Here is a 224,713-nt window from a genome sequence, read left to right as displayed (position 1 = left end):
CGGTTAGGACGATTGCAAGTCGGGTCATCCGTTTCTCCTTGCAGGCTGTCCGGGGCGGCCAATGCCGCTCATGCCAAAGCCTGCATATAGCGCATGCCGGTGACCGGGCGAGGAACGAAATCCATATTCTCGTAGAAGCGATGGGCCTGCACGTTGCCGGTGGCGGCGCTGACCGAGAGGTAGCCGCAGCCGGCATTGCGGGCGGTATCGCGGGCGCGGTTGACGAGATGCTGGCCGACGCCGTGGCCGCGATGGCCGTCACGCACGAAGAGGTGGTGCAAATCCATGCCGCGCGCGCCGTCCTGCGCCCTGTAAAGCGGCACGAGAATGGCGTAGCCGATCAGGCCCTCATCGCTTTCGGCAATCAGCGCGCTGATCCACGGCACCGGGCCGAACAGGTCGCGCTCGAGCTGCTCCGGGTTCGAGGCGGACGGATCGCCGTGATGTTTGGCGAGCAGGGCAATCATTTCGCTGAGTTCGGGGAGATCGCGCGGCTTGGCGGCGCGGATATTGATCACCGGCGGGCGGATCAATGAGAGTTCGCTATCTTCGATTTCAACCATGGTCTTCGCGTCCTTGTGTGGTGTTCTGCCGTCAGGACGCTGCCGATACAACAAAGCCGCCTGACGGCGGCTTGTTGACAATATGATCTGTCCGGCCGCCCCTTACAGGTACAGCCAAAAATACGAGCTGGTGATGTGCGCGTTCTTGATCATGTGCCGATAGATCATCCAGAACGCGCAGTTTGTCAATGGGGTTTACGCGCGGGCGCCGGGAAGCGCACAGCGTCGGCCGGTCAGCCGCCATCCCGTGCTTCGCCGTCGGTACTCGAAGCCGCTGTACCAGAAGAGGCCGCGCGTGCAGCGTCCGCCATGTCGTTCTCGACATCGAAAGCGCGAGCTGGCGGGCCGAACACGGCGAGGGGACTTTTCGCCAATGAGTTATTGATATAGGGTACCCCCCTATACTAAATGGATGAGGCCATGTCCCACACCACGCATCACAAGAAAAAGCTGATGGCTCGTGTCAGCCGTCTGAAAGGCCAACTGGAGGCCGTCGAGCGCGCCCTGGAGGCGGAGCAGCCTTGCGGAGAGATTCTGCAACTGCTGGCTTCGATCCGCGGCGCCCTCAACGGCCTGACCGGCGAGGTGCTGGACGATCATCTGCGCGAGCATGTCCTCCATGCCGCCGATGAGAAGGCCCGGGCGGAAGCAGTCGAAGAAATATCCGAAGTTCTGCGAACCTATATTCGCTGAGACAACCGACATGAGGAGCGTGCGATGAGCGCACAGACCGAAACACCTGAGCACGACCACGTTTTTCTGGGTGCCGATCATGACCGCAATGCTCGTCGCGTCTGGTTCGTCATTGCGCTGACAGCCGTCATGATGGTGGTCGAGATCGGTGCCGGAACCTACTACGGCTCGATGGCGCTGGTCGCTGATGGCTGGCACATGTCGACGCATGCGAGCGCGCTGCTGATCTCCGCCGTTGCCTATCTCTATGCCCGCCGCCAGGCACACAACCCGCGCTTCACCTTTGGCACCGGCAAGCTCGGTGACCTCGCCGGCTTCGCCAGCGCCATCATCCTGATGCTGATCGCCTTGCTGATGGCCTGGGAAAGCTTCCTGCGCATCACTCATCCGGTGCCGATCAGCTTCGCACAGGCGATCGGCGTTGCTGTCGTCGGTCTACTGGTCAACCTGGCAAGTGCCTGGCTCCTGAAGGATGACCATCATCACGGCCACAGCCACGGCCATTCTCACCATCACGACCACCATGATCACCACGACCACGGCGATCATGCCCACCATGGCGATCACGCGCATTCGGGACATTCCTCCGACAACAACATGCGCGCCGCCTATATCCACGTCATTGCCGACGCGCTGACCTCGGTGCTCGCCATCGCGGCACTGCTACTCGGCAGCCTGTATGGCTGGCTCTGGCTCGACCCGCTGATGGGCATCGTCGGCGGCCTTATAATCGCGCAGTGGTCCATTGGGCTGATGAGGTCGTCCGGTCGCGTGCTGCTCGATGTCGTGCCACGGGAGACGGACCTACAGGACGAGATCCGTTCGGCGCTGGAAACCGGCGGCGAGAGGATCACCGATCTGCACGTCTGGCAGGTCGGACCCGGCCATCATGCCGCAATCGTCGCTCTGGTGACGCCGCGGCCGGAAAGCCCCGCCTTCTATAAGGCGAAACTCGAACCGGTTGCCGGCCTCTCGCACGTCACCGTCGAGGTAACGCAGTCGGCTGCCGCCGCTTGACGCGACTCATCCGGGCCACAATCACTCTCTAGCCCTGTAGCCATTGATTTGAGGCAGAGGAATTTTCATGCGTGGCTTTTCGATCCGCCGCCGGACCCTTCTCGGTTCGGCATTGCTTTCACCTGCCCTGCTGCTGCCGCGCATGGCATGGTCGGAGGAGAGCGATGATGAAATCAACCGGCGGATGGAAGCGCTTGAGAAGGCGATCGGCGGTCGGATCGGTGTGTCGGCCATCGACACCGAGACCAACATTTCCTTCGGCTATCGCGAGACCGAGCGCTTTCCCCTCTGCAGCACGTTCAAGATCCTGGCTGCCGGCCTCGTGCTGGCGCGGGTCGACAAGGGACAGGAAACCCTCCAGCGCCGCGTCGTCTACGAACAGGACAACCTCGTCACCTATTCACCGGAAACGGAAAAGCACGTCGGTGGCGAGGGCATGAGTATTGGTGAGCTCTGCGAAGCCGCGATCACGCTCAGCGACAATACCGCCGGCAACCTGCTGCTGGAGAGCTTCGGCGGACCGGCCGAGCTGACCAAATGGCTGCGCACGCTCGGCGATCGCTCGACGCGGCTCGACCGCTGGGAAACGGCGCTCAACGAAGCCAAGGACGGCGACCCGCAGGATACCACCACGCCGGATGCAATGGTCGACACACTCGGCAACCTGACGCTGGGCTCGGCGCTGTCGGAGCCGTCGCGCGACAAGCTCGCAGCGTGGATGGTGTCGAATACGACAGGCGGCGCACGCCTGCGCGCCGGTCTGCCCGATACGTGGAAGATCGGCGACAAGACCGGCACCGGCAACAATGGCAGCGCCGCCGATATCGCCGTCCTCTGGCCGCCGGGCCATGGCGCGATCCTGGTTGCTGCTTACGTCACGCAGGCCAAAGCGCCGGTGTCGGAGATCAACCCTGTCTTCGCCGAAGTCGGGAAGATCGTGACCGATATGGTCGGATAGGTGTTTTCCGTCAAAGAGATGCGACGGAAACGTGAATCTCCGTCGCATCGATCTGAATCAGTTTGTGAAAGCCGGCATTTCGCCCATGCGGGTGATTAGATCACGAATTCCTCCGCGTATGTCTGTGGCTCGGGAACGACCGTAACCTCCACCGGAATGATCCAATTGGCCACGTAGCTCTCGCAGTCGGAACGCTGGAGGTCGGGCTGCATGCACCCCGCCCCGTCGGTCGCACGACATCGCAGTATATATTGCCCCACTTCTTCAGGGGTCCACATGTATTCCCACAAGCGCCATGCAAACGGACGGTCTGTTTCGAGGAGCCTTGCTTCGCGCCAGCCCCTGCCATCTCCGGTGCAGACCTGCACCTGCCGGATCGCAGCCTCTCCGCTCCAGGCGGCTCCAAAAATCCGGTACGGTTGGCCGACGATAAGACGCGCCCCCTGTACCGGACGCGCGATCTGCGCTTTGACCTCCATCTCCGCAAGGGGAACCAGCCTGGGTTCCCCGAGGCTGCGCTCCCAACGGAAATAGTCGCGCGCCTGCCAGTAGCCAAGGAACGGTTGCTCCACAACCGTGATATGCGTGATCCACTTGACCCAAGCCATGCCGAACCAGCCACCCACGACCGCGCGTAGCGGGTAGCCGTGATCGCGCGTCAACGGCTCCCCGTTCATCGAATAGGCAAGCATCGTGCTGTCAGCGATGGCCTTCTCAAGTGGTAAACTGCGTGCAAAAGCGATGGGGCCGGGAGAAGCCGTTTTCTTGTTCGCGTCGACGACGCCGCTGTCGGCGCCCGCGAGCAGAACCTCACACGCGGTTCGCTTGACGCCCGCCATTTCCAAAATCTCGCGCAGAAGAACACCTGTCCACGCGGCATTGCCGACGGCTCCATTCTGCCACTGCAACCCTTCCCTCGGAGGCACATAGTAGACGCGCCCGTTTCCTGCGCATTCGACGACGGCGGTGAAAGTCGTGCTCTGCATCGCCTTGATGGTATCGAGGTCAAGTTCGAGCGGCCGCTCCACCGCCCCGTCAACGCGCAATCTCCAGTCTCGCGCATCGAGGTCGGGCGACGGGAAATGGTTTCGCACGAAGAACAGCTCGGTTGGGATCAGCCAATCGGAGAGCGACGCAAACGGAAACTCGATGTTCTGTGGGGATTTCTGTCGAACTATTAGACTGGGTTGCTGTGGTGTCGGCATCGTCCTCGTCTCCTTCCAAGAGCACAACGTCGGCTCCTCGGTCGCGCGAATTGCGGTTCGATCACACTGGCCCTCGCAGTGCATGTGTCGCATTCCGTCTTCGGGCCCATTCTAGCACGCGGCACGTTCCTCGGGTCGTTCTCGAACGGCAGCAAAGGGCAGCAAACAGCAGTCCTTTTGTCATCTCTATCGCCATACTCACGCGATCACTGTCAGCAAAGAGATGCGACGGAAACGTGAAGTTCCGTCGCATCGATCTGAATCAGTTGGTGAAGCCTTTCGGGCGCAAAATGACCGGACCACGCCTTTTGCGGGCCTTTTGGAATAATGCCGGAGCGGCCCAACATGCGCAACACGGCCACGATCAATCGTCACGTTCGGCGAAATCCGACCAAGGTGCGGCGACCTAACCTAAAGTCGCCTTTAGGAACTCAATCGTGCGCGACCAGGCTAGCTTCGCTGCTTCGGCTGAGTAGTGCGCGCTGTTGCTGTCGTCATCAAAAGCGCGCTCCGTGTTCTCGTAGGTGAAAATCTCGGCCCTTACGCCAGTCTTTTTCACCACGTCGACAAACGCCGGAATCTCGGGATCTACGAAAGGGTCTTTGCCAGCCAGGTTGAGCAGGAGTGGCGTCTTGATAGGGCCCACATCGGCAACCGACGGCGGGTGCCCATAGAAGATAACCGCGCCACTGAGATCAGTCCCTTTGGTGACCAGGTCGTCTATCGCAGTCGCGCCCAATCCAAAACCGACTGCGCCAATCTTCCCGTTGCTCACGCCGTCGGATTTTAGCCAGACCAAGGCTACCTGGGTATCGGCAGCCATGTCTGATCTTGTCTCCATTCCCACCGTTTCGAGGGCAGGCCCGCCTTCGGCCGGCGTCCCACCAAAACGCGAAGCATAGTCAGGCGCCAATGCGACAAATCCCTCAAGGGCCAGGCGCCTTGTGACCTCCTCGAAATGCGGCGTCAGACCCAACTTGTCATGAACCACCACCACACCGGGGTGAAGCTTGGTGCTGTCCGGGCGGGCAAGATAGCATTCAAGTTTGCCCCAAGCCGTATCGAGAGCCACCCTTTCGGTGCGCAATCGCGGGTCGTCATTGGCGACTTGAGCCGCATTTGCATATTCGGACGCAAGGCACGCGGGCAGCGTTGCTACGGCTGCCACTCCGGCCAAGCATTCCACCGTATCAACAAGAAATACCCGACGCTTCATGTGTGCAAGGAAGTCCAACGACGTCGATCTCCGCTGGGGCAAGACATATTAGCGCAACTCTCCGAGTGCAGAAACCTGCAGCGGAGGGGTAGGGCTCGAACCTTGATCGAGCGAATTCGATTTCGCGAAATGGCTGCATAGGGACGCCGCGGTCTAAGGATTGTGCCGCCGCGGCCATCCGCGAGTTGAACTGGAGCCCGCGGTTTGGGTTCGACGAGGTGTTCACGCAACTGGATAGGCGAAGCCCGGGTGATGCCGTCGGGATCGCAGATGAACCGGAAGCCGGAATAGCCGGCCGCAGAATATCGTTAAGCGAGCCGGTTGCGTTGGTTGCGACGGGCAAGACAACAGTCTTGGCCGCTTCGCGCCAATTGCGGACAGCAGTATCTGGAACGGCCTAGTCGAGCGTCGGTTGCCGCAGCGCCTTTTGCGCGGCCCCTGTCGGAAGAGGGTTACTCGGGATTTGCGCCAACAATTCTGCCAATCGTTGCTGCCAATGCGGATTCCGCTGTCTCAGCGGCTCTAAAGCATCGCCTGGCGGGTTCTCCATTTCGCTCATCAATTCGCGCGATGTTCGAGCCTCTGTAAGACGCCCGACGGTCGCATAGCAGCAGGCCAGCGTTTCTTGGACCGGCCGCCATGCAGGGCGCACCTTTTGGGCTCTCACGGCGGCAGCTAGGGCGTTGGCTCCGTCGCCGGCAAACAAGTGGGCCAGCGCCAGAAAGTTCAGCCAAACGAAGTTCTGTGGGTCATTGGCATTCAACATGAGGCCGTGTTCCAGTGGCGCTATGGCACTGGATGCACTACCCCTAAAGAGCTCCGCCATTCCCAAGACAAGGTGGCCAAGGGCGAAACTCGGGCTGATCTCGATCGCCCTTTCGGCGGCAAGGACCGCCTGTTCGGGTGCATTCGCGTACGCGCTGCAGATCGCCAACGCGTAGTGTGTGTATGGGTTCTTTTCGTCGAGCCGAACTGCCGCCAAGGCGGCATCCAACCCTTCCCTGATGTCTTCGGAAGGACGCTCGCTCCATCCATAGGCGACGATGCCTGCGCTCACCCGACCAAGCCAGAGATGGGCTTCGGCAAGTTCGGGGTCGAGCCGGCACGCCTCCCTGAATAGCTCTCGTGCCATTAGGTGGGTCTCCTGGCCAACGCGGTGGAAATGCCAGGTCCCCTGCCGCACTATCTCCCACGCCGTCATATTTCCCGTGTGCCGCGCTGCCGCGGGAAGTGACGCCGTCTTCAGCAGTTCTGGCTCAATCGCACCCGCGATCCTCTCCGCGATGGCGTCTTGAACGGCGAATGCCTCTTCCAGTTCCACGTCATACCGTTCGGCCCAGACTTCACTGGCCGAAGTGGTCTCGACCAGTTGAGCGGAGACCCGAAGGCGACTGCCCGAGCGGCGCACACTTCCTTCGAGCACATAACCGACACCCAGTTCCTGGCCCACCTGCTTGGCGCTGACCGACTTGTCCCTGTAGACAAAACTTGAATTGCGCCCGATTACCCGAAACCATCGAAATCTCGTGAGCGCAGTGATCACATCTTCGGTGATGCCATCCACCAGATACGCCTGCTGCTTGTCATTGCTCAAATTGGCAAACGGTAGAACCACGATCGATGGTCTGCCGGGGTTCGCGGGCGAACCGGGCAACGCCGCGGGCGTATCAACGGCAGCAGGATGCAGGCTATTGACCCGGCCGGCAAAACGATACCCCACACGAGGCACGGTGGCGATCCACTCGTTCCCCTCTGGTTGGGGACCCAGCATCTTGCGTAAGGCCGAGATCTGAACCGAGAGATTGCTCTCCTCGATGATCGCGGTGGACCAGGCAGCTTCCATCAGTGCGGACTTGCTCACGACCTGCGTCGAGGCCCGCACGAGCGCGTGCAGCAGCAACAAGCCCTTATGGCCAATTGCCACCCGCCGTCCTTCGCAAGTCAGTGCGCCGCGCTGCATGTCGAGGATGAACGCCCCGAACGCGAACAGTTGCGGCACGACGCTAGCGGCCACGGTTTCTTCAGAAGAATTCGGGACTTTTTGGCCTCCCATTAAGGACTCCAGTCGGTCTTCTTGTGATGCTTTTGCCTAGGTCGCCAAGCTAGCACAGAGGAGATCAAAATGACGATTTCAAAAGAACGAACCGATGCAAGTCTGGGCTTCTCGCGGGGCAAGGCCTCGATATCCAAAGGGGACGCGGGATACCAAGCTGAACAGGGGCCTGATTACCTGCCCGGCATTAGTGCGGAGTCAGTTGGCTCAGCCGCATTGTGGCTCGGGATCGCTACGATCCCGCCTGGGAGACGCACCAAGGCGCATGTGCATGAGCGCCACGAGAGTGCTTTCTACATGTTGAGCGGTGAAGAGTTGGAGCTATGGAGTGGCGATGAACTACAGCATAGGGATCTGATGCACCCCGGAGATTATCTATACATCCCCGCCAACGTTTTGCACGTGGCCGTCAATCGGGGAGCCGAACCAGCCGTATTTGTCGGGGCGCGCAACGAACCAACTGCGCAGGAGAGCGTTGTTCTTTATCCTGAAATGGATTCCCGAGTGCCATGACAGACGGAAGACTGCTTGGGGCCGAAGGCCGACATTGGCGGACGGTGGCTAAGCGCCAAAAGCGGTCATTTGCGAAGCCTAAGGGGCAGGCACCAGTGGTACCGCCACACCGCCTAAAGGCGGGCTATCAGGTCTTCACTGCTTCGATCTTTGGCGGTTGCCATGAACCGTCCAAAATGCCTTCCTTGCCCCAATAGGCGCGGATGTAGAGCGAGAACCTTCCGTCCGGTGCCGGGAGCCAGTTGGTTTCCTTGTCCTTGCCTGGAGACTTCGCACCAACGTGGAGCGTGAGCGAACCGTCGCTGTTTCGCTTAAGGTTCTTGTTCTTGGTGCCGAGAGAATACCGCTTGAGATCATTTGCATGGAACAGATGCTTGTCGTTGTAGAGCGTCAGCGACCAGAAGCCATTGACCGGAGGTTCCTGTCCCTTCGCGAAGGTGACGGAATAACTGCCGTTCCCGGAGAGCTGTTTACCGGCAGCGTCATAGTCGGTGTAGAAATACTGCGTCTCGCTTGGCCGGTTGTCGAACATGTTCGACTTCGACGTTCCGGTCCTGTTGAAGTAGTCGAGACCGAATTGCGCATTGTTGGTCGAACGGTTCCATCCGTTGCCTGCCGGTCGGCCATTGTGCTTCCATTCGAAGAATGGGCCAATGACATTTTTCTCGGTCTCAACGGCTGTCTCCACGAGCAGTTTCTTTAGGTCCGCATCCTTGTCCGCTGTATCAAGCAGTAGCCGGAACTGGCCGTACATCGCCTCTTCGCCCGGAAGAGGATCGACCTTGGCAAGGACTTCGCCAAATTGATCGAAAAACTTTTCCGGAATGACCCATTTCGTCTCCCCACCACCGCCATCAGGGTCGGACGACTGCGGCACGGGAATTTCCTTGGCTGAGGCCCATTTGATCGTTTTCATCTCGCCGCTGAAGTCCTTCAGCGGATAGAATACGACCTGGTCGATTGCTGACTGGATCGCTTTCTTGTCCTCGGGCGTATCGTCCTGGAAGATACGCGGTATGGCGTTTGCCAGTGCTGTCGGGCAACGGATGATGTCAGTAATTCCATTCGGCTTCAGGCCGTTCCATCTAGGGCCGACCAGCAGATAAAATCCCGGTTTCGTTCCATATGGTTTGCCGACATGACCGAACTGGTCGGTGCGGTGGTCGTACAGGGCGTAGACCCAGAAGCGGTCTCCAAAGTCAGGTACCTGTGCGACCACCGGCTCATCGTCGAGCGAAAAGAAGCCGAGGCCATAGACGACATCCTGATTGGGGCACGTGACAAAGGTTTCGGACGGTTCGATGTAGTCGTGAAGCATGCCCACCTGTCCGCGCGGAGCGGCTGGCAGGATGCCGCCCAACAGGCCCGGATATGGAGCCTGCGTGATCTTGGCATTGCGGTTCAGCATGTTGACCATCGGCCAACCCCAGACATATGCCATCTGCGCAATGGTCTTGGCGTACCCCGGCTGCATCAGAACCCCGGTGGCTGGCATGGTGATATCGGGAGCCGCGCCAACCGACTGAGCTTGGACGCTTTCTGCTGTGGCGATGATGGGTGCTGCTGCGAAGGCCACCGGTGCTGCCACCCGCGTCCCCAGGGCAGCTAGTGCCGCCGCTCCAATACTGCTCTTCATGGCGTTTCGGCGGGTGACTTGTAGTAGGCTATCTGGTGTCCTGCTCATGATGGGCTCCGGTCAATTCGAAGGCGAACGGCAACAATGCTCGCCGACCGAGCACACCATTCCTTTCAAGCACCGGTAAGTACGTTACGGTAAATGTTATATCTGTTGCCGGCATATCGGCCCGGATTTCATGGCTCCTTTGGGCCGCCAGCTGCCCCTCTTCGCTCGACCGCCCTTGCGCCAGACGCGGACAAATACGAAGTGACTAGGCGCGCCCAAACGATACAATCATGATTTGCCTGCCTATATAATCGTGCGCAGCTGAACCGGTGGAAAAGGGCCCTGTATGTCTCCGCAGATCAAGACCGACGCGCGCGACGATGCTTTTGCGGTGCGACGCGCTGTCTTTATGGACGAGCAGGGCTATGAGAATGAGTTCGACGGCATCGACGACAGCCCCGCCTGCGTGCACGTGACGCTCTATATCGATGGCGAGCTTGCCGGCTGCTCACGCCTGTTCCCCGAGCAAGTGGAGCGAGCACTTGCGCCCGAGAGCCCGCAGTCGCCCACATGCATCCTCGACGAGGGCGTGACAGCAGGGGAGACGTACCTGCTGGGCCGCGTAGCCGTGATGCCGGCGTTTCGCCGCCGGGGCTTGGCGAGTGTCATCGTCGCTGCGAGCGACGAGGCGGCGCGCAAGGTCGGCGCCAAACTGGTGAAGCTGCATGCCCAGGAGTACGCGCACGATCTGTACGCCAAGCAGGGCTATACGCGGATCAGCGATGTCGATTACCAGGACGAGGGCCAGCCGCACCTTTGGATGGCCAAGCGGCTGTGATCGCGGACAGTTCCCTCAGCAGCGGTGCAGACATTCCGTGTCCCTCGTCCCCCCCGCGTCAACGTAAGGCACCTTGAATAGAGGGGATCCGGCGCCCAGATGGGCTTTGGGCTCGAAGTTGCAAGGCAACGTCTGCATCGGGCCAATGCCGCCTTCACGGCATGTGCCATCTGTGTTTTCGACAAGGCCGAAGCGATCGGCACAGGGAACTCGAAGCTACGTCCGAGTCGATCGCCTCTCGACCCTGAACGGTCTAGGCGCTGACAATTGTATCGGCGCTCGGCTTGTCCTTGCTGTCATCGCCGGTCAGCTGCCGCTTCAGCTCATCGGCAATCTGCTTTTCGATGGCCTCGCGCTGTTCCGGCGGCATTGACGCCAGCTCATCTTCGGTGATCCCAAGACTCTTGAGAATGCTGTCGCGGATCCGCTCCGCCGGAGTCTTGTTGGCGAGATCGGTAAACTCGGAGACAACAGCGTCATGGCGTGCCTTCGCGGGATCTTCCGTGCCGTCCATGGTCACGGTGCCGCTTGCCTGCAGCGCCCACATCGTGCTGGAGATCGAGGTCGGCGTGCTGCTTGGCTGCAGCGCCGCGCCGCTTTGGCGAACGCTGACCTCGGTATCACTGGTCTGTTGCTTGTTGCGCTGGCCCGACTGGGAAAAGAGGTTGCTCAGTCCGTAGGTGCTGGAAATGCTGCTGCCGATCTTCATGAAAATTTCTCCTTTAAACAATGCGCAGGAGAATGGCGCAGCAGTCCTGCCTGGAGCTTGCGGAAGCGGGACTGGGATGGCCGTCGTCAACGGCGGCCATCCGGCAGGGCTTCAGGGAAGCGCGTAGCCGATCACATAGCAGCGGCGCCGAGGAAGGCGACGCCGCCCTTGGTCAGCATCGGGCCGCCGATGCCGGGCACGCCGACCTTGAAGGGCAGCGGCAGCGGCGTCATGTCATGCACCGTGCCGTTCTTCAGCTTGTAGACCGTCTTGCTGGTGAGGAGATCGACGCCGGCGACATAGCCCCAAGGCGGTGCCTGGCAGGGGATCTTCAGCGGTCCGAGGAACGGTCCCATGAACACGCCGTAGGGAGCGCCGTCGTTGCGGTTGAGGCCCTGTTCGCTGCCCTTCTCATCCTTGCTCTTCGGCGGGGTACGGCCGGAACCAGTCGCGAGGCGAAGGCGAGATAGGTCTGCATGCCGAACATGATCTGCCGCTCGGGATCGACCACGAGGCTGCCCCAGTTGAAGGTGCCGAAATTACCGGGATATATGATCGACCCCACCAGTGACGGCGGCGTGTAGCAGCCCTCGTACTTGTATCGATGGAAATCGATGCGGCAGGCGAGCTGGTCGAGCAGCGTCAGCCCCACATGTCCTTCTCCTGCAGCGGCGGTGGCGAGAAAGTGAGGTCGGAGATCGGCTGCGTCGGTGCCGTGCGATCCTCGGGGATTGCGCCCGATGGTGCCGGGAAAACGCTGCTAATCAGCGAGATAGAGCGACCGCAGTCAGCGTCAACTGCGACCATAGGTGTCAGGCTTGGGAGGGTTTCACCCGATCACGTGCCGCAGAAGGTCTGCAGCACACGTTCCTCCGGCTTCGGCGGCTCCATGTACGCCGCAAATGCGGGCTGGTCCTCATAGGGCTTGGCGAGAACCGCAAGGAGTGCCTCGAAGAGCGAAAAATCCGCTTCCTCGACGGCCGCGCTGATCGCCTGCTCGATGCGATGGTTGCGTGGAACGAAGGCGGGATTGACCGCGCGCATCGCCGCTCTACGGTCGGGTTCGGTCCGGCCCTCATCGCGGGTCAGGCGGTCGCGCCAGCGGCCAAGCCATTCGCGCGCGCCATCCGGTTCGCGGAAGGCCGAGAGGAACAAAGCCTCGCCATCACCGGCAATGACAGCGTCGGAAAGACGGCGGAAGGCGAGGGTGAAGTCGGCCTGTTGCGCCTGCATCGCGGCAAGCAGCGACTGGATGAGCTCCAGATCGCCATCCTCGACGGTCGCGAGGCCGATCTTCTCGCGCATGCCGCGCAGCCAATGGATCTGGAAACGCTCGCCATACTGCTGGATCACCGCGTTGGCGAGTTCGAGCGCCTTTTCGGCATCCGTATCGAACAGCGGCAGCAGCGTTTCGCCGAGCCGCGCCAGGTTCCATTGGCCGATGCCGGGCTGATTGGCATAGGCATAGCGGCCACCCTGGTCGATCGAGGAAAAGACGGTGCCGGGATGGTATTCATCAATGAAGGCGCAGGGGCCGAAATCGATCGTCTCGCCCGAAATGGTCATGTTGTCGGTGTTCATGACGCCGTGGATGAAGCCGATGTGCAGCCACCTGGCGATCAACGCCGCCTGTCGCTCGCAGACGGCCTCGTAGAGCGCGAGGTAGGGATTGTCTCTGTCCCTAAGTTCCGGATAGTGCCGGTTGATCACATAGTCGGCTAGTGCCCGCACGCCGTCGGTATCACCGCGCGCAGCAAAGAACTGGAAGGTGCCGACACGGATATGGCTTGCGGCAACACGGGTAAACACAGCGCCGGGCAGAATGTTTTCGCGATAGACGGGTTGCCCGGTCGAAACCGCAGCAAGCGCCCGGGTCGCCGGGATGCCGAGCGCATACATTGCCTCGCTGACGATATACTCCCGAAGCACCGGACCAAGCGCGGCGCGGCCGTCGCCGCGGCGGGAATAGGCCGTCTGGCCGGCACCCTTTAACTGGATGTCGCGACGCTGGCCGTTGCGATCGATCACCTCGCCGAGCAGGATCGCCCGCCCGTCGCCGAGCAACGGCACGAAGGAGCCGAACTGGTGCCCGGCATAGGCCATCGCCAAGGGATCGGCGCCTTCAGGCACGAGGTTGCCCGAGAAGATCGCCGCGCCGTCACGCTTCATCGCCTCGACATCAAGGCCGAGTTCTTCCGCAAGCGGCTCGTTCAGCTTGATCAGCCACGGCTCGGCGGCCTTCGAGGGAGCCTGGCGCGTAAAGAACTGTTGCGGCAGCCGCGCATAGCTGTTGTCGAAGGAGAAGGGCCGGGAGCTGGAGGCGTTCGAAGCTAAGGTCATAAGCTTTAGGTAGGGCTCGGGCGCGCATGACGCAAGCTGAGGCCGCTTGCCCGTGAGCCTTTCGGCTGGTCGTGTGGCGCTCCAGTACCGCAGCCATTCCCTGGCGGCACGGCTGCCCTGCCATATCAGCATAACGACGCCACATTTGCGGGCGTATACAAAGATCTCTAATCCCCTTTTGGCATTACGCCATACCATACCGCGGCCATCGCTTCCGCGCCGGCCACGCCACTGCGAGTGATCCCTGACGATGTCGGATCAGATCTACCAGGCGGCTGCCATCGGGCGCGCCAAGCCGAACTTCCGCGTGATAGCGATGATCGTCGCGAGCGCCATGTTCATGGAGCAACTCGACGCCACCGTCCTGGCAACGGCGCTGCCGACCATGGCGCGGGATTTCGGCGTCAGCGCCCCGTCGATGAGTATCACGCTGACTTCGTATCTCCTCAGTCTCGCGATCTTCATTCCCGCAAGCGGCCTGATTGCCGATCGCTTCGGCTCGCGCACCGTCTTCCGCTCGGCGATCGCTGTCTTCGTCACGGGTTCCATCTTCTGCGCGCTGTCACCGAACCTCCTCTGTCTCGTGCTGGCGCGACTGCTGCAGGGGCTAGGCGGCGCGATGATGCTGCCGGTCGGGCGCCTCGTGCTGCTCCGCAGCGTCTCCCGCAAGGACATGGTCAACGCCATGTCGTGGCTGCTGGTGCCGGCGCTGATCGGCCCGATCCTTGGCCCTCCGGTCGGCGGTCTGATCGTCACCTATCTCGACTGGCGCTGGATCTTCTACATCAACGTACCGATCGGCATCATCGGCTTCACGCTGGTCTCGATCTTCATCGAAGACTTCAAAGGCGAGGCGAAGCGCCGGTTTGATACGATTGGTTTCATCCTCTCCGGTATTGCGCTCGGCTCCCTGCTGTTCGGTTTCGAAAGCTCCAGCCGACCGGGCGAGGGCGCGTTCTCGCTGTTCCTGATCGCCGTCGGTCTGCTCTTCGGCGTCGCCTATCTCAGGCACGCCCGTCGCCATCCGTCGCCGATCATGGATTTCTCGCTGATGAAGGTGCCGAGCTTCGGCACATCGGTCATCGCCGGTTCGCTGACCCGCATCACACAGGGCGCGCAGCCCTTCCTGCTGCCGCTCTATTTCCAGCTTGGCTTCGGCCTGTCCGCGGCCAAGGCCGGTCAGCTCGTCACCGCCGCAGCCCTCGGCTCGATGGCGATGAAAGCCGTAGCGCCCCGGGTGCTGCGCCGCTTCGGCTTCCGCAGCAGCTTGGTCGCGAACGGCATCATCGCCACCTTCGGCTATGCCCTCTGTGCCGCCTTCCGGCCCGACTGGCCGCTCGGCCTGATCTTCGCGATCCTCGTCATGTGCGGCTTCTTCATGTCGTTCCAGTTCACGGCCTACAACACCGTCGCCTACGACGAGATCGACCGCGACCGCATGAGCTCGGCCACCAGCTTCTACACGACGTTCCAACAGCTGATGCTGTCGCTCGGCATCTGCGTCGGTGCGCTGGCGCTGCACACGTCGATGACGCTCAACGGCAGCGAGACGCCACAGCTGCGCGATTTCTCCGCCGCCTTCCTCTTTGTCACCGCGATCTCGATCACCGCGACGTTCTGGAACCTGCGCTTCTCCAGAAGCGCCGGCGCCGATATCAGCGGCCATGATGCCGGCAAGGCCGCGCACGCTTCCGAGCACTGACCGTCAGGCGGCACTCGGAAGTGCCGGCAGGCAGGCGTCGCAGATCGCGGCCACATGCCGATGATCGGTGCCGCAGCAGCCGCCGACGATCCTGATCTGCGGCATCTTGCACATCAGCTGCCGGTAGCGTTGTCCGAGATAGACGGGATCGCCCGCATCCAGTGTCTCGCTCTCGTCGAGCTCTGCATGGCTCATGCTTGAGGCATTCGCGCGTAGTCCATGGATGCGTTTCGTCCACTCGGCGTGGTGATCGAGCGCCTCGGCAAAGTGCGTCGGATGCGCGCAATTGATCATGTAATAAGCCACCGAGCCGCCGGTCGCCGCATCCGTCGTCTCGATCGCCTCCTGCATGCTGCGGCCGGTCACCAGCTTGCCGTCGGTCTCGACAGTGAAGGAGATCGCGCAGGGCATATCCCGGGCAGCGGCGGCCCGCGCGACGCCGATGGCCTCGTCGATGTTGTTCAGCGTGACGGCGGATATCATGTCCGCATCGCTCTCGGCAAAGCTGCCGATCTGGACGCTGTGATAGTCCTCGGCCTCAGTCGCATTCATCCGGCCGGCCTTGTACCCATCGCCGCGTGGCCCCATGGCGCCGCTGAGCACGATCGGCCGCCCCGGCTCCTCGTGCCGCTCGCGCAGGCCTGCAAGCAGGGCAATGCTTTGAACGTTTGCGTCATGCAGCGCCTCCGGCGTGTAGCCGAGCTTTTCCGCCCAATCCGGGCTCGCCCGCCATGTCGGGCTGTCGAGAATGAAGCCGGCGCCATGCTTGCGGGCAATGTCGAGGTAGCGGCGGTAGTAGGCGCGCAGCCGGTCGCGGCCCTCTTCGGACGCCATCATCACGAAGGACGCGAAATGCGGAAGCTGCAGTCCGTCGTGAAAGATGAAGGTCGTTTCCATGCCGCCGTCGGTGACGAATGTGCCGCCCTTGAGCTGCGGCAGGCTATGTCTGTACTTGGCCATGACGATCCCCCTGTTTCGGGGCCCTCTATTTGCGAGCAATTCTCATGAACAAGTTCTCCGCTTCCGGGCTGCGAAACTAGCCGACTTGCGGTATAGTTCGGCATCGCATGATGTTTGCCTTTGTTTTCAACCGCTTCCGTGGAGCGGTTGATGAGACGGCCTCCATCGAGATCAGAGCGGGCGGACGAAAACCGTACCGGCGGTACAGGGGATCTAATGCGCAAGGGAGAGGAGACAAGAACCCGCATCCTGGATGTGGCCGAAGCCGCCGTCCTGCAGAAGGGCTTCGGCGGCACCTCGATCGAAGAGCTGATCGCCGAGACAGGCATCACCAAGAGCGGCTTCTTCTACCATTTCCGGGACAAGAACGCGCTCGCCAAGGCGCTGCTCGAGCGCTACATCGAAAACGACGAACGCATCTACGACGAGATCTTCAGCCGCGCCCACCAACTCGCCGACGATCCGCTGCAATCCTTCCTGCTCGGCCTGAAGCTGCTCGCAGAACTGTTGTCAGACCTTCCGAACGGCCACCCCGGCTGCCTCGTCGCCACCGTCTGCTACTATGAGCGCCTGTTCGACCGCGACATCCAGGAAACCAACAAGCAGGCAGTGCTCGCCTGGCGCCGGCGCTTCCGCGGCATGTTCGAGGAGATCATGGTGGTCTACGCTCCGCGCGAACCGATCGAGATCGACCAGCTGGCCGACATGGTCTCGACGGTGCTGGAAGGCGGCATCGTGCTATCCAAGGCGCTGAAGGAACCGCAGGGGCTCGCCGATCAGGTCCTTGTGCTGCGCAGCTTTGTGAAGCTCCTGTTTCAGCCGCCGATCGTCCGCCAGTGATCAGCCGCTAGCCCCCATCCTCCATTGCTCCAGCCATTTCGGCGAGCTTGCGCACCGTGTTGAGGTTGCGCGTCGTTCCCGGCTTCAAAGCCGGCAGCTTGAGCTTAGATTTGCCGGAACCGATAGGGAAGTGGACGTAGATTTCGCGCCCGGCGACAACCGCCTCTTCGCCATCGGGCGCGACCATCCTGTCCAGAGCGTCATCGGGCGCTGCTTCCGGCAGGAAGCTTACGAGGAGATAGTTGGGCTTTGCGTCAGGGAAGGGCGCGTTGGCGGCGATCGCTTCCAGTTCCTTGCGGCTGCGCAGCATCACGCCGGGTTCCTTGCCGAGCAACTTTCCGAGTGCGTCGTCCAGCTTTTGCTCGACGTCGGCTTCCGCTTCGTCGGCGCGAAACAGCACGTTGCCGCTCTGGATGTAGGTCTTCACATCGCTGAAGCCGAGCCCTTCGCAGACCGCCTTCAGCTCCGCCATGGGCAGCTTGCCCGTGCCGCCGACATTGATCGCCCTCAGGAGCGCCACATAGACCGTCACGGGCTCCTCCCAACCGTTACATCTTGCCCGCGACCTTGATCGCGAAGGCATATTCGAAGGCGATCTCCTCGAGACGCTGGAAGCGTCCCGAGGCGCCGCCGTGGCCGGCATCCATGTTGGTCTTCAACAGGATCGGCGCGGAGCCCGTCGTCTTTTCGCGCAGCCGTGCAACCCACTTTGCCGGCTCCCAATAGGTGACGCGCGGATCGGTGAGGCCACCGAGCGCCAGGATCGGCGGATAGGCTTTCGCGCCGACATTGTCGTAAGGCGAATAGGCGGCGATGTGGTCGTAGTCTTCCTTGCTCTCGATCGGGTTGCCCCATTCCGGCCATTCCGGCGGAGTCAGCGGCAGCGTGTCGTCGAGCATGGTGTTCAGCACATCCACGAAAGGAACGGCGGCGATCAGGCCGGCGAATTTTTCTGGCGCCATGTTGGCAACGGCGCCCATCAGCATGCCGCCTGCCGAGCCGCCCTCTGCGATGATGTTGGCATAGGAGGTGAACTTCTGCTGATTCAGATAGTCAGCGGCTGATATGAAGTCCTTGAAGGTGTTGGTCTTCTTTTCCATCTTGCCGTCTTCGTACCAGGCAAAGCCCTTGTCCTTGCCGCCGCGGATATGGGCGATGGCATAGACGAAGCCGCGATCGGCAAGCGACAAGCAGTTGGTGTTGAAGCCGGCCGGAATGGTGATGCCGTAGGCGCCATAGCCGTAGAGCAAGCAGGGCGCGGAACCGTCGAGCGGCGTGTCCTTGCGATAGAGCAGGGTCACCGGCACCTCAACGCCGTCCCAGCCGGGCGCGAAGACGCGGCGGGTGACGTAGTCATCCGGATTGTGGCCGGAAGGCACTTCCTGGGTCTTCAACAGCGTGCGCTCGCGCGTCACCATGTTGTAGTCATAAAGCTGGCTCGGTGTCGTCATCGAGGAGTAGGAGAAGCGGATGATGTCGCTCTCGTATTCCGCGGCACCCTGCAGGCCGAGCGAATAGGCTTCCTCGGCAAAGGCGATCGCGTGTTCCTCGCCGGTCTTGCGGTCGCGGATCATGATCTGCGGCAGGCCGTCCTTGCGCTCCAGCCACAGCAGGTGGCGGGCATAGGCCATGTGGCTGATGATGAGTGTGCCCGGCTTGTGCGGCACGACCTCGCGCCAGTACGCCTTGCCCGGGTTTTCAACCGGCGCTTCCATGATCTTGAAATCCTTGGCGTCGCCGTCGTTCGTCAGGATGTAGAAGACGTCGCCGCCTTCCGTCATCGAGTATTCGATGCCTTCCTCGCGCTCGGCCACCAGTTTGGGCTCGGCCGTCAGGTCCTTGGTAGAGAGCAGGCGGTATTCCGAGGTCTCGTGATCGTGGATGTCGATGTAGATGAAGTCGTCGAGCAGCGAACCCCCGACGCCCATGAAGAAGCCCGCATCCTTCTCCTCATAGACCAACCGGTCTTGCCCTTGCGGCGTGCCGAGAATGTGGTGGAACACCTTCGAGGGGCGGTGGTTCTCGTCGAGCGCCGAGTAGAAGAAGCTCTTGCCGTCGGGCGCCCAGACACCGCCACCGCCGGTGTTCTCGATCACGTCGGCCATATCCTCGCTGGTCGCCAGATCGCGCACGCGCAGCGTATAGAACTCGGAGCCCTTGTCGTCGTAGCCCCAGATGCCGCGGCTGTGGTCGGTCGAGTGGTCGAGGCCGGCAAGCCGGAAATAGGCCTTGCCGGCGGCCTCCTTGTCGCCGTCGAGCAGGACGGTGCGGATCGTCTCGTCCTTGACGTCGCCATTGCGCGGAATGCGGAAATAACGAGGCTGTTCGCCTCCGGTGACGAAGAAGGTGCCGTAGGCGTAATCGCCGTCCTTCATCGGCACGGAGCTGTCGTCTTCCTTGATGCGCCCACGCATCTCCGAAAACAGCGTCTTCTGCAGCGCCTTGGTGTCTTCCATCGCCGCGTTCATGTAGACGTTTTCGGCTTCCAGATGTTGCCGGATCGCGGAGTCGAGGATCGACGGATCCTTGAACATCGCCTGCCAGTTGTCGGCGCGCAGCCAGGCGTAGTCATCGGTGCGCGTGATGCCGTGGCGCGTATCCGAGATCGGCTTCTTGGCGGCGACGGGCGGGTTCGGCAGGTTCTTGAAGACGGTCAAGGAAGGCTCCGGAAACGTGATGTCAGGTCGGCAAGAGATAGAGGCGCGCATGCGCCGGATCAAGCGCCGAAGACAGCTCTGCGGCAAAACCGAAGGAATACTCACGTTGCCTTGATGTCACCATATTGTTTAAGAAAGTCCGCTACGTCGCCCGGAATTTGCACCTTGTTCGACCGTCAAAACCTCGGTTCTTCACAGGTGATTCCGGAATGAGAATGCAAAGGAATCCCACCGTAATGCCAAAACGTCTCGTGTTGCTTCTGTCCGCATTTAGCCTTGCTGTTCCGGCCTTCGCAGTTGATCCCGCCATTAAGAAGCAACTCGAAAAGCTCGATCCCGCGACCCGTCTCGAACAGAGCTGCGACACCGAGGCGATGAGCCGAATCAACAAGGACGCGACCGGTTACAAGCCCGACAAAGTCATTGCCTACACGTTCAAGGATCCGGTTCCCAGCGATGACAAGCTGGAGGCGCCAGGCGCGGTGTTCCGCAGCAAGGGCGACTGGTATCACCTTTCCTATACCTGCATTACCGGTCCGCAGCACATGAATGTCCGCGAGCTTTCCTACAAGATCGGCGACAAGGTCCCGCGTGAAAAGTGGGAAAAATACTATCTCTATGATTGATCCGAGGCCAAGCCGGCAGGGGTTGCAGGCGTTGCCTTTGTGAGGCCTTAGTCCTCGGGCATCAGCTCTGTGGGTGAAGCCGACGGCGAATCGCAGAAGCGGCCGCAAGCGGCATCAAACCACATGGCGTCCGAACGCCACGTGCATTATGCAGCGCTTGAACCACGAACGGCTTCTCTTTGGTATGAATCGTCTTTTTCTCGTTCCGGCGTTGCTGATCGCCTCTGCCTCTCTAGCCGCAGCTGCGGCGCTTCCGCTTGAGGATGCTCCGGCCACCACGCCCTCGAAGGTTGTGCAGGCACCAGGGACGGCGGCCGGACCGAGGCTGGTGGAGCCGCATCTGCGCATCGCCAGTTCGGGCCTCAAGGGTCATCCACGCGTGGCGCTGACCTTCGATGCCTGCATGGGCAAGGCCGACGACCGCATTCTCTCGGTGCTGGTGCGCGAGCGGATTCCGGCGACGATCTTCGTTACCGCCCGCTGGTTGAAGCACAATCCGCAGGCACTGCAGGTCTTCCTGCAGAATCCCGATCTCTTCGAACTCGAGAACCACGGCCAGAACCATGTTCCCGCGGTCGATAAGCCGGTATCGATTTACGGCATTCCGTCAGCCGGCTCGCCGGAGGCCGTTCGCCAGGAAGTGCAGGGCGGCGCCGACGCAATGGTCGCGGCCGGCATTGCTCCACCGCATTGGTTCCGCGGCTCGACAGCCAAATACGACCGTTCCTCGATCGTGCAGATTCGGGAAATGGGATACCGCATAGCCGGCTACTCGGTGAACGGCGACGGTGGCTCGCTACTCGGCGCTAACGTCACGGAAAAGCGGATAGCGTCGGCCAAGGACGGCGACGTGGTCATCTCCCACATCAACCAGCCGACCCACGCGGCCGGCGAGGGCGTCGCCAAGGCGATCCTCGACCTGAAGGCCAAGGGCGTCGAATTCGTCCGGCTGCAGGATGTCGAGGACATGGGCGACGACCAGACAACGCAGTAAGTCGGGCGGGACAAAGCTCCGGCGAGGGCTTGCGGGACAGAACGAATTAATTCACGGCACTTTGCCGGCGCTCGTCGGTCTTGATCGGACGTTCAAGGAACGCCGGTGCGTCGCGATCGAGGGCGAAATCATCGAACCAGTCGCGGTATACGCCGCCGATCATTGCACCGATGACCTGGGCTGCAAGATAGGAGAAGGTGATACCGTTGCCGCCGTAGCCATAGGCGGCATAGACCTGCGGCATGGAGGGAACCGGACCGATCAGCGGCAGTCCGTCCGACGTCTCGCCGAAGGTGCCGCACCATGCCGTCGCAACGCTCGTATCGGCCCTCGACCAGAGCCGTTTCATCTTTTCCCGGATCGTCATGACCTTTGCGGCAAGCTTGGCGTCGCGGGTGGCTGGATCGACGGTGTCGTCATCCTCGCCGCCGGCGATGATCCGCCCATCAGGCGTCGTCCGCATGTAGAGATAGGGGTGGCTGTCTTCCCAGATCAGCACTTGGTCGCGCCAGAGTGCTGCCGGATCTTGTGGGATCGTCGCCAGAGCCCAGCTCGACGTCGTCCGGTGCAGTTTCGGCATGTCGATGCCCGGCATGGCGTAGCCGGTGGCAAGCACTGCCGTTTCCGCTTCGATGACGAACGGGCCTTTGGTCTCGGCCGTCACATGCCCGCCTTCGCAATGGAGCTTAGTCGCCGAGGCTCCGATGAGACGTGCGCCCTGCTTCACGGCAATGTCCAGCAACCCCCAGGTCAGGAGCAGCGGATCGGCCTCCGCGGAGCCGCGCGACAGGATGCCCGCATCGCGATCGAGCTCGAACTCGGTGAAGAGATCGCAGTGCTCCAGATATCGGCTTGGCAGGCCCGCCCGGCGACGAAGCTCGACTTCCCGGAGCAGATCACCAGCGCCTTCTTGGTTGCTGGTCAGAAACAGCGATTGCCGCGGCAGCAAATTGCAGGCGATTCGGTTGGCGACGATCAGTTTGGAGAGACCGGCGACCGAGGCGGCACTGCGCCTGTAGATACCGACGGCGCGCTCGAAGCCATAGAAGTGCTCGAGTTCGCCCAGCGTCCGGTCGGTTTCCCATTGCAGCATGGCCGTGCTCGCAACCGTACTGCCGAGACCGGGCGTCTCGCGGTCGACGATGACCACGGACAGGCCGCGTTCCGAAAGGAGCTGGCCCATCAACGCACCGGTAATCCCGCCGCCGATCACCATGGCGTCGACTTTGAGATTGTCCTGAAGTGGTTGGTAGGTGGGTTTCGGCCCGGCGTGGCTCCAAGGGGGGATGCCGCTCTTCAGCCGGTTCTGGCGGGACTCTGCAAGATCGATTTCTGCCATCTGACGCGTCTTACCTCAATTATTTCGGCAATTGCGGTTGCAGTCTCTCTTCGATGAAAAGTTCATCGATGATGGTCATGACAATCAGCGATAGTGGTAGCGCCAGCATAGCACCAACCGCGCCCCACATCCAAGTCCAGAACAGAATTGCGAGGAACACGACGAAGGGATTGATTTCCAATCGTTTTCCCATCACCGCCGGGAAAATCAGGTTTTCCATGACGAGGTGCACGATAAAGAAGGCCGCAGCCGGCATCAGGCCAAATACAAGGCTGTCGTGTGTGATGATGCCGGCGATCGCGACGGCCAGCGTCATCATCGTGATGCCGAGATAGGGGACAAAACTGGACAGGAAGGCGAAGAAGCCCCAAAGCACGGGAGCCGACAGGCCCCCCACGTATGCGATGATCATCATCGTGATGCCAAGGCAGGCGTAGATCAACGATGCCGTCGCAAAGTAGAAGCCGAGCACCTGTTCCACGCCGTTGATCACGCGGATGGCCGCCAGTCGCTGCGACCGCGACCGGAATACCATGATGATCGATTTGCGCAGGGTGATGCGCCCGGCCAGAAAGAGCAGAAGCGCGGCAAAAAAGATCAGCGCTTGTACAAGCGCGGGGGTCAGATTGGCGCTGACCAGGTGCAGCACGTTGCCGGTATTCTCCAGGAGTTTGTCGGTCGACATCGGCCCGCTCTGGAAGGTTTCGGGCGTGATGTGCAGCCATTTGATCCGCTCGAGGTACGGCATCAGGCGACTGAAGGTCTTTTCGACGAAGGCCGGCCCTTCGTTGACGAGCGTCGCTACCGGCCCGGAAAGTGAATTGGCAACGAGGGCGATGACGAGCGCGACACCGGTAGACAGGATCACCGCGTTGGTGACGCGCGGCACGCCGAGCTTGCTGAGCTTTTCCGCGAGCAGGCCGAGGATCATGCCGACGACGATGGCAAGCGTTACCGGAATGAGGATCAGCGACATCATGTAAATGGCCGAAAAGGCGAGCACGCCGAAGATGCCGATCACGGCCCAGGCCATGCTGATATCAAGACCGTCCTTTTCGAGGCGGCGGACCGGCGCTTGCGGTGGCAGCTCTTCTGTCGCCTGCGTCAGTTTCTCGGCCCAAGCGCTGACATGGCGCTCGCCCATTGCGATCTTGCTTGCCTTCTTGCGGATGCCGTTGGCAATTCCCATGGAAATACGATCCCCCGGAAGCCCTGATGCTTCGCGCAAACAACGCACAAGAGGCGATTGAGGTTCCGTAGGGCAGCCCTTGGCCTTGCCCCGATATCGCCGCATCTTTTTTGCATCTTGGGGGATGTTCGGCGGGGAGGCAGGGCCGCTTCTCGGATCGCTTGCGGCGGGCTCCGTTGCGGCCCTGTCGGTCGGCTTAATTCCAGCTGCTGTTCGCGCGTCAGGCTGACAGTGTCAGACCGATGCCCCAGGGATCGTGCAGGAAGGTCCCGCCATTGCGCTTCTCGCTCTTGATCTCGAGTTCGTCGAGCTTTGCGACGGCCTTGTCGAGCGAGGCTTTGTCGTTGAAGCGAAGCGTATAGTCCGAAAGCCCGGTCATGCGGTCGGCGCGCGTTCCGGCGCCGCGGCTGTTCCAGATGTTGGCAGCGACGTGGTGGTGATAGTCGCCCGTCGCAAAGAAGCTGGCGCCGGGATAACGCGCCATCAGCTTCAGCCCGAGCACATCCCGGTAGAAGGCGTCCGCTTCCGGAATGTCGCCGACCTGCAGGTGGATGTGGCCGATTGCGGTGCCGTCAGCCATGCCGTTCCAGGCATCATCGGGCGCGCTGTTGTAAAGCGCCTGCAAATCCAGTCGATGCGTCGCCATTTCCACTTGGCCATCCGGGTGGAACTTCCACTCGTCGTGCGGTCGGTCGGCATAGATCTCGATGCCGTTGCCCTCGGGGTCGGAGAGGTAGATTGCCTCGCTGACGAGGTGATCGGATGCACCTTCCAGGACGACGTTGTGGTGTGCAGCGTGGCGTAGCCAGCGTGCAAGCTCGGTGCGGCTGGGCATCAGGAAGGCCGTATGGAAGAGGCCCGCGGCATTGCGGGGCGCGACGCGGACACCCTTGCCCGTCGTCAGCGTCAGAAGCGGCGTGCCATCGACGCCGAGGACTTCGCCGCTGGCACTCTTCTCGATGACATCAAGGCCGAGCATGGACTGATAGAAGCTGGAAACCAGCGGCAGGTCGGTGACGACGAGATGCGACTGGTCGACATAGGCAGGGCGTGTCAGGGCGTAGGACGTTTCGGTGGTCATGTGTCTATCTCCTGCCGTGGATGGGCGAGGCGTACCGGCGGTGGCGGCAAGAGCGCCGCCCGTAGCGAAACCAAGGAATTTGCGCCGGTCCATTTTCCTCAGAAGTCCCCCCGGTCGCTGTACTTGAATTCTATATGGCGGATTCCAATTGTTCACAGAAGTCCTTATTTTGGCGATTCAGCGTTCGACGATTGTTGACGAAATCCGCGGCGATCTTGATCTTGATCAAAGCGCCTTATTTATCTCCTGAGAGGATGTGGCCGTTGAAAACGGTTATGCTGGAGGGCCTGAATGTACAAGAAAATCATCGTTCCGATCGAAATAGGCGCGTTGGACAGTGGCGAGCGGGCTTTCCGCAAGGCATCCACGCTCCTTGATACGGGCGGCGAGATCGTTTTGCTCAACGTCGTCGAGGACGTTCCCACCTATGTTGCGATCGATTTGCCCGCTGAACTGATCCAGAACGCGATCGATGATGCCGAGGAAAAGCTTGGCATGTTGATCCGCACCAGCGGCATACCTGCATCCATCGAAATCGGTCATGGCCGCCCGGCGCACAGCATCCTCGCCGCCGCAGAAGCGCATGATGCGGATCTCATCATCGTCGCTTCGCATATCCCCGACTTCAGCAACTACTTCATCGGCGCCACCGCCGACCGTGTCGTCAGGCATGCCAAATGCTCTGTGCTGGTCGACAGGCAGCGCTAAGGAGAAAGATGGCACAGGACCGATGGAGGAATTTCCATGACTGACACGCAGACCTACGAGACGATCCTACGCGACCGCCAGCGCGAGCTTGAATCGCGGCTGACCCGCATCGACGTCGATCTCGGACGCACCAAGGAGCAGGACAGCGACGACCGCGCGACCGAGAGCGAGAACGACGAAGTGCTGGAAGGGCTTGGGCAGGCCGGCCAGGAAGAGCTGCGCGCCATCGGCGCCGCCCTCGATCGGATCGCGAAAGGCACGTATGGCATCTGCGTTCGCTGCGGCGAGCCGATTTCCAAACAGCGTCTCGGCGCGGTGCCGTACGCCCCTCTTTGCGAGGATTGCATGAGCTGATTTGTCTGCCACGTCGTCAAGGGATGGCCGTCTTTGGGACTACCTTTTTCCTTCGCGTCTGTATATCTCCGCATTGAAACCGGAAGGCGTCGGAAGCTCACGAAGATTTAACGGCGTGCCATCGCTGTTGTGTTGCCCGGAGACCGGTTCAGTGCGACGATCTGGTGGAGAGGTGAGGGGTTCCCGGCATGGCAGAGTTCAACGGCATCCGCTGGGCTTACGACAAGTACGAACTGATCGCCGACGGCGTCGTTCACGGTGTCGGCTTGGCGTTCGCGCTTATCGGTGCAACCGTTCTGATCTTTTACGCCACGGTCTGGAGTTCCCATGGCGAACTCGCCGCCGCGTGGATCTACAGCGTCGGACTTGTTCTGACCATCGGTATCTCCTTCTCCTACAATGCTTGGCCTGTTTCACGCACCAAGTGGTACCTTCGCCGCCTCGATCATTCGTCGATTTTCATCCTGATTGCCGCCACCTACACTCCTTTCCTGGAGCGCGGCGCCGATAGTCCGCTTCTGTTCGGGATGCTGATCGGGATCTGGGTGACCGCGGCGCTTGGCATCCTCCTGAAATGCGCCTTTCCCGGTCGTTTCGACAAGCTTACCATCCTGCTTTATCTCGGGATGGGGTGGAGCGGCATCTTCGTGGCCGGACCGGTGGCCGAGCGTATCCCGTTCGTATCGATGCTGCTGATCGTCGTTGGTGGTGTTATCTACTCTCTCGGCGTTATCTTTCACGTCTGGGAAAAGCTGCGCTTCCAGAACGCCATCTGGCACGGTTTCGTGGTGGCCGCGGCGGCCGTGCACTATTCGGCCGTGCTTACCTGCTTCAGCATGGCGAACGCCGGGCTCTGAGCCAATATCAACGGGTTTCCCCTGACAGCGGCGCCTCACTCCGGTCGGGAGGGATGGTTTCGGTCGCACGATTTCGTCGGTTTACAACGCCGATTGCGGGGCGTATGCCGCTTGGCGGAACCGAACTGAAACTGGACCTGATATGACCGACGCCGTTCTCGTGCGCGACGCCACCGAAGCCGATCTCCCTGTCATCCGCGATATCTACAATCACGCCGTCGAGCACACGACGGCGATCTGGAACGAGATGCTGGTTGACCTTGACAACCGCGTCGAGTGGTTCAAGGCGCGAAAGGCAAGAGGCTTTCCGGTCATCGTAGCGGAGAGGGATGGCAAGGTCGCAGGCTATGCCTCCTATGGCGATTGGCGGACCTTCGACGGCTACCGCCACACGGTCGAGCACTCGGTCTACGTCGACAAGGATTGCCGCGGTGCCGGCATCGGCGAAATGCTGATGCGGGGGCTGATCGAGCGGGCGGCCGGGGCCAACATCCACGTGATGATCGCCGGCATCGAGGCTGAGAACGCCGCTTCCATCAAGCTGCATGAAAAGCTGGGATTCCGCGTTGCCGGAACCTTTTTGGAGGTGGGCACGAAGTTCGGCCGCTGGCTGGATCTGACCTGCATGGAGCTTAGGGTCACGAAGTGAGCCTCATCGTTCTCACAGGCGCTTCCGGATCGGGCAAAACGGCGATCTCCAAGGCGGTCGCCGACCGGGGTGAGATCGACGTCTACCATTTTGATGACATCGGCGTCCCCCCGCTCTCCCGGATGACGGCCGACTACGGCTCGCCGGCGGGCTGGCAGCGGGCCATGACCTTCAAGTGGTTTGAGAGCCTCGCGGAGGCACAGCACGCCGGCCGCAATCAACTGCTCGAAGGCCAGATGCGCCTTGCATTTCTGGAAGAGGCGGCGACGGCAACGGGCATTGCCTATTTGCCCCTGCTTATCGATTGCGATGACGAAACACGAACGCATCGCCTGTCAGTCGAGCGCCGGCAGCCGGAGCTTGCCAACGCCGAAATGATGATCTGGGCGACCTTCCTCCGCCGCGAGGCCTTGGCGAAAAAATGCGCGATATTGGATACATCGCGCCTGTCGCTAGATGAAAGCGTCCGCGCGGTCGTCGAACGCTTCTAGGAGGATCAGTGGAGGCAGACCCTCGGGCCTGCGCCTTATTTGTCCGGCTCGAACACCATCGCGTGGCCGTTGATGCAGTACCGCAGGCCGGTCGGCGGCGGGCCGTCGGGAAATACGTGGCCCAGATGGGCATCGCAGGTGCCGCAGCGGATTTCCGTGCGGACCATCCCGTAGGTCGTGTCGCGATGTTCGGTTACAGCGTCGGGCGAGACCGCCTCGAAATAGCTTGGCCAGCCGCAACCGGCGTCAAATTTCGTATCGGAGCGGAACAGCGGTGAATTGCAACCAACGCAGCGATAGAGCCCGGTTTCGAACGAATCCCAATAGGGCCCGGTGAAGGCACGTTCGGTACCGTGCTGCCGGGTGATCCGGTATTGCTCGGGCGTCAGCTGTTCCTTCCACTCCGCGTCGGTCTTGTGAACTTTGGCGATTGTCGTATCGGCCATGGTTTGATCCTTTCGCGCCTGGGGGACGGCATGTTTTTTCGCCAGCAATGTGGTGCGGAATGCCGGCTGGATCAAGGGGATGCGGATCACGGTAAAGCGGCACCCGGCCTAGCGAAACGGCAATCCCTTTGTTGCTTTTAAGAGGGCCGGTCGTGCGCGAAGGCCTAAAGCGTCCTGTGCCGCCCAGCGTGAAATCGCTTCAAGAAATGCCTCGAGGACGCTGCAAGCGATGTCTATGGACACGGATGAGCGGTTCCCTGTGAGTATCCACCGCTGGTGGCGGCTCTCGGTCGAACAAGACTTGTGACCGCGCCGCTGTTCTCGTACACCTGACGGGACTTCCGGCGTTTGCCGGCTCCACGAAGCGTTGCCAGCAGGGGAGGGCACATGGCCGGTGTCACGGCTTTGACATTTGCGGCCTTGTGTCTGCCACTTCTCGGCGCCGTCCTCGCTCCCTTTGCCGTCCGCGCCTTTGGTGCAAACGCCGCCTGGCCATTGGCGCTTGCGCCGTTGCTCGCCTTTGCGCACTTCGCCAGCCTGTTGCCGGTCATCGCGGGCGGCGAGGTGATAACAGGCGGCTATGCCTGGGTGCCAAGCTTTGACCTCCGCTTTTCCTGGCTGCTCGACGGTCTTTCGCTGACTTTCGCGCTGCTGATCACCGGGATCGGCACGCTCATCGTCCTTTACGCCGGCGGATACCTCAAGGGGCACCCGGATCAGGGGCGTTTCTTCTCGTTTATCTTCCTGTTCATGGGCGCCATGCTCGGCCTCGTCGTCTCGGACAGCCTGCTGATGCTCTTCATCTTCTGGGAACTGACGTCGATCACGTCGTTCCTCTTGATCGGGTTCGACCATGAGCGCGAGGCCGCCCGTCGTGCCGCCCTGCAGGCGCTCGTCGTCACCGGCGGTGGCGGCCTTCTGCTGCTGGCCGGCCTGCTCCTGATCTGGAGCACGACAAACGCGACCGACCTGTCGACGCTGCTGCAGTCCGGCGATCTCTTGCGCGCCAATCCATACTATCTGGCGATCCTGATCCTTGTTCTCGGCGGCGCGTTCACCAAATCGGCGCAGTTTCCGTTTCATTTCTGGCTGCCGAACGCGATGGAGGCGCCGACGCCGGTCTCCGCCTACCTGCATTCGGCAACGATGGTGAAGGCGGGCGTCTATCTTCTGATGCGGCTCAATCCCGTCATGGGCGGGACATCGGCCTGGGAGACCTTGCTGCCGCTCTTCGGCGGCGTGACCTTGATCGTCGGTACGCTGCTTGCGATTCGCCAGACCGATCTCAAGCTGCAACTTGCCTATACCACCGTTTCCTCGCTCGGGCTGCTTGTGCTGCTGACCGGCTTCGGAGCGCCCTATGCCGTCGAGGCCGCAGCGCTCTACCTCGTGGCGCATTCGCTCTTCAAGGGCGCGCTGTTCATGGTTGCTGGCATCATCGACCATGAAACCGGCACGCGCGACATCACAAAGCTGCGCGGCTTGCGGACGGCGATGCCGCTGACCTTTGCGGCCGCACTTGCCGCGGCGATCTCCATGGGCGGTCTGCCGCCGTTCTTCGGCTTCCTCGCCAAGGAGGAAATCTATGCCGCCCTGGCACATACGGACCCACGGTCGATCGTCTTTACAGTGGTTGCGGTAAGCGGCAATACGCTGATGTTTGCGATCGGCTTCGCCGTGGCGCTGAAGCCGTTCCTCGGGCCGGTCCTTGCAACGCCCAAACATCCGCACGAGGCACCGCCGTTGCTGTGGGTCGGCCCAGTCGTGCTGGCGCTGTTGGGACTGATGGCCGCGGTGTTCTCCGCGACTGCGCATCACTACATCTCGTCTCCGACGGCATCCGCCGTTCGCGGAACGGCGAGCGTGATCGAGATTTCCCTGATCCCGCATGTCGGTGTGCCGTTGCTTCTGTCGGTTCTAACGATCGCGCTCGGCACTCTTGTCTATTGCCGGATAGACCAGGCGCGTCTGCTCATGGCGAGTGTACTGCGCAAGCTCGGACCGGGACCGGATCGTGGGTTTGACGCCTTTATCACCGGCCTGACCAGATTGGCGGTTCGCGTAACGCGGTTCATCCAGCCGGGCCGGCTTGAACTCTACATCACCTGCACCTTCCTCTGCCTCGCCGCGATCCTGCTCGTTCCGCTCTGGCTCTACGGCGAAATGCCGGCGTTGCCTGTCTGGCCACGTGAGGTCCAGATCCACGAAGGGGCGATCTTCCTGCTCGCCGTCCTTGGTCTGTTAAGCGTCGTTGTCGCGCGCGACCGGCTGACGGCGATCGTCTCGCTCGGCATCCAGGGCTTCTCCGTCGCCATTATATTCCTGCTGTTTGGCGCGCCCGACCTGTCTTTCACGCAGTTCATGGTGGAGACGCTATCGGTCGTCATCCTGGCGCTGGTCATGACCCGCCTTCAATTGTCGCCGACCGACCGGAGACCGCTTGGCCAGAAGATATTCGACGGCTGCATCGCGATTGCCTGCGGCTCCGGCTTCGCGCTGCTCCTGATGAAAGCCACGCAGACACCGTTCAACAATGCGCTGACCGAGTTCTTCAACACCTACTCGAAGACCATCGCTCACGGCGCCAACGTCGTGAACGTCATCATCGTCGATTTCCGCGGTACCGACACGCTGGGCGAGATCGCCGTTGTTGCCATCACCGGCCTTGCGATCCTCGCCCTCATTCGCATCCGCGCGCAGACCGAGCGCAAGCTTGCCGAAAACGATCCTGATGCTCCTGAGGCTCTCGGAGTCGAGCGCCCATGAACACGCTGATCTTCCGTACGATCGCGCCGGTGCTGACGGCCCTGATGCTGCTGTTTTCCGTCTTCGTCCTGCTGCGCGGCCACAACGAGCCGGGCGGCGGCTTCATCGGCGGGCTGATTGCCGCCTCGGCGCTGGCGATCTTCGGCATTGCCCGCGGTGTCGGCGCCGTGCGCCGCGCCATCGTCTTCCATCCGCTGTCGATATCGGGCGCCGGTCTTCTTATGGCGACTTGCGCCGGCCTGCTGTCGATCGTCTTTGCAGTGCCGTTCATGACCGGGCTTTGGATCTATCCTGAAATAGCAGGTGTCGAAGTACCGCTCTCGACCGTCATGCTGTTTGATATCGGGGTCTATCTGGTCGTCGTCGGCGCCATCACGTCGATCGCATTGGCGCTTGAGGAAAGGGAGGTCGAGTGATGGAGCCGCTGTTTGCAATTCTCGTCGGCCTGTTCTTCGCTGCCGCGATCTATCTGATGCTGTCGAAATTCTCGATCCGGATCATGCTCGGCATCGCCGTCCTCGGCAACGCCGTGAATCTCTTGCTGTTTACGGCTGGGCGGTTGACGCGAGAGGTGCCGCCGATCATCCCGGCAAACCTCGATACGCTCCCGGACGGCGCCGCCAACCCACTGCCGCAGGCCCTGATCCTGACGGCGATCGTCATCTCGTTTTCCTTCCTCGCCTTCCTGCTGGTGCTGACCTATCGCGCCTATCAGGACATCGGCACCGACAACACCGACGAAATGCGTGTCGCCGAACCCGTCGATCCACCGCTGCCGCCGATGGGGTACTAGATGGCGGCTCCGTCAAGCACGATCACCGATCTCTCGGCTGCGATGGTCACGGCACCATTGCCGCTCGCCAGCTGGCTCGTCATTGCACCCGTGGCGCTCTGTATTACACTCGGCGCCGCGCTGCTGATGATGCGCGGTTCGCTGCGGCTGCAGGCGCAGGTCGCCATTCCGGGCCTCGCCGTTCTGGTCCTGCTGGATGCCGCGCTGTTGGCAGAGGTCGTCGCGCATGGTCCGCTGACCATGGTCATGGGGCGTTGGCTTCCGCCGTTCGGCATCGCCTTCACGGTCGATCTCTTTGGCGCTTTGATGGCCCTGGCCGCTGCCATCGCCGCGCTTGCCGGCGGCCTCTTCGCACTGAAGGACGTGACCGAAAGCGGCCGCCGATACGGTTTCTTTCCCTTCCTTTTGCTTCTGATGGCAGGCGTTTCCGGTGCGTTCCTGACAGGCGACGTCTTCAACCTCTATGTCTGGTTCGAGGTGCTTCTCATTTCGTCCTTCGGCATGTTGATCCTCGGCTCCGAGCGCGGGCAGATCGATGGAGCCATGAAATATGCGGTGCTGAACCTGATCGGCACGACGCTGTTCCTGATCTCGGTCGGCATCGTCTACGCTGTCTTCGGCACGCTCAACATGGCCGATATCGCTGGCAAGGTGGAGAGTGTGCGCGACACCGCGCCGCTGATGACCCTGTCGGCCCTCTTGCTGCTGGCCTTTGCCATGAAGGCCGCTGCCTTTCCTGTCAATTTCTGGCTGCCGGCCTCCTATCATACCCCGCGCATCGTCGTGTCGGCACTGTTTGCCGGTCTGCTGACCAAGGTCGGCGTCTACGCCCTCATTCGCGTCATGGTCATGCTGCTGCCGATCGAGCGCGAACAATTGAGCCTTCTGATTGCGGCAACCGGGGCAGCGACCATTGTCGTCGGCGCACTTGGGGCGCTGGCGCAGGACGATATCCGCAAGCTCCTCGGCTACGTCGTGATCTCGGGCATCGGCAACATGCTGGTCGGGATAGCGCTCGGCACGCCGGGCGGCCTGTCCGGCGCAATCTTCTACGCGCTGCATTCGATGGTCCTGATGACGGCGTTATACCTTCTGGCTGGACAGGCGGCCGCCCTTGCCGGCGGTTTCTCGCTGGCCGGGCTCGGCGGCCTCTACCGTCGCAGTAGCGGTTTTGCGGCGATCTCTTTCATCCTCTTCGTCGCCGCGTGCGGATTGCCGCCCTTTTCCGGCTTCTGGCCGAAGGTGATTTTGGTCAGAGCATCGATCGACGTCGGCGCCTGGTGGCTGGCCGCCGCGATCCTCATCGGCGGCTTCCTGCTGACCGTCGTATTCGGACGCGTCTTCCTGCTCGCCTACTGGCGACCGGCAACGGCACCGCCGGCTGCAGCCTCCATCCGCTGGCAAACGGGACTGCCGCTCATCATCCTGACCGCTCTTGTCGTCGCTTTCGGCATTTTGCCCGAGCAGTTGTTGGAGATGGCACAGGCCGCAGCGACCGGCCTCATTGACCCGACGTCCTATCTGCAATCGGTCTTCCCGGACGGAGGGATGCCATGATTGCCCTGCTGTTGAACGTCCTTTTGGCCATCGCCTGGGCTACCGTCACCGGCAGTGCCTCGCCGCACAATCTCCTGTTCGGATTTGTTGTGGCCGCCTTGTGCCTGTCTGTCGTTCGCGAACCCTACGGCAGCCGGGGGTATCTTCGCCGCTCACGGTCGATCATGCTCCTCGGCCTGCTGTTTCTGAAGGAACTGGCGATCTCGGCGTTGAAGGTCGCCGCTACGGTGCTGACGCCCACTATGCGGCTGCAGCCTGGCATTTTTGCCTTTCCGCTCACCGTCGACCGCGATTTCGAGATCACGCTTCTCGCCAACATGATTACGCTGACGCCGGGTACGCTGTCCGTCGATGTGTCAGACGACCGCAAGACGCTATACGTCCACGCGCTGGACTGCTCAGATCCGGAGGGAACCAAGCGCGACATCGCCAACGGCTTTGAGCGGCGGATCCTGGAGGCGTTCCGATGATTTCCCCTGTTGCCATCGTTTCTACCGCCGCCGCGATCGCCCTCATCATCCTCGGCGTCGCCTTTCTGCTGGCGGGCTGGCGGGTCGTTGCCGGCCCGACACTGCCCGATCGGATCCTGGCTCTCGACACGCTCTCGGGCACGGCGATCGGCTTCATCGCTGTATTGGCGGTCAAGACCGGCTTCAGCCTCTACATCGACATCGCCATCTCGCTAGGTCTGGTCGGCTTTCTGGCGACGGTCGCCTTTGCGCGTTTCGTGATGTCTCGCGGCACTGTTGCAGGACGGCACAGCGAAAAAACGGTACGTGCCCCGAAAAAGCCCCAAGTGGCAGCCAAACGCAGCCGCGCGAACGGAAGAAAGGGTAGGGCATGATGGACTATGCGGTAGCACTTGCCGTCACATTCCTGCTGCTTGCCGGCTCCTCTTTCGCACTTGTCGCCGCTCTCGGCATCGTGCGCCTGCCCGACCTCTATACGCGGATGCATGCCGCTTCCAAGGCGGGAACGGTCGGTTCCGGCATGCTGCTCGTTGCTGCGGGGATCGCCTCGGGCGAGGTTGCAGTCTTTGCGCGAGCGCTGGCCGGTTTCGTCTTTTTTCTGTTAACGGCACCGGTCGCCGCACATCTTCTGGCGAAGGCAGCACATCAAACAGGGTACCGTCTCGGGCCTCAATCGGTGCGTGATGATCTAGTTGAAAGATGAGAGCGCTTCCGATTCAGTATTTTAAGTTGATTTTTGCACCCTTTTGCAGATTTCTTAATGGTTAATGTTTGGGTCTTGTGCAGACAATTCTTGCGAGTTGGGCATTTTTCGGTAGATATATACGAAATAATAATTGGCGTTTTCGCAAAACGGTGATATTTGGATGTCCAAGTAGAGTTCTGATATTGAATTAGAATCACGTTGCTTATTTCCTCGTTGGCTTTGCATTTCACTGTTTAATTGAGGAAGTAGCCTGCGTGACAACGTACTAATTCGAAATCGGGCAGTATAAGAAACGGGTTTCGGCCTCAGGAATCTAGGGGTGGATTTCAGTTTTTCGAAACAGGTAGCCGTAGCCTGAGTTTTTTGCTGTTGGCTCTACGATGACGGTCTTGGCTGACGAGGCTTGGACCTTTGGAGCATTGAAACAGGAGAAACGTATTATGACGGATACTGCAGCCGGTAGCGGGCCGGAATTGCTGGTGGAGCTTACCGCAGATATTGTTGCCGCCTATGTCAGCAATCATGTGGTCCCAGTTGGCGATCTGGCTAACCTGATCTCGGATGTGCATTCAGCACTGAGCAATACGTCGGCGCCAACACCTGCAACGGCCATTGTCGAAAAGCAGAAGCCGGCGGTATCGGTGCGTAAGTCTGTTCAGGATGAGCAGATCACCTGCCTGGAATGCGGCGGCAACTTCAAGTCGCTGAAGCGTCACCTGATGACCCACCATAGCCTGTCGCCCGAAGAGTACCGCGAAAAGTGGGAACTTCCTGTCGATTACCCGATGGTAGCTCCAGCTTATGCTGAAGCGCGTTCGCGCCTCGCAAAGGAAATGGGGCTCGGCCAGCGCCGCAAGCGCGGCCGCGTCTGATCGTTGCCAAGGATTGATTTAATCCTGTAGAGCCGGGCGGAAGCCCGGCTTTTGTGCTTTTGGGATGGGAATGAATGTGGAAAATAATCCTATTTATTCCGCCTCTTAAGGAAATCGACGAGGAAGATCAACAGAAAGTTGCGCGATAACGCTTTTGTTCGTTCTCGTTGCCGTGTAAGGTGTATGAATTAATTCCTATTTTATGGGAGTATTCATATGCCGATTGCCAATTTCACTTTGCCGGGCGCTTCTGCGCCGTCCTTCCCCGAGGCGATAACAAGTCAAAGCGCTTCCGGTTTCGTTCCCCCTCCCGCAACGGTGCCGGTCCGTATTGTCTGCCGCATCTGCGCACAGATCACCACCGAGATGGTCATGCTTGCCAGCCATCGCATCCAGATGCGTCGGGATCGCCGCCGCACGCTATGCCATATCAGGCAGATCGCCATGTATGTTTGCCACGTCGCCCTTCAGATCCCCCTTTGCGAGATCGCCAAAGCCTTCGGACGCGACCGCACGACGGTCGGTCATGCCTGCCACGTGGTCGAGGATCGTCGTGATGATCCGGCGTTCGATGAATTCGTCGCTGTCGTCGAACGGACGGTCGTTTCTGTTTTCCGATCGAATGGAGTGTTTGGAAATGAGTGATGCGCATAAGGCCATGGTGAAGCTTTTGAGGTTCCTTGCGCGTGGCGAGGCCCGTGAGCAGGCATGCGAGGGCTCGGCCCTGTCGCTGCATTTGGGCGATGGCGCGCTTCACATCGTGTCTCAATCCCTGTTGGCTGCGGCGGTGTCGGCAGGGCTCGTTAGCCGGACGGGCGGTTGGATTTGCCTCGCCCCCGCCGCGCGCTCTTATCTTAGGCGGGCCGCGTCCCTGAGAGAGGAAGCCTTCATCGAACAACACGGCGCAATCGACCATGCCGTGGCCGAGGTCGGCGACGGACGGCGGCAGCCAGTACGGATCAATCGGGAGGAATCGCCGCTATCGGGCCTTGCGCGGTTGAAGGAAAAGACCGGCGGGCCTTTCCTGTCGGCGGCGGCACTCGCCGCCGGCGAGCGGCTGCTTGCGGATTTTACGCGCGGTCAGTTGCAGCCGCGGGTCACCGCTTCCTGGGAACCGCACCACGCAAGCCGCGCGAAAGGAGAGCGTGGCGGCATGGCTGATCTGACCGACAGTGCAATTGCCGCGCGGGTCGCGGTCAATCGTGCGCTCGAGGCCATGGGACCGGAGCTTGCCGGAGTGGCACTCGATGTCTGCTGCTTCATGAAGGGGTTGGAGACTGTGGAGCGAGAGCGTCAGTGGCCGGCACGCTCCGCCAAACTGATGCTGCGCACCGCGCTGATGGTGCTCTCACGGCACTACAATCCGCCCATGCCCGCACGCCGGGCCCGCGTGGAGCATTGGGGTGCCGAGGGATATCGACCCGAACTCTATTCGTGATGAGGAGGTCGCAGCTAAAGCGCGTCGCGATCTTTCGGATTCGCTCATGCGCTTCAGCCAGTTGTTTCTCGCATGTCTTATCCCGAAACCGGTGACCACTTTCGGGAGGCATGCTTTAAGCCACCGCGCGCACGCGCGCTTCCTCGCGGATGCGGTTGACCATCGAGCGCAGGCCGTTGGCGCGCTGCGAGGAAAGGTGCTCGACAAGGCCGATCTTCGAGAACACGTCGAAAGCGTCGAGCGCGGCGATCTCGGAGGCGGTTTTGCCGGAATAGGTCGCCAGCACGATCGCCACCAGCCCGCGCACGATATGCGCGTCGGAATCTCCCTCGAAGGTCATGAGGGGATTATCAGGGTCCCCATCGGTGTGCGTAACGAGCCAGACTTGGCTGGCGCAGCCCATCACCTTGTTGGCCGACGTCTTTTTGTCGTCGGGAAGGTCGGGAAGCGCCTTGCCGAGCTCGATCACATAGCGATAGCGGTCTTCCCAATCGTCGAGGAAGGAGAAATCTTCGAGGATCTGCTCGAGGGACGTCATGCATTCTGGCCTTTCGTTATCAGGATTTCATATAGGTGAAACGCAGCCAGATTTGAACCATTAAAAAGAAACGCCGCGAAGGATGGGCATCCTCGCGGCGCAGCAAAAGCTGAAAATAAACAGGGCAGGCACGTCAGGCACGGGACTTTCCGCAGCTTCGCGGATCGCCGGTGCAAGCTTGGTTGCGGGAAAGCCCGCGAAATTCTCAGGTGGCCGGGCGCGGTGTCGGCAGCGGAATCGTGCCTGTCGTCACGGTGTCGGAAAGGCCTTCATCGGCATCGTCAAGCGGCGGGCGGTAAGGCATCGGCTGGTTCAGCGCTGCCGTCCGTTCCTGCACCTGCGATTCCGTATGCGACGGCGCCAGTGCCACGACAGGAGCGACCGGGGCGTTCGCAGCGACAGCAGCCTTGGAGGTCGTGTCGTCGCCAAAGCGGCTGTCGAGGAGTTCGTAGGCAACACGGGCGCCTTCACGGGCCCGCTGACCGAGCGCGGCCATTGTCTCAGCACCCTTGACGCAGACCTCCGGCTTCTCGCCGCACATGCCGGTCACGTAGTCATAGGCGCCAGTCGCAGCGACAAAGGCGTCGGAAAACTGCAATTTCGGTTGCGAGCTGGTCGGGCTTTCGCCGCTGAAGAACGACAAGAGCACGAGCACAAGTCCGAACCAGAATGATCCTTTGATCAGAAACCACATCGTCGTTGCCCATCCTGTTTTCCCGTTCGGTCTTGCTGCCGAATCGGTCCGGCCTTCCGGTGTGCTTTGACCTTAGAGCAGAGTTGCGAATGCCAGTTTTCGAAACTCGTCGGCATTTGCGGCAAATTTAGCTCGAATTTTAATGAACGGGATTTGCGCCGCATTTCAGTCAAATTGTAGCGACCCTCGTTAAGCATGTAACGGGCCACCTCCTGTAATTGCAGGCAAACCTTGCGGCGAAGCTGCCACAAAGGTTAACGACGAGCTGAAATATGAGCGAAATCCGTCGCTTACCGCCCGTTAACCGTAAAAATCAAAGCCGCCTCCAGATGCTCGAAAACGGGACATTTCGCCCTTTTGAGGTGTGGAGGCGGCTTTTCCCTTATCCTTTCCTTAAGCGCCCAAGGCCTATTGTCCGCCTTGGTAAAGAGCCTTTTTTGGGCGGGTATTGCGTGCGTGTAATGAGTAAGATCGCAGAGCGGGCGGCAGCCCTCGTGGACCGGGCGGCTGGAAGCTGGCTCTCCCGGACGGGAGGCGGTGCAGCCGCGCGCCAGCGCGAACTGATGATCCTGCGCCGATTGGCGTTGCTCTCGTCGGCCGCTCTCGTTGCGGCGCCCTTTGGACTCTCCTTCGTTACCAGTCCCGCGATCGCGCTGCCTGTCGGCGTCACGACGGTTTGCGCAGCCTTCCTGTTCTCCGCTGTGGGCAGCATTGCCCTGTCGCGCCAGAGCACCGCAACGGCGGCAGCCGCCGCGCCCGTTGCCGAAGAATTCTTCATGGAGGCAATCGCCGGTCTTGCCTTCTTCATGGATCCGCAGGGCAACGTCACCACTGTTGGCGGTCGCGACAAGCGGGAGTATCTCGCCTGGATGCGCGATCCGATCGGCAAGGGCTTTGTCGATCAGATCCATGTCTCCGACCGCATCCTCTTTCTGCAGGCGCTGGACCAGCTCCGCCAGGGCGAGGAGGCTGCGACCGTCGACGTGCGCCTCGAACGGCCATCCGTTTCGCGCGACAACAGACAGTTTGCCTACCTGCGTATCGACCTGACAGCGCGTCAGGATAGTGACGGCGTGCTCTTCAGCGTGATTGCCCAGCTGCGCGATGTCTCGTTGGAGCAGCAGTTGCGGCAGGAGGCGCAGAACCGCGCCGCCGACGCCCGCTCGGCCAACGATGCAAAATCGCGGTTTCTTGCCGCCGTCAGCCACGAACTGCGCACGCCGCTCAATGCCATCCTCGGCTTCTCCGACATCCTGCTCGGCGAGTATTTCGGCAAGTTCGAGAACGAACGTCAGCGGGAGTATGTCGGCCTTGTCCGGGATTCTGGCGCGCATCTGCTCTCGGTCGTCAACACCATGCTGGATATGAGCAAGATCGAAGCCGGTCGCTACGAACTCTGCCTCGAACCGTTCGACATTGCGTCGGTCGTTCGTTCCTGCGAGGCGATGCTGGCGCTGCAGGCGAAAACCAAGGGCGTATCGCTGACGAGCCGCGTCCAGCGCGGTCTTGACGAGGTGATCGCGGACCAGCGCGCGATCCAGCAGATCCTCATCAATCTCGTCGGCAACGCCGTGAAATTCACCGATGCGGGCGGTGCGATCTCGATCGATGCGTCGATGCGCGACGGCGTTCTGAACCTCTGCGTCAGCGACACCGGCATCGGCATTCCGGGCGACAAGCTGGAAATGCTCGGCCAACCTTTTGTCCAGATCCAGAACGACTATAGCCGCAGATTCGAAGGGACGGGGCTCGGTCTGTCGCTGGTGAAGGGCTTGGTGGCGCTGCATGGCGGCGACTTCGCAATCGCCAGCACGCCGGGCGCCGGCACCATCATCACGATTTCGATTGCAGCGGACGGATCCGGCATTCCGGCTGCGGGCACGGCCCGCAACGATCTTGTCGAGTTCCCGCCGCGACTGAAGGCTGCACCGACGTCGGTCGGTGTTTTGGAAGAGGGGCTTTTCGATGGCCACGAGCAAGCGAAAATCGCCTAAGGGAAGGCGGGGCCGGCAAAAACGGCCGGGCCTGCTTCTCACCGGGGCGTCCGTCGTTGGCGGATTGGGGCTGCAGGGCGCAAGCGCGCTTGGCGGCGTGATTGGCCGCAACCCGTCGGTCGCCGGCGGCACCGCAGCCTTCCTGGTCATCTTCAGTTTCGTTGCTGCCAACGCCCTCTGGTATCAGCCGGGCGCGCACCCACACCCCTTTCTGCGCACACGCGATCCGCTGTTCCCGAACGTGCTCGGCGCGCGTCCGGCCGTTGAGGAGCACAGCGGCAACGTCACCACCTTCAAGATCGAACGACAGGACGAGGCCGACGCCACGCAGACGAACGCGACGCCGGTAGCGCCTGGTGGTCAGCAACCGAGCCAGATCGTCATGGACATCCAGACTGAGCTGGTGCGGCGAGGACTCTACAACGGCACGCCGGATGGGGTCATCGGTCCACGCACCAGCGCGGCGATCCTGTTCTTCGAGGAAACCGTCGGCATGCCGCAAACGGGCGATGCGACGCCCGTGGTGCTGGCAGCGCTCAGGACCGACTCGGTCGGGCCCTCTGCGGTGCCGCTGGAAAAGCCGCCCGCGGACGTCACGTCGAAAGCGTCGGCCGAGGATCCGGTCGCCGCTGCCATCCGCAGCGCCGAGAAGACCATCAAGACCGCTCCGACACCGGCGAAGAAAATGGCGCAGTCGGCCGAGCTGTCGACCGTCGATCTCGTGCTGAAGATCCAGAAGGGTCTGAGCAACATGGCCTACGCCAACGTCGGGGTAGACGGCGTGCCCGGCGAACAGACCCGCACCGCCATCCGGCATTTCCAGAAGCACTACAACCTGCCGGAGAATGGCGAGCCAAGCGAGGCCGTTCTGAAGAAGCTCAAGGAAATCGGAGCACTCTGAAGGGCCGTCGCAGCATTGCGGCCGGCGGTTTGTCTGCTATAGCTCGCGAATGAGATTGCGCACCGACATCTTCGTTTCCGCCCTCGTGCGTCGTGTGTTCGGCAAGGGCGACTTCGCCGCTGTCGAGGCAAAGGGCGCCGACGAGGCAGGCGCCGTTTTTATCCGCCAGCATTTTCGCGATGGACTCGAAACGCTTTATGGCCCGGCGCCGCAAAGCGTCTTCGACGACGAAACGAGCGGTGAGCGACTGTTCGAGCAGCGCTTGATGCGGGCTGAGCCTGATAAGGTGAGGGAGATGCTTGAGCGGGAACGGAAGTTCGACCCGGATCTCTGGATTGTCGAGCTTGAAGCCGAAGACCTCGGAGATATCGTCCCACTCGCCGGCGGGCGCGAGAACCCGCTATAGCCAAGATCAGCGGGTGCGGCCGATAACGCGCCGGTCGCGGGTGGGAGGAACCTCGTGGCCCGAGCGGGCCGTTTCTGCCTCGTCCGGCAGGTAGGTATAGCTGTCTGCGCGGCGCCACGCTTCGACGCGGGCATTGCACTCTTCCGGATCGAGTCCGTCCAGCACCATCCAGGCCCGCGTTACACCATGCTGCGGTTCGGCGAGGTGCGGATACAGCTTCTCGAGAACGAAGACGGCGTCGAGGAAATCCATGCCGAGACTGATAAGCGTGGTCGCAAGCTGCTGTCCCGAGATATCGAGCAAGATGCGCTCGGCTAGCCAGCGGCTGGCGGAAAGCCCATCGGCGAGCGCCTTGGCGAAAAGCGTTGCCTCCCGGTTGCGGGCAAAGCGGACGAGGAGGGCAGCCTGGATTGGGGAGAGGTGCCGCAGTCCGAGCCGATCGCCTTCAGGGCTGGCGACGTGACGAGCGAGCTCCCGGATCCGGTTGCGCATTTCCTCTTCGCTGGCGCGGCGGGCGGCAGCTTCGATATCCTCGAGCGAGGTCGCAGCCGGTGGTTCCGGCGCCACACTGGGTGGTTCGGCTTCCGGCGGGGCCGCCAGCCGCTGTTCGGCTTGCCGCAGCCCGACCAGGGCATCGATGACCCGCGGGGAGAGAGCCTCTCTGCTGACGATGGCCTTCATGTGCGCGCTGCCCTGCGTGCGCGCAATCGTGATCAGGGTTTCGTCGTCAATCGCCGGCGAGGAGGTGAGGAAAGGCGCGGCGATATCGATCGCCTGGCAGCCAACGAAGAGCGCAACGGCTGCCGGAATCTGCGGGCATTGCGAAAGGGCGGCCACTGCCTGCCGCCGCGCCTCGTCGGAGGAAGCCTGAAACAGTGGCGTGAAGAGTTCGGCGAATTGGCGCAGTTCCGAACGGGTGGGCGGCTGCAAGCCCTCGAAGCTGCTGACTGTCGCCATGAGCACCACGTCCTTCTTCCGGCTGGCGGAGGGGGTCTCTAGGTCTCTGAACCGGTCACGCACAAGAACACACCCTGGAAACGCAAAAAGGGATGTCGCAGGACTGGACGCGGAGGGACGCCCCTTACCCCACATAGGTTATGAACAAATCCTACACGGGCAGGGTTAATGGTTACTGAAGACTTTATTAAAATTGTGCCAGAAGGTGCCACGTCGTCCGGCGCACGACAGTGGCCTTCATTAGGTTCGATATCTGAGGGAAACTACAATCCCTTATGCCCGCGAAGCGCCGCCAGAAGTCTTTCGGCGCTGTTATTTCCGGACTGATAGAGGTCCAGTGCCGCGGATGCTGCCAACTGGGCTTCGGCGCTCTTGATGTCGATCCGCTTCTCCAGGCACCAGGCATCGAGTGCATGGCGAAGCACATCCAGGTCCTCGGGGGAAAATGTCGAACCGATAAGCAAAGACATTTCAGCCCCTTCCTTGTTCGCTGTGAATGGAACAGTGCCCAGCCGGCCGGCTCAGATTTGCCGACGATGCCACAACCATACCGGTATTGCCGGCGACCGCAATTGATATTTTCGTGACACGAATCCGTCGACGGAGGTCGAACCGGCCTTGCCGGCACAACCTGCGTTAAGTATATGAATTAATGCTAATATCATTGCGCCGTTGTGGACCGAATCTTCTTGTGCGACGTTTGAAACCAAAACACGGCACAGCGCGTTTATATCGTGTCGTAGAAGAAGCTAATGTTCACGCATGAAATTAACCATCTGTTAACCGTCATATGTCTCAATTCGGAAATGAACACGGCGGTCGAGTGCTTCGGTCGTCGAGTTTCACATCACGGTATTTCGAACAGTGCCGTGAGAAAGGCGCGGATGCCTCGGGGGCCTGATCGGGCTTTATAGGACGCGCTGGCTCGCATAGGCGGGCAGGGTGAGATTTCGCAGTTCATCCGTCTCGGGCCGTGCATGGAGACGAGAATGGCAATAGTCGTCGCATTGGCGGACCGTCTGTCCCAGACGCGCCGCCGCAAGGGCAGAAAACCAGTCGAGGCGCAGATCCTGCTTTTCACCGGCGTTCGCTACGAGCGCCTGACCGAGAGTTCGAAGCGCGCGTCCGGAGATCGGGTTTCGCGAGTCAAGAAATAGCTAGATTGCTTCAGTTCGAGGAGCCGGCATATTCGTCGCAGCCGGCCTCCGCGAGGAAGTTGCGCGCGGCTGCATCGAAGCTCGTCTGGGGCGCCAACGTCCTCAACACCGCATAGCCCTCTGAGCGAGGGCTTTCCACGAGAATGGTCTTTTGCAGATCCGGCGGCAAAGCCTTGCGAAGCTCGGTCAGCTGGATCGGCGTTCCGATCAGAATATCGAGCGCGCCTCCCACCGACGTCCTGTCATTCATACTGAAGACCTCGTTCGACGCGCCATCATAGAGTGCGATCGACCAGAACGGCACGTTGCCTCTGGCGGTCAGCCGAACCGGCGCCTCCTCGATGTCGAACGAGCAGACGGCGGTGCGGACAAAGGGATCGTCGTTGGAAAGGCCCGCGGCGTCATCGGTGGCGCCAAGCAGGTAGAACTTGTCGAGGTCGCCCTCGGAGGCGACGCGGGTCGCGGCGTCCTTGCCGGTAAAGTGCGGCAGTGACAGGATGATCACCAGGTGCAGCAGCGCCGCCCCGAAAAGTCCCGCAAGGATGGCGAACAAGATCCTAAGCATTACCGCACCCGGTCTTCTCTAGCTTGGGCATCGCAAGGTCGATGACACCGGAGCTGCCGGCGGTCGGGGTATCGAACAGGGTCAGGACGAGTTGGAAGGTGCCCGCGGCCGGCAGCGCCAGCCAGTTTCCAGGGCGCGCATGCGCTGATATCTCGACCGTAAAGCTGCTGTCGGCCTGCCGCAGTACCGTCCAGGAATTCATCGCACCCGGAAGCCCAGGTCGCAGCGACGCCGGGTTGCCGCTGTTGTCGGCAGTAAACAGCGTCCAGATACGGGCGGGCGGCGTCTGTCCCGTAATGCGGTAGCTGCAGGCGGCGTTCAGCCGGTCGCCGTTATCGTCGACCTTGGCGGTGAACATCAGGCCTTCGGCATTTCCATAAAGCAGGCGCCCGGCACGCGCCCGGTGCGACTTCGCATAGGGGTCGGCGCTTTCTGTTTGCAGTTCGGGAAAAGCCTCCCAGGCGCCGAGCTTGATCGCGCCGAAACCGGCCGTCGCGTTCAGCGCGTAGAGCGAAATCATGATCCCGCCACCAAAGGCGATAATCAGCGTCATCGCTATGAAGAGAGGAAACCGAAACACTATGCGCCCTTGAGAAACAAATCAGTTGAAAGGGTTACCACTGATTCTAGCTATGCGGAATGCCGCAGGCGGAACGGGGCGGCATATCCCAGCCAAAACGAACTGGCGGGCTGCCCTTGCGCGGCGTGGCTGAATGGTCCCTTGAGGTTGTTGCGTCGAATTTACCGTAACGTACTTCCAATTCCCTTATCTCGGTGGAAGGCTTGCTCCGAGTGAAGAACCAATGGAGGAACTGACATATGGGGCAGCAGGCAGTCATCACGGCGTTGCTTTTGGTGCTGGGCACCAACGGCGTTCTCGCGCAGGCCGCTACCAAGGACGCCGTTCCGGTGACGCCCGACAACTTCCCGCGGGCTGAATCTGATCTCTATTTCGGGAACATCGTCAAGGACGACGGTTTCGCAAAGTTCAAGCATCATCGCGAACTCAGTCCGATCGATCATCAGCTCGTCATCCGGACAAACCGCGACACGCTCTATTCGGCCGCTGTCTTCGATCTCGGTGCCGGGCCAGTAACGGTAACACTTCCGGGCGCCGGCAAGCGCTTCATGTCGATGCAGGTCATCGATCAGTACACGCATGATGTCATTTACGAACCGGGGAGTTACACCCTCGTCAAGGACAAGATCGGAACGCGATATGTGGTTGTCGCCGTTCGGACGCTTGTAAATCCGCATGACGCCGAAGACGTAAAACAGGCGCATGCCCTCCAGGACGCGATCAAGGTGGAACAGAAGTCACCTGGCAGTTTCGAGGTTCCCCATTGGGATCAGGCAAGCCAGACGAAAGTGAGAAAGGCGCTGCTGGAACTGGCTGCCACGCTGCCTGACACAAACCGGATGTTTGGGACGAAGGAAGACGTTGACCCGGTTCGACGCCTTATCGGCGCAGCTTCGGCCTGGGGCGGAAATCCACAGAAGGATGCGACCTATCTCAATGTCACGCCCGAGAAGAACGACGGCAAAACCATCTACAAGCTCGAGGTCAAGGATGTGCCAGTTGAAGGATTCTGGTCCATCAGCGTCTACAACGAGAAAGGCTATTACCAGCCGAACAAGCTGAACGCCTACACGCTCAACAATGTCACCGCCAAGAAGGACGATGACGGCTCCGTGCATGTTCAGTTCGGCGGATGTGACGGAAAGACCGCCAACTGCCTGCCGATAACAGAAGGCTGGAACTACATGGTTCGCCTGTATCGGCCGAGCGCCGATATCCTGGACGGAAAGTGGCAGTTCCCAAAGGCAATGCAATAGCTGATCGGGTCGTCACGACCGCGCGGGGATAGATGGCAACATCCGTCACCCGCAACATGTGCTGGAGGAATGACGCCATGAGATTCGTCGCGTTGCTGTGCCTGTTGCTGCTTGGGGTTCCTGCCATTGCAGCGGACCGAACCACGCAGCAGGTGTTCGACAGGGAGATCGAGCGAAAGGCCGTGCAGGCGGTCGTCTGGGGTATGCCTGTGGTCAACTATGACCTGATGCGCCAGGAAATGCTGGCCAAGACACCGGGGAAGGTGGGCCAGGTCATCTACTGGGGTCGCCCGCTGGATTGGCGGAACCAGACCCTGACCCCCAATCCGGACGCGCTCTACTTCATGGTGTTCTTCACCACCAAGGATGGCCCGGTGGTTCTGGATCTGCCGCCTGCGGAGGCCAAAGCATCCTTCAACGCCAACATCGTTACGGCATGGCAGTTGCCTTTGGAGGATGCCGGCCTGCTCGGCATCGACAAGGGCAAGGGCGGGAAGTTCGTGGTGCTGCCGCCGGGCTACAAGGAAAAGCTTCCGGACGGGTTCATTCCGCTTCAGTCTGAGGTGGACGGCGGCTACATGCTGCTTCGCTCCAACCTTCCGAGCCACGCCGATGCGGATGTTCAGGCTTCAATCGAATATGGCAAGAAGCTGAAAATCTATCCGCTGTCGGCCTCCGGCAATCCGCCGGAAACGGTCTTCAGCGACGTAAAGGATGTTCTGTTCGATTCCACGATCAAATGGGATACGAGCTTCTTCGAGAACCTCAACCGCGTCGTTCAGGAAGAACCATGGATCGTGCGCGATCGCGTGATGATCGACCAGCTGAAATCCCTCGGTATCGAGAAGGGCAAACCGTTCGAACCGGATCAGCATATGAAATCGCTGCTGAGCAAGGGCATGAAGGACGCGCAGTTGCTGCTCGAAGCAAAGTATGATGCCGGATTTCCACCGTTCTTCAGCGACAAGAGCCGCTGGACCTTTCCAACCTATCCGGACCTGATCCAGGCGGGCGGACGTGGCTTCGACGAGGAAAATGCCTATCCGGTCGATCATCGCGGCGTCGCCTACAGCTACGCCTATATCGGTCTCAAACGGCTTGGCGCGGGGCAATTCTATTCGATCTCGATCCGCGACAAGGATGGCCGCGAGTTCGACGGTCGCGCCACCTATCGGCTGAACGTCCCGCCGCATGTCCCTGTTCAGCAGTACTGGTCGGTGACGGCCTATGACCGGCAGACGCACGCCTTGATCAAGAACGTGTCGCGTGCCAGCCGCTCGTCGCAAATTCCCGAGCTTGCCAAGAACGGCAACGGTTCCATCGATCTCTATTTTGGTCCCAAGGCGCCGAAAGGCAAAGAGGCGAACTGGGTCCCGACGGATCCGAAAAGGAGGTTCGAGCTGATGTTCCGCGCCTATGGCCCGACCAAGGAGTTCTTTGACAAGAAATGGGTACTGGCGGATGTCGTCCGCGTGGACAAATAGTGTCGTTCAAGGCATGCGGATGGCTCACCTCGCTTGGAGGATGGATGCATGACCAATGGATTCAGGTTCGCAAAATGGGGACTTGGTCTCTTCATCTCCTGTGCGCGGGTCTAACACAGACGGGGCCGCCCGACCGTGGCGGTGAGTGTCGGGCCCTCTTCGAACGGTCTGGCGTGGGCGCGGTTGCCCTGGCGCACCAAATGTCATGGCTGGGGAGCGGTTAATTCTCCGCGGTTGCAGGCGTGTGTAGAGTGCTATGATCGCCATTGTATGTGCCTATGGGGGGAGAATGCAGCATGTCCGATTTCAACCTCGGCTTCGTGATCTTTCCCGGGATTACGCAGCTTGACTTCACCGGGCCGTTCGAGGTCTTGAGCAGGCTCGGAACTCCGCCCTCGCTTTCAGTCCCAAGCAAATTCCCTGACGTTAAGGCCCACGTTGTCGCAAAGACCTTGCAGCCGATTTCGAGTGATCGCGGTCTTGCTTTCTTGCCGACCGACACATTTGAGACTTGCCCCGCGCTCGACTTGCTTTGCGTGCCGGGTGGCTCCGGCGTCATGGAGGCGCTTGCGGATTCCGAACTGGTCGATTTCGTTGGGCGGCAGGGGAGGCAGGCAACCTACGTAACGTCGGTCTGCACCGGCGCCTTTCTGCTCGGCGCAGCCGGATTGCTGGAGGGGCGGCGGGCGACGACGCATTGGGCCTATGTCGACCTGCTTCCACTGGTCGGCGCGATCCACGAAGAAGGGCGTATTGTGCGCGATGGCAACGTTGTCACCTCAGGCGGTGTCACGGCGGGGATCGATTTCGCTTTCAGTGTCGTTGCGGAAGTCGCCGGGCCCGAGGTCGCCCAGGCCATTCAGCTGGGGATCGAATATGATCCTTCACCCCCGTTTGACGCGGGCCATCCCGACAAGGCAAGCGCAGCGGCAACGTCGCTGATGGTGCAGCGAAATGAGAGCAGCCATACGGCGATCAGAAAGGCACTGGAGAAGCGGGCAGCGACGGGCGTTCCCTGAGGCGGCGCCCTTTCCGCCGAAGTTTTGCCAACGCCTGCCGGATGCTTTGCGGTAATGCATGCGCAGACCCAAGAGCGCTGACGGGCGGCCCGTTCGGGCCACCTGTTGTCACCGTTCCGGCAGGCCGGCCCTTCGGAAGCCGTCGACAAAGTGGTCTCGTACAGATGCATCGCGTAGCGGCTGGGAGTTGAGCCAATGGCTGATCGTGAAATGAGGGTGGGCGATCAGGAACAATTCTGCTTCTCGTCGCGCCTCTTCACGGTGGCCCAACTGCGCAAGCGTCGCAGCCAGGAATTTGCGTGAGTTGGTACGATACGTGTCTTCCCTGCGGAGTGTAGCGGCTGCCGCCTCATAGTCACGCGCGGCGTATTGCGCCTGCCCGAGATGACAGAGATACCAGCAGGTTGGATGGGGATTGAGCCGCAGAGCTTTTTCGATCTGCGCTAGTCCGTCGGCAACCCTGCCGTCCAGCACGGACACGTCCGACATGGCGGCCCAGGTGTCGGCGTGGTTGGGGTCCAGCTCCAGGGCCTTGGCGAAGGCGGCCTCCGATTCTTCCCATCGCTGCTCATAAGCCAAAATGGTCCCCAGAACGTAACGGCAGCCGGCATCGTTGGGATCTAGTTCGACCGCCTCCTGTGCGAACGTCGCCGCCATCCGACGGTTAGGATCTTCGGGCTCGCCGAAATGAGTCCAGGCAAGCCAACGGTTATAGGCGAGCAGGCCGAGGGCCTCAGCATATGATGGCTCGAGCTCAACCGCGCGTTGGAGCAGCATATAGGCCTCACGCTCGGTTTGCGGCGATTCTTCCGTCAGGCGGCGGGCGCGCACGCATAGATCGTAGGCCTCAAAGTTCTTCGGCCGATTACGCTGCGCCGGGATGGTCAGCCGGCCGACGAGGGCTTCAACAATCTTGGCGTTAACTTCATCCTGTAGTTCGAAAACATCTTCCACCGTCCTGTCAAACCGGTCGGCCCACAATTGCTGGCCGCCAAGCGCGTCGATCAATTTGGCATTGATACGGACACGGCCCATTGCACGTCTGGCGCTCCCCTCAAGGATGTAGCGGACGCCGAGCTCCTGGGCGACCAACCGTACATCAACCGGCTTGCCCTTGTAGCCGTTCACGGAATTGCGCGCGATGACGAACAGGCCAGCCGTACGGGAAAGGTCGATGATGAGGTCTTCGGTCAAGCCGTCGACGAAAGGCGCGTCCGCTTCATCCCCACTCGTATTCGTGAAAGGCAATACAGCGATCGAGGGACACTCGGGCAGCGGCAACATGCTCTGCAGCGCATCCGGCCAATGCCACACGTGGACCGGGCGGGTCAGGTTCTTCAGGTAGCGTTCGCCTCCATCAAAGAACCGATCGCCGATCTTGCCGACAATCTCGCCGTGAACGTTGGCTGAAATGCAGATACCTCCCGGTGCGGCCTGCGTCTCGAGGCGCGCCGCGACATTGACGCCGTCGCCGAGGACGTCTGAACCGTCGTCAACGACATCTCCCAGATTGACGCCTACACGCAAAAGCAAGCGCCGGTCACCGGAAACAGCAGAGGTGGCCCGCTGCATTTCCAATGCTGCAGCGACCGCGTGCACCGCGCTACTGAATTCGATTAGGAATCCGTCGCCCATGACCTTGAAGATGCGACCGTTGTTACGCATCACCGCCGGCTCGATGACGCCAGAACGAAGTTCCTTGAGGCTCGCCAGCGTTGCGACTTCATCAGCCTCCATCAGGCGTGAAAATCCCACCACATCGGCAACGACGATGGCGGCAAGGCGACGCTGAAGAGATTGATCCGTCATGTGAGGACAAGCCTAACGACTGAGTTAGCAAATTATTGTTCAACTGCGGGTGAGTCAACAAGTGGTAAGTGGCGATCTCCACCTCCATCGAGCCCTCATCCTTCTTGTGAACGACGGCGTCGAGGTGGACGACACGGACATGACTGTCCACGGAAAGCGGACGGTTCCATCGATCTCTATTTTGGTCCCTAGGCGCGCCGAAAGGCAAAGAGGCCAACTGGGTCCCGACTGATCCGAAAAGGAAGTTCGAGCTGATGTTCCGCGCCTGTGGCCCGACCAAGGAATTCCTTGACAAGAAATGGGTGCTCGCGGATGCCGTCCGGTCTGCTCGGATACAGACGGGTAGCCTGATTGGGGCCACCCGTCCTTTTGAGCAGGGTCGATCAGTTGCCCGGCTTGTTTTTGATCGCAGCGTCGATCTGCCGCTTTACAGCATCCAGATTGAACGAGGCCGGATCCTGCATCGGGGGATAGTCGACCGCCGTGAGAGCAAGCTTGGCGACTTCCTGCTGAACGCTGACGAACCGCCAGAACTCGCGCGCAAAGAAGTCGTTCATGTAGCCTCCACCTTGATCATTGAGGCTTTGCTGACCAATCGATGGTGTCCGCTCGAACGGATCCTGACGGATGTTGACCATGGTGGGCATGTCAGTCGTTACCTTGCCGCCGGGCCAGCCCTGCGGCTGTTGGAAGAACTGGAACTTGAAGTTATCGAGGCGAACTGCCCCCAGGGCAGGGCCACCGAAGTAGAAGAATTCATGTCGTGCGGAGGGTGATTTGCCCAGCAACAAGTCCAACTGATTGTAGCCATCAAGATGGTTCTTGTAGGTCTTGTCGCCGAGCTTCACACCCTTGAGCAACTGGTCGGTGATCTCGGTATTGCCGGCTGCTGCCGCTAGCGTCGGAAACCAATCCAGGGCCGAGAAAATGCCGTTCTCGACTGATCCCGGCTTGACCTTCCCCGTCCAGCGGATGATGGCCGGCGCGCGGAAGCCTCCCTCCATGACTGTGCCTTTGGTGCCCTTGAATGGCGTCATGCCACCGTCCGGCCAGGTAAAGACCTCCGCCCCATTGTCGGTCGTGAAAACGACGATGGTGTTATCGGCTTGGCCTGCGTCTTCGACACATTTCATGAGGGCGCCGACACTGTCGTCGAGCTGCGCCACGCCGGCTTCCTCAAGACCATAGTTGGTGTCGCTGTTCATGAGGGCCTGGTACTTGGGCGACAGATAGGTCCAGACATGCATGCGCGTCGTGTTGTGCCAGACAAAAAACGGCTTTCCGTCGGTCTTGGCCTTGTCCATGAAGTCGCACGAAGCCTTGACCAGCACTTCGTCGAATGTGCCCATGTCGTACTTGGCCTTGGGTACTATGTCATGCATGTTCGGGACGTTGGACATGTCGGGATATGGTGCGAGGGGACCCTCGTCTATGATCCGCTGCTTGCCGACCTTGCCCCAACGGGGCAGCTCGCTTGTATCGTCAGTGTCCGTTGCAAAGCTGTGGACCAAATTGCGCGGCCCGAATTTATCTCGGTACGATTGGTCATTAGGAAACGAATACCAATAGGGGTCTGACATCGCATCGAGGTGATAGAGGTAGCCAAAGAATTCATCGAAGCCATGCAGCGTCGGCAGATACTTGTTCAGATCGCCAAGATGGTTCTTTCCAAATTGGCCGGTAGCGTATCCTTCGGCCTTCAGCACGGTGGCCAGGGTGGCAGCTTTGTCGGGCATGCCGACATCGGCGCCCGCCTGGCCGACGGTCGTCAGGCCGGTCCGCAAAGGAATTTCCCCGGTGATGAAGCTCGCCCGGCCGGCAGTGCAACTCGCCTCCGCATAATAGTCGGTGAACATCATGCCCTCAGACGCCAGCTTGTCGAGGTTAGGGGTCTTTCCGGACATGATTCCGCGGTGATAGGCGCCTAGGTTGAACCAGCCGACATCGTCACCCATGATGACGACAATGTTCGGCTTTGGCTGCTGTTGCTGCGCAACTGCTGGCGGGGCCAGCGCGGTCGCCAACGCGGAAGCCAGCAGACCAAAGCAAAGGTTTCTCGTGCTACTCATGATTGATGCCCTCCGTTTCACTGATCTAATCGCGATTGTTTTCTCACAGCAAAAGGGTGCCCTCATGCCTGTGACGATCTGAGTTTGTGAAACTGCGCGGCACGACGCCGCCACAGCGGGATATGCTGAGTTGTGTGAATGCAGCTCTGATTGCTCGCCATAGGGTGACGAGAGGCCCACCCGCCATCGAAACGTCAATGGCTAGCGATGAAATGCTCGCTCTGGCGTTTGCCTGAGTGTTGGCAACCGTCCCGGGCGCGAATATCGCATATCTTCACTTTCGCCGCCAGATTGAAGTGCGACGCCGACACTAGGCCCCAATGCGCAAGACGCGTGTTCCGGATTGTCCGGCGGCGGCTAAGGTCAAGCCAGTGGATCTCAGTCGGCGCTCGCCACCTTCTGCGCCGCCAGCGGCGGGGCCGTCTTCAGCGCTTGCCCAAGATCCTTGATAATGCGGGTTGACTCGACCGAGAGCATCCGCGGACGAACGAGGGGAGCCGGGCTGCCTTCCTCCGGCTTGGCTGCGGCAACGGTCTTGGCGTTCTTGTCGGGCGGCAGCGGCTGCGTGCCGGGGATCTGCCGAAGCGTGATGCCCTGATGGGCATAATCCATGGCGCGCTTGAAGGTCATGGCGGGCAGCGAGCCGCCGGTCATCTTGTTGGTCGAGGTGTAGTCGTCGTTGCCGAACCAGACGGCGGCCGTGTAGTTGCCGGTATAGCCGATGAACCAGGCGTCACGATAAGCCTGCGTCGTGCCGGTCTTGCCGGCGGTGAGGATGCCGTTGTCGAGCGCGGCCTTTCGCGCCGTGCCGACATAGGGCACCCGCGACAGCATCTGGTTCATGTAGGTATCGGCCTTTTCGGAGAGCACCCGCTTGGCGGGCGGCTCGTCACGGTCGAAGTCGTAGAGAACGTCGCCGCCGTAGTCGAGGACCTGGGTGATGCCGTGGCGGCGAGACTGGTAGCCGCCTGCCGGGAAGACGGCATAGGCGGTCGCCTGGTCGAGCACGGTCACCTCGGAGGTGCCGATCGGGATGGTCACGTCGTCACGCACCGGCGATTCCACGCCGAGGTTCTTCGCCATGGCGCGGATCGGCTGGATTCCGAGCTTCTCCTTGGCAAGCCGCACCGGAATGGTGTTGATCGACTGGGCGATGGCGGTCGCGATGGTGACGCGGCCGGCATATTTGTTGGCGTAGTTGTGCGGGCTCCAGTTGCCCCAGTAGATCGGCGCATCGACGACGATGGTATCCGGCGTCATGCCGCTCTCCATCGCCACCGAATAGGTATAGACCTTGAACGACGAGCCCGGCTGGCGCAGCGCCTTGGTGGCGCGATTGAACTGGCTCTCGCCATAATCACGGCCGCCGACCATGGCGCGCACAGCGCCACCGTTCTCGAGCACGACCATCGCGCCCTGCTTGGCGTGGTAGCTCTCGCCATATTCACGCAGCGACGTCTCGACGGAATCTTCGGCCGCGCTCTGCAGGCCCATGTCGATCGTGGTCCGAACGACGAGCGAATGCTGGTGGAAGCGCGGCGATAGTCGCATCACCTCGTCGAAGGCCCAGTCGAGGAAGAAGTCGGGCGATTCCACCTGGTTGCGGTCGACGACTGTCGCCGGGTTGCGTCGGGCGGCGATCACCTGGCCCTCGGTCATCAACCCGCTTTGCACGAGGTTGGTCAGCACCTCGTTGGCGCGGCCGCGCGCTGCCGGCAGGTTGACGTGCGGCGCGTATTTGGCCGGCGCCTTGAACAGGCCGGCGAGCATGGCGGATTCGGCCAGATTGACGTCGGTGATGCTCTTGCCAAAATAGAACTGCGCCGCCGCCGCCGCACCGAACGTGCCGCCACCCATATAGGCGCGGTCGAGATAGGTGGAGAGGATCTCCTTCTTGGAAAGGTTGGCTTCGAGCCACAGCGCCAGGAAGGCTTCGGTGATCTTTCGGTCGATCGAGCGTTCGTTGGAAAGGAACAGGTTCTTGGCGAGTTGCTGCGTGAGCGTCGAACCGCCCTGCACGACTTCGCCGGCCTGGGCGTTGGTCACAACCGCACGGAAGAGGCCGATGACGTCGATGCCGAAATGGTCGAAGAAGCGCCGGTCCTCGGTTGCAAGCACCGATTTGATCAGCGCGTCAGGCAACTCGTCGATCGGCACGGAATTCTGGTGGATGACGCCGCGATGGCCGATGACGTTGCCATAGCGATCGAGGAAGGTAACGGCGTAGTCGCCGCGATTGCGCCAATCTTCCTTGGTAGCCTCGAAGGCAGGCTGGGCAAGGGCAAGCATCAGCACGGCGCCGACGGAGCCCCATGTCAGACCTTCGCCGGCCAGTTCGAAGACGATGCGCTTCCAGCCGCGAACGCGGAAGCGGCGGAAGAAGATGGTGATGTCTTCCCAGATCTCGGCGGAGCGGAAACCGGCGTTCCAGATGGTCGAATCGATCCACGAGTCGATCTTCAAAAGCAGGTGGCGTTGCTTGCGCGGCCGTTTTTCTGGATTGTCCGGATCCGTCACGTCTTATATTCCCGCCCGATCAGTTCGACGCCGGACGAACCTGACGCCGGACTATGGCAAATCTGCCGACAGTGCCCCGGAGTAACCGGAGCTTGGTGAATCATTGGTTGATTTGCCTGACAAGAACAAGAGAAATGGAAGCTCTCACGCGATTTTGCGCGGAGCTGTTGCAAGAACGGAATGATGGACGAAATACCCTTCTGGAAGACGAAGACGCTCGCCGAGATGACGATGGCCGAATGGGAGAGCGTATGTGACGGCTGTGGCCTCTGTTGTCTCAACAAACTCGAGGAGTGGGATAGCGGCGATATCTACTTCACCTCGATCCGCTGCAAGCTGCTCGACGATCAAAGCTGTCGCTGTTCGTCCTACGAGAACCGGTGGGACTTCGTGCCCGATTGCGTCCAGCTCACCAAGGAAAACGTCGACGAGATCGCCTGGCTGCCGCCGACCTGCGGTTACCGGCTGATCAACGAGGGCCGCGATCTCTACTGGTGGCATCCGCTGGTGTCGGGCGATCCCGAGACCGTGCATGCCGCCGGTATTTCGGCGCGAGGCCGGACGATCAGCGAAACCGAGGTCAAGGTCGACGACTTCGAGGATTACGTGGTGGATTGGCCGCTGACGGTGGGCGACGAAGTGCAAGCGCAGGCGCCGGAGACTGCCAAGTAGCACCGAGCTAGGTGAGCGAGCTAAGAAATCGCCTTAGCTCGCCGCGCACATAGTCCTCGATCGAGCCCTGTGGCTCGAAACCCCACCAGAGCAGGCAGCCCTGCCATTGGGAGAGCATCAGCCGTCCAACACGAGTTTTACCTTGGGCGCCGAGGCATCGGTCGAGCGCTGTGGCCAGTGTCTTTCCCCAGGCCGCGCCGCGGGCGCGCAACGCGGGATCGCGCAGATCCTCCCTAAGGACGAGCAGGCCTTCCGCGTAAGATGCGGCATCCTCGCCGTAATCCTTGGAAAGTCCGGCGAGCAGGTCGATGGCGCCCTCGGGCGTTTGGGGAACAGACTGGACCAGCCGGGCCGTTTCCATGTCCAGCCGGTCCCAGGCACGCAACAGGCAGGCCCGCAGCATTGCTGCCTTGGTGCCGAAGCGCTGCACCAACGTCGAGCCCGAGAGACCGCTGATCTTCGCCACCGCGCCGAAGCTTGCCGCATCGGGGCCTTCCGCATGGACGAGCCCGAGCACCATGTCGAGAAGCTGTTCGTCCGAAAGCGTGCGGGGGCGCGGCATGAAGTTTCCTCTTGCGTTCACGATGAATATGAACGAACGTTCGTTTATATTCAAGCTGAATGGTGAAAATCCAGTGGCGTGCTCTGGTGTGGAGGACAAGCAATGGCAGTGCTTTCAGGAAAGATTGCCCTCGTGGCCGGCGGCACGCGCGGTGCCGGTCGCGGCATTGCCGTGGAACTCGGCGCCGCCGGCGCCACCGTCTACGTTACCGGCCGCACGACGCGGGCACAGCAGTCGGAATATGTCCGCCCGGAGACGATCGAGGAGACGGCGGAGATGGTGACCGCTGCGGGCGGGGAGGGGATCGCCGTTCGCGTCGATCATACCGTGCCGGCCGAGGTCGAGATGCTGGTCGAGCGCATCCGCCGCGAACAGGGTTGGCTCGATATCCTGGTCAACGATATCTGGGGCGGCGAGCACCTGACGGAATGGAACAAGCCGGTCTGGGAGCACTCGCTGGACAAGGGGCTGCACATGCTGCGGCTGGCGATCGACACGCATCTGATCACCGCGCATTTTGCGCTGGCGCTGATGATCGAGCGTCCCGGAGGGGTGCTGGTCGAACTGACCGACGGCACCGCCGAATACAACGCGACCCACTACCGCCTCTGCCCCTATTACGATCTCGTCAAGACGGGCGTGATCCGCATGGCCTGGGCGCACGCCAAGGATCTCGCCCCGCATGGCGCAACCGCGGTGGCGTTGACGCCCGGCTGGATGCGTTCGGAAATGATGCTCGATATCTTCAGCGTCACCGAGGAGAACTGGCGCGACGCGACATCAGTGCAGCCGCATTTCGTCATCTCCGAGACGCCGCGCTTCACTGGCCGGGCGGTGGCAGCCCTTGCCGCCGATCCGGAACGCGCGCGTTGGAACGGCCAGTCGCTGTCGAGCGGCGGGCTTGCGAAGGTCTACGGCTTTGACGACCTGGACGGCTCCAGACCGGACTGCTGGCGCTACATGGAAGAGGTGATGGAGGCGGGCAAACCCGCCGACGCCACCGGCTACCGTTGAATCAGTTTAGCCGGAGGGGATGATAACGAACTGTCTTTGCAGCGTTTTCGGCGCCGCGTTCTGCCACGACCTGCGTACCAGATCCTGCACCAGTTCGTCGCTCGCCTTGCCGTAGAAGAGCCGGGTCGAGCCGCGCTGCCCCCAGCCGCCCGGGACGGCGGCCGTATCGTCGGGCGCCACCGCTAACGTCATATGCTGCTGGTCCGGCGTCAGGCGGACGACACAGTAGTCCTGCTCCGGCATCGTCAGGAATATCTTGCTGCGCACGCGGAAATCGCGGGTGCCATGATGCGTGCTCTCCACCGCCTCCGGCAGGCTGAGCGCAAAGGAAATGAGCTCTTCCTGGTTCATGACGTTAAAATTAGCACATGCTGATGGAGGCAGACCAATCAGAAAAACTCAAGCAGCCGGTACTTTCGGAAAATTTTCAGCAGATAGGAAAATAATCCTTGACGGCGTGACGGTCGCTTGATAGGGTTATGGCATAGTCGGAAAGTTGCGGGCGCGGCGAAGTGCTGGCCCCAAGCTTTCCGGATCTGCAAGCCGGGCGTTCGACCCGGCTTTTGTATTTCTGGCCGCCAGGCAGCCGTCAGCGAGGGTCCCGATGATCGATATCGAGAGTTTCGAACCAGAGCTTTACGGCTTCTGGCCGCAGAGACGTGCTTATGGCGATCTGCTGCATCATGAAGCGGATGACGCCCAGGCGAGGGCGGCGGCTGAGGCCTATTTCCTTGAGATCAAGTCCGGTCCGGCCTCACCTGCCGAGGAGCTGCGGGTCCTGCTCAACGAGATGACGGCGGAGATGCGCGACCAGTTCATCGCTTTCCGCGAATTGCGACGGGCTGCGGAAGCGACTTGCTCAGGCGGCGACGAGGCAGCGGCAAAGCTTGCGCGGGCCGATCTGAAGGCGGCGACCGATGCGATGTCGCTGATCGTGCGCACGCTGGAGAAGGTCGATCAGCTGCAGCGGCAGACCGCGCGCGACCGCGAGCTGGCCGCGGAAGAGAATGACGCTGCGATGGGGCTTGAAGATGCGAAGAAGCGGTTTCTTGAGCGCATCGACGAGCTGGCGGAACAGCGGGCGCGGCAACTGCTTGCCGAGTGGCAGGTTACCGGTCCTCCCGGTCAAGGTGACGCCGCTGCCGGCGACGCTCGCCAAGCCGATACCGGCTAAGGGTCAAGTGTCGCGGTCTCTCCGGCGCCGGCTTGAGAAAACCATGGCACGGCATGGCAAGGAGATGACCTTCATCGCAGCGGAACGGACAACGGTTCGGACGGTCGTGGCGGCCGGTGTGCAGCAGGGCGCGACCCTGGCGACGGAGATGAGCCCAGCGGCGATGCCGCTCGCAACCTCCGGGCCCTCGTGTCCGACCGAGGTTGATCGGCTGGACGGGGCTGCGGGACCGGCGGAGCGGATGCCCATGGATGACCCCCTGGTTCGCTTTGCCGACGAGCGTGGGCTCTGGAACCCGCTCGACGGTCTCTGGAGTTTTTCCGGCCGTCTCGAACAGCAGCCGCCGGCGGGCGACTGGCGCACCTGGCTGATCCTCGGTGGGCGCGGCTCCGGCAAGACGCGGGCAGGGGCCGAATGGATTCATGCGCTGGCGAGCGCGGAACGGCGTTCCGATCTGCGCATCGCCTTGATTGCCGAAACGCTCGGCGACGCGCGCGAGGTGATGATCGATGGTGTCTCCGGTATCTGCCGAATCGCGCGGCGGGGATGCCCGGAGTTCGAGATTTCCCGGCGCAGGCTCGTCTGGCCGAATGGCGCGGTGGCACAGATCTTCTCGTCCGAGGATCCGGAAAGTCTGCGCGGCCCGCAGTTTCATTTTGCCTGGTGCGACGAGCTGGCGAAATGGAAGCATGGGCAGGAGACATGGGACATGCTGCAGTTCGGCCTGCGCCTCGGCAGTTTTCCGCGCCAGCTGGTGACGACGACGCCGAGGCCGGTGCCGCTGCTGAAGGAATTGATCGCTGATGCAGGCACGCGGCTGACACGGATCAGCACGCTTGCCAATGCGGCCAATCTGGCGCCGGGTTTTATCGATGCGCTGGCGCACCGCTACGGCGGCACGCGGCTCGGGCGTCAGGAACTCGACGGTGAACTGATTGAGGATCGCGAAGACGCGCTGTGGCGGCGCGAGATGATCGAGGCTGCCACGATCCGCTTCACTGGAGAGTTGAGACGTGTCGTGGTGGCGGTCGATCCGCCGGCGGCGGCCGGCGCGCAGTCCTGCTGCGGCATTGTCGTGGCGGGGCTGGAGGCGTCGGGGCGTGCGGTGGTGCTTGCCGATTGTTCGGTTCAGGGCGCAAGCCCGGCCGGTTGGGCGAGCGCGGTGGTCCGCGCCTACAGGCGCTTTTCGGCGGACCGGGTCGTGGCCGAAATCAACCAGGGCGGTGACATGGTGGCATCGATGCTAAGGAGTATCGACGAGAGCCTGCCGGTCTCGACCGTGCGCGCGACGCGCGGTAAATACTTGAGGGCTGAACCAGTCGCGGCACTCTACGAGCAGGGGCGGGTTGCCCATGCCGGGAGGTTTGTCGCGCTGGAAGACCAGATGTGCGACTTTGGTCCGGACGGGCTTTCGTCGGGCCGTTCGCCAGACCGGCTGGACGCGCTGGTCTGGGCGTTGACGGCACTGATGCTGGAGGGACATGGAGAGCCCCGGGTGAGGGGCGTCTGAAGGACTAGCGTTGAGGTTGCTGTTGTGCCGGGCGCGGCGCTTGCTGCTCCGGGCGAACCTGACGCCATTCGTTTTCGAGCTGGTCGACGACATGCTGGGGAATGGTCGGCTGATTGCTGTTGGCCGGCTGCTGCATGCTCTCCTCCAAGGGCTTGATTTAACGGTGAGTTAATCACTGGCACGGCTTAAACTGCGTGTAAATCAGGCGCTTAAACACTTTAAACGATTGAATTAATTTTAATCGATTGAGGCGTACAACGCCGTACCACTTTTTGAGGCGGTTACTATGGTTATCCACATCGACAGGCCCTTCTTCTTCGACACGGTGCGCGACGCGCTGTTCAAGGGAACGCTTAATCAGCCTCAGGTGGAGGGGATGACGGCGATTCTCGATTTCTGGGAATCGCGGATGCCGGATGCCGATCCGCGTTGGCTCGCCTACATCCTGGCGACGGCCTACCACGAGACGGCCTTTACGATGCAGCCGGTGCGCGAGACACTGGCGGCTACCGACGCCCGGGCGATCGAGATCCTGGAGAACGCCTATGCGTCAGGCAAGCTCTCCTGGGTGAAGACGCCTTACTGGCGCCCTGACGAGGACGGCAAGAGCTGGCTTGGCCGCGGCCTGGTGCAGCTCACTCACAAGCGGAATTACGAGGCCATGAGCAAACTGACAGGCATCGACCTGGTCGCGGAGCCGGACCGGGCGATGGAGATGGATGCCGCCGTTTCGATCCTGATCGAAGGCATGGTGCGGGGCTCCTTTGCCAATCACAAGCTCGCCGACCACCTGAACGAGACGACGGATGATTGGGTTAATGCCCGCCGCATCGTCAATGGCACCGATAGGGCGGAAAAGCTCGCCGGCTACGGCAAGACGTTCCTTGCTGCCATCCGCCACGAACAGCCGGCGGGATGGCTTGCGCGGTTGAAGGGCTGGCTCCCGCGTGCTATCGCGCGGGTCTTCGGCTAGACCCTGACAGGAGTTCCGCGTGATCCGCCACATCGTCTTCTTCACAGCGCCCGCGGAGCAACTGGAAAAGGTGCGCGCCGGCCTGTCGATCCTGACGGCGATCCCGCATGCGCGGCTGCTGGAGATCGGAACCAACATCAAGACCGACCAGCTCGGCACTGACGTCGACCTCGTGGTCTACGGCGAATTCGACGATGAAGCCGCGCTTGCAGCCTACAAGGCGCATCCAGACTACCAGCGCTCCATCGACCTCGTGCGCCCGATCCGCGAAATGCGGATGGCGGCGGATTACGAGAGCGACGCGGCGGTGAAGCGGCCGCTGCGGTAATGCCGCTGCGGCCTGCTCTTCACGTTACAGAGGCGGAAGGCAACAAACGAGCCTAGCCAAGAGCACTCTGCTCGGCGCAAATCCTGTCGATCAGAACATCGAGTTCACCCTTCGGCGGGCGATTTTGGGCGAGGCGCTGCTTCAGGTGCATGATCGGTTCCGCAAGGATCTCATCCAGACTTTCGGCACAGGTGAAGTCACCCGCCACCTTCTTGACCTTGGAGTTGTCGAAGATCGCAGTCCAGGCCTTGTCGCCGATCAGGGGACCTTCCCAGGCCGGATTATACTTGATCAGGGTCTCGGTCGGTACGTGAACGATCTTGGCCTCGACGCCGAGCAGTCTGCCGATCGCCCTTTGGATATCGTTCCAGATGTGCGCACGGTCGGACGTAATGTGGACGATCTCGCGAAGTGCGGCCTGCTTGCCGAAAAGTCCGACGAAAGGTACCGCGAAATCGACAGAGCGGGTCAGCGTCCAGGGCGTGTGGCCATCGCCGGCGACAATGGTGGGGTCGCCGTCCAGCATGCGTCTTGCCATGACGTCGCTATCGCCCATCATGATCGGCAGTCCGGTGCGGACGGTGTGGCTGGGGCGAACGATCGTCCAGGCGAGGTTCTCGGATTGCTTGAGCAATTCCTCACAGGCGATCTTGGCCTGGCTGTAGGGCCAGTACGGATTGATCGCCGGCGTCTTCTCGGTGATCACGTAATGACGAGCCGGCTTCTCGTAGACCGAGGCCGAGGAGATGAAAATGTACTGGCCGCAATGGCCTGAAAACACTTCGATATCGCGCGCAATCTGGTCGGGCGTGAAGGCGATGAACTGGCACACGACATCGTAGTTGGCCTTGGCGAGCTCCGCGTATTCCGGCGACCCAAGTTCGCCGACGATCGAGGTCACGCCTGCAGGCAAGGGGTCTTGTCTCAGGCCGCGGTTGAAGATGCTGACATGATGACCCTCGGCAACGGCGCGCTCGACGCACGGGTAAGAGATTTGGCCGGTGCCGCCAATGAAAAGAACATTCAAAGCCATGTGGGGACCTCAGTAGGTGACGGGCGGGATCAGGGTCACCTTCATAGCGCGAAAGGGCGTGGGCGTCTTGCGCAAATCTGGCGAGGCTATGGCGTCCCGGACGGCAAGCAGGCAGGCCTGCCTCTCCCGTCCCACTCTGACAAGCCATCGATATTGTGATGGGGAAAGCGGTATTGAATTTCTTCACGAATGTATGAGACGCATGCTATCTCAGCTGGGCTAGGAGCGATGCTGCATGGTGGTTGTGAGGGCTTTCGGGACATCGTCCTTGGACGCGAAAAAGCGGGAAATCGAGCGTCTCGCGGCGCTGGAGCAGCTTGACCTCCTCGATACCCCGAAGGACGAAGGCTTCGAGCGCATCGTGCGCCTGATAAAGGAGATCTTCGCGGTCGACATCGGCCTGGTGTCTCTCATCGACGCGCATCGGCAATGGTACAAGGCGTGTTCCGGTCTGGCGGCGGACGAGGTTCCGCTTGAAGATACCTTCTGCCGCTACGTGGTCGACCGCGAGGAGCCGATTGTCGTGCAGGACGCTACGCGCGATCCGCGGTTCGCGCACAATCCGGCCGTAACGGGAGAAAGCCACGTTCGGTTTTACGCTGGCGTGCCTTTGAAAACCAAGGGTGGCCACGTTATCGGAACGGTATGTGCGATCGATCGCCGCCCCAGATCATTCAGTTCCAGGGACCTTTTTGTTCTCCACGAACTGGCGGGCGTCGCGATGGACCGGATCGAGCTGCTGCAGTCGGCAGCAACCGACAGCCTCACGGGCACGCTTACCCGCCGCGCCTTCCGGCAGGAGGCCGATCAACTTCTGTCGCTTGCCTTGAGACATCAGCATGACCTGTCCTGCATTGTTCTGGACATCGACCGCTTCAAGAGCGTCAACGACACCCATGGCCACGCCGTGGGGGATCAGGTGCTTCATGCGGTCACTGAAACGTGCAAGGCGAACCTGCGGGTGGGAGATCTGTTCGGCCGGCTCGGGGGCGAGGAGTTTGCCATTCTCCTTCCGCATATCAATCGCGAAGGGGCAGTCGCCGTCGCCGAAAAGGTAAGGATGGCGATCGCGTGCCTGCCGATCCGAGGAGCTTTCGGCGAATTGAACGTGACGGCAAGTTTCGGCGTTTCGGCGCTTTCGATCATCACCAGGGATATCGAGACGCTGTTGGCTCAGGCCGATGCCGCGATGTACCACGCCAAGCACAACGGTCGAAACCGATGCGTGTCGTGGAACTCCATCGGTGCTGATGGTCCGACCGGCTCTCGCCGTCGCGTTCTGAAAGCAGGGTCCATCATGTTCAATGACCGCCGCTCGACGATCGATTGCACCATAAGGTCGCTCGGCACCGACAGCGCGGGGCTCTCCGTCTCCAGTTCCGCTGGCATACCTCCGGAATTCGTCCTGATGATCAAGGGCGAGGGTTTCGAGACCAAATGCCGGATCGTGGCGCAGGACCGGCAAACCATAGAAGTCGCCTTCAAGGCCTGATCGGGCTTCACCTGCGATTGGCTGTCATCACGCCACAGGCTCGAGAGTCCGCCTAACTCCAGGATACCAACCATGAGATTGAGATCATTGCTGCCGTGGGGCTCCGCGGCGGGTCGCAAAGCCGTGCCTGAGACGAAGACCGCGGGCGGCTTCATGTCGTTGACCGCGGAAGGGCGGGCGAGCTGGACTGGCCGCTCATACGCCGCCCTGTCGCGCGAGGGCTTCATGAAGAACCCGGTCGCGCATCGCAGCGTCCGGCTGATTGCTGAAGCCGCCGCCTCGGTGCCGTGGCTGCTCTACGAGGGCGATCGCGAGCGACCGGATCATGCGGTGCAGTCGCTGCTTGGGCAGCCGAACGGGCGCATGAGTGGGCCTGATTTCTTCGAGGCGCTCTACGGACATCTGCTTCTCTCAGGCAACGCCTATGTCGAGCCGCTGCTGGTCGGCGGCAGCCTGCGCGAACTGCATCTGCTGCGGCCTGATCGCATCGGCATCGTCGAAGGCAGGGACGGGTGGCCCGAGGCCTATGATTATCGTGCCGGCGGTTCCGTGCGCCGATTTCCGGCCGAGACGGAAGGGCTGGGTCTGCTGCACCTGAAGCTCTTCCATCCGCTCGACGATCATCTCGGTTTCCCGCCGCTGGCAGCGGCTCAGGTGGCGCTCGATCTCTCCAATGCAGCCGCGACATGGAACAAGGCGCTGCTCGATAATTCGGCCCGCCCGTCAGGCGCGCTGGTCTACCAGCCGAAGGAGGGCGGCAATCTCTCGCCCGACCAGTACGAGCGGCTGAAACAGGAACTCGACGAGGGCTATTCCGGCCCGATGCGCGCCGGACGTCCGCTGCTTTTGGAAGGCGGGCTCGACTGGAAGTCGATGGGGTTGTCACCGAAGGACATGGATTTCGTCGAGGCGCGCAATGGCGCCGCCCGCGACATCGCACTCGCCTTCGGCGTGCCGCCAATGCTGCTCGGCATTCCCGGCGACAACACCTACGCCAATTATCAGGAAGCGAACCGCGCCTTCTACCGGCTGACGGTGCTGCCGATGCTGACGCGCACCGCCGCCTCGCTCTCGGCCTGGCTCTCCGGCCACTACGAGGATCGTCTGCGGCTGGAGCCCGATCTCGACAAGGTCGCCGGGCTGGCGGCCGAGCGCGATCAGCTGTGGACGCGGGTGGGAAGCGCAGCCTTCCTGACCGACGAGGAGAAGCGGCAGGCAGTGGGGTACTGAACGCCTGCGCCGGCGCATGAATCAAACTCTGAGCGCCTGGACTCAATATTCAAACAAACCCACCCAAGCGGTTCAAAAGATTCGCTGAAATGCGGGGACGACACGCTGAAATCGGCGGCGCCAAGTCGCGACTGCGGCTGATTTTTCCTGCCTTCAACCAAGGATCCCTGCGATGACAGACCTTTCCAACGATGCCGGGCTCTGGGCGACCAGGGCGCTCGGTGCGTCGGCGGGGGCGGCGGTGTCGCTCGTCTACCTCCTGCCGAAAAGCCGGCGGGAGGCCGCCAGCCGCTTCTTCACCGGCCTTGCCTGCGGCACGATCTTCGGCGGGCCGACCGGTATCTGCATTGCCGAAAGGCTGGCGCTGGCGGATCGCCTCTCGGCCTCCGAGATCGTGCTGTCTGGATCAGCGGCGGCAAGCCTCTGCGCCTGGTGGGGTCTCGGCATCCTGTCGCGCATCGCCGGGCGATACGGTGCCCGCGGGCGCTAGCCCGCAAGCCCATTCCAACAAACGAGGAGAGCATCATGACCGCAAGCCGCGCGCTGGCGCGATCACCCATGGGCGCGGATACGCGCAAGTTCGCCAATCTGGAGCTCAGGGGGCTGAAGCGCGACGGCAGCTTTTCCGGCTATGCCAGCGTCTTCGGCGAAGTCGATCTCGGCAAGGATGCGATCGAGCGCGGCGCCTTTCGCAAGTCCTTGGCCGAGCGCGGTGCGGGCGGGGTGCGTATGCTCTTCCAGCATGACCCGGCCGAACCGATCGGCGCGTGGAAGACGATCCGCGAGGACAGCCGCGGCCTCTATGTCGAGGGCATGCTCGCCGAGGGTGTCTCCCGGGCACGCGAGGTGCATCAGCTCCTGAAGAACGGCGCGCTCGACGGGCTTTCGATCGGTTTCCGCACCGTGCGCGCCAAGACCGATGCGAAGTCGGGCGTGCGCCGCATCCTCGAAGCCGACCTCTGGGAGATCTCTGTTGTGACTTTCCCGATGCTGCCTTCGGCGCGCGTCCAGAACATCAAGAATGCGCGGTGGTTCCGCGACAAGGAGACCGAGCTTGTCCGCGCCATGCGCCGGGCCGCCCGGATGATGCTGACAGAAACCTTCAGATAGGAAAACGGGACATGACCGACATGCATGAGACAGGTTCGCGGATCGCGCCGGAGATCAAGGCGGCGCCTGAGATGACGGCTGCCTTCGACGAGTTCATGGAGGCGTTCGAAGCCTTCAAGGATACCAATGACCGCCGCCTCGGTGAGATCGAGGAAAAGCTGACGGCCGATGTCGTCACCCGCGACAAGATGGACCGCATCACGAGGGCGATGGACGAGCAGAAGAAGGTGCTCGACCAGCTGGCGCTGAAGAAGGCGCGGCCGCCGCTCGGGCGTGGCAGCGCAAACGGCGTCGAGGCCAACGAGCACAAGGCGGCGTTCGAGCAGTATATCCGCCGCGGCGACGAGGCCGGCTTGCGCGAGCTCGAGGCCAAGGCGATGTCGGCGGGATCAGGGAGCGATGGCGGCTATCTCGTGCCGCCCGAGACGGACACCGAGATCGGCCGCCGCCTCTCCGTCGTTTCGCCGATCCGCTCGCTTGCGACCGTGCGTCAGGTCTCCTGCTCGGTGCTGAAGAAGCCGTTCGCGACCGCGGGCATGGCGGCCGGCTGGGTGGCCGAGGCGGCGGCCCGCCCGCAGACGTCAAGCGCGCAATTGGCCGAACTCTCCTTCCCGACCATGGAGCTCTACGCCATGCCGGCGGCAACGCAGGCGCTGCTTGACGATGCCGCCGTCGATATCGAGGCCTGGATATCGAGCGAGGTCGATACCGTCTTTGCCGAGCAGGAGGGCGCCGCGTTCGTCAACGGCGACGGCACCAACAAGCCGAAGGGCTTCCTCGCCTATACCGTGGTCGCCGACAGCGCCTGGAGCTGGGGCAATCTCGGCTATATCGCGACGGGCGCGGCTGGCGCCTTCAAGACGACGGGCGCCTCCGACACCCTGATCGATACGATCTATTCGCTGAAGGCCGGACACCGGCAGAACGCCAACTTCGTCATGAACCGCAAGACGCAGGCCGAGGTCCGCAAGCTCAAGGATGGCGACGGCCGCTATCTCTGGCAGCCGCCGGCAACGGCGGGCGAGGCGGCATCGCTGGTCGGCTTCCCGGTTGTCGAGGCGGAGGACATGCCCGATATCGCGGCCAATGCGCTGTCGATCGCCTTCGGCGACTTCCGTGCCGGCTATCTCGTCGTCGACCGCACCGGCGTGCGCGTGCTGCGCGATCCCTATTCCGCCAAGCTCTACGTGCTCTTCTACACGACCAAGCGTGTCGGCGGTGGGGTGCAAAACTTCGAGGCGATCAAGCTCATCAAGTTCGCCGTGAGCTGATCCTAGGCAAGGCGGGTGCGGCTGCCCGCATCCGCCTGCCGAACATGCCTGCGCCACACCAATCTAGGATCGTCAATGACCTATGCACTGATTACCCCGCCTGTCGCGGAAGCGTTGACGCTTGCCGAGGTGAAGGCCCATCTGCGGCTCGACGACGGCAACGAAGACGCGCTGCTGGCTTCGCTGATCCGCGTTGCCCGCGAGCATCTGGAGCGCACGACCGGCCTCTGCCTGATCACGCAGGTCTGGCGCCTCCATCTTGAATCGATACCTGAAGATCGTGTGATTCAGATTGCCAAAGGTCCGGTGCAAGCCATTGAAAGCCTAATCATTTACGATGAGGCAGGCGAGGAGGTGGTCTTGCCCGCGACCGGCCATGTGCTCGATGGCAATGCCCGGCCGGCGCGTCTGGTGCTTGATCGAAACTTGAATCCTGCCATTGCCGTGAACGGCATCGAGATCGATTTTTCCGCCGGTTTCGGCGAGAGCGGGGCCGACGTACCGGACACGCTGAAGCGCGCGATGCTGATGCATGTCGCCCAGATGTTCGCCTTCAGGGGCGCCGTCGCCGTCGAGGACCAGCCGGCGGACATCCCTCTTGGCTACGACCGGCTGGTCGCACCGTTCCTGATGCGGAGGCTCTGATGCGATCCGTCTTCTTCGATCCTGGCCAGATGACGGCGCGGCTTGAACTGGAGGCACCGGAAGAAGCGCTGGACGGACAGGGCGGTGCGACTGTCACCTTCACTGCTGTTGCCTCGGTGTGGGCGCGGATCGAACCGCTGGCGGAGATACGGGAAGAGCGGGCCGGTGCAGATGTCTTCACGCTGACCCATCGTATCTGGTTGCGGTTCCGCAGCGACATCAGGGCCGGGATGCGGTTGCGCAAGGGCGATCGGCTGTTTGCTATAGGCAGCTGGCGCGACCCTGATGAAACCGGCCGCTATCTCTGCTGCCTCTGTGAGGAGGAAGGTCGATGAACACCGCCATGGCGATCACACTCCGCGATCTGGCGGAGATCCTGGCGCGGCTGTCGCGAGGGGGGTGCCGCAAGGCCGCGGGCAAAGGGAGGTGGGAGCGATGAGCGCAGCCAATGAATTGCTGATGGCGATCCATGCATGCCTGAGCGGCGATGCCGAGCTTCTTGGGATGATCGGTGAGGACGGTATCCGCGATCGGCTGGTGATCGGGCGAAAGCTTCCTTGCGTGCTGATCGGGGAACTCGTCAGCAACGACTATTCGACCTCGACGGAGAGAGGCGAGGAGCACCTGTTGTCGCTCGAAATCTGGATCGATACCGGTGGACGAAAGCAGGCGCAGTTGGTGGCCGCGCGTCTCCATGCCCTGCTGCAGGATGCGGCGCTCGATCTTGGCCAGCACCACCTCGTCAGCCTTCTGTATGTCAGGACACAGAGCCGGCGTGAAGCGAAGACGAAGCTGTATGTTGCCGAACTGCGCTTTCGCGCTGTCACGGAGCCGATTGCCGCCGTCACGGCGTAGCGGGCTACTTCTCGTAGCGGCTCGCGGCGTCGCGATCGCGTTCGTAATGTCTCGCCAGCGGAAACGGCGGCAGCCAGGATTCGCGGCGGATGGTCCAGAGTTCGTAAGTTGGCTGCAACTGGTCGGGAGCATCGAGCGATCCGAGGTTCACCTCGACTTCATCTCCGGAGCGCCCGAAAACCGGGGAGCCGCATCGGGGGCAGAAGAAGCGCCCGTCGTACGCACCTGTTTCTCCTTCGATCGTCACGGCATCTTGGGGAAAGATCGCCGATGCATGGAAAAGTGCGCCATGATGCTTGCGGCAGTCGAGGCAATGGCAAATGCCGACCCGATAGGGGCGTCCAGTTGCCACGAGGCGGACATTGCCGCAGCGGCACCCACCAGTGAACCGGTCCATGTTGCTTTTCCTCCAAGAGCGATGGGCTACTTGGTTTGAAGATGGGACAGTGATCTCAGATGTCCCGCCCGTTGCCGCAGCTGCCTGCATCTCAGGCCGGTTCGTATACCCGGGTCGCTGCCTTGACCTGCGCTGCCAGCATCAGCACGAAGCCGAGCGAAATGACCGCGAGCGCGGCGCAGGTCGCGATTGCGGTTCCTGCACCGGCGCGATCGAGGACCGCCGTGAAAACGACGGGTGCGACGGCATTGGCGAGGTTTTGCGGTAGCGACAGGCGGGCTGATTGCAGCCCGAATTCGCGCGGCGAGAACAGGGCAAGCGGCAGCAGTGCGCGGGCAACGGTCATGACACCAGAACCGAAGCCATAGAGCAGGATGAAGGTAACCAGCAGCGGCGTCGAGGGCGGTATCAGCAGCATCATCAGGAAGCTTGAGACCATCAGGCTCACGCCCATCGCGGCGCTGAGGATCGGATTGCCGCGACGCCCGAGGAGCATGTCCAGAAAGCGAGCCGAGATGCCGATCACGCCGCGCGCCGAACCGAGCTGCAGCGCCAGCGCCGGTGAGGCGCCGGACTGGCGCAGTATTTCGAGCAGCGATGGCGATACGCCGAAAGTCACGAAGGTCGAGATCGTCGTTGCGGCGGCAATCAGCAGGAAGGCCTTGCGTTGTCCCGCAGGCGAAAGCGGCACCGGCGTTTCCTGCGCGGTGCTGCCGTCGGCTGCGAAGGCGATCGGCTTCGGCAGGGCGAAAACATGCAGCGGCAGGCAGACAAAGAACTGCAACGCCGCGCAGATGAGAAACGTCATGCGCCAACCGGCGGTCGCGTTGAGCTGGCTGAGGATCGGCCAGAAGATCGCGCTCGAAAGGCCGGTGAACAGCATCAGGATGGCAATCACCCGTTTGCTGTCGGGGCCGGCGCGCTCGACGACGGCGGTGTAGGCCGGAGCGGAAAGGCCGAAGGCGCCACCGGCGCCGATGGCGATCCAGGCAAGCCCATAGAGGACGATGCCGTGCGCGGCTGACAACAGCAACAGGCCGATCGTGAAGGTAATCGAGGCGGCGGCGAGCACGCGCGCGGCTCCATGTCGGGCGAGCAGCCGGCCGGTCGTCGGGCCGGCGAGGGCACTGACAACCATCATGATGCTGAGCCCACCGAAGACCACCTCGTTCGGCAAGCCGAGATCCGGCGCGATGACGCGCCCCATGACACCGAGCATGTCGAAGGTGGTGCCCCAGCCAATCAGCTGCGTGACGGCAAGCACGGCAATCATCTGCACCGAGCGCAGGGGGATGGATCGAGACATGAGGCGGGCTTTGACGCGAATGGGGTAGGGGCGGGCAAGGTCGTAGCAGCTTCGCCGACTGGTTGAAAGTGACAAGTGGATGACACCTACGGGCGCCGGCTGCGCCTGTTTTCTCTGTCGGAGCTGCCGCTCAGGAGAGAACCGATCGCAGCGTCGAGCACAATCGGCCATTGTGGTTGCATGGCGGCACCGTTGGCGTAAGTTGTGTTGGATTGCGATTCAACAAAGCGAGTGGACGGTGAAAATCTTCTTCGATGTCGACGGTGTGCTGATCGATGGATGGCACGCCAATCCGGAACTGCGCAAGCCTTGGGATATGACAATCGAAGACGATCTGGGTGTGGATCGCGATGCGTTCCAACAGCTCTTTTTCGGAACGCCTGGCGATCGCTCCCAAAGCCGGATGTTTGCATGCGTGACTGGGCAAAGCGATTTGAAGACAGCGCTTGCCGAAGTGCTTCCGCAGGTTGGCTATGCCGGCAGCGTGAGCTCTTTCATGCAGTATTGGTTTGAAAAAGATTCAAATCTCAATGCATCGGTTATTGAGCTGGTGTCCGAGCTGCGCCGGGCAGCCGATATGAAGCTGTATCTGGCAACCGGCCAGGAACATTTCCGCGCACGATATTTGTGGAACGACCTTGGCCTTTCCAGGCTCTTCGACGGCATTTTCTACAGCGCCGAGATCGGTCATCCCAAAAAAGATATCCGTTTCTTCGAGGCTATCAACGCCGCACTGGGGATTTCCGGCGATGAGCGCCCGCTGTTTTTCGACGATCAGCCCGAGATTGTAGCGCTGGCGGCGCAGGCGGGATGGGACGGCACGGCCTACTGCAGTGAGCAGGACATCCGGCGCCATCCGCGCCTGCGCGAATGGTGGCTGTAAGGGACAACGCACCGGAGCGAGGCTCCCATTTGGAACTGCACGACGGCGCCTTCGGGCGCCTTTTTCATGTCGAAAGGATCGGACGATGGTGGCGCAGAAGGGCAAGGACCTGCTCCTGAAGATATTCAACGGCACGGCTTACGAAACGGTAGCAGGGCTGCGGTCGAAACGGCTGGCATTCAACGCTGAAACCGTCGACGTCACCGACGCCGAGAGCGCCGGGCGCTGGCGTGAGCTGCTGGGTGGCGCCGGCGTGCAGCGCGCGTCGGTCTCGGGCGCCGGCATCTTCAAGGATGCAGCCTCCGATGGCCTGGTGCGGAATGCCTTCTTCAACGCGTCGATCCTGAGCTGGCAGATCATCGTCCCCGGTTTCGGCATGGTGACGGGACCGTTCCAGGCGAGCGCGCTCGAATATTCCGGCCAGTATAACGGCGAGGTGATGTTCGAGCTGGCGCTGGAGTCGGCCGGCGCCATCAACTTCGAGGCGCTCTGATGCGGGCGGCGGGTGCAAGGGCGAACCGGCGCCGCGGCGAGATCGAGGCTGTCATCGATGGTGAACAGCGGATCCTTTGCCTGACGCTCGGCGCGTTGGCGGAACTGGAGACAGCGTTTTCCACGGACAATCTCGTGGGTCTGGCCGAGCGCTTCTCGCGCGGACAGCTGAAGGCAGCCGACATGATCCGCATCATCGGCGCCGGCCTTCGCGGCGGCGGCAATCTCTATTCCGATCAGGAAGTGGCGGAGGCCAGCATCGATGGCGGCATTGCCGGTTGCGCTGTTGTCGTCGGCAACCTGCTTGCCGCGACATTCATCGGGGAGAGCGCGGAGATTGCCGCGCGCCCCCTTTAGCCGCAGCAGATATCGAGGCCGATCGCGCGACGCCTTTCCCCTGGGCGCGCGTCCTCCACGTCGGCCTCTGTCTGCTGCGGCTGCCTCCCGCAATCTTCTGGACAATGACACCCGTCGAATTTCACGCCGTTGCCGGTGGATTGGCGCCGCGCAGCGCCGTCGCCCGGGCCGATCTCGGCGCGCTGATGGCGCAATTTCCGGACGGCCTGACACCCTCGAAACGAAGGAACGATCATGGAGACTGACGACGCCGACCTCTCCGCCATGGCCGTGCAGGCCGAAACCCTGCAACGTACGCTCGATGGCCTAGAGACCCGCTCGCGCTCGTTCGGCTCGGCGCTGTCGAGCGCGCTGCGCAGTGCTGCCGATGGCGGCAAGGGCCTCGATGATGTGCTGCGCAGCCTCGGCAATCGGCTCGCCGATATCGCGCTGTCGGCCGGATTGAAGCCGCTGGAGACGATGATCTCGGGCGCTGCGTCGAACCTTCTCGGCGGTTTCGGCAAGCTCCTGCCTTTCGCCGATGGCGGCGTGGTTTCGCAGCCGACCTACTTCCCGATGGGCGGCAACATGGGCCTGATGGGCGAGGCTGGCAGCGAGGCGATCCTGCCGCTGAAACGGGGCGCCGATGGTGCGCTCGGCGTTGCTGCGTCAGGCGGATCGGCCGGCCCGCAGATCGTCTTCAACGTCACGACTTCGGATGCGCAGAGCTTTCAGAAGAGCGAAGCGCAGATCTCTGCGATGCTGGCGCGCACGGCGATGCGCGGCCAGCGCAACCTTTGAGGCAATCATGGCAAACGGCTTCCACGAGGTGCGCTTTCCGCTGCGCCTGTCGCTCTCGACGAGCGGCGGCCCTGTCAGGCGCACCGACATCGTCAACCTTTCCAACGGCCGCGAAAGCCGCAACAGCCGCTGGCGCGATGCGCGGCGCAGCTACGATGCGGGCTCTGGGCTGCGCTCTTTCACCGATCTCTATGAGGTCCTGGAGTTTTTCGAGGCGCGCAGCGGTGAACTCTATGGGTTTCGCTTTCGCGATCCGGTCGATTGGACGACTGGGCGACCGGATGTGCCGGTGACGGCATTCGATCAGCTTATCGGCACCGGAGACGGCACGACGGCGAGCTTTCAGCTTGCCAAGACCTACGGAGACGCGGCCGCGAGCACCGTTCGAACCATCCGCAAGCCGGCGGCAGACTCGGTGATCGTTGCCGTGGATGGCGTCGAGCAAGGCCCTTCCGCCTTTGCCTGCGATGCCGCGACTGGCCTCGTCAGCTTTGCTGCCGGTCATATTCCTGCTGCGGGTGCTGCCATTACCGCAGGCTTCGAATTCGATGTGCCGGTTCGCTTCGCGACGGGTCGGATCGACGTCAATCTGTCGGCCTTCAACACCGGACGGATCCCGACAATTCCGCTGACGGAGATTGTACCGTGAGAACCATCGACCCATCTCTGGCGATGCATCTCGATTGCGACGCGACGACACTTTGCCATGCCTGGCGAGTGATGAGGCGAGATGGCGTCGTCCTCGGTTTTACCGAGCATGACCACGACCTCGCCTTCGCCGATACCAGCTTCACCGCTGCCAGTGGCTTCTCTGCAAGTGCGACCGAGGAGGAGGCCGGTCTCCCGGAGGCGACCAGCGACGTTGCGGGCGGCTTCTCCAGCGATGCGATCACCGAGGACGACCTTCAACGCGGCGCCTATGACGGCGCCCGCGTGGAGGTTTTCCTCGTCAACTGGTCGGTGCCCGCGCAGCACTTGCTGATCAAGGTGCAGGAAATCGGCGAGGTCGTTCGCGATGCCGGTCAGTTTCGTGCCGAGCTTCGAAGCTTTGCCCATCGCCTGAACCAGCCGCAGGGGCGCGTCTACGGCAGGCGTTGTGATGCGGCGCTTGGGGACGGCAGGTGCGGTGTCGATCTGGCCCAGCCGCAGTTTCGCGCTGAAGGCATCGTGGTGCTGGTGCGTGATGAAAGCCATATCCAGGTTTCCGGTATCGGCAGCTTGGGCGACGGCTTCTTCCGTTTCGGGGAACTGGCTTTTCTTGATGGCGTAGCCGAGGGGCAAGGCGGGATCGCCGAGTCGTATTCTGAGACGGAAGGCGAGGTGACATTGTGGCTGCCGCTGACCGTCCTGCCTGAGATCGGCGACCGGGTCCGGTTGACGGCCGGATGCGACAAGGCTTTTGCCACCTGCCGAACAAAGTTTTCCAACCAACTGAATTTTCAAGGGTTTCCGCACATACCAGGTGCAGACTTCGCGTACACCTACGCCGATGACGAGACCGTTCACGACGGGAGCGCGCTGTTCAAATGAGACCCTTTGCAGAGAAGGTGCTGAACGCTGCCGAGAGCTGGATCGGAACGCCCTATCGCCACCAGGCGTCGACCAAAAGCGTCGGGTGCGATTGTCTCGGCTTGATCCGTGGCGTGTGGCGGGACGTCTATGGCGACGAACCGGAACTCCCGCCGCCCTATGCGCCTGACTGGGCCGAGCGCAGCGGCACGGACCGCCTGATGGCTGCGGCGCTGAAACACTTCGGAACGCCGCTGCCGCTGACGCAAGCGCAGCCGGGCGATGTGCTGCTGTTCCGCTGGCGGCCGGATATGGCGGCGAAGCATGCCGGCATTCTCGCCGGCGAACGGCAATTCATCCATGCCTATGAGCAGGCTTCGGTCGTCTGTTCGCCGCTGGTGCCGAGTTGGCGCAGGCGGATTGTGGCTGTGTTTCGCTTTCCCGAACGTTGCTCCGTTTCCGGCTGAAGCCGGCAATTCCTCTTCATTTTCCGGTGGTTCATGGCAACACTTCTCTTTCAAGCGGCCGGCGCTGCTCTCGGCAGTGTCTTCGGCCCGGTTGGCGCTGTCATCGGCCGCGCAGCCGGCGCGCTCGCCGGAAGCGTCGTCGATCACGCCTTGCTTTCCCGCAGCTCGACGGTTCGCGGGGCGCACCTTTCGACGGCGCGCATCCCCGGCGCAGACGAAGGGACGGCGATCAACAGGGTTTACGGAACGGCACGCGTGGGCGGAACGCTGATCTGGGCGACACGCTTCGAGGAGCAGGTGACGAGCGAGCGCAGGGGCGGAAAGTCGTCGAGTGGCGCGCGGGTCGAGACATTCCGCTACTTTGCCAATCTGGCGATCGGGCTTAGCGAGGGACCTGTCGCCTGTGTTCGCCGGGTCTGGGCTGATGGCAAGGAGCTCGACCTGACGCAGATCGAGATGCGGTTCTATCCCGGGGATCGTGATCAGCAGCCGGATCCCTTGATCGAGGCGAAGCAGGGAGCGGGCATGGCGCCCGCCTATCGCGGGCTTGCCTATGTCGTCTTCGAGCGGTTGCCGTTGGATTCCTATGGTAACCGCATTCCTTTGCTGCAGTTCGAGGTGATCCGCCCGATCGGCACGCTGGAAAACCAGATCAAGGCTGTCTGCATCATTCCCGGCGCGACCGAGCATGGTTATCGCACGGTCGCCGTCTCCGAAAGCACCGGGGCAGGCAGCGCGCGAGTCCTGAACCGCAACAGCCTGCAGGGGCTGACCGACTGGGAGGTCTCGATCGACGAGCTGACGGCGCTCTGCCCAAATCTCGAGCGTGTTGCGCTTGTCGTCTCATGGTTCGGGACCGACCTGCGCGCGGGCGAATGTCAGATCCTGCCGGGCGTGGAAGTGTCGGCGCGCAACGAAAGCAGCCCATGGTCGGTCTCCGGCTACTTGCGCGGAACCGCTCACCTTGTCAGCAGGAGCGGCGGCGGTCCCGCCTATGGCGGCACGCCCGACGACGCGAGTGTTGTCTCGGCAATTGCCGATCTCAAGGCGCGTGGGTTGGCGGTCTACCTCTATCCCTTCGTGATGATGGATATTCCAGCCGGCAACAGCCTCCCGGATCCCTATGGGGCTTCGGCTCAGCCTTCCTATCCCTGGCGAGGGCGGATCACCTGCTATCCGGCGATTGGCCAGGTGGAAACCGTGGACCGGACCGCAGAGGCTGCAGGCCAACTGTCCGCCTTCACCGGGGCGGCGCAGGCAACCGATTTTTTCGTTGACGGGCAGCGTGTGACCTATGTCGGCGGCGAGGCCAGTTACCGCCGCTTCATCCTGCACTACGCGCAACTGGCAAAGGCGGCGGGTGGTGTCGACGGGTTCATTGTCGGATCGGAATTGCGCGGGCTGACGCAGGTGCGCGATGGAGCCAACAGCTTTCCATTCGTCGCGGCGCTGACGGCTCTCGCAGCCGATGTGAAGTCGCTCCTGCCGGCGACGAAACTGACTTACGGTGCCGATTGGAGCGAATACTTCGGCTACCATCCGCAGGATGGAAGCGGCGACGTCTATTTCAACCTCGATCCGCTCTGGTCGTCGCCGGCGATCGATGCCATCGGCATCGACAACTACATGCCACTGGCGGACTGGCGGGACGACGATCTCGCGAACGCCAATCCTGATGGTTTCCGGACCGGCGATGACTTCCGGGCGTTGACCACCGCGATCACTGCAGGCGAGGGTTTCGATTGGTATTACGCGAGCGATGCGGCTCGCCGGGCGAGGCAGCGTAGTCCGATTTCGGACGAGCTTGTCGGAAAGCCTTGGGTTTTCCGCTACAAGGATATCGCGGGTTGGTGGTCCGATCAGCATCATGAGCGGATCGGCGGCGTGGAAATCCCGACGCCGACATCGTGGCTTCCGCGCAGCAAGCCTGTCTGGTTCACCGAACTAGGCTGCGGTGCCATCGACAAGGGCGCAAACCAACCGAACATCTTTGCCGATCCCAAGTCCGCGGAAAGTGCTGTTCCCTACTTTTCCAACCGTACGCGCGCCGACACCATGCAGCGGCGTTTTCTGGAGGCCCATCACACGTGGTGGGGCGGTGGCGGTCCTCTGGCCGGAATGGTCGATCCGGCGCACCTTTTCGTCTGGTCGTGGGACGCGCGGCCCTTTCCTGCCTTTCCGCAGAATACCTCGACATGGAACGACGGTGCCAACTGGCGTATCGGACATTGGCTGAACGGCAGGCTCGGCAGCGGCACGCTGGCTGAGGTGGTGGCTGCTCTGCTGCGAGATCACGGCTTTGACAATTTCGACGTGTCTGAGGTGAGCGGCGATCTGTTGGGATATGTGCAGGGGGATATCGCATCCGCGCGCAGGCTGATCGAGCCGCTCCTGGAAGCGTTTCAGATCGATGCGATCGAGGATGCGGGGCGTCTGCGCTTCCGGTCGCGCATGTGGGCGAGCCTGCCGGCGCTGCCGGTCGACATTCTTGTGGACCGCGAAGACGAGCCGCTATGGCAGGAAACGCGTGGTCATGACAGTGATTTTGCGGCTGAAGCCCTGCTGAGCTTCTACAATCCCGACCTCGATTACGAGCAGGCAAGCGCTCGCTCCCATCGCGTGTCGCAATCGACAAATCGGATCATTGAGCAGGACCTCAATGCCGTCATGCCCGAGGAGACGGCGCTTGCCGCCGCCGAGGCATTGCTGCGCGACAATCGCGTTGCCCGGCGGTCCATCCGGTTCTCGCTTCCGCCGAATGAGGTGCGTATCCAGACTGGCGACGTAATTGCGCTGCCCGGACCACCGGGCCGGTTCCTGATCAGCCGCGTCGAGGATGGTGAGGCACGCCGGGTGGAGGCGCGCGAATTCGCCTCGTCTGTCGGCAGTACGGCGGGGACGATTGCCGCCGGAAAGCCGAGCGGCGAGGGCGGCTCGAACCTGTTTTCCCCGATCGTCCACTTGATTGACCTGCCGCGGTTCGATGGCAACGATCCGTCGAGCTATGCCCGGGGCGCAGTCTTTGCAAAACCGTGGACGACGGTCGGGCTGTCGTCGTCTCCCACGAGCGAAGGTTACAAGGGTAGGGTGCTGCTCGATCGGCCGGCGCGGATCGGCACGTTGACAAGTGCGCTTGCGGCAGGGGTTATCGGCCGCTTCGACTGGTCGCGACCGCTTGAACTCGATCTGTCCTATGGCGGCCTCGCCTCGGCACCTGCGACTTCAGTCCTGAACGGCGCCAACCTTCTGGCGGTCTTGTCGGTCCGCAATGTCTGGGAAGTCCTGGCGTTCCGAGAGGCCGAGGAGATATCGCGCGGGCGTTGGGCGCTGCGCGGCTTGCTGCGGGGGCTTGCCGGCACGGAGGATGCGATGTTTTCGGGGGCAGCAGTCGGATCGGCCGTTGTGCTGCTCGACGAGGCGGTGAAACCGCTTGGCCTCGGCAGCGACGAAATGGGCCTGCGATTGAATTGGATTGCCGAAACGGCCTCATCGACGGGGAAGACAGGTCCCTTCGCCTTCGAGGGCGGGTTGCGGGCGCAGACGCCGCTTGCCCCCGTCCACATCCGATGCGCACGCGGCGACAACGGCGTGAAGATCACCTGGATCAGGCGCGGGCGCGACAGCGCCGACAGTTGGCTCGCAGCCGATATTCCCCTCGACGAGCCGTTCGAGCGGTATCGTGTCGAAATTCTGGATGGCGACGTCGTTCTGAGAGCGAACGAATCCGACAGAGCGCAGTGGATCTATCCGTCCGCCGACGAACTTGCCGATTTCGGACAACCGCAAAACAGTCTCAGCCTGCGTATTCGGCAACTGGGCGAACGCGTGCCGCTCGGCATTCCTGCACGCGTGACATGTGCTTTCTAAATTTCATCGTGAAGGAGAGAAGATGATAGATCTGAAGGATTGGTACAGTTCGAAGACCATTTGGGGCGCGCTGATCTCGATCGTCGCATCCGTGTTGCATTTTGCCGGTATCGACCTTGCTGCGGCAGACAAGAGCCAGTTGGTCGACTCGGTCGTCAACATAGCCGGCGCGCTGGGTGGCCTACTTGCCATTTACGGGCGTGTCACTGCCAAGGCGGCGATCAAATCCGCCCCTTAAAGCCGGCGCGGCGAGCGGAAGACATCGTTCGCCGACCCACAGTTTTGAACACGCGTGGCGCGAATTCAAAACTGTTCTAAACATCAGGGATTACAAGGCATTCATTTGCCATTCAGGTGGCTTGAGTACATAGTCTGGGCCAAGTTGGTATCCATTGAAAGCATTGCACATGGCCTCTCCCTTGAGCGTCGCAGCGCTAGCCGCAGGGCTGGCGGTAACGTCGCCCTCACCGGATAATCCGCGTACCCTGACGGTGCGCGTTGCAGGCGATTGCAGCGAGGCCGCACGCGAGGTTGTGGAAAAAACGGGAGGGCAGCTCCTTTCCGTCCAGCCTCTGGGCGATAGCTGCATTATCACCGTCCTCGTCCAAGGTAACGGACAGCGCCCGCGCAAAGTAACCGTCAAGGTTCCGATGTAGGCAGAATCGCCCTATCTAGACGCCGAAGAAATCAAGCGGAGCAAAGCGGACCGATGCGCATTCTGGTAGTCGAAGACGATGTCAACCTGAACCGGCAGCTCAGCGACACGTTGAAGGAAGCCGGTTACGTCGTCGATCAGGCCTTTGATGGCGAGGAGGGCCACTTCCTTGGCGATACCGAGCCTTATGACGCGATCATTCTCGATATCGGCCTGCCGGAACTGGACGGCGTGACGGTGCTCGAGAAGTGGCGCGGCGCAGGGCGCGGCATGCCGGTATTGATTCTCACCGCGCGCGACCGCTGGAGCGACAAGGTCGCGGGCATCGACGCCGGTGCCGACGATTACGTCACCAAACCTTTCCACGTCGAGGAAGTGCTGGCGCGCATCCGTGCCTTGATCCGCCGTGCGGCGGGGCATTCGTCCTCCGAGATCATTTGTGGCCCGGTGCGCCTCGACATCAAGAGCTCGAAGGCGACAGTCAATGGCGTCGCGTTGAAACTCACCTCGCACGAATACCGGCTGCTTTCCTATCTCATGCACCATATGGGCGAAGTGGTTTCGCGCACCGAGCTGGTCGAGCACATGTACGACCAGGATTTCGATCGCGATTCCAATACGATCGAGGTTTTCGTCGGGCGCCTTCGAAAGAAGATGGGCGTTGATTTGATCGAAACGGTGCGCGGGCTTGGCTACCGCATCCAAGCGCCGAAAAATGCGAATTAAGTCGCTTACTGCACGCGTTCTACTGCTGACCACGATCTGGTCGACCGTCGCGCTTGTCGTCATCGGGTTGTTGATCTCGACGCTTTACCGGAAAAGCGCTGAGCGCGGCTTTCAAGACCTGCTGCGCGCCCAGCTCTATAATGTTGTCAATTCGGTGACGATCGGCGACCAAGGGGCGTTGAACGGCAGTCCGCAGCTCGGCGACCTGCGCTTCGCGCAGCCAAAGACCGGCTGGTATTGGCTCGTAGAGCCGCTCGGCACTTATACCGCGCAACCGCTGGTCTCACCCTCGCTTGGTTCGGCTTCGATCCCTGTTCCGTCCGTTCTCGAAGCGCCCTTCGACAAGAACTATGAGCGCTACTATCAGGTGACTGATGCCTCGGGGAACCGGATCCAGGTTGCTGAAACCGAGGTTGTGCTGGATACCGACGGTCGTGCCGCGCGCTTCCGCGTCAGCGGCAACGTCGACGTGGTCGAGGATGACGTCCGCAATTTCTCCCACAGTCTCTATCTGGCGTTGGCTGGCTTCGGCGTCGGCAGTCTGATCGTCAACGCCTTGGCCATTCTCTATGGCTTGAAGCCGCTCGACAAGGCGCGCGCGGCGCTTGAGCGCATTCGCGCCGGTGAGAGCGAGGCTTTGAAAGGCGATTTTCCGCGCGAAATCCTGCCGCTCGCCAACGAAGTCAATGCTCTGATCGACAGCAACCGCCGTATCGTCGAGCGGGCGCGCATGCAGGTCGGCAATCTCGCGCATTCTCTGAAGACACCGATCGCGGTGCTGCTCAACGAGGCACGCGTGCTGGAACGTTCGCACGGCGATCTCGTGCGCAACCAGGCTGAGGCGATGCAGGGGCAGGTGCAATCATATTTGAACCGCGCCCGCATTGCCGCGCAGCGCGAATCCGTGCTCGCCCGCACCGATGCCGAGCCCGCTCTCGAACGGCTCGTGCGCGTTATGCGGCGTTTGAACGTCGACAAGGAATTCGAACTGACCGTGACACCGCCGCACCTCGCGGTCGCGATGGAACAGCAGGACCTTGAAGAGGTCGTCGGCAACCTGCTTGAGAACGCCGCTCGTTTTGCTGCCACCAAGGTTCGCCTCTCCGTTTCAGAGGCGCCCGATGAGGTGAAGGGCGCGGAAGGCAGCGGGCGTCGCCATTGGGTCGAGCTCGTCGTCGAGGACGACGGACCGGGGCTGGAGCCCGATCAGATTCGCGAGGCGCTGAAGCGCGGCAAGCGGCTGGATGAAAGCAAGCCCGGCACGGGGCTCGGACTCTCGATCGTGACGGAGATTTCCAATGAATACCAAGGGCGGCTCGAATTGTCCCGCGGCGAATGGCAGGGACTGAAGGCCCGCCTTATTTTGCCAGGCATCACAAAGGATGTTGCGTGAGCAACTGCTTGATGTCACATAGACCCAGGCGTTTGCATAGCATGCTTTGCCTTGTTGCCGACACGGCGTGGTGCGTGTGTGGCTGCGTTGATTGACACCTGATTCTGGTTCGGCTGAATGATGCTACGTTCGCAAGGCATGATCGTTTCCTCGCTTCTCGTCGCCATGACGCTTTCCGGGTGCCAATCGACGAAAAGCAGCTCGGGCGGTCTTTTCTCGAGGAAGCCGCCAGCTTCGGCTACATACATTGCTGCTTTGCAGGGCGGTATCATCGGTCGCAGCGGTGTGGAACTCAGCAGTAGCGACCGTCAGCGTGCACTTGAGGCGGAATATCGTGCTCTGGAAGGTGCCGCTGTGGGGCAGCCGGTTGTCTGGAGCGGACGCAACGTCAGCGGCAGAGTGGTGGCGGCTGCGCCCTACCAGGTAGGCTCGCAGAATTGCCGTCAGTATACCCACAGCGTCACGATCGACGGCAAGGAGACGGTGGCGCGCGGTTCCGCCTGCCGAAACGACAATGGCAGTTGGTCGCCCCTCGGCTAAGCTGCGTAGAATTGACCGCCGGCGAAATGTTGCGGCCAAACGCCTCAAATAATCGTCATTGCGGCTTTGCTTGTTGGAATAGACGTTTGCTTCGAGTATTTGGCGGCTATGCTTTTCTGGATTCTTGTGGCCGTTCTGACGGCGGCAATTGCCGCCATTCTGCTTTACCCGCTTTTGCGTGGCGCAAGAGCGGTTGATGACACGCGCGCCGGGGAGTCCGCGGTCTATCGCGATCAATTGCGAGAACTCGATCGCGACCTCGCCGGCGGGCTGATTTCCGCCGACGAAGCGGATTATGCGCGGGCCGAAATCGGCCGGCGCCTGATTACAGTCTCCACCGCGCCTGTCGCCGATCGGAAGGTTTCCAAGCACCACCGTCTGTCCGAAGCCTTCGTGCTGCTGCTCCTGCCGATCTTGGGGCTCTGTCTTTACATTCTGGTAGGGCGGCCGGATTTGCCGTCACAGCCGCTGCAAGCTCGACTTGAGAACCCCGGCAACGATATGGCGATCCTCGTCGCCAAGGCCGAGCGCCACTTGGCGCAGAATCCTGAGGACGGCAAGGGCTGGGACGTCCTGGCGCCGATCTACTTCAACACCATGCGCGTTGACGACGCAGAGAACGCGTATCGGAATGCGATCCGGCTGCTTGGCCCGAGCGCCGCACGCCTCGATGGGCTCGCCGAGACGCTGATGGCGACCTCGAACGGTGTCGTCACCGAGGATGTGCGCAAAGTGCTGGAGCAGTCGCTTCAGTTGCAGGCGGACAATCCAAAGGCAAGCTTCTATCTGGCGCTCGGCTTGGAGCAGGCCGGTCGGACTGCTGATGCCAAGGCGGCCTTCGAGACGCTCGCCAAGCAGTCGCCGGCCGATGCACCATGGCTGCCGCTGGTCGCCGAGCACGTTGCCAAGAATGGCGGCGCGGCACCGAACGCACTAGGCAACCCAACTGCGGCGGACGTTGCGGCTGCCGAGGGCATGAACGCCGGCGATCAGCAACAAATGATAAAGGGCATGGTCGAAAGCCTTGATGCCAAGCTTACCGAAGACCCGAACAATCTCGAGGGCTGGTTGCGGCTCGTTCGCTCTTATGCCGTATTGAGGGACAAGGATCGTGCGGTTGGAGCTCTGAAACGCGGATTGGCAGCGTTTCCCGCAAGCAGCGAGCAAGGCAAGAAGCTGCTGGCGGTGGCGCGAGAGCTCGACATCGCGACAGAAGGAATGACGGAATGACGCGCAAGCAGAAGCGCTTGGCAATCATCGCTGGCGGCATGAGTTTCATCATTGCCGCCGTGCTGCTCGTCATGTTCGCCTTCAGCCAGTCCGTGGCCTATTTCTATATGCCGGCAGATATAGCCAAGAACCCGGTGCCGCCGGGAACCCGGATTCGGCTCGGCGGTCTAGTCGGTGAGGGCAGCATCATCCGCGGCGCCGGATCGACGGTGCAGTTTGCCGTGACCGACGCGACCGGCGATCTCGTCCGGGTGCGATATACCGGCATTCTCCCGGATCTTTTTCGCGAGGGGCAGGGAGTGGTAACCGAGGGCCGCTTCGAAACCGGCAGCGACGTATTCACGGCCGATACGGTCCTCGCCAAGCATGACGAGAAATACATGCCGAAGGAAGTCGCCGACAAGCTGAAGGCGCAAGGCCTTTGGAAAGAAGGGGAAGCAGTGCAATGATCATCGAGATCGGCCACTACGCGCTCATCCTGGCGCTTGCGACAGCACTTGTCGTTTCCGTCGTTCCGATTATCGGTGCAAGGCGCCTTGACCGCGCGATGATGGATGTGGCCTCCGTCGGCTCCCTGGCAATGTTCGCGCTGGTGGCCTTCTCCTTCGCCGTGTTGACCTACGCTCACGTCGTCTCCGACTTTTCGGTGGCGAACGTCTGGGAAAATTCGCACTCGCTGGTGCCGTTGCTTTTCAAGTTTTCCGGGGTTTGGGGCAATCACGAAGGCTCGATGATGCTCTGGCTGCTGATCCTGGTGCTCTTCAGCGCTTTGGTGGCTGCCTTTGGGCGCAACCTGCCCGACACGCTGCGGGCGAATGTGCTTTCTGTGCAGGCGTGGATTTCGGTGGCCTTCATTCTCTTCATCCTCCTAACCTCCAACCCGTTCATGCGTCTGGATCCTGCACCGGCCGAGGGGAAGGATCTGAACCCTGTCCTGCAGGATGTCGGTCTCGCGATCCATCCGCCGCTGCTTTATCTCGGCTATGTCGGCTTCTCGGTTTGCTTCTCCTTTGCTGTGGCAGCTCTCCTCGAAGGCCGCATCGATGCCGCCTGGGCGCGTTGGGTGCGACCCTGGACGCTGGCCGCGTGGACGTTCCTGACGCTAGGCATCGCCATGGGTTCGTACTGGGCTTACTACGAACTCGGTTGGGGCGGCTGGTGGTTTTGGGATCCGGTCGAGAACGCATCGTTCATGCCTTGGCTTGCCGGGACGGCGCTGTTGCATTCGGCGCTTGTCATGGAAAAGCGCGAGGCCCTGAAGATCTGGACGGTCCTGCTCGCGATCCTGACGTTCTCGCTGTCCCTGATGGGCACCTTTCTTGTGCGATCGGGCGTTTTGACCTCGGTGCACGCCTTTGCCAGCGATCCTTCGCGTGGCGTCTTCATCCTGTGCATCCTGTTGATCTTCATCGGCGGGGCGTTGTCACTGTTCGCGTTCCGCGCGCCGCTGCTCTCGGCGGGCGGCCTGTTTGCGCCGATCTCTCGCGAAGGGGCGCTTGTCCTGAACAATCTCATTCTGACGGTCGCTTGCGGCACCGTCCTGACCGGCACGCTCTATCCGCTGCTGCTGGAGACGCTGACCGGCGATAAGATCTCGGTTGGACCGCCTTTCTTCAATATGACCTTCGGCTTGCTGATGGCACCGTTGCTGGTCATCGTTCCTTTCGGCCCGCTCATGGCATGGAAGCGCGGTGATTTGCTCGCTGTTCTGCAGCGGCTCTATCTGGTCGCGATCCTGGCCTTCATTGCGGCAGTCGCGTTCTTCTATGTCGAGCACGGCGGCCCTGTGCTTGCCGTGGTTGGGCTGGCCGCAGGGTTATTCCTGGTCTTCGGGGCGATTGCTGATCTTTGGTATCGGGCTGGCGTGGGCAAGGTCGCTGCGTCCGTTGCCTGGAAACGCCTGGCCGGCCTGCCGCGCTCGGCGTTCGGGACGGCGCTCGCTCATGCCGGGCTCGGCGTTGCGGTCCTCGGCATCGTCGCGGTCACCACCTTCGAAACCGAACATGTCATCGAGATGAAGCCCGGCCAGGGCGTCGAGGCGGGTGGTTACTTCGTGCGCTTCGACGGTATGAAGCCAGCCACAGGACCAAACTACAGTGAAGAGCGGGGCCACTTCACCATCAGCCGCGGCGGTGTCGAGGTTGCTGATGTCTGGTCGTCGAAGCGCGTCTACACGGCGCGCCAGATGCCGACGACCGAGGCCGGGATCCTAACTTTTGGGCTCAGCCAACTCTACATGTCCCTCGGCGATGTGACGAACGATGGCGGCATCGTGGTGCGCATCTGGTGGAAGCCTTTCATTCTCTGCATTTGGGGCGGCGCGGTGATCATGGCGACCGGCGGGTTCGTTTCGCTGAGCGATCGGCGACTGCGCGTCGGCGCGCCGAGCCGAAGAGCAAAGCCCGCGCGTCCGGCGATGGAGCCGGCAGAATGATCCGGGCTATCCTCCTCGTGCTGGCAGTGCTTCTTTCCTCCGTTCCTGCGTTTGCCGTCAATCCGGATGAGGTTCTTGCCGATCCGAAGCTGGAGGCGCGGGCGCGCGCGATTTCGGCGGAACTGCGCTGCATGGTCTGCCAGAACCAGTCGATCGACGACTCCAATGCCGAGCTTGCCAAGGATTTGCGCCTGCTGGTGCGTGAGCGGCTGACCGGTGGTGATACCGACGAGCAGGTCGTGAACTACATCGTCTCGCGATACGGCGAGTTCGTGCTGTTGAAGCCGCGCTTTGAAACGAAAACGATCCTGCTTTGGGGCGCGCCGATCCTGCTTGTTGTCGCAGGCGGCATCTCGCTGATCGTCTTCGCGCGGAAGAGGGCAGGCAGACCGACAGGTTCCAAGCTGACCGCCGAAGAGCAGGCCCGCTTGAGTCAATTGCTCGACGAATGACCTAGAGCCGTCCCCGGAGTCGGTTGCGCACTACGGACGCAACAAGCACTGCGGTAAACATCAGAACCACGCAGCCGGCCGCGATTGGCCCGGCCGACGGGGAGTATAGATCCATCACCGCGCCGACGGACGATGAGCCCGCAGCGCTACCGACGGCATAGGCAAGGGCGAAGGCCGCACTTCCCGCGACAAGCGTATCGCCGGCGTAGCGCTCGCCAAGGATCGTCAAGGCGCAGGTATAGAGCGAAAAGCTCGCCGCGCCCATGATGCCGAACATCACCAAAATCGCTGCCTGCGACTGAAGAAACGGGATCGCGATGAAGGTTAACCCCGCCAGCAAGCCGGAGCAGATGGCGACGCCGAAGCGCGAGGTCTTGTCGAGAAACCAGCCGACGACCGGTTGGGCAAGGGCGGTCGGCAGCGCAAGCACGGTCACGCTGATTGCGGCGAACGCCTCGGAATAGCCGAGGCGGACGAAATAGACGGGCATAGCCGCGATTGCGGCAATATCGGCGAATGCGAATGCGACCACCATGCAGATGAGCATTGGCGCGGTTCTGACAAAGGTGAAGAGCGCCCCCGATGCGGCCTGCTCGGGAAGCGTCCGGGCTCTCCGAGTGAGGATGATGGTCAGGAAGGCGACACAGGCGACGTAAACGGCAAGCAGCGCGAAGGCAAAACCCTGTTCCGTCCCGAAGATGGGGATCACGAGCGGGCCGGCTGCAAAACCGCCGCACATGCCCGCGCCATAGAGACCGGAAACGCGCCCGCGCAGGCGATCTGGGCAGGCGGTGTTCAGCCAGGCTTCGCTCAACATGAAAATCAGGCTGACGAAGAAGCCGAGACAAAAGCGGGCGATGCACCACACCCAGAAAATATCGAAAGTCGCGAAGGTGGCGAGGCTGATGGCACAGCCGATCAGTCCTGCGACGATCAGGCGATCGCCGCGCACCTTTCGCGACAGCCACGTCACCGCGAAAGTTGCAACTGCAAGGCCCGCCGCGAAACAACCGGCGTTGAAACCGATAAGGCTCGGCGAAACATTGCGATGCTCAAGGACAAGGGAAATCAAGGGATAAGTCAGGCCCTGCGCAACGGCAAACGCAGTGACCCCGAAGATAACGGCGGCAAGCGCGGCGGTATCCGGCGCAAAATCTTCCACCGTGACCACATGGGCCATTGTCTCGTCCTCCCCGGTTGTGGGAAGGAGGATTATCGGCTTCCCGCGCATTAGTCGAGGGCGAGAATGCTGCTGCCGATTGCAGCGCCTCTGTTGCACATTACGAATTTTTCATCGCTCGGACAGTTCGCAGTAAGGTGTGTCGTCCTATATCTTTGGTCATCAACCGATCCGATCACTAACGATCCTGTAGATGTTGAAGTCAAAGAAGGTGCCACTCATGTTCAAGAATATCAAAGCTCCGTCGCTCAATACCGCGCTGAAGGCTTCGACCGTCGCGGGTCTTGCCGCTGCGGTGCTTGCGACCGGTATTCCCCTCGAAATCACACGTTCTTATGCAGAGGCCGTAAAGGTTCAGGCGCCGTCCGTTCCGAGCTTCGCGAATGTTGTCGATGCCGTTTCGCCGGCAGTCGTTTCCGTGCGTGTCGAAAACCGTGTGAACCCGGTGTCCGATGACGACGCCAATGGCTTCGCGTTCGATTTCAACGGCCGCGGCTTGGATGATCTTCCGGATGCCCTGAAGCCGTTCTTCCGCCAGTTCGGTGAGCAGGGCCAGCAGGGCCGCCGCGGTCCGCAGGGCCATCATGGCCCGCAGGACGGCAAGGGTCGCCTGCGTCCGGTTGCCCAGGGCTCCGGCTTCTTCATTTCTGAAGATGGCTACATCGTCACCAACAACCACGTCGTATCTGACGGCGCGGCATTCGTTGCCGTCATGAATGATGGCACCGAACTCGATGCCAAGCTGATCGGCAAGGATCCCCGTACGGATCTCGCCGTCCTCAAGGTCGATGGGAAGGGCCGCAAGTTCACCTACGTCAACTGGGCTAATGACGACGGCGTTCGCGTCGGCGACTGGGTTGTCGCGGTCGGTAACCCGTTCGGTCTCGGTGGTACGGTGACCGCTGGTATCGTTTCGGCCCGTGGTCGCGACATCGGCTCTGGCCCGTATGACGATTATCTGCAGGTTGACGCTGCGGTGAACCGCGGTAACTCCGGTGGCCCGACCTTCAATCTCAATGGCGAAGTCGTCGGCATCAACACCGCGATCTTCTCGCCGTCCGGTGGCAGTGTGGGTATTGCGTTTGCCATCCCGGCGTCTACGGCCAAGGATGTTGTTGCTGACCTGATGAAGGACGGCCAGGTATCCCGCGGTTACCTCGGCGTCCAGATCCAGCCGGTAACCAAGGACATCGCTGACTCGCTCGGCCTTTCCGAGGCAAACGGCGCGCTCGTGGTTTCCGCTCAGGCTGGCACGCCGGGTGAGAAGGCCGGCATGAAGGCAGGCGACGTCGTGACGGCAGTCAACGGCGAAACCATCAAGGATGCCCGTGATCTCAGCCGCCGTATCGGTGCGATGACGCCAGGCAAGAAGGTCGAACTGTCCGTCTGGCGATCCGGCAAGGCCCAGTCTTTGACGGTCGAACTCGGAACTCTGCCTGCTGAACAGAAGGATGCTTCCGCTGATGACGGCGATCAGGCACCGGAAAGCCAGGCTCCTGCTTCGGAAAAGGCACTTGCTGATCTCGGCTTGACGGTCGGTCCTTCCGACGATGGCAAGGGCCTGCAGATCACCGGTATCGATCCGGACTCCGACGCTGCCGATAAGGGCATCAAGGAAGGCGAGAAGATCACCTCGGTCAACAACCAGGAAGTCTCGAATGCCGACGACGTCGTCAAGGTCCTGAACCAGGCGAAGAAGGATGGCCGCACGCGGGCACTCTTCCAGATCCAGTCGAAGGACGGCAGCCGTTTCGTTGCTCTCCCGATCAACGGCCAGGGTTAATCCTCCCAACCCTGACAGAGTGGGAGCCGCGCCTTCTGGGCGCGGCTCTTTTCGCCAATATCCCTGGGATGATTGCAATGACCTCTGTACAACAGGAAGAAGCTTTGAGCCTTGCCGAAACGCAACCGGCAGGTAATGTCGGCCGCATGAAGATTCTGATCATAGAAGACGACCTGGAAGCAGCGGTCTATCTCACCAAGGCGTTTCGTGAGGCTGGCATCGTGGCCGATCACGCAAGCGATGGCGAAAGCGGGCTCTTCATGGGCTCGGAAAACACCTACGATGTGATCGTCATCGATCGCATGCTGCCGCGTCGGGATGGTCTCTCCGTCATCAGCGAATTGCGCCGTAAGGGCATCCATACGCCCGTTCTCATTCTCTCTGCCCTCGGTCAGGTCGATGACCGTGTGACTGGCCTGAGAGCTGGTGGTGATGACTATCTTCCAAAGCCCTACGCGTTCAGTGAGCTTCTCGCCCGGGTCGAGGTGCTCGGTCGCCGCAAGGGCACACCGGACCAGGACGTTATCTATCGTGTGGGTGACCTTGAGCTCGACAGGCTTGCGCATGAGGTTCGCCGCGGCGGCAAGGAAATACCGCTGCAGCCGCGCGAGTTTCGTCTTCTCGAATATCTGATGAAGAACGCCGGCCAGGTCGTCACTCGCACGATGCTTCTCGAGAACGTGTGGGACTACCACTTCGATCCGCAGACCAACGTCATCGACGTCCACGTTTCGCGGTTGCGGTCCAAGATCGAGAAGGATTTCAGCCAGCCGCTTCTCAAGACCATTCGCGGCGCGGGGTATATGATCAAGGACGAGGGATGAACCGTTTCTGGTTTCTCTTCAAGTCCACGGCAGTCCGCCTTTCGGCACTCTACATCCTGCTTTTCGCCATCTGCGCCGCGACGCTGGTCTTCTATGTCACGGCAATGTCCGAGCGGCTTCTGACGAATCAGATCCGCGAAGCAGTTCAGCAGGAAGTCGATCAGGTGAAGCGGGCCTATGACGCCGGCGGTATGAACCTCCTCCTGCGCACGATGGAACGTCGGGCCCGTCAGCCGGGCGCCAATCTCTACATCATCGCCGGCCCTTCCGGAGATATCCTCGCCGGCAACGTCGCATCCGTGCAGCCTGGCGTGCTGGATGAGGAGGGGTGGACATCCTTGCCCTTCATGTACCAGCGCTACGCCGAGAGCGGTCTTAGCCGACGACACATGGCAGTCGCCAACATCTTCGTGCTGGACAATGGACTGCGATTGCTGATCGGCCGCGACCTCGGCGAGCCGGAAGCCTTCCGCGGGTTGGTGCGGCAAGCACTGATGATCGCGCTGGCGATCATGGGTCTCGGCGCTATCATCATCTGGTTCGGCATCGGTCGAAACGCCCTGAAGCGGATCGACCGCATGTCCGATGCGAGCAAGAAGATCATGGCCGGTGATCTCTCGCAGCGTCTTCCCGTCGGCGGCTCCGGCGACGAGTTCGATCGCCTGTCGGCCTCACTCAACGCGATGCTTGGGCGGATAGAGAAGCTGAACGAAGGCCTGCGGCAGGTATCCGACAATATTGCGCATGACCTGAAGACGCCGCTGACCCGGCTGCGCAACAAGGCCGCCGACGCTCTGGACACCACGGACGGCGAGGTTCGACGTGTCGCGCTTGAGGGGATCATCTCCGAGTCCGATCAGTTGATCCGCACCTTCAATGCCCTGCTGATGATTTCGCGCGTCGAAGCCGGTTCTGTCGCCGCTGAAATGTCGGCTGTTGACTTGTCGGCCATCGTTTCAGATAGCGCCGAACTTTACGAACCCGTCGCCGACGAGGCGGGGCTGGCACTGACGTCATCGATCGAGGCCGATATCGAGGTAAAGGGTAACCGCGAACTGATCGGACAAGCGATCTTCAATCTGATCGACAATGCCATCAAGTATTCCTCGGATCCGGACGGCCACGGCGATATCACGCTGAAGCTACTCCGCCGTGCCGACGGCATCTGCCTTTCCGTCGCGGATCGTGGCTCAGGCATTCCCGCGGAGAAACGGGAAGATGTGCTGAAGCGCTTCGTGCGGCTGGATGAAAGTCGCTCCAAGCCCGGCACTGGTCTCGGCCTCTCCCTGGTCGAAGCCGTTATGGAATTGCATGGCGGGAAGCTGGAACTCTCCGATACCGATCCGCAAAATCAGGAGAGGCGAGGTCTCACGGTTAGCATGATCTTTCCAGCGAAGTAACATCACCGGAGCACGACCGCTGCGGATCGAATTCGGTGTTGGCCATCGCCTCCGCAGGCCCTACCTTAGATCGTAATTGCCGGAAGTTGCTGTGATTCTCCCCGGCGTTTTTCCGATCTGGTCGCCAGGAGGGTGCATGCTGACGAGTTCCAGGCATAGCCTCGTTGATGTCGCCGAAGGGCTCTTGAAGCCGCTGAACAAGAGCGAACTTAAGCTCGCGCAGGCTGATCTCCAGCGGATCAGCAAAAGCGAGCCTAGCGTGGCCGAGATCCTTAAAGCGGACGGCGCCCTTCGCGACTTCATCACAGCCGCGCTCACCCTGTCTCCCTATCTGCGTGACATTGCGAATATCGACACCGCGATCCTTTCCGCCGCGATTTCGGAACCTCTGGAACCCGAGATCGAAGCGCTGATCGCTGAAGCGAGGGCCTGCTGGAAGCCGGGAGCAACTGGTGAGTTGCCGACCGAAGCCGACGTGATGAGCCGTTTGCGGATCATCAAGCGCAAGGTCGCGTTTCTTGTCGCCCTCGCGGATCTCGCCCGGATATTCGACGGTCGGGTGACCACCGCGTGGCTGAGCCGGCTTGCGGAGGCGTCAGTTGCTGCGGCGATCGACCACCTCCTGCTCGCGGCTCACGAAAGCCGCAAGGTCACGCTCAAGGATGTCGCCGCTCCGAGTGAGGGGTCAGGGGTAATCGTCCTTGGCATGGGCAAGCTTGGAGCCTCTGAGCTCAACTATTCCTCCGATATCGATCTGGTCGTGTTCTTCGACGAACAGGCAGGGATCGTCCCGGATCCCGACGACGCGATCGAGATCTTCCCGCGATTGATGCGACGGCTGGTAAGGATCATGCAGGAGCGCACAGCGGATGGATACGTCTTCCGCACCGACCTGCGACTGCGGCCTGATCCAGGCTCAACGCCGCTTGCAATCCCAGTCGACGCGGCGATGATCTATTACGAGGGCAGGGGGCAGAACTGGGAACGCGCCGCCTTCATCAAGGCGCGCGCCGTGGCTGGCGATATCCAGGCGGGCGAGCAGTTTCTACGCGGGCTCGTTCCGTTCGTCTTTCGCAAATATCTCGACTACGCGGCAATCGCCGACATTCACTCCATCAAGCGGCAGATTCATGCTCACAAGGGGCATGGCGCTATCGCGGTGAAGGGGCACAACGTCAAGCTCGGTCGCGGTGGAATCCGAGAGATCGAGTTTTTCGCGCAGACGCAACAGCTGATCGCCGGTGGCCGGATGGTGGCGCTGCGTTGCCGTGGCACCGAAGAGACGCTGGCTGAGCTGACAAAGGCTAAATGGATCGATGAGGACACGCGCGACGAACTGACCGAGGCCTATTGGTTCCTTCGTGACGTTGAGCATCGGATTCAGATGGTGCACGACGAACAAACGCATCTCCTCCCTGAGAGCGAGACTGATCTGAAGCGCATCGCCTTCATGATGGGGTTCGACGATACGTCGAGTTTCGCCGCCCGCTTGGTTGAGGTCTTCAAGACGGTCGAGCGGCGTTATGCGCGCTTGTTCGAACAGGAGACCAAGCTTTCCACGGAAACCGGCAATCTGGTTTTCACCGGCCAGGGTGATGATCCCGATACGCTGAAGACACTACGCAATCTAGGCTTCGAACGACCGTCCGACATCTCCCGGGTTATCCGCACATGGCACTATGGTCGCTACAAGGCGACGCAGTCCGTTGAGGCGCGTGAGCGGTTGACGGAACTAACGCCGCAATTGCTCCGCGTATTCGGCGAAAGTAAACGCGCCGATGAGGCGATCCTGCGCTTCGACAGCTTTCTCTCGGGCCTACCCGCAGGCATTCAGCTGTTTTCCCTCCTTGGCAGCAACCCGGCGCTGTTGTCGCTCATCGTCAACATCATGTCCTCGGCTCCGAAGCTAGCGGAAGTGATTGCCGCCAAGCCACATGTCTTCGACGGCATGCTCGATCCCGGTCTGATGGCGGAACTGCCGACGCGCGCCTACCTTGCCGAACGCATCCGCAGCTTCCTCGCGCCCGCGCGATACTATGAAGAGGTGCTCGATCGGCTGCGCATCTTCGCCGACGAACAGCGTTTTCTCATAGGCATCCGGCTGCTAACCGGTGCGATCCGCGGCGCCATGGCTGGCCGCGCCTTCACGCATCTCGCCGATCTCGTCGTCGAAGCGGCGCTCGATGCCGTCATGAGGGAGATCAGGACGGCTCACGGCGACTTTCCGGGTGGCCGCGTGGCGGTCGTCGGCATGGGCAAACTCGGCAGCTTCGAGCTGACCGCCGGTTCTGACATCGATATCATCCTGCTCTATGACTACGACGATGAGGCGGCCGAATCCACAGGCCCCAAGCCGCTCGATGCAACCCGCTATTTTACGCGTGTGACCCAACGGTTGATCTCGGCACTGTCTGCACCGATGGCCGAGGGTGTACTCTATGAGGTCGACATGCGCCTCAGGCCGTCGGGAAACAAGGGGCCCGTTGCTACCCGCATCAAGTCGTTCGAAAAATATCAACGGGAAGAGGCGTGGACCTGGGAACACATGGCGCTGACCCGGGCCCGCCTCGTGTGCGGTGACAGGGAACTCATCAGCGAAGCCGAACGGATTATCGCTGACGTGCTGCTTTCCAAGACCGACGCGCAGAAAATCGCCAAGGACGTATCCGAAATGCGGGCCTTAATCGAGCAGGAAAAGCCGCCGGCGAGTATCTGGGATCTGAAGCTTATTCCGGGGGGGCTGATCGATATCGAATTCATCGCGCAATATCTGCGGCTGGTGGCCTCCACGAGCGGCATCGCTATTGAGGACGATGATTTCAATACGGCGGGACAAGTGAAGCTCATCGGCGCTGAGCTGATGGACCGCGATGACATGGAACTCTGCCTCGCGGCGCTTTCGCTCTACACGGATATTTCGCAGCTCATCCGGCTCTGCATCGACGGCCTGTTCGACCCGAAGGAGGCACCGGCCGGCCTCACTGATCTTGTCGCCCGGGCAGGCGATTGCCCTGATATCAAGACGCTGGAGGGAGAGATCAAACGGCTCTCGAAAGCCGTCAGGAAGATATTCCAGACGGTAGTGAAGTCTTAGCGGCCGTCATTCGGGATGTGCAGGGAAATGACGGTGCCGATCGCTTCGCGCGACCGAATTTTCATCTTGCCCCCGTGCAGCGTCGTCAGCGACCGCGAGATCGCAAGGCCGAGGCCAGAGCCGCCTTTGCTCTTCGCGTACTGGTTTTGCACCTGCTCGAAAGGCTGGCCGATCTTGCCAAGCGCGGCGCGGGGGATGCCGATGCCGGTGTCTGCGATGGTCAGCATGACACCGCTGTTGGTGCGGCGCGTCCGCACGGCGATGCGACCGCCTTCGTTGGTGAACTTCACTGCATTGGAAAGCAGGTTAAGCAGGATCTGCTTCATGGCCCGGCGATCGGCGGTCAGGCGCATGCCATCACAAATGCGTTGTTCGACGAAGATGTTCTTCTGTGCGGCAGGGATTGCCGTGAAACGAAGGCTTTCCTCGATCAGCGGCGCAAGATCGATCGTTTCACACTCGAGCTTCATATGACCGGCTTCGATCTTCGACATGTCAAGAATGTCGCTGATGACGTTGAGAAGATGTTTGCCGCTGTCGTGGATGTCGCGGGCATATTCATTGTACTTCGATGAGCCGAGCGGGCCGAACATTTGGTCTTGAAGTATCTCCGAGAAGCCGAGGATGGCGTTGAGCGGCGTGCGAAGCTCGTGGGACATGTTTGCCAGGAACTCGCTTTTTGCGCGGTTGGCCGCTTCGGCGCGTTCCTTCTCGACCAGATAGTTGGAGTTCGCGACAGAGAGCGCGGCTTTCTGGCTTTCCAGAGTCTGGCGGGACGAGGAGAGGTCACCGATCGTTGCCATGAGCCGGCGCTCGGAATCGCGCAGGCGTTCCTGGTTGCGCTTCAATAGCGTGATATCGGTGCCGACCGAAACCATGCCGCCGTCGCGCGTGCTGCGCTCGTTGATCTGCAGCCAGCGTTCGTCGGCAAGCTGCACTTCGGTCGTCCGCGAGTAGCCCGAGCCATCCGCATCGGCGATGCGGCGTTCGATCACCGGACGCGCGGCGGCGGCGTTGACGACGCTGCGCTCGGTGCCGGGAACCAGGACGCTATCGGGGAGGCCATATGCCTGCTGGAAGTGCGCGTTGCACATGACAAGGCGGTCGTTCTTGTCCCAGAGAACGAAAGCTTCCGATGTGCACTCGATGGCGTCCGCCAGCCGCTGATCGGCCTCGGCATAACGCTGCGCGAGACGATGCTGCTCGGTCACGTCCATCGCAATGCCGATCATGTGGACGCGGCCAGAATTGGTGCGGATCACTTGGGCGCGGGCGCGCATCCAGACGTAATGACCGCCGGCGTGCCGCATGCGGAAGATCTGGTCGACCTGACCGGCATCGCCGCGAGCAATCGACCGGGCAATTTCGTAAACGCCGCCGTCATCCGGATGCATCAGGCGGGCTGCGTCGCTGAAGCACATCGTTCGGTCCGAGCCGGGAAGGCCAAGCATCTCGTACATCGAGCGCGACCAGTAGAATTCGCGGCGGTCGAAATCGAAGTCCCAGAGGCCACAGCGGCCACGCGACAGTGCCGTCTCGACGCGGAGATTCGACTCCAGAAAGATGTCGTCGGCGTCGCGGGCACGCTTCACCTGCATGTAGTAGGCGTAGAGAATGACGAGCAGAATCGACGAGATGCCGGCAAAGAGCGTTACATTGAGCGTAACCTCATCTCTCCAAAGCTGGCTGATCCGTTCAAGGGACGTCGCCGCGATGACATATCCGCCGGAGTTTCCGATGAGGGTGATTTCCGCATAGTGCGGAAGCCCGCTGATCGTTGTCTCGATGACGCCGGCGCGATCGCCAAACCGGCGAACTGCCGAGACTTCGGAGAAGAAATCACCGACGCTGGCACCGAGGTAAGCCGAGCCGGCGGCGGTTGCCGCAAACACCTTGCCGCTTGGCTGAACCAGCAGCACGAAGGCATCATCGTCCAGCCGGTCCTGCGGCAGGAAACGTGCTAGGCGCGCCTGCGCCTGCATCACATCCGCAGTTTCGAATATCTGGTTGGCGTCGGCGAAAGCCGCAGCAGCGGTTGCGGCGGCAAGCGCTGTGGAATGGCGGGCGGCGGCTTCCGTGCGCCCGTATTCGGAAACCATTCCGAAGAAGTGCGATGCCGCTACAACCGTAAGGAAGGCTACGATCAGGATCGGAATAATTCGCTTCAGGACGATTTCGACCTGCGATAGGTTGCGCGAGGACGAGGAGGAAACGGTGGAGCGTCGAGCTGAAAAGCTGTCCCGCCAGGCCAGGAGGCCGTCGAAATCGACACGCAGCCGTCCCTCGGCTGCGGTTGCCCGCCGCACGTTCATCATCTCTTCAGCCTTGATCCCTCGTGTGATTCGCAGCGCCGCTCGCTGGAACTAACTCAATGAATCACTGGTGATTCGCCTTGTCCAGAGGAAAAGGTAAAAATTTGTTAACTGATTCAAGATGCTGAATTTTCTATAGCGGCCAGATTGCCGCTGAGAGCGTCGCAGCGGCAGCCGACGGCAAATCATCCCTTTAGGGTGCGCTCGACGATGTCGCGAACGTCGGTCGAGAGCTCCGCGGTCCGTTCAATTTCCAACAGGGAGGCGCGGGCGTGATCCTGTCGAACTGGCTCCAGAGAGCGCCAGGAACGCATCGATGTCAGGATGCGGGCCGCCAACTGAGGGTTGCGCCGGTCGATGTCGAGGATCTCACGGGCTAGGAATGCGTAGCCTTCGCCGTCGGCCCGGCCAAAGCCGGTTGGATTGGCAAAGGCAAAGGTGCCGATCAGCGAGCGGACGCGGTTGGGATTGGTCCTCTTGAACAGCGGGTTCTCCGTCAGCTTTTGCACTCGGTCGAGCGTGTCGGCACCCGGTATGGTGGCCTGGACGGAAAACCATTTGTCGACCACCAGTGCGTTCTCTGAAAAGCGATCCTTGAAGGCCGACAGCGCTTCGGCAGCTTCCGGGCTGTCCGGGAAGCGATGCGCAAGAAGCGTCAATGCATGCAACAGATCCGTCATGTTGTTAGCAGCATCGAAAGCAGTCTTCGCGCGTGCCGGTGAGCTTTCTGCATATGACAGGTAGGTCAGCGCGGCGTTGCGCAAAGCGCGGCGACCGGCACTGGTCGCGTCTGGGCTGAAGGCACCCGGCGTTGTCATGGAGTCATAGAGCGCGAGGAACGTATCACGTCCGGCGTCAGCGACTTGCTTCATCACCGCCTGGCGCCCGGCATGGATCGCATCCGGATCGTTGTTGCCTCCAAGCTCGCGGGCGATATCGGCTTCGCTCGGCAGGGCCAGGGCTTGGGCGCGGAAGGCCGGCTCAAGGCTTTCGTCGGCGGCGGCGGCGACGAGCGTGTCGATGAAGGTTGTTTCGGAACTGACTGACTTTCCTTCTCGGGTATCACGTGCGGCGTTGAGCAGGTTCGGAAGCGCAAGACCAGTCAGGGCCTGCCAGCGCGCGAAATGGTCCGTCTCGTAGCGGGCAAGCAGCGCCAAATCGGCAGGCGACTGATCGAAATGGAGATTGATAGGCGCCGAGAAGCTGCGATTGATCGAGACTACAGGCCGCGTCTGGATGTCGTGGAATACTGACGTTTGCGTACGCTCTGTGAGATGCAGGACGCTGCTAGTATATTCCGCACCGTCGACGGAAGTCGGCGTGATCGCCGCTCCGTCCTCAGCGAAGAGCTGCAAGCTCAACGGTATGTGCATCGGCTTCTTGTCGGACTGACCGGGCGTCGCCGGGATCATCTGCTCCAACGAAAGGCTGAAAGTCTTCGCGACCGCATCATAGGCGCCCGATACCGTGACGAGCGGCGTGCCGGCCTGATGGTACCAGAGCGAGAACTGTGTGAGGTCGCGCCCGCTGGCGTTCTCGAAGCATTTGACGAAGTCCTCGATCGTCACGGCTTGGCCGTCGTGCCGGTCGAAATAGAGGTCCATACCCTGCTTGAAGGTGTCCCTGCCTAGCAGCGTCGCGATCATGCGCGTGACTTCGCTGCCCTTCTCGTAAACAGTGGTAGTGTAGAAGTTGTTGATCTCGCGATACTTCGTGGGCCGCACCGGATGAGCGAGCGGACCCGCATCCTCCGGGAACTGCTCGGATTTCAGGTGGCGGACCTCCGCGATGCGCTTGACGGGGCGTGAGCGCTGGTCGGCCGAGAATTCGTGATCGCGATAGACGGTCAGGCCTTCCTTCAGGCATAGCTGGAACCAGTCACGGCAGGTGATTCGGTTGCCGGTCCAGTTGTGGAAATATTCGTGGGCGATGATCGCTTCGATGTTGGCATAGTCCCCGTCGGTGGCCGTTTCCGGATCGGCCAGGACGTACTTGTCGTTGAAGACGTTGAGACCTTTGTTCTCCATGGCGCCCATGTTGAAATCGGAGACGGCGACGATCATGAAGATGTCGAGATCATATTCGCGTCCGAAGACCTCCTCGTCCCACTTCATCGAGCGCTTCAATGCGTCCATTGCGTAGGCGGCGCGCGGCTCCTTGCCGTGCTCGACATAGATTTTCAGGGCTACCTCGCGGCCGGACATCGTCGTGAATGTGTCTTCGATGACGCCGAGATCGCCAGCGACCAGTGCGAATAGATAGCTTGGCTTGGGGTGCGGATCGAACCAGGCGGCAAAGTGCTTACCTTCGCCATAGCCGGCGCCACCGAGGAAATTGCCGTTCGACAGCAGCAGCGGATTGGCGGCCTTGTCGGCAATGATGTTGACGGTGAACGGCGCGAGCACATCGGGGCGGTCGGGAAAATAGGTGATGCGCCGGAACCCTTCGGCTTCGCACTGGGTGCAATAGATACCGCCGGTGCGATAGAGACCCATCAGTTGGGTATTGGCCTCGGGGTTGATGATCGTGGTGATCGTCAGTTCAAAGGGCTCGGATGCCGGCAGGGCGCGGACGGTCAGCCTTTCAGGCGTGACAGTGTATTGATCTGCCGGCATTTCCATCTGGTCGAACAGCAGCCCGGAGAGCGTCAACTCATCACCGTCGAGTACCAGCGGCGCCTTGGGATCGACGCCTTCTCGGCGATGGAAAATCAGTCGCGCCTCAACCTTGGTTTCAGTGGGATCGAGTTCGAAGGTAAGATCCACGCGTTCCAGAACGAAGTCGGTGGGCTGGTAGTCTGCCAGATTGATGACCTGGCCGGTATCTGTACGCATGGTGTTCCCTGAAGGCCTTGAGCGGGTGAGTGCTTCGTATGCAGAGTAAGTACTCCGCCACAAATTTTGACGGGCATGATTACATTAAAGTCTGAACCAAACTTAAAGCGAAATCGCGGCAAAGGAAGATTTGAAGGCGCTGGAACCGGCTAAATTTGGGCGAATCGACAAACGGGATTTTGAGGTCACTACGGGCGCGAGCGCGGCGTCGCAGGGCATTGGCTTCATGGGAGGTTCGCAAGTTTTCCAATTTTCTGTCTGTTCATTCAATGCGACGGCTGTCACAGTCTCGGTGCGTCGAGTCTGGCGCGTCCTCCTGCATCAAACTAGCAATCCAAGAGTTCAAGACATGCGATCGGCTATCGGAAACCCGATGAGGGGCATTGCGTTCAAGGTCGGTTCGGTCATCGTCTTCCTGGCAATGCAGACCTTCATCAAGCTTGCCGGCAGCGACATCCAACCGGGGCAGGTGACCTTCTGCCGTTCGTTTTTCGCGCTGTTTCCGATCATGGGATACCTCGCCTATCAAGGGCAGTTGCGGTCGGCGTTCTACACGGCCAATCCTATCGGACATTTGAAGCGGGGAACGCTCGGCATCATATCGATGGGGCTAGGGTTTTACGGGCTGTTGCACCTGCCACTGCCGGAAGCGATTGCACTCGGCTATGCAATGCCGCTGGTCGCGGTGATTTTTGCGGCGCTGTTTCTCGGGGAGACTGTCCGAATTTACCGCTGGAGCGCAGTACTTTTCGGTATGGTGGGCGTGGCCATCATATCTTGGCCGAAGCTCACGCTCTTTCGCGAGGGGGGCATTCACGCCGAACAGGCGATCGGGGCGATCACCGTTCTGCTGGCCTCGGTACTCGGCGGCATGGCGATGATTCAGGTGCGGCGATTGGTCGAGGAAGAAAAAACGGCAACAATCGTTCTCTATTTTTCGATCACAGCCACGGTATTCTCACTCGTAACGGTTCCGTTCGGCTGGCAGGTTCTTGATATGAGGCCGCAATTGTTTCTCGTTGCGGCCGGCTTTTGCGGTGGCATAGCGCAGATCCTGCTGACCGAGAGCTATCGGCATGCGGACGTCTCGACGGTTGCGCCATTCGAGTACACATCAATCGTCATCGGCGGCGTTGTTGCCTATTTTGTGTTTGGTGATGTGCCGAGTGGCGCCACGCTGCTTGGCACGGCGATTGTCGTCGCTGCGGGGATATTCATCATCTACCGCGAACACCAGCTCAATCTGGAGCGAAGGGCGGCGCGGCAAGCCGGTTCATGAGGACCTTCGTCTCAGCATTGCGGCCGCCGAGCTGAGATTTTCTCGCCATGCGCGAGAAATTCAACGAAATAGTGAACGCTATTCGAACGCTTATCGTACGTTATGAACTTGACGAAGCTTCATTTATTCGCGAATGCGCATGTTACGAAGTGACCGTCCTGCCTTGTCCTGAGCAGTGACGACGTCGAATGAGCATGCGTCGGGAGAGAAATGCCTTTCAGTGCAGAAGACTTGGTCGCGAACCCGAAATTCATTGACGCCATCCGCTTTCACGCGGGGCGCATGCGCGGCATGTTCGACGCCGGTCCGCGAGTGGCGCGACTGCTCGCGTCCCAACAGCGCTGGTTGCTGACGCAAACTGCTTACGCCCTTGCAATGGAGCGAGATCCTGCGGACTCGACGTCTGGCTTTACCGCTGTCCGGCTGACGCGCGAGATCACCTCCCGCAAGGTAGCGAGCCGTAACACTGTGTTGAGCTTCATCGACGAACTCTTCACGTACCGCTTCATCGCCTACGAGCCTGGTGCGGAGCGACGGCGGCCCCGCCAGTTCGAGCCGGCGGAAATCAGTCATCAGGCAATGTTTGGGTGGCTGCTATCGAACCTGGGGGGGCTTGATCTGCTCGATGGTGGGAGCCGGGTGGCGCATGTTGAAGCCCGTCCGGAATTGATTCGGATTCTTCAGCCGCGGATCGCGCGCAACTGCCTTCAGGATTCGCGATGGAGGGAGCCCGCGGAGCATGTGGCGCTTTTCCTGTGGAACGATGCTGGCGGGCTGATCGTCGACCACTTTGTTTCACGTATCGATCTGGCGGGAGATGATACGGAGCGTTTGGTCATTGGTCATGTTGACAGCCGCGCCCTGGCAGCCGATTTCCTGATCTCGCGCACGCACCTACAGCGACTTCTTGCGAAGGCAGCACAGCAGGGATGCCTCGGATGGGAGGCTGGCGCCAAAAGGCCCGGGCTTTGGATCTCGCGCTCGTTCCTGGAGCAGTACAGCCAGTGGCAGGCCATCAAGTTCGCGTATGTCGATGAGGCGTTCCACTGGGCGACGCAGTAGACACAATAAGTCGCGACCTGCTGCGAAGGGCTAACGAAAAGCCTCGTCGTCAGACAGCAGTGCACGAGGCCAGCAGATGCCAGCCTCGACCTTAGTACTGCTGAAAATCCGCAAAGATCGCGGCGGGACGGGCGATGCGTCCGCTCGCACCAGTGCCGCGAGCAACCATTTGCTCGTTTGTGGCAAAGCCGATGCGGCTGTAGCTTTGCGTTGTGCGGCCCTGCTCGGTGGCAAGGCGAAGGGTTTCAAACCCACAGTGGATAGGACGAAAACGTGTAGTCATTGCCTTGGTTCCTGTTGATTCCTCCCAAGACACATTGAAATATTGCACTGCAGCATGAGCTTTTCAATGGATTAGAATGAACAACAGGTATGTGAAAATCGCATGGGTTGTTTCATAAAAGATTTAGATTTGCCTATTTTGAAAGCATATTAGAGTTCGGCAAGCTTGGCGTGAAAAGCTAAAAGATCGTTCCAGGCCAATCGCTTGTTGACTGGTGCCGTCAGTAGATCCTGCGGATGCAGCGTAGCAATCGCAGGGATAGTGCGGTTTTCGGCCGCGATCTCCCGCCATTGTCCGCGCAGCCCGTGAATCGTGTCACTCTCGCCGAAAAACACCCGCGCTGCAAAATTGCCAAGCACGAGAATTGCCTTCGGTGCGGCAAGCGCAATTTGGCGCTCGATGAACGGGCGGCAGATATCCATCTCAGCGGTGGACGCAATGCGATTGCCCGGGGGGCGCCAAGGAATAACCTGCGTCAGCAAGATGGCATCCCGCTGTAAGCCGATCGCCGCGAGCATTTTGTCCAGCAGTTGCCCCGGTCGGCCGGCGAAGGGTTGTCCTTCGCGGTCATCGTCGGCCCCAGGTGCCGAACCGATCACCATGATCCCACTTGTCGCGTCTCCGCTGGCGAAGATCGTCGAGCGGGCGCTGTGCTTGAGATTGCACCCGTTGAATGCCTCGATTGCCGTTTTCAGCTCCGGCAGCGAGCGGGCGCTCTCAGCCGCAAAGCGTGCCTGCTGCACGGCCTCGCCGTCGGGAATCGAAGGTTGCGGCCGCGGCGCGGGGCGCTCCGGCTCAGGGGTGCTCTTCTGTGCCGTTTGAGCAGTGGCACGCGGCGAGGCCTCCCGTGATTCGGACTGCGTGCCGGCGGCTGCGTTCCGTCGTGCCGCCTTCATCGCATCGAACTCGGCAAAGCGGTCGACAGCTTCCTCCTCAAGCAGCCATTCCACGCCGGCTTCCGCATGGAAATGCAGGAGCGCCGCGAGTTCGCCTGGAGAAAGTTCGTTGACGGAGATCATGACGCCAACCTTAGCGAAGCGAAGGTGTCAATGAAAGAGCACGCGGGCCGCAAGCCGAGCTATTGCACCGTCCATTGCATGATGTCGTCGCGTTCGCCGATCAGTGCCAGGCCGTGCGCGATGGACAGAAGCTCACCGCCGGTCTCGATCCGGCCCTTGTCGAAGCGTTCGGTGAAGATGCGGCGCACGGCGGGCACAAACGACGTACCTCCGGTGAGGAACACCTTGTCGATCATATCAGACGTCGTGTTTGTCTTTTCCAGGACGTCATCGAGCGCACCTTCGATCCTTGCGAGGTCATCCGCAATCCAGCTTTCGAAGTCAGCCCGTCGGATCGTCCGGTGACCACCGCGACCGAGAGGTGCAAAATCAAATGCGGCCTCGTCCGCGGCCGACAGCGCCATCTTCGTCGCCGATACGGCCTGATAGAGCGGATAACCCTCGTCGTGGTCGACCAAATCGATGAAGGTCTCGAGCTTTTCGGGCTCAAGGGCTGTGCGCACCAGCTTCTTCAGATCCTCGAATTCGCGTGATGTCTTGAAGATGGAGAGCTGGTTCCAGCGGCCGAAGCTTGAATAGTAGTTGGTTGGAACTTCAAGGATCTTGTCGAAGCTTTTGAAATGACTCCCCTTGCCGATCTGCGGGGCAACGATGTTGTCGATCATGCGGTAGTCGAAATGATCGCCGGCGATCCCGACACCCGAATGACCGATCGGGGTGGCGGTCAGCTTGCCGGCCACGGTTTCAAACCGGATAAGCGAATAGTCGGTCGTACCGCCGCCGAAGTCGGCAACGAGAACCGTGGCGTCGGACTTGAGATTCTGCGCGAAGTAGAATGCGGCAGCGACGGGTTCATACACGTAGTGAACCTCCGGGAAGCCGAAGCGCGATAGCGCCTCGTTGTAACGCTCGGTCGCCAGCGCAGGATCGGGATTCGCACCGGCGAAATGCACGGGACGACCGGTAACGATCCGTTTGACCTCGGACGGCCAGCTGTCGCCGGCATAGTTGCGCAAGCGCCTGATGAACACCTCCATCAGATCCTCGAAGCTGTGACGCTTCGCATAGATCAGCGTGCCCTGGAACAGTGCGCTTGCCGCAAAGGTCTTGATCGACTGGAGGAACCGACAGTCACCAGGATTGTCGATGAATTGCCGGATTGCCGCGTGGCCGGCCTCGACCTTCAGGGCGGACGCGCCGAGTTGCCGATCCTTCATGAAGGACAGGGCGGTGCGCATACTGTCGTCGCTGCCGGCGGCACTGGTGAAGGCCATCGAATGTGTTGTCTGCCCGTCGGCCGTGGCCAATACCGTGTTCGTTGTGCCGAAGTCGAATCCCAGCGCCTGAGCCATGCTCGCACCTCATCTTGCCGATTGTGTTTTGAGATCGGAGGCCAGCCTCCGCAAAGGCGCGGAAATGGCGCGCCCGAATTCAAGGAGGCGCGTGATGCCACAGGGGGCGTCGTTATTCAAGGCTTGCAACGAAAAATGCTGCGGGCGCCATTGGCGCCCGCATTTCTGTTACTCGGCGGCCAACGCCTGAGGTATCTCTTCCTCGTGCTCGGTCTTCTTCTTGCCTCCGAGGCTGAGCAGCCAATCGTTTAGCCTGCCCATTTCGACGAAGATGACCGGGGTGATGAACAGCGTCAGCGCTTGCGACACTATAAGACCGCCGACGACGGCAATGCCGAGCGGCTGACGCAGTTCCGAGCTTGCGCCGGTCCCCAGCGCGATCGGAAGCGCGCCGAGGAGGGCGCAGAAGGTCGTCATCATGATCGGCCGGAAGCGTCGCACGCAGGCTTCGTGGATCGCCTCCGATGGCGACATGCCGTTACCGGAACGCAGGTTCTCAAGCGCCACGTCGATCATCATGATTGCGTTCTTCTTGACGATGCCGATCAGCATTAAGAGGCCGATGAGCGCGATGATCGAAAGATCGAAGCCCATCACCTTCAGCGCCAGCAACGCGCCGAGTGCCGCAGCCGGTAGGCCGGAAAGGATCGTCAACGGGTGGATGAAACTCTCGTAGAGGACACCCAACACAACGTAGATCGTCAGTACCGCCGCCAAGATCAGCAGCGGGGTGTTGCCCTGGGACTGCTGGAATATCTGCGCGGTGCCGCCATAGGACGTGAAGACGTCCGCTGGCATATTGATATCCTTCTTGATCTGGTCGATCGCAGCTGTGGCGTCGCCGAGCGCTTCGCCCGCCGGCAGGTTGAAGGAGATGGTCGTCGAGACCAGCTGACCGGTCTGGTTGATCGTCACCGGCCCCGTCGTGCGCTGCACCTTCGCGAAGTTCGACAGGGGAACCAGAGCGCCGCTGTCTGAAGCGACGCGGATTTCCTGAAGCTTCTGATCGTCCCACGGCTTACTCGTGTCGTATTCCACGATCACGTCATAACTGTCGCCGGTCGATTGGATCTGGGCGGCGGTGTATCCGCCAAACGATTCCTGCAGGGTCGTCCGCAATTGCCCATCGGTGATGCCGAAGGCCGCCGCCTTCTCCGTATCGACAACGATATTGGCTTGCAGTGCGTTGTTCTGCGCGTCCGAAGCGACGTCAGTGAAGCGCGGATCGGCATGCATCGCCTGCTGGATCTTGTTCGCCCAAACGTTTGTCTGATCAGCGCTGAGCGCCTGAACGACCAGCTGATATTGGCTCGCGGTCTGGCGGCCGCCGAAGCGGAGGCTCTGCTGCGGCGTTATATACGCTTGAAGGCCGGGGATCTTCCCGATGCTCGTCCTCAATTCCCGCAGTGTCTGGTCAAGCGGCGGACGCTGATCCTTGTCCTTGAGCTCGACGTACATGGTGCCGTTGTTGAGTGGACTGCGCGCATTGCCGCCGACGATCGACATGACATGGTTGACGGCAGGGTTTTGTTTCACGAGTTCCGCCGCCTGGTTCTGCAATGCCTGCATCGCGGGATAGGAGATATCCTGACGAGCGCGCGTCGAGATGTTCAGGCGACCGATGTCTTCGGTAGGGAAGAAGCTCGATGGCAGCGTCATGAAGAGATAGACGGTCAGGCCGATCGACGCCACGAACAGGGTGAGGATGGCGGGACGATGCTTCAGGCACCAACCGACCGATCGCTCGTAGCCTCTGAGGGTTCGTTCAAAGCCGGCATCGAACCAGCGGATGAAGAAGGGCGGCCGATCGTGGCCGCTGCCTAGCCGCGACGCCAGCATCGGTGTCACCGTGAGCGAAACGATTGCAGAGGCAACAATCGCGATTGCAACGACCATGCCGAACTCATTGAAGATGCGGCCGACGACACCGCCCATCAACAGGATCGGGATAAAGACGGCTATCAGAGACACCGACATCGAAATGATGGTGTAGCTGACTTCGCCGGCACCTTTGATCGCCGCGTCGAGAACCGGCATGCCTTCCTCGACATGCCGGAGGATGTTTTCCAACATGACGATCGCGTCGTCGACGACGAGGCCGACCGCAAGCGTCAATCCGAGCAGCGAAATGTTGTCGATGCTGTATCCGAGCACGTACATCATGCCGAAGGTGGAAATCAGCGACAGCGGCACGGCGAGCCCGGGAATGATCGTCGCCGTCAGATGGCCTGTGAAGAGGTAGATGACCAGGACGACGAGGCCGATCGTCAGCATCAGAGTGAACTTCACGTCGCTGATCGCATCTTTGATCGGCTGGGCGGAGTCGTTCATGACCTTTGTTGAAACAGAGGCGGGAATCTCTGCGTGCAGACCCGGCAGCTTCGCTCTGATTGCGTCGACGACCTCCACGGTATTGGCATCGGGCTGGCGTTGAATGGCGAGGATGATGCTGCGGTTGCCGTCATACCAGCTGCCGGTATTTTGGTTCTCGACGCTGTCTTGCACGTCGGCGACATCGCCGAGGTGGATCGGCGCGCCGTTCGGGTTGGCAATGACGAGTGTCCGGAATTCATCGGCATTGGTCCGCTGCGTATTCGCATTGATCGTCATGCTCTGTGTATCGTTTTGCAGAGAGCCGACAGGAACCTGACTGTTGGCCGCGACCAGCGCCTTGTTGACGGTATCGATACCGATGCCGCGGTTGAGAAGCTTGTTGGGATCGACTTCAACTCGCACCGCGTAGGTTTGCGCGCCGAAAACCGAAACCTCAGCGACGCCGGGAAGCGTCGAAAGGGACGGGGAGATGATGTCCTCGGCGATCTCGTCGAGCTTGCTACGGGGCATGGTGTCGCTCTGCACCGCAAGCAACATGACCGGCGCGTCGGCAGGGTTCGTTTTCCGATAGCTCGGCGGAGTCGTCATGTTATCCGGTAGCTGGCGGGTCGCGTGCGAGATCGCCGCTTGAACGTCTGCCGCCGCTGCATCGATGTTGCGGTTGAGGTCGAACTGCAGAACGATGCTGGTGTTGCCGAGCGAGTTGGTGGCACTGATCTCGCTGATGCCGGGAATGGTCTGGAACTGCTTGATCAGCGGCGTGGCGACCGACGTTGCCATCGTCTGCGGCGAAGCGCCGGTCAGCGCGGCCGACACATTGATCGTCGGGAAATCGACCTGCGGCAGTGCTGCCACCGGCACGAGCTGATAGCCGGCAAGGCCGGCAAGCACGACGCCGATGGCAATCAGCGTCGTTGCGACAGGACGTCGGATACAGAAATTCGGTATCATTCTTCCGTGCCCGCTGTAATGATTTCGGTCTTGCCTGCGGCTTGATCAGCCGAAGCAACGTTCAATGCCTTGTCGTCGAATTGTTCCTTGACCGGCTGCTGATCGACGAGCTGCGCCTGTCCTTCGATGATGACGTGGTCGCCTTCCGAGAGGCCATCCGAGATTGCCGTGAAGCCGCCGTTTGCTCGCGCCACGGTGACAGGCGTCACGCGTGCCTTCCCATCGCGGGCGACAATTGCGAAGAAGCCGTCCGCACCGGGGCTCACCGCAACGGTCGGGACTACGACCTGCTGTTCGTTGTTGTTGAAGTGGACCACAATGTTGACTGACTGTCCGGGCCACAGCGCACCGGAAGCATTCTCGAACTTTGCCTTGGCAAGGATAGTGCCAGATGCCGGATCCACGGTGTTGTCGTAGAAGCTGATATGGCCCTGGCGCGGTTTTGCCTTGTCGGACTGGGGAACTGTGCTGACGTCCACTGGCCCTGCGGCGAGGGCAAGCTTCAGTTGCCGGAGGTCGCGCTCCTGCAGGTGGAACTTCACATAGATCGGATCATATTTTGCGATCGTTACGATCGCCGAGCCGGCGTTCACGAAGGCGCCAGGGCTTACCGAGATATCGCCGAGGCGCCCGTCGAACGGAGCGCGGATATCCGTATGCTCCAGCATTACCTGATCGGCGGCCAGTCCTGCTTTGTCGGCCTCGACAGTAGCCGCTGCCGTGTCGCGTGCCGCCTTTGCCTGATCATAGCTCTGCTGCGTGCCGGCCTTTGACGTCAGCAAGTCGTTGGCGCGTGCCAGCGCGGTTTCGGATTCCGCCAGGGTTGCCTGGTCACGGACGACCATGGCGCTGTCCTTGTTGACCGTTGCCTGGGCGGTGCGGGCATCAAGCTCGACGATCAGATCTCCCTGTTTGACGGTGGCTCCATCCGACGCGAGGATCTTTGTAACAATGCCCTGTTCCTGGGCGGCGATCGTCGTGTTGTCATCCGCGTCGGCCCAGCCAGAAGCCGTTACGTCCCGGGGCAGGGTAGTCTTCACCGCTGCGACCGTCTTGACCAATGTTGGTCCGCCGTTGCGATTGCGGCCTTTGCCGCCGTTCTTCTGATCACCGGACTTCTGCGATGCATCGCCTGTCGTTTGGCGACCACCATCGGCGGTATCGGCCTGTTGTGACTTGGGTAAAAATTGCGAAAGATAAGGGATGCGCTCCCTGTATTGCCATGCGCCGACGCTGGCAGCAGCGAGGATGCAGACCGTGACAAATAGTTTCTTCATAAGCGAGACCGGGTTGGTGCAAATTGCGCGGAAATCGAGGCTCTATTGAACCACGCTTATTACGGCGCAAAAAAGACACAATTGCCGAACCGACCATCACTAAGTGGTTATAATGGCTTAAATTTTTGTAATGAAAGAATGTGCTGAATGACATTTATTGAGCATCGGCGATGTGCCGCTGCCCGCGCTTTTGCAATTTCTTCTTTTCGATCAGACGGATCGCGCCGCCCCACCATCGCAGCGCACAAGACTGCCGGTGATGTAACTCGCCTGCTGGCTGCAGAGGAAAGCGGCGGTTGCCGCAAACTCTTCGACCGTTCCGTAGCGGCCGACGGGAATCGCAGCTTGCTTTGCGGCGCGGATTTCTTCGAGGCTTTTGCCAGTCCGTTTGGCGGCGGCTCCATCGAGGTCATCGGTCCGGCTAGTCAGAATGCTCCCGGGAAGTAGGAGATTCGATGTGATTCCAAAGCGCGCGACCTCTGTTGCCAGCGTTTTGCTCCAGCCGGCGAGGGCGGGGCGTAGGGTGTTTGAAAGGGCCAGATTGCCAATGGGCTCAATGACACCCGATGATGCGACGGTGAGGATACGTCCCCAGCCCTGTTCCTTCATGGATGGCAAAAGCACATTGGTGAGGGTAATGACCCGCAGAACCATCGAAAAGAAATAGGTTTCCAGCTTCTCGGACGTCATATCCTGCGTCGTCCCCGGAGTTGGGCCGCCGGTGTTGTTGACTAGAATATCGACCCCGCCAAGCTTGGCTTGTACCGCGGCGGTCACTGTTTCCACGAAATTCTCATCGGAAAGGTCAGCCCAGATCCAATCGGCTTTGCCGTTTCCTTCAGCATTGATGGCGCGGCAGTTCGCCTCCAGCGTCTCGCCGCTGCGGCCACACAGGAGAACGTGTGCTCCCTCACGCGCCAAAGCCACGGCGATGCCATGACCCAATCCGCGCGACGACGCCAGCACCAGCGCGCGTCTACCCTTGATGCCGAGATCCATGCCAAATTCCTCCAATCGCTCCTCTCTCTATACGGCGCTGCGACCGGAGACGAAAGCGGTGTCGGTCATTTGTTTATCATTTGACGTTTACGTAAACGGTATATAATTATTTGATCCTAGAAATGCTGTTGCGCGAATTGGGGGATTCGCTGTCGTTTCCCGGCTCGACAATACGCCCCTGTTTTGACAAGAGATAACCCCATCAAGGGGAATATGGCCGCAATGTCGGCCAAGCGGAGATGGATGCATGACCGATACGACTGAGCTGCCCGAACGCGAAAGCATGGAATTCGACGTGGTGATCGTCGGTGGTGGTCCTGCGGGGTTGTCGGCTGCGATCCGTCTGAAGCAGGTCAATCCGGAGCTGTCGGTCGTCGTGCTCGAAAAGGGGGCTGAAGTCGGCGCGCACATTCTGTCGGGTGCCGTGGTCGATCCTATCGGCATCGATCGTCTGCTGCCCGGCTGGCGCAACGAAGCCGACCATCCGTTCAAGACCGAGGTGACAGACGACCACTTCCTAGTGCTCGGTCCGGCCGGCTCTGTGCGTCTGCCGAACATCCTGATGCCGCCGCTGATGAGCAACCATGGGAACTATATCGTCTCGCTCGGCAATGTCTGTCGTTGGCTGGCCACCAAGGCTGAGGAACTCGGCGTCGAGATCTATCCGGGCTTCGCCGCAACCGAAGTCCTCTACAATGACGAAGGTGCGGTGATCGGTGTTGCCACCGGCGACATGGGCATCGAGAAGAACGGTGAGCCCGGCCCGAACTATACCCGCGGCATGGCACTGCTTGGCAAATACGTTTTGATCGGCGAAGGCGTGCGTGGTTCGCTCGCCAAGCAGCTGATCGCCAAGTTCGATCTGTCGAGGGATCGTGAGCCGCAGAAGTTCGGCATCGGCATCAAGGAACTCTGGCAAGTGAAGCCTGAGCACCACAAGCAGGGTCTGGTGCAGCACTCCTTCGGCTGGCCGCTCGGCATGAAGACCGGAGGCGGCTCCTTCCTTTACCACCTCGAGGACAATCTTGTCGCCGTCGGCTTTGTCGTCCACCTGAACTACAAGAATCCCTACCTCTATCCCTTCGAGGAATTCCAGCGCTTCAAGACGCATCCGGCCATTCGCACCACTTTCGAGGGCGGCAAGCGGCTTTCCTACGGCGCGCGTGCCATCACCGAAGGCGGCTATCAGTCGGTGCCGAAGCTTAGCTTCCCTGGCGGCGCGCTGATCGGCTGTTCGGCGGGTTTCGTCAACGTGCCGCGCATCAAGGGCAGCCACAACGCCGTGCTGTCGGGCATGATGGCGGCGAACCGCATCGCGGCGGCGATCGCCGCTGGTCGCGCCAATGATGAGGTTGTCGAGATCGAGAACGACTGGCGTTCAAGCGACATCGGCAAGGACCTGAAGAAGGTGCGTAACGTCAAGCCGCTGTGGTCGAAGTTCGGCACGGCGGTCGGCGTCGCACTCGGCGGGATCGACATGTGGACGAACCAGCTCTTCGGTTTGTCGATCTTCGGCACGCTGAAGCACGGAAAGACCGACGCGGCCTCGCTGGAGCCGGCCTCGCAGCACAAGCCGATCGCTTACCCGAAACCCGATGGTGTCCTCACCTTCGATCGTCTGTCCTCGGTGTTCCTGTCGAACACCAATCATGAGGAAGATCAGCCGGTGCATCTGCAGGTCAAGGACATGGCGCTGCAGGTCTCGTCCGAGCACGACATTTTTGCCGGTCCCTCGACCCGCTACTGTCCGGCCGGTGTTTACGAGTGGGTAGAGAAGGACGGTAAGGAAACCTTTGTCATCAACGCCCAGAACTGCGTCCACTGCAAAACCTGCGACATCAAGGATCCCAACCAGAACATCAACTGGGTGCCGCCGCAGGGCGGCGAGGGCCCTGTTTACCCGAATATGTAAGAGGCCGGCATGGGCAGCGCCTGCATCATTCGGCCGGCGCGTCTCGATGAACTGCCGCGCTTGACGGAGGTCGAAATCGACGCCTTCGCAACGCTGGCGGAGGCGCTTGGCGTGGTCGGGGAAGCGCACACGCTACCGCTGGATGTGCTGCGAGGGTCGCTCGATGCGGGCCTGCTGCTCGTTGCCGTCGATGATGGTGATCGTCCGGTCGGTTTTCTAGCGGCGGAGGAGATCGAAGGTACGCTCTATGTCATCGAACTGGACGTCTGCCGGGAAACGCAGCGTAAGGGAATTGGGCGGCGCTTGATGGGGGCTGCGGTCGAGATCGCCGAGGCGCGCCGGCTGCCGGCTCTGACGCTGACAACGGATCGCTACGTTCCCTTCAATGCTCCCTTCTACGCCTCCCTCGGCTTTACGTTGCCGAAGGTGGAGGCCGTGCCGCAGTTCCTGCAGAAAAAGCTGGATCACGAACTCGCTGTCGGGATGGATCCGGAACGGCGGGTTGCGATGATTCTTGCGCTTTGAAGCGGCAATCACCAGCGCAAAGAGGCAATGCATTGCCAAAAACTGGAAACAGGTCGGCGGAGTGACCGCCGACCCGTGGGCCGAGCTATCGGCGCGAAGCGATGCCGGTCGAGAGTGCCACGCCGAGGCCTGTGATAACGGCAGCTGCAATCTCTGCGATACCGATCTCCTCCCCAAGCAGCAGGCCGCCGCCGATCGTTGCGAGCACCGGTGTGATCGCCGTAAAGGCGGCAGCCTGTGTGCCGCCCAGTGCATGAACAGCAAGCCCATAGGCGACAGTCGCAACAAGGCCGGACAGGATGCCTTGGCTCAGGATCTGCAGGCCGACTTCGGTTAACGGAGCGCTGGCGATCGAGGTGCCGAACATGACCGCGAAGCCGACATGGATCAGGAAGGACCAGATGGCGATGAGCGCACTGGCCTGCAGTGCCGTCAGACCGGAGCGGCGGAAGGCATGAGTGTAGCTTGCCCAAAGAATTGCTCCCATCGGCAAGAGGACAAAGCTGCTCCAGGGTAGAGCCGCACCGGCGAGGCTGCAGACCAGCAAGATGGCCACGCCCGCAACGATTGCGACAAGACCGAGTGCACGCATGGGGTCCGGCCGTTCCCGGAAAACAAGGACGCCAATGAGCGCGGTGGCGAGCGGCATCGAGCCGCCGAGCAGGATACCGGCAGCCGAAGCCGGCGTGGAGTGAATGGCGGACGTGGTCAGCTGGAAGAACGCCGCGCCCGCGCCGGCGACCATCGTGACGAGCAGCCCGACCGGCACGCCCTTCGGCAGCAGTCCCGTCTTCAACCAGACAGGCGCGAGAACCAATGCCGGAATGCCGTAGCGGATTAGACCAATATCGATCGTGGTAAGTTGCGTTGCTGCGCTGTGGCGGGTTGCGAGGATCCATGCAGCCCAGATCAGAACCGTGACGACGGCACCGGCATATCCGACCGTCGTCGAGGTGGCCTTTTCGTTGTTGGCAAAGGTTACGGCACTCATCGATGTCTCCTCTCATGATCGTCCGGAGGTGGCCCGGTTGAGAGAAGATTAGGCGGAAATGGTCAGGCATGTCCTTGCTATCTCTGCCCTCAGAAGGTTAGCGTGAGCAACTATCTGCCAAAATTCCATAAGGATTTTATCGAGCATGCCAAATCTGGATAAATTCGATCTGGCGATCCTCAAGTGCCTACAGGAGGATGCGCGAGCGACCAACGTGGATATTGCCGAAAAGGTCAATCTCTCGCCGTCGCCTTGCCTGCGTCGCATCCGCAACCTCGAAAAGACGGGCGTCATTCGCGGCTACCGCGCCGACATCGATCGCAAGGAAGTCGGCCTCGGCCTGACGGTTTTCGTCGAACTCAAGGTCGCCCACCACAGCCGCGAGAACGCGCGGGCGCAGGAGGCAGCGTTGCTCGCCATCCCGGAAGTGGTTTCCTGCTTTCTGATCTCTGGAACGGCAGACTTCCTGGCGGAGGTCGTGGTCGAGGATCTGGCGGCCTATGAGCGGCTGCTGACCGACACGCTGCTGACCTTGCCGAATGTCAGCGACATCCGCTCGAACTTCGCCATTCGAAGCATGAAAACCCACGGAGCGCTGAAGTTGCCGGAGCCGAAATAAGAAACGGGGCCGATCAGGCCCCGCTTCATTCTTACAGCAGCGTCCCGCTGAGGATCAGCAGCGCGACCGAGAAGTAGATCACCAGCCCGCTCACATCGACGAGCGTCGCGACGAACGGAGCCGAAGCGCTTGCCGGATCAAGCCGCAGCCTCTGCAGCACGAAGGGCAGCATCGAGCCAGCCAGCGAGCCAAAAGTGACGATGCCGATCAATGCAGCGAAGATCGTTACACCGACAAGGACCCAATGCTCGCCGTAGTCATAGAGTCCGATATTCTGCCAGAGCAGAATGCGGACGAAGCCGACGAGGCCAAGGATCGCCCCGAGCACTATGCCGGTCGGCAGTTCGCGCAGCAGCACACGCCACCAGTCGGAGAGCTTGAGCTCCCCGAGCGCCAGCGCCCGGATGATCAGCGACGTTGCCTGCGACCCGCTATTGCCGCCCGAGCTCATGATCAGCGGCACGAACAGGGTCAGCACGATTGCCTTCTCCAGTTCGCCTTCGAAGTGCTGCATGGCGCTTGCCGTCAGCATTTCGCCGAGAAACAGGGCGCAGAGCCAGCCAGCACGCTTGCGGATCATCCCGGCGAAGCCGATCTTCATGTACGGCTTGCCAAGCGCTTCCATGCCGCCGAACTTCTGGGCATCTTCTGTCTGGTCGGCGATCATCGTGTCGATCACGTCGTCGACCGTGACGATGCCGAGCATGTGGCCGTCATCGCTTACGACGGGCAGGGCGAGCAGATTATGCTTGCGGATCAGCCGGGCGACATCTTCCTGCGTCATCAGCGGATCGGCACGCACAACCCCTTCCTTCTGCGCAACAGTCAGCACGGATTCACCGGGATCGCCGGTGATGAGGCGGCGGAGCGTGACGACGCTGGTCAGCACGCGGCTGACGGCATCGAGCACATAGATGGCATAGACCGTCTCGCGCGACCGCTCGACCTTGCGCACATGTTCCAGCGTCTGCTCGACCGTCCAGGTGTCCGGCACGCTGACGAACTCCGTCGTCATGATGCTGCCAGCCGTGCGGGGCGGGTAGGCCATCAGGTGCTGGACGGCGAGACAGGTCGTGCGGTCGAGCCGCAAAAAGAGATGGGCCCGAGCTTCCTCGTTCATTTCCTGAAAGAGGTCGGCAACACGGTCGTTCGCAAGAGCGTTCAGCAGCCGTGAGGCGTGCTCGACCGGCATGTCGGCAAGGATTGCTGCTGCGTAATGCAACTCGGGTCGGCCCAGGATACGCACGGCCTTTTGCTGCGGCAGCGTAACCAGGATTGCTGCGGCTTCGGATATTTCAAGTGTGTTCAGCTGCTCGACACGCTCTGCCGTGGTGATCGGTCCGAGGTGGTCGCTGCTGAAGAAACGAGCGGCATGGCCCGCCCGCAGTGGGAAGCGATTGATGTTCATAAGCTCGCCTTTCCGTCGATCCGCCGTAGCGTCCAACGGGCGAGCCCGACAGAGTCAGGTCAGCGCACGAGGGCCGCGTACGGCAAAGGCAATCGACTGCTACTGTCGCTTGGCATCGTGATGATGGCTCCGTTGATATCCGCGGAAAACGGACGTAATCCGCGTAAGGCTGTAGGTGGTCTCAATCGGCAAAAAAGTCAAGCGCTTGAGGTGCTTGGTGCCAGAATGCCGCACCCTCGGCGCGGCACCCGTTTGGCACTCTCCGCCGGTCGATGACCGGTGTTAAAAACCTTCCAGGACAAGTTTTCCTTTCGTCCGTCCGCTTTCGATCATTGCATGCGCCTTTTTCAGGTTCGTGGCGTTGATTGGGCCAAGTGTCTCGCTGAGCGTCGTGCGGATCTTGCCGGCATCGACCAGCTCGGCGACCTTCTCGAGCAGCTTGTGTTGCTCGATCATGTCGGGGGTACCGAAGAGCGGCCGTGTGAACATCAGCTCCCAATGGATCGATGCGGCCTTGCGCTTGAACGGCATGATGTCGAGCATCTTCGGATCATCGATCAGAGCGAAGCGGCCCTGCGGCGCAATCACGTCCACGATCTCCTTGATGTGCTGGTCGGTGTTCGTCGTTGAGAACACAAAGCCGGGATCGCCAAGTCCAAGCGCTGTGACCTGTGCCGCGATCGGCTGCGCGTGATCGATCACGTGGTGGGCGCCGAGTTCCTGGGTCCATGCGCTCGTCTCGGGACGGGACGCCGTCGCGATGACCGTCAGGTCGGTCAGGGCGCGTGCGATCTGGATCGCGATCGATCCGACGCCGCCGGCGCCGCCGATAATGAGAACGGCACGAGCGGCCCCAGGAACCGGATCATGTACCCTCAGCCGGTCGAAGAGCGCCTCGTAGGCGGTGATCGACGTCAGGGGCAAAGCGGCAGCCGATGCGAAGCCAAGGCTCTTCGGTTTGTGCCCCACGATCCGCTCGTCGACGAGATGAAATTCGGCATTGGTGCCGGCCCGGCTGATCACACCGGAGTAGAAGACCTCGTCGCCTACCTTGAAAAGCGTCACTTCTGGGCCGATTGCCTTCACGACGCCGGCAGCATCCCAGCCAAGCACCTTCAGTTCCTCACTGGTCGGCGCCACGCCGGCGCGCACCTTCACGTCGACCGGGTTGACGGAAACCGCCCTGATCTCGACCAGGAGGTCGCGGCCTTTCGCTTCCGGGACTGGCAGATCGACGTCGATGAGAGAGGTCTCAGCGGAAATAGGCTGGGGAACCTTGTAGGCGACTGCGCGCATGGGAAACTCCTGTGTTCGTTTGCACAGAGGCTAGATGCGTCTTATGTTCGATACCTGCAAGAATGCACAAATTCTGTACGTAGTACCAAAAAGGATACTGTCAAATGTCGCTTCCCCGCGCCAAGCTGACCCGCAATTTTCCGGGTTGCCCCGTTGAGGCGACATTGAGTTTTCTCGATGGAAAGTGGAAGGGGGTGATCCTCTTCCATCTGATGGGCGGGACGTTGCGCTTCAATGAGCTGCGCCGCAAATTGCCCTCCGTCACTCAGCGGATGCTCACCAAGCAGCTGCGTGAACTCGAGGGCTCGGGCCTTGTTTCGCGGACGGTCTTTGCGGTCGTTCCGCCGCGCGTCGACTATGCGTTGACGCCACTTGGCCTGACGTTGAAGCCTGTCATCAAGGCGCTTGCCGTCTGGGGTGAGGAAAACGTCTTCTGCCTGCCCGATGGTCGCTATCTTCGGGATGTCTCGGCCGACTCAACGACTGCGGCGATCAAGGCTTAGGGACGCAGCGAACACAAAGATGCCGATGAACGACAGGATCGCGCCGACATAGCCCGTCGCGGCGAACCCGTAGCCCCCGGCAATCACGAGGCCGCCCAGCCAGGCGCCTAGCGCGTTCGCAATGTTGAACGCTGAGTGATGCGATGCCGCAGCAAGTGTCTGCGCGTCCGCGGCGACGTCCATCAGGCGGGTCTGGACGGCTGGACCGGCTGCGAAGCCGCAACCGATGCAGAAAACGCAAAGCGCCAGCATGAACGGATTGGCGGCGGTCAGGGAGAACAATGTCAGCACGACGATGTTGAACACGAGGCTGCCGCCGATCGTCCCCATTAGCGACTTGTCGGCCAGCCAGGAGCCGACGACATTGCCGACATTCATGCCGATGCCGAAGATGATCAGCATCACGGCGACCATGCTCTCGGGCAGCATGGCGACCTGTGTCGTCGTGGGCGCGATGTAGCTGAACATGGCAAACATCCCGCCGAAACCGACGGATGCCGTCGCAAGCGTCAGCAGTACTTGTGGGCGCTTGAAGGCGCCGAGCTCGCGTTTGAAGCTTGCGCCTTCGGCGACGCGGTCGCGCGGCACGTAGTACCAGATCAGCGCGACCGTCAGAAGGCCGATGATACCGACGATCGTAAAGGCAAGGCGCCAGTTGAGTGACTGCCCGAACACGGTCGCAAGTGGTGTCCCGAGCAGGGTCGCAACCGTCAATCCGAGCATGACGCGACCGACGGCGCGGGCGCGCTTGTGCGTCGGCACCATCGAGGCCGCCACGATCGCTGCAACACCGAAGTAGGCTCCGTGCGGCAAGCCGGTGATGAAGCGCATCAGCGTGAAGCTTTCGAAGGTCGGCGCCATCGCGCTCAAGATGTTGCCGATCGCAAAGATGCCCATCACCAGCAGGAGCAGCGAGCGGCGGGCCATCTTCGCGGCAAGCACGGCAATGATGGGTGCGCCGACGACGACGCCCAGTGCATAGGCGCTGATCACGTAGCCTGCCTGTGGCGTTGTGACCGAAAAGGTGTCGGCAACGTTGGGCAGGAGGCCCATGATCGCGAACTCGCCGGTGCCGATTCCAAAGCCGCCGCAAGCGAGCGCCAGTTGCACGAGCGCGATAGCCATTGGCGACGGGGCGGTGTCTACCGGATTGACGTCGATGGAATCGTTTACGGCGACCTGGCTCAAGAGGCACTCCTTGGCATTCGATGCGTGACGTACGGACAAGGCGCGGGCGCAGCCAGAACCGGTCGGCCAGAGATGAAGGGAAATGGAGGCATCCTCCACTATCCCATCTATCGATGATTGACCGCCAGGCGTCGAGTGCATTTTCTGCAGTGCAGCGTCGCCCGATATGCATACGTCCCTTGCAAATTCGGCGGTGCTGCTGCCGATCTCGGCGTTCGTAAAACAGGCTTTAGCTTGAAATCGTGGGTGTAAGGACCATCTCTTAGCAGCGCCGGACAGGTCGTCGCTTCTTGCTGCGGACAACGGGAACCATATGAAACTTATTGGCTTTTTCAATCGCGATGGCGGGACTTTCAGGACCACCGATATGGAAGCCTATGAAAACCGGGCCGAAGCCGTGTTCAGGGAGGCTGGCCACGATTTCAATGCGATCGTCTTTTCCGGCAAGGAGATCGTGCCAGCCATGGAACGGGCCGCCCGCCGTGACGATATCGATGGCATCGTCGCCGGTGGCGGCGACGGGACGATTTCCGCGGCAGCTTCGATAGCCTGGAAGAATGGAATTGCACTTGGCGTCGTGCCGGCCGGGACAATGAACCTCTTCGCACGCTCGCTGCGCGTTCCGCTCGACATTTGGATGGCGTTGGAGACGCTGGCCTTTGGCGAAGTCGATCACGTCGACATCGCCAGCGCGAATGGTCGGCCATTCATTCATCAATTTTCAGCTGGGCTTCATGCGCGCATGGTGCGCTATCGAAATTCCTATACCTACCGCTCGCGTTTTGGAAAGATCGGGGCAAGCGCTCGTGCCGCTCTTGGCGTCGTGTTCAATCCGCCCGAATTCGAGGTGGAGTTTGCAGCGGGGGGCGTCTATGAGCGTCGCCGAGTTTCCGCGGTGTCGATTTCGAACAACCCCTTCGGTCAGAACGCCTTGCTCTATGCAGACTGCCTCACCAGCGGCGAACTGGGGTTCTATACCGCCAAGCCGCTGAAACCGATCGGCGTCGCGCGTCTCGCGGTCGACCTCTTGCGAGGCAAGGTGAGGGAGAACGCAGACGTCATGGTCATGCATCCAGCGGAGGTGCATCTGCACTTTCCGAAGCTGCCTTCAAAGGCGAACTGCGTGATGGATGGCGAATTGCGTCCGCTAGAGCGTGACGTTACGCTGAAACTGCATCCCGGCGAACTCAAGGTATTGGTCCGGCAAGGACTTGCGGCGCAGGTTGATGAGGCCGAGCGACGCGAAATTGCTCCCTAGCAGTTGCAATCATCTGCCGGATTCGGATCGGCCGCCTTGCCGTCGGATCAAATGAACCCTCGGCCCGCTTCCAGGGGTGACCATTACAGACGAGACAGGTAGGTGCGGTAGTCGAAATCCGAGACTGTGCGCAGGTAGGTGATGGCCTCCTTGCGCTTCGTGTCGCCGTAGAGTTTCTGATAGGGCTCGCCGAATATGTCGGCGATGAACGGCGAGAGACGGAAAGCGTCGACTGCCGTCAGGAAGTCGTGCGTCAGTTGTGCCGTGTGTCCAGGTGTATGGGATGGCGTCGTGTCCTCGCCGGGGTCAAGCTCGAAATCGATGCCGAGCAACATACCCCCGAGGATAGCGGCAAGCAGCAAGTAGGGATTTGCATCGGCGCCTGCCACGCGGTGTTCGATACGAGCGGCTGGGCCGTTCAGATCGGGTATGCGGACAGCGGTGCCTCGATGGCCGTATCCCCAGGTGAGGTCGACGGGAGCGAACGAGCCGGGCTGGAAGCGGCGATAGGAGTTGGCAAACGGCGCAAAAACGAGCTGCGCCTCGCGCATGGTTTGAAGCAGGCCGGCGCAGACGGATTTCAGCTTGCGCGGTTCACCATGTTTGGCATCCAGAATATTCCGTCCGTCCTTGTCGATGACGCTGGCATGTACATGAAGGCCGGAGCCGGCATGATCGGAGTATGGCTTGGCCATGCAGGTGGATTTCAGCCCGTGCTTGCGTGCAGCCTGTTCCACAATGCGCTTCAGATAGATGCAGTCGTCGGCTGCCGCGAGCGCGTCTGGTCGATGCAGCAAGTTGATCTCGAACTGTCCGGGGCCGAATTCCGCCGTCGTCGCATCGGCCGGCAGCCCTTGCGCCTTTGCATAGGCGCGCACGGTCTGCAGATAGTCATCGAGCGCATCAACAGCGCTCATGTCGTAGAGTTGAAAGCCGTTCGCTTCCCCTTGATAGGTGAGGCTGACCGGCGGCGAGGGGCGGCCAGTCTCACGCCAGTTCGGATCGACTACGTAGAACTCCAGCTCAGTCGCCACAACCGGTGTGAGGTCGCGCTCATCATACCGCTTCAGCACTGAGGCAAGAATCGCTCGAGGGTCCATGAAGCTTGGCGTGCCGTCGAATTCATGCATCGTTGCAAGGACCTGCATTGACCCTTCCGGCGCCCATGGCATTGGCGTCAGGCTGCGTTCGTCCGGAATGCAATTGCCGTCCGGGTCGCCGACGGAAAGCGAGAGGCCAGTGATGTCATCGTTGTCATCGCCCCAGATGTCGAGCGACTGCGTGGAGGAGGGAAGGCGGACTTCGCCGGCCCAGATTTTGTTCTGGGCGTCGAGTGGAATCTGCTTGCCGCGCAGGTCGCCATTCATGCCGACGAGCAGGAGCTCGATGCGCGCGTTACCGCTCGCTGCTGTACCGTGATCCGTGTCCTCTGCCATGATCTTGAAAATCCCCTCGGAGAAGGCCAAGCTCGTAGCCTATTGAGATGAGGCTTTCAATTCCGAAGGTGTTTTGCAAATCATGTCCGATACTTACGCACGCTCAAACCTCGCTGCCATCGACGCGGCGCATCACCTCCATCCTTTCTCGGACATGCGGAAGCTGAATACTGACGGCACGCGCATCATCCAACGCGGCGAGGGTGTCTACATCTGGGATAATCAGGGCAAACGGTATCTGGACGGATTTGCCGGATTGTGGTGCGTCAACGTCGGCTATGGCCGCAAGGAAATCGCCGACGCCGTCGCACGGCAGATGAACGAGCTGCCCTACTACAACACGTTCTTCGGCACGACGACGACACCAACGACGCTGCTTGCCGAAAAAGTCACATCCCATGCCGGGCCGCATTTCAATCACGTGTTTTTCACCGGTTCGGGTTCCGAGGCAAACGACACATGGTTCCGGATGGCGCGCGTCTATTGGAGCGCGGTCGGCAAACCCTCGAAGAAGGCCGTCATTGCTCGTAAGAACGGCTATCACGGTTCGACCGTCGCGGGCGCTAGCCTCGGTGGCATGAAATACATGCACGAACAGGGCGACCTGCCGATACCGGGCATCGTCCATATCGGACAGCCTTATTGGTACGGCGAGGGCGGTGACCTCTCACCGGCTGAGTTCGGCCTCAAGGTGGCCCGCGAGCTGGAAGTGAAGATCGACGAACTCGGCGAGGAGAATGTCGCGGCCTTCGTGGCAGAGCCGATCCAAGGGGCTGCAGGTGTCATCATCCCGCCGGCGACCTATTGGCCGGAGATCGCCCGCATCTGCAAGTCACGCAACATCCTGCTTGTTTGCGATGAAGTGATCTGTGGCTTCGGCCGTCTCGGGGAGTGGTTCGGCCACCAGTATTTCGGCGTCGAGCCTGATTTGGCGCCGATCGCCAAGGGGCTTTCGTCGGGCTATCTTCCGATTGGTGGCGTCCTCGTCGGTGACCGCATCGCTAAGGTGCTGATCAACGAGGTCGGAGACTTCAACCACGGCTTTACCTATTCCGGCCACCCTGTCTGTGCCGCCGCAGCCCTCGAAAATCTCCGTATCATCGAGGATGAAAAGCTCGTCGAACGCGTTCGAAGCGACATTGGCCCCTATTTTGGCAAGGTCTGGGGAGCGCTTGGCGAGCACCATCTCGTCGGAGAGGCCGTCAATGTCGGCCTCATGGGAGCGCTTCAGTTGACAGCCGACAAGGCAAGCCGCACCCGCTTCGAAAAGCCGGATGCGATTGGCGCGCTGGTCCGCAATCATGCTCTCGCAAGTGGACTTGTCCTGCGCGCCACGGGAGACAGGATGCTTGCTTCGCCGCCGCTTGTCATCACCCACGAGGAGGTGGACGAAATGGTGCGCATCGCGAAGATCGCGCTTGATGCAGCATGGCGGGAACTGCGCAGCTAAGCGCAGACGTCAGCGAGGATAAATCCAGGCGTAACCAAAGAGGCGTTGGTCCTGTGGTCGCCCGCCGATGTATCCGATGCTCGTGTTCTTCACGGTGACTGTACCGTATTGCGGACCAAGGTTTTGTTGGATCCACTCAACCAGTTCCGGCGGCGGCGTGGTGGTCTCCCGGGATGGGAGCCAAACAGCGAGGATCGGCTTGTCAGCTGTCCACTCGTAGTCAACAAGCAGATTGCCAAAGAACGTGCATAGTGTCGGAACATCGGGCAGTTGCAGGCGCAGGTTTCCTGAAGCGAGCCACCCATCGGTCAACACCAGCCCCGGGCGCTTGCCTTCCTCCGCGACGATCTTGCCGACAAACTCTTCGTAAGGCGCGTTGTAGGCCTCAGGTCGACCGAACAGCGTCGGTGCGTGCGCTCGGACTAAAATAAGCGACGGGACGACGATCATCACCGCGAGCGGGACGATAAAGAAGCGTTTTGCGAAGTCTTCCGGCCGAATATCCCGTGCCTGCATCTTGAGGCAAAAGGCGATCGGCATCAGGAAGAGAAGGGGCAGCACCCACCTGTCGCGCATGGATGTTATGCCGATGGCGAAGACCAGCAGTAGAACCTGCAAGCCAATCACCAGGAATATGGTGTCGAAAAAGTGAGCCCAAACGGTGGTCGGTCGCAGGCTGCGGAGAAACTTTTTGCCGAAGATGATTGCATAAACCGCGACGAGCGGCGCCAAGATCACCAGGACCTGACCAAAGAACTCGGTCGGCCCCTTGATCAGCTTCGCGAGCGCACTGGTCGGCGCTTCTTGTGCCATGGTATGGAGCGTGCGGGTTGCGGCCAGGCCGAGATTGTCGATCAGCCAAAGGCCATGTGGCAGGAAGATGAGGCCCGCAATCGCCACCGACAACAGGAAGCGCCAGTCGAGTAGTCGCCTCAGTCCGACCGGATGCAGGAATACCGCAACCAGTGCTGCGAGCACGACGAGAGTGAAGTTGTACTTCGTCAGCATGCCGAGGCCAAGCGTGACGCCGATCATCGCGTAGGAAAGCAGCGACGGTGCCTTCAGCGTCTTGATGATGCTGTAGAGCAGCAGGTTGATCATCAGCATCTGGGCGACCGTATGGGTCAGGTCCCTTTGAGCTTGCCAGAAAACCTGCGGAATCGCGAACAGCGAGAGCGTCGCGATGGCGGCAAACAACCGATCGTCGAGTACGAGTTTTGCGAGCTTGTAGTAGCTCAGGAAAAGAAAAAACAGGATCAGGTTCTTGGCTGCGGCAATCGTTACGACAGACAGCCCAAACGCCGACACGACGATGGCCTGAAACCAGTTGTAGAGCGGCGGCTGAGTGTCGTATCCAGCCACGAGCCATTGAGAGAAGAACGCTTGTTGGGATTCATCCACTCGCAGCCCGTTTGGCACGAGCAGGCGAACGACAAAACTGATAACAAAATATGCCGCCAGCAGTAGGACAACAGTGTCCGGCTTGCGAGCCAGCAGACTACGCATTCTCACTTCCATCGAAGATCTGGCGGACGATGTAGTTCGGTGACGTGTCGTCGCGGTAGTAGGTACGGGCGATCATTTCGGCGAGGATGCCGGTCGTAATCAGCTGGACCGAGGAAAGCATGAAGACGATGCCAACCATCAGCAGCGGACGTGTACCAATATCGTCACCCATGACGAACTTGTCGAAGAGCAGGTAAAGCATGACAAGGACTGAGATTGCACCGAGGCCAAGACCTAGCGAGCCGAAGAAGTGACCCGGCCGTGCCTTGTACCGCATGAAGAACATGACCGAGAGCAGATCGAGGATCACGCGGAATGTGCGTGAGATGCCGTACTTGGACTGGCCGTGCTGACGTGCATGGTGCGTTACGACCATCTCGCCGATACGCGAGCTCGGTACGACGCCGGCAACCCAGGCCGGGATGAAGCGGTGCATTTCGCCCATCAGCTTCACCTGTTTGATGACCGAGGCACGATAGATCTTCAGGCTGCAGCCGTAGTCGTGAAGCTTCACGCCGGTAATCCGGCCGATGAGATAGTTGGCGCACCATGATGGGATCTTGCGCAGCAGAAGACCATCTTGCCGGTTCTTGCGCCAGCCGACGAGAAGATCAAGCTGGCGGCGTTCGAGTTCGGCGACCATCGACGGAATGTCTTTCGGATCATTCTGCAGGTCGCCGTCCATCGTGGCGATAAGTCGCCCGGTCGCGGCGTCGATGCCGGCCTGCATTGCGGCGGTCTGGCCAAAATTGCGCTGCAGCTCGACAATCCTCAGGGTAAGCCCCTCGCGGCCGATATGCTTGCGTGCATTGGCGAGCGTTGCGTCCGTGCTGCCATCGTCGATCAGGATGAGCTCCCAGCCATCAGCGTAATTTGCCATTGCCAGGCAAATGCGATCGATCAGTGGGCCGACGCTCTCCTCCTCGTTGAAGACGGGCACCACCAGCGACAATTCGACCGGCCGTATCGCTTCCGCGAGGCCTTGACGCGAGTCTACCGTTGTCTGCACGTTTGATTTCTCCTACAAGGCGCACGGCCGCAGGCGGCTTTCGCCGCGATAGTCAGGAAAGCCTACTATATGAAGTTTCCGGTTGTTGCCAGCCGACAATCCTGGTTTATCCGCAATCGAATGACGTTGCTGACGATCGCAATCGTCGTGGCTTATGCTCTTTTCATCCAGTGGTTCTGGGGCTGGCCGGTCATTCTCGGACAATGGGCCGAGGTGGGGGTAATCCCGGTTGTCGGCGCTCTGGTCATGCTTACCAGCACCTACTTCCTCCGGACCTGGCGCATTTACGATTATTTCCCGCGCGAGACGGCGGGTCGTTTCAAGGTGCTTTTCCGCATTACGCAGATCCACAATCTCCTGAACATCATGCTGCCGTTTCGAACTGGCGAGACGAGTTTTCCGGTGTTGATGCGCACCGAGTTCGGCATCCCTCTGGCGCGTGGCACCTCGGCGCTCCTCGTCATGCGTCTGCTTGACTTGCACGCCTTGCTGGCGGCAGCCGGCATAGGCTTCGCAATCGCATCACCCCACAAGGTGATTGCGTGGATGATATGGACAGCGTTTCTGGCGATTCCAGTCGTTGCTTTTACTCTGAGGCGGCCGCTGCTTCGGCTTGCCGGCAGGCTCCTGCCAGTCAAGGCTCAGAAACTCGTCATAGAAATCGAGAGGGGCCTTCCCATCGACGCGGCTGCTTTTGGGCGTGCTTGGGCGATGACCGTCATCAACTGGCTCGTGAAGGTTCTGGTGCTCGCCTGGGCGCTCAGCTTGATGGGCGTCTTGCCGATGGCCGCGAGCTTCGGAGGGGCGCTTGGCGGCGAGCTTTCCTCGGTGCTCCCAGTGCATGCTCCAGGCGGCGTTGGGACGTATCCCGCTGGGATCACAGCCGGGGCTGTCGCCCTTGGCGCATCCGGCGAGAAGACAGCCCTCGCTGCCTTGGCACAAGCAAGCATCAACGCACATCTGCTGATCATCGTTTCGGCCCTGACCGGCACGGCGATCTCGCTACCTCTGGGCCGCACCCGAAAGCTCTGAGATGCGGTTTCTCAGGAAGGCCTGCTCCGGCGCCTGCTGGCACAGGCGCAACGCCGCCTCATAGGCCGCAATTGCGGCCTCCTTCCGGCCGAGCCGCCGCAGCAAGTCGGCGCGGGCAGAGTGCGCGAGGTGATAGTTCTCCAGTTCTCCAGCCTGCAGAATCGCATCGACCAACTGCAGTCCCTTTTCTGGTCCTTCGACCATCGCCACCGCAACGGCTCTATTAAGCTCAGCAATCGGCGACGAATGGGCAGAGAGCAACAGATCGTAGTAGCCGACGATGCGTCGCCAATCTGTCTTCTCCGGCGCCTCGGCCCGGGCGTGCTCCGCGGCAATGGCTGCCTGCAGCGTATAGATACCGACCTCTCCATTCCGCATGGCACCGTCGAGACGTCCAAGACCTTCACGAACCTTTTCATGATCCCAAAGGCTGCGATCCTGATTGGCAAGCAGAATGAGACTTCCCCCTGGGCTTCGCCTGGCGGCACGACGCGAATCCTGCAGGAGGAGCAGGGCAAGCAGCCCCGAGACGTCAGGATGTGGCAGGAGCCCCGCGAGCAACCGCGCAAGGCGGATGGCTTCCGAGGTGAGATCTGCCCGGACGATCTCATCGCCCGAGGACGCGGAATAGCCCTCGTTGAAGACGAGGTAGATGACATGCAACACCCGGTCCAACCGTTCCGGCAATTCGTCCCGTTCGGGGACCTCGTAGGGAATTTTCGCCGACCGGATCTTGTTCTTCGCACGAACGATGCGCTGCGCCACAGTCGGGGCGGGGACGAGAAACGCGTGGGCGATCTCCTCGGTCGTAAGCCCGCATATTTCTCTAAGAGCCATCGCCATCTGCGCGTCAGCTGGTATGGCTGGATGGCAGCACGTGAAGATCAAGCGGAGCATGTCGTCTTCGATCAGTTCCACGTCGCCGATCTCCGTTTCGTCGAAAGACCCATAGAGGCTGTCCTCGATGTCCTTCACCGACATATCAAATCGTGACCGGCGCCTGATATGATCGATCGCGCGAAACCGCCCCGCCGAAACCAGCCAGCCGAAGGGGTTCGCCGGTACGCCATCGCGTGGCCACGTCCGCGCGGCGGCTGCAAACGCGTCGTGCAAGGCTTCCTCGGCCCTGTCGAAGTCGCCGAGGAGACGGATGAGGGTCGCAAGCACCCGGCGAGACTGCGTCCGGTAGATATCCTCGATCAGATGTTCCAACCTTCACTCCCGCAGTGTCAAAATCCTCACGGGGCGGACTTCCACAGTTCCAATTCGGGCGCAGGGAATTCCAGCGGCAATGGCTATTGCCTCACTCATATCAGAGGCATCGATGACGTAGAGACCGGCCAGATGCTCCTTGGTCTCGACATACGGGCCGTCCGTCATGCTGATCTCATTGTTGCGCACCCGAAGGACAACGGCCTTGTCGGGCGTTTCGAGGGCATCGGCGTGGATCAGCGTCCCACGATCGCGCAAATCTTCGTCGAAGCCGAAGTGAGCACGAACGACTGCCTCCGTTTCAGCCACCGTCTGGCGACCATCTACATCAGCTGAATTGTAGATCAGGCAAACAAAGCGCATAGCATCATCTCCCGTCCTTGATGGAATAGCCGGGACGGATCTCGATCGAGGCATACCTCAGTATCGGAAGCGTGGAGACGATCGTCTTGGCTTCTTCCATATCCGCAGCTTCGATCAGTACGAAGCCACCGAGGTGTTCCTTGATTTCGGCGAAGGGGCCGTCGGTTGCGGTGGTGACGCCTTGCTTGCTACGGACAGTGACGGCCGTTTCGGGCGCGCGCAACGCCAATGCGGCCTGGAAGACCCCTCGCTCCTCCCAATGATTGTCGCTTGCGATGCACTCCTGCGTGAGCGCATCCCACTCTTCCTGCAGGACGAGTTTGCTCTTTTCCGTGTCGAACCAGATCTGGCAGAGATATTTCATGACGTCTCCCTCATTTGTGAACTGGAATGTCGTAGATCGGCCTGACTTCGATCGATCCGAGTTTCGCAAGTGGAATGCCGGCGGCGACGCGAATGGCATCATTCAGATCTTTTGCTTCGATGAGAATGAAGCCGCCGAGTTGTTCTTTTGTTTCCGCAAAGGGACCGTCCGTCACAGACATCTCACCGTTGCGAACGCGGACAGTCATGGCGCTCCTTGGCGATTGCAGAGCGTGGCCGGCAAGCATGTGCCCGCTCGCGATCAGATCATCGTCGTAGGCAAGGGACGCCTTGTCGAGGTTCCTTTTCTCGTCGTCGGTCATGGTCTCAAGCGTCACAGGCTCGAACCAGACCTGGCAGAGATATTTCATCGTTGGCTCTCCGTTGGCTGCGTCAATCACTAGACGGCCAGCCTAGGGCGATTTCGACAGCAAGCGAAAAAAATCTTTTTGGGGGAGGTCGCGTCGAAACGAACCGGCCAGCTTCGACAAAGTGTCGTCAACAACAAGGAGTGACGACGATGAATCTTTTCGAGATTGCACTGGCGAACTGCATCACGGCGACTCGCCTACAGGACAAGCGTCAACGCCTCGGTGCGACGACGTCAACGAAGCGGAGCATAATCACCCGGCTCACCGCGATTGCTGTCGTTCTTTCAGTCGCTATCCTGGCGCTGGATACCGCCGGCGAACGTTACGAGCAGCAACTCGCCATCGCGGTTGCCGCCACGCGCCAGTAAGGAAACGGCCTATTGGAAGGCCGTTTCGAAGAAGCTTCTGAGTTTGCGTGAATGCAGCGCTTCCGGCGGCATTGCTGCGAGCTTCTGGATCGCCCGAATGCCGATCTGCAGATGCTGGTTGACCTGCGTCCGGTAGAAGGCAGTGGCCATGCCCGGCAGCTTCAATTCGCCGTGCAGCGGCTTGTCCGATACGCAAAGCAAAGTGCCGTAGGGCACGCGGAAGCGGAAGCCGTTTGCAGCAATCGTGGCCGATTCCATATCGAGCGCGATGGCACGTGCCTGGGACAAACGCTTCACCGGGCCACGCTGGTCACGCAGCTCCCAGTTCCGGTTGTCGATCGTACCAACCGTACCGGTGCGCATGATCCGCTTCAGCTCGAAGCCCTCGTAGCCGGTAATCTCTGCGACGGCACCCTCAAGCGCGACCTGTACTTCTGCGAGCGCCGGGATCGGCACCCAGACCGGCAGGTCGTCGTCCAGAACGTGGTCCTCGCGCATATAGGCATGCGCCAGGACATAATCGCCGAGACGCTGGCTGTTGCGCAGACCAGCGCAATGGCCGAGCATCAGCCAGGCATGCGGACGAAGCACGGCCACGTGGTCGGTAATCGTCTTGGCATTGGACGGGCCGACGCCGATGTTGATCATCGTGATGCCGGCATGCCCCTTTTTCTTCAGATGGTAGGCGGGCATCTGCGGCAGGCGTGAAAGCGCAACGTCCGTCTCCGGCCGACTGGATCCGGCATGCGTAATAATGTTGCTGGGCTCGACGAAGGCCGTGTATCCATCGCCACCTTCGGCCATCAGCTTGCGTGCCCAGAGGCAGAATTCGTCCATGTAGAACTGATAGTTCGTGAACAGCACGAAATTCTGGAAGTGCTGGGCGCTGGTCGCGGTGTAGTGCGAAAGCCGGGCGAGGGAGTAGTCGATGCGCTGAGCCGTAAAGGCAGCAAGCGGCGAAGGTTCGCCGGGCGGCGGAATGTATTCGCCGTTGGCGATTTCATCGTCCGTCGTATTCAGATCCGGCGTGTCGAACAGATCGCGCATCGGAATGTCCAGGAACGCTGCAGCCGATGCCTCGACATGCGCGCCCTCGCCGAAAGCGAAATGCAGGGGAATAGGCGTCGCCGATTCCGAGACGACGACCGGTACGTCATGGTTCTTCATCAGCAAGCCCAGCTGCTGCTTCAGATAGTGACGGAAGAGCTGCGGCCGCGTGATGGTCGTCGTGTAGATCCCGGGAGCGGTGACATGGCCGTAGGAGAGCCGCGTATCGACGTGGCCGTAGCTGGTCGTCTCGATGCTCACCTGCGGATAGAAGGCACGATACCGCGACGTGATCGGCGCTCCCTTGGCAAGGCTGGCAAAGCTCTCGATCAGGAAGTTGGTATTGCGCTCATAGAGTTCGGTCAGCACATCGACAGCCTTGACCGGGTCGTCAAAGGTTTGCGGAACGAAGGGGGACGGGGACAGAATGTCGAGGGGTGAAGAGATTCGTTTGCTCATGCGCCATTATAGGGTGTTGTTTTTAACAAGCAAACGACGCATCGGAGGGGGCTGCACAGGTTTGAGGCGCGGCCGATGTCACCCGCGCCGATGGATTAGCGGATTGTCCTGCAGAACGGGGTGCTGGTGTCGAAGCAGGTATAGTTGGCTCCGAAGTGAGACTGCGCACCGCCGCCTGCGTTGCGGCTGACGGCCGCTGAGAAGCTGACGGCGAAGACCGCAGCAAACAGTGTAATGATGGTGAAACGTCTTGCCAAAATGAGCATATCCATGACTTTGCCCCGGTATCGCCTTAGCGTTGAGACAGTTTTGCCACGCTATGGCTGAACCGGTGCTGAGATCCCGGTTCATCCGCCGTTCAGGAAGTCGGCGAGCTTGAAGCGTGGCTACCACTGCTTATCTCTTGAGTCCGCAAAGGAGATTTTCATGACGGCACCGATTGAGCTTTATTACTGGCCCACCCCGAATGGCTGGAAGATCAGCATCATGCTCGAGGAACTCGGCGTTCCCTACGAGGTCAAATACATCAACATCGGACGCGGCGAGCAATTCGCGCCGGAGTTTCTGAAGATCGCGCCAAACAACCGTATGCCGGCGATCATCGATCCGGATGGTCCTGGGGGTGATCCGATCTCTGTGTTCGAATCCGGCGCTATTCTCCAGTACCTCGGCCGCAAGTTCGGGAAGTTCTATTCGACGGACGAGCGCATACGCGTGCAGATCGAGGAATGGCTTTTCTGGCAGGTGGGCGGCTTAGGCCCAATGGCCGGACAGGCGCACCACTTCCGCGGTTATGCGCCGGAGAAGATCGAATACGGCATCAACCGCTACACCAACGAAGTAAACCGCCTGTATGGCGTGATGAACAAGCGGTTGGCGGATCGTGAATATCTCGCCGGCGACTATTCGATTGCTGATATGGCCAGTATCGGCTGGGTCATTCCCTACGAGAAGCAGGGGCAGGACCTCAATGAGTTTCCTCACCTCAAGCGCTGGTTCGATACGATGATGGCGCGTCCGGCGGTGATCCGCGGGACGGCGGTCGGCAAGGAAGAGCGCGAACGCAGCAACCTTGCCGAAGACAAGGAAGCACAGAAGATCCTCTTCAATCAGCGCGCCCAATGAAATAAGAAGCGCCCGGCCATCGTCCGGGCGCTTCTTTTCGCGATTCATCTTGCTACAGGCGCGTCCAGGTCTGGGATTTGCAGAGCACGTTGAGGACGCAGCCCTTCATTTTCAGTGAGTTTCCGAGAACGTTGCCCGATCCGCTGTAGGTCTTGTCGTTGGCGGGATCGGTGATCTGGCCGCTGTAGCTCACGCCGCTGCCTGCAAGCGTTCCGATCTTCTTGCCGGCATACTTGCCCGTTTTCAGCACGATGCAGTAGCTGCCGCCGCAGGATGCAATATGCGCCGTGTCACCGGAAGCCGTTTTCCAATTGCCGACGATCGGTTCGTCTGCAAAGGCCGGCCCGGCGGCAAGCGCCAACGCTCCAGCGAAAATAAGCGTGCGGATCATTCATTCCTCCCTTATGCCCCGGCGGGAAAATATATGACGCGAACGTAAACGTAAATCTGTTTCTTGTGGTTCGCGACAACCGCGTTTGATGAGCCAGAGGCGACAAAATCTTCCGTTTCAGACATGCGATGCTGATTTCGTGGTGAACGGAAGGTTGATTTCGAGATCTAAATATTCCGTAAAATTGTGTCGAAAATCCTTAATCGGCAGGCATCGCGATGTTTAACAAAAATCCAATTTTACCAAGTGTTTGCACTTTGTTTGTTTCAAATTAATCATGCATTTTAGGCGTTTTTTGAAAGGGTATTGGCATAGTGGAGCCATCAAACGAGCGGGGCAAACCCGCCGAACCGAAGGGCACTTAAAGCCGCGATAGACGGCAAGGCCCGGAAGGTAAAACAGGGTAAGTCGACAACAGGCTAAACAGGGATAAACCGATGGCACGCTTTGAAATGCACAATGCTGAAATGGCCACCATGGGTGGCGAAAACAACGCCGATATCTTCTGCGAGATGGGTCTGATGTATGCGACCGGTCGCGGTTGCGCCGTCGATCTGGTCGCCGCGCACAAGTGGCTGAACATTGCGGCGATCAAGGGCAACGACCGCGCCGCCGAGCTTCGCGCCGATGTCGCCGCAAACATGGACAAGATGCAGATCGTCGAGGCGCTCCGGGCCGCTCGCGAGTGGATGACGATCCACTAAAAGCCGGCTGGCCGCCAACACGCGAGCGAGAATCAATAACAACCTCAAAAGAGGGGCGGCGGGAGCTTTTTGAAGAAGCCGATGCCACGAACATGAACCGCGACCGGCAGGAACAAGGCCGGCGCGGTTCTTTGCTTTGCGCTAGCCCAGCGCCTTGAGCACTTCCGGTAGTGCTTCTTCGAAAAGCGCCATCTCGTCTTCCGGTCCGACACTGACGCGGATGCAACGATTGAGTGGAACAACACCCGGCATCCGGATGAAGACACCATGCTGCATCAGCCCGTCGACGATGGCGCGGGCATAAGTGCCGTCGCGTCCGGCGTCGATGGCAACGAAGTTGGTCGCGGACGCAAGTGGAACCAGGTTGTTCGCCTTGGCAATTGCGGTGATTCGGTCGCGTGCCATGCGGATGTTGCTCACGACTTCGGCGAGATAGGCCTGATCCTTGAGTGCCGCCAGAGCCGCCACCGTCGCCAGCCGGTTCATCCCGAAATGATTGCGGATCTTGTCGAACGCGCGTGCGGTGCCTGGTGTCGAGATGACATAGCCGACCCTGGCGCCAGCTAGGCCGTAGGCCTTCGAGAATGTCCGCGTGCGCACGATATTGGGAAGGTCGATGAGCGCCTCGATCGCTGGCAGAGATCCGGCCGGCCCGGTTTCGCTGTAGGCCTCGTCGAGGACCAGCATCGTGGTTTCCGGGAGCGCGCGGGCAAAGGCGACGATGCTATCGGCATCCCACCAGCTTCCCATCGGATTGTCCGGGTTGGCGAAATAGACCAGAGGCGCGTTCTCGCGCTTAGCGGCCTCCAGAAGGCCGTCGAGGTCTTCGCGATCGTTGACATAGGGCACGGTGACGAGCCGGCCGCCGAAGCCGGCTACGTGGAAGTTGAAGGTCGGATAGCCACCGAGCGAGGTCACGACAGGCGCCCCAGGCTCGATCACGAGCCGCACGATCTGACCGAGCAATTCATCGATGCCGCCACCGATCGCGATGGAGTCGATTCCGACGCCCAGATGCCTGGCGAGCGCCTCCCTGAGTGCATAGTTTTCGGGGTCGTTGTATTTCCAGATATCACCAGCCTGCTCGCGCATGGCGGCAAGCACCGACGGGGCAGGGCCGAAACCATTCTCATTGGCGCCGATCCGCGCCTTGACCAAAAGGCCGCGCTGGCGCTCGATCGCTTCTGGACCGACGAAGGGAACGGTGGAGGGAAGGGCGCTAGCAAGCGGCGTGAAGCGCGAAAAGGCGGACATGCTGGAGCAGTTTCCTGGATGCTGTGGAAAATCGGACCGAGAATAGGCTCTGCTGCCGCCAAGGCAAGAAACATTATTCCGCGGTGAGCGCGATTTACATGCGTACGGCTCCGCGGGCTTCGAGTGCTTCCACGTTGCCGGCCATGAAATCCGCACGCACGACGCGACGTAGAACCTCCGGCTCGATTGTATTGATGAACCGCACGCCAATGCGCTCGTTATTGCGATAGACCTCGGCGCAACCAATCCGATAGGCAAGGCCAAGAATACTAAGGTAGTAGTGCTTTGGCAGGCCCGCTGTGGATGAAACGACAAACGTGGCACCCCCGCGCGAGATGTCGATGATCTCTGCGCTGCGGATGGAGATACCGGTAAGGCAGGGCCGCACCGCGATGATACGCGCAGGGCGTCTAACACTGAACTGTTCCCAGCGCGTCTCGTAAACCGCAGATTTTACGGTCGCAAGGTGCGTGGCGCGAAGCATCGACATTTCCGCGTGTCTCCCTGGAACCAAGGTCGTCCCGGTCCTCTTCGACTGGAGCTTCACACGAATGCTTTGCGCAATTGTCAAGGAACCAAATACAATTTTAACGACGCAGTCGTTTTCCGGGCGTCCCACCTTGGAAGACGGGAATTCAGATCGAGCGGCCAGGGCTGCGAGCACCGCGATGCGCCGCAATTGTCGTAAAAAAGTCATCGAACTCTTTTCGGCTCTGCACGTTTTTCTGATTGTCGGGGGCGCCGATGGCGCTTCAAAATTACAAAGCGAGGAAATCACAATGGCTGATGTCAGAGTTCCGTCGAAATCGTGGGTGGTCGTTTGCGATGGTGCCAAGGCATTGATCCTGCAGAACGCAGGCGACATAGAATTGATGAACCTCAAGGTTGAGGAAACCTTGAGCCAGCCCAATGAGCCGGATCGCGAAATAGGAGCCGACAAACCGGGTCGAACGCACGCGGCCGATGGGCAGAGCGCTAGTGCCGTCGAGCAAACAGATTGGCATGAGCAGGCCGAGGCACAGTTTCTGAAACAGGTTGCCGTGAAAATGGACCTGTTGGTGCGCGAAAAGAATGCTCGCAACATCATTTTGGTCGCGCCGCCAAAGGCACTCGGCACCCTGCGGAGCAACCTGACACCTCAAGTTCAGGCTGCGATTTCGGCTGAAGTGCCGAAGGACTACATCAATCTGCCTGTCGACCAGATAGAGCGACACCTAGCTGCTTGAGACACTATCGCCAAACCCGGATCTGCGCCGGCGGCTTCTATGGTCCCGGCGCCCCACCGGCAAAGAGCGTTTCGTTCTCGGAAAAAAGCCCGACCAGTCGATCAATGACGGTGCGCACTTCCGGGCGTTGACGCTCGTCGTCGTGAGCCGTGACCCACATCTCGTAAGTCAACTCTTCGATAAGCGGCCCAGCGCGAACGAGGCTCTGGTCAGAATCCCCGATGAAGCACGGTAGGACGCCGCGTCCGGCACCGCCGCGGATGAGATAGAAGAGCATATGCGGCGTATTCGTCCAGCCGGTGATCCAGTAGTCCGGATGCTCGAAGGTCCACTTGTCGGCCGGCGTGATGGCGATGTCTGTGCCGAGTGAGATCCAGTTGCGGTTGCGATCGTCGAAGCTGCGCGCCTGGTAAACGGCATGTGCAACGCCGACGGATCGCCGAATTGCAACGTTGCCGGTGTCGGGGCGGTCATGGCGAATAGCGATGTGGGCCTCGCGGTAGGTGAAGTCGACGCCGCCGTCGCAGGTCTTGTAGCACATCCGAAAGGCGTCCTTCGGCGTCCAGATGGCTGCAAGGTGGGAGGCGACAAAGCGTGACGTCCAACTGTCGGCGGCCATCGAGACGATGGGAAGCGTCAACACTTCGCCTCGCCAATCCGCAATGGATTGGGCTGCGTCCTGCATCAAGCGAACCCGCTCGAGAAGTGCAACTCCGTCCTTTGCCAGCAGGTATCCCGTCGGTCCGCGGTTGAAGAGCGCGCGTCCCGTCGCACGCTCCAGTGCCAGCATGCGACGGCCTATCGTCGGTGCGCTGAGGCCGGTTTGCGTTGCTGCAGCCGAAAGCCCACCGCCAGTCGCCACATGGAAGAACAACTGCAGGTCGTCCCAGTTCGCATCTTTCATGGATGAAAACCCTCTTTCTCCCATGCATCTACATCGAGAGTGCGGGGAGACTTAGCTCAGTCACATCAGCAATAGATGGAGGCCCGAGCAATGGATCTCAACTGGGTGGTTCTCTGGAGTGTCTTTCAGGATCGCAATCGAAAAGTTCACCGGGATCGGTTTAGCGATCCGCTCGAAGGCCCGGAATGGCAGAGCCTTCAGCTGATCGTGCGGCTCTTCGTTTGGCGGGCCGCGAGACGCAGTGCCACCAGGACAGCGGCGTTGTCGCGAGCGGAATGCGAGAGCGGTCGCACGCCGGCTACGCTTCGAAATTCAGTCGCAAGACGTGATGCAGGAATTCCGGGTTGATCAGCATGTTGAAGCTAATTGTCACGAGGTCGCCCTCGCGCTTGACGACCGTCGAGCCGATCTCGTCGTGAATGCCGAGGATCTCGAGGAAGAAATGATTCGGCACCTCGAGGTTAGGGTTGACCTCGATGACCGCGCCCGCAAGCGTAATGGTGCGGATCAAGCAGCGGACCTGCGTTCCCGTGCTGAGGTGGTGTCCGACAAAGATGATCTTGCCGGGGCGATCGAGCGAAAATTCCCGGTAGGCCTGTTCGGGCTGCGGGTGTTCTGTGTCGAGGTGCATCTGAAAGGCCACGGTAGCCTCCGCTTGTTGTACGCTTCGAGATTAGCGCAAGATTGCTGACAACTTCTGAACAATCTCCCTACAATCTGAAGCTTATGCCTGTCTGGAGAGCAAAATGGCTCATTCTTGGGCAAGACGGGCCTGCTTGACAGTCCGTCGCCCTTCAAGCATATCGGACATGGCTCGAGGCGCCGGCCGCTCGCGGACGAAAAGTCCATGGTGAAGTCCTCGGCAAGATTCAGTCACAGCCATTTGGTGCATGCTGACTGCAGGCAATGCGAGCTCCCTTGTAACGGTCGAAATGGCATGCCTTCCGAAAGGCTGAATCCGTGACCACTGCATATCCAACGATCGAAGAACTGAAATCGCAGGCGAAGCGTCTTCGTCAGGCGATGGAAACACGCGGCACCGCGATCTCCCACAGCGCCGCCCTTGAGCTTGTCGCGCAACAGCACGGCCTGCGTGACTGGAACACGCTTTCCGCGCTTGCGACGCGGCCAAACGAAGAGCCGATCGCCGCGCTTTCCGTCGGCGCCCAAGTCCGCGGCCGGTATCTGAACCAGGCGTTCAGCGGCAAGATCCTGGCGCTTTCGGCGCACGGTGGAGGGCTCCACAAGATCACCATCCACTTCGACGAGCCTGTCGATGTCGTGACCTTCGAGAGTTTCTCGGCGTTCCGGCAGCGCATCAATGCACAGGTCGACGGCAACGGCGTGTCGCCGCGCAAGACGTCGAACGGCGTTCCCCACCTCGTTCTCGACATCTGAGCCGTTCCCGGTTTTCCGTCCCACACGGCCCGCAGCCGCGTGCCGTAGCTCTTCGGTATCCCTATGAAAAACAATGCTGAAAAGAACACGTTTCTGACCGCCCCGCTTGCCGTCGTCTTCGCGCGGACGGCAGCGCCGATCATCATGATCACCACGATCAATGGGCTCTTCGCCGTGGTCGACGCCTACTTTCTCGGTGCCTATGTCGGGCCGGCAGCGCTCTCGGCAGTCACGCTCATCTTTCCCGGGCTGATGATGGTCATCGCCCTGCAATCCCTCGTATCGAACGGCATGGCAAGCATCCTTGCGCGCCAGCTCGGTGCAGGAGACAGGCCGACCGCGCGCCGGACGTTTGCCACTGCGCATCTCCTGGCGATCGCAGTCGTGGCCGCACTCAATCTCGTCTATTGGAGTATCGGCTGGCGGATCGTCGAGGCGGCCGCCGAAGGCAACGCGACGGTGGCCGCGAACGCCACGCTCTTCATGGCGATCATGATCGGCTCGGCGGTCATCGCCTTCTTCCTGTCGCTGAACATCGATGCCCTGCGCTGCGAAGGTCGGATCGCCTTCATGACCGCCGTGACGCTCGCCGCATCGCTCCTCAACATCGCAGCCAACTGGTTTTTCATGGCGGTGATGCAGTGGGGCGTTGCCGGTTCCGCGATCGGCACCGTCTCGGCGCAAGCGATCTGCCTTGCCGCAATCCTCGCCTATCGCTGGCTCAAGGCAGACGCCTTGCGACCGGCAGGTCGCGGCGCGGCTGGCGAATGGAAAACCATCCTCGCATTGGGCATGCCCATGAGTCTCGGTTTCATCGGGATTTCGTTGAGCTCGGCCGCGGTGATCTTCAATCTTTCGCTCTGGGGCAGGTCCGACTACGTGGCGACGATCGGCGCCTACGGCATCATCACGCGGATCATGACCTTCGCCTATCTGCCGCTGCTCGGCCTCAACGTCGCCTTCCAGACCATCTCAGGCAACAATTTCGGGGCAGGGCTCTCCGATCGAGTTGGCCGCAGCCTGCGGATCGCGATGGTCTCGGCGCTCGTCTATTGCGCATCCATCGAGCTGGTCGTCGAATTGCTGGCCGGACGGTTCGGGGCGATCTTCGTTAGCGATCCTGCTGTGATGAGCGAGGTGGCGCGCATCCTGCCCTGGACGGTCGGCTGCTATTTCCTCTTCGGCCAGATGATCGTGCTCTCGGGCTATTTCCAGTCGATCGGGGATGCAAAGCGCGCGGCGATCTTCGGCCTCTCAAGGCCCTATCTCTTCACGCTGCCCCTGACTTTCCTGCTGCCGCATCTCTTCGGCGAGATGGGCATCTGGATGGTGCCGGTCTATGCGGAATTGTGCATGCTGCTGCTCGCTGCCTGGGTGCTTGTTCGCTTGGCGAAAAGCAGGGGCTGGCGCTACGGCCTGCTTCCCGCCTGAAAGACGAGAGCCGCGCCTCATGGGCGCGGCTCTCCTGTTCACTCATTGTTGCTCGCCTGGCCGTGGTCGCTGCAGCATCGGCTTCCTTGAGCGCCTCGGCGCATTCCTGGCAGCACACCTCGACGGTCTTTCCGCCGAGCTTGACACTGATGACATCCGGCCCGAGTTCGCAGTCGCAGGCGGCACAGGTGGTTTTCTTCACGGCAATGATCCTCCGGTTTCATGTCCCATTTGGGACCGGACCATCAGAGCACTTTCGCCGCGGCCGCCGCTGTCGAATTCTTTAGCAACTTGTCAGCGCCGAAGCCGCGCCGCGCGCTGGAATTCCGCGGGCGTCTGACCATAGTTCTGGCGGAACGAGGAGGTGAAGTGGCTGTGGCTGGAAAAGCCCAGTTCCAGGCCGAGCGCCGTCAGGTCGTCGTATTGTCCGAGCAGGTCGAGCGCTCTGGCAAGGCGGAGCCGCAGTTGGTAGCGGTAAAGCGGGGTGGCCTCGACCTGCTGGAAGACCTGCGTGAGATAAACCGGCGAAACGCCGACTTCGCTGGCAATTTCGGCAAGCGTCCACCGCCGCGCGAGATCCGAGGAGAGAGCGAGCTTTGCCCGGTCGACAAGCTTCTGCCGCCCGACGCTGGCACCTGCTGCATGTGATGTTCGTTCTCCGAGCGACCGGCGGACGAGCGTCAATGCCAGCGTTTCGGCTTCCAATGTCTCGGCAGCCTTGCGATGCAGGCCGTGACGCAACAGCGCCACGAGCGCCTGCGCCCGTGGGTCGATCCGCCGCCGCTGCCGGCGGAAGCCGAAAAGCTCTCCCGGCTGCATCTGATCTTTCGGCGCCAGCTCGGCAAGCAATGCTTCGTCGATGGATAGGTCGATACAGGCATCGCCGCCTTCGACTGGGTGGCTGATCCGATAGCCTTGCGCGGTATTGAAGAACAGCATCTGGTTCGCCTCCGCCACGGTGTCGTTGCGCCCGACGTGACGCATGAAAACACCGCGGTAAGGATAGACCAGGCTCGTCCTGTGGGCGCATTCCTCGTCGCTTTTATGCCGGCACGCGCCATTACAGATGACGTCACGGATCGTGACCGTCTTCGTCTTCAGCAGCAGCTCGGTCGAGAATTGCGTCATGACGGTTCCGGAAGTTGCATGCATGAAGCCTGCTATCGGCATCCTAGCACAGTTCAGTCCCGGCAATAGACGTGCACATCGCTTTCGGTCTGATAGCGCGACAGGCCGATATCTTTCAGCTGCTCGTCGGAAAGCTCCATGACAGCGTTCAGGTCGCGCCGCTGTCTCAATTTGTGAGCCGTCCAGTGATAAAAGGAGAGAAGCGCGGTTGGGAGCCGCGATGGCTTGGCCGAACGGCTGCCGGCCGCAAGAATGGTGGTTGAGCCGTGCATGGTAGTCCTCCATCGGTTGATTTCGATGGAGGCAGTGAACCATCCGCACGGCTCGCCCGCTGTCAGATTATTTAGCGATTCTACGTCGTCTTATTTCAGCAGCCACTCGTGCTCCGGCGCATTGTGGAACTTCCACACACGCTTCGGCCCGGCCATGACGTTGAGATAGTAGAGGTCGTAGCCGTGAATGGTGGCGCAGGGGTGATAGCCCTTCGGCACCAGCGTCACATCGCCATTTTCCACCGCCATCGCCTCATCGAGCGAGCGATCGTCGGTGTAGATACGCTGGAACGCAAAGCCCTGCGGCGGGTTCATGCGGTGATAATAGGTTTCTTCCAGCAGGCTCTCATTCGGAAGATTGTCCTGATCGTGCTTGTGCGACGGATAGGACGAGGTGTTTCCGCTCGGCGTGATGACCTCGACAACCAGCAGCGAATGGGCGGAATTGTCGTCTTCGGGCATGATGTTGGTCACGAGACGCACATTCGAGCCCTTGCCGCGCTGGAACTGCGGGTGCACGCCGGGCGAAATCAGCTTTGCTTTATAGTCACCACCGCCAGGCGCAGAGCAGACGGCGAGCTCGAGGTCCGTTTCGGCCGTTACCGACCAGCTGGAGCCGGCCGGTACATAGAGCGAGTGTGGCGCACCCTCGAACGGGCTCATACGCCCGCCGACGGAGCCGAAATCCTCGCCTGCGGCATTTGCCTTGCCCTTGCCTGACACCCAGACAAGGCAGACTTCGCGGTCGCTTGCCTCGCCTGAGACGGTTTCATCAGGCTTGAGCCGATGCATATCGAAGCCAACGTAAGTCCAGCCCGCGCTTTCAGGCGTCACATGAGTGACGCGGCCATGCGTGCTGGATGGTTTCACTTTCAGGTTTGGCATCGGTACTCTCCATTGCCTGCAAATTTCCCCATAGGGGGAGAAGTTGGTGCCCCGTCCTCAGACGGAGCACCTCTCGTCACCCCTTCGGGAAACCTTCTGTCTCGACCGTATAGCCAGCCGCCGTCATCACCCGCATCAGCTCGGCATGACCGATCTCAGCCATCTTCTGCGGCGGCGCCTTGCGCGGATCCTGTTCGGCCTCGACGACAAACCAGCCTTCGTATCCGTAACCGGCAAACCGCTTGACGATGGCGCCGAAATCGAGCGAACCGTCGCCCGGTACGGTAAACGCGCCGAGCGCCACCGCGTCGAGGAAGGATTGCTTGCTACGGTCCAATCCATCGACGACCGACTTGCGGATGTCCTTGACGTGAACGTGGTTGATACGGGCGTGGTGATTGTCGACGGCGCGCAAAACGTCGCCGCCGGCAAAAGCCAGGTGCCCAGCGTCGAGCAGGAGCGGAATGCCTTCGCCCGAATTGCGCATGAAGGCGTCGAGTTCCGGCTCGGTCTCGACGACGGCGGCCATATGGTGGTGATAGGAAAGCGGCATGCCCTGCTCGGCGCACCATTCGCCGAACTGCGTGACCTTGCGCGCATAGGCCTTCATCTCGTCATCCGAGAGGCGCGGCTTGGTGGCGAGTGGCATGGAGCGGTCGCCCTGGATGGAGCGGCCAACTTCGCCATAGACGATGCAGGGCGCGTTGACAGCCTTGAACAGCTCGATCATCGGCGCGATGCGATCCTTGTTGGCCGCGAGCTCCTCGTCGACGAGCGTGCCAGAGAACCAGCCGCCGCAAAGCGTCACGTCGGCGGCGCGCAGGATCGGCAACATCTCGGCCGGATTGTTCGGAAAGCGGCGGCCCTGTTCCATGCCGGTAAAGCCGGCGCCGCGCGACTGGCGCAGGCATTCTTCCAGGGATACGTCGTCGCTGAGCTCGGGAAGATCGTCGTTCCACCAGGCGATCGGCGACATGCCAAGTTTGGCCTTCATCAATAGTCTCCTCAAAAGCATTGTCGGAAGAGCGTCGCCGCTCTTCCAGAAGATGAAATCAGTCGATCAGCCGATGCGCTGGGCGGCGCGCGCCTTGACGTAAGCCGCGTGCGCCTTGTTGACCTGCTCGCGCGGGCTGACTTCGGGAACGGCAACGTCCCACCAGTAGCCACCTGCATCCGTGGTGATCAGCGGATCGGTGTCGATCACGAAGACCGAGGTGCGATCGTTCTTCTTCGAGTCGGCAATTGCCTTCTCCAGCTCGGCGATCGACGCAACCTTGACCGCGATGGCGCCCATGCTCTCGGCATGTGCGCGGAAGTCGATCTCGGGCATGACTTCGTAGTGCGCGTCCTTCAGCAGATTGTTGAAGTTCGCACCACCGGTCGCCATCTGCAGCCGGTTGATGCAGCCATAACCACGGTTGTCGAGCAGGACGATGTTGAGCTTCAGCCCGAGCATGACCGACGTCGCGAGCTCGGAATTCAGCATCATGTAGGACCCGTCGCCGACAAGGACGAAGACTTCCTTCTCAGGATGCGCCATCTTGGCGCCAAGGCCGCCGGCAATCTCGTAGCCCATGCAGGAGAAGCCATATTCCATGTGGTAGCTGCCGGGCGCGGTCGCCGGCCAGAGCTTGTGCATCTCGCCCGGCAGACCGCCGGCAGCACATAGGCCGATGGCCTTTTCGAGATCGATCGAACGGGTAACAGCGCCGATCACCTGGGCGTCGGAGGGTAGGGCGGCATTGGTGCTCGCCATCGCCTTGGCGGCGGCGTCCATCCAGACCTTCTTTTCCCGTTCGGCCTTCTCGGTGAGCCCAGCGGGTGCCTTCCAGCCGGCAAGCCCGCTCGAAACGGCCTTCAATCCTTCGCGGGCATCGGCCACCAGCGTCTGGCCGTCATGCTTGGCTGCGTCGTAGGCGGCAATGTTGAGGCCGAGGATCTTGAGCTTGTCGTTCTGGAAAAGCGCCCAAGAGCCCGTCGTGAAGTCCTGGCAACGTGTGCCGACCGCGATGATAAGGTCCGTTTCCGTTGCAATGGCATTGGCGGCCGATGTCCCGGTCACACCGACGGAGCCAAGCGCCAGCGGATGCCGCTCGTCGATCGCCGACTTACCGGCCTGCGTGACGACGACGGGGATCCGGTGTTCCTCGGCAAACGCCGTGAGCTCCTTGGTGGCCTGCGAATAGAGCACGCCGCCGCCGGCAATGATGACCGGCTTTTCTGATTTCTTGATGAGCGCGATGGCGCTTGCCAACTCATCGGCATCCGGGCGAGGGCGGCGCGTGGTCCAGACACGCTCCTCGAAGAAGCTCTCGGGATAATCGAAGGCTTCGGCCTGCACGTCCTGGCACAATGACAGCGTCACCGGGCCGCAATCATAGGGATCGGTCAGCACCTGCATGGCGCGCTTCAGCGCCGAGATGATTTGCTCCGGCCGTGTGATGCGGTCGAAATACCGGGAAACAGAACGGAAAGCATCGTTCGCCGAAACCGTGCCGTCGCCGAAATCCTCGATCTGCTGCAACACCGGATCGGGCGCGCGATTGGCGAAGACGTCGCCGGGCAGGTAGAGAACCGGGATGCGGTTGACGTGGGCAACACCGGCTGCCGTCACCATGTTGAGTGCGCCTGGACCGATCGACGTCGTGCACGCCATGAAACGCTGGCGAAAATTCGCCTTGGCATAGGCAATTGCTGCATGCGCCATGCCTTGCTCGTTATGGGCGCGATAAGTCGGCAGTTCGCCACGCACCTGATAGAGCGCCTCGCCGATGCCGGCGACATTGCCGTGCCCGAAGATTGCCCAGACGCCGCCGAAGATCGGCACCTTCTTGCCGTCGACCACGGTCATCTGCTTCTTGAGGAAATGCGTGACGGCCTGAGCCATCGTCAATCGTACAGTCTTGCCCATGGGGCACCTCCCAAATGCTTTAACTAATTCAGGCCGCGGGTTTTCAACCAGGCGTCGGTCAATTGGCGGAAGCGTCCGGCCATGTCTGATATCGCTTCCTCATCGTTCAGCTTGCCGGAAAGCCAGCCGCGGGCCGCTTCGGTAAAGATCGTGCGACCGACCGCAAAGCCCTTGACGGACGGAGCAGCGAGCGTCGCCTCGAAGCCCTTCACCAGTTCGTCCGCCGGAGCCTCGAGACCGAGGAGCACGATACCGCGGCACCATGGATCGTTCTTGGCAATCACGGCCTCGATCTTTTTCCAGGCGGCCGTCGAAGCCTGAGGTTCGAGCTTCCACCAGTCGGGCTTGATGCCGAGCGCATAGAGTTCTTCCATTGCCGTCGAAATGGTGCCGTCGGTCAGCGGCCCGTTTTTGCTGGCGATGATTTCGATCAGCAGTTCGCGGCCAACCTTGCGTGCGGCTTCGAAGAGCGTACGCAACTTCTCCTGCTGTTCGCTCTTCAGCGCTGCCGGGTCGTCCGGGTGATAGAAGCACAGGCACTTGATGCAATGATCGAGCGGCCACTCGACGAGCTGCGAACCGATGTCCTGGCTGAACTCGAAGCGCAGCGGCTTGGACCCTGGCAGTTCCACCGGGCGGCCGATCCAAGCAAAATTCTTGCTTGCCGCATCGAAGAAGGCGTCGCGTCCGAAGCGCTCGTCGATCAGCATGCCGTAGCCGCTGCGGCCATCGGCAACGCGGGCAGCAGCTTCCACAGCAAGGCGCTTGAAGGCCACAATCTTCTTGTAGTCGACGCCAAGCTCATCGCAGACACTGGTGAGCTGCGAACGGTGGTCGATCGCAAGCGCCATGAGAAGCGGAATATCGCCCTTGCGCGTCGAAGCCCAGTGGATGTGATTGATCGCCTCGTCCTTTCGCAGCGCACGATGCTGGCTTCCGTGCTTCAGGAAGAAATCGAGCTCGGCCCAGGTCGGATACTCAGGCGAGCAGAGGAGGCGGGAGACGGCGAAGGCGCCGCAGGCATTCGCCCAGGTGGCACAGGTCTTCAACGGCTCGTCCTTCAGCCAGCCGCGCAGCAGGCCCGACATGAAGGCATCGCCGGCGCCGAGCACGTTGAACACCTCGATGGGGAAGCCTTCGCCGACAATGCCGTCTTCCAGATTGTCGCTGATCGGACCATCGTAGACGATGCAGCCCATGGCACCACGCTTGAGAACGATGGTCGCCGGCGACAGGCGACGGATTTCCTTGAGAGCACCGAGCACGTCATCGGCACCTGAGGCAATGAGGATTTCTTCTTCGGTTCCGACGATCAGGTCGCAATCGGGAAGCGTCTCCTTCATCTTGGAGGAGACGCGATCGGACTTCACATAGCGCTCGAAACCTTCCGCGTGGCCGGCAAGGCCCCAGAGATTCGGCCGATAGTCGATGTCGAAGATAACCTTGCGGCCGTTGGCCTTGGCGATGCGGATCGCCTTGCGCTGTGCGGCTTCCGTATTCGGCCGGGAGAAATGCGTGCCCGACACCAGCACGGCGCGCGATGATTTTATGAAGCTCTCATCGATGTCGCCCTCGTCGAGCGCCATGTCGGCGCAATCCGAACGATAGAAGATCATCGGCGAGACGCCTTCGGCCTCGACGGCGAGCAGCACCAGTGCCGTAAGACGTTCCTTGTCGGTCTTGATGCCCTTCGTCTCGACGCCTTCACGCGCCGACTGCTCGATGATGAAGCGGCCCATCTGTTCGTCGCCGACCCGGGTGATCAGGCCTGACTTGAGGCCTAGACGCGCCGTTCCGATTGCGATGTTGGCAGGGCAGCCGCCGACGGACTTCGCAAAGGAGCCGATGTCCTCAAGCCGCGAGCCGATCTGCTGGCCGTAGAGATCGACCGAGGATCGGCCGATCGTGATCACGTCAAGCGACGGTTCCGGCTGCGAGCCCGGGTTCGGTTGTGCCATGATGTCCTCCCGCTAGATTTTAGCTACGGCTTGGCGCCTGCTGATTGCGAGTAATGAAACATCGGTTCCGTATTGTTGTCAATTCGGAATGTTTATTCCATTTTTGATTTTGTCGATTTTACCTGGGTTCGCTTCCGCCGCCGCTCGGCGATCGCAACCGGGAGCGCCATCGTCAGGGCCATCGACGCTGAGAGCGAGCGGAAACCGGCAAAGTCCGCCTCCGCCACTTCGAACCAGCAGGTGGCGCGGGCGGCGAGCGGCGAGAAGGCCGAATCGGTAATAGCAACAACGGGCACCCCTCGATCTGCGAGCGCTTCCGCCTGGCTCAGGCTGTCGGCGGCATAAGGCGAGAAGCTCGCCGCGATTGCCGCATCTTTGTGAGTCGCGAATTGCACCATTTCCGGATCGACGCCATTTGGCGACGCGACGATCTGGTGCCGGATGTTCAGCTTCGAGAAGGCATAGGTCATGTGTGCTGTCAGCGGATAGGAGCGGCGCTTGGCGATCAGGTAGATCGTCTCGGCAGCCGCGAGAATATCGACCGCCTTGGTGAAGGTATCGGTCTGCACAGTGGCAGCCAGTCGGTTGACCGACTGGCTTGCAGCCGAAATGAAGCCGGAAAGCAGGTTGGCATCCTCGTCATCGCCGCTGGCCTGCTCCAGCGTGACCAGGCGCTCTTCATAGCTCAGCGTCCGATCGCGCAGGCGCTCGCGAAAGATGCTCTGCAGATCGGAGAACCCCTCGTAGCCTAAATGATGCGCGAGACGCACCAGCGTCGACGGCTGCACGTCAGAGGCCGCAGCGATGCTCGCCGTTGTGCCGAACGCGATCTCGTCGGGGTTGCCGAGGGCGAAAGCGGCGACCTGTGCCAGCCGCTTCGGCATGTTTGCTTTGCGCTCGATAATCGTGCTGCGTAGACTCTCGAAGTCGCGCGGCACGCGTATGGGCGTCTTGGTGTCACTATCCATAGGCACGATCCGGTGAATGAAATAAACATTCCATAATTCGGACCATAAATGATTTCCATCCGCGTGCCTAACTGTTTTTATTTCGCTGGAATTTAAGGGGTTTGGTCAAAAAAACCAAGCGTGCGGCGAAAAGTGGCCATCAACGGCGCTTGTCAAAATGATCTAAATATTCCAAAAAATCGGCGAGGAACGCGGAGGAGACAAGATGAAGCCACTCGGAATTGGCCTGATCGGCACCGGCTATATGGGCAAATGCCACGCATTGGCATGGAACGCAGTGAAGACGGTGTTCGGGGACGTCGAGCGTCCACGCCTGATTCATTTGGCCGAGGCCAATGCAGACCTTGCGGCCAAGCGCGCCTCCGAATTCGGCTTCGAAAAGGCAACCGCCGATTGGCACAAGCTGATCGCTGATCCTGAGGTCGACGTCGTGTCGGTCACCACGCCGAACCAGTTCCACGCGGAGATGGCAATTGCTGCGCTCGAAGCGGGCAAGCATGTCTGGTGTGAGAAGCCGATGGCGCCGGCATATGCCGATGCCGAGCGCATGCTGAAGACAGCAAAGGCTGCGGGCAAGGTCGCAGTTCTCGGCTACAACTACATCCAGAATCCGGTCATGCGCCACATCAAGACGTTGATCGAGGAAGGTGCGATCGGCGCCGTCAACCACATCCGCGTCGAAATGGACGAGGACTTCATGGCCGATCCCGACGCCTTCTTCTATTGGAAGAGCGAGTTTTCCTCCGGCTACGGCGCCCTGGATGATTTCGCCGTGCATCCGCTGTCGCTGCTCTGGTACCTGTTCGGTCACGTCGAGGCGGTCACTACCGATATGGTGAAGCCTTATGCCGATCGTCCGGTGAAGGAAGGCGGGCGTCGCGACGTCGAGAATCACGACGCCGCCAACGTCCTGATGCGACTTGGTGGCGGGATCTCCGCTGTCCTGATGGCGAACCGCGCCGCCTGGGGGCGCAAGGGTCGAATCGCGCTGCAGATCTTTGGCTCGAAGGGTTCGATCGCCTATGATCAGGAACGCATGAACGAGTTCGAGATCTATCAGGCGGCGGGCCGCGGCTCAGAACAGGGCTTCCGCAAGATACTGGCCGGCCCGGCGCATCGCCCATACGACCGCTTCATTCCGGCGCCTGGTCATGGTCTTGGCTTCAACGATCTGAAGATCATCGAATGCCGCGAACTGATCCGTGCAATTTCCGGCGAGCCGTCGTCGATCGTGACATTCGAAGACGGTCTTAGGATAGAGAAGTCTGTTCACGCCATGGCACAGTCATTCCACGAGCGCCGCTGGATCGAGATCGATTGAGGTCGACCCCTTCCGGTTGACGGCGCTGGGGGCAGGGGGTAGGCCTTTGCTGGAACGCGCGGCTGCGGGCTGGGAGTGAGAACGTGACGGACAGACTGGTGATCATCGGCGCGGGGCAGGCCGGCTTTGCATTGGCCGCGAAACTGCGTGCGCTCAAGGATACGCGCCCAATCACCATCATCGGTGCCGAAGATGCGCTGCCTTACCAGCGTCCGCCGCTTACGAAGAAATATCTGCTCGGCGAGATGACGTTCGATCGTCTGCTGTTCCGGCCGGAGCATTGGTACCCTGACAATAATGTCGAAATCCGGCTTTCCACCTGGGCAGAGCAGATTGTGCGCGACAAGAAACAGGTGCTCCTGCAGGACGGTTCGGTGCTCGACTACGGTACACTGGCACTGACGACCGGATCCACGCCGCGAGCGCTGCCGGCTGCGATCGGCGGAGATCTCGAAGGCGTCTACGTGGCCCGCGATAAGCGCGATGCCGATCTGTTGGCCGAGGAGATGCGCCCGGGGCGTCGCGTGCTCATCATTGGCGGGGGGTATATCGGCCTTGAAGCGGCGGCCGTCGCCCGCCATCGCGGTCTCGAAGTCACCGTGATCGAGATGGCCGACCGAATCCTGCAGCGCGTCGCTGCCAAGGAGACCGCCGATATCATGCGCGTGATTCACGAGACGCATGACGTTGTCATCCGGGAAAAGACCGGGCTCAAGCACCTTGTAGGTCACGAGGGCAGGGTCGTCGCGGCGGAGCTCTCCGACGGATCCACGATCGACGTGGATTTCGTCATCGTCGGCATCGGTGTCGTTCCAAACGACCAACTCGCCAAAGAGGCGGGGCTCGAGGTCGCCAATGGAATCATCGTGGACGAATTTGCCCGCACATCCGATCCGTCGATTTTTGCCGCCGGCGATTGTGCGGTTCTCCCGTGGCAGGGTGGGCGGATTCGTCTCGAATCGGTGCAGAACGCCGTTGATCAGGCAGAGGCGGTCGCCGCCATCATCGCGGGCGGTAACGAAGCATATGACCCCAAGCCCTGGTTCTGGTCGGACCAGTATGACGTCAAGTTGCAGATCGCCGGCTTCAATATGGGATACGACGATACGGTCCTGCGCCCGGGCGCCCGCGAGGGCGCGCACTCGATCTGGTATTTCAAGAACGGCTCATTCATTGCCGTCGATGCGATCAATGATGCCAAGGCCTATGTCAGCGGCAAGAAGATGCTGGAATCCGGCATCAATCCCGACAGGGCGATCATCGCCGACGCGTCTGCCGATCTTAAGCAACTGCTGAGCTGAGGCCGACGGCCCCGGCATCAGGTGAAAAAGCCGAAAAAGCGCTTGCGTCACCTGTCGAATGACTCTATCAGGGCTCCCACCGGAGAGGTGGCCGAGTGGTCGAAGGCGCTCCCCTGCTAAGGGAGTATACCCGAGAGGGTATCGTGGGTTCGAATCCCATCTTCTCCGCCATCACAACTTTCCTACCATCTGTTTCGACCATCATCACCCGCAGCGCGCTGTCGTAGTGACCGCTGCCACCTGCGCGCTTAGCCCGCCGAATCTCGCGTCAACAGAATCGAACCGAGAATCATCCTTCGTCAGGGAAACTGATTCTTCGTCAATTGCGCCCATGGCCTGAGGCGGGCGTCGATGCTTGGCCTTCTCCTTCTTCAACAAAAGACGCGAATCCGGCGAGAAACTGGTTCCAATGTGGCACAATCCACAGCCCGGCACCGCGGCACATTGCAGCCAAACTCCCGCAGAATCAGGGGTTTCTTAATAAAGTATAAAGAAACGGCAGGGGCGGATGCCGCATTTGTGACCTTTCCGCAACAGCGCATAGGGAAGGCTGTCGCAAACACCCCAAACGGGCAAGTTGGTGATTGCGTGACAGTCCCGGTCTTGTATTTTCAACCTCGGAAGCGAGGGCGGTTGATCGTCCGACTTCTTGAAACATGGGGATGGGGCAGGGAACGCTGCTCTAACGGCGAAAAACCCAGACCCGATCGAAACTTTGAATTGGAGGTCAATATGAACATCAAGAGCCTTCTTCTCGGCTCCGCTGCTGCTCTCGCAGTAGTTTCCGGTGCTCAGGCTGCTGACGCTATCGTTGCTGCTGAGCCGGAACCGGTTGAATACGTTCGCGTCTGCGACGCTTACGGCACTGGCTACTTCTACATCCCGGGCACGGAAACCTGCCTGAAGATCGAAGGTTACATCCGTTTCCAGGTTGACGTTTCCCGCGATCGTTCCGACGACACCATCCTCGGTGGTACGTCTGACTGGGATGCGTTCACCCGCGGTCAGGTTCAGTTCACGGCCAAGAGCGATACCGAGTATGGTCCGCTCACCGGCGTGATCGTTCTGCAGCACAATGGCGACTCTGCTCGCTTCCAGAACGCGATCCTCGACTCGGCTTACATCGACATCGCTGGCTTCCGCGCTGGTCTGTTCTACAGCTGGTGGGATGACGGCCTCTCGGGCGAAACCGACGTTCTCGCAAGCCACGAAACGCTGCACAACTCCATCCGTTATCAGTATGAGTCTGGCGACTTCTACGCTGGTATCTCGGTTGACGAACTGGAAGACGGCCACTATCCGGACGACGGTTCTGAGCAGCCGAACAACGTTGGTGTTGCTCTCGGCCTCGGCGGCAAGGCTGGCGCCTTCACCTACCAGGTTATCGGTGGCTATGACACCGACAACGAAGAAGGTGCGATCCGTGCAATGGGTACGGTTGCAGTTGGTCCGGGCACGCTCGGCCTCGCAGCTGTCTGGGCATCTGGCCAGAACTCCTACTACGACGCCTCTGAGTGGGCGATCGCAGCTGAGTACGCCATCCAGGCGACTGACAAGCTGAAGATCACTCCCGGTGCTGAATACTTCTTCAACTACAACGAAGACGACGGCGCCTCGAACGACTTCTCCAGCGACGACGCTTGGAAGGTTGGTCTGACGGTTGATTACCAGATCACCGACAACTTCTACGCCAAGGCTTCGGTCCAGTACCTCGACGGCGACAACATCGACGATCAGACGTCTGGTTACTTCCGTCTGCAGCGTGCATTCTAATCTGGTCTGACCTCGGTCAATCAGGAGAGCCCGGCTTTCGAGCCGGGCTTTTTTGTGTTTCTGGATGCCGCTCAAGTGAACTGGCTCAGAACTAAGGCACATCCGAGATGAAAAGCCTTGTCCGCGGAAACACTGATTCAAGATGCAGCAATGGCGCGTGGCCTTGGCCGAGTGCCTCCAGCGTCGAAAGAGACGAACACCGGGCTTTCATCTCATCGACCGTTTTGTCAGCAATGAGATCCGAGTGTTCTCCTTTGACGACGAGTATCGGCACCGCGGCCAGTTCATCGAAATACGGCCAGAGATCCGGCAGTGGCTGAGCGAAATCGATGGCCAGCAACTGTGTGGCGATGGCTGGATCGAAGTCCGCCACCGGCTTCCCGTTGATATCCCGATAGATTGCTGTGGCCATCCCGCGCCAGTCCTCCTCCTGCAGGGTAGGGAAGTATCTGCTATGGCAGGCCTTGAGGAAGGCGACCGCCTCGGCCCAGGAGTGCGGTGGTGTGGCGGAATTGAGATAATCGCGGATGCGCTTGAGGCCGTTGGCTTCAATTTTCGGTCCGATATCGTTGAGGATGACCGCTGCAATGAGCTCTGGCTTCATTTGCGCCAGCAGATGGAGAATCAGCCCGCCGCGCGAGGTCCCGATGAAGATTCCGCGCTCGATCTTGAGATGCTGGCAGGCCGAGATGACATCGCGCGCTTCGACGCCGAGATTATAGTTCGCCTTGTTGGCGTCCCAATCGGAGTGGCCTCGCCCACGATAGTCGATCGCAATGACCCGTCTCGGAGTCTCGGCGTCGGTCGACAGCAACAGCGCTAGGCTGTGAAAATCACGCGAATTCCTTGTCAGTCCGGGCAGGCAGATCACCGGCAGCCGGTCCGCTATCTCTGGGCCACCATAATCTCGGGCGTACAGCGTCAGCCCGTCATCACTCTTGTAGGTTATCGCTCGAAAGCCATCGTTTGCTGCTGGTTCCACGCTCGCTACTCCTGCTGTCTCAGGCTCAGCTTAGCGAGGCCGACGATATCCGCCAATCAGGAGGAACGGCCGTAGGTCAGGTCGCGGACGATGTCGCTCGGCTGACCCAACCGCACCTTGTAAACTTCGTAATTCTCAATCACCCGCTGTACATAGTTGCGGGTTTCGGGGAAGGGGATCCGCTCGATCCAATCGACAATGGTGTCGATCGATTGGCCGCGTGGGTCGCCGTAGCGGCCGATCCATTCAGGCACACGCTTGGGACCGGCGTTATAGGCTATGAACGTCATGATATAGGAACCGCCAAAGGCGTCGATCTGCTCGCCGAGATAATGTGCCCCGAGCGTCGCATTGTAGCCGGCGTCGGCTGTCAGTCGGTCCTTGGAATAGGCGATGCTGTGGCGCTTAGCGACGGCCTTCGCGGTTCCCGGCAATATCTGCAAAAGCCCGCGAGCGTCCGCGGCCGAAACCGCGGCCGGGTCGAAAGCGCTCTCCTGCCGGGCGATCGCGTACGCGAGTGCTTTGCCGGAACCGGAAATGTTGGCGTTCGTCGGAATGACACCGAGAGGGAAGGCAAGCGCTGCGACATCGACGCCGCGCGAATAGGCGATCTTGCCGACCTGCAGCGACAGATGGTGGTCGCCTGAACGTTCCGCCTGCGCACTCAAAACCGAAAGTTCGCCGGGGCTCTGCAGTTGCTCGGCGAGCGCGAGATAAAGGCTCTTCGCCCGCCACCCATGGCCGGCCGCGTCAAGGCGGGCGATGGCCTGTACCGCTTCGCGTTCAAGATAGCGTTGCCGGTCGGCCTGGGTGGGTGATGGGTAGGTCACATTCAGTGTCTTGCGGCCGAGCTTGTCGCTGGCCAGTTGCCCATAAAAGGTCGTCGGATAGCTGGCGGCCTTGGCATAGAATTCGGATGCCTTTCCAGGTCCGCCGGCCTCGGCGGACCGTCCCATCCAGTACCAGGCGCGAGACACCGAAATCGGTCCATTGGAAAAATCGAGGATCTGGCGGAAATGCGCCTGTGCTGCCGCCGCGTCCTGTAGGCCCCGCAGAGCGTACCAGCCCGCATGGAACTCCGCCTCAACGATGTCGGTCGGTGTTGTTGCAGTGTAGTTGGCAACAATCCCGTAAGCGGCCTTGAATTCCCCTTGATCGACGAGGCCGCGGCTGACGATCCGTTGTTCGTTCCACCACTCGCCGGCATTGACCAGTTCGTCCCGATTGCGGGGGGCCTTTTGCAATAGCTTGGCGGCTTCCGCATATTTGTCCTGTTTTCGCAGGTATTCGATGCGTGCGAAAAGGTAGCCGGCGTCGCCTTTCCACTGGCCGTCGACAGCGGTGAGAAGTGCACCGGCGTTGGGCGCCTTGTTCATGACAGCCGCCCAAGCTTTGTAGAGCGACTGAGCCTGCCCCATATCACCAAAGCGCTTGGCCTGCGCCGCGCGATTGCGATACATCAGGTAGTCCATTCGCGCCTTATGATCGGCTGGTGTCAGCAGGCTGGCGAATTCTGCGAGAATCTTGTCTTCAGTCGGCTTGTCGAGTGTCTCGCCGCGCCAGACCTTCCGGATGTACTTTGCTGCCTGGCTCTGCTTGCCGGTGGCGACGAGTGCCCGAGACAGGATCATCGCGCCGGACGTCGTCTCGGGCGCAGTCTGCCCGAAAGCAGCCAAAACGGAGCCAGGGGCAGGGTTTTCGTCGTAGATGGCACGCTCGGAATAGGCCCGTAGCTTCGCAAGCCCCGGCCATCCTTGCAACTCCTGGGCGGCGGCGGCAATTTCCGAGGAGGGAATACCCTTCTGCCCCGAGACCGCGATTGCCCAAGTCAGAATGTGCCGGTCAAGCGTCCCGCTTCCCATGCGGTCACGAATGGAAATCGCCTGCGCGGGATTGTTATCCGAAAGCGCGTCCAGCCCGGATTTCAGGTCGCTGTTGATCGGTGCCTGGCTGCGCGGAATCGAGCCGGTGATGATTGATTCCGGTACCGACGTCTGCGGAACGAAACCTATCGGCTTTACATCGGGAACGGGCACGGCCTCATTCGGAAGCGAAGACGCCAGGCTGCTCCACGCGGCGGCGGTAAAGCCGAGGGCGGACAGGATCAGGACTGCTCTCTTCATGGGACTCTCGCAATGAAAACACGCCCAACCATTTGGCGGGAGCCATCTTAACGAAAGCTTACTGAAGCCAGTAAACTTCGTTCACATTTGCTATCGGAATTTGCCCTAAACCGATCCCTGCGCGCTTGTCGCGACGATTTCACCGCACTATGGTGCCCCACCAATATTCAAGGAATGCGGCCGAAGCGTGAAGTCGGCCATGAGGAGTTCTGCATGTTCCAGGGATCCATTCCCGCTCTCGTCACTCCCTTCACTGATGCTGGCCAGGTGGATGAGGCCTCGTTCGCGAGCCACGTCGACTGGCAGATCAAAGAAGGCAGCAGCGGTCTCGTTCCGGTCGGCACGACCGGCGAATCTCCGACGTTGTCGCATGCCGAGCACAAGCGGGTGGTGGAACTTTGCATCGAGGCTGCGGCCAAGCGCGTGCCTGTGATGGCCGGCGCTGGTTCGAACAATACGCGCGAAGCAATGGAACTTGCCCAGCATGCCGAGAAGGCGGGCGCGGATGCGATCCTCGTGGTTACGCCTTACTACAACAAGCCTACGCAGAAGGGTCTGATCGCACATTTTTCGGCAATCGCCGAGGCGGTGAAGCTGCCGATCTATATCTACAATATCCCCGGCCGTTCCGTGATCGATATGACGCCGGAAACGATGGGCGCACTTGCCAAGGCGCACTCCAATATCGTTGGAGTCAAGGACGCCACCGGCAAGATCGAGCGCGTGTCCGAGCAGCGCCTTAGCTGCGGCAAGGAATTCAGACAATTGTCGGGTGAGGATGCGACGGCGCTTGGCTTCAATGCCCACGGTGGCGTCGGTTGCATCTCGGTGACGGCCAACGTCGCGCCGCGCCTTTGCGCCGAGTTTCAGGCCGCGACGCTTGCCGGCAGCTATGCCAAGGCGTTGGAATACCAGGATCGTCTGATGCCTTTGCACAAGGCGATTTTCCTGGAACCCGGTCTCTGCGGGGCGAAATATGGCCTCGCAAAGTTGGGAAGAATGAGCCGCAACGTGCGTTCGCCGCTGATTTCGACGCTGGAACCCGCCACCGAAGCAGCGATCGATGCCGCCATGCGCCATGCCGGCTTGCTGAACTGAGGCAAGCTGCTCGGCCTGCCTTCACAGGCAGCCGATGTTCCCCTACATAAAGGCAAGAGAGAAGGGCGCGGTCGTCGCGCCCTCGAGCATTTTGGAATGTGTTATGGCGCCCAAAGGCAGCGAGCGCGTGGTCAAGAAGATCGTGGCGGAAAACCGCAAGGCGCGCTTCAACTACGAGATCATCGACACTTACGAAGCCGGCCTCGTGCTCAAGGGCACCGAGGTCAAGTCGTTGCGCGAGGGGAAGGCCAATATCGCCGAATCCTATGCTTCCGACGAAGATGGCGAGATCTGGCTGATCAATTCCTACCTACCTGAATATCTGCAGGCAAACCGCTTCAATCACGAGCCGCGTCGGCGCCGCAAACTGCTGCTCTCCGGCCGCGAGATCAACCGGCTGCGCGCCGGCATCAACCGCGAGGGCATGACCTTGATTCCGTTGAAGATCTATTTCAACGACCGCGGCCGCGCGAAAATGGAATTGGCGCTCGCCAAGGGCAAGAAGCTCCACGACAAGCGCGAGTCCGAGAAAGAGCGCGATTGGAACAGGCAGAAGAGCCGTCTTCTCAAGGACAACGGCTAATCGGAATCCGAGCATCTGCCTTGAAGACGACACTGAACGCTCGAATTTAGGCGTCCAGGTCGGTTGGTGCCGCAGGTTCGGTCGTAGGCCGCGGTGGCCGCTCCGAAGGATCGCGTCCGATTTCGTTCTTCAACGACAGAAGATCGATGAAGTGATCGGCCTGCCTGCGCAGGTCATCGGCAATCATCGGCGGTTGCGTTGCCATCGTCGAGATGACCGAGACCTTGCGGCCCTTGCGCTGAAGTGCCTCGACAAGCGTCGTGAAGTCGCCGTCGCCGGAGAAGATGACGAGATGATCGACGGTTTCCGATTGCTCCATGGCATCGATCGCCAGCTCGATATCCATGTTGCCCTTGATCTTTCGGCGTCCCATCGAATCCGTGAACTCTTTGGCCGGCTTGGTGACGACCTTATAGCCGTTGTAGTCGAGCCAATCGATCAGCGGGCGAATGGAGGAGTATTCCTGATCTTCGATCAGAGCCGTATAGTAGTAGGCGCGCAGGAGATAGCCGCGTTTCTGAAATGCCTTCAACAGCTTGCGGTAGTCGATATCGAAACCCAGACTTTTGGACGCAGCGTAGAGATTGGCGCCATCGATAAAAAGAGCAATTTTTTCGCGTGGATCAAACATCGCGTACCAATCCAATGTGAGCAATCTTAATGCTTTCGTCAGAAACCCAAAAAAACAACGGGTTATGCGATCGCTTGGAACAATTCTTACTTTATGAACTATTCATATAAGAAAGATTTAGGGCACGATTCGCGATATTCCAAGCAACTTTTGGTGGAAACCCGCTTTGCATCCAAAATTCGTTGGCGTTGTGAGTTGGGGCTTTGCGCAATGAAAACTTGAATTTGCCCGGTTTTAATTGTATCGGGCGTGTTAATCCCGAGATCACGACCGCAAAGGACAGGCAATGGCCCGTGTCACCGTTGAAGATTGCATCGATAAAGTTGAGAACCGCTTCGAGTTGGTTCTGCTTGCCAGCCACCGTGCCCGGCTGATTTCCCAGGGCGCTTCGATCACAATCGATCGTGACAACGACAAGAACCCGGTTGTGGCGCTTCGCGAAATTGCTGACGAGACGCTGTCTCCGGATGATCTGAAGGAAGATCTGATCCATTCGCTGCAGAAGCACGTCGAAATCGACGAGCCAGAGCCCGATCCGGCGAGCCTCATCGCAGCCGGCGGCGTTGCCGCGGCAGACAGCGAAGAGCAGGAAGACCTGCCGGAAACGATTACCTTCGACCAAATGTCGGAAGAAGAGCTTCTGGCTGGTATCGAAGGCCTGGTGCCGCCGGAAAAGAGCGACGATTACTAATCGTCAACCTTGCACCATTATAGCTTCGGCATATTATTGCATATCATGTGCGCCAATCCGTGATTGGCGCGCTTTTCTTTTTTAATGGAGCGGTTTCGGGATGATGCGGCAGTACGAGCTCGTGGAGCGGGTTCAGAAATACAAGCCCGATGCCAACGAAGCACTGCTGAACAAGGCCTACGTCTATGCAATGCAAAAGCATGGACAACAGAAGCGTGCGAGCGGCGATCCCTATATTTCGCATCCGCTGGAAGTTGCCGCCATCCTGACAGACATGCACCTTGACGAGTCGACCATCGCGGTTGCGCTGCTTCACGACACCATTGAGGATACGACGGCAACCCGCGCCGAGATCGATGAGCTCTTCGGGGAGGACATCGGGCGACTGGTCGAGGGACTGACGAAGATCAAGAAGCTCGATCTCGTCACCAAGAAGGCCAAGCAGGCTGAAAACCTGCGCAAGCTGTTGCTGGCCATTTCCGACGATGTGCGTGTGCTTCTCGTTAAGCTCGCCGACCGCCTGCACAATATGCGCACACTGGATCACATGTCGCCGGAAAAGCGCGCCCGCATTTCCGAGGAGACGATGGATATCTATGCGCCGCTGGCCGGACGCATGGGTATGCAGGACATGCGCGAGGAACTGGAAGACCTCTCATTCCGCCATATCAACCCGGAAGCCTACGAGACTGTCACCGGGCGGCTGGAGGAACTCTCGAAGCGCAACGAAGGTCTGGTCAAGAAGATCGAGACCGAACTGGGCGATCTGCTCGTTGCCAACGGGATGACCGGCGCGATCGTCAAGGGGCGTCAGAAGAAGCCGTACTCCGTGTTTCGCAAAATGCAGTCGAAGTCGCTGTCCTTCGAGCAGCTTTCGGATGTCTACGGTTTCCGCATCATCGTTGACGATATTCCTGCCTGCTATCGGGGGCTGGGTATCGTTCACACCCGCTGGCGCGTGGTCCCCGGCCGCTTCAAGGACTACATCTCGACACCGAAGCAGAACGACTACCGTTCGCTGCACACGACGATCGTTGGTCCGTCCAGCCAGCGCATCGAGCTGCAGATCCGCACCAGGCGCATGCATGAGATTGCAGAGTTCGGTATTGCTGCCCACACGCTCTACAAGGACGCCGCCTCGACCTCAGACAACGATATCCTTTCGCGTGAATCCAATGCCTATTCCTGGCTGCGCCATACGATCGAGGCACTCGCAGAAGGGGATAGTCCTGAAGAGTTTCTTGAGCATACCAAGCTTGAGTTGTTCCAGGATCAGGTCTTCTGCTTCACCCCAAAGGGCAAGCTGATCGCGCTTCCGCGTGGCGCGACGCCGATCGACTTCGCCTATGCGGTTCACACCAATATTGGCGACACGACCGTCGGCGCTAAGATCAATGGTCGCATCATGCCGCTCGTGACCCGTTTGGCGAACGGCGACGAGGTCGAGATCATTCGTTCCGGCGTCCAGGTGCCGCCGGCAGCCTGGGAAGAGATCGTCGTAACGGGCAAGGCGAGGGCGGCGATCCGTCGCGCCACGCGATTGGCTATCCGCAAACAGTATGCCGGTCTTGGCCATCGCATTCTGGAGCGGACGTTTGACCGAGCCGGAAAGATCTTTTCGCGCGAAGCGATGAAGCCCGCGCTCCATCGCCTGGGGCAGAAAGACGTCGAAGATGCCATCGCGGCAGTCGGTCGTGGCGAGATGTCGTCACTGGACGTGCTGCGTGCGGTCTATCCTGATCATCTGGAGGAGCGTGTGACGGCCAAGCCGAGCGGCGACGACGGATGGTTCAATGTTCGCAGCGCCTCAGGCATGATCTTCAAGATCCCGGGCAAGCCCAAGTCGGCCATCGACGGCGCAGATGTCAAAGCGGACATCGATATGGATGCGATGCCGATCCGCGGCATCTCCAGCAATGTCGAGGTGCAGTTCGCTCCGACCGGCGCTGTCCCCGGTGACCGTATCGTCGGGATCATGAACGTCACGGAGAAGGGGAACGCCATCACGATCTACCCGATCCAGTCTCCGACGCTGCAGCGTTTTGACGATCAGCCGGACCGTTGGATCGACGTGCGCTGGGATCTCGACGAGGCCAACAAGTCGCGTTTCATGGCGCGCATCATGGTCAATGCGTTGAACGAGCCCGGTACTTTGGCGAAACTCGCCCAGACCGTTGCCGGTGTCGACGTCAATATCCGGGTGTTCAATACCGTCCGCGTCGCAACCGACTTCACCGAAATGACACTCGACGTCGAGGTATGGGATCTACGGCAGCTTAACCAGCTGCTCGCCCAGCTAAAGGAACTGGAGTGCGTCGCAACCGTTCGTCGGCTTTACGAATAAGGCTGTTGCACATTTTGTGATCGTTTCGTGACGGAAATCGCACGGATATAGGGCTAGGTATGCGATAGGCGCATGGCTGCGCCTATGTTAGAGCGTTGGTAATCACGGCCGCGTGCGCCTATCTTCCAGTCATCGGAAAATTGAACAGAAGATGAGGCAAAGAAATGTTTACACCGATCAAGAAGATCGCCCGTGCACTGCGTGCGCCGACTGCTGAAGAACGTGAAATGGCTTACCTGAACGGCTCTTTCGACCGTATCGATCTTGAATATCGTCAGCGTCAGGTTGATCGCGGCCTGTTCCGCATCCGGTAATACCGAGCCTATACTTGAAGAACGGAGGGGGCGTATCGCATATCGCGCCCCTGGTGAATGCTCAGTCTGCGATGATCAAATATTGACTGAGATGGTCTGGCGCTCTTGTCACGCCGGTGCGGCGTGCACTACATACGCGCCATGTTGTTCAGACGTAGAAAACCTGCCGGATTTCGTGAAAAGGTCCGTGAGTTGCTGTGGCCCCGTAAGGGATTCTTGCGGCCGCTCCGCTACCTCACGATGCGTGTTCTCCGCTTGACGGCGTCGCCGCACGCCGTCGCGATGGGTGTCGCCGCAGGAATCTTCGTGTCCTGGACGCCCTTTATTGGCGTCCACTTCGTCATGGCCTTCGTGCTCAGTTACTTCTTCTCCGGCAATATGGTCGCTGCGGCGCTCGGTTGCGCCGCTTTCGGCAATCCGCTGACCTACCCATTCATCTGGGGAGCGACCTGGGAGATAGGTCACCTGCTGCTTGCGCGTCACGACGCAATGCCGGGGCAATCGATCGACCTCGGCGCGCTGTTCCACGAACTGCATTTCAGCGAACTCTGGCGACCCGTTCTCGAGCCGATGCTTGTCGGCTCCATTCCGCCTGCACTTTTGACCTCTGTCATCGTGTATTTCGGAACCTTCTACGCCGTGAAGGGCTTCCAGACGCGCCGCCGCGAACGGCTGATGACGCGTGCCCGCATTCGTTTGTCACATCCAGTGCAGGAAACCGTATGATCATCGGCATCGGCAGCGATCTCATCGATATCAGGCGCGTCGAGAGGTCCCTCGAGCGCTTCGGCGAGCGCTTCACCAATCGCTGCTTTACCGAGATCGAGCGAGCGAAGTCCGATCGGCGTGCCAATCGGGCGGCCTCCTATGCCAAGCGTTTTGCCGCCAAGGAGGCATGCTCCAAGGCCCTTGGAACCGGCATGGCGCAAGGCGTGTTCTGGAGGGATCTCGGTGTCGTGAACCTGCCAAGCGGCAAGCCGACGATGAAGCTCACGGGCGGCGCGGCAGAGATGCTGCAATCGATGCTGCCGGCCGGCCACAGGGCTGCCATTCATTTGACGATAACGGATGATTATCCCTTGGCGCAGGCTTTCGTCATTATCGAAGCGCTGCCGGATAGCGTCTGATCAGCGACGTAGAGTCGCTTTTAATGTTGGCGCCATTGCCGCAATCGGCCGAAGCCGCTAGAGAGAAGCAAACAAGAGTTGCGTCGTTATTGGCGCGTTGAAGGAATAAGACTGCGTGTCCGAAAAAGTCGAAACCAAGCCGAACGCCCTTTGGGAAAACATCAAGGTCATCGCACAGGCGCTGATTTTGGCGATGGTTATCCGAACGGTGTTTTTTCAGCCGTTCACCATTCCGTCCGGCTCCATGATGCCGACCCTGCTTGTCGGCGACTACATTTTCGTCAACAAGTTCGCCTACGGCTATTCGAAGTACTCGCTGCCTTTTTCCCCGAACCTGTTCAGCGGTCGCATCTTCGCGAGTGAACCGAAACGCGGCGACATCGTTGTCTTCCGCTTCCCGCCGAATCCCGAAGTTGATTACATCAAGCGGCTGGTCGGCCTTCCCGGTGATCATATTCAGGTCCGGGAAGGTGTTCTCTACGTGAACGGCACGGCGGTTCCGAAGGTGCCGGACGGCACTTTCAATTCCGACTATGCTCAAGATCCGGGCCAGGATGTGCCCGTCTTCCGCGAGACGCTGGACAATGGCGTTACCTACGACACGCTCGACCAGTCTCCGGTTTCCCGTGGCGACAACACGCGCGAGTTCATCGTTCCGGAAGGTCACTACTTCATGATGGGCGACAATCGCGACAATTCGCTCGACAGCCGCTTCGATGTCGGCTTTGTGCCGGCGGAAAATCTGGTCGGTCGCGCCAGCGTCATCTTCTTCTCGCTCGGCAACGACACATCGTTCCGCGAAATCTGGAAGTGGCCGACGAACATGCGCTGGGATCGTCTCTTCAAGGGCGTTGAATGAGTAAGGCGCAGACGCTCTCGGCGGCGGATCGGACACGGCTTGAAGCCCTGATCGGTCATCAGTTCGCCGAGAAGGAGCGGCTGGATCGGGCTTTGACGCATGCGAGTGCCCGCACGCAAAAAGGCGGGAACTACGAGAGGCTGGAGTTTCTTGGCGACAGGGTGCTTGGCCTCTGCGTCGCCGAATTGCTCTTCCGCACATTCGGCGCGGCAACCGAGGGCGAGCTCTCGGTCCGTCTCAATCAGCTCGTCAGTGCCGATACCTGCGCCGAAGTCGCCGATGAGCTCGGTCTGCACTACTTCATTCGCACCGGCGCTGACGTCAAGAAGCTGACCGGAAAGCGCATGATGAATGTCCGGGCCGACGTGGTCGAGAGTCTCATCGCGGCGATCTACCTCGACGGCGGCCTTGAGGTCGCGCGGCGCTTTATCCTGAAGTTCTGGGAGAAGCGGGCAGCACGCGCCGACGGTGCGCGGCGCGACGCGAAGACCGAACTGCAGGAGTGGTCGCATGCCAAATTCGGCGTCACGCCGATCTACCGGGTTGATGAACGCAGCGGACCGGATCATGATCCACGCTTCACGGTTACTGTGGAGGTCGCCGGTGTTCAGCCCGAAACGGGAATTGAACGCTCAAAGCGGGCCGCGGAGCAGGTCGCAGCCACGCGAATGCTGGAGCGCGAAGGCATTTGGCAGAAATCCTCTGCCGGAAACTGACGGGACAGATGACAGAAGAACACGAAATGGCGGACGGCTCCGCTGAAACTGCGGGTGCGACACGGTCGGGCTTCGTTGCCCTGATCGGTCCGACGAATGCCGGCAAGTCGACACTGGTGAACCGTTTGGTCGGCGCAAAGGTCTCCATCGTCAGCCACAAGGTGCAGACGACGCGTGCGATCGTCCGGGGCATCGCGATCCACGACAATGCCCAGGTCGTGTTCATGGACACGCCAGGTATTTTCAAACCGCGCCGGCGGCTCGATCGCGCGATGGTCACGTCGGCCTGGGGTGGCGCCAAAGATGCCGACCTCATCATGCTGCTGATCGACAGCGAGCGCGGTTTGCGCGGTGACGCGGAAGCCATTCTTGAGGGCCTCAAGGAGGTGCATCAGCCGAAGATCCTCGTCCTGAACAAGATCGACCGGGTCAAGCGCGAAGATCTGTTGGCGCTGGCGGCAGCCGCCAACGAGAAGGTCACCTTCACGCAAACCTTCATGATCTCGGCCGAGAACGGGTCCGGTTGCGAAGACGTCATGGATTATCTGGCAAAGACGCTGCCGGAAGGGCCATGGTATTACCCCGAAGACCAGATTTCCGATCTCCCCATGCGCCAGCTTGCGGCTGAGATCACCCGCGAGAAGCTGTTCCTTCGCCTGCACCAAGAACTTCCCTATTCGTCGCATGTCGAGACGGAGAAGTGGGAAGAACGCAAGGACGGCTCGGTTCGCATCGAGCAGGTCATCTACGTCGAGCGCGACAGTCAGAAGAAGATCGCGCTCGGCAAGGGCGGCGAAACGATCAAGGCCATCTCTTCTGCATCACGCCGAGAGCTTTCCGAAATTCTCGAGCAGCCGGTCCATCTGTTCCTGTTCGTGAAGGTTCGCGAAAACTGGGGCGATGATCCCGAGCGCTTCCGCGAAATGGGGCTGGATTTCCCGAAGTAGCGAAAACAGCTTCTACAGCGTTGTTTCTGCGGCAAAAATTCGGTCGCGTATGGAACAACCCTGGGGTTTGCGTGTTCTTATATGAACGCGCCGCCATTGCCGGCGGCTTTCGTCATCGAGCACAAGGGCCTCTATGGCAACCCCGCGCGCCACTCACTCGTTCAAAACACCGTGCGAGCAGTGTCCGCTGCGTGCCGACCCGACGTTCCGGGAATTCAGTGGCGAAGAGCTGGATTTCGTTTCTAAGTTCAAGCGAGGCGAACTGGCTGCTGACGCCGGCGCGACAATCCTCGTCGAGGGCGCCCATAGCGCTCATCTCTTCACGGTTCTCTCCGGCTGGGGCTTCCGCTATAAAACGCTGGAAGACGGGCGCCGGCAGATCCTGAACTATATAATGCCGGGCGATCTGATCGGTCTGCAGGGGACGATCATGGGTGAAATGCAGCACTCAGTCGAAGCGTTATCGCCTGTGTCCCTGTGCGTCTTCGAACGCGACAAACTAATGGCTCTTTACAACAAGCATCCTTCGCTCGCCTTCGACATTACCTGGATCGCGGCCCAGGAAGAGCGAATGCTTGATGAACATCTCTTGAGCATCGGCCGCCGGACAGCCCTCGAGCGCGCAGCCTACCTCATTGCATTCCTGTTCGAGCGGGCAAGGCGACTAAAGCTTCTCACCAAAAATGCCTCGATCCCGATTACCCAACAGCATGTGGCGGATACGCTCGGCTTATCGATCGTTCACACGAATAAAACATTGAAAAAATTATCAAATCGAAATTTGATCCGCTGGCAGGAGCGTGCCTGCGAGGTGCTTGATGGCGAAGGGCTGCTTGCCGCCGCTGGGTGGGAAGGGCTTGGAGAAAAAGTCCGGCCGTTCATATAATGCATGCGGGCGCTATGTCTTTTTTAAATGCATGCTGCGAGACATGGACCTAAGGTCATCCATGCCATCTTTCTTCCTGCTTGCTTTTTATCGACCCGAAACGAAAAAGCGGCTATGCAAGTTAAGCGGTAGATAGTCGTCGGATATGGGGCGTCAGAGGTGGAAATCCGGAAAATGCAGGGGCCGAGCGTCTTAGGCGACACTCAGCAAGGGGCGTATTGGGTATGAAGGCAAACCGTGTTCTGGTCCTTGAGGACAGTTTGATCATCGCTATGGAGGCGGAGGATATCCTTCGTCAGGTGGGTGTCGAGACGATTAGTATCGTCAGCGGCCTCGAGCAGGCGATGGAGGTGACCAAGACCGAGGCTTTCGATTTCGCACTGCTGGACGTCAACCTTGGTGAGGTCATGAGCTTCGATTTCGCGCGCCATCTGTCGCGCGTGAACATTCCCTTCGGCTTTGTGAGCGGCTATTCAGATACGAAGGACTTTCCCGAAGACCTCCGGAACGTGCCGCTGCTCGTCAAGCCGTTTGGCGAGTCGGCGATGCGCGACTTCCTTCAGAAATTGTTCCCGGCGGACGCCTGAGCGCCTTTTCATGACAGGGCGTCGGTGTTGCGGTAGGATCGAATCGTAGAGTTCAGGGTTCGTTTCCGATGCAGTGGCACGACCGAGCAATCATCTTGGGCGTCAAGCGCCACGGCGAGAACAGCGTTATTGCCGAGGTGATGACGCGCGAGCGCGGACGCCATCTCGGAATGGTCCGCTCCGGCCGGTCGCGGGCCATGCAGCCTGTGCTCCAGGCTGGGAACGAGGTCGAGGTCACGTGGCGAGCCCGTCTCGACGAGCACCTTGGCGAATTTCGAGTCGAACCGTTGACGTTGCGGGCCGCGCGCTTGATGGAAACGGCAACCGCCGTCTATGGCGTGCAGGCGATGGGCGCGTTGCTACGCTTGTTGCCGGAACGCGATCCGCATCCGCACCTGTTCGAAGCTCTCGAGGTCATCCTCGACAATCTCCACAATCCGGCCGACGCAGGCGAACTCTTCGTTCGCTTCGAACTCGCTGTGCTGAACGACCTTGGTTTTGGCCTCGATCTGACCGAATGTGCCGCGACCGGCACGCGTTCCGACCTCGCCTACGTGTCGCCGAAGTCGGGCAGGGCGGTCAGTCGGGCTGCGGGTGCACCGTGGGCTGACAAGATGCTGCTGCTGCCCCCGTTCCTCAATAGCGAGCAGAACCGTGCGGCCGACATCGACAGCCTCAATGCCGCGTTCCGGTTGACGGCATTCTTTCTGCATCGCCATGTCTATGAGCCGCGTGGCGTGGAGGCGGCAGCGGCGCGCGAAGGCTTCGTACAGGCGGCTCTGAAGGCGCTAAAAGCCGCCTCCGCAAAGGACGGCTTGCCGGCCTGATCGACGGTTTTTCATGTTTGAAAAATGTCGTGCAGCGCAGGCGCTTTACGCGCCTCGGACATCTTCCTATGTCGATCGCATACAGCCCAGCGATTGGAGGAGTAGGCCATGCTGACCAAACCCGATACGACGACCACAATAAATCTTTGGAACGGCAATGAAATCCCGCGCCTGGGCATGGGCTGCTGGGCGATCGGAGGGCCGTTCTATGCTGGCGATACGCCGCTTGGCTGGGGCGAGGTCGATGACAAGGAATCCATCGCTGCCATTCATCGTGCAATCGAGCTCGGCATTCGTTTCTTTGATACGGCCTCGAACTACGGCGCTGGGCATTCCGAGGAGGTTCTTGGGGAGGCGATCGGCAACCGCAGCGACGTTGTCGTTGCGACCAAGTTCGGTTTCGCAACCAATCCTGAGACGAAGCAGGCAACTGGGGCCTTTGCCGACGCCGACTTTATCAGGCGGTCGGCGGAAACATCGCTGCGTCGGCTGAAGAGGGATCGTCTCGATCTGCTCCAGTTCCACTTGAACGACTTTCCGCTCGAGCAGTCGGATGACGTCTTCGAAACGCTGGAGAAACTGCGCAGTGAAGGTAAGGTCGACGCCTTTGGCTGGAGTACCGACTATCGCGATCGGGCTGCGCGACATGCAGCGCGTCCTGGCTTCGTTTCTGTCCAGCACACGATGAACGTCTTCGAGCCGGTGCCGGATATGATCTCGGTGATCGAGCGGCATGGACTGATCTCGATCAACCGCGGGCCGCTGGCGATGGGATTGCTCAGCGGAAAATTCAGCGCCGACACGAAGGTCGGTGACAAGGATGTTCGCGGAGCGAGCCTGGATTGGATGATCTATTTCAAGGATGGGCGCATCGCGCCGGAGTTCGCCGCGAGACTTGAGGCGGTGCGCGAGCTGCTGAAGTCGGGCGGTCGAACGCTCACGCAGGGCGCGCTGGCGTGGCTGTGGGCGCGCTCGTCCCGAACTTTGCCGATCCCGGGCTTCCGAACCGTCGCCCAGGTTGAAGAGAATGCCGGCGCGCTGGCCGCAGGCCCGCTACCTGCTGCGGTGATGACGGAAATCGACGAGACTCTTGCTCAGCTTCGGACTTAGGCGCGGTTGCGCACCTTGAAGGTCCAACCCTCGGGTCTTTCTTCGACAACTCTGACTGTATCGCCAACCGTGATCCTGCCGGTTCCGCGCGGGGTGACATTCCAACCAAAGAGCGGGCCGGGTACGCGCCGGTCCGCTGACATCCGAATGCGACCCATGGCCGGCATCGGATTCGGAACGTCGCGCGATCCGGTCGATTGGTCCTGCGTCGTCATGATGCAACGCGCACAGGGTTTGACCAGATCAAAACGAATGCCGCCGATTTCGATCGCCGCCCAACGGTCCTCCTTCCAAGCCTCTTCCGTATCGACCACGATATTGGGCCGGAACCGCTCCATGCCGACGCGGCCTTCGCCGTGTGTCTCCAGGTCGGCATTCAGCGCCCGCAGGGAGCCGGTTGTCGTCACCAGGATCTGGTAGCCATCGGCGAACGTGACCGGCGTGCCTTCGCCGGCCCATTCTGCGCTGGCGGAACGCTTGGCATCCTGATCGAAGAAGACCAGCTTCACATCTCGACCAAGCCATTCCGAGAGTTGGTGATTGCTGGCGTCGTCGGCAACTGCGGCATTGACGATGGACTTCCAGATCGAAACATCCATCCGCTTCGCGGCCATAGGGATCAGCGCAACCATCTGCTTGTCGCCCATGCTGAGATGGAGCTGCGAAGGCCCGGCCTGAACACCGATGCGAGCGAGGTCCGGCAATTCGCGTTGCGTGATGAAGTGTCCGTCCCTGTCGGTGATCATCGCACGCCGGTCGCCCGGAAGCCCAAATGCATCGATCTCTGACGACTCCAGCGCGATGCCTCGGGTGCTCTTGAGCGGATAGATGAAAAGATCGGTAATGCGCATCAAGTGCTCCTAGATTTCGTCCATGAATGCCGCGAGGAAGTCGCGTAGCCGTTGATCGCGCTCTGCCGCAAGCGCGCGTCCGGCCTTAGTTTGAAAGCCATCGGCCAGTTTGAACAGTTTGGTCTGAAAGTGGTCGATGACGAAGCGCTTGTCGTCCAGTTGGCGATTGCTGCCGGAAGGATCGAATGGATCGTAGAGTGCCGATGACATTCGGCCACCGATGTAGAAGCAGCGACCAGCCCCGATCATACCTATTGCATCCAGCCGGTCGGCATCCTGCAGTATTTTCGCCTCCAGTGTTTCTGGCGCAACGTTGGCCGAGAAGCTATGCGTGACAATGGCGTGCGCCACGGCTGCGATGTCGTCGCCGTCCCAGTCAAGCTCAGCGAGAACGGCCGATGCCTTCTCTGCCGCCAGCAGAGAGGCCTTCGATCGCATAGGGGAGTTCTTTTCCACGGCGACGCAGTCATGCAGGAGGACGGCGGCAGCAAGGATTCTCGCATCACCACCCTCGAGAGCCTGGATCCGCATTGCGTTCTTGAAGACCCGCAGCACATGCGCAATGTCATGCGAACCGTCGTCGCCTTCTGACGAGTGGATCACGAGATCGCTGGCAAGCTTTTCAAAAGGAGCGAAGGCCTTGGCCTGGAACATGGGATCACCGTGTTGGAAGAATGGTGTCCTTCCATAAACGCCGGAACCAAGAGTCGCAACGAGCTGCCGTTCAGCTCGCCTTGAACCTTTCGTGTTCCGGCAGCTGTGACAGCAGGTAAGGGACCTCAACGGCAGGCCGTGGCGGGCTGATGTGATAGCCTTGGATTTCATCGCACGCTTCAGACCGAAGTAAGGCCATTTGCTCGGCCGTTTCTACCCCCTCCACCGTTACGCGCATGCCGAGCGCGTCACCGAGAAGAATGATGGCGCGCATGATCGCAAAGGCTTCCTTGTCTTCGACGATGCCGTTGACGAACGACTTGTCGATCTTGATCTTGTCGAACGGAAACCGCCGGAGATAGCTGAGGGACGAATAGCCGGTGCCAAAATCGTCCATGCCGATGCGAATGCCGCTTTGCTTGAGCACGTGCAGGATCGGCAGAGCCTCATCGAGATTTTCCATCAGCACGCTTTCGGTGATCTCGATTTCCAAGCGACCGGCCGCAAGCCCGGCTTCAGCAAGGGCTGCCGCGACGTCGCTTGGGAGGTCACTGTCCGTGAATTGAATGGCCGATACGTTGACCGCGACCTTGATATCCTCAGGCCAGTAAACGGCATCGCGGCACGCGCGGCGCAGCACCCAGCGGCCAATGTCGACCACGAGACCGACCTCTTCGGCGAGGGGGATGAATTCCAGCGGCGGCACCCGACCGCGCGTCGGGTGGTTCCACCGCACGAGCGCCTCGAACCCGCAGATACGTTGCTGGCTGAGGTCGTAGAGCGGCTGATAGTGGAGCTCGAATTCCTCGCGCTCGACGGCCTTTCGCAAATCCGCTTCCAGTGCATGCCGCGCCTCGATTTGCGCTTCCATGTCGGCGGTGAAAAAGCGCTCGCCCTTTCCGCCGCTGCTCTTGGCGTGCGACAGTGCGACCCCGGCATGCTTCAGCAGGATATCGGTCTCCGTTCCATCTTGTGAACTGATGGCGATACCCATCGACACGCTGAGCTCGACGGCCTTCTCGCCCCGGAAGAACGGTTCCGACAGTTCCCGCCGGATTTGATCGGCAAGAGCCGTGACATTCCATGGCTGCTGGCGGCCGGATTGCAAAATCGCGAATTCGTCGGAGCCGAGGCGCGCCAAGACGTTGCCGGCGCCTGCCGACATGCGGATGCGCTCGGCGACCTGCCGCAGGATCTTGTCTCCGGCCGAAACGCCGAGGGTGTTGTTGATCGATTTGAAGCGGTCAAGATTGAGGTGTACGAGTGCGATCTGTTCGTCCGGTTTGCGGCCGAGCAGTGCTGCGTCGATGCGTTCCCTGAGGCTGATGCGGTTTGGAAGCCCAGTCAGCGGATCGTGATGAGCAAGGTAGGCGATCCGTTCGGCCGCCCGGCGCTCCTCGGTGATGTCTGCGTGGATGGAAATGTTGCTGCCATCGGGCAGAACGGTGATAACGCTCCGGATCGTCCGTCCGTCATCCATCATCCATTCGCGGTGACGGATGTGTCCGCCCTGCGGGCTGGCGTCACGCAAACGGGAAACCTTTTGCTCGACTCGCTCGGTGCCGCGAACCTTCCCAATCAGCCATCCCATGGAGGCCCCGGGCGATGCGCCATCAGCGCTGAACCCGAAAAGCTGTCGGAAGCGCGTGTTGCAGACGATCAGGCGTTGTTCTGCGTCAAAGACGCTCAGCCCTTCTGGCAGGTTGTCGAGTACGATCTGAAAGAGGCGTCGCTGTTCCGTGAGTTTTGCCGTCGTTTCGGCAAGCGTGCCTTTCAGTCTGTCGGTGTCGTGGCTCAGCCGCTGAAATCGATGCTCGGTCGCCCGCGCTTTTCCTGCCTGCAGCCGATACGTCTCGACAACGAGATCCACCAGACGCTCAGCGTTTGCAGAGCCGTCCCCGCCGACAGCGCTCGTACATTGCTGCCGGAAGAGGGTCTCAGCATCCATATGCGGCAATCTCGATTTCGGGAGAGAAAAGCCGTTGAGCGGAATCCTGAGAGTCGCCTACTAGCCTGCAATTGCGACGCTGCGCGTCAGACATGAAAGAACCTTTTGAAGCAATCGAAAAACTATTGTCTGGGCAATTTAAAAACTCACGTGGCGCAGCGCACCGTGGAGGAGATAATCCCTCGGTCGCATTAAAATTCTATTGCACCGCAAACGAATATATCGTGGGCACTATATTTGAGTGGATGTTGTCGTATTGCCTTCAGAACCAGGCGAATTGAACGTAGGGCCCGGGCAACCGATGCTGGAAGATCACACTTTGTCAATCATAGTTAATGGCGTGTTAACAGCTTATTGACGCAGTGCGCAAATCAGTTTAACGACCGCTTAGTCTTTCAATTTCCCCATTTCGTATTGCGTACAAACATCACCGAAACGGCGGTGAGTGGAGGTTTGTATGAGCCAAGTTTCATCGGTTAGTGATACGTCCTACGCATACCTTGCGACATTGTCGCGGCTGGACACAAACGGCGATGGCGTGTTGAGCCGTGGCGAGCGGGCGGCTGATGAGAAGCCGGGCATTCTGAAGCAGCTCGGCGAAGAAGGTGGCAGCCAGGAATTCGCGCCCAAGCTGTCGGATAGCGTGCTTGCGTTCATGATGGGCACGCGCGAGAGCGGTAGCGTCAACTTTTATCCGCAGTCCCAGCAGAGCGCTTCATCCGATCTCTATAAGAGCACCTACGGTCAGTATGATCTCGACATCTGATCACGTTGTGCACGCTGAAATTTGCAGAGCCGGCCGCTAAGGCCGGCTTTTTCTTTGTTGCCGTTTCAGGAACAGCTTCGTGCCTCACACGTTGGAAACGACGACGCACGGAAGGAAGCTCCAATGAAAACAACACTCTCGATCGCCGCTCTGGCGTTCATATACGTCTCGTCGGTGGCAATGGCTCAGGAGAAGCAAACTGCCACCGCCGACTTTGTTGACAAGGACGGGAAAGCAAGCGGCCGGGCGACGCTGACGACCGCGGCAAACGGCGGTGTGCTGATCGAAGTAGAGGTGACTGAACTGCCCGCCAACAAATGGGTTGCCTTCCACGTCCACGAGACCGGCAATTGTGATGCTGCCGGCCATCACGAGTCAGCCGGAAAACACTTCAATCCCACCAATGCCGAACACGGCTTGTTATCCGCAAAAGGACCTCATGCCGGAGACATGCCGAACCAGTATGTGGACCAGGACGGTGTTCTGCGGGCGCAAATTTTTGACAGCATGGTCACCCTCGACGGCAAGACCGACGGCATTCGCGGTCGAGCGCTTATCGTTCACTCCAATTCCGATGATTATCGCAGCCAACCTGCGGGGGACGCAGGTGAGCGCCTCGCCTGTGGCGTCATCAAGTAATTCGTACCGACTCAGCGATAGTAATATCGCTCGGCATACCAATCGCTTGATGCCATAGGCTTGTCAGTCGCCATCAATCGCCCGACGCCGCTCCCTTCGAGCAGATCGGCAGTCGCGCGATCTTCGAGCCCCACGAATATGATATTGGTATTCTCACGCAGAAGGGGATCATCGCCCAATCCCGCTCGGCTGTCATCGGTCGCGTGCAGCAAGCTCATCTTCACGTAGAAGAACTCGGCCTGGTAATCTTCAACGCCTTCTTCGCTGAATGCATGCGCAACGTCGATGACTGATCTCTGAGGCCCATCGTAGACCGTGATAGTCTCATTCAAACCGAATGTCGCTCCATAGAGGGCGATCGAACGTGTCGGAACCGAGCAGATGGCGCCGTTTGTCACGTCCATCTGCTGGCCAAAGAAGCTCGTCTTGACACCATCGAGATCCCCGCGGAAAAAATAGGAAAATCGGTCCCGCGTGAGATAGATCGCCTGCCAGCGAAAACGGACATATTCATCCGACGCGCCTGTCAGGCTCTTGAGAGTGGCCAAGCAGCTTATAAACGTATCGCGATAGTTCTGCAGCGGCATCGATCAACCTCTTCTAGAGGGTTAACCGGTATCGACTCAAAACGTTCCGGCGGTTTGGTCGTTCAAAGTGAGTGCGAAAGGCGCGTTTCCATCCGCGTCCGCGCCCCTGCCGATGGAACGAACCGCGGCCACGAGCTGTCCCCGTCGTCCGAGCACGTCGTCACCAATCTGAACCAGCCGTGTATTCGGTGTGGCAAAGGGCGAGGCAGCGCGAAGCCGGCGAACGAGCACCATGTCCTCTTGTTCCGGAAAGACGGCGAGGGCGGCAATCAAGGCTGCCGCGGGTGATCGGGAGACGCCCATCCAGCAATGGATCAGCAGCGGCGCAACCCGATCCCAATCACGGGTGAAATCGATGATCTGCCGCACATGGGTTTCATCCGGCGCGACAAGGTTTCCGGTTCCCTTGAAGGCGATGTCGTTCATGTTGAGGAGCAAGTGCCGGTGCGCCTGGATCACCGCAGGGCGGTGAAAGGCCTGCTCCTTCGCCATCAGGCTGATCATCTCACGCGCGCCGTGCCTGACCGCCATCTCGGCGATCCTGGCGAGAGGGGCGACAACGATCGTGGTCATGCTTTGCTGCCCCGCATGGCCTCGATCGTCTCGAAGCGCTCGCAAAAGAGGCGCTGCGCCTCGACGGCCGGGAGCGGTGTCATTAGAAGCATGTCTTTCGTGATCCCGCGCGGTTGGCCGAAGAACTTCTGCGCCTCAGCCGGTGTGAACCCGGCAAGCTGTGTTGCTTCGAAGTAGGCGGCGATGGTGTCGGCCTTCTTGATCCTCTCCTTGAGTTCGCGTGTCGGGTGGGGTGGCAGGCCAAAGCGAAGGTGTACCGCAGCCTCCAGCCGCTTCTCGACGGCCTTGTATCCGCCGCCGACGACCGATTTGAACGGTGAAATCATATCGCCGATGACATATTCGGGTGCATCGTGGAGCAGCGCCATCAGGCATTGATCGGCTGTCGTGTCGTTCAGCCGACGGAAGATATCCTCCACGACAAGGCAATGCTGGGCGACGGAAAAGGCATGGTCTCCCGACGTCTGTCCATTCCAGCGGGCAACGCGCGCGAGCCCATGCGCGATGTCGCTCACCTCAACGTCGAGTGGTGAAGGGTCGAGCAGATCAAGCCGGCGGCCGGAAAGCATGCGCTGCCACGCGCGCGGCGCCTTTACCGTCACGCGCTGGCCTCGTCCGCCGTTGACGGAAATGTCAGCCCGGTCCAGGCAGGCAGTTCCAGGGTTACGGGGATGTCGCCTGCGAGCAGTGGCGTTTCGGCAGCCATGGCTTCTCCCGCACGGTCGATACGAACGATCGCAAGGCCGCCGTTCCCCACGACCGACCCAAGCGTGCCGACCGGTTTGCCGGCAGCGGTGATCTCCGTGCCGGAAGGTGGCAGGGTCGCCTCGGCCTTCACCGTGACAACGCGACGGCGCGCAGTTCCACGATGCTGCATGCGCGAGACGACCTCCTGGCCGACATAGCAGCCCTTCTTGAAGGACAGGCCACCGTTGAAATCCATCAGCACATCGTGCGGGAATGCGTCCTGAAGTGCATAGTCCTGTCCCGACTCGGCGATTCCGTTTGCAATACGCACGGCGTGGTAGGCGTCGAGGTCATCAATTCCGTGCTGCCCCGGCTGCCGAACGAGCGAAAGACCGACCTTGGCAAAGCGGCTGTCGACAGGCCCCTTGCTTTCGCCCTCCCAGGAAACGGTGACACCTTCGCCGGCGGTCGATAGGTCGACGGCTGCCCTCAGCTTGTACATCGTCAGCCGCTTAAGCAGCGCGTCCCGCTGATGGTCGTCGGTCTCCAGGACGAACCCATCGCCGTCCCGCCAGATCATGAAGTCGAACAGGATCTTGCCCTGAGGGGTCAACAGCGCGCCCGGCCGCGCCTCGTCGGCTGGAAGCGAGGCAATATCCGTGGTTATCAGGTTCTGCAGGAAGGATTGAGCCTCCAAGCCGCCGACGTGAACGAGCGAGCGGTTCTTCAGAAATACGGCTGGCATGGCGGCACCTGTCGCGTTCGTTATCGCTCAGAAGTATGTCTTCGCTGAGGGGATCGCAAGTCTCAGTCGCCGGCGGTGAAATACTTCCACTTACCGTCGGGAGTGATGCCCAGCCGATAGAAATTATAGCCGCCGAATTCCTGCATGTCGGAAAGGTCGCCGGCCGTCACGATTCGCAGCAATTCAACACGCTCGGGAGGCGTGAGAGCTTTCAGATCCTTTTCGGCGAAGTAGGGCCAGACGTACATCTCGTCAGCCGTACCCTGACCCACGTGGACAAAGCCGGTTGAGATGACGTCAAGCATGATCGCCAGGATCTCATCGCCTTCGGGATCACCCGACAGGTCTTTCAGCGCGCTGATCGGGTCGTCCGTCGGCTCGCCGACCGTTACCTGTGTCTGCGTGGCACCAGTGCCGAGCAGGGGACGCAGCCGCTCGAGATCGCCGGAAGCGGCAGCCTCGACGATCTGTTCCCGCATCTTGCGAACGGGCTCAGGAACCTTGCTGATATCGTAGATGACCTCGACAGGCTTCGAGTTGTCCTGCGCGCCGGGCGTCTTGTCGTTGCCTTGGCCGGCCTGCGAGTTGACCAACGGGTCGGGCATCGGCACGCCGGGCGCGGTCGGAGAGGGCGCCTGCTTGTCGCCGCCTTGCCCGGGAGCGCTCTGTTCAGTTTGTCCTTGAGTCTTTTGCAGCTCGGAAAGTGCCAGGGCTGACGTCCCGGTCAGAAAGCTGCTGGCGCTAAGGCCGATTGCAAGCAAAAGCGGCACGATCGCGGGCCGCGAAGCATTGTCCCTAGCGGAATGCATGAAACTCTCTGTGATCGTTATTGCAGGGTGCGGGTCGGAGAAAACTCGCCGGCGAGCATGCGCTCGCGTAAGGATTCCAATAGCGCTTCCGCGCTGTTTTCGCCATGAAGTCGAATGGTTTCACGTAGCGCATGGATGATTGCTGTATCGGCAATGATCTCGGGTTCGATCCCGTCTGCCATGCCGTCGGCCCAGGCTTCGTTATGGTACTCCAAGGCCGCCTGAGTCTTCTCATGAACGATCATGTCGTCGATGTCATTGAGGCTTGGTTCCATTGTCATTTCCTCAAACTGCATGCCTTACTGCGTAGTTAACAACCTTATCAGCCTTTTCCCAAAACGACACGGCCGCCAGTGAAAAGAGGTTAATTAACCGTTAATTTCCGAACCGCGACGTAATTTCTGTGGCAAGTGTTGCACCTTCGTTACGGTATCGCTCTTCTGCCACGATGGCTGCCTGCGTGCAATCCGTATAAACGGACGCAAAAGCACGGTAGCCGCGATTGAACGCGGCAGTGAGTTGTTCCTTGCGTTGCGGCTCGTCCTTGGCCTCTGAATCAAGCAATTGCTGCATTCGCGCGCGCCACTCGCCGCTGTTTTCCGCCTTGCAGAGAGTTCTCAGGTAGTGAACCGACCCCAATACTTCGGCAAGCCGCGAAAGCTTGTCGTCGTAGGGAACGGTGACCGTTTTTGGCGCATTTTCCTCCGGCAACACTGTCGGCGTTAGACCCTGTGCCCGTACGGGAGCGGGTAGGGCGGCGCTTGCGCATAGTGCAAGAGACAAGAACACGCGTCGAACGGGAATCATGCTCATAGTTGATACTCTGACCGTGACGGGAACAAGGCGCGGTCAAGAATTTCCACTGTCTTATTCACCACTGGATGCCAGCCGTTCGGCACATTCCAGCACGCTTTGCGGCACTGGCAGCCGGCGGATTTCCTCAACGGTGAACCAGCCGATAGCAGCCGCATCGTCGGCTGCGGTTGCGATGGCGGCCCCGTCGGCCTCGACGCGAAATACCGACAGAAAGAAGTGGCTGACGACAGCGCCGTCGGCGGCATGTGTCTTCAGATCGTATGTCGCGAAGAGCTCAGGGCTGTGAGCTGTTATGCCGGTTTCCTCCTCGAGTTCGCGCAAGGCAGCTTCCTCGGGCGTCTCGCCGGGCTCAGCCCGTCCGCCGGGGAACGCATACATGTCGGCCGACGGCGGATTGCGCCGGAGCACGAGCAAGAACCGGTCTCCACGCTGGAGGATAGCCGAGGATGCGGCCTTCGGAATTGAACTCATGGGATGCCACGTCGATCTTGTGTTGGCTTGCTTGGCGCCGCCGCCGTTCCACCGGATATATTGAACTCGGCGATTCGAAGGAGCTGTCGTGACCTATATCATCTATGCCGCTGCTGCAGTGTTCGAGATTGCCGGTTGTTTTGCCTTCTGGGCATGGCTGCGGATGGCAAAGCCCGCCTGGTGGCTAGCGCCGGGCATGGTGTCTCTGGCGCTCTTTGCATGGCTCCTTACCTTCGTGCCAACTGAGGCCGCTGGCCGCACCTTCGCCGCTTATGGTGGCATCTATATCGTGGCTTCGCTGATCTGGCTGTGGATTGTGGAAAACCGTGTCCCCGACCGCTGGGACATCGGTGGTGCACTCGTCTGCCTCTGCGGCACCGCCATGATCCTGTTCGCGCCGCGCAGCTGAGCGAACCTTGACCGCAGCGGATCGGAGTGCAAAGACACTCCTATGTGTGGACGCTATGCGCTGACGGTATCCCCTGAAGAATTGAAGGAAATCCTCGGGATCATGGATCTCGAGGACTTTCCCGCGCGCTACAACATCGCCCCGACCCAACCCGTCCTCATTGTCGTCTCGGATGAAACCCGCGAAAAGGGCAGCAACCTTCCGGAACGGCGCGCGGTGCTCGTGCGCTGGGGCTTTACGCCCGGTTGGGTGAAGGATCCGAAGCAGTTTCCGCTGCTGATCAACGCCCGCGCCGAAACTGCGATCGGCAAGGCCTCCTTTCGCGCCGCCATGCGCCACCGGCGCGTCCTCGTCCCTGCCTCCGGCTTTTACGAATGGCATCGCCCGAGCAAGGCGAGCGGCGAGAAGTCCCAGGCCTACTGGATCAGGCCGCGCCGCGGCGGTGTCGTCGCCTTCGCGGGCCTGATGGAGACGTGGTCCTCTGCCGACGGTTCGGAAGTCGATACCGGCGCGATCCTGACGACTGCGGCGAATGCGGCGATCGCTCCGATCCATGACCGCATGCCTGTCGTCATCAAACCCGAAGACTTTTCCCGCTGGTTGGATTGCAAGACGCAAGAACCGCGCGACGTTGCCGACCTGATGAGGCCGGTTGAGGAGGATTTTTTCGAGGCAATCCCCGTTTCCGACAAGGTCAACAAAGTCGCCAATATGGGCGCTGATCTGCAAGATAGGGTGAGCGTGGAAAAGCCGCCGTCGCGGCCCGAAAAGAAAAAGCCGGACGACGGCCAGCTCAGCTTCTTCTAATCCGATAATCCCACCGCATCATTTTTCCGGAACATTCCATGATCTCCATTTCGGCCGCACTTGCCGGCTTCTTCCTTGGCGCCTCGCTCATCATCGCGATCGGAGCGCAGAACGCATTCATCCTGCGCCAGGGTCTGCTCCGGTCGCATGTTTTCATCTTGTGCCTCATCTGCGCACTGTCGGATGCAGCGCTGATTGCGGCCGGCGTTGGCGGGCTAGGCACCCTCGTTGCTCAATCGCCAATTCTGCTCTCAGTCGTGACGATAGGGGGGGCAATCTTCCTCGGTTCATACGCCGTGGTGGCATTTCGCAGGGCCTTTCACCCGGGCGCAATGCAGGCTGATTCTCCGAGACCACTGGGTCTGAAGGCAGCCGTCGCAACCTGCCTGACCTTCACGTTCCTAAACCCGCATGTCTACCTCGATATGGTCGTCCTGATCGGCAGCCTGTCCGCCGCCTACAACGGAGTGGATCGCATCGCCTTTGGCATCGGCGCCGCGACCGCGTCGTTCATCTGGTTTTTCGGTTTGGGCTACGGCGCTCGGCTGTTGCAGCCGATCTTTGCAAGGCCAGCCGCCTGGCGGGTCCTTGACGTCATCATCGGCATTGTCATGGGACTGCTGGCAATCAGTCTGCTCGTCCGCTTCCTCCACCCGGCCTAGGCTTCCGGCCTGTCGGCAAGCAGTAACAATCAGTCGCGCGTCATCAGACGCGCGCTGCAATTTCAATTCGATGACGGAAATAGAAGCCCGCTCTGGGCTGTCGTTGTCTGCCGCTATGGCGGCTTCGATCGCTAGGCGAGCTTCTTGACGAGCGGTGGCTTGCTCTTGAGCATCAGGGCGGCCGCAAGGACGGCCTTCAGGCCGAGCGGGCGGTAGTTAGCGCTGAGGTCCGACTTTGCCGGCTGTTCGACGCTTGTCTTCTTCGGGGTCACAATACTCTCCTCACGTGCTGTCCCTAGACTCTTATATTTATTGCTCTTTTGCCTGCAATAGCGACAAAATCGAGGCGCCGCATATCAGGAATTATGAATCCAATGCATAATTCGCGAGGCTTGAGTCAGGCCTATGTCCGCAAGGAGCGCGGGAAAGTGTCAGATGTGGCGTCCGATATCGTCTTCGCCGACGCCGGGTTCCTCGATCGTCAGCGTGCCGTATTTGCGCTTCCATTTCCGGGCGCCGAACGGCAGCGTGCAAAGGTAAAGCACCGCGGTCACGACCATGACCTCCCAGGTGAAGCTCGACAGCAGGGCGACGTATAGAACGACGCCAAGCATGACCGGCAGCACGAGATCACGCCGCAGCCTGCTGCCTTCGGATTTGCCGGACCAGACCGGCAGGCGGCTGATGAGCAGGAAGGCGATCAGCACGGTATAGGCGGAGGAGAGATAGGCGAAGGTGCGATCCGTCGTGAGGCCGAGGAAGCCGAGGTAGACCGGCAACAGCACGAGCATCGCGCCGGCCGGCGCGGGCACACCGACGAAATACTCCGACTGCCACGATGCCTTATTCTCACGCTCGGCCATGACGTTGAAGCGCGCCAGACGAAGGCCCGCGGCGATGGAATAGATCAGGGCGGCGATCCAGCCGATCGAACGGGCCTGATCGAGCGCAAAGACATAGACAACGAGCGCCGGCGCGACGCCGAAATTCACGATATCAGCCAGCGAGTCCATTTGTGCGCCGAACTTCGACGTTGCCTTCATAAGGCGCGCTACTCGCCCATCGATCCCATCGAGGAACGCGGCAAGAAGCACCATGCCGACCGCCAGCTCGTACCTGTTCTCGAAGGCGAGCCGGATGCCGGTGAGGCCGGCACAGATCGCCAGAATCGTGATGAGATTCGGAATGATAAGGCGAAACGGAATTTCGCGAAGCCGTGGTCCGCGACCCGAATCATCCGGAGGGCCGTTCGGTTCGAAGGGCGGGAAGGGCGTTTCCATGTCGCTCTCCAGTGCTGTTAGCTTCGACGGCTGACGACCGGACCCTTGGCTGAGCCGAATTCGGCCAGCACGGTTTCTCCGGCGATTGCCGTCTGGCCGAGCGTCACCCGGGGCGCCGCGCCTGCCGGCAGGAATACGTCAAGACGCGAACCGAAGCGAATAAGGCCAAAGCGTTCGCCGGCATCCAGCGGGTCGTTCGGGTTTGCCCAGCAAAGGATGCGTCGGGCAACAAGGCCGGCAATCTGCACGACACCGATCTGGCCATGCTTGGTCTCGATGACAAGGCCGTTGCGTTCGTTGTCTTCGCTCGCCTTGTCGAGCTCAGCGTTCACGAAGCTGCCCGACCGGTAGTTCACGCTGACGATCCGGCCACGCACCGGCGAGCGGTTCACGTGGCAGTTGAAGACGTTCATGAACACCGAGATGCGCAGCATCGGCTCGCTGCCGAGATTCAGCTCGACCGGCGGTACGACCATCTGGACGGATGAAACCTTGCCATCAGCCGGGGAGATGACGAGATCGTCGTCCTGAGGCGTCATTCTCTCGGGGTCACGGAAGAAATAGGCACACCAGAGTGTCAGGATCAGACCGATCCAGAACAGTGGCTTGAAGATCCATCCCAAAACCAGCGATGCGACGAAGAACGCGGCGATGAAGGGATAACCTTCCTTGTGCACCGGGACGATGGTGTTGCGTACCGTATTGAACAAGCTCATCTATACCGCGCTCCTAGCGTTCTTTTCTCACCGCTGGTTACAAGGAAACCGCGGCGTCGGCAATGCCGCACCTCCTCGACCCACATCTATGACGTGCTTCTGAACAGTAAAGCAGTCGAATTGCCAGGCTAGTTCGCGGGCGCAAGCCTGTTCACGATACCCAAATCGTCATTTTCGCGGACCTGCTTCAGGTGCTCTTCGGCCTGCGTGGCCTCACGCTGTCGGTTCCACATCGAGGCGTATAGGCCATTCTTTTGAAGGAGTTCTGCGTGGGTGCCGCGTTCAGCAATCTCGCCGCTCTTCAGAACGATGATCTCGTCGGCGCCGATGACTGTCGACAGGCGGTGGGCGATGACCAGCGTCGTGCGGTTCTTCGATACCACATCGAGCGCGGTCTGGATGTCTCGCTCGGTCGTGGTGTCTAGGGCAGAAGTGGCCTCGTCGAGGATGAGAATCGGTGGCGCCTTCAGGACCGTTCGCGCGATTGCGACGCGCTGCTTTTCGCCGCCGGACAGCTTCAGGCCGCGCTCGCCGACCCTGGTGTCAAAGCCTTCCGGCAACAGATCGATGAAGTGAGCGATCTGCGCGATTTCGGCGGCAGTCTTTACCTCTGCGTCGCTGGCGGATGGGCGACCGTAGCGGATGTTGTAGGCAACCGTATCGTTGAAAAGGACGGTATCCTGCGGAACCATGCCGATCGCCGATCGCAAGCTCTTCTGCGTCACCGCCCTGACATCCTGGCCGTCAACGGAGACCGAACCGCTCTGGATATCGTAGAAACGATAGAGCAGACGCGACAATGTCGATTTTCCCGCCCCAGACGGGCCGACAACTGCGACGGTCTTGCCGGCCGGCACCTCGAAGGAAATGCCTTTGAGGATCGGTCGGGCGGGGTCGTAGGAAAAATGCACGTCCTTGAAGGAGATGGCGCCTTGCTTGATATCCAGGGGGGCGGCATCGGGTGCGTCTTTCACCTCGGCCTTGACTTCAAGGAGATCGAACATCTGCTCGATGTCGGTCAGCCCCTGGCGAATTTCGCGATAGACGAAGCCAATGAAGTTCAGCGGGACGGAGAGCTGCAGCAACATTGCGTTAACGAAGACGAAATCGCCGACTGTCTGTTCGCCGCGTTGGACCGCGAGGGCTGACAGGATCAACATGACAGTCGTTCCCAGACCGAAGATTACGCCCTGGCCGAAGTTCAGCCAGCCGAGCGAAGTCCAGACGTCAGTCGCCGCTTTCTCATAGCGCTCCATCGACCTGTCGAAGCGCCGGGCCTCCATCTCCTCGTTGCCGAAGTACTTGACCGTCTCGAAGTTGAGGAGAGAGTCGATCGCCTTGGTGTTGGCGTCGGTGTCGCTGTCGTTCATCGTGCGGCGGATGGCGATGCGCCAGTCGCTGGCCCGGATCGTGAACCAGATGTAGGCCCAGACTGTGAACGCGGTGACGGCGAGGTAGGAAAACCCATAGCCCCACCAGAAGATGATGGCGGTCAGCAGGAATTCGATCAGCGTCGGAACGGAGTTGAGGATCGTGAAGCGGACGATGGTCTCGATCCCTTTCGTGCCCCGCTCGATGACCCGCGACAATCCACCGGTCTTTCGTTCCAGGTGAAAGCGCAGTGACAGTTCGTGCATATGCACGAACGTCTTGTAGGCCAACTGCCGGACGGCGTGTTGTCCGACGCTGGCAAAGAGTGCATCGCGTAACTGGTTCAGACCGAGTTGGAGGAGGCGCGTGACGTTGTAGGCGATCACTAACGCCGTCGCCCCGACGAAAAGGTCCGGCACTTTCCCGGCGAGGTCCATCCTGCCGTTCAGCGCATCCGTAGACCACTTGAAGAAATAGGGAACGAGCAGCAGGACGAACTTGGAGACAAGCAGATAGACCGACGCCCAGACGACGCGCATCTTGAGATCGGTACGACCGGTCGGCCACATGTAGGGCCAGAGATTGAACAGCGTCCGCAGCAGGTTGGAATCAGAGACTGTTTTGCCGTTTGCCATGCGAATCTCCCGCCGAAAGGCGCTGATGGCGCTGCGTTGCCGACAAATTTGGGAGCGGCGGAAATGCCGAAAGGCTTCGCCGGACATGATCGTCGTCACCGCCATATAGGGGTTGGCGGGAGCAATACAACAGATCGACGCCAGAGGAAAAGAGCGGCCGGACGTGATCTCCGTCCGGCCGCTCTTTTTATTGTATCAGCGTACTAGAGATGTTCGCCGGACATCCGCTTCCGGTGAAGCTCTTCTGCGTTAGGCAGGGCATCCTTCGGAAGCCCGAAGATCTGGCCCGGCAGGATACGGTCCGGGTTGGTGATCTTGTCCTCGTTGGCGACGTAGATGGTCGTATAGCGAACGCCGGCGCCGTAGATACGTCGAGAAATCTGCCAGAGCGTATCGCCGCGGCGGATAATGACTGTCTCGTTACTCGGAGCAAGCGGCGCCTGCTCGATCGTCGTCGGCTCGCCCTGACCGCTTGTGACTTCGTTCGTCGCGGGCGCACTTGGCACCAGCGCAGGGCTCGTCAATTGCGCGATATCAGTACCGAGCTGGGCCAACGCAGCGCCAACCGATTTCGCATCCTTCGGCAAGGCCTGTACCGTCTTCAGTGCCCCTGCAGCGGTTTGTGCTGCGGTGGACGCTTGTTGCTTGAACTCAGCAGTCGCATCGGCTGCGGGGCGGAATTCTGTGATGGCGCGCAGGGCGAACTCGTTGGCGGAGCGGGCGGCGGCAAGCTGCTCCGCGCCTGGTATCTTGCCGTCGGCGAACAGTCCGCTCAGCAGAGAGAAGGCCTTGGCGGCGTCGCTTTTCAGCTTTCCAAGTGCGCTTTCATCGAGTGGCACCGTCGCGGGTAAGGCTGCGGGTGTTGAGCCGGCGCCCTGCGCCGCAACCGTCACCTGATTTCCTTCCGGACGGTTGAAATTGACGGAGGCGCGAACAGCGACCTTGCCGGCGTCATCGAGAACGTCCACGCGAATCTTGTGATCGCCGACGGAAAGCGGCATGACGCCATCGACGACGAAATGACCATCTGGACCGGCCTTTGCCTTGCCGATCATCTTGTCGTCCGCGTAGGCAATCACATTTGCCAACGGCTTTGCCATGCCAGCGACAAAGATCTTATCGCCTTCGATCTCGACGGCGTTGACCATGACATCAGCGGCCGCAGCAGGGCCGGGTTGTGCACCGGCAGCTGCTGGCGCATTCGCAACATCTGTCGAACTCGGTGTCTGGGCCGGAGCTGCAGGCTGATCCGACGGCGCAACATTGCCATTGGAGGCAACCTGGGCGTCTGGCTTGGGTGCCGTGATGATGCGGCTCGCAGTTCCTGGTTTGGAGACCATCGCCAGCAGTTCGGAGCTCTTGCCGTCCTTCGGAACGGAAACGGTGGCAACCTCTTCAGATGTCGACGCTTTGCCGTCCTTGCCGGTGGCTCGGAGGACGAGTTGATGATCGCCGGCGGCAAGCGGATTGTCCAGCACCGCAGCAAAATCGCCGGTCGGGCCGACGTTGGTGGTGGTGACGACCGTGTCGCCGTCGACGATTTCAAGCTTGCTGTTCGGCTCGGCCGAGCCGGCTATGACGGTAGAACCGTCCGGCTCGACGCGTAGCACGTCGAACGTCGGAAGGTTGCTCGCATTTTCGGTTGGGGTAGCCGCCGGCGACGGCTGGCTCGCCGCCGTGCCAGTTTCCGTGGAGCCGGTCAGCGTCGCCTCAGCTTTTGCAACCGCCATTGCCGCATCGGCAGTGTTTTCCGGCAAGGCCTTGATGATGGTCAGAGCCTTGGCGGCGCCATCCTTGGCCTTGGTGGCGGCAGCCGCCGTGACCGGATTCGTGCCATCCGGGATCGCGAGATCTGCAAGAGTCTGGAGAGACGTGGTCGCCTTCGATTTAGCTGCTTCGAAAACTTCCTGGGTCGGGCCCTTGCCGTCAGCAAAGAGCGCCTTAAGTTCCGAAATCGACTGGCCCGCTTCCGAAGCAAGGCGCCCGACTGTCTGTGTCGTGGCGGCGTCGTCTGGAGCTGCGGGGCGGGATGTCTTTGCCGATTCGGTGACCGTCTTCTTCACCTCGGAGCCGGCCTGGTTGATTGCGTCACCAACTTTTGCGGCGTCTCCGCCGATGCGGGGCATGACGAAAAATACCATCAAAAGAATTGCGACTACAAGCACTGCAAGAGCCAGCAAGCCGGCACGGTTTCTCATCATCACGTCTCCCCAGGCGGCAATCTTGCCGGACTTCCTAAAATTGCTAGCGATTCCCGCTGCTTTGCACAAGCAGTCAAAGTAGCCGGGCAAATGTAAGAGACAGGTTTTCCGTCATTTTTCTTGACTGGAGCCAGAGAGAATAGTTGTTTGCCCGTATGACAGATCAATCTCATTCCATTCGCTCCATTTGTGTCTATTGCGGCTCGCGACCGGGCAGCGATCCTCGCCACATGGCCGCTGGCCGTACGCTGGGTAAGGAAATCGCCGAGTATGGCCTACGCCTCATCTATGGCGGAGGCACCAAAGGCATCATGGGGGCTGTGGCGAGCGGCGTGCTTTCGAACGGGGGCCAGGTAACCGGGATCATTCCGGAGTTCCTGATCGACATGGAGGCTACGCGCCATTCCCTCGGCCAGCTCAATGAGTTGATTGTAACCCCTGACATGCATACGCGCAAACATGCGATGTTCGAGCGTTCGGACGCATTCGTGGCGCTGCCCGGCGGCATAGGCACGCTGGAGGAGATCGTCGAGATCATGACATGGGCACAGCTCGGCCGTCATGAGAAGCCGATGGTATTCGCCAACATCGGCGGCTTCTGGGATCCGATGATGGAGCTGTTGCGGCATATGACGGACGAAGGCTTCGTTCACACCGCCCATCGCGTCCAGCCGCTTGTCATCGACGACATTTCGGAAATCATCCCCGGCATCATGGCGCAAGCTGCCGAGATCGCCTCTGTCGATCGCGACGGCGAAGATGCGGTGATCTCAAAGATGTAGGGCGCCACCGGGGCGAGGGACCAGCGTCCCGTCGATTCTGACGTTAGAACGGTATTTTGGTTCGCTCGCCCGTTCGGTCGCCCCTTAGCGCTCCCTGCTGCCGCGCAGCATCGCCCAGCTATAGAGAACGAGGCCGGCCCAGATCAGCGGGAAGGCGATCATGCGCGCCGTGCCGAGCGGCTCGTGGAAAATGAAGATCGCGATGAGGAAGATCATCGTCGGCGCGATGTACTGCATGATCCCAATCGTCGATAGACGCAGCAGCTTGGCGCCGTTCGCGTAGATCATGAGCGGCACGGCGGTGACGACACCGCAGCCGAGCAACAGCACCGTATCCGCCAGACCCGTGCGGTAGAGGTGCCCTTCGCCCGTACCAAGCTCGAGATAGAGTATGTAGAAGAATGCCGGAATGCTGAGGATCAGCACTTCAAGAAAGAAGCCCTGGTTCGGACCAAGCGGCAAGGTCTTGCGGAACAGCGCGTATAGACCCCAGGAGATCGTCAGCGTCAGCGACACCCACGGTAGGCCGCCGCTATCGAGTGCCAGTACAACCACCGCAAGACCGGCGAGCACGATGGCCGCGATCTGTAGTGGTTGCAGCCGCTCCTTCAGCACGACGGCGCCGAGGAAGATGCTGAACAGCGGATTGATGAAGTAGCCGAGTGCGGCGTCGAGCGAATGGCCGGTGCCGATCGCCCAGACATAGGTTCCCCAGTTCACCGTGATCAGCGATGCGGTCAGAGCCGCCATCGCCAGCATCCGCGGCGACCGCAAGGCCGTGCGGATGTCCTGCGTACGGCCGAGCACGATGAGCACGAGGCCTGCCAGCGGCAGCGACCAGAGAATGCGATGCGCGATGACCTCGGCCGGAGAAATATGGGCCACGGCCTTCATGTAGATCGGCAGGAAACCCCAGAGGAGATAGGCCGTTAGTGCAAAGGCGAAGCCGCGTGGACTGTCTTCATTCTTGGCGACCGGAGCGCTTGCATTGGCGGACATCGAGTGTTTCCATATTTGTTCTTTACGGATCCGCTTAACCTAACGGACGTGAATAGGCCAATTCATTTCGGTGAATGGATGCCGGCCTTCACGCTGGTGAGGACCATGGACGACGAGGCTCTTGCGAACAGCCGCAGGGCATTTGCCACCCAGGTGCTTTCGAAGGAAGGCGTGCTCAGTGACGAGGCGTTGCTGCGAGCCTTTGCGACAGTGCCGCGCGAGCGGTTTCTTGGACCGCCGCCGTGGAAAATGGCGGGGTGGGGCGGTTATGTCGACATTGCCTCGGACGATCCCGCAGCTGTATATCAGGATGCACTGTTTGCGCTTCAGCATCGGCGGCACATCAACAACGGTAGCCCGAGCCTTCACGCCCGGGGGATACACAAGCTGGCGCTCTGCGAGGGGGACACCGTTTGCCACGTAGGCGCCGGCAGCGGTTACTATACCGCGATCCTGTCTCTGCTCGTTGGCAGTAGCGGCCATGTGACCGCCGTGGAGTTTGATGCCGAGCTGGCGACGCGGGCAGAAGAAAATCTCCGCGCCTATCCGAACGTTCGTGTCGTCCACGGCGACGGGCTCGAATGGCCGCGCGAGCCCACAGACGCCGTCTACGTGAATTTCGCCATCCACTTTCTCGTTGACGCCTGGGTGGAGCGGTTGCGTGTCGGTGGCCGGCTCATCCTGCCGCTCGGTGTTCCCGATGTCGACGCGAGAGGGCCGACGGGGCTTGCTTCCTATGCCGGATTCTTCCTGTTCCGGCGCGAGGAACATGGTTACGCAGCCGAGTATCTCTGCCCAGTTGCGTTTGTCTGGGGAGAAGCCGTGAAGCGCGCGCTCGATAGCTACAGGCGACTGGAAGCCGCCTTCTACAAGGGTGGCATGGATCAGGTTCGCGCGCTTCGCTGGAAAGGCCCGCGACAGGGCAAGGAATGGTATTCAGAAGTCGATTGGGGCCTTGTCTTCGGTGCGTGAAACCTACTCGGCGGCAATCTTGCCGGCCAGCTGGCGGTTCTTCATCAGCTTGTAGATCACCGAATCCATCAGCGCCTGGAACGACGCGTCGATGATGTTTTCGGAGACGCCGACCGTCCACCAGCGAACGCCGTCGCTGTCCGTGGATTCGATCAGAACGCGGGTTATGGCTTCGGTACCGCCGTTGAGGATACGCACCTTGAAGTCCGCCAGCACAAGATCGTCGATTTCGTGTTGGTACTTGCCGAAATCCTTGCGCAGCGCAAGGTCAAGCGCGTTGACCGGACCGTCGCCTTCGGCAACCGACATGATCGTTTGCCCGTCAATGACGATCTTCACGACCGCTTCCGAGACGATCTTCACACGGCCGTGGGAATCGAAGCGGCGCTCGACCATGACGCGGAAGCCATCGACCGAGAAAAATTCCGGGATGGTTCCGAGTGTGCGGCGGGCCAGAAGCTCGAAGCTCGCATCGGCGCCTTCGTAGGCATAGCCGGACGCCTCGCGATCCTTGACCAGCGCAATAAGATGGTCGAGCTTCGGGTCGTCCTTGCCGACCTCGATGCCCCGCCGCTTCAAGGCGTTGATGAAGTTCGCCTTGCCGCCCTGGTCGGAGACCATGACCTTGCGGAAATTACCGACGCTGTCAGGCGCCACGTGCTCGTAAGTGCGGGGATCTTTCAGCAGAGCGGAAGCATGAATGCCGGCCTTGGTCGCGAAAGCGGAGGCGCCCACATACGGCATCTGGTGATCGGGCGAGCGGTTCAGAAGCTCGTCGAACGCATGCGACAACCGCGTCAGGTTGGTCAGCCGGTCGTTGTCGATCGTAGTCTCGAAGCGTTGCGCGTAGGTTTCCTTGAGCGCCAGCGTCGGGATCAGAGTCACGAGATTGGCATTGCCGCAGCGCTCACCGATCCCGTTCAACGTGCCCTGGATCTGGCGCACACCGGCCTCAACAGCCGCGAGCGAATTGGCCACCGCCTGGCCGGTATCGTTATGGGCATGAATCCCGAGACAGTTTCCCGGAACGCCAGCGGCGACTAGCGCTTCGATGATCGCACGGATCTCCGGCGGCTGAGTGCCGCCATTGGTATCGCAGAGCACGACCCAGCGCGCACCCGCTTCATAAGCCGTCCTTGCACAGTCGATAGCATACGCGGGATTTGCCTTGTAGCCGTCGAAGAAATGCTCGCAATCGACCATGGCTTCCTTGCCGGCGGCGACGCAGGCCTTGACGCTTTCGGCAATGCTTTCGAGGTTTTCCTCGTTGGTACAGCCGAGCGCGACCTTTACGTGGTAATCCCAGCTTTTGGCGACAAAACAGATTGCGTCGCTCTTGGCCTGCAGCAGGCTGGCCAGGCCGGGATCGTTCGAAGCCGAGATGCCCGCGCGCTTCGTCATCCCGAAGGCAACGAAGCGAGCCTGTGTCGTGCGCTTCTCACTGAAAAAAGCGGTATCGGTCGGATTGGCGCCGGGATAGCCACCTTCGACATAATCAAGGCCGAACTCATCCAGCATGCTCGCAATCGCAATCTTGTCCTCGACGGAGAAGTCGATGCCGGGCGTCTGCTGCCCGTCGCGGAGCGTCGTGTCGAAGAGGTAGATCTTTTCGCGAGTCATGATGGTGGTCCTGTCAGCCTTGCGGCCTGTTATTGCTTTCCGGCGAACTTGTCCGTGGCGCGGATGAGCCTGTCGAGGATGCCGGGCTCAGAATAGGCATGGCCGGCGCCCTCGATCAGATGAAACTCGGCCGTTGGCCAGGCCTTGTGCAGCAGCCAGGCATATTTGGCCGGGCAGGGCATGTCGTAGCGGCCATGCACTATGACGCCGGGAATGTCCTTCAGCTTGTAGGCATCGCGCAGCAGCTGGCCTTCGTCCATCCAGCCGGCATTGACGAAGAAATGGTTCTCTATCCGGGAAAAGGCATAGGCGAAGTCGGCGTCCTCGAACTTGCCGCTGGTGGACTTCTCCGGCAGCAGAGTGATCGTCTCGCCTTCCCAAATGCTCCATGCTTGCGCAGCTTCAAGGGCAACTGCCCGGTCAGCGCCGGTCAGCCGGCGATTGTAGGCCAGCATCATCTCATGGCGCTCCTCCGGCGGGATCGGCGCGATGAAGCGCTCCCACTTGTCGGGGAACATCTCGGACACGCCGAACTGATAGTACCAGTCGAGCTCGGCCTTGGTGAGCGTGTAGATGCCGCGCACAACCAGCTCTGACACGCGCTCCGGGTGCGTCTCGGCATATGCAAGCGCCAGCGTCGAACCCCAGGAGCCACCGAACACCTGCCACTTTTCAACACCCGCCATCTCGCGCAGCCGCTCGATGTCGGCGACGAGATGCCAGGTGGTGTTGGCGTTGAGATCGGCGTATGGCATGGACTTGCCGCAGCCGCGCTGGTCGAACAGCAGCACATCGTAGAGAGCGGGATCGAACAGACGGCGGTGGCTCGGCGAGAAACCGCCGCCCGGTCCGCCGTGCAGGAACACCGCCGGCTTTGCACCCGGTGTGCCCGAACGCTCCCAATAGATCTTGTGGCCGTCACCGACATCGAGGTGACCCGAGGCGTAGGGTTCGATTTCAGGATAGAGGGTACGGAGCACTTCAGTCATATTTTGACGCCTTTGGCTGGCCAGATTGCAGTATCGTGATCGGGGTGCTGGAAGGAGATGATCTTCTCCTGCTGCGAGTAATAATCCGGATCTTGGTGGACAGGTTGGTCGAAGATCGTCTCGACCCATGGAATGCGTGCGTCGTAGTTGACCTGGATCTGCGGCGCCAGGTCGGTTCGATCGTCGAACGTACCGATTGCCAGCTCGAGGCCCCCCGGGTGGCGGTAGGTCATCGGCGTGCCGCAGTCCTTGCAGAAGCCACGCTCGATGTTGATGGAAGACTGGAAATAGCTTGGCTCACCTCGCGTCCACTCCATGCCTTCCTCAGGCGTTGTCACTAGCGCGGAAAAGAAGCCGCCGAACTGCTTCTGGCACATGCGGCAATGGCAGATCGAAGGGCGGCCAAGCTTGCCGCTGATACGGAATCTGACTGCGCCACACTGGCAGCCGCCGGTTCGAATAGGTTCGCTCATGCTGAGGCTCCGGTTGGCCAATGGGCTGTGTCGTGGTCGGGGTGCTGGTGATTGCTGGCGGCAATCGCGTTCTCGCGATCGGGCGTTTCCGGTTCCGGTTCGACGGGCAGAGCGTCGAGCTCGTGAAACCAACTCATCCTGCGTCCTGTGTTCGATTGCATCACCGGCTTGACGCTATCAGGATCGTCCAGTGAACCGAGCACGAGGTTGATGAAGTCCGCGTCCGGAACATCATAGAAAAGCGGTGTCCCACAGTCGGCACAAAAGCCGCGGCGAACGATATCGGACGAATGAAACCACTTTGGCTCGCCGCGCGTCAGGGCAAAATCCCGTCGTTTGACGGCGGCCAGCGGCATGAAGTAGTTCCCGGCCGCTTTCTGGCACATGCGGCAGTGGCAAAGGTGCGGATAGTCGAGCTCGCCAACGGCCCGGTAGCGAACCGCGCCGCATTGGCAACCTCCGCTCAGAGCCGCAACCGTTGTCACGAGTCTCTCTCCTCAGGCCAGGTGGTCGTGTCGTGGTCCGGATGCTGGTAGGAGACGATGTCGTGCAGGAAGGGCGCAGTCTCGGCGTCCTCGTCGGTCTCGCGAGCAGGCAAGTCGCGCAGGCGATCGACGAAATCGATCTTGCGCTCGGTGCCGAACTGGATGACAGGCGGAAGCGCGGAAGGGTCGTCGAAGGCACCCGCCGCCACCGCCACTCCATCCGGCGCTTCGTAGGTCAAAGGCGTGCCGCAATCCGCGCAGAAACCGCGCTGGACGAGGTTGGAGGAGCGAAAAAGCTTGCGCTCGCCACGCGTCCACTCGAATTCGGCACCGCGAACGGAAACCAGCGGCGCGTAATAGGCTCCGAAAGCCTTCTGGCACATGCGGCAATGACAGATGGACGAATCCTTGAGCGTCCCGCGAACGCGGAAGCGGATCGCGCCGCACTGGCATCCACCGGTGTAGGTGGTCATCTCTTCACCTCCCACTTGGTCACGCGTTCGCCGCTCGCCGCATCCTTGCCGTCCTTGAGCTGGATGCCCTCTGCAAGCAGCGTGTCGCGGATCTTGTCGGCCTCTGCGAAGTTCTTCGCCTTCAGCAGTTCCAGCCGCGCTTTGACGCGGCGGTCGATCTCGATGGCAACCGCTTCGTCGATCTCCGCCATTTCGGGCAGGACGCCGAGCAGGGCGGCACTGGCTGCGAATGTGGCGTGATTGCCTGATTGGGCAAGCGCGTGCAATGCCTGGATTGCCGCCACCGTGTTGAGGTCGTCGGCCAGGGCATTGACCACGGCGGCGTCCGGCTGCGCGCCTGCCGCATCCGCCGCCGGCCATTTGGCGAGCAGGCGTTCGGCTTCCTCGAGCCGCTTGACCGAGAAATCGATCGGCTCGCGATAATGGGTCATGAGCATCGCAAGACGCAGCACATCGCCCGGCCATTGGCGGCCGCCGAACTTCTGGGTGTGCAGCAGCTCGTAGATGGTGACGAAATTGCCTTCGGACTTCGACATCTTGCGGCCTTCGACCTGCAGGAAGCCGTTGTGCATCCAGACATTCGCCATGACCTTGGTGCCATGCGCGCAACGCGACTGGGCGATCTCGTTCTCGTGGTGCGGAAAGATCAGGTCCAAACCGCCGCCATGAATGTCGAAGACTTCGCCGAGATAGCGTTCGCTCATGGCCGAGCACTCGATGTGCCAGCCTGGACGGCCGCGGCCCCAGGGGCTTTCCCAGCCGGGCTCGTTGTCGCTTGAGAGCTTCCACAACACGAAATCGCCGGGGTTCTTCTTGTGCGCGTCGACGGCGATGCGGGCGCCGGCCTGCTGTTCGTCGAGATTGCGCTTCGACAGCTGGCCGTAATCGACCATCGATTTCGTGTCGAACAGCACTTCGCCCGATGCCTGGTAGGCATGGCCGTTGGCGATCAGCCTTTCGATGATCTCGATCATCTTGGCAATATTGTCGGTCGCGCGCGGCTGGACCGAGGGCTCAAGGCAGCCGAGCGCCTTGGCGTCGTCGAGGAACTGCTTCTCGGTCTTCTGCGTCACCGCGCGGATCGCATCATTGAGCGGCAGCGCGGGATAGTCGCGCAAAGCACGTGCGTTGATCTTGTCGTCGACGTCGGTGATGTTGCGCGCATAGGTGACGTGCTCGCCGCCGTATACATGGTTCAACAACCGGAAGAGCACGTCGAAGACGATGACCGGGCGTGCGTTGCCGATGTGGGCGAAGTCGTAGACAGTCGGACCGCAGACATACATGCGGACGTTCTGCGGATCGATCGGCGCAAAGGCCGTCTTTTCGCGCGTCAGCGTGTTGTAAAGCTTCAGTTCCGGCTTCTTAGTGTCTGGCGCGCCGGCCATGTCTACTCTCCCAAATGCAATGATCCGAAAAAAACTCTACCACCGGCGGGCCGGGGCGTTTCTCATCTTGGACTTTTCAGGAGACGAAAACGGCCAGGCCAGCGAGCGCGCTAGCGAATAATCTTCCGGCAGATAATGCAGATAACCGTTTTCATGGCGGGTTTTATGGCGCGCCAACGGGGTTTGGTCAAGGGGGTGAGGAGCGGTCCGGCGCCAGTCCGAGCAATCGATCCAGTGAATCGATTGCAGCGCCGAACGCCCGAAGCGGAAGTGAAGGGCCGGGCCGGTGCCAATCGCACGAGCCCCACAAAATTCTGCTACAACGCGCTAGGAAACTGAGGAAGCTCCCTGACGTGAAAAACCTCAATCGAATGGTCCTCGCAGCGATGATTCTAGCTGTCGCGGTCGCATCCTATCTGGCATACGATCGCGCCATGGCACCATTCGCTTCCCCGACGCTCGCGGACTATCCCATACAGGGTATCGACATCAGCCATCATCAAGGCGCCATCGACTGGCAAGCCCTGGCGCGTCAGCAGACCGTCCGTTTCGCGATCATGAAGGCGACGGAGGGCGGCGACCACCGCGACAAGCGCTTTGCGGAAAACTGGAAGGCCGCGAAAGACGCAGGCATCGTGCGCGGTGCCTATCACTTCTTCACCTTCTGCCGCCCCGGCCGCGATCAGGCGCGCAATCTGATCGAAACGGTGCCGGTCGAAGCGGATGCGCTGCCGATCGCGATTGATCTCGAATTCACCGGCAATTGCGGCAAGGTGCCGACATCAGACGAACTGAGCCTGGAAATCAGAGCCTTCTTCGACGAACTGAATGGGGCCTATCCAGGCAAGCCGATCTTCTATTTGAACCAGCAATTCTTCGAGCAGTACATCAAGGGAAACGAGACGCGCTTCCCCGATCACTATCTCTGGCTGCGCAGTATCGCGCAGGAGCCCCACCAGAACGATTGCGGTGACTGGTCAATCTGGCAGTTCGCCGACAACGGCAGGCTCGAGGGCATTCAAGGCCCCGTTGACCTCAACGCGTTGTGCCCATCGGAAACAGGTTTCGCGCACCTGTTCCCGGTTTTGACGGCCAACTGACGCAGGCTTATTCCGGCAGGCGGTAGTCGACCAGCTTGTTCTCGCGCACGATGAAGAGCTTGCCGGTCTCGGTCACATCGGGGCCGACCAGCGGCAGGATCGCCTTGGCGACTTCGGAGGGATGCGGCAGCGTTTCGGGATCTTCACCAGGAACGGCCTGGGCCCGCATGGCAGTGCGGGTCGCGCCCGGATCGACGCTGGTGATACGGAGCGGCGTGCGCTGCGTTTCGCCGGCCCAGGTGCGGGCAAGCGCCTCGACGGCAGCCTTGGACGCGGAGTAGGGACCCCAGAACGGACGACACTTGTGCGCAGCGCCGGACGAGAGAATGACGGCGCGGCCGGCATCCGAGCGCGACAGCAGCGGATCGACTGAGCGGATCAGCCGCCACGTCGCGGTCACGTTGATATTCATCACCTTCTCGAAGGTCTTTGCTTCGACATGACCGATCGGCGAGATCACGCCGAGCACACCGGCATTGGCGACGAGAATGTCGAGCTTGCCCCAGCGCTCGAAGATCGAGGCGCCCAGAGCATCGATCGCGTTCATGTCGGCAAGGTCGAAAGGAACGAGGGTTGCCGAGCCGCCGACCGCCTTGATGGCGTCGTCGAGATCCTCAAGGCCGCCTACGGTGCGGGCGCAGGCAATCACATGTGCCCCGGCCTTTGCCAGTTCCAGCGCCGTGAAATAGCCGATGCCGCGGGAGGCGCCGGTGACGAGCGCGATCTTGCCTTCAAGGTTCAGTGTCATGGTCCCCTGGTTCCCCCGTAGCTGAAAAAGCAAGGGGCGCAATAAGCGCCCCTTGGTCAAATGTCAAAGCCAATGGCAATCAGCCGTTGGTCGCCAGCAAGGAAACCTTGCGGCCCATCGTCTCGCCGTCCTTGTCGAGGAGGCGGGTCGGGTAGTCGCCGGTGAAGTAGTGGTCGGTGAACTGCGGACGGGCATCGTTGCGATCCTCGCCGCCGACGGCGCGATAAAGGCCGTTGATCGACAGGAACTCCAGGGAGTCCGCGCCGATGTATTTGCACATGGCTTCGAGGCTGTCGTACTGGTTGGCCAGCAGCTTCTCGCGATCCGGCGTGTCGATACCGTAGAAGTCAGGATAGTAGATCATCGGGCTTGCGACGCGCAGGTGCACTTCCTTGGCGCCGGCATCGCGGATCATCTGCACGATCTTCAATGAGGTTGTGCCGCGCACGACCGAATCATCGACGAGCACGACGCGCTTGCCTTCGATCATTGCCCGGTTGGCGGAGTGCTTGAGCTTGACGCCGAATGCACGGATCTGCTGCGTCGGCTCGATGAAGGTGCGGCCGACATAGTGGTTGCGGATGATGCCGTATTCGAACGGAATGCCGCTTTCCTGCGCATAGCCGAGGGCGGCCGGCGTGCCGCCATCCGGAACAGGAACGACGACGTCGGCGTCGACGGGGGCTTCCTTGGCAAGGTTGATACCCATGTTCTTGCGAGCCACGTAAACGCTGCGGCCGCCGACGACCGAGTCCGGGCGGGCGAAATAGACATATTCGAACAGGCAGAGGCGCTCCGGCTGGCCGTTGCCGGCCTTGCGCGCGTCGATCGTGATCGAACCGTCAGGCTGGATCTCGCAGATGATGACTTCACCGTTCTCGACGTCGCGGATAAACTTCGCGCCGATGATGTCGAGTGCACAGGTTTCCGAAGCGAAGATCGGCTTGCCGTCGAGTTCACCCATGACAAGCGGACGGATGCCGGTGGGGTCGCGTGCGGCGATCAGCTTCGTGCGCGTCATGGCGAGCATCGAATAGCCGCCTTCCATCTGGCGGATCGCGTCGATGAAGCGGTCGGCCGTGGAGGTGTAGCGCGAGCGGGCGATGAGGTGGAGAACGACTTCCGTATCGGAGGTCGACTGACAGATGGCGCCGCCTGCGATCAACTGGCGACGCAGCGTCAGGCCGTTGGTGAAGTTGCCGTTGTGGGCAATAGCGATACCGCCGACTTCAAGTTCCGCAAAGAGCGGCTGCACGTTGCGGAGCGCGACTTCGCCTGTTGTGGAATAGCGATTGTGGCCGATCGAGATATTGCCGGGGAGGCGGGCGAGGGTGGTCGGATTGGTATAGTGATCGCCGACCAGGCCCATATGCCGCTCGGAGTGGAAGCGCAGTCCGTCGAAAGAGACGATACCGGCTGCTTCCTGCCCGCGATGCTGAAGGGCATGCAGGCCGAGCGCCGTCAGGGTCGACGCATCGTCATGGCCAAGGATACCGAAGACGCCGCATTCTTCGTGGAGCGTGTCTCCATCGAATTCGTCATTGAGCGTCAAGGAATGAGACTGGTTCATCGATGCGGGCCTTTGCTCTCACAAGAATGGATCGGCTTTCCATAGCATGACGCCGTGATCATGCGCTTTAAACGGCTGAGGCCCGGCAGAGCGGATGCCCGGCCGGACCTTTATTCACGTTCCGCTCAAATGGCAATTGCCAGGTGGCGGGTCAAGCTGTTGAACACTGCGTCAATTAGACGGCTGCTGTGCACCATTCGCAGGGGCGGGCGTTGCGTCTTCGGCTGGCGCCTGGTCCGATGCGGGCGCGTCGCCGCTCTCAGTATTGCCGCCCTGCGGCTGAATTTTGTCCATAACGTTCGCCCGTACCATCTGCGCGAATTCCGCTGGCAGCACGGACTGCAACTTGACGACCATCGAGTCCAGGAACGGCTTCGACTTGGCGTTGTTAACCCAGGCCGGGCCGTGATCCGCCACGAGCCAGTTCCAGAAGGCGACGGCGACGACGAGAAGAAGTATGCCCCTAGCCGCGCCGAAGAGAAAGCCCAAAGTGCGGTCCAGAGCGCCGATCCGGCTGTCGATGATGAAGTCCGCGATCTTCATGGTGATGAAGGAGATCACGATCAGTGCGATCAGGAACACCACCGCGGCTGAACCGACGATCGCAATGCGGTCGTCATCGGTGTACTTCTTCGCGTAGGGAACCAGATACGGATAGAAATAGTAGGCGGCGGCTGCCGAGCCGCCCCAGCTTGCGATCGAAAGAACTTCGCGGGAGAAGCCGCGGACCATTGCAAGTACGGCGGAGAAAAGAACGACGCCGATGACAATACCGTCGAAAATCGTAATGGGCATATAAATTCAACTCCAGGACCGCCGTTTATCTACGGCTTGGTCGCGCCTCATTGCGTGCTTCCTATAACATCACCGATGCTGGCGATGAAAGGATCAAACCTCTTCTTCCACACGTCGCAGTGCGCCTTTTGACCCGGCAATACGTGCAACCAGGTCCGGAAGGCTCTCGATCTCGTTCCAGCGACCGCCGGAACCCTTTGGCAGGTCGGCTGACGCCGAGGGAAGCAGCGCGGCAGAAAAGCCCAGCTTCTCGGCTTCTTTGAGGCGCTGGGACGTCTGTGAAACCGGCCGGACGGCGCCCGACAGGCTGACTTCGCCGAAATAGACACAATTGGCCGGTAGGGCAATACCAGCCAACGACGAAACCAGGGCCGAGGCGACGGCGAGATCGGCGGCCGGCTCGGAGATACGATAACCGCCTGCGATGTTCAGATAGACGTCGTGCTGCCCGAGCCGAACGCCGCAATGGGCCTCAAGTACGGCGAGGATCATCGACAGACGCGCCGAATCCCAGCCGACGACGGCACGGCGGGGCGTGCCGAGCGATGTCGGCGCGACGAGCGCCTGCACTTCCACCAGGATCGGGCGTGTGCCTTCCATTCCGGCAAAGACGGCAGCTCCCGGCGATTTCTCGTTGCGCTCGCCAAGGAATAGCTCGGATGGATTGGCGACCTCGCGCAGCCCCTTGTCCGACATCTCGAAGACACCGATCTCGTCGGTCGGCCCGAAACGGTTCTTGACCGTACGCAGGATGCGGTAGTGATGGCCGCGATCGCCTTCGAAGTAGAGCACGGCATCGACCATATGCTCGACGACACGCGGACCTGCGATCTGCCCGTCCTTGGTGACGTGGCCGACGAGAACCATGGCAGCCCCTGTCTGCTTGGCGAAACGGATCATCGACTGGACACCGGTGCGGACCTGCGTCACGGTTCCGGGCGCGGATTCAGCCAGTTCGCTCCAGAGCGTCTGGATGGAATCGATGATGACGAGATCCGGCCGCTTGCCTTCGGCCACCGTCGCCAGAATGTCCTCGACGTTGGTTTCCGCGGCGAGCAGCACGTCTGTATCGGCAGCCTGCAGGCGCTGCGCCCGCAACCGCACCTGAGCAACCGCCTCTTCACCCGAGACGTAGATGATCCGATGGCCGCGGCGAGAAAGTGCCGCCGCCCCTTGCATCAGCAGCGTCGATTTGCCGATGCCGGGATCGCCGCCGATCAGCACCGCCGAGCCGCGCACGAAGCCGCCGCCAAGCGCCCGGTCCAGTTCGGAAATGCCGGTGTGGATGCGCGGCGCTTCCTCGATTTCGCCTGACAGCGTCGTCAAGGTGACCGGCCGCCCCTTTTTTGGCGTCTTGGTCGGCCCGCCGCCAATGCCGCCCATCGGGTCTTCTTCGACGATGGTGTTCCACTCGCCGCAATTGTCGCACTTGCCGGCCCAGCGGTTATGGACCGCGCCGCAGCTCTGGCAGATGAAGTGTGTCCTGGCCTTCGCCATCGGGTCATGCTTTCGGTTGGATGGTCGCCAGCGCGCCGCATCGAATCACTTTGATTGCTCAAATAATCATTCGCGGCACTGATCAAAACTAATGATTTCCCTATAAGGGGCGACGGTGGCACTTGTTCTCCACTGTATTGGAGATCCCGACGATGCTGGACTACTCGCTCGCGCACTGGATCGCGTTCTTGACCGCGGCGGTTCTACTGAACCTGTCGCCCGGTCCGGACATGGCTTTCATTCTCGGCCACACCGTCAAAAGCGGGACGAGGACCGGCTTTGCCGCCCTGTTCGGTATCTGGACCGGCGCCAGCCTGCATGTAGCAATGGCAGCATTTGGTCTCTCGGCGATCCTCGCCGCTTCGGCGGTAGCCTTCTCTGCCGTGAAGTGGGTCGGCGCGATCTACCTCGTCTGGCTCGGCATTCAGGCTCTGCGCTCGAAGGGCGATGGCGGCCTGGTCAATGCTGCAAAGGACGTCCTGCCCTGGAGCCGCGTCTACAGGCAGGGCATCCTCGTTTCGCTGCTGAACCCGAAGGTCGCGATCTTCTTCCTAGCCTTCCTGCCGCAATTCGTGGTCGAGGGCGCCGGGCCGACCTGGCTGCAGCTGGCGGTCCACGGCGTCCTGATCATTGTCGTCGCAGCCTTCATCGAGCCGCCGCTCATCCTCGCCGGAGGGCGCCTTGCCGATCTCGTCAAGCGCAAGAGAAGCATCGGCCTGTGGCTCGATCGCGGCCTTGGTGCGCTGCTGGTGGCGCTCGGCGTGCGGCTGGCCCTGACCACCCGCTGAGAGCCTCACTCGTCTTCGAAGAGATACCGGCGCTCGTGGCGAAGGCCAATGCTGGTCAGGATCTCGTAGCCTATCGTCCCCGCCGACCGAGCGACGTCGTCGACAAGCACGTTTTTTCCGAACAGTTCGACGTAATCGCCTGCGCGCACTGCATTTTCCGGAAGATCGCTGACGTCGAAAATCGTCAGGTCCATGGTGATGCGGCCGGCAACGGGCACCTTCTGTCCGGCCACGAAGCCGTGACCTCCCTGCGGCACCGTTTGACGCAGCGGCACACCCCCGCTCGATTGGCTACGCAGGTAGCCATCGGCATAACCGGCCGACACGACGGCGAGCTTGCTGTTGCGGGTCAGTTGCAAGGCGCGGCCGTAGCCGACGGACTCGCCTGCCTTGGCCGAGCGCACCTGAATGACACGTGCCTCGGCGGTCACCACCGGACGCATCGGGTTTGCCATGCCATTGACGGCTTCGCCGCCGTAGAGCGCGATGCCGGGGCGGGTGAGATCGAAGTGATAGTCGCTGCCAAGAAAGATGCCGCCCGATGCCGCAAGGCTTGAATCGATGCCTTCATAGGCGGCGCTAACCTGCCGGAATGATTCAAGCTGTTGCCTGTTCATGTCAGAGGAATGGTCGTCGCTGCAGGCGAGATGGCTCATGACAAGCACCGGCGCAAAACTTGCCGGGCGTGAGACGTCATCGGCGAGCGCCATGGCCTCGTGCATGGAAAGGCCCAGCCTGTTGAAGCCCGTATCGACATTGAGCGCACAGGGGTAATCGCCGTAATCGGCAAGAACCGCCATCCAGAAGGCGAGCTGCTCTTCCGATGAAATCACCGGCACGAGGTCGTTTTCGAACAGGCGCCGCTCGGTGCCGGGCCAGACACCCGAGAGGACGAAAATGCGGGCGTCAGGCGCATAAGGCCGAAGCGTCACGCCTTCATCGACCGTAGCGACGAAGAAATCGCGTGCGCCGGCCATGAAGAGCGCTTCACCGGCGTCTTCGATCCCGGTACCGTAGGCATCTGCCTTCACGACGGCGGCAGCACGGGCCTTGCCGGAGCGTCGCGCCATGTCCTTCCAGTTTTCGGTGAGTGCCTTCAGATCGACGGTCAGGCGCAAACCGGCCGAATCGAATGGGTCTTGATCTTCGAAACTATCAACAAAATCAGTCATCGTGCTTCACAAAAGAGGGGAGAGTGCTTGTCGCACGGCAGTCTAAGGATCAATAAGGCAAAGTGAAAGCAGGCCAAGGAGATATCGGCGCGGCGATCACTTTTGTTCAAGACGCAGGGTAGCGCCGGCGATAGATTGGTTCGATGGAAAATGTATCGCAGAAAGAGGCGGCCGACGCGATGCCGCTTGCAGGCGCCGAGCGGACTCGCTTCTGGCGTGATCGGCGATTTCGCAATATGGAGTGTCTGAGCGCAAGTTTCCTGACGCATGAATATGCGCCTCACGCCCACGACACCTTCAGTATCGGCGCGATCGAGAGCGGCACGCAGATCGCGACGATGAAGGGCGTTCGGGAGGAGACAGGCGCCGGCGATCTCTATCTCATCGATCCCGGCGTCGTGCATGACGGCGTGCCGGGCGGTGAGGGATATCGTTACCGGATGATCTATCCCGACACAAAGCTGTTCGTCGATATCCTCGAAGACGTCACCGGCAAGGCCTTCAACGCCACACCCTCCTTCCCGAAGGAACTCCTCAACGATCCCGAGATGGCCGCCGCCTTCCATGCCGCCCATCGTGTGCTGGAGAGCGGCGCCGGAGCGCTGGAATCAGAGGAAGGGATGTTCCGCGTGCTGGCTGCGATCTTCCAGCGCTATGGCAGCACGATCGTGACACCGGTTGACACCAAGGAGCGCTCCGCAGTCGGTCGCGCCCGTGACTACCTGACCGACAATTTCGACAGCGACATCGGCCTTGACGAACTGGCCGAGGTCGCAGGCTTGAGCCGCGCGCACCTCATCCGGGCCTTCCGCCGGGAATATCACATCACGCCGCATGCCTTTCTGACTGACAAGCGGGTGCGTGAAGCGCGCAAACTGTTGCGTGACGGCAAGGCGCCGGCCGATGTTGCAATCCAGTGCGGCTTTGCTGATCAGGCGCACTTCACCCGTCACTTCAAGGCGCGAACCGGCGTTACGCCGGGACAGTATCGCGCCCGCTGATCACTTTCGTTCAATACGGTCGCGGCTGGGCGGCTTAACACCTCCGAATTCTAGCAGTTGTGGAGGTTCCAATGCTCACTCAAAGGCGACCCATCGGCGATTTCCTTGCCGGCTCGCGGGCAATCCTGCCGCTCGTCGTCGCCGTCATTCCGATCGGTCTCGTCTTCGGTGCGGTTTCGGCAACGAAAGGCCTGTCGGCCCTGGAGGCGACCTTGATGAGCGCGCTCGTCTTCGCTGGCGGCTCACAGTTCATCGCCATGGATATCTGGACGCATCCGGCAAGCTGGGCCGGGGTCGGCTTTGCCGCGCTGCTCGTCAACATTCGCCACGTCCTGATGAGTGCGTCCCTTGGCACGAAGATGCAAGGTTTCTCCGGCCTGCGGAAATATGCCGCCATGCTGTTCCTGGCCGACGAGATATGGGCGATCGCGGAATTCCGTGCGGGCGTGGCGCGCCTGACGCCTTCGTGGTTCGCCGGCATCGCTATGCCTTTCTATTTTGCCTGGGTCGGGTCCACGTTGATCGGCGCCTCTCTTGGCGCGTTCCTCGGCGATCCAGCCGCCATCGGGCTCGACTTCGCTTTTCCCGCCGTCTTTGTTGTGCTGGCAATGGGGTTTTGGAAAGGCCGCGAAACCGGTTCGGTGCTGGCTGCCAGTGCTCTGGCCGCCGTCCTGGTGCACCAGTTCATCCCCGGTGTCTGGTACATTGCTGCCGGAGCCCTTGCCGGGCTTGCGGCAGCGCTTTTGACTGGCAAGACAAAGGCAGTGACCGCATGACTCTGGATATCTACACCCTTGCTGCGATCCTCACCATGGCGGCCGCAACAATACTGACCCGTATGAGCGGTCTGCTCCTCATTCGCCATGTCGAAATGACCGAGCAAACCCGAACGGCCATCGAGGCGATACCGCCTGCGGTACTGATGGCGGTGATCGCGCCAACCGCCTTTGCGACAGGTTGGGCCGAAACGGCAGCCTGCTTTGTCACGGCGCTCGCAGCGCGTCGCCTGCCGATGCTCGCAAGCGTTGCCGTCGGGGTGGCAACCGTTGCGATCTTGCGAGCAGCCGGCCTGTAGTCCGCGATGGAGCCCTGACGGGAAAGACCTCGTCAGTGCTCTTCGTACTGGATGAAGGATGGGTCGGCGAGATCCGCAAAGCGCGTGAATTCCGACTGGAAAGCGAGCTTCACCGTGCCGGTCGGTCCGTGGCGCTGCTTGGCGATAATGACGTCGGCCGTGCCCTTCACCTTGTCGAAGAGGGCTTCCCATTCTGCATACTTCGGATCGTTGGGATCACGAGGCTCGAGGTTCTTGACGTAATATTCTTCACGGAACACGAAGAGCACGACGTCGGCGTCCTGCTCGATCGAGCCCGATTCACGAAGGTCGGAGAGCTGCGGACGCTTGTCGTCGCGGCTTTCCACCTGACGCGAGAGCTGGGAGAGCGCAATGATCGGAACGTTCAGTTCTTTGCCGAGCGCCTTCAGGCCGGTGGTGATCTGGGTGATTTCCTGGACGCGGTTGTCACCCTTGCCGGCGCCGGTCATCAGCTGGATGTAGTCCACGACCAGGCAATCGAGACCGCGCTGGCGCTTCAAGCGGCGGGCGCGGGCAGAAAGCTGGGCGATCGAGATACCACCGGTCTGGTCGATGTAGAGCGGTACCTTCTGCATCATCATCGAGCAGGCGACGAGCTTTTCGAAGTCGGCGTCGTTGATGTCACCGCGGCGGATCTTCGAGGAGGAGACCTCTGTCTGCTCCGAGATAATACGGGTGGCGAGCTGTTCCGACGACATTTCGAGCGAGTAGAAGCCGACGACGCCGCCCTGCTTCGCCTTCATGCTGCCGTCCGCCTGAACTTCGCCTTCATAAGCGGCGGCAATGTTGTAGGCGATGTTCGTGGCAAGCGAGGTCTTGCCCATGCCCGGACGTCCGGCAAGCACGATCAAGTCGGAGCGCTGCAGGCCGCCCATCTTGCCGTCAAGCGAGTGGATGCCGGTCGAGATGCCCGAAAGGCCGCCGTCACGTTCCTTGGCGACGGCCGCCATGTCGATCGCCAGCGCCACGGCGTCGTTGAACGACTGGAAACCGCCATCATAGCGGCCGTTTTCGGCGAGTTCGAACAGGCGACGCTCGGTGTCTTCGATCTGCGTCTGCGGTGGCATGTCGAGCGGCGCGTCGTAAGCGATATTGACGACGTCTTCGCCGATCGTGATCAGCGCACGGCGCAGCGCCAGATCATAGATAGCGCGCCCGTAGTCCTCGGCGTTGATGATCGTCACGGCTTCGCGGGCAAGGCGGGCGAGATACTCGGAGACCGTCATGTCGCCGACCTTTTCCTCGGCCTTGAGGAAGGTCTTGATGGTCACCGGATTGGCGATCTTGCCCATGCGGATGATGTCGCCCGCGACCTCGAAGATCTTGCGGTGCAGCGGCTCGTAGAGGTGGATCGGCTTCAGGAAGTCCGACACCCGGTAATAGGCATCGTTGTTCATCAGGATCGCGCCGAGGAGCGCCTGTTCGGCTTCGATATTGTTGGGCGCTTCCCGGTAGTGCTGCTCCGCTGGAGCAACGGCGGCAATCTTTCGAGCGACGTCGTTCATCTTGATCCGTTCTGTCTTCTTCAGCTTCGGGTTTGGCGTGCGCAACCGAGAAAATCAAGCGCGGATGCAAGAAGGTTTTCCCTGCCGCCATCGATACGGGGATAGTTTGCCCGTTGTTCGACTTCTCCACAGTCACACTTGCAGTCGGTGCAAAAATACCGAAAGTGTCACCTGCAGAGCACGGCCAGAAACGACTCACTTCCATGATGCCTTACATGATAGTGTAAGCCTGTCGGAGGAGACTTGCACCCAAGCATAGGCAGTCGGCTCTTGAAAAAGATCGGGAAATACGATAGTTAGTAAAGATATAATTAGTGCACTAACAAAATAGGGCTGAAAATATGGGGAATCCCGTTCTCGGGCGTGAGCTAATCGAAGATCTTGCAGCATTCAACCGCAAGCTCAGGGCTGTCTTCGACAAGATAGTGCGGGAACGCAATATGACGTTGCCGCGCGCCCGCGTCTTCTTCACGCTCAACAAGAAGGACGGCATCAACCAGCGTGAACTCGCCGAACGGTTGGAGCTCGAGACGCCGACGCTCGTCAGGATACTCGACGCCATGGAAGGCCAAGGGTTCGTCCAACGCCGTGTAGCCGGCTCCGATCGTCGCGCCAAGGAAATCTATATCACCGAGACTGGCAGGGTCGTGGCAGGCGAAATCGATGACATCGCCGTGAGAGTGCGTGCGCAGGTCATCGCCGGTATTCCCGAAGACGATCTGAAAACTACCTTGGAAGTGATACGGGCCATGCAAGCCAACCTGCAGGGTGTCCGCGGAATTTGAGGTCCTGCCGATGAGCCTCGCCCAAAGCGCCAATGACAATATGGCGCCCAGGTCCGCCGAAGAGACGGGAGCGCAAAAGCCGCCCCCGTCGCCTCCGGCTGCTGGAGCGGTGGCGATGCCCGCCTGGAAGGCTCCGCTTTATATGGTGGCGTCGGTCCTGCTCTTTCTGACGCAGGGCCTCGGCATGAATTTGCTCAACGTCAACATCTACCAGCTGCAAGGATCGTTTTCCGCAACAACAACCGAGGTCTCCTGGCTTTCGGCAGCCTATATGGCGCCTTACGCCAGCATGTCGATCGCGCTCTTCAAGATCCGCACGCAATACGGCCTTCGCCGTTTCGCCGAACTTGGCATCATCTGCTTCGTCGTTGCAGCGGTCCTGAATCTTCTCATTACCGACCTGCATTCCGCGATCGTCGTGCGCACCTTAAGCGGGATGGCTGCCGCACCGCTTTCGACGCTCGGCTTTCTCTACATGCTCGAACCCTTTCCGCAGGAGAAGAAGCTGTCGCTCGGGATTAGCCTGGCGCTGATGTGCACGCTGTTTGCATCCCCCGTCGCGCGCATCGTCTCGCCTTCGCTGCTTCAGTTCGGCGGTTACCAGGTGCTCTATACGTTCGAGATGGGGATGGCGCTTATCGTCTTTCCGATCATCTACCTGCTGCCGCTCACGGCGCCGCCTCGGGGTAACGTCATCCAGCCGCACGACATATTGAGCTATCTCCTGCTCGCGGTCGGCTTCGGTTGCCTCGCCGTCGTACTGACGCTCGGCCGCTTCTATTGGTGGTTCGAGGCACCGTGGATCGGCGTGCTGCTGGCGATCTCGGTGGGCTCCATCGCGCTCGTGCTCGCCATGGAGCTGCCTCGCGCCAGTCCGCTGATCGATTTCCGCTGGCTGTTCTCAGGCGCCAACATGCGGATGGCGGGGGTGCTGCTTCTCTTCCGTTTCGTTTCCTCCGAGCAATCCTCCTCCGCTGCCAGTTTCTATCAGCAGCTCGGGCTTCTGAACGATCAGACGGTGACGCTTTACACGATTATCCTTCTCGCCTCTTTGGTTGGCGGGCTCTTCTGTGCCTTTCTGATGACCACACGTTACGTCGAGACCGCCCATGTACTGGCTCTCCTTCTTATCGCCGCCGGCGCCTTTCTGGACAGCCGGTCGACGAGCCTGACAAGACCACCGGAGATGTATCTGAGCCAGGCGATGGTCGCGGCCGGCGCGGCAATGTTCCTACCGCCGGTGATGGCGAGTGGGTTCAAGGCCGCGATGTCGCGCGGCATGCCCTTTATCGTCAACTTCCTGGTAATCTTCGTGTTCACGCAGAGTATTGGCTCCCTGTTCGCGTCGGCGATGCTCGGAACCTTTGTGACCATCCGGGAGAAGTTCCATTCGAACGTGCTCGTCGAGCACATCCTGCTGCAGGAACCGATTGTGGCCCAGCGCGTCTCACAGCTCAGCGCCGCCTACGGCAAGGTGCTTGGCGACAAGATGCTGCTCAATGCCGAAGGCCTGGCGCTGCTCGCCCAGCAGGTTAGCCGCGAGGCATACATTCTCGCTTACAATGACGCTTTCCTCGTCATCGGCTACGCGTCGCTCGTTGGTCTGATCCTCATTCTTCTCCATCAGGCGTGGCGGCGGCTGCCCTGGGCAGCGCGCGCCGACGCAATTCCCGCTCAATCGTGATCTCAGGATCCCATCATGCTGAAATCCCTCCGGTCCCCTTCGACCATCATCGCAGTGCTTGCCGGCATCGCCGGCGTTCTCCTCGTTCTTTACGCCTGGCGTTTGCCACCTTTCGTGACGTCTATCGAGACGACGGATAACGCCTATGTGCGCGGCTACGTCACGATCATGAGCCCACAGGTGAGCGGTTATGTCGTCGAAGTGCCGGTGAAGGATTATCAGCAGGTTAAACAGGGAGACACGCTGGCGCAGATCGATGACCGCATCTACGTCCAGAAACTTGCCCAGGCGCGCGCCGCGCTCGACGGGCAGAAAGCGTCGCTGGAGAATTCTCGCCAGTCTGAGCTTGCGGCAAAAGCAAGCATCGCCTCCAGTCAGGCCCAGATCGACAGCGCAAACGCGTCGCTGACCCGCGCGCAGCAGGCCTGGGATCGCATAAACAATCTCAGCAACCGTGGCATCGCATCGCAGAGCGAGACGGAGGCAGCACAGGCGACGCTGGACCAGGCCAAGGCCGCGGTGAACCAGGCCGAGGCCGCTCTTGAGGTTTCCAAGCAGAACCTTGCGACGATCATCGTCAATCGCTCGCTGCTTGAGGCCAATGTGGCGAGCGCCGAAGCGGTTGTGCGTCTTGCGGAAATCGATCTGCAGAACACCAAGATCGTTGCGCCGCGCGACGGCCATCTCGGCGAAGTTGGCGTGCGCGTCGGGCAGTACGTGACGGCGGGAACGCAGCTCATGGCCGTGGTGCCGGAGGATGTCTGGGTCGTCGCGAATTTCAAGGAGACACAGGTCTACGGGATGCAGGTCGGGCAACCCGTTACCATCACGGTGGATGCACTCGGCAAGCAGCGGCTGAAGGGATACATCGAGCGCTTCTCGCCGGCGGCCGGATCCGAATTCGCGGTCATCAAGGCCGACAATGCGACAGGCAATTTCGTGAAGATTGCGCAGCGAGTCGGCGTTCGCATTGGCTTCGATCCCGATCAGCCGGCGATCAAGGACTTGGGGCCTGGGCTTTCGGTCGTCGTCGATGTCGACAAGAGCGCTGCTCCCCAACAGAACACGGCAGCCAAATAAGCAGAAAGCCCGGCGTGAGCCGGGCTTTCGTCCATTTCCGGAGATTGTATCTCGGAAAATTAAGCTTCGTCGCCTTCGAGGTCGGCTTCCGGATCGAAGAAGTCTTCCGGACGAAGAGCGTCTTCGTCAACGCCGTAGATCGCGTCAACCGAGTTAAGAGTTTCGCCCTTGGCCTGACGCTCAGCTTCGTCAGCCGAACGGGCGACGTTGAGCTCGATGTGGATTTCGACTTCAGCGTGGAGCTGCAGTTCAACCTTGTGCAGGCCGATCGACTTGATCGGCGTGTTCAGGTGAACCTGGTTGCGACCGATGTTGAAGCCTTCGGCAGCGAGGATCTCAACGACGTCGCGAGCAGCGACAGAGCCGTACATCTGGCCGGTTTCGCCAGCCGAGCGAACGACGATGAAGGACTTGCCGTCGAGAACGTCAGCGACCTTCTGTGCTTCCGACTTGCGCTCGAGGTTGCGAGCTTCGAGTGTTGCGCGCTCGGATTCGAAACGCTTCTTGTTGGCTTCGTTGGCGCGGAGAGCCTTGCCGAGCGGCAGCAGGTAGTTACGAGCGAAGCCGTCGCGAACCTTTACGGTTTCGCCCATCTGGCCGAGCTTGGAGATGCGTTCAAGAAGAATGACTTCCATGTTCGTGTTCCTTTCGTGTCTCTAGATTTTTGTATCTGTCTGTTTGGGGGCATCAGCATCCTTGTTCGGGGTCAGCGCGATCGCCTTGCGGGTATCGCTCAAGCCCAACACGAGGATGAAAAAGGCTGGCACCATCACGATCAGCGATGCCAGGTAGCAGAGGATCAGCGCCGGCAGGCGCCAATCCTTGCCGCGCGTGCGGAAGTGCAGCGCGGCGAATCCGGAAAGCAGGAAGCCGGCGCCGAAGGTGCCGACGACAGTTGCTCCGATCATCGCCGCCATGCCGCCGAAGAAGGTGGCGGCAAGGCCGACGAGAAAGACGAAGATCGAATTGCGGTTCATTCGCAGCGCCGAGGGGATATCCTCGCGCGGGCGCAGACCACGGCCGGATGCGCTGACGATCCGGGTTGCGATGTAATAGGCGGCAAACAGCATGACCACCCACATGCCGCCCTGAATAGCGGGCAGCATGAGCAGTACCAGCGCCTTGGTTTGCGCGGTCACGGCCGGATCGGGCGAGAACTCGGGCTGCTGCTGTGCAAGCGAGCCGAACAGCACGTCGACCAGCCGGTCGATCAGTTCAGGACCGTAACCGATCATCACGCCGACGACGATGACGGCGATCGTGACCAGGCCGCAGAGATGCAGCAGGATATCCGAAAGCGGATACCAGGCCATCAGATGCTCAGGGCCGCCAAGTTCGGACGCGGGACGGGCGAGATTTGCAAGGTGGCTGAGCCAGCCAGCCGGCAGCAGCGTGACCAGCGTCATCATCAGCGTGAAGGACGGCGAGATGGCGATCGCACCGACGACAGCGGCGGTGACGACGGCGGAGATCGCCGCCATGTTGCCCCAGCCGAGGCCGACGAGAAGAATGGGAAGGGCAGAGGCCGCATAGAGAACCGCACTGAAAGACGGCTGGAGGCTTGCGCCGAGCACTAGAAGTGCGGCGGTCAATCCGGCGAGTGCGCCGATGCCTAGCGTTTTTGTGTTCAGTTGCTTCACGGTCGCTGTCCTGCTTCATCAAGCAGTTAGAGGGCGTTTCCTGAATCGATTTCAGAAAGGCCTCAACATGGGTTTTAAGAGTTCCGATCCGCGCCCATCGCGAAAGGGAGAAGGGAAGGCATTGCTGCCTTCCCTCGATTTGGTCTCGTCAGCTGATTAAGCGACGACGTACGGCAGCAGGCCGAGGAAACGGGCGCGCTTGATCGCCTGGGCGAGTTCGCGCTGCTTCTTCTGCGAAACAGCCGTGATACGGGAAGGAACGATCTTGCCGCGCTCGGAAATGTAGCGCTGCAGGAGACGAACGTCCTTGTAGTCGATGCGCGGAGCGTTTGCGCCGGAGAACGGGCAAGTCTTGCGACGACGGTGGAACGGGCGACGAACCGGTGCGGAGGAAGATTCAGACATTCTCAGTTCTCCTTATGCACGGTCTTCGCGCGGAGCGCGATCGGGACGCGGGCCACGCTGGAAGTCGCCGTCACGACGCGGTGGACGATCGCCGAATTCGCGGCGCGGGCCACGGTCGCCGCCTTCACGCGGGCCGCGGTCGTCGCGGTCGCGCTTCTGCATCATGGCAGACGGGCCGTCTTCGTGCTTTTCAACAGCGATCGTCATGTAGCGCAGGACGTCTTCGCTGATGCGCATCTGACGTTCCATTTCCTGCACGGCAGCAGCCGGCGCGTCGATGTCGACGAGAACGTAGTGAGCCTTGCGGTTCTTCTTGATGCGGTAGGTGAGGGACTTGAGGCCCCAGTTTTCTACGCGCCCGACCTTGCCGCCGTTAGCTTCGAGGACACCCTTGTACTGTTCTACGAGGGCATCAACCTGCTGAGCGGAAATATCCTGTCGGGCAAGGAATACATGTTCATAAAGAGCCATGACAGCTTTGCCTTTCTTGCGTTTATTCAACCCGATATTCGGCGGCTAAGCCTCAACGACTGCTCCTGATTGGGCGAACCCAGGCAAGAAAAGCGTTCCGAGACGGTCGAGAGCGGAGACACGGGAGGCTGGAACGCTTCCGTTCCGAACGATTTCCCGTGGGAAACCGGCCCTCCGTTCAGCCACCAGCCAGAAGACCGGGTTTGCGAACAGGGCGGCTTATACGGATTTTTGGCGGAAACGCAAGAGCGTCAGCAATGTTCTCGCTGCGAGTTCAGCGAAGGCAGTCCCGCTTTGCGCAGCCCGTCGACGAAATGGTCGTAGTGACTGGGGTCGACGTAGGGCGTCAGGATCTTCCAGTAATGCTCGAGATCGGCAGGAACATTCGCCAGGATCTCGGGTATCAGCCGTCGAGCTTCCTCTTGGCGGTTGAGCTGCCCCAAGCTTGCGAGAAGCACGACGCGGTTGAAATAGGCGCGCCTGAGCGACAACCCACGTTCGGAATAGTGAATCGCTTCCTCGTAGTTGCCGAGGTGATAGTGAGACAGGGCAAGGCGATCGAGGATGAGATAGGCAAGGGGATCATGCGGGCTGAGCCGCAAGGCCATGTGGAGAGGATCGTAAGCTTCCGCGAAATTGCCCGTGAAGATTCTGGCCCATCCAAGACCCATATGCGCCAGGGCGAAATTGGGGTTGAGGTCGATCGCCTGCTGCGCCTCTTCTACTGCGGCAGGCGCATTGTGGGCGACGAAATGGCCAAGACACATTGCGTAGTGTGAATAGGGGTCGCGCGGATCGAGTGCGACCGCGCGCTCCGCTTCTGTCCGAAGTTCCGTGCTGTCCTTGTCGACATCCTCGCTGAAACCGTGGAAGCAGCGTGCGTAGAGGGATCGAGCGAGCATCATGTGGCCACGCGCGAATTCGGGATCGAGCTCGATGGCTCGCCGATGCCAGGCTATGGATTCGATGAAATGCTCGGCGGTATCCTGGGCATTGTGCAGCCAAGTGCCGCGCATATGGCTCTCGTAGGCGTCGAGATTGTCCGTCGTTCTGAGCAATGCCCGGCGGCTCTCGCCGATCAGGATTTCCGGCTCGATGGCGCCGACGACATTTTGAGTGAGTTCGTCCTGAATGGCGAAAATGTCGGCGATTTCGCGGTCGTAGCGCTGCGCCCAGAGGTGAACGCCGGTCTCCGCTTCGATCAGCTGCCCGGTGACGCGAACCCGCGTTCCCGACCGGCGTACGCTACCCTCGACGAGATAGCGGACTCCGAGATCGCGGCCAATCTGCTTCACGTCGACCGCGCGCCCCTTGTAGGCGAAGGACGAATTCTGGGCGATGACGAAAAACCAGCGGTAAAGCGAGAGCGCCGTGATGATGTCTTCGGTGAGGCCATCCGCGAAAAACTCCTGCTCGGGATCGTCCGACATGTTGACGAAGGGCAATACGGCGATCGAGGGCTTGTCAGGCAGCCTGAGTGGCCCGCCGAGCGCTCCCGCTTCCACAGGGTCTTCGCGACTCCAATGTACCCGGTGGACCGGCACCGGGCGCGGGATGTTCTTGAGAGTGCGGTCTCCCATCGGAATGAGTGGGAAGTCGAGTTTTCCCTCGATCTGCTGCCGCAGCGCGCCGGAAATACAGATGCCGGAAGGCAGCGCCACCTCTTGAAGACGCGCCGCGACATTCACGCCGTCGCCGAGCAGATTGTCTCCCGAGACGACGACATCGCCGAGATTGAGCCCAAGGCGAAACTCCATGCGCCGGTCAGGCGGCAGGTCTGCATTGCGGCGATTAAGGGCGCGTTGGATGGCGACGGCCGCGCGTACGCCCTGCACCGCGCTGTGGAATTCCGCCACCACGCTGTCTCCGGCGCTGCCGAAAATCCGTCCGCCGTGCTCCTGCACGAGGTCGCCTATCGTGGCGTTGTAGATGCCGAGTGTCGCAAGCGCATCCTCCTCGTTGGTTGCAACAAGGCGACTGTAGCCGGCGACATCGCCGGCAAGTATGACTGCGAGCTTCCGTTCCACGGAATAAGCCCCCGCGCTCGGCACAGAGCCCTACAAAACTAGCCGAATTGCACAAGTCGGAGAAGCGGAAATTGCCGTATCGGCAAAGTTGTCGAAACTTGTCGTTGTGATGTTTGCGGGAGACGATCTGGCCTTCCTTGGCCAGATCGTGGCTGTTTGTACCGCAGCCTAGATCGGCATCGGGTACTGGCGATGAACCGTCTCGATTTCAGCCAAGACGTCGTGCGACAGTTTGAGATTGACAGAGCTCAGGTCAGTATCGAGCTGGTTCATCGTCGTCGCGCCGATGATCACCGATGCCATGAAGCGGCGGTGTAGGCAGAAGGCGAGCGCCATCGCAGCCGGATCGAGCCCGTGACGTGTGGCGATGTCGAGATAGGCCTTCGTTGGTGCTTCCTGCAGAGGCTGCAGACGGCCGCCAAGATCGCCGTTGATCGAACCGCGCGAGCCTTCCGGCTTCGCGCCGTCGATATACTTGCCGCTGAGGATACCGCCGGCTAGCGGGGAGTAGGCGAGCAGACCGACATCCTCGTGATGAGACAGCTCCGCCAGATCCAGATCGTAATGACGATACAACAGATTATATTCGTTCTGGATTGTGGCAACGCGCGGCAGACCGAGCTGCTCGGCAAGCGTCAGGTACTTCTGGGTGCCCCACGTCGTTTCGTTGGAGAGGCCGAAGGCGCGAACCTTGCCCTCTTTCACAAGGGCGCCCATTGTTTCCAATGTCTCGGTGATATTGGCGATGGCCTTGGCGTGGTCCTGCTTGAAGGGGTCGTAGTGCCAAGCCTGACGGAAATGGAAATGCCCGCGGCTCGGCCAGTGAATCTGGTAGAGGTCGACATAGTCGGTCCTCAGGCGCTTCAGGCTTGCCTCGATCGCGAGGCGAATGTTTTTCGCGTCGGCACCGTCGCCGTTGCGGATATAGGAACGGCCGGGTCCGGCGACCTTCGTGGCGAGCACGATATCCTTGCGCTTGCCCGTCTTCTGGAACCAAGTGCCGATATAGTCTTCAGTCAGGCCCTGGGTCTCCGCGGAAACCGGCGTTGTCGGATAGAGCTCGGCCGTATCGAAGAAGTTGACGCCCTTCTCGACGGAATAGTCCATCTGCTCGTGTGCCTCGATCTCCGTGTTTTGGGTGCCCCATGTCATGGTGCCGAGGCAGATTTCGGACACGGAAATATCGGTGCGGCCAAGTTTCCTGTATTTCATCTGAAAGCCTTGAAAGTGATCTGGAAAAGAAATGGTCTGGAAGGGCGGCGCAAATCTAGACCGGAATTGCGCAAGCGCAAGGGGGATCGCGAAGGTTTCTCGCGCCCGCAAAAGCCTTGGAACGCGGGCCTCCGGCACTTGACTCTGCAGGAAAGAATGTCAATTGGAGGCGAAATAACCAGAGGTCCATTTACGAAGGACGTAGGATGACCATCGCTTTCACATTTCCGGGTCAGGGCAGCCAGACTGTCGGCATGGGCAAAGAACTCGCCGAAACCTTCGCTGAGGCACGCGCCGTCTTCCAAGAAGTCGACGAAGCGCTGGGCGAAAAGTTGTCGGAGACGATGTTCAACGGACCGGAAGACACGCTGACGCTGACGGCGAATGCGCAGCCGGCCCTGATGGCGGTCTCGATGGCGGTTGTCCGTGTCCTCGAAGCCAAGGGCGTCGACCTGAAGGCGAAGGTCTCCTATGTCGCCGGCCATTCGCTCGGCGAATACTCCGCGCTTTGCGCCGCAGGCACTTTCTCGCTTGCCGACACCGCACGCCTGCTTCGCATCCGCGGCAATGCCATGCAGGCCGCCGTTCCGGTTGGCGTTGGCGCCATGGCTGCCATCATCGGCCTTGAGCATGCTGACGTCGTAGCGGTCTGCGAGGAAGCCTCTGCCGTCGGCTCCTGCCAGATCGCCAACGATAATGGCGGCGGCCAGATCGTCATTTCGGGTGAGAAGGCGGCTGTCGAAAAGGGTGCCACGATCGCAACTGAGAAGGGCGCCAAGCGCGCGATCCTGCTCCCGGTCTCCGCTCCCTTCCATTCATCGCTGATGGCGCCTGCCGCCGAAGCGATGCGCGAAGCTCTGGCCGGCGTGAAGAAGTCCAGCCCGGTCGTGCCTCTTGTCGCAAACGTGCGAGCTGCGCCGGTGACCGACGCCGACGAGATTGCCAAGCTGTTGGTGGAGCAGGTGACGGGCCAGGTCCGCTGGCGCGAGACGGTCGAATGGTTTGCGGCCAATGGCGCAACAACACTTTATGAGCTCGGGTCCGGCAAGGTTTTGACCGGCCTTGCGCGCCGCATCGACAAGACGGTGAATGGCATCGCGGTCAACACGCCCGCCGATATCGACGCGGCGGTTGCCGCCCTGATGGCCTGATTGATTTAACGAATACAAGGAACACTTCCATGCTCGATCTTTCCGGCCGCAAGGCTCTGGTCACCGGCGCGTCCGGCGGTATCGGCGAAGAAATCGCCCGCATCCTCCACAAGCAGGGCGCGATTGTCGGCCTGCACGGCACCCGCGTCGAGAAGCTCGAGGCGCTGGCCAACGATCTCGGCGATCGCGTCAAGATCTTCCCGGCGAACCTTGCTGACCGCGATGAGGTCAAGGCGCTCGGCGTCAAGGCCGAAGCCGATCTCGAGGGCGTCGACATCCTCGTCAACAATGCCGGCATCACCAAGGACGGCCTGTTCGTCCGCATGAGCGACGAAGACTGGGATAACGTCATTGAGGTGAACCTCACCGCAATGTTCCGTCTCACGCGCGAGCTGACCCACCCGATGATGCGCCGCCGTTATGGCCGCATCATCAACATCACGTCGGTCGTCGGCGTCACCGGCAATCCCGGCCAGGCGAACTACTGCGCGTCCAAGGCGGGCATGATCGGCTTCACGAAGTCGCTTGCTCAGGAGATTGCAACCCGCAACGTCACGGTCAACTGCGTGGCACCGGGCTTCATCGAATCCGCCATGACCGGCAAGCTGAATGACAAGCAGAAGGAAGCGATCATGGGAGCGATCCCGATGAAGCGCATGGGCACGGGCGCTGAAGTCGCCTCCGCGGTCGCCTATCTCGCTTCGTCGGAAGCCTCTTATATGACAGGCCAGACGCTGCACGTAAACGGCGGCATGGCCATGATCTGAAACGGTAAACTGCCTTTCGAGGCGGTTTTCGCCGCAATAGCGTGTTGACCAACCCGGTGGGGTTGATTTTCTGGCTTTGCGGCAGACTTAAACCGTGTTAAGCGGGCCATGACTGTGAACAGTCTCCCGAGAAAGCAGACGGACCGGCGGGCTTTTGTGCAAGCCTGGGACATTTCTGGTAGCCGGGTTCAAAGAGTTTGCCGAGGGTAGCTTCAAGGGGCGCCGCAGGCTGAAACAGGGTAGGGATGTCACAAGGCATTCTGATCAGACATAAGGTCGAGGAAACCGACATGAGCGATATCGCAGAACGCGTAAAGAAAATTGTTATTGATCATCTTGGCGTGGATGCCGACAAGGTTGTCGAAAGCGCCAGCTTTATCGACGATCTGGGCGCTGACTCGCTCGATACTGTCGAACTGGTCATGGCGTTCGAAGAAGAATTCGGCGTTGAGATTCCGGACGATGCAGCTGACTCGATCCTGACGGTCGGCGATGCCGTGAAGTTTATCGAAAAGGCCCAGGCTTAATCCTGAGCATTTGAGAAAGGGCGGACCCGGAGTCCGCCCTTTTTATTTCTGGCATGGTTCTCCAAGAACAAAAAAGGCGGGGGAATGCAGTCGATGAGACGGGTCGTAATAACAGGTACCGGCATGGTATCGCCTTTGGGATGCGGAACGGAAGTGACGTGGTCCCGCTTGCTTGCGGGTCAGAACGGCGCCCGTCTGGTCACTGAGTTCGAAGTCGACGACCTTCCTGCGAAGATTGCTTGCCGCATTCCGGTTGGCGACGGTAGCGACGGCACTTTCAACGCCGACGACTGGATGGAGCCTAAGGAACAACGCAAGGTCGATCCCTTCATCATCTACGGCATGGCAGCGGCCGACATGGCGCTGAACGATGCGAACTGGCACCCCGAGAGCGATGAGGACCAGGTTGCGACCGGTGTCCTGATCGGCTCCGGCATCGGCGGCATCGAAGGGATTGTCGAAGCTGGCTATACGCTGCGCGACAAGGGCCCGCGCCGAATTTCGCCGTTCTTCATTCCCGGTCGCCTGATCAATCTCGTATCCGGCCAGGTATCGATCCGTCACAAGTTGCGCGGTCCGAACCACTCGGTGGTCACCGCATGTTCGACCGGCGCTCACGCGATCGGCGATGCCGCCCGTCTCATCGCGTTCGGCGATGCCGACGTGATGGTCGCCGGTGGCACGGAATCCCCGGTCAGCCGCATCTCACTGGCTGGTTTTGCCGCCTGCAAGGCGCTCTCGACGCAGCATAACGACGATCCGACCAAGGCGTCGCGTCCCTACGACAAGGATCGCGACGGCTTCGTCATGGGCGAGGGTGCCGGCATTGTCGTTCTCGAAGAATTGGAACACGCCAAGGCGCGCGGCGCCAAGATCTATGCCGAGGTGGTCGGTTACGGTCTCTCGGGTGATGCCTATCACATCACGGCCCCGTCCGAGAACGGCGAAGGTGCGCAACGCTGCATGACGATGGCGTTGAAGCGTGCCGGGTTGACGCCTGCCGATATCGACTACATCAACGCCCATGGCACATCGACGATGGCCGACACGATCGAGCTCGGTGCGGTCGAGCGGCTGGTTAGCAATGCAGCCTCCAAAATCTCGATGTCGTCGACGAAGTCTGCAACAGGTCACCTGCTCGGTGCCGCTGGCGCAATCGAGGCGATCTTCGCAACGCTTGCAATCCGAGACAATATTGCGCCTCCAACGCTCAACCTCGACAATCCGGAGCGCGAGACCGCGATCGACCTCGTCCCGCATACGGCGCGGCAGCGGGAAATCAACGTCGCCCTGTCGAATTCTTTCGGATTCGGCGGCACGAATGCCTCGTTGGTGCTTCGCCGCTACGTCGCCTGATCTCAGGTGTTGACGTCCTGGCAGTGGGGCTGCACCTTGCGCGGCGTGGCCCCACCTGCATTTTGCCGCATTGCTTAGCAAGAAGCGGGACTTGAGGCCAAGTTTAGAGGATTGCCGGTGAACGATACGAACCAGAACAACGGGACGATCGGCGAAGAGAGCCAGCAGACCCAGAGTGGGCCGATTATTCCCAAGTCGCCAAGCGAGGCGCTTCGGCCGGAACGCGTGCCCGAGCCGCCGAAGCGCTCGAAGAAAGCGCGCAGCCAGGTTATCATTTTCCTGAATTTCCTGATGACGCTTGTCGTTCTCGGTTGTGCAGCCGCCGTCTTCCTTTTCTACTACGCGATCTCGACGTACCAGAACCCTGGGCCGCTGGAGACGAACACAAATTTCATTGTGCGAAACGGCGCTGGCGTGGCCGAGATTGCCGCAAGTCTTGAGCGCAACAACATCGTGTCGGACGCCCGTATCTTCCGTTACCTCACTGCAACGCATCTGGATGATGGCGAGAGCCTCAAGGCGGGTGAATACGAGATCAAGGCACATGCTTCCATGAACGACATCATGGAATTGCTGAAATCCGGTAAGTCGATTCTGTACTCTGTCGCGTTCCCTGAGGGCCTTACCGTCCGCCAGATGTTCAATCGTCTGAACGAGGACGCCGTGTTGGAAGGCGACCTGCCGGCCGTGGTCCCTGCAGAGGGAAGCCTGCGTCCCGATACCTACAAGTTCTCCCGTGGAACGAAGCGGGCAGAGATCATCGAGCAGATGGCGGCGGCCCAGCAGAAGCTTGTCGATCAGGTTTGGGACAAGCGCGATCCGTCGCTGCAGCTCAAGTCAAAGGATGAACTGGTCGTCCTTGCTTCGATCGTCGAAAAGGAAACCGGTGTTCCCGACGAGCGCGCCCATGTTGCCTCCGTCTTCCTCAACAGGCTGGGCAAGGGGATGCGGCTGCAGTCCGATCCGACGATCATCTACGGGCTCTTTGGCGGCGATGGAAAGCCGGCGGATCGTCCGATCTATCAATCGGACCTCAAGAAGGAAACGCCCTACAACACCTATGTGATCAAGGGCCTTCCGCCGACGCCAATCGCCAATCCGGGCCGAGACGCGTTGGAGGCTGTCGCCAATCCGTGGAAGACGCAGGATCTCTACTTCGTTGCTGATGGTTCCGGCGGTCATGTTTTCGCGGCCACCCTTGAAGACCATAACGCCAACGTCAAGCGCTGGCGCCAACTGGAAGCTGCGAAGGGAGCAGACCCCAATATTGCGGTCGACGGACAGCCGGAGAGCCAGACGCAGCCGGAAACGCCTGCTGCGCCTGCTGCCCAAAAGAAAAAGAAGACCAACTGATTTTGGAGGCTCGCATGGCTTTGCAGTCCATGACCGGTTTTGCGCGGCGTGAGGGCACCAGCGGCCGCTGGCGTTGGGCCTGGGAACTGCGTTCGGTTAACGGCAAGGGTCTGGATCTGCGATTGCGCCTTCCACCCGGGCTGGAGCGCATGGAGAATGATGTCCGTCGTCTTGCCGCTGAGCACTTCAGCCGGGGCAACATGCAGGCGTCGCTGTCGGTGTCTGCCGGCGAAAGTCGCGTCGAGACGGTGCTGAACCAGGAAGCACTTTCGGCTGTGTTATCCTTGCGCGACCAGCTTGGTGGCATAATCGATCCCACGCCACTGCAGTTGGATACACTGCTGGGCATCAGAGGTATTGTCGAGTTTCGCGAGACCGAAGATGGCGACGAGGCCATCGCAGCCCGCGACAAAGACGTCGTCGAAGGGTTGCTTGCCGCTCTTGCCGAGTTGCGGCACATGCGTGAACTGGAAGGCGCCGCGTTGTCGCGCGTGCTTCTGGATCACGTTTCGACGATGGAAGCACTGACGCTGACGATCGAGCGTGACCCCTCCCGTTCTCCCAAGGAGATTGCCGAGCGGCTGGCGGCTCAGGTGTCTCTGCTCCTGGAGGCGTCGGCAAAGCTCGATCGCGAGAGGCTGCACGCCGAAGCGGCGCTGCTCGCCACGAGAGCCGATCTTCGTGAAGAGATCGATCGTCTGAAGGCACATGTGGTCGCTGCCCGAGACCTCCTCGGCAAAGGCGGCCCGGTCGGGCGTAAGCTCGATTTCCTTGCACAGGAATTTAACCGAGAATCGAATACCATCTGCTCCAAGTCGAATGCCGCGGCTGTCACGGCCGCCGGCATCGAGCTGAAAGTCGTCATCGACCAGTTCCGCGAGCAGGTCCAGAATCTGGAGTGAATTATGAACCCGGCCCAGTCGAGCACACCAACGAAGATCGCCCGGCGCGGGCTGATGCTTGTTCTGTCTTCGCCGTCCGGGGCAGGCAAGTCGACGATTGCCGGCAACCTCCTCCGGGACGACCATAGTCTCGAAATCTCTATCAGCGTTACGACGAGAGCCAAGCGACCGAGCGAAATCGCCGGTAAGCACTACCACTTTATCACTGTGCCCCAGTTCGAGAGGATGCGCGACGCGGGCGATCTGCTCGAGTGGGCGGAGGTGCACGGCAATTTCTACGGCACGCCGCGGGAGCCGGTGGAAGCCGCTATGGCTGAAGGCCGCGACATGCTCTTCGATATCGACTGGCAGGGCGCTTTGCAGCTTCAGGACAAGATGAAGGCCGATATCGTCTCGATCTTCGTGCTGCCTCCGACAATGACCGAACTGCAGTCGCGCCTGCATCGTCGCGCTGAAGATTCGGAAGAGGTTATTCGCACGCGCCTTCTAAATTCTCGCGCAGAGATCGAACGCTGGCGGGAATATGACTATGTCATCGTCAACGACGATCTTGACGAGGCGTTTCGCAACGTCAGCTGCATCGTCAATGCCGAACGCGTCCGCCGAGACCGGCGCCACGGTTTGTTCGATTTCGTCAACGGGCTGCTGACCGAAGAGCCGAAGCTCTAAGCCAGCAGGTCGATCCAGTGATGTTATGGGCTCAACGCGAGCCCGGTGTCGGCCGTTCCAATACCTTGCAGGCCTGGCCTACCGCTCCAAGCGGAGGCAGCTTAGAGACAATTCGCCAGTCGAACAAACTCGACGACCGAAAGCGTTTCGGCGCGTCGCTGCGGGTCGATGTCAGCGTTGTTCAACAAGGCCTCGCCTCCGAGAGGCTTCAGGCTTTGCCGCAGCATTTTGCGGCGCTGGCCGAAGGCAGCGTGCGTGATCCTCTCCAAGGCGGTGACAGAGCAAGGGATCGGGCTCTCGTTCGGCGTCAGGTGGACGACCGTCGACGTGACCTTTGGGGGAGGCGTGAAGGCCTGCGGTGGGACGTCAAACGCCATACGCGCATTCGTACGCCATCCGCAGAGTACACCCAGCCGTCCATAGTGGTCGCCGTCTTCCGTTGCCACGATGCGCTCGCCGACCTCCTTCTGGAACATCAGCGTCAGCGATTCCCAGAAGGGGGGCCATTGCTTCGGCAAGATCCAATTGACCAGCAACTGCGTCCCGACGTTATAGGGCAGGTTAGCAATGATCTTCACCGGGCCTTCAGGAGCCAAGGTCTCGAAATCAGTCTTCAAGGCGTCGCCTTCGATGACCTCGAGCCGTCCCGGATAGTGGTCCGCAATCTCGGCAAGAGCAGGCAGACAACGAGAATCGCGTTCGACGGCGATCACCTTCTTCGCGCCAAGTGCCAGTATGGCGCGCGTCAGGCCACCCGGACCGGGGCCAACTTCAAAGACGGTAACGCCTTCGAGCGAGCCAGCCGTTCGCGCGACCTTCTGGGTCAGATTTAGGTCGAGCAAGAAGTTCTGGCCGAGCGCCTTACGTGCATCGAGGCCATGACGTTGAATGACGTCGCGAAGGGGCGGAAGCCCATCCAAGGCAGCCATTAACGGCGCCCTTCTGCGGTGCGCCCAAGGTGGCCGGCCAGCTTCAGGGCCGCGACAAGGCTGCCTTCGCGAGCAAGCCCCTTACCGGCAATGCCGAACGCGGTCCCGTGATCGGGCGAGGTGCGCACAAAGGGCAATCCAAGCGTCACGTTAACGGAATCGTCGAAACCAAGCGCCTTTGCGGGTATCAGGGCCTGGTCGTGATACATGCAGATTGCGACGTCGTACCGCGCCCGAGCTTCGTCGTGGAACATGGTATCGGCGGGCAGGGGGCCGATCGCATTGATGCCTTCGGACCGCAGAAATTGGATGGCGGGCCTGATCACAGCCTCATCTTCCTTGCCGATCGTGCCGTCTTCACCAGCATGCGGATTGAGTCCGGCAATCGCGAGCCGGGGCTGCTCAATGCCGAAACGGTGTCGGAGATCGGCGTCAGCGATCCGGCAGGTCTCGATGATGAGTTCTGCCGTCAGAGACTGAGGCACGTCCTTGAGGGGGATGTGGATTGTCACAGGAATGGCGCGGAGCTTCGGACCGGCGAGCATCATCACCGGCATCACCGCCTGTCCCGTTGCTCGTGCGGAGAGATCCGCCAGAAATTCGGTGTGTCCGGGGAACGGGAAGCCGGACTCGTAGAGCACCGACTTCGCAATCGGATTGGTGACGACGCCAAGCGCCTCGCCCGATATCGTCAGCGCGACGGCAGTCTCGATCGCAGAAATCGTGGCCTTCGCTGTTGCGACGTGGGGCTTGCCTGCCGCGACCTCGACGCCTGCAGCTACGGGCAGCACGGGGAGGGCATCGGCAAAAATGGCATCGGCATTGGCACAATCGGTCTCGCGAATGGCAACCGTCACGCCAAGCAGCTTGGCGCGCAAGGCCAACACATCGGGATCGCCGATAAACACGAATGGAGGGAGCCCAAGCTCCCTGCGTCGCATCCAGGCCAATAATGTGATGTCTGGCCCGACACCGGCCGGGTCACCCTGGCTCAGCGCAAGGGGGCGCGAGAATGAGATCGACATCGTGCTCAGGGACGCATGATCTGCGCTTTTTTGCGCAGCTCGTCCATGTATTTCTTGGCGTTGGGGTTGTCCGGAGGGGCGTTCTTATCTGCCTTCGCCTTGTCGAGATCCTCCTGACGGAACACCATTTCCGCAGCCTGGTCGTCCGACACCTGGCGCTGGCTGCAGATTGCGATGTATTCGACGCCCCTGTCGGTCACGCGCGTCGCCGTCGTGTTGCCCTTGGCCTGTTCCACAAGCGGCTTCCATTCAGCCGGAAGTTCAGGGGCAAGAACGCGACCGAGGTCGCGGACCGATACGTCCCGCATCGTTGCTGCGAAGACCTTTGCCTGATCGCAACCTGGATATTTCGACCGGGATGCTTCGGCTTCGCTCTTGCGCTTGCCGACGATGCCTTTCTTGCTGGCGGGGACGACGAAGATCATCTGTTGCAGAATATACTCGGTGGTTTCCGGCTTCTGCTTATTCTCCATCATGCGGGCAACAAGGTCGGAGTTCGACATACGGTTGCTTGAGCCGTAACGGGCATTGACGAGACGCGGCCAGCTCATCTGTACCGCAATGAAGGCCTTAAAGTGGTCGACACCAACGCCGGCGCGATCGAGAATCTGCGTCATCTGATCAGTCGTCAGCTTATTGCCGGTGGCGAACCGCGCGAACGATGCATTGACGTCATCTGTTGAAACCGACATGCGCACGCGCGAGATTTCCTGCTGCTTCAGCGTTTGCTCGATCAGCTGCTCTTCAGCCGCCTTGGCATCCGCCTTCTGATGCTGGAGCCGAAGGAAGGCCTGGCGCTTGGCGACATCACCGCTGGTAATTGCGGTGCCGTTGACAACCACACGGACTTCGCTTGCAGCAAAGGCAGAACCCGTCTGAGGCGTGGCAAAAGCCGCCAGGATCGCGAAAGCCGCGCCGGCAATCATCGTTGTTACGGTTTTTCTTGCGCCAATCATATCGACCCTTCCCATTGACGCCGCGCGTTCACGTTGCGGCGCACATACCTTCCCAAGACCAAACGGGTGGTGCCGCTCTAAACTGAAAATTCAGCATATGCCCTAGATCTCAACTGGCGACAATGTCCTGCATAGTCTTACGGCGAAAGAAAGGCCCTTTCTTTCGCCGTAAGCAGAACTGCCCATCAATTCTGGTAGATGCTCGTGCTGGTATCTACGGGACCGCCAAGGTTGATGTCGCCGAGCGTCCGGAAGGTCAACCTGGCACCGATGCTCCAGTCACTAGCGGTTTCCGCAGTGGTGTCACGCTTCTCGCTATAGGCGATCGTAAAGATCGTGCATTCGTCCTCGTAGGTCAGACCGAATGTCTTCCTAACGAGGCTATTGTCCTGAAGATCCCACGCGATGCCGCCAAATACCGACCAATAGTCCTTGAATTTAACAGAACCCTTCGCCTGGATTTCATCGTTGTCTTCGGCAAAGCCATACTCCGGCTGCGCCGAAACGTGCGTATAGATCAACTGGCTTTGGAAATCGTCGTTCTGGAAACCTGCTGTCAGGTCGCCGCGGCGGAAAGCCAGGCTCTTCTCGTCAAGCCGATAGGAGGCGGCGAGTGCGAGGCCCTGCGGCGTCTCGATGCCGCCAAGCCCGACGAAGTCGGAGACGTCGCTTTCCAGACCGGATTCTGCACCGACATTCACCAGGTCGGCAGTGTCGAAGGAGTTTTGACCGCCGAGTTGATAGGACTGGCCGAAAATCCCGTGAAGTTTGTAGCCGTTGTCAAACGTGCCGGTGTACTGGAAACCGACATTGGCGCGCGTGCCGCCTTCAATGCGGTCGTAACCAGAGAACTTGTCGCGCTCGAAAAGATTGGTCGCATCGAAAACGAAGCTCTGTGCGTCTTCGTTTGGAAGAGCACCGGCAAGCCGTTCGTCAGGTCGAGCATAGATCTGAACGATGGGTTCGAAGAGGTGCGTGCTGTTTGCTGTCGTCCCGAGGATCGGGTAGCGCATCTCCAGCCCGGCGGTAAACATCGAACGCGTCGCAGCGTTGCTGTCATCGTAGTTGCCATCATAGACAAACGTGCCAGAGG

At 60.6% G+C, this 224,713-nt stretch carries 227 protein-coding genes, 1 tRNA gene and 2 pseudogenes (2 of these 230 only partly in view); 123 read left to right on the top strand and 107 right to left on the bottom strand.

Annotation, left to right across the window (positions count from 1 at the left end):
- Together FHT97_RS02575 and FHT97_RS02570 are read right to left on the bottom strand one after the other, a co-directional pair.
- Nucleotides 1–28, bottom strand: partial view of a type 1 glutamine amidotransferase family protein gene (locus tag FHT97_RS02575; RefSeq protein WP_183751938.1) — the 5' end (the start) only. 551 nt of this gene lie to the left of the window's left edge; the window shows 28 of its 579 coding nt (coding positions 1–28); it begins with the start codon at nt 26–28; its stop codon lies off the left edge, out of view.
- A gap of 40 nt (nt 29–68) precedes the next feature.
- The gene (locus tag FHT97_RS02570) at nt 69–563 is read right to left on the bottom strand and encodes a GNAT family N-acetyltransferase (protein WP_183751935.1); all 495 of its coding nucleotides are present in this window, start codon (nt 561–563) and stop codon (nt 69–71) included.
- A 420-nt stretch (nt 564–983) separates the two neighbouring features.
- On the opposite strand from FHT97_RS02570, the gene dmeR reads away from it, so the two are divergent.
- The 3 genes from dmeR (at nt 984) to bla (ending at nt 3,231) form a co-directional block, all read left to right on the top strand.
- The gene (gene dmeR, locus FHT97_RS02565) at nt 984–1,256 is read left to right on the top strand and encodes a Ni(II)/Co(II)-sensing transcriptional repressor DmeR (RefSeq protein WP_183859700.1); all 273 of its coding nucleotides are present in this window, start codon (nt 984–986) and stop codon (nt 1,254–1,256) included.
- Nucleotides 1,257–1,280: 24 nt separating this feature from the next.
- Nucleotides 1,281–2,273, top strand: coding sequence for a CDF family Co(II)/Ni(II) efflux transporter DmeF (gene dmeF, locus FHT97_RS02560; protein WP_183859698.1), 993 nt, complete (start codon nt 1,281–1,283; stop codon nt 2,271–2,273).
- Between the two features lie 67 nt (nt 2,274–2,340).
- Entirely contained in the window at nt 2,341–3,231 is an 891-nt protein-coding gene (bla, locus tag FHT97_RS02555) for a class A beta-lactamase (protein ID WP_183859696.1), read from the top strand.
- Between the two features lie 95 nt (nt 3,232–3,326).
- Here bla and FHT97_RS02550 read toward each other — a convergent pair whose 3' ends face one another.
- The 3 genes from FHT97_RS02550 to FHT97_RS02540 all read right to left on the bottom strand — a co-directional run bounded on the left by FHT97_RS02550 (nt 3,327) and on the right by FHT97_RS02540 (nt 7,705).
- Entirely contained in the window at nt 3,327–4,436 is a 1,110-nt protein-coding gene (locus tag FHT97_RS02550; protein WP_183859694.1) for a sulfite oxidase, read from the bottom strand.
- Between the two features lie 406 nt (nt 4,437–4,842).
- Nucleotides 4,843–5,670: a dienelactone hydrolase family protein gene (locus FHT97_RS02545; RefSeq protein WP_246712544.1), complete on the bottom strand. Its 828-nt coding sequence runs from the start codon at nt 5,668–5,670 to the stop codon at nt 4,843–4,845.
- A gap of 379 nt (nt 5,671–6,049) precedes the next feature.
- A complete protein-coding gene (locus tag FHT97_RS02540; protein ID WP_183859692.1) occupies nt 6,050–7,705 on the bottom strand; it encodes a winged helix-turn-helix domain-containing protein in 1,656 nt (551 codons plus the stop codon).
- Nucleotides 7,706–7,774: 69 nt separating this feature from the next.
- On the opposite strand from FHT97_RS02540, the gene FHT97_RS02535 reads away from it, so the two are divergent.
- Nucleotides 7,775–8,218 carry a cupin domain-containing protein gene (locus FHT97_RS02535; protein WP_183751925.1) on the top strand — a complete coding sequence of 148 codons (444 nt, stop codon included), beginning with the start codon at nt 7,775–7,777 and terminating at the stop codon, nt 8,216–8,218.
- A gap of 127 nt (nt 8,219–8,345) precedes the next feature.
- Here the strand turns inward: FHT97_RS02535 and FHT97_RS02530 are convergent, their stop codons facing one another.
- Entirely contained in the window at nt 8,346–9,902 is a 1,557-nt protein-coding gene (locus FHT97_RS02530; protein ID WP_183859690.1) for a DUF1254 domain-containing protein, read from the bottom strand.
- 286 nt (nt 9,903–10,188) lie between these two features.
- On the opposite strand from FHT97_RS02530, the gene FHT97_RS02525 reads away from it, so the two are divergent.
- Complete coding sequence (locus FHT97_RS02525) at nt 10,189–10,680, top strand: GNAT family N-acetyltransferase (protein ID WP_183859688.1); 492 nt, start codon at nt 10,189–10,191, stop codon at nt 10,678–10,680.
- Nucleotides 10,681–10,933: 253 nt separating this feature from the next.
- Here FHT97_RS02525 and FHT97_RS02520 read toward each other — a convergent pair whose 3' ends face one another.
- From FHT97_RS02520 to FHT97_RS02510, 3 genes and pseudogenes are all read right to left on the bottom strand, one after another.
- Nucleotides 10,934–11,389, bottom strand: coding sequence for a hypothetical protein (locus tag FHT97_RS02520; protein ID WP_183859686.1), 456 nt, complete (start codon nt 11,387–11,389; stop codon nt 10,934–10,936).
- 140 nt (nt 11,390–11,529) lie between these two features.
- A pseudogene (locus FHT97_RS02515) lies at nt 11,530–12,145 on the bottom strand (membrane-bound PQQ-dependent dehydrogenase, glucose/quinate/shikimate family); the annotation flags it as partial.
- Between the two features lie 81 nt (nt 12,146–12,226).
- Nucleotides 12,227–13,729: a protein adenylyltransferase SelO gene (locus FHT97_RS02510; protein WP_183859684.1), complete on the bottom strand. Its 1,503-nt coding sequence runs from the start codon at nt 13,727–13,729 to the stop codon at nt 12,227–12,229.
- Between the two features lie 250 nt (nt 13,730–13,979).
- On the opposite strand from FHT97_RS02510, the gene FHT97_RS02505 reads away from it, so the two are divergent.
- Complete coding sequence (locus tag FHT97_RS02505; RefSeq protein WP_183859682.1) at nt 13,980–15,431, top strand: DHA2 family efflux MFS transporter permease subunit; 1,452 nt, start codon at nt 13,980–13,982, stop codon at nt 15,429–15,431.
- A 3-nt stretch (nt 15,432–15,434) separates the two neighbouring features.
- Here FHT97_RS02505 and FHT97_RS02500 read toward each other — a convergent pair whose 3' ends face one another.
- Nucleotides 15,435–16,391 (bottom strand): homocysteine S-methyltransferase family protein, encoded by a 957-nt coding sequence (locus tag FHT97_RS02500; protein ID WP_183859680.1) that lies wholly within the window; start codon nt 16,389–16,391, stop codon nt 15,435–15,437.
- A 216-nt stretch (nt 16,392–16,607) separates the two neighbouring features.
- Here FHT97_RS02500 and FHT97_RS02495 point away from each other — a divergent pair, with 216 nt between their 5' ends.
- Nucleotides 16,608–17,231 carry a TetR/AcrR family transcriptional regulator gene (locus tag FHT97_RS02495; RefSeq protein WP_183860725.1) on the top strand — a complete coding sequence of 208 codons (624 nt, stop codon included), beginning with the start codon at nt 16,608–16,610 and terminating at the stop codon, nt 17,229–17,231.
- 7 nt (nt 17,232–17,238) lie between these two features.
- Here the strand turns inward: FHT97_RS02495 and FHT97_RS02490 are convergent, their stop codons facing one another.
- The gene (locus tag FHT97_RS02490) at nt 17,239–17,763 is read right to left on the bottom strand and encodes a DUF1697 domain-containing protein (protein ID WP_183859678.1); all 525 of its coding nucleotides are present in this window, start codon (nt 17,761–17,763) and stop codon (nt 17,239–17,241) included.
- Nucleotides 17,764–17,779: 16 nt separating this feature from the next.
- Nucleotides 17,780–19,888 carry a S9 family peptidase gene (locus tag FHT97_RS02485; RefSeq protein WP_183859676.1) on the bottom strand — a complete coding sequence of 703 codons (2,109 nt, stop codon included), beginning with the start codon at nt 19,886–19,888 and terminating at the stop codon, nt 17,780–17,782.
- A gap of 236 nt (nt 19,889–20,124) precedes the next feature.
- Here FHT97_RS02485 and FHT97_RS02480 point away from each other — a divergent pair, with 236 nt between their 5' ends.
- Complete coding sequence (locus FHT97_RS02480; protein ID WP_183751907.1) at nt 20,125–20,514, top strand: DUF930 domain-containing protein; 390 nt, start codon at nt 20,125–20,127, stop codon at nt 20,512–20,514.
- Between the two features lie 184 nt (nt 20,515–20,698).
- Nucleotides 20,699–21,508, top strand: a complete 810-nt coding sequence (locus FHT97_RS02475) for a polysaccharide deacetylase family protein (RefSeq protein ID WP_183859674.1) — start codon at nt 20,699–20,701, stop codon at nt 21,506–21,508.
- Between the two features lie 46 nt (nt 21,509–21,554).
- On the opposite strand, the gene FHT97_RS02470 is transcribed toward FHT97_RS02475, so the two are convergent.
- The 3 genes from FHT97_RS02470 to FHT97_RS02460 form a co-directional block, all read right to left on the bottom strand.
- The gene (locus FHT97_RS02470) at nt 21,555–22,847 is read right to left on the bottom strand and encodes an FAD-dependent oxidoreductase (RefSeq protein ID WP_183859672.1); all 1,293 of its coding nucleotides are present in this window, start codon (nt 22,845–22,847) and stop codon (nt 21,555–21,557) included.
- Nucleotides 22,848–22,866: 19 nt separating this feature from the next.
- Complete coding sequence (locus FHT97_RS02465) at nt 22,867–24,036, bottom strand: AI-2E family transporter (protein ID WP_183859670.1); 1,170 nt, start codon at nt 24,034–24,036, stop codon at nt 22,867–22,869.
- 220 nt (nt 24,037–24,256) lie between these two features.
- Nucleotides 24,257–25,117, bottom strand: a complete 861-nt coding sequence (locus tag FHT97_RS02460) for a VOC family protein (protein ID WP_183859668.1) — start codon at nt 25,115–25,117, stop codon at nt 24,257–24,259.
- Nucleotides 25,118–25,408: 291 nt separating this feature from the next.
- Here FHT97_RS02460 and FHT97_RS02455 point away from each other — a divergent pair, with 291 nt between their 5' ends.
- The 5 genes from FHT97_RS02455 to FHT97_RS02435 all read left to right on the top strand — a co-directional run bounded on the left by FHT97_RS02455 (nt 25,409) and on the right by FHT97_RS02435 (nt 28,176).
- Nucleotides 25,409–25,825, top strand: a complete 417-nt coding sequence (locus FHT97_RS02455; RefSeq protein ID WP_183751897.1) for a universal stress protein — start codon at nt 25,409–25,411, stop codon at nt 25,823–25,825.
- 36 nt (nt 25,826–25,861) lie between these two features.
- Complete coding sequence (locus tag FHT97_RS02450) at nt 25,862–26,179, top strand: TraR/DksA family transcriptional regulator (protein ID WP_016553248.1); 318 nt, start codon at nt 25,862–25,864, stop codon at nt 26,177–26,179.
- 188 nt (nt 26,180–26,367) lie between these two features.
- On the top strand, nt 26,368–27,036 hold the full coding sequence (locus FHT97_RS02445; RefSeq protein ID WP_183751895.1) for a hemolysin III family protein: 669 nt from the start codon (nt 26,368–26,370) through the stop codon (nt 27,034–27,036).
- 142 nt (nt 27,037–27,178) lie between these two features.
- Nucleotides 27,179–27,685 (top strand): GNAT family N-acetyltransferase, encoded by a 507-nt coding sequence (locus FHT97_RS02440; protein WP_183859666.1) that lies wholly within the window; start codon nt 27,179–27,181, stop codon nt 27,683–27,685.
- Complete coding sequence (locus tag FHT97_RS02435) at nt 27,682–28,176, top strand: AAA family ATPase (RefSeq protein WP_183751891.1); 495 nt, start codon at nt 27,682–27,684, stop codon at nt 28,174–28,176. Before FHT97_RS02440 ends, FHT97_RS02435 begins: the two co-directional genes overlap by 4 nt.
- A 35-nt stretch (nt 28,177–28,211) precedes the next feature.
- On the opposite strand, the gene msrB is transcribed toward FHT97_RS02435, so the two are convergent.
- Nucleotides 28,212–28,622, bottom strand: a complete 411-nt coding sequence (gene msrB / locus FHT97_RS02430) for a peptide-methionine (R)-S-oxide reductase MsrB (protein ID WP_183753827.1) — start codon at nt 28,620–28,622, stop codon at nt 28,212–28,214.
- A 387-nt stretch (nt 28,623–29,009) separates the two neighbouring features.
- Between msrB and FHT97_RS02425 the strand changes: the two genes are divergently transcribed.
- The 10 genes from FHT97_RS02425 (at nt 29,010) to FHT97_RS02380 (ending at nt 37,224) form a co-directional block, all read left to right on the top strand.
- Nucleotides 29,010–31,388, top strand: a complete 2,379-nt coding sequence (locus FHT97_RS02425; protein WP_183859664.1) for a putative monovalent cation/H+ antiporter subunit A — start codon at nt 29,010–29,012, stop codon at nt 31,386–31,388.
- On the top strand, nt 31,385–31,804 hold the full coding sequence (locus FHT97_RS02420) for a Na+/H+ antiporter subunit B (RefSeq protein ID WP_113574883.1): 420 nt from the start codon (nt 31,385–31,387) through the stop codon (nt 31,802–31,804). The genes FHT97_RS02425 and FHT97_RS02420 overlap by 4 nt, the downstream gene beginning before the upstream one ends.
- On the top strand, nt 31,804–32,181 hold the full coding sequence (locus tag FHT97_RS02415) for a Na+/H+ antiporter subunit C (RefSeq protein ID WP_112660994.1): 378 nt from the start codon (nt 31,804–31,806) through the stop codon (nt 32,179–32,181). Before FHT97_RS02420 ends, FHT97_RS02415 begins: the two co-directional genes overlap by 1 nt.
- Nucleotides 32,182–33,738 (top strand): Na+/H+ antiporter subunit D, encoded by a 1,557-nt coding sequence (locus tag FHT97_RS02410; RefSeq protein ID WP_183859662.1) that lies wholly within the window; start codon nt 32,182–32,184, stop codon nt 33,736–33,738.
- On the top strand, nt 33,735–34,208 hold the full coding sequence (locus FHT97_RS02405) for a Na+/H+ antiporter subunit E (RefSeq protein WP_183859660.1): 474 nt from the start codon (nt 33,735–33,737) through the stop codon (nt 34,206–34,208). The genes FHT97_RS02410 and FHT97_RS02405 overlap by 4 nt, the downstream gene beginning before the upstream one ends.
- Nucleotides 34,205–34,582 carry a cation:proton antiporter gene (locus FHT97_RS02400; protein WP_183859658.1) on the top strand — a complete coding sequence of 126 codons (378 nt, stop codon included), beginning with the start codon at nt 34,205–34,207 and terminating at the stop codon, nt 34,580–34,582. The genes FHT97_RS02405 and FHT97_RS02400 overlap by 4 nt, the downstream gene beginning before the upstream one ends.
- The gene (mnhG, locus tag FHT97_RS02395) at nt 34,579–34,911 is read left to right on the top strand and encodes a monovalent cation/H(+) antiporter subunit G (protein ID WP_016553259.1); all 333 of its coding nucleotides are present in this window, start codon (nt 34,579–34,581) and stop codon (nt 34,909–34,911) included. Before FHT97_RS02400 ends, mnhG begins: the two co-directional genes overlap by 4 nt.
- 443 nt (nt 34,912–35,354) lie before the next feature.
- On the top strand, nt 35,355–35,786 hold the full coding sequence (locus FHT97_RS02390) for a MucR family transcriptional regulator (RefSeq protein WP_016553260.1): 432 nt from the start codon (nt 35,355–35,357) through the stop codon (nt 35,784–35,786).
- A gap of 216 nt (nt 35,787–36,002) precedes the next feature.
- On the top strand, nt 36,003–36,431 hold the full coding sequence (locus FHT97_RS02385; RefSeq protein ID WP_183859656.1) for a helix-turn-helix domain-containing protein: 429 nt from the start codon (nt 36,003–36,005) through the stop codon (nt 36,429–36,431).
- A complete protein-coding gene (locus FHT97_RS02380) occupies nt 36,424–37,224 on the top strand; it encodes a DUF6456 domain-containing protein (RefSeq protein ID WP_183859654.1) in 801 nt (266 codons plus the stop codon). Before FHT97_RS02385 ends, FHT97_RS02380 begins: the two co-directional genes overlap by 8 nt.
- Before the next feature lie 115 nt (nt 37,225–37,339).
- Here FHT97_RS02380 and FHT97_RS02375 read toward each other — a convergent pair whose 3' ends face one another.
- Together FHT97_RS02375 and FHT97_RS02370 are read right to left on the bottom strand one after the other, a co-directional pair.
- Nucleotides 37,340–37,762 (bottom strand): SufE family protein, encoded by a 423-nt coding sequence (locus FHT97_RS02375; protein ID WP_183751876.1) that lies wholly within the window; start codon nt 37,760–37,762, stop codon nt 37,340–37,342.
- 205 nt (nt 37,763–37,967) lie between these two features.
- Entirely contained in the window at nt 37,968–38,456 is a 489-nt protein-coding gene (locus FHT97_RS02370; protein WP_183859652.1) for a DUF5330 domain-containing protein, read from the bottom strand.
- A 461-nt stretch (nt 38,457–38,917) separates the two neighbouring features.
- Here FHT97_RS02370 and FHT97_RS02365 point away from each other — a divergent pair, with 461 nt between their 5' ends.
- From FHT97_RS02365 to FHT97_RS02355, 3 genes are read left to right on the top strand one after another with little or no spacing between them, the layout of a single operon-like run.
- Nucleotides 38,918–40,450 carry a PAS domain-containing sensor histidine kinase gene (locus FHT97_RS02365; RefSeq protein WP_183859650.1) on the top strand — a complete coding sequence of 511 codons (1,533 nt, stop codon included), beginning with the start codon at nt 38,918–38,920 and terminating at the stop codon, nt 40,448–40,450.
- Nucleotides 40,422–41,351: a peptidoglycan-binding domain-containing protein gene (locus tag FHT97_RS02360; protein ID WP_183859648.1), complete on the top strand. Its 930-nt coding sequence runs from the start codon at nt 40,422–40,424 to the stop codon at nt 41,349–41,351. The genes FHT97_RS02365 and FHT97_RS02360 overlap by 29 nt, the downstream gene beginning before the upstream one ends.
- Before the next feature lie 49 nt (nt 41,352–41,400).
- Complete coding sequence (locus FHT97_RS02355; RefSeq protein ID WP_183859646.1) at nt 41,401–41,757, top strand: DUF1491 family protein; 357 nt, start codon at nt 41,401–41,403, stop codon at nt 41,755–41,757.
- A gap of 6 nt (nt 41,758–41,763) precedes the next feature.
- On the opposite strand, the gene FHT97_RS02350 is transcribed toward FHT97_RS02355, so the two are convergent.
- Complete coding sequence (locus tag FHT97_RS02350; RefSeq protein WP_183859644.1) at nt 41,764–42,777, bottom strand: DUF2336 domain-containing protein; 1,014 nt, start codon at nt 42,775–42,777, stop codon at nt 41,764–41,766.
- 200 nt (nt 42,778–42,977) lie between these two features.
- Entirely contained in the window at nt 42,978–43,184 is a 207-nt protein-coding gene (locus tag FHT97_RS02345) for a hypothetical protein (protein WP_016553269.1), read from the bottom strand.
- A gap of 519 nt (nt 43,185–43,703) precedes the next feature.
- Between FHT97_RS02345 and FHT97_RS02340 the strand changes: the two genes are divergently transcribed.
- Entirely contained in the window at nt 43,704–43,871 is a 168-nt protein-coding gene (locus tag FHT97_RS02340) for a hypothetical protein (RefSeq protein WP_016553270.1), read from the top strand.
- Between the two features lie 10 nt (nt 43,872–43,881).
- Here the strand turns inward: FHT97_RS02340 and FHT97_RS02335 are convergent, their stop codons facing one another.
- Complete coding sequence (locus FHT97_RS02335; RefSeq protein WP_016553271.1) at nt 43,882–44,436, bottom strand: DUF1254 domain-containing protein; 555 nt, start codon at nt 44,434–44,436, stop codon at nt 43,882–43,884.
- Nucleotides 44,429–45,016 (bottom strand): DUF1214 domain-containing protein, encoded by a 588-nt coding sequence (locus FHT97_RS02330; protein WP_183751860.1) that lies wholly within the window; start codon nt 45,014–45,016, stop codon nt 44,429–44,431. Before FHT97_RS02330 ends, FHT97_RS02335 begins: the two co-directional genes overlap by 8 nt.
- A 239-nt stretch (nt 45,017–45,255) precedes the next feature.
- On the opposite strand from FHT97_RS02330, the gene FHT97_RS02325 reads away from it, so the two are divergent.
- From FHT97_RS02325 to FHT97_RS02315, 3 genes are all read left to right on the top strand, one after another.
- A complete protein-coding gene (locus tag FHT97_RS02325) occupies nt 45,256–46,272 on the top strand; it encodes a DUF1254 domain-containing protein (protein WP_183859642.1) in 1,017 nt (338 codons plus the stop codon).
- A gap of 77 nt (nt 46,273–46,349) precedes the next feature.
- Nucleotides 46,350–47,756 carry a DUF1254 domain-containing protein gene (locus tag FHT97_RS02320; RefSeq protein ID WP_183859640.1) on the top strand — a complete coding sequence of 469 codons (1,407 nt, stop codon included), beginning with the start codon at nt 46,350–46,352 and terminating at the stop codon, nt 47,754–47,756.
- A 296-nt stretch (nt 47,757–48,052) separates the two neighbouring features.
- Nucleotides 48,053–48,775, top strand: a complete 723-nt coding sequence (locus tag FHT97_RS02315) for a DJ-1/PfpI family protein (RefSeq protein ID WP_183859638.1) — start codon at nt 48,053–48,055, stop codon at nt 48,773–48,775.
- A 108-nt stretch (nt 48,776–48,883) separates the two neighbouring features.
- Here the strand turns inward: FHT97_RS02315 and FHT97_RS02310 are convergent, their stop codons facing one another.
- The gene (locus FHT97_RS02310) at nt 48,884–50,584 is read right to left on the bottom strand and encodes an adenylate/guanylate cyclase domain-containing protein (protein ID WP_183859636.1); all 1,701 of its coding nucleotides are present in this window, start codon (nt 50,582–50,584) and stop codon (nt 48,884–48,886) included.
- Between the two features lie 150 nt (nt 50,585–50,734).
- Here FHT97_RS02310 and FHT97_RS30735 point away from each other — a divergent pair.
- Nucleotides 50,735–50,910, top strand: a pseudogene (locus FHT97_RS30735) (DUF1214 domain-containing protein); the annotation flags it as partial.
- A gap of 57 nt (nt 50,911–50,967) precedes the next feature.
- On the opposite strand, the gene FHT97_RS02305 reads toward FHT97_RS30735, so the two are convergent.
- Nucleotides 50,968–52,653 (bottom strand): arylsulfatase, encoded by a 1,686-nt coding sequence (locus FHT97_RS02305; protein WP_183859634.1) that lies wholly within the window; start codon nt 52,651–52,653, stop codon nt 50,968–50,970.
- A gap of 378 nt (nt 52,654–53,031) precedes the next feature.
- Entirely contained in the window at nt 53,032–55,170 is a 2,139-nt protein-coding gene (locus FHT97_RS02300; RefSeq protein WP_183859632.1) for a transglycosylase domain-containing protein, read from the bottom strand.
- Between the two features lie 183 nt (nt 55,171–55,353).
- On the opposite strand from FHT97_RS02300, the gene FHT97_RS02295 reads away from it, so the two are divergent.
- The gene (locus tag FHT97_RS02295) at nt 55,354–55,842 is read left to right on the top strand and encodes a YcgN family cysteine cluster protein (RefSeq protein ID WP_183860723.1); all 489 of its coding nucleotides are present in this window, start codon (nt 55,354–55,356) and stop codon (nt 55,840–55,842) included.
- Between the two features lie 7 nt (nt 55,843–55,849).
- Here FHT97_RS02295 and FHT97_RS02290 read toward each other — a convergent pair whose 3' ends face one another.
- Nucleotides 55,850–56,404 (bottom strand): TetR family transcriptional regulator, encoded by a 555-nt coding sequence (locus FHT97_RS02290; protein ID WP_183859630.1) that lies wholly within the window; start codon nt 56,402–56,404, stop codon nt 55,850–55,852.
- Nucleotides 56,405–56,506: 102 nt separating this feature from the next.
- Here FHT97_RS02290 and FHT97_RS02285 point away from each other — a divergent pair, with 102 nt between their 5' ends.
- Nucleotides 56,507–57,418: an SDR family oxidoreductase gene (locus tag FHT97_RS02285; protein WP_183859628.1), complete on the top strand. Its 912-nt coding sequence runs from the start codon at nt 56,507–56,509 to the stop codon at nt 57,416–57,418.
- Between the two features lie 6 nt (nt 57,419–57,424).
- Here FHT97_RS02285 and FHT97_RS02280 read toward each other — a convergent pair whose 3' ends face one another.
- Entirely contained in the window at nt 57,425–57,769 is a 345-nt protein-coding gene (locus FHT97_RS02280) for an MmcQ/YjbR family DNA-binding protein (RefSeq protein ID WP_183859610.1), read from the bottom strand.
- Between the two features lie 253 nt (nt 57,770–58,022).
- On the opposite strand from FHT97_RS02280, the gene FHT97_RS02275 reads away from it, so the two are divergent.
- Nucleotides 58,023–58,592, top strand: a complete 570-nt coding sequence (locus tag FHT97_RS02275) for a hypothetical protein (RefSeq protein WP_183859608.1) — start codon at nt 58,023–58,025, stop codon at nt 58,590–58,592.
- 43 nt (nt 58,593–58,635) lie between these two features.
- The gene (locus tag FHT97_RS02270) at nt 58,636–60,102 is read left to right on the top strand and encodes a terminase family protein (RefSeq protein ID WP_183859606.1); all 1,467 of its coding nucleotides are present in this window, start codon (nt 58,636–58,638) and stop codon (nt 60,100–60,102) included.
- A 4-nt stretch (nt 60,103–60,106) separates the two neighbouring features.
- On the opposite strand, the gene FHT97_RS31395 is transcribed toward FHT97_RS02270, so the two are convergent.
- Nucleotides 60,107–60,238, bottom strand: coding sequence for a hypothetical protein (locus FHT97_RS31395; protein ID WP_259126774.1), 132 nt, complete (start codon nt 60,236–60,238; stop codon nt 60,107–60,109).
- A 150-nt stretch (nt 60,239–60,388) separates the two neighbouring features.
- Here FHT97_RS31395 and FHT97_RS02265 point away from each other — a divergent pair, with 150 nt between their 5' ends.
- Complete coding sequence (locus FHT97_RS02265; protein ID WP_183859604.1) at nt 60,389–61,075, top strand: glycoside hydrolase family 19 protein; 687 nt, start codon at nt 60,389–60,391, stop codon at nt 61,073–61,075.
- Nucleotides 61,076–61,094: 19 nt separating this feature from the next.
- The gene (locus FHT97_RS02260) at nt 61,095–61,403 is read left to right on the top strand and encodes a Dabb family protein (RefSeq protein ID WP_183859602.1); all 309 of its coding nucleotides are present in this window, start codon (nt 61,095–61,097) and stop codon (nt 61,401–61,403) included.
- A gap of 52 nt (nt 61,404–61,455) precedes the next feature.
- Here the strand turns inward: FHT97_RS02260 and FHT97_RS02255 are convergent, their stop codons facing one another.
- Complete coding sequence (locus FHT97_RS02255) at nt 61,456–62,436, bottom strand: SDR family oxidoreductase (RefSeq protein ID WP_183859600.1); 981 nt, start codon at nt 62,434–62,436, stop codon at nt 61,456–61,458.
- Between the two features lie 235 nt (nt 62,437–62,671).
- Here FHT97_RS02255 and FHT97_RS02250 point away from each other — a divergent pair, with 235 nt between their 5' ends.
- The 8 genes from FHT97_RS02250 to FHT97_RS02215 all read left to right on the top strand — a co-directional run bounded on the left by FHT97_RS02250 (nt 62,672) and on the right by FHT97_RS02215 (nt 69,039).
- The gene (locus tag FHT97_RS02250) at nt 62,672–63,928 is read left to right on the top strand and encodes a sensor domain-containing diguanylate cyclase (RefSeq protein ID WP_183859598.1); all 1,257 of its coding nucleotides are present in this window, start codon (nt 62,672–62,674) and stop codon (nt 63,926–63,928) included.
- Between the two features lie 72 nt (nt 63,929–64,000).
- Nucleotides 64,001–65,158 carry a phage portal protein gene (locus tag FHT97_RS02245; RefSeq protein WP_183859596.1) on the top strand — a complete coding sequence of 386 codons (1,158 nt, stop codon included), beginning with the start codon at nt 64,001–64,003 and terminating at the stop codon, nt 65,156–65,158.
- Nucleotides 65,159–65,330: 172 nt separating this feature from the next.
- A complete protein-coding gene (locus FHT97_RS02240) occupies nt 65,331–65,648 on the top strand; it encodes a DUF6107 family protein (protein ID WP_183859594.1) in 318 nt (105 codons plus the stop codon).
- 35 nt (nt 65,649–65,683) lie between these two features.
- Complete coding sequence (locus tag FHT97_RS02235; protein WP_183859592.1) at nt 65,684–66,268, top strand: HK97 family phage prohead protease; 585 nt, start codon at nt 65,684–65,686, stop codon at nt 66,266–66,268.
- Between the two features lie 11 nt (nt 66,269–66,279).
- Nucleotides 66,280–67,539, top strand: coding sequence for a phage major capsid protein (locus FHT97_RS02230; RefSeq protein WP_183859590.1), 1,260 nt, complete (start codon nt 66,280–66,282; stop codon nt 67,537–67,539).
- Nucleotides 67,540–67,614: 75 nt separating this feature from the next.
- Nucleotides 67,615–68,184, top strand: coding sequence for a head-tail connector protein (locus FHT97_RS02225; RefSeq protein ID WP_183859588.1), 570 nt, complete (start codon nt 67,615–67,617; stop codon nt 68,182–68,184).
- On the top strand, nt 68,184–68,519 hold the full coding sequence (locus tag FHT97_RS02220) for a phage head closure protein (protein ID WP_183859587.1): 336 nt from the start codon (nt 68,184–68,186) through the stop codon (nt 68,517–68,519). The genes FHT97_RS02225 and FHT97_RS02220 overlap by 1 nt, the downstream gene beginning before the upstream one ends.
- 100 nt (nt 68,520–68,619) lie before the next feature.
- Entirely contained in the window at nt 68,620–69,039 is a 420-nt protein-coding gene (locus FHT97_RS02215) for a DUF3168 domain-containing protein (protein ID WP_183859585.1), read from the top strand.
- Between the two features lie 4 nt (nt 69,040–69,043).
- On the opposite strand, the gene FHT97_RS02210 is transcribed toward FHT97_RS02215, so the two are convergent.
- Both FHT97_RS02210 and FHT97_RS02205 read right to left on the bottom strand, forming a co-directional pair.
- Nucleotides 69,044–69,436: a GFA family protein gene (locus FHT97_RS02210; RefSeq protein ID WP_183859583.1), complete on the bottom strand. Its 393-nt coding sequence runs from the start codon at nt 69,434–69,436 to the stop codon at nt 69,044–69,046.
- Between the two features lie 91 nt (nt 69,437–69,527).
- The gene (locus tag FHT97_RS02205) at nt 69,528–70,742 is read right to left on the bottom strand and encodes an MFS transporter (protein WP_183860721.1); all 1,215 of its coding nucleotides are present in this window, start codon (nt 70,740–70,742) and stop codon (nt 69,528–69,530) included.
- Between the two features lie 238 nt (nt 70,743–70,980).
- Here FHT97_RS02205 and FHT97_RS02200 point away from each other — a divergent pair, with 238 nt between their 5' ends.
- The 18 genes from FHT97_RS02200 (at nt 70,981) to FHT97_RS02115 (ending at nt 86,527) form a co-directional block, all read left to right on the top strand.
- On the top strand, nt 70,981–71,625 hold the full coding sequence (locus FHT97_RS02200) for an HAD family hydrolase (protein ID WP_183859581.1): 645 nt from the start codon (nt 70,981–70,983) through the stop codon (nt 71,623–71,625).
- 85 nt (nt 71,626–71,710) lie between these two features.
- Nucleotides 71,711–72,118 (top strand): phage major tail protein, TP901-1 family, encoded by a 408-nt coding sequence (locus FHT97_RS02195; protein ID WP_183859579.1) that lies wholly within the window; start codon nt 71,711–71,713, stop codon nt 72,116–72,118.
- Entirely contained in the window at nt 72,118–72,474 is a 357-nt protein-coding gene (locus tag FHT97_RS02190; protein ID WP_183859577.1) for a gene transfer agent family protein, read from the top strand. Before FHT97_RS02195 ends, FHT97_RS02190 begins: the two co-directional genes overlap by 1 nt.
- Nucleotides 72,396–72,719 (top strand): rcc01693 family protein, encoded by a 324-nt coding sequence (locus FHT97_RS02185; protein WP_210296583.1) that lies wholly within the window; start codon nt 72,396–72,398, stop codon nt 72,717–72,719. Before FHT97_RS02190 ends, FHT97_RS02185 begins: the two co-directional genes overlap by 79 nt.
- 19 nt (nt 72,720–72,738) lie before the next feature.
- Nucleotides 72,739–73,254, top strand: coding sequence for a phage tail tape measure protein (locus FHT97_RS02180; protein WP_246712564.1), 516 nt, complete (start codon nt 72,739–72,741; stop codon nt 73,252–73,254).
- Between the two features lie 7 nt (nt 73,255–73,261).
- Complete coding sequence (locus FHT97_RS02175; protein WP_183859573.1) at nt 73,262–73,903, top strand: TIGR02217 family protein; 642 nt, start codon at nt 73,262–73,264, stop codon at nt 73,901–73,903.
- Nucleotides 73,900–74,784 carry a DUF2163 domain-containing protein gene (locus FHT97_RS02170; protein ID WP_183859571.1) on the top strand — a complete coding sequence of 295 codons (885 nt, stop codon included), beginning with the start codon at nt 73,900–73,902 and terminating at the stop codon, nt 74,782–74,784. The genes FHT97_RS02175 and FHT97_RS02170 overlap by 4 nt, the downstream gene beginning before the upstream one ends.
- Nucleotides 74,781–75,230 (top strand): NlpC/P60 family protein, encoded by a 450-nt coding sequence (locus tag FHT97_RS02165; RefSeq protein WP_183751800.1) that lies wholly within the window; start codon nt 74,781–74,783, stop codon nt 75,228–75,230. Before FHT97_RS02170 ends, FHT97_RS02165 begins: the two co-directional genes overlap by 4 nt.
- Nucleotides 75,231–75,263: 33 nt before the next feature.
- Entirely contained in the window at nt 75,264–79,097 is a 3,834-nt protein-coding gene (locus tag FHT97_RS02160; protein ID WP_183859569.1) for a glycoside hydrolase/phage tail family protein, read from the top strand.
- 22 nt (nt 79,098–79,119) lie between these two features.
- The gene (locus FHT97_RS02155) at nt 79,120–79,335 is read left to right on the top strand and encodes a hypothetical protein (RefSeq protein WP_114712099.1); all 216 of its coding nucleotides are present in this window, start codon (nt 79,120–79,122) and stop codon (nt 79,333–79,335) included.
- A 169-nt stretch (nt 79,336–79,504) separates the two neighbouring features.
- Nucleotides 79,505–79,753, top strand: coding sequence for a hypothetical protein (locus tag FHT97_RS02150; RefSeq protein ID WP_016553306.1), 249 nt, complete (start codon nt 79,505–79,507; stop codon nt 79,751–79,753).
- A 53-nt stretch (nt 79,754–79,806) separates the two neighbouring features.
- Entirely contained in the window at nt 79,807–80,478 is a 672-nt protein-coding gene (locus FHT97_RS02145; protein WP_183859567.1) for a response regulator transcription factor, read from the top strand.
- The gene (locus FHT97_RS02140) at nt 80,468–81,871 is read left to right on the top strand and encodes a HAMP domain-containing sensor histidine kinase (RefSeq protein ID WP_183859565.1); all 1,404 of its coding nucleotides are present in this window, start codon (nt 80,468–80,470) and stop codon (nt 81,869–81,871) included. Before FHT97_RS02145 ends, FHT97_RS02140 begins: the two co-directional genes overlap by 11 nt.
- A gap of 117 nt (nt 81,872–81,988) precedes the next feature.
- The gene (locus FHT97_RS02135) at nt 81,989–82,411 is read left to right on the top strand and encodes a hypothetical protein (RefSeq protein WP_183751792.1); all 423 of its coding nucleotides are present in this window, start codon (nt 81,989–81,991) and stop codon (nt 82,409–82,411) included.
- Nucleotides 82,412–82,519: 108 nt separating this feature from the next.
- Nucleotides 82,520–83,641: a c-type cytochrome biogenesis protein CcmI gene (ccmI, locus tag FHT97_RS02130; protein WP_183751790.1), complete on the top strand. Its 1,122-nt coding sequence runs from the start codon at nt 82,520–82,522 to the stop codon at nt 83,639–83,641.
- Nucleotides 83,638–84,090 carry a cytochrome c maturation protein CcmE gene (ccmE, locus tag FHT97_RS02125; protein ID WP_183751788.1) on the top strand — a complete coding sequence of 151 codons (453 nt, stop codon included), beginning with the start codon at nt 83,638–83,640 and terminating at the stop codon, nt 84,088–84,090. The genes ccmI and ccmE overlap by 4 nt, the downstream gene beginning before the upstream one ends.
- Complete coding sequence (locus FHT97_RS02120) at nt 84,087–86,075, top strand: heme lyase CcmF/NrfE family subunit (protein ID WP_183859564.1); 1,989 nt, start codon at nt 84,087–84,089, stop codon at nt 86,073–86,075. The genes ccmE and FHT97_RS02120 overlap by 4 nt, the downstream gene beginning before the upstream one ends.
- Entirely contained in the window at nt 86,072–86,527 is a 456-nt protein-coding gene (locus FHT97_RS02115) for a cytochrome c-type biogenesis protein (RefSeq protein WP_183859562.1), read from the top strand. The genes FHT97_RS02120 and FHT97_RS02115 overlap by 4 nt, the downstream gene beginning before the upstream one ends.
- Nucleotide 86,528: 1 nt before the next feature.
- Here the strand turns inward: FHT97_RS02115 and FHT97_RS02110 are convergent, their stop codons facing one another.
- A complete protein-coding gene (locus FHT97_RS02110; RefSeq protein ID WP_183859560.1) occupies nt 86,529–87,707 on the bottom strand; it encodes an MFS transporter in 1,179 nt (392 codons plus the stop codon).
- A 220-nt stretch (nt 87,708–87,927) separates the two neighbouring features.
- On the opposite strand from FHT97_RS02110, the gene FHT97_RS02105 reads away from it, so the two are divergent.
- The 4 genes from FHT97_RS02105 (at nt 87,928) to FHT97_RS02090 (ending at nt 94,808) form a co-directional block, all read left to right on the top strand.
- Entirely contained in the window at nt 87,928–89,490 is a 1,563-nt protein-coding gene (locus FHT97_RS02105; protein WP_183859558.1) for a Do family serine endopeptidase, read from the top strand.
- A gap of 77 nt (nt 89,491–89,567) precedes the next feature.
- Nucleotides 89,568–90,314, top strand: coding sequence for a response regulator transcription factor (locus FHT97_RS02100; protein ID WP_183751778.1), 747 nt, complete (start codon nt 89,568–89,570; stop codon nt 90,312–90,314).
- Entirely contained in the window at nt 90,311–91,714 is a 1,404-nt protein-coding gene (locus FHT97_RS02095) for an ATP-binding protein (RefSeq protein ID WP_183859556.1), read from the top strand. Before FHT97_RS02100 ends, FHT97_RS02095 begins: the two co-directional genes overlap by 4 nt.
- 136 nt (nt 91,715–91,850) lie before the next feature.
- Nucleotides 91,851–94,808 carry a bifunctional [glutamine synthetase] adenylyltransferase/[glutamine synthetase]-adenylyl-L-tyrosine phosphorylase gene (locus FHT97_RS02090; protein ID WP_183859554.1) on the top strand — a complete coding sequence of 986 codons (2,958 nt, stop codon included), beginning with the start codon at nt 91,851–91,853 and terminating at the stop codon, nt 94,806–94,808.
- On the opposite strand, the gene FHT97_RS02085 is transcribed toward FHT97_RS02090, so the two are convergent.
- Both FHT97_RS02085 and pepN read right to left on the bottom strand, forming a co-directional pair.
- Nucleotides 94,805–97,123, bottom strand: a complete 2,319-nt coding sequence (locus FHT97_RS02085) for a PAS domain-containing sensor histidine kinase (RefSeq protein ID WP_183859552.1) — start codon at nt 97,121–97,123, stop codon at nt 94,805–94,807. The genes FHT97_RS02090 and FHT97_RS02085 overlap by 4 nt on opposite strands.
- Nucleotides 97,124–97,305: 182 nt before the next feature.
- Nucleotides 97,306–99,954 carry an aminopeptidase N gene (gene pepN, locus FHT97_RS02080; protein WP_183859550.1) on the bottom strand — a complete coding sequence of 883 codons (2,649 nt, stop codon included), beginning with the start codon at nt 99,952–99,954 and terminating at the stop codon, nt 97,306–97,308.
- Nucleotides 99,955–100,303: 349 nt separating this feature from the next.
- Between pepN and FHT97_RS02075 the strand changes: the two genes are divergently transcribed.
- Both FHT97_RS02075 and FHT97_RS02070 read left to right on the top strand, forming a co-directional pair.
- Nucleotides 100,304–101,233 (top strand): DMT family transporter, encoded by a 930-nt coding sequence (locus FHT97_RS02075; RefSeq protein ID WP_183751768.1) that lies wholly within the window; start codon nt 100,304–100,306, stop codon nt 101,231–101,233.
- Nucleotides 101,234–101,443: 210 nt separating this feature from the next.
- Complete coding sequence (locus FHT97_RS02070; RefSeq protein ID WP_183859548.1) at nt 101,444–102,295, top strand: hypothetical protein; 852 nt, start codon at nt 101,444–101,446, stop codon at nt 102,293–102,295.
- 91 nt (nt 102,296–102,386) lie between these two features.
- Here the strand turns inward: FHT97_RS02070 and FHT97_RS02065 are convergent, their stop codons facing one another.
- From FHT97_RS02065 to FHT97_RS02040, 6 genes are all read right to left on the bottom strand, one after another.
- Nucleotides 102,387–102,578 (bottom strand): hypothetical protein, encoded by a 192-nt coding sequence (locus FHT97_RS02065; RefSeq protein ID WP_016553323.1) that lies wholly within the window; start codon nt 102,576–102,578, stop codon nt 102,387–102,389.
- Between the two features lie 149 nt (nt 102,579–102,727).
- A complete protein-coding gene (locus FHT97_RS02060; protein WP_183859546.1) occupies nt 102,728–103,597 on the bottom strand; it encodes a uracil-DNA glycosylase in 870 nt (289 codons plus the stop codon).
- 59 nt (nt 103,598–103,656) lie between these two features.
- Nucleotides 103,657–104,949, bottom strand: a complete 1,293-nt coding sequence (locus FHT97_RS02055) for an Hsp70 family protein (protein ID WP_183859544.1) — start codon at nt 104,947–104,949, stop codon at nt 103,657–103,659.
- A gap of 168 nt (nt 104,950–105,117) precedes the next feature.
- Nucleotides 105,118–108,234 (bottom strand): efflux RND transporter permease subunit, encoded by a 3,117-nt coding sequence (locus FHT97_RS02050; RefSeq protein WP_183859542.1) that lies wholly within the window; start codon nt 108,232–108,234, stop codon nt 105,118–105,120.
- Nucleotides 108,231–109,511, bottom strand: coding sequence for an efflux RND transporter periplasmic adaptor subunit (locus FHT97_RS02045; RefSeq protein WP_183859540.1), 1,281 nt, complete (start codon nt 109,509–109,511; stop codon nt 108,231–108,233). Before FHT97_RS02045 ends, FHT97_RS02050 begins: the two co-directional genes overlap by 4 nt.
- A 210-nt stretch (nt 109,512–109,721) precedes the next feature.
- On the bottom strand, nt 109,722–110,510 hold the full coding sequence (locus FHT97_RS02040) for an SDR family oxidoreductase (protein WP_183859538.1): 789 nt from the start codon (nt 110,508–110,510) through the stop codon (nt 109,722–109,724).
- Between the two features lie 247 nt (nt 110,511–110,757).
- Here FHT97_RS02040 and FHT97_RS02035 point away from each other — a divergent pair, with 247 nt between their 5' ends.
- Both FHT97_RS02035 and FHT97_RS02030 read left to right on the top strand, forming a co-directional pair.
- The gene (locus FHT97_RS02035; RefSeq protein WP_183859536.1) at nt 110,758–112,422 is read left to right on the top strand and encodes an electron transfer flavoprotein-ubiquinone oxidoreductase; all 1,665 of its coding nucleotides are present in this window, start codon (nt 110,758–110,760) and stop codon (nt 112,420–112,422) included.
- Nucleotides 112,423–112,431: 9 nt separating this feature from the next.
- The gene (locus FHT97_RS02030) at nt 112,432–112,947 is read left to right on the top strand and encodes a GNAT family N-acetyltransferase (RefSeq protein ID WP_183859534.1); all 516 of its coding nucleotides are present in this window, start codon (nt 112,432–112,434) and stop codon (nt 112,945–112,947) included.
- Nucleotides 112,948–113,032: 85 nt separating this feature from the next.
- Here FHT97_RS02030 and FHT97_RS02025 read toward each other — a convergent pair whose 3' ends face one another.
- On the bottom strand, nt 113,033–113,938 hold the full coding sequence (locus tag FHT97_RS02025; protein WP_183859532.1) for a DMT family transporter: 906 nt from the start codon (nt 113,936–113,938) through the stop codon (nt 113,033–113,035).
- Nucleotides 113,939–114,083: 145 nt separating this feature from the next.
- Between FHT97_RS02025 and FHT97_RS02020 the strand changes: the two genes are divergently transcribed.
- The gene (locus tag FHT97_RS02020; protein WP_183859530.1) at nt 114,084–114,557 is read left to right on the top strand and encodes an Lrp/AsnC family transcriptional regulator; all 474 of its coding nucleotides are present in this window, start codon (nt 114,084–114,086) and stop codon (nt 114,555–114,557) included.
- Between the two features lie 31 nt (nt 114,558–114,588).
- Here FHT97_RS02020 and mgtE read toward each other — a convergent pair whose 3' ends face one another.
- Nucleotides 114,589–115,965, bottom strand: a complete 1,377-nt coding sequence (gene mgtE / locus FHT97_RS02015; protein ID WP_183859528.1) for a magnesium transporter — start codon at nt 115,963–115,965, stop codon at nt 114,589–114,591.
- 282 nt (nt 115,966–116,247) lie between these two features.
- On the bottom strand, nt 116,248–117,261 hold the full coding sequence (locus FHT97_RS02010; RefSeq protein ID WP_183859526.1) for a zinc-binding alcohol dehydrogenase family protein: 1,014 nt from the start codon (nt 117,259–117,261) through the stop codon (nt 116,248–116,250).
- Between the two features lie 104 nt (nt 117,262–117,365).
- On the opposite strand from FHT97_RS02010, the gene FHT97_RS02005 reads away from it, so the two are divergent.
- On the top strand, nt 117,366–117,764 hold the full coding sequence (locus FHT97_RS02005; RefSeq protein WP_183751740.1) for a helix-turn-helix domain-containing protein: 399 nt from the start codon (nt 117,366–117,368) through the stop codon (nt 117,762–117,764).
- Here FHT97_RS02005 and FHT97_RS02000 read toward each other — a convergent pair.
- Nucleotides 117,738–118,952 (bottom strand): MFS transporter, encoded by a 1,215-nt coding sequence (locus FHT97_RS02000; protein ID WP_183859524.1) that lies wholly within the window; start codon nt 118,950–118,952, stop codon nt 117,738–117,740. The genes FHT97_RS02005 and FHT97_RS02000 overlap by 27 nt on opposite strands.
- A gap of 313 nt (nt 118,953–119,265) precedes the next feature.
- On the opposite strand from FHT97_RS02000, the gene FHT97_RS01995 reads away from it, so the two are divergent.
- The gene (locus FHT97_RS01995) at nt 119,266–120,210 is read left to right on the top strand and encodes a diacylglycerol kinase family protein (RefSeq protein WP_183859522.1); all 945 of its coding nucleotides are present in this window, start codon (nt 119,266–119,268) and stop codon (nt 120,208–120,210) included.
- An 83-nt stretch (nt 120,211–120,293) separates the two neighbouring features.
- Here the strand turns inward: FHT97_RS01995 and FHT97_RS01990 are convergent, their stop codons facing one another.
- Nucleotides 120,294–121,676, bottom strand: coding sequence for a glutamine synthetase family protein (locus FHT97_RS01990; protein WP_183859519.1), 1,383 nt, complete (start codon nt 121,674–121,676; stop codon nt 120,294–120,296).
- Nucleotides 121,677–121,728: 52 nt separating this feature from the next.
- Here FHT97_RS01990 and FHT97_RS01985 point away from each other — a divergent pair, with 52 nt between their 5' ends.
- A complete protein-coding gene (locus tag FHT97_RS01985) occupies nt 121,729–123,096 on the top strand; it encodes an aspartate aminotransferase family protein (protein WP_183859518.1) in 1,368 nt (455 codons plus the stop codon).
- Between the two features lie 9 nt (nt 123,097–123,105).
- On the opposite strand, the gene FHT97_RS01980 is transcribed toward FHT97_RS01985, so the two are convergent.
- Both FHT97_RS01980 and FHT97_RS01975 read right to left on the bottom strand, forming a co-directional pair.
- The gene (locus tag FHT97_RS01980) at nt 123,106–124,602 is read right to left on the bottom strand and encodes a glycosyltransferase family 39 protein (RefSeq protein WP_183859516.1); all 1,497 of its coding nucleotides are present in this window, start codon (nt 124,600–124,602) and stop codon (nt 123,106–123,108) included.
- Nucleotides 124,595–125,611 carry a glycosyltransferase family 2 protein gene (locus tag FHT97_RS01975; RefSeq protein ID WP_183859515.1) on the bottom strand — a complete coding sequence of 339 codons (1,017 nt, stop codon included), beginning with the start codon at nt 125,609–125,611 and terminating at the stop codon, nt 124,595–124,597. The genes FHT97_RS01980 and FHT97_RS01975 overlap by 8 nt, the downstream gene beginning before the upstream one ends.
- Nucleotides 125,612–125,680: 69 nt before the next feature.
- Between FHT97_RS01975 and FHT97_RS01970 the strand changes: the two genes are divergently transcribed.
- Nucleotides 125,681–126,643, top strand: coding sequence for a lysylphosphatidylglycerol synthase domain-containing protein (locus tag FHT97_RS01970; protein ID WP_183859513.1), 963 nt, complete (start codon nt 125,681–125,683; stop codon nt 126,641–126,643).
- On the opposite strand, the gene FHT97_RS01965 is transcribed toward FHT97_RS01970, so the two are convergent.
- Genes FHT97_RS01965 through FHT97_RS01950 form a run of 4 tightly spaced genes read right to left on the bottom strand, consistent with a single transcriptional unit; the run spans nt 126,614 to nt 128,952 of the window.
- Entirely contained in the window at nt 126,614–127,855 is a 1,242-nt protein-coding gene (locus FHT97_RS01965; RefSeq protein ID WP_183859511.1) for an RNA polymerase sigma factor, read from the bottom strand. The genes FHT97_RS01970 and FHT97_RS01965 overlap by 30 nt on opposite strands.
- A 3-nt stretch (nt 127,856–127,858) precedes the next feature.
- Nucleotides 127,859–128,218 carry a YciI family protein gene (locus tag FHT97_RS01960; protein ID WP_183859509.1) on the bottom strand — a complete coding sequence of 120 codons (360 nt, stop codon included), beginning with the start codon at nt 128,216–128,218 and terminating at the stop codon, nt 127,859–127,861.
- A gap of 4 nt (nt 128,219–128,222) precedes the next feature.
- Nucleotides 128,223–128,582, bottom strand: coding sequence for a YciI family protein (locus FHT97_RS01955; protein ID WP_183859507.1), 360 nt, complete (start codon nt 128,580–128,582; stop codon nt 128,223–128,225).
- A gap of 10 nt (nt 128,583–128,592) precedes the next feature.
- Nucleotides 128,593–128,952, bottom strand: a complete 360-nt coding sequence (locus tag FHT97_RS01950) for a YciI family protein (protein ID WP_183859506.1) — start codon at nt 128,950–128,952, stop codon at nt 128,593–128,595.
- 149 nt (nt 128,953–129,101) lie between these two features.
- Here FHT97_RS01950 and FHT97_RS01945 point away from each other — a divergent pair, with 149 nt between their 5' ends.
- Nucleotides 129,102–129,320, top strand: a complete 219-nt coding sequence (locus FHT97_RS01945) for a hypothetical protein (RefSeq protein WP_183859503.1) — start codon at nt 129,102–129,104, stop codon at nt 129,318–129,320.
- 9 nt (nt 129,321–129,329) lie between these two features.
- On the opposite strand, the gene amn is transcribed toward FHT97_RS01945, so the two are convergent.
- Both amn and FHT97_RS01935 read right to left on the bottom strand, forming a co-directional pair.
- Nucleotides 129,330–130,826: an AMP nucleosidase gene (amn, locus tag FHT97_RS01940; RefSeq protein ID WP_183859501.1), complete on the bottom strand. Its 1,497-nt coding sequence runs from the start codon at nt 130,824–130,826 to the stop codon at nt 129,330–129,332.
- Nucleotides 130,827–130,921: 95 nt separating this feature from the next.
- Nucleotides 130,922–131,098 carry a hypothetical protein gene (locus FHT97_RS01935; protein ID WP_016553349.1) on the bottom strand — a complete coding sequence of 59 codons (177 nt, stop codon included), beginning with the start codon at nt 131,096–131,098 and terminating at the stop codon, nt 130,922–130,924.
- A gap of 154 nt (nt 131,099–131,252) precedes the next feature.
- Here FHT97_RS01935 and FHT97_RS01930 point away from each other — a divergent pair, with 154 nt between their 5' ends.
- The gene (locus FHT97_RS01930) at nt 131,253–131,951 is read left to right on the top strand and encodes a glutathione S-transferase N-terminal domain-containing protein (RefSeq protein WP_183859500.1); all 699 of its coding nucleotides are present in this window, start codon (nt 131,253–131,255) and stop codon (nt 131,949–131,951) included.
- Nucleotides 131,952–132,003: 52 nt separating this feature from the next.
- On the opposite strand, the gene FHT97_RS01925 is transcribed toward FHT97_RS01930, so the two are convergent.
- Nucleotides 132,004–132,342, bottom strand: a complete 339-nt coding sequence (locus FHT97_RS01925; RefSeq protein WP_183859498.1) for a DUF2147 domain-containing protein — start codon at nt 132,340–132,342, stop codon at nt 132,004–132,006.
- A gap of 437 nt (nt 132,343–132,779) precedes the next feature.
- On the opposite strand from FHT97_RS01925, the gene FHT97_RS01920 reads away from it, so the two are divergent.
- Nucleotides 132,780–133,046, top strand: coding sequence for a sel1 repeat family protein (locus FHT97_RS01920; RefSeq protein ID WP_183859496.1), 267 nt, complete (start codon nt 132,780–132,782; stop codon nt 133,044–133,046).
- A 141-nt stretch (nt 133,047–133,187) separates the two neighbouring features.
- On the opposite strand, the gene FHT97_RS01915 is transcribed toward FHT97_RS01920, so the two are convergent.
- Together FHT97_RS01915 and FHT97_RS01910 are read right to left on the bottom strand one after the other, a co-directional pair.
- On the bottom strand, nt 133,188–134,300 hold the full coding sequence (locus FHT97_RS01915; protein WP_183859494.1) for a pyridoxal phosphate-dependent aminotransferase: 1,113 nt from the start codon (nt 134,298–134,300) through the stop codon (nt 133,188–133,190).
- A 94-nt stretch (nt 134,301–134,394) separates the two neighbouring features.
- A complete protein-coding gene (locus FHT97_RS01910) occupies nt 134,395–134,790 on the bottom strand; it encodes a hypothetical protein (RefSeq protein ID WP_016553354.1) in 396 nt (131 codons plus the stop codon).
- Nucleotides 134,791–135,079: 289 nt separating this feature from the next.
- Between FHT97_RS01910 and FHT97_RS01905 the strand changes: the two genes are divergently transcribed.
- The gene (locus FHT97_RS01905; protein WP_183860719.1) at nt 135,080–135,526 is read left to right on the top strand and encodes a host attachment family protein; all 447 of its coding nucleotides are present in this window, start codon (nt 135,080–135,082) and stop codon (nt 135,524–135,526) included.
- 37 nt (nt 135,527–135,563) lie between these two features.
- On the opposite strand, the gene FHT97_RS01900 is transcribed toward FHT97_RS01905, so the two are convergent.
- Complete coding sequence (locus FHT97_RS01900) at nt 135,564–136,430, bottom strand: LysR family transcriptional regulator (RefSeq protein ID WP_183859492.1); 867 nt, start codon at nt 136,428–136,430, stop codon at nt 135,564–135,566.
- A 298-nt stretch (nt 136,431–136,728) separates the two neighbouring features.
- Nucleotides 136,729–137,061, bottom strand: coding sequence for a hypothetical protein (locus FHT97_RS01895; RefSeq protein ID WP_183753822.1), 333 nt, complete (start codon nt 137,059–137,061; stop codon nt 136,729–136,731).
- 329 nt (nt 137,062–137,390) lie between these two features.
- Between FHT97_RS01895 and FHT97_RS01890 the strand changes: the two genes are divergently transcribed.
- Together FHT97_RS01890 and FHT97_RS01885 are read left to right on the top strand one after the other, a co-directional pair.
- On the top strand, nt 137,391–137,828 hold the full coding sequence (locus FHT97_RS01890; protein ID WP_183751689.1) for a glyoxalase superfamily protein: 438 nt from the start codon (nt 137,391–137,393) through the stop codon (nt 137,826–137,828).
- Nucleotides 137,829–137,891: 63 nt separating this feature from the next.
- Nucleotides 137,892–139,259 (top strand): MATE family efflux transporter, encoded by a 1,368-nt coding sequence (locus FHT97_RS01885; RefSeq protein WP_183859490.1) that lies wholly within the window; start codon nt 137,892–137,894, stop codon nt 139,257–139,259.
- A 294-nt stretch (nt 139,260–139,553) separates the two neighbouring features.
- On the opposite strand, the gene FHT97_RS01880 is transcribed toward FHT97_RS01885, so the two are convergent.
- From FHT97_RS01880 to FHT97_RS01850, 7 genes are all read right to left on the bottom strand, one after another.
- On the bottom strand, nt 139,554–140,387 hold the full coding sequence (locus FHT97_RS01880) for a helix-turn-helix domain-containing protein (protein WP_183859488.1): 834 nt from the start codon (nt 140,385–140,387) through the stop codon (nt 139,554–139,556).
- Between the two features lie 53 nt (nt 140,388–140,440).
- Nucleotides 140,441–140,659, bottom strand: coding sequence for a DUF1127 domain-containing protein (locus FHT97_RS01875; protein ID WP_183859486.1), 219 nt, complete (start codon nt 140,657–140,659; stop codon nt 140,441–140,443).
- 90 nt (nt 140,660–140,749) lie between these two features.
- Nucleotides 140,750–141,544, bottom strand: a complete 795-nt coding sequence (gene iolB, locus FHT97_RS01870; protein ID WP_183859484.1) for a 5-deoxy-glucuronate isomerase — start codon at nt 141,542–141,544, stop codon at nt 140,750–140,752.
- A gap of 76 nt (nt 141,545–141,620) precedes the next feature.
- A complete protein-coding gene (iolE, locus tag FHT97_RS01865; protein ID WP_183859482.1) occupies nt 141,621–142,538 on the bottom strand; it encodes a myo-inosose-2 dehydratase in 918 nt (305 codons plus the stop codon).
- A 66-nt stretch (nt 142,539–142,604) separates the two neighbouring features.
- Complete coding sequence (gene iolD / locus FHT97_RS01860; protein WP_183859480.1) at nt 142,605–144,455, bottom strand: 3D-(3,5/4)-trihydroxycyclohexane-1,2-dione acylhydrolase (decyclizing); 1,851 nt, start codon at nt 144,453–144,455, stop codon at nt 142,605–142,607.
- Between the two features lie 23 nt (nt 144,456–144,478).
- Entirely contained in the window at nt 144,479–146,413 is a 1,935-nt protein-coding gene (gene iolC / locus FHT97_RS01855) for a 5-dehydro-2-deoxygluconokinase (protein ID WP_183859478.1), read from the bottom strand.
- A 92-nt stretch (nt 146,414–146,505) separates the two neighbouring features.
- Nucleotides 146,506–147,381 (bottom strand): MurR/RpiR family transcriptional regulator, encoded by an 876-nt coding sequence (locus FHT97_RS01850; RefSeq protein WP_183751671.1) that lies wholly within the window; start codon nt 147,379–147,381, stop codon nt 146,506–146,508.
- A 205-nt stretch (nt 147,382–147,586) separates the two neighbouring features.
- Here FHT97_RS01850 and FHT97_RS01845 point away from each other — a divergent pair, with 205 nt between their 5' ends.
- The 4 genes from FHT97_RS01845 to FHT97_RS01830 all read left to right on the top strand — a co-directional run bounded on the left by FHT97_RS01845 (nt 147,587) and on the right by FHT97_RS01830 (nt 151,776).
- A complete protein-coding gene (locus FHT97_RS01845; RefSeq protein ID WP_183859476.1) occupies nt 147,587–148,702 on the top strand; it encodes a Gfo/Idh/MocA family oxidoreductase in 1,116 nt (371 codons plus the stop codon).
- Nucleotides 148,703–148,785: 83 nt separating this feature from the next.
- The gene (locus FHT97_RS01840) at nt 148,786–150,003 is read left to right on the top strand and encodes an FAD-dependent oxidoreductase (protein ID WP_183859474.1); all 1,218 of its coding nucleotides are present in this window, start codon (nt 148,786–148,788) and stop codon (nt 150,001–150,003) included.
- A gap of 81 nt (nt 150,004–150,084) precedes the next feature.
- A tRNA-Ser gene (locus FHT97_RS01835) sits at nt 150,085–150,174 on the top strand.
- Between the two features lie 561 nt (nt 150,175–150,735).
- A complete protein-coding gene (locus FHT97_RS01830) occupies nt 150,736–151,776 on the top strand; it encodes a porin (RefSeq protein ID WP_183859472.1) in 1,041 nt (346 codons plus the stop codon).
- A 91-nt stretch (nt 151,777–151,867) separates the two neighbouring features.
- On the opposite strand, the gene FHT97_RS01825 is transcribed toward FHT97_RS01830, so the two are convergent.
- Complete coding sequence (locus FHT97_RS01825; protein WP_183859471.1) at nt 151,868–152,758, bottom strand: alpha/beta hydrolase; 891 nt, start codon at nt 152,756–152,758, stop codon at nt 151,868–151,870.
- A 56-nt stretch (nt 152,759–152,814) separates the two neighbouring features.
- The gene (locus tag FHT97_RS01820) at nt 152,815–154,881 is read right to left on the bottom strand and encodes a transglycosylase SLT domain-containing protein (RefSeq protein WP_183859469.1); all 2,067 of its coding nucleotides are present in this window, start codon (nt 154,879–154,881) and stop codon (nt 152,815–152,817) included.
- Nucleotides 154,882–155,094: 213 nt separating this feature from the next.
- Between FHT97_RS01820 and dapA the strand changes: the two genes are divergently transcribed.
- Together dapA and smpB are read left to right on the top strand one after the other, a co-directional pair.
- Nucleotides 155,095–155,979 carry a 4-hydroxy-tetrahydrodipicolinate synthase gene (gene dapA, locus FHT97_RS01815; RefSeq protein ID WP_183859467.1) on the top strand — a complete coding sequence of 295 codons (885 nt, stop codon included), beginning with the start codon at nt 155,095–155,097 and terminating at the stop codon, nt 155,977–155,979.
- 103 nt (nt 155,980–156,082) lie between these two features.
- Entirely contained in the window at nt 156,083–156,562 is a 480-nt protein-coding gene (gene smpB, locus FHT97_RS01810) for an SsrA-binding protein SmpB (RefSeq protein WP_025659866.1), read from the top strand.
- 46 nt (nt 156,563–156,608) lie between these two features.
- Here smpB and FHT97_RS01805 read toward each other — a convergent pair whose 3' ends face one another.
- Nucleotides 156,609–157,193, bottom strand: a complete 585-nt coding sequence (locus FHT97_RS01805; RefSeq protein WP_016553375.1) for an NYN domain-containing protein — start codon at nt 157,191–157,193, stop codon at nt 156,609–156,611.
- 286 nt (nt 157,194–157,479) lie between these two features.
- On the opposite strand from FHT97_RS01805, the gene rpoZ reads away from it, so the two are divergent.
- The 12 genes from rpoZ to FHT97_RS01745 all read left to right on the top strand — a co-directional run bounded on the left by rpoZ (nt 157,480) and on the right by FHT97_RS01745 (nt 167,601).
- Nucleotides 157,480–157,884, top strand: coding sequence for a DNA-directed RNA polymerase subunit omega (gene rpoZ, locus FHT97_RS01800; protein ID WP_016553376.1), 405 nt, complete (start codon nt 157,480–157,482; stop codon nt 157,882–157,884).
- A 100-nt stretch (nt 157,885–157,984) separates the two neighbouring features.
- Nucleotides 157,985–160,228, top strand: coding sequence for a bifunctional (p)ppGpp synthetase/guanosine-3',5'-bis(diphosphate) 3'-pyrophosphohydrolase (locus FHT97_RS01795; RefSeq protein WP_183859465.1), 2,244 nt, complete (start codon nt 157,985–157,987; stop codon nt 160,226–160,228).
- A gap of 164 nt (nt 160,229–160,392) precedes the next feature.
- A complete protein-coding gene (locus FHT97_RS01790; RefSeq protein ID WP_065814341.1) occupies nt 160,393–160,542 on the top strand; it encodes a DUF3563 family protein in 150 nt (49 codons plus the stop codon).
- A gap of 141 nt (nt 160,543–160,683) precedes the next feature.
- Nucleotides 160,684–161,268 (top strand): DUF2062 domain-containing protein, encoded by a 585-nt coding sequence (locus FHT97_RS01785; RefSeq protein ID WP_183751656.1) that lies wholly within the window; start codon nt 160,684–160,686, stop codon nt 161,266–161,268.
- Entirely contained in the window at nt 161,265–161,669 is a 405-nt protein-coding gene (acpS, locus tag FHT97_RS01780; RefSeq protein ID WP_183859463.1) for a holo-ACP synthase, read from the top strand. Before FHT97_RS01785 ends, acpS begins: the two co-directional genes overlap by 4 nt.
- 115 nt (nt 161,670–161,784) lie before the next feature.
- On the top strand, nt 161,785–162,528 hold the full coding sequence (lepB, locus tag FHT97_RS01775; protein WP_183751654.1) for a signal peptidase I: 744 nt from the start codon (nt 161,785–161,787) through the stop codon (nt 162,526–162,528).
- Complete coding sequence (gene rnc, locus FHT97_RS01770) at nt 162,525–163,244, top strand: ribonuclease III (RefSeq protein ID WP_016553382.1); 720 nt, start codon at nt 162,525–162,527, stop codon at nt 163,242–163,244. The genes lepB and rnc overlap by 4 nt, the downstream gene beginning before the upstream one ends.
- 8 nt (nt 163,245–163,252) lie before the next feature.
- On the top strand, nt 163,253–164,191 hold the full coding sequence (gene era, locus FHT97_RS01765) for a GTPase Era (protein WP_019279736.1): 939 nt from the start codon (nt 163,253–163,255) through the stop codon (nt 164,189–164,191).
- 133 nt (nt 164,192–164,324) lie between these two features.
- Entirely contained in the window at nt 164,325–165,077 is a 753-nt protein-coding gene (locus tag FHT97_RS01760; protein ID WP_183751652.1) for a Crp/Fnr family transcriptional regulator, read from the top strand.
- A 224-nt stretch (nt 165,078–165,301) separates the two neighbouring features.
- Nucleotides 165,302–165,664 carry a response regulator gene (locus FHT97_RS01755; RefSeq protein WP_183751650.1) on the top strand — a complete coding sequence of 121 codons (363 nt, stop codon included), beginning with the start codon at nt 165,302–165,304 and terminating at the stop codon, nt 165,662–165,664.
- 68 nt (nt 165,665–165,732) lie between these two features.
- Nucleotides 165,733–166,491 carry a DNA repair protein RecO gene (gene recO / locus FHT97_RS01750; protein WP_183859461.1) on the top strand — a complete coding sequence of 253 codons (759 nt, stop codon included), beginning with the start codon at nt 165,733–165,735 and terminating at the stop codon, nt 166,489–166,491.
- 108 nt (nt 166,492–166,599) lie between these two features.
- Nucleotides 166,600–167,601 (top strand): aldo/keto reductase, encoded by a 1,002-nt coding sequence (locus FHT97_RS01745; protein ID WP_183859459.1) that lies wholly within the window; start codon nt 166,600–166,602, stop codon nt 167,599–167,601.
- Here the strand turns inward: FHT97_RS01745 and FHT97_RS01740 are convergent.
- The 3 genes from FHT97_RS01740 to FHT97_RS01730 form a co-directional block, all read right to left on the bottom strand.
- Complete coding sequence (locus FHT97_RS01740; protein ID WP_183859457.1) at nt 167,598–168,452, bottom strand: MOSC domain-containing protein; 855 nt, start codon at nt 168,450–168,452, stop codon at nt 167,598–167,600. The two genes, FHT97_RS01745 and FHT97_RS01740, sit on opposite strands and share 4 nt — an antisense overlap.
- A 9-nt stretch (nt 168,453–168,461) precedes the next feature.
- Nucleotides 168,462–169,106 carry an HD domain-containing protein gene (locus FHT97_RS01735; RefSeq protein WP_183859456.1) on the bottom strand — a complete coding sequence of 215 codons (645 nt, stop codon included), beginning with the start codon at nt 169,104–169,106 and terminating at the stop codon, nt 168,462–168,464.
- Nucleotides 169,107–169,176: 70 nt separating this feature from the next.
- A complete protein-coding gene (locus FHT97_RS01730) occupies nt 169,177–171,054 on the bottom strand; it encodes an EAL domain-containing protein (protein WP_183859454.1) in 1,878 nt (625 codons plus the stop codon).
- Between the two features lie 457 nt (nt 171,055–171,511).
- Here FHT97_RS01730 and FHT97_RS01725 point away from each other — a divergent pair, with 457 nt between their 5' ends.
- Together FHT97_RS01725 and FHT97_RS01720 are read left to right on the top strand one after the other, a co-directional pair.
- Nucleotides 171,512–171,820, top strand: a complete 309-nt coding sequence (locus FHT97_RS01725; protein ID WP_183751638.1) for a hypothetical protein — start codon at nt 171,512–171,514, stop codon at nt 171,818–171,820.
- A gap of 123 nt (nt 171,821–171,943) precedes the next feature.
- Nucleotides 171,944–172,459 carry a superoxide dismutase family protein gene (locus FHT97_RS01720; protein ID WP_183859452.1) on the top strand — a complete coding sequence of 172 codons (516 nt, stop codon included), beginning with the start codon at nt 171,944–171,946 and terminating at the stop codon, nt 172,457–172,459.
- Between the two features lie 11 nt (nt 172,460–172,470).
- Here the strand turns inward: FHT97_RS01720 and FHT97_RS01715 are convergent, their stop codons facing one another.
- The 8 genes from FHT97_RS01715 to FHT97_RS01680 form a co-directional block, all read right to left on the bottom strand.
- The gene (locus FHT97_RS01715) at nt 172,471–173,046 is read right to left on the bottom strand and encodes a hypothetical protein (RefSeq protein ID WP_183859450.1); all 576 of its coding nucleotides are present in this window, start codon (nt 173,044–173,046) and stop codon (nt 172,471–172,473) included.
- A gap of 36 nt (nt 173,047–173,082) precedes the next feature.
- Nucleotides 173,083–173,619 carry a tyrosine phosphatase family protein gene (locus tag FHT97_RS01710; protein WP_183859448.1) on the bottom strand — a complete coding sequence of 179 codons (537 nt, stop codon included), beginning with the start codon at nt 173,617–173,619 and terminating at the stop codon, nt 173,083–173,085.
- Complete coding sequence (locus FHT97_RS01705) at nt 173,616–174,221, bottom strand: HD family hydrolase (RefSeq protein WP_183859447.1); 606 nt, start codon at nt 174,219–174,221, stop codon at nt 173,616–173,618. Before FHT97_RS01705 ends, FHT97_RS01710 begins: the two co-directional genes overlap by 4 nt.
- Entirely contained in the window at nt 174,218–175,051 is an 834-nt protein-coding gene (locus tag FHT97_RS01700) for a folate-binding protein YgfZ (protein ID WP_183859445.1), read from the bottom strand. The genes FHT97_RS01705 and FHT97_RS01700 overlap by 4 nt, the downstream gene beginning before the upstream one ends.
- A 62-nt stretch (nt 175,052–175,113) precedes the next feature.
- Entirely contained in the window at nt 175,114–175,860 is a 747-nt protein-coding gene (locus tag FHT97_RS01695) for a hypothetical protein (protein WP_183859443.1), read from the bottom strand.
- A 17-nt stretch (nt 175,861–175,877) separates the two neighbouring features.
- Nucleotides 175,878–176,135 carry a hypothetical protein gene (locus FHT97_RS01690; protein ID WP_114712503.1) on the bottom strand — a complete coding sequence of 86 codons (258 nt, stop codon included), beginning with the start codon at nt 176,133–176,135 and terminating at the stop codon, nt 175,878–175,880.
- A 100-nt stretch (nt 176,136–176,235) separates the two neighbouring features.
- Entirely contained in the window at nt 176,236–176,667 is a 432-nt protein-coding gene (locus FHT97_RS01685) for a TIGR02301 family protein (protein WP_183860717.1), read from the bottom strand.
- Nucleotides 176,668–176,727: 60 nt separating this feature from the next.
- Entirely contained in the window at nt 176,728–177,147 is a 420-nt protein-coding gene (locus tag FHT97_RS01680; RefSeq protein WP_183859441.1) for an NUDIX domain-containing protein, read from the bottom strand.
- 88 nt (nt 177,148–177,235) lie between these two features.
- On the opposite strand from FHT97_RS01680, the gene FHT97_RS01675 reads away from it, so the two are divergent.
- Genes FHT97_RS01675 through FHT97_RS01665 form a run of 3 tightly spaced genes read left to right on the top strand, consistent with a single transcriptional unit; the run spans nt 177,236 to nt 179,025 of the window.
- Complete coding sequence (locus tag FHT97_RS01675; RefSeq protein WP_183859439.1) at nt 177,236–177,556, top strand: YnfA family protein; 321 nt, start codon at nt 177,236–177,238, stop codon at nt 177,554–177,556.
- 42 nt (nt 177,557–177,598) lie between these two features.
- Nucleotides 177,599–178,363, top strand: a complete 765-nt coding sequence (locus FHT97_RS01670; RefSeq protein ID WP_183859437.1) for an SOS response-associated peptidase — start codon at nt 177,599–177,601, stop codon at nt 178,361–178,363.
- 38 nt (nt 178,364–178,401) lie between these two features.
- Nucleotides 178,402–179,025 carry a LysE/ArgO family amino acid transporter gene (locus FHT97_RS01665; RefSeq protein ID WP_183859435.1) on the top strand — a complete coding sequence of 208 codons (624 nt, stop codon included), beginning with the start codon at nt 178,402–178,404 and terminating at the stop codon, nt 179,023–179,025.
- A gap of 131 nt (nt 179,026–179,156) precedes the next feature.
- Here the strand turns inward: FHT97_RS01665 and FHT97_RS01660 are convergent, their stop codons facing one another.
- The 5 genes from FHT97_RS01660 to FHT97_RS01640 form a co-directional block, all read right to left on the bottom strand.
- Nucleotides 179,157–179,297 carry a hypothetical protein gene (locus FHT97_RS01660; RefSeq protein WP_183751616.1) on the bottom strand — a complete coding sequence of 47 codons (141 nt, stop codon included), beginning with the start codon at nt 179,295–179,297 and terminating at the stop codon, nt 179,157–179,159.
- A 159-nt stretch (nt 179,298–179,456) separates the two neighbouring features.
- A complete protein-coding gene (pssA, locus tag FHT97_RS01655) occupies nt 179,457–180,305 on the bottom strand; it encodes a CDP-diacylglycerol--serine O-phosphatidyltransferase (protein ID WP_114712176.1) in 849 nt (282 codons plus the stop codon).
- A gap of 17 nt (nt 180,306–180,322) precedes the next feature.
- Entirely contained in the window at nt 180,323–181,021 is a 699-nt protein-coding gene (locus tag FHT97_RS01650; protein WP_016553405.1) for a phosphatidylserine decarboxylase, read from the bottom strand.
- Nucleotides 181,022–181,149: 128 nt separating this feature from the next.
- Nucleotides 181,150–183,027 carry an ABC transporter ATP-binding protein/permease gene (locus FHT97_RS01645; RefSeq protein WP_183859433.1) on the bottom strand — a complete coding sequence of 626 codons (1,878 nt, stop codon included), beginning with the start codon at nt 183,025–183,027 and terminating at the stop codon, nt 181,150–181,152.
- Nucleotides 183,028–183,230: 203 nt separating this feature from the next.
- On the bottom strand, nt 183,231–185,228 hold the full coding sequence (locus FHT97_RS01640) for a LysM peptidoglycan-binding domain-containing protein (protein ID WP_183859431.1): 1,998 nt from the start codon (nt 185,226–185,228) through the stop codon (nt 183,231–183,233).
- Nucleotides 185,229–185,383: 155 nt separating this feature from the next.
- Here FHT97_RS01640 and FHT97_RS01635 point away from each other — a divergent pair, with 155 nt between their 5' ends.
- Nucleotides 185,384–186,010 (top strand): TIGR00730 family Rossman fold protein, encoded by a 627-nt coding sequence (locus FHT97_RS01635; protein ID WP_183751610.1) that lies wholly within the window; start codon nt 185,384–185,386, stop codon nt 186,008–186,010.
- Nucleotides 186,011–186,094: 84 nt separating this feature from the next.
- Here the strand turns inward: FHT97_RS01635 and rarD are convergent, their stop codons facing one another.
- Nucleotides 186,095–187,009: an EamA family transporter RarD gene (gene rarD / locus FHT97_RS01630; RefSeq protein ID WP_183751608.1), complete on the bottom strand. Its 915-nt coding sequence runs from the start codon at nt 187,007–187,009 to the stop codon at nt 186,095–186,097.
- Between the two features lie 105 nt (nt 187,010–187,114).
- Here rarD and FHT97_RS01625 point away from each other — a divergent pair, with 105 nt between their 5' ends.
- Nucleotides 187,115–187,981, top strand: coding sequence for a methyltransferase domain-containing protein (locus tag FHT97_RS01625; protein ID WP_183859429.1), 867 nt, complete (start codon nt 187,115–187,117; stop codon nt 187,979–187,981).
- Nucleotides 187,982–187,984: 3 nt separating this feature from the next.
- On the opposite strand, the gene cimA is transcribed toward FHT97_RS01625, so the two are convergent.
- From cimA to cysS, 6 genes are read right to left on the bottom strand one after another with little or no spacing between them, the layout of a single operon-like run.
- Nucleotides 187,985–189,601, bottom strand: a complete 1,617-nt coding sequence (cimA, locus tag FHT97_RS01620) for a citramalate synthase (protein ID WP_183859427.1) — start codon at nt 189,599–189,601, stop codon at nt 187,985–187,987.
- 29 nt (nt 189,602–189,630) lie between these two features.
- On the bottom strand, nt 189,631–190,590 hold the full coding sequence (gene pip / locus FHT97_RS01615; RefSeq protein WP_183751602.1) for a prolyl aminopeptidase: 960 nt from the start codon (nt 190,588–190,590) through the stop codon (nt 189,631–189,633).
- Entirely contained in the window at nt 190,587–191,063 is a 477-nt protein-coding gene (locus FHT97_RS01610; protein ID WP_183751600.1) for a GFA family protein, read from the bottom strand. The genes pip and FHT97_RS01610 overlap by 4 nt, the downstream gene beginning before the upstream one ends.
- The gene (locus FHT97_RS01605) at nt 191,060–191,548 is read right to left on the bottom strand and encodes a GFA family protein (RefSeq protein ID WP_183859425.1); all 489 of its coding nucleotides are present in this window, start codon (nt 191,546–191,548) and stop codon (nt 191,060–191,062) included. Before FHT97_RS01605 ends, FHT97_RS01610 begins: the two co-directional genes overlap by 4 nt.
- Nucleotides 191,545–192,021, bottom strand: coding sequence for a GFA family protein (locus FHT97_RS01600; RefSeq protein WP_183859423.1), 477 nt, complete (start codon nt 192,019–192,021; stop codon nt 191,545–191,547). Before FHT97_RS01600 ends, FHT97_RS01605 begins: the two co-directional genes overlap by 4 nt.
- Entirely contained in the window at nt 192,018–193,409 is a 1,392-nt protein-coding gene (gene cysS / locus FHT97_RS01595) for a cysteine--tRNA ligase (protein WP_183859421.1), read from the bottom strand. Before cysS ends, FHT97_RS01600 begins: the two co-directional genes overlap by 4 nt.
- 371 nt (nt 193,410–193,780) lie before the next feature.
- On the opposite strand from cysS, the gene FHT97_RS01590 reads away from it, so the two are divergent.
- The gene (locus FHT97_RS01590) at nt 193,781–194,509 is read left to right on the top strand and encodes a GH25 family lysozyme (protein WP_183860715.1); all 729 of its coding nucleotides are present in this window, start codon (nt 193,781–193,783) and stop codon (nt 194,507–194,509) included.
- A 7-nt stretch (nt 194,510–194,516) separates the two neighbouring features.
- Here FHT97_RS01590 and FHT97_RS01585 read toward each other — a convergent pair whose 3' ends face one another.
- From FHT97_RS01585 to radA, 4 genes are all read right to left on the bottom strand, one after another.
- Complete coding sequence (locus tag FHT97_RS01585) at nt 194,517–195,257, bottom strand: SDR family NAD(P)-dependent oxidoreductase (RefSeq protein ID WP_183859419.1); 741 nt, start codon at nt 195,255–195,257, stop codon at nt 194,517–194,519.
- A gap of 79 nt (nt 195,258–195,336) precedes the next feature.
- Nucleotides 195,337–196,827 carry an amidophosphoribosyltransferase gene (purF, locus tag FHT97_RS01580; RefSeq protein ID WP_183859417.1) on the bottom strand — a complete coding sequence of 497 codons (1,491 nt, stop codon included), beginning with the start codon at nt 196,825–196,827 and terminating at the stop codon, nt 195,337–195,339.
- Between the two features lie 171 nt (nt 196,828–196,998).
- Entirely contained in the window at nt 196,999–197,622 is a 624-nt protein-coding gene (locus tag FHT97_RS01575) for a CvpA family protein (protein ID WP_183859415.1), read from the bottom strand.
- A 93-nt stretch (nt 197,623–197,715) separates the two neighbouring features.
- Nucleotides 197,716–199,119, bottom strand: a complete 1,404-nt coding sequence (radA, locus tag FHT97_RS01570; protein ID WP_183859414.1) for a DNA repair protein RadA — start codon at nt 199,117–199,119, stop codon at nt 197,716–197,718.
- 152 nt (nt 199,120–199,271) lie between these two features.
- Between radA and FHT97_RS01565 the strand changes: the two genes are divergently transcribed.
- On the top strand, nt 199,272–199,907 hold the full coding sequence (locus tag FHT97_RS01565) for a LysE family translocator (RefSeq protein WP_183751584.1): 636 nt from the start codon (nt 199,272–199,274) through the stop codon (nt 199,905–199,907).
- A 5-nt stretch (nt 199,908–199,912) separates the two neighbouring features.
- On the opposite strand, the gene alr is transcribed toward FHT97_RS01565, so the two are convergent.
- Nucleotides 199,913–201,079, bottom strand: coding sequence for an alanine racemase (gene alr, locus FHT97_RS01560; protein WP_183859412.1), 1,167 nt, complete (start codon nt 201,077–201,079; stop codon nt 199,913–199,915).
- Nucleotides 201,080–201,258: 179 nt separating this feature from the next.
- On the opposite strand from alr, the gene FHT97_RS01555 reads away from it, so the two are divergent.
- The 3 genes from FHT97_RS01555 (at nt 201,259) to FHT97_RS01545 (ending at nt 203,155) form a co-directional block, all read left to right on the top strand.
- Nucleotides 201,259–202,080: an AraC family transcriptional regulator gene (locus FHT97_RS01555; RefSeq protein ID WP_183860713.1), complete on the top strand. Its 822-nt coding sequence runs from the start codon at nt 201,259–201,261 to the stop codon at nt 202,078–202,080.
- A gap of 71 nt (nt 202,081–202,151) precedes the next feature.
- The gene (locus FHT97_RS01550) at nt 202,152–202,856 is read left to right on the top strand and encodes an AzlC family ABC transporter permease (protein WP_183751580.1); all 705 of its coding nucleotides are present in this window, start codon (nt 202,152–202,154) and stop codon (nt 202,854–202,856) included.
- On the top strand, nt 202,853–203,155 hold the full coding sequence (locus FHT97_RS01545) for an AzlD domain-containing protein (protein WP_183751578.1): 303 nt from the start codon (nt 202,853–202,855) through the stop codon (nt 203,153–203,155). Before FHT97_RS01550 ends, FHT97_RS01545 begins: the two co-directional genes overlap by 4 nt.
- Nucleotides 203,156–203,187: 32 nt before the next feature.
- Here the strand turns inward: FHT97_RS01545 and FHT97_RS01540 are convergent, their stop codons facing one another.
- Complete coding sequence (locus tag FHT97_RS01540; protein ID WP_183751576.1) at nt 203,188–204,681, bottom strand: replicative DNA helicase; 1,494 nt, start codon at nt 204,679–204,681, stop codon at nt 203,188–203,190.
- A gap of 341 nt (nt 204,682–205,022) precedes the next feature.
- On the opposite strand from FHT97_RS01540, the gene FHT97_RS01535 reads away from it, so the two are divergent.
- The 3 genes from FHT97_RS01535 to FHT97_RS01525 are packed head-to-tail and all read left to right on the top strand — an operon-like array spanning nt 205,023 to nt 208,230.
- Nucleotides 205,023–205,466: a MarR family transcriptional regulator gene (locus tag FHT97_RS01535; protein ID WP_016553428.1), complete on the top strand. Its 444-nt coding sequence runs from the start codon at nt 205,023–205,025 to the stop codon at nt 205,464–205,466.
- A gap of 10 nt (nt 205,467–205,476) precedes the next feature.
- Entirely contained in the window at nt 205,477–207,150 is a 1,674-nt protein-coding gene (locus tag FHT97_RS01530; RefSeq protein WP_183859410.1) for an MFS transporter, read from the top strand.
- 15 nt (nt 207,151–207,165) lie between these two features.
- Nucleotides 207,166–208,230, top strand: coding sequence for an HlyD family secretion protein (locus FHT97_RS01525; protein WP_183859408.1), 1,065 nt, complete (start codon nt 207,166–207,168; stop codon nt 208,228–208,230).
- A 59-nt stretch (nt 208,231–208,289) separates the two neighbouring features.
- On the opposite strand, the gene rplI is transcribed toward FHT97_RS01525, so the two are convergent.
- The 6 genes from rplI to FHT97_RS01495 form a co-directional block, all read right to left on the bottom strand.
- Nucleotides 208,290–208,865 (bottom strand): 50S ribosomal protein L9, encoded by a 576-nt coding sequence (rplI, locus tag FHT97_RS01520; protein ID WP_016553431.1) that lies wholly within the window; start codon nt 208,863–208,865, stop codon nt 208,290–208,292.
- A gap of 21 nt (nt 208,866–208,886) precedes the next feature.
- Complete coding sequence (locus FHT97_RS01515; RefSeq protein WP_183859406.1) at nt 208,887–209,870, bottom strand: DUF2232 domain-containing protein; 984 nt, start codon at nt 209,868–209,870, stop codon at nt 208,887–208,889.
- A 156-nt stretch (nt 209,871–210,026) separates the two neighbouring features.
- Nucleotides 210,027–210,275, bottom strand: coding sequence for a 30S ribosomal protein S18 (rpsR, locus tag FHT97_RS01510; protein WP_007531286.1), 249 nt, complete (start codon nt 210,273–210,275; stop codon nt 210,027–210,029).
- 12 nt (nt 210,276–210,287) lie between these two features.
- Nucleotides 210,288–210,746, bottom strand: coding sequence for a 30S ribosomal protein S6 (gene rpsF / locus FHT97_RS01505; protein WP_183751568.1), 459 nt, complete (start codon nt 210,744–210,746; stop codon nt 210,288–210,290).
- A gap of 251 nt (nt 210,747–210,997) precedes the next feature.
- Nucleotides 210,998–212,773 carry an adenylate/guanylate cyclase domain-containing protein gene (locus FHT97_RS01500; protein WP_183751566.1) on the bottom strand — a complete coding sequence of 592 codons (1,776 nt, stop codon included), beginning with the start codon at nt 212,771–212,773 and terminating at the stop codon, nt 210,998–211,000.
- Between the two features lie 168 nt (nt 212,774–212,941).
- Entirely contained in the window at nt 212,942–213,985 is a 1,044-nt protein-coding gene (locus FHT97_RS01495) for an aldo/keto reductase (RefSeq protein WP_183859404.1), read from the bottom strand.
- A gap of 206 nt (nt 213,986–214,191) precedes the next feature.
- On the opposite strand from FHT97_RS01495, the gene fabD reads away from it, so the two are divergent.
- The 7 genes from fabD to gmk all read left to right on the top strand — a co-directional run bounded on the left by fabD (nt 214,192) and on the right by gmk (nt 220,710).
- Nucleotides 214,192–215,136 carry an ACP S-malonyltransferase gene (gene fabD / locus FHT97_RS01490; RefSeq protein ID WP_183859402.1) on the top strand — a complete coding sequence of 315 codons (945 nt, stop codon included), beginning with the start codon at nt 214,192–214,194 and terminating at the stop codon, nt 215,134–215,136.
- A 29-nt stretch (nt 215,137–215,165) separates the two neighbouring features.
- Nucleotides 215,166–215,903, top strand: coding sequence for a 3-oxoacyl-[acyl-carrier-protein] reductase (gene fabG / locus FHT97_RS01485; RefSeq protein ID WP_183751558.1), 738 nt, complete (start codon nt 215,166–215,168; stop codon nt 215,901–215,903).
- A gap of 290 nt (nt 215,904–216,193) precedes the next feature.
- Complete coding sequence (locus tag FHT97_RS01480; protein WP_003547058.1) at nt 216,194–216,430, top strand: acyl carrier protein; 237 nt, start codon at nt 216,194–216,196, stop codon at nt 216,428–216,430.
- A gap of 93 nt (nt 216,431–216,523) precedes the next feature.
- Nucleotides 216,524–217,786 carry a beta-ketoacyl-ACP synthase II gene (gene fabF / locus FHT97_RS01475; RefSeq protein ID WP_183751556.1) on the top strand — a complete coding sequence of 421 codons (1,263 nt, stop codon included), beginning with the start codon at nt 216,524–216,526 and terminating at the stop codon, nt 217,784–217,786.
- Nucleotides 217,787–217,903: 117 nt separating this feature from the next.
- Nucleotides 217,904–219,139, top strand: a complete 1,236-nt coding sequence (gene mltG, locus FHT97_RS01470) for an endolytic transglycosylase MltG (RefSeq protein ID WP_016553439.1) — start codon at nt 217,904–217,906, stop codon at nt 219,137–219,139.
- A gap of 14 nt (nt 219,140–219,153) precedes the next feature.
- Complete coding sequence (locus FHT97_RS01465) at nt 219,154–220,041, top strand: YicC/YloC family endoribonuclease (protein ID WP_183859400.1); 888 nt, start codon at nt 219,154–219,156, stop codon at nt 220,039–220,041.
- Between the two features lie 3 nt (nt 220,042–220,044).
- Complete coding sequence (gene gmk / locus FHT97_RS01460) at nt 220,045–220,710, top strand: guanylate kinase (protein WP_016553441.1); 666 nt, start codon at nt 220,045–220,047, stop codon at nt 220,708–220,710.
- A 101-nt stretch (nt 220,711–220,811) separates the two neighbouring features.
- Here gmk and rsmA read toward each other — a convergent pair whose 3' ends face one another.
- The 4 genes from rsmA to FHT97_RS01440 form a co-directional block, all read right to left on the bottom strand.
- Entirely contained in the window at nt 220,812–221,639 is an 828-nt protein-coding gene (gene rsmA, locus FHT97_RS01455) for a 16S rRNA (adenine(1518)-N(6)/adenine(1519)-N(6))-dimethyltransferase RsmA (protein ID WP_183859398.1), read from the bottom strand.
- Complete coding sequence (gene pdxA, locus FHT97_RS01450) at nt 221,639–222,664, bottom strand: 4-hydroxythreonine-4-phosphate dehydrogenase PdxA (RefSeq protein WP_183859396.1); 1,026 nt, start codon at nt 222,662–222,664, stop codon at nt 221,639–221,641. The genes rsmA and pdxA overlap by 1 nt, the downstream gene beginning before the upstream one ends.
- 5 nt (nt 222,665–222,669) lie before the next feature.
- Nucleotides 222,670–223,620: a peptidylprolyl isomerase gene (locus FHT97_RS01445; protein ID WP_183859394.1), complete on the bottom strand. Its 951-nt coding sequence runs from the start codon at nt 223,618–223,620 to the stop codon at nt 222,670–222,672.
- A 185-nt stretch (nt 223,621–223,805) separates the two neighbouring features.
- Nucleotides 223,806–224,713 carry the end of an LPS-assembly protein LptD gene (locus FHT97_RS01440; RefSeq protein ID WP_183859392.1) on the bottom strand. 1,450 nt of this gene lie beyond the right edge of the window, so the window shows 908 of its 2,358 coding nt (coding positions 1,451–2,358); the start codon falls outside the window, past its right edge; the stop codon is at nt 223,806–223,808.

This window comes from Rhizobium sp. BK399 (assembly GCF_014194695.1).
GTDB lineage: Bacteria > Pseudomonadota > Alphaproteobacteria > Rhizobiales > Rhizobiaceae > Rhizobium.
This window is presented reverse-complemented; position numbering and strand designations above follow the sequence as displayed.

Coding starts and splice junctions, on each gene's coding strand:
- FHT97_RS02570 (WP_183751935.1), bottom strand. CDS start 563: ATGGTTGAAATCGAAGATAGCGAACTCTCATTGATCCGCCCGCCGGTG.
- dmeR (WP_183859700.1), top strand. CDS start 984: ATGTCCCACACCACGCATCACAAGAAAAAGCTGATGGCTCGTGTCAGC.
- dmeF (WP_183859698.1), top strand. CDS start 1,281: ATGAGCGCACAGACCGAAACACCTGAGCACGACCACGTTTTTCTGGGT.
- bla (WP_183859696.1), top strand. CDS start 2,341: ATGCGTGGCTTTTCGATCCGCCGCCGGACCCTTCTCGGTTCGGCATTG.
- FHT97_RS02550 (WP_183859694.1), bottom strand. CDS start 4,436: ATGCCGACACCACAGCAACCCAGTCTAATAGTTCGACAGAAATCCCCA.
- FHT97_RS02540 (WP_183859692.1), bottom strand. CDS start 7,705: ATGGGAGGCCAAAAAGTCCCGAATTCTTCTGAAGAAACCGTGGCCGCT.
- FHT97_RS02535 (WP_183751925.1), top strand. CDS start 7,775: ATGACGATTTCAAAAGAACGAACCGATGCAAGTCTGGGCTTCTCGCGG.
- FHT97_RS02530 (WP_183859690.1), bottom strand. CDS start 9,902: ATGAGCAGGACACCAGATAGCCTACTACAAGTCACCCGCCGAAACGCC.
- FHT97_RS02525 (WP_183859688.1), top strand. CDS start 10,189: ATGTCTCCGCAGATCAAGACCGACGCGCGCGACGATGCTTTTGCGGTG.
- FHT97_RS02520 (WP_183859686.1), bottom strand. CDS start 11,389: ATGAAGATCGGCAGCAGCATTTCCAGCACCTACGGACTGAGCAACCTC.
- FHT97_RS02510 (WP_183859684.1), bottom strand. CDS start 13,729: ATGACCTTAGCTTCGAACGCCTCCAGCTCCCGGCCCTTCTCCTTCGAC.
- FHT97_RS02505 (WP_183859682.1), top strand. CDS start 13,980: ATGTCGGATCAGATCTACCAGGCGGCTGCCATCGGGCGCGCCAAGCCG.
- FHT97_RS02500 (WP_183859680.1), bottom strand. CDS start 16,391: ATGGCCAAGTACAGACATAGCCTGCCGCAGCTCAAGGGCGGCACATTC.
- FHT97_RS02495 (WP_183860725.1), top strand. CDS start 16,608: ATGCGCAAGGGAGAGGAGACAAGAACCCGCATCCTGGATGTGGCCGAA.
- FHT97_RS02480 (WP_183751907.1), top strand. CDS start 20,125: ATGCCAAAACGTCTCGTGTTGCTTCTGTCCGCATTTAGCCTTGCTGTT.
- FHT97_RS02475 (WP_183859674.1), top strand. CDS start 20,699: ATGAATCGTCTTTTTCTCGTTCCGGCGTTGCTGATCGCCTCTGCCTCT.
- FHT97_RS02470 (WP_183859672.1), bottom strand. CDS start 22,847: ATGGCAGAAATCGATCTTGCAGAGTCCCGCCAGAACCGGCTGAAGAGC.
- FHT97_RS02465 (WP_183859670.1), bottom strand. CDS start 24,036: ATGGGAATTGCCAACGGCATCCGCAAGAAGGCAAGCAAGATCGCAATG.
- FHT97_RS02460 (WP_183859668.1), bottom strand. CDS start 25,117: ATGACCACCGAAACGTCCTACGCCCTGACACGCCCTGCCTATGTCGAC.
- FHT97_RS02455 (WP_183751897.1), top strand. CDS start 25,409: ATGTACAAGAAAATCATCGTTCCGATCGAAATAGGCGCGTTGGACAGT.
- FHT97_RS02450 (WP_016553248.1), top strand. CDS start 25,862: ATGACTGACACGCAGACCTACGAGACGATCCTACGCGACCGCCAGCGC.
- FHT97_RS02445 (WP_183751895.1), top strand. CDS start 26,368: ATGGCAGAGTTCAACGGCATCCGCTGGGCTTACGACAAGTACGAACTG.
- FHT97_RS02440 (WP_183859666.1), top strand. CDS start 27,179: ATGACCGACGCCGTTCTCGTGCGCGACGCCACCGAAGCCGATCTCCCT.
- msrB (WP_183753827.1), bottom strand. CDS start 28,622: ATGGCCGATACGACAATCGCCAAAGTTCACAAGACCGACGCGGAGTGG.
- FHT97_RS02425 (WP_183859664.1), top strand. CDS start 29,010: ATGGCCGGTGTCACGGCTTTGACATTTGCGGCCTTGTGTCTGCCACTT.
- FHT97_RS02420 (WP_113574883.1), top strand. CDS start 31,385: ATGAACACGCTGATCTTCCGTACGATCGCGCCGGTGCTGACGGCCCTG.
- FHT97_RS02415 (WP_112660994.1), top strand. CDS start 31,804: ATGGAGCCGCTGTTTGCAATTCTCGTCGGCCTGTTCTTCGCTGCCGCG.
- FHT97_RS02410 (WP_183859662.1), top strand. CDS start 32,182: ATGGCGGCTCCGTCAAGCACGATCACCGATCTCTCGGCTGCGATGGTC.
- FHT97_RS02405 (WP_183859660.1), top strand. CDS start 33,735: ATGATTGCCCTGCTGTTGAACGTCCTTTTGGCCATCGCCTGGGCTACC.
- FHT97_RS02400 (WP_183859658.1), top strand. CDS start 34,205: ATGATTTCCCCTGTTGCCATCGTTTCTACCGCCGCCGCGATCGCCCTC.
- mnhG (WP_016553259.1), top strand. CDS start 34,579: ATGATGGACTATGCGGTAGCACTTGCCGTCACATTCCTGCTGCTTGCC.
- FHT97_RS02390 (WP_016553260.1), top strand. CDS start 35,355: ATGACGGATACTGCAGCCGGTAGCGGGCCGGAATTGCTGGTGGAGCTT.
- FHT97_RS02385 (WP_183859656.1), top strand. CDS start 36,003: ATGCCGATTGCCAATTTCACTTTGCCGGGCGCTTCTGCGCCGTCCTTC.
- FHT97_RS02380 (WP_183859654.1), top strand. CDS start 36,424: ATGAGTGATGCGCATAAGGCCATGGTGAAGCTTTTGAGGTTCCTTGCG.
- FHT97_RS02375 (WP_183751876.1), bottom strand. CDS start 37,762: ATGACGTCCCTCGAGCAGATCCTCGAAGATTTCTCCTTCCTCGACGAT.
- FHT97_RS02370 (WP_183859652.1), bottom strand. CDS start 38,456: ATGTGGTTTCTGATCAAAGGATCATTCTGGTTCGGACTTGTGCTCGTG.
- FHT97_RS02365 (WP_183859650.1), top strand. CDS start 38,918: ATGAGTAAGATCGCAGAGCGGGCGGCAGCCCTCGTGGACCGGGCGGCT.
- FHT97_RS02360 (WP_183859648.1), top strand. CDS start 40,422: ATGGCCACGAGCAAGCGAAAATCGCCTAAGGGAAGGCGGGGCCGGCAA.
- FHT97_RS02355 (WP_183859646.1), top strand. CDS start 41,401: ATGAGATTGCGCACCGACATCTTCGTTTCCGCCCTCGTGCGTCGTGTG.
- FHT97_RS02345 (WP_016553269.1), bottom strand. CDS start 43,184: ATGTCTTTGCTTATCGGTTCGACATTTTCCCCCGAGGACCTGGATGTG.
- FHT97_RS02340 (WP_016553270.1), top strand. CDS start 43,704: ATGGCAATAGTCGTCGCATTGGCGGACCGTCTGTCCCAGACGCGCCGC.
- FHT97_RS02335 (WP_016553271.1), bottom strand. CDS start 44,436: ATGCTTAGGATCTTGTTCGCCATCCTTGCGGGACTTTTCGGGGCGGCG.
- FHT97_RS02325 (WP_183859642.1), top strand. CDS start 45,256: ATGGGGCAGCAGGCAGTCATCACGGCGTTGCTTTTGGTGCTGGGCACC.
- FHT97_RS02320 (WP_183859640.1), top strand. CDS start 46,350: ATGAGATTCGTCGCGTTGCTGTGCCTGTTGCTGCTTGGGGTTCCTGCC.
- FHT97_RS02315 (WP_183859638.1), top strand. CDS start 48,053: ATGTCCGATTTCAACCTCGGCTTCGTGATCTTTCCCGGGATTACGCAG.
- FHT97_RS02310 (WP_183859636.1), bottom strand. CDS start 50,584: ATGACGGATCAATCTCTTCAGCGTCGCCTTGCCGCCATCGTCGTTGCC.
- FHT97_RS02305 (WP_183859634.1), bottom strand. CDS start 52,653: ATGAGTAGCACGAGAAACCTTTGCTTTGGTCTGCTGGCTTCCGCGTTG.
- FHT97_RS02295 (WP_183860723.1), top strand. CDS start 55,354: ATGGACGAAATACCCTTCTGGAAGACGAAGACGCTCGCCGAGATGACG.
- FHT97_RS02290 (WP_183859630.1), bottom strand. CDS start 56,404: ATGCCGCGCCCCCGCACGCTTTCGGACGAACAGCTTCTCGACATGGTG.
- FHT97_RS02285 (WP_183859628.1), top strand. CDS start 56,507: ATGGCAGTGCTTTCAGGAAAGATTGCCCTCGTGGCCGGCGGCACGCGC.
- FHT97_RS02280 (WP_183859610.1), bottom strand. CDS start 57,769: ATGAACCAGGAAGAGCTCATTTCCTTTGCGCTCAGCCTGCCGGAGGCG.
- FHT97_RS02275 (WP_183859608.1), top strand. CDS start 58,023: ATGATCGATATCGAGAGTTTCGAACCAGAGCTTTACGGCTTCTGGCCG.
- FHT97_RS02270 (WP_183859606.1), top strand. CDS start 58,636: ATGGCACGGCATGGCAAGGAGATGACCTTCATCGCAGCGGAACGGACA.
- FHT97_RS31395 (WP_259126774.1), bottom strand. CDS start 60,238: ATGCAGCAGCCGGCCAACAGCAATCAGCCGACCATTCCCCAGCATGTC.
- FHT97_RS02265 (WP_183859604.1), top strand. CDS start 60,389: ATGGTTATCCACATCGACAGGCCCTTCTTCTTCGACACGGTGCGCGAC.
- FHT97_RS02255 (WP_183859600.1), bottom strand. CDS start 62,436: ATGGCTTTGAATGTTCTTTTCATTGGCGGCACCGGCCAAATCTCTTAC.
- FHT97_RS02250 (WP_183859598.1), top strand. CDS start 62,672: ATGGTGGTTGTGAGGGCTTTCGGGACATCGTCCTTGGACGCGAAAAAG.
- FHT97_RS02245 (WP_183859596.1), top strand. CDS start 64,001: ATGAGATTGAGATCATTGCTGCCGTGGGGCTCCGCGGCGGGTCGCAAA.
- FHT97_RS02240 (WP_183859594.1), top strand. CDS start 65,331: ATGACAGACCTTTCCAACGATGCCGGGCTCTGGGCGACCAGGGCGCTC.
- FHT97_RS02235 (WP_183859592.1), top strand. CDS start 65,684: ATGACCGCAAGCCGCGCGCTGGCGCGATCACCCATGGGCGCGGATACG.
- FHT97_RS02230 (WP_183859590.1), top strand. CDS start 66,280: ATGACCGACATGCATGAGACAGGTTCGCGGATCGCGCCGGAGATCAAG.
- FHT97_RS02225 (WP_183859588.1), top strand. CDS start 67,615: ATGACCTATGCACTGATTACCCCGCCTGTCGCGGAAGCGTTGACGCTT.
- FHT97_RS02220 (WP_183859587.1), top strand. CDS start 68,184: ATGCGATCCGTCTTCTTCGATCCTGGCCAGATGACGGCGCGGCTTGAA.
- FHT97_RS02215 (WP_183859585.1), top strand. CDS start 68,620: ATGAGCGCAGCCAATGAATTGCTGATGGCGATCCATGCATGCCTGAGC.
- FHT97_RS02210 (WP_183859583.1), bottom strand. CDS start 69,436: ATGGACCGGTTCACTGGTGGGTGCCGCTGCGGCAATGTCCGCCTCGTG.
- FHT97_RS02205 (WP_183860721.1), bottom strand. CDS start 70,742: ATGTCTCGATCCATCCCCCTGCGCTCGGTGCAGATGATTGCCGTGCTT.
- FHT97_RS02195 (WP_183859579.1), top strand. CDS start 71,711: ATGGTGGCGCAGAAGGGCAAGGACCTGCTCCTGAAGATATTCAACGGC.
- FHT97_RS02190 (WP_183859577.1), top strand. CDS start 72,118: ATGCGGGCGGCGGGTGCAAGGGCGAACCGGCGCCGCGGCGAGATCGAG.
- FHT97_RS02180 (WP_246712564.1), top strand. CDS start 72,739: ATGGCCGTGCAGGCCGAAACCCTGCAACGTACGCTCGATGGCCTAGAG.
- FHT97_RS02175 (WP_183859573.1), top strand. CDS start 73,262: ATGGCAAACGGCTTCCACGAGGTGCGCTTTCCGCTGCGCCTGTCGCTC.
- FHT97_RS02165 (WP_183751800.1), top strand. CDS start 74,781: ATGAGACCCTTTGCAGAGAAGGTGCTGAACGCTGCCGAGAGCTGGATC.
- FHT97_RS02160 (WP_183859569.1), top strand. CDS start 75,264: ATGGCAACACTTCTCTTTCAAGCGGCCGGCGCTGCTCTCGGCAGTGTC.
- FHT97_RS02155 (WP_114712099.1), top strand. CDS start 79,120: ATGATAGATCTGAAGGATTGGTACAGTTCGAAGACCATTTGGGGCGCG.
- FHT97_RS02150 (WP_016553306.1), top strand. CDS start 79,505: ATGGCCTCTCCCTTGAGCGTCGCAGCGCTAGCCGCAGGGCTGGCGGTA.
- FHT97_RS02145 (WP_183859567.1), top strand. CDS start 79,807: ATGCGCATTCTGGTAGTCGAAGACGATGTCAACCTGAACCGGCAGCTC.
- FHT97_RS02140 (WP_183859565.1), top strand. CDS start 80,468: ATGCGAATTAAGTCGCTTACTGCACGCGTTCTACTGCTGACCACGATC.
- FHT97_RS02135 (WP_183751792.1), top strand. CDS start 81,989: ATGATGCTACGTTCGCAAGGCATGATCGTTTCCTCGCTTCTCGTCGCC.
- ccmI (WP_183751790.1), top strand. CDS start 82,520: ATGCTTTTCTGGATTCTTGTGGCCGTTCTGACGGCGGCAATTGCCGCC.
- ccmE (WP_183751788.1), top strand. CDS start 83,638: ATGACGCGCAAGCAGAAGCGCTTGGCAATCATCGCTGGCGGCATGAGT.
- FHT97_RS02120 (WP_183859564.1), top strand. CDS start 84,087: ATGATCATCGAGATCGGCCACTACGCGCTCATCCTGGCGCTTGCGACA.
- FHT97_RS02115 (WP_183859562.1), top strand. CDS start 86,072: ATGATCCGGGCTATCCTCCTCGTGCTGGCAGTGCTTCTTTCCTCCGTT.
- FHT97_RS02110 (WP_183859560.1), bottom strand. CDS start 87,707: ATGGCCCATGTGGTCACGGTGGAAGATTTTGCGCCGGATACCGCCGCG.
- FHT97_RS02105 (WP_183859558.1), top strand. CDS start 87,928: ATGTTCAAGAATATCAAAGCTCCGTCGCTCAATACCGCGCTGAAGGCT.
- FHT97_RS02100 (WP_183751778.1), top strand. CDS start 89,568: ATGACCTCTGTACAACAGGAAGAAGCTTTGAGCCTTGCCGAAACGCAA.
- FHT97_RS02095 (WP_183859556.1), top strand. CDS start 90,311: ATGAACCGTTTCTGGTTTCTCTTCAAGTCCACGGCAGTCCGCCTTTCG.
- FHT97_RS02090 (WP_183859554.1), top strand. CDS start 91,851: ATGCTGACGAGTTCCAGGCATAGCCTCGTTGATGTCGCCGAAGGGCTC.
- FHT97_RS02085 (WP_183859552.1), bottom strand. CDS start 97,123: ATGATGAACGTGCGGCGGGCAACCGCAGCCGAGGGACGGCTGCGTGTC.
- pepN (WP_183859550.1), bottom strand. CDS start 99,954: ATGCGTACAGATACCGGCCAGGTCATCAATCTGGCAGACTACCAGCCC.
- FHT97_RS02075 (WP_183751768.1), top strand. CDS start 100,304: ATGCGATCGGCTATCGGAAACCCGATGAGGGGCATTGCGTTCAAGGTC.
- FHT97_RS02070 (WP_183859548.1), top strand. CDS start 101,444: ATGCCTTTCAGTGCAGAAGACTTGGTCGCGAACCCGAAATTCATTGAC.
- FHT97_RS02065 (WP_016553323.1), bottom strand. CDS start 102,578: ATGACTACACGTTTTCGTCCTATCCACTGTGGGTTTGAAACCCTTCGC.
- FHT97_RS02060 (WP_183859546.1), bottom strand. CDS start 103,597: ATGATCTCCGTCAACGAACTTTCTCCAGGCGAACTCGCGGCGCTCCTG.
- FHT97_RS02055 (WP_183859544.1), bottom strand. CDS start 104,949: ATGGCTCAGGCGCTGGGATTCGACTTCGGCACAACGAACACGGTATTG.
- FHT97_RS02050 (WP_183859542.1), bottom strand. CDS start 108,234: ATGATACCGAATTTCTGTATCCGACGTCCTGTCGCAACGACGCTGATT.
- FHT97_RS02045 (WP_183859540.1), bottom strand. CDS start 109,511: ATGAAGAAACTATTTGTCACGGTCTGCATCCTCGCTGCTGCCAGCGTC.
- FHT97_RS02040 (WP_183859538.1), bottom strand. CDS start 110,510: ATGGATCTCGGCATCAAGGGTAGACGCGCGCTGGTGCTGGCGTCGTCG.
- FHT97_RS02035 (WP_183859536.1), top strand. CDS start 110,758: ATGACCGATACGACTGAGCTGCCCGAACGCGAAAGCATGGAATTCGAC.
- FHT97_RS02030 (WP_183859534.1), top strand. CDS start 112,432: ATGGGCAGCGCCTGCATCATTCGGCCGGCGCGTCTCGATGAACTGCCG.
- FHT97_RS02025 (WP_183859532.1), bottom strand. CDS start 113,938: ATGAGTGCCGTAACCTTTGCCAACAACGAAAAGGCCACCTCGACGACG.
- FHT97_RS02020 (WP_183859530.1), top strand. CDS start 114,084: ATGCCAAATCTGGATAAATTCGATCTGGCGATCCTCAAGTGCCTACAG.
- mgtE (WP_183859528.1), bottom strand. CDS start 115,965: ATGAACATCAATCGCTTCCCACTGCGGGCGGGCCATGCCGCTCGTTTC.
- FHT97_RS02010 (WP_183859526.1), bottom strand. CDS start 117,261: ATGCGCGCAGTCGCCTACAAGGTTCCCCAGCCTATTTCCGCTGAGACC.
- FHT97_RS02005 (WP_183751740.1), top strand. CDS start 117,366: ATGTCGCTTCCCCGCGCCAAGCTGACCCGCAATTTTCCGGGTTGCCCC.
- FHT97_RS01995 (WP_183859522.1), top strand. CDS start 119,266: ATGAAACTTATTGGCTTTTTCAATCGCGATGGCGGGACTTTCAGGACC.
- FHT97_RS01985 (WP_183859518.1), top strand. CDS start 121,729: ATGTCCGATACTTACGCACGCTCAAACCTCGCTGCCATCGACGCGGCG.
- FHT97_RS01980 (WP_183859516.1), bottom strand. CDS start 124,602: ATGCGTAGTCTGCTGGCTCGCAAGCCGGACACTGTTGTCCTACTGCTG.
- FHT97_RS01970 (WP_183859513.1), top strand. CDS start 125,681: ATGAAGTTTCCGGTTGTTGCCAGCCGACAATCCTGGTTTATCCGCAAT.
- FHT97_RS01960 (WP_183859509.1), bottom strand. CDS start 128,218: ATGCGCTTTGTTTGCCTGATCTACAATTCAGCTGATGTAGATGGTCGC.
- FHT97_RS01955 (WP_183859507.1), bottom strand. CDS start 128,582: ATGAAATATCTCTGCCAGATCTGGTTCGACACGGAAAAGAGCAAACTC.
- FHT97_RS01950 (WP_183859506.1), bottom strand. CDS start 128,952: ATGAAATATCTCTGCCAGGTCTGGTTCGAGCCTGTGACGCTTGAGACC.
- FHT97_RS01945 (WP_183859503.1), top strand. CDS start 129,102: ATGAATCTTTTCGAGATTGCACTGGCGAACTGCATCACGGCGACTCGC.
- amn (WP_183859501.1), bottom strand. CDS start 130,826: ATGAGCAAACGAATCTCTTCACCCCTCGACATTCTGTCCCCGTCCCCC.
- FHT97_RS01935 (WP_016553349.1), bottom strand. CDS start 131,098: ATGGATATGCTCATTTTGGCAAGACGTTTCACCATCATTACACTGTTT.
- FHT97_RS01930 (WP_183859500.1), top strand. CDS start 131,253: ATGACGGCACCGATTGAGCTTTATTACTGGCCCACCCCGAATGGCTGG.
- FHT97_RS01925 (WP_183859498.1), bottom strand. CDS start 132,342: ATGATCCGCACGCTTATTTTCGCTGGAGCGTTGGCGCTTGCCGCCGGG.
- FHT97_RS01920 (WP_183859496.1), top strand. CDS start 132,780: ATGGCACGCTTTGAAATGCACAATGCTGAAATGGCCACCATGGGTGGC.
- FHT97_RS01915 (WP_183859494.1), bottom strand. CDS start 134,300: ATGTCCGCCTTTTCGCGCTTCACGCCGCTTGCTAGCGCCCTTCCCTCC.
- FHT97_RS01910 (WP_016553354.1), bottom strand. CDS start 134,790: ATGTCGATGCTTCGCGCCACGCACCTTGCGACCGTAAAATCTGCGGTT.
- FHT97_RS01905 (WP_183860719.1), top strand. CDS start 135,080: ATGGCTGATGTCAGAGTTCCGTCGAAATCGTGGGTGGTCGTTTGCGAT.
- FHT97_RS01900 (WP_183859492.1), bottom strand. CDS start 136,430: ATGAAAGATGCGAACTGGGACGACCTGCAGTTGTTCTTCCATGTGGCG.
- FHT97_RS01895 (WP_183753822.1), bottom strand. CDS start 137,061: ATGCACCTCGACACAGAACACCCGCAGCCCGAACAGGCCTACCGGGAA.
- FHT97_RS01885 (WP_183859490.1), top strand. CDS start 137,892: ATGAAAAACAATGCTGAAAAGAACACGTTTCTGACCGCCCCGCTTGCC.
- FHT97_RS01880 (WP_183859488.1), bottom strand. CDS start 140,387: ATGACGCAATTCTCGACCGAGCTGCTGCTGAAGACGAAGACGGTCACG.
- FHT97_RS01875 (WP_183859486.1), bottom strand. CDS start 140,659: ATGCACGGCTCAACCACCATTCTTGCGGCCGGCAGCCGTTCGGCCAAG.
- iolB (WP_183859484.1), bottom strand. CDS start 141,544: ATGCCAAACCTGAAAGTGAAACCATCCAGCACGCATGGCCGCGTCACT.
- iolE (WP_183859482.1), bottom strand. CDS start 142,538: ATGAAGGCCAAACTTGGCATGTCGCCGATCGCCTGGTGGAACGACGAT.
- iolD (WP_183859480.1), bottom strand. CDS start 144,455: ATGGGCAAGACTGTACGATTGACGATGGCTCAGGCCGTCACGCATTTC.
- iolC (WP_183859478.1), bottom strand. CDS start 146,413: ATGGCACAACCGAACCCGGGCTCGCAGCCGGAACCGTCGCTTGACGTG.
- FHT97_RS01850 (WP_183751671.1), bottom strand. CDS start 147,381: ATGGATAGTGACACCAAGACGCCCATACGCGTGCCGCGCGACTTCGAG.
- FHT97_RS01845 (WP_183859476.1), top strand. CDS start 147,587: ATGAAGCCACTCGGAATTGGCCTGATCGGCACCGGCTATATGGGCAAA.
- FHT97_RS01830 (WP_183859472.1), top strand. CDS start 150,736: ATGAACATCAAGAGCCTTCTTCTCGGCTCCGCTGCTGCTCTCGCAGTA.
- FHT97_RS01820 (WP_183859469.1), bottom strand. CDS start 154,881: ATGAAGAGAGCAGTCCTGATCCTGTCCGCCCTCGGCTTTACCGCCGCC.
- dapA (WP_183859467.1), top strand. CDS start 155,095: ATGTTCCAGGGATCCATTCCCGCTCTCGTCACTCCCTTCACTGATGCT.
- smpB (WP_025659866.1), top strand. CDS start 156,083: ATGGCGCCCAAAGGCAGCGAGCGCGTGGTCAAGAAGATCGTGGCGGAA.
- FHT97_RS01805 (WP_016553375.1), bottom strand. CDS start 157,193: ATGTTTGATCCACGCGAAAAAATTGCTCTTTTTATCGATGGCGCCAAT.
- rpoZ (WP_016553376.1), top strand. CDS start 157,480: ATGGCCCGTGTCACCGTTGAAGATTGCATCGATAAAGTTGAGAACCGC.
- FHT97_RS01795 (WP_183859465.1), top strand. CDS start 157,985: ATGATGCGGCAGTACGAGCTCGTGGAGCGGGTTCAGAAATACAAGCCC.
- FHT97_RS01790 (WP_065814341.1), top strand. CDS start 160,393: ATGTTTACACCGATCAAGAAGATCGCCCGTGCACTGCGTGCGCCGACT.
- FHT97_RS01785 (WP_183751656.1), top strand. CDS start 160,684: ATGTTGTTCAGACGTAGAAAACCTGCCGGATTTCGTGAAAAGGTCCGT.
- acpS (WP_183859463.1), top strand. CDS start 161,265: ATGATCATCGGCATCGGCAGCGATCTCATCGATATCAGGCGCGTCGAG.
- rnc (WP_016553382.1), top strand. CDS start 162,525: ATGAGTAAGGCGCAGACGCTCTCGGCGGCGGATCGGACACGGCTTGAA.
- era (WP_019279736.1), top strand. CDS start 163,253: ATGACAGAAGAACACGAAATGGCGGACGGCTCCGCTGAAACTGCGGGT.
- FHT97_RS01760 (WP_183751652.1), top strand. CDS start 164,325: ATGGCAACCCCGCGCGCCACTCACTCGTTCAAAACACCGTGCGAGCAG.
- FHT97_RS01755 (WP_183751650.1), top strand. CDS start 165,302: ATGAAGGCAAACCGTGTTCTGGTCCTTGAGGACAGTTTGATCATCGCT.
- recO (WP_183859461.1), top strand. CDS start 165,733: ATGCAGTGGCACGACCGAGCAATCATCTTGGGCGTCAAGCGCCACGGC.
- FHT97_RS01745 (WP_183859459.1), top strand. CDS start 166,600: ATGCTGACCAAACCCGATACGACGACCACAATAAATCTTTGGAACGGC.
- FHT97_RS01740 (WP_183859457.1), bottom strand. CDS start 168,452: ATGCGCATTACCGATCTTTTCATCTATCCGCTCAAGAGCACCCGAGGC.
- FHT97_RS01735 (WP_183859456.1), bottom strand. CDS start 169,106: ATGTTCCAGGCCAAGGCCTTCGCTCCTTTTGAAAAGCTTGCCAGCGAT.
- FHT97_RS01730 (WP_183859454.1), bottom strand. CDS start 171,054: ATGGATGCTGAGACCCTCTTCCGGCAGCAATGTACGAGCGCTGTCGGC.
- FHT97_RS01725 (WP_183751638.1), top strand. CDS start 171,512: ATGAGCCAAGTTTCATCGGTTAGTGATACGTCCTACGCATACCTTGCG.
- FHT97_RS01720 (WP_183859452.1), top strand. CDS start 171,944: ATGAAAACAACACTCTCGATCGCCGCTCTGGCGTTCATATACGTCTCG.
- FHT97_RS01715 (WP_183859450.1), bottom strand. CDS start 173,046: ATGCCGCTGCAGAACTATCGCGATACGTTTATAAGCTGCTTGGCCACT.
- FHT97_RS01710 (WP_183859448.1), bottom strand. CDS start 173,619: ATGACCACGATCGTTGTCGCCCCTCTCGCCAGGATCGCCGAGATGGCG.
- FHT97_RS01700 (WP_183859445.1), bottom strand. CDS start 175,051: ATGCCAGCCGTATTTCTGAAGAACCGCTCGCTCGTTCACGTCGGCGGC.
- FHT97_RS01695 (WP_183859443.1), bottom strand. CDS start 175,860: ATGCATTCCGCTAGGGACAATGCTTCGCGGCCCGCGATCGTGCCGCTT.
- FHT97_RS01690 (WP_114712503.1), bottom strand. CDS start 176,135: ATGGAACCAAGCCTCAATGACATCGACGACATGATCGTTCATGAGAAG.
- FHT97_RS01685 (WP_183860717.1), bottom strand. CDS start 176,667: ATGATTCCCGTTCGACGCGTGTTCTTGTCTCTTGCACTATGCGCAAGC.
- FHT97_RS01680 (WP_183859441.1), bottom strand. CDS start 177,147: ATGAGTTCAATTCCGAAGGCCGCATCCTCGGCTATCCTCCAGCGTGGA.
- FHT97_RS01670 (WP_183859437.1), top strand. CDS start 177,599: ATGTGTGGACGCTATGCGCTGACGGTATCCCCTGAAGAATTGAAGGAA.
- FHT97_RS01665 (WP_183859435.1), top strand. CDS start 178,402: ATGATCTCCATTTCGGCCGCACTTGCCGGCTTCTTCCTTGGCGCCTCG.
- pssA (WP_114712176.1), bottom strand. CDS start 180,305: ATGGAAACGCCCTTCCCGCCCTTCGAACCGAACGGCCCTCCGGATGAT.
- FHT97_RS01650 (WP_016553405.1), bottom strand. CDS start 181,021: ATGAGCTTGTTCAATACGGTACGCAACACCATCGTCCCGGTGCACAAG.
- FHT97_RS01645 (WP_183859433.1), bottom strand. CDS start 183,027: ATGGCAAACGGCAAAACAGTCTCTGATTCCAACCTGCTGCGGACGCTG.
- FHT97_RS01640 (WP_183859431.1), bottom strand. CDS start 185,228: ATGATGAGAAACCGTGCCGGCTTGCTGGCTCTTGCAGTGCTTGTAGTC.
- FHT97_RS01635 (WP_183751610.1), top strand. CDS start 185,384: ATGACAGATCAATCTCATTCCATTCGCTCCATTTGTGTCTATTGCGGC.
- rarD (WP_183751608.1), bottom strand. CDS start 187,009: ATGTCCGCCAATGCAAGCGCTCCGGTCGCCAAGAATGAAGACAGTCCA.
- FHT97_RS01625 (WP_183859429.1), top strand. CDS start 187,115: ATGGACGACGAGGCTCTTGCGAACAGCCGCAGGGCATTTGCCACCCAG.
- cimA (WP_183859427.1), bottom strand. CDS start 189,601: ATGACTCGCGAAAAGATCTACCTCTTCGACACGACGCTCCGCGACGGG.
- pip (WP_183751602.1), bottom strand. CDS start 190,590: ATGACTGAAGTGCTCCGTACCCTCTATCCTGAAATCGAACCCTACGCC.
- FHT97_RS01610 (WP_183751600.1), bottom strand. CDS start 191,063: ATGAGCGAACCTATTCGAACCGGCGGCTGCCAGTGTGGCGCAGTCAGA.
- FHT97_RS01600 (WP_183859423.1), bottom strand. CDS start 192,021: ATGACCACCTACACCGGTGGATGCCAGTGCGGCGCGATCCGCTTCCGC.
- cysS (WP_183859421.1), bottom strand. CDS start 193,409: ATGGCCGGCGCGCCAGACACTAAGAAGCCGGAACTGAAGCTTTACAAC.
- FHT97_RS01590 (WP_183860715.1), top strand. CDS start 193,781: ATGGTCCTCGCAGCGATGATTCTAGCTGTCGCGGTCGCATCCTATCTG.
- FHT97_RS01585 (WP_183859419.1), bottom strand. CDS start 195,257: ATGACACTGAACCTTGAAGGCAAGATCGCGCTCGTCACCGGCGCCTCC.
- purF (WP_183859417.1), bottom strand. CDS start 196,827: ATGAACCAGTCTCATTCCTTGACGCTCAATGACGAATTCGATGGAGAC.
- FHT97_RS01575 (WP_183859415.1), bottom strand. CDS start 197,622: ATGCCCATTACGATTTTCGACGGTATTGTCATCGGCGTCGTTCTTTTC.
- radA (WP_183859414.1), bottom strand. CDS start 199,119: ATGGCGAAGGCCAGGACACACTTCATCTGCCAGAGCTGCGGCGCGGTC.
- FHT97_RS01565 (WP_183751584.1), top strand. CDS start 199,272: ATGCTGGACTACTCGCTCGCGCACTGGATCGCGTTCTTGACCGCGGCG.
- alr (WP_183859412.1), bottom strand. CDS start 201,079: ATGACTGATTTTGTTGATAGTTTCGAAGATCAAGACCCATTCGATTCG.
- FHT97_RS01555 (WP_183860713.1), top strand. CDS start 201,259: ATGCCGCTTGCAGGCGCCGAGCGGACTCGCTTCTGGCGTGATCGGCGA.
- FHT97_RS01550 (WP_183751580.1), top strand. CDS start 202,152: ATGCTCACTCAAAGGCGACCCATCGGCGATTTCCTTGCCGGCTCGCGG.
- FHT97_RS01545 (WP_183751578.1), top strand. CDS start 202,853: ATGACTCTGGATATCTACACCCTTGCTGCGATCCTCACCATGGCGGCC.
- FHT97_RS01540 (WP_183751576.1), bottom strand. CDS start 204,681: ATGAACGACGTCGCTCGAAAGATTGCCGCCGTTGCTCCAGCGGAGCAG.
- FHT97_RS01535 (WP_016553428.1), top strand. CDS start 205,023: ATGGGGAATCCCGTTCTCGGGCGTGAGCTAATCGAAGATCTTGCAGCA.
- FHT97_RS01530 (WP_183859410.1), top strand. CDS start 205,477: ATGAGCCTCGCCCAAAGCGCCAATGACAATATGGCGCCCAGGTCCGCC.
- FHT97_RS01525 (WP_183859408.1), top strand. CDS start 207,166: ATGCTGAAATCCCTCCGGTCCCCTTCGACCATCATCGCAGTGCTTGCC.
- rplI (WP_016553431.1), bottom strand. CDS start 208,865: ATGGAAGTCATTCTTCTTGAACGCATCTCCAAGCTCGGCCAGATGGGC.
- rpsR (WP_007531286.1), bottom strand. CDS start 210,275: ATGTCTGAATCTTCCTCCGCACCGGTTCGTCGCCCGTTCCACCGTCGT.
- rpsF (WP_183751568.1), bottom strand. CDS start 210,746: ATGGCTCTTTATGAACATGTATTCCTTGCCCGACAGGATATTTCCGCT.
- FHT97_RS01495 (WP_183859404.1), bottom strand. CDS start 213,985: ATGAAATACAGGAAACTTGGCCGCACCGATATTTCCGTGTCCGAAATC.
- fabD (WP_183859402.1), top strand. CDS start 214,192: ATGACCATCGCTTTCACATTTCCGGGTCAGGGCAGCCAGACTGTCGGC.
- fabG (WP_183751558.1), top strand. CDS start 215,166: ATGCTCGATCTTTCCGGCCGCAAGGCTCTGGTCACCGGCGCGTCCGGC.
- FHT97_RS01480 (WP_003547058.1), top strand. CDS start 216,194: ATGAGCGATATCGCAGAACGCGTAAAGAAAATTGTTATTGATCATCTT.
- fabF (WP_183751556.1), top strand. CDS start 216,524: ATGAGACGGGTCGTAATAACAGGTACCGGCATGGTATCGCCTTTGGGA.
- FHT97_RS01465 (WP_183859400.1), top strand. CDS start 219,154: ATGGCTTTGCAGTCCATGACCGGTTTTGCGCGGCGTGAGGGCACCAGC.
- gmk (WP_016553441.1), top strand. CDS start 220,045: ATGAACCCGGCCCAGTCGAGCACACCAACGAAGATCGCCCGGCGCGGG.
- rsmA (WP_183859398.1), bottom strand. CDS start 221,639: ATGGCTGCCTTGGATGGGCTTCCGCCCCTTCGCGACGTCATTCAACGT.
- pdxA (WP_183859396.1), bottom strand. CDS start 222,664: ATGTCGATCTCATTCTCGCGCCCCCTTGCGCTGAGCCAGGGTGACCCG.
- FHT97_RS01445 (WP_183859394.1), bottom strand. CDS start 223,620: ATGATTGGCGCAAGAAAAACCGTAACAACGATGATTGCCGGCGCGGCT.